222 protein-coding genes, 2 tRNA genes, 1 other RNA gene, 1 pseudogene and 1 riboswitch (1 of these 227 cut by a window edge) are annotated in these 230,686 nt (G+C 62.4%); of the genes and pseudogenes, 136 read left to right on the forward strand and 90 right to left on the reverse strand.

The window, feature by feature from the left end:
• The first annotated feature begins 174 nt into the window (after window positions 1-174).
• A complete protein-coding gene (locus tag QMK17_RS06255) occupies window positions 175-1,836 on the forward strand; it encodes an MFS transporter (protein ID WP_283507584.1) in 1,662 nt (553 codons plus the stop codon).
• Window positions 1,837-1,858: 22 nt separating this feature from the next.
• On the opposite strand, the gene QMK17_RS06260 is transcribed toward QMK17_RS06255, so the two are convergent.
• Window positions 1,859-2,467, reverse strand: coding sequence for a TetR/AcrR family transcriptional regulator (locus QMK17_RS06260; RefSeq protein WP_283507585.1), 609 nt, complete (start codon window positions 2,465-2,467; stop codon window positions 1,859-1,861).
• A 288-nt stretch (window positions 2,468-2,755) separates the two neighbouring features.
• On the opposite strand from QMK17_RS06260, the gene QMK17_RS06265 reads away from it, so the two are divergent.
• The 4 genes from QMK17_RS06265 (at window position 2,756) to QMK17_RS06280 (ending at window position 6,949) form a co-directional block, all read left to right on the forward strand.
• Window positions 2,756-3,280 carry a nuclear transport factor 2 family protein gene (locus tag QMK17_RS06265; RefSeq protein WP_136171757.1) on the forward strand — a complete coding sequence of 175 codons (525 nt, stop codon included), beginning with the start codon at window positions 2,756-2,758 and terminating at the stop codon, window positions 3,278-3,280.
• A 318-nt stretch (window positions 3,281-3,598) separates the two neighbouring features.
• A complete protein-coding gene (locus QMK17_RS06270) occupies window positions 3,599-5,338 on the forward strand; it encodes a CocE/NonD family hydrolase (RefSeq protein ID WP_283507587.1) in 1,740 nt (579 codons plus the stop codon).
• Between the two features lie 45 nt (window positions 5,339-5,383).
• Window positions 5,384-6,103 carry a hypothetical protein gene (locus QMK17_RS06275; protein ID WP_283507588.1) on the forward strand — a complete coding sequence of 240 codons (720 nt, stop codon included), beginning with the start codon at window positions 5,384-5,386 and terminating at the stop codon, window positions 6,101-6,103.
• A gap of 216 nt (window positions 6,104-6,319) precedes the next feature.
• A complete protein-coding gene (locus QMK17_RS06280; RefSeq protein ID WP_283507589.1) occupies window positions 6,320-6,949 on the forward strand; it encodes a class I SAM-dependent methyltransferase in 630 nt (209 codons plus the stop codon).
• 81 nt (window positions 6,950-7,030) lie between these two features.
• Here QMK17_RS06280 and QMK17_RS06285 read toward each other — a convergent pair whose 3' ends face one another.
• The 4 genes from QMK17_RS06285 to QMK17_RS06300 form a co-directional block, all read right to left on the reverse strand.
• Window positions 7,031-8,179, reverse strand: coding sequence for a class I SAM-dependent methyltransferase (locus QMK17_RS06285; protein ID WP_283507591.1), 1,149 nt, complete (start codon window positions 8,177-8,179; stop codon window positions 7,031-7,033).
• Between the two features lie 141 nt (window positions 8,180-8,320).
• Window positions 8,321-9,628 (reverse strand): amidohydrolase family protein, encoded by a 1,308-nt coding sequence (locus tag QMK17_RS06290; RefSeq protein WP_283507593.1) that lies wholly within the window; start codon window positions 9,626-9,628, stop codon window positions 8,321-8,323.
• A gap of 35 nt (window positions 9,629-9,663) precedes the next feature.
• Entirely contained in the window at window positions 9,664-10,632 is a 969-nt protein-coding gene (locus QMK17_RS06295) for an isopenicillin N synthase family dioxygenase (RefSeq protein ID WP_283507595.1), read from the reverse strand.
• Window positions 10,633-10,682: 50 nt separating this feature from the next.
• Window positions 10,683-11,849: a nitrate ABC transporter substrate-binding protein gene (locus QMK17_RS06300; RefSeq protein WP_283507597.1), complete on the reverse strand. Its 1,167-nt coding sequence runs from the start codon at window positions 11,847-11,849 to the stop codon at window positions 10,683-10,685.
• A 285-nt stretch (window positions 11,850-12,134) separates the two neighbouring features.
• Between QMK17_RS06300 and QMK17_RS06305 the strand changes: the two genes are divergently transcribed.
• The 4 genes from QMK17_RS06305 (at window position 12,135) to QMK17_RS06320 (ending at window position 15,228) form a co-directional block, all read left to right on the forward strand.
• The gene (locus tag QMK17_RS06305; RefSeq protein WP_283507598.1) at window positions 12,135-12,914 is read left to right on the forward strand and encodes an ABC transporter ATP-binding protein; all 780 of its coding nucleotides are present in this window, start codon (window positions 12,135-12,137) and stop codon (window positions 12,912-12,914) included.
• Window positions 12,914-13,786 carry an ABC transporter permease gene (locus QMK17_RS06310; protein ID WP_283507599.1) on the forward strand — a complete coding sequence of 291 codons (873 nt, stop codon included), beginning with the start codon at window positions 12,914-12,916 and terminating at the stop codon, window positions 13,784-13,786. The genes QMK17_RS06305 and QMK17_RS06310 overlap by 1 nt, the downstream gene beginning before the upstream one ends.
• Before the next feature lie 94 nt (window positions 13,787-13,880).
• Window positions 13,881-14,525 (forward strand): GntR family transcriptional regulator, encoded by a 645-nt coding sequence (locus QMK17_RS06315; protein WP_283507601.1) that lies wholly within the window; start codon window positions 13,881-13,883, stop codon window positions 14,523-14,525.
• An 88-nt stretch (window positions 14,526-14,613) separates the two neighbouring features.
• Window positions 14,614-15,228 carry a dihydrofolate reductase family protein gene (locus tag QMK17_RS06320; RefSeq protein WP_283507603.1) on the forward strand — a complete coding sequence of 205 codons (615 nt, stop codon included), beginning with the start codon at window positions 14,614-14,616 and terminating at the stop codon, window positions 15,226-15,228.
• A 38-nt stretch (window positions 15,229-15,266) separates the two neighbouring features.
• Here the strand turns inward: QMK17_RS06320 and QMK17_RS06325 are convergent, their stop codons facing one another.
• Window positions 15,267-15,737: an SRPBCC domain-containing protein gene (locus QMK17_RS06325; protein ID WP_283507606.1), complete on the reverse strand. Its 471-nt coding sequence runs from the start codon at window positions 15,735-15,737 to the stop codon at window positions 15,267-15,269.
• Between the two features lie 16 nt (window positions 15,738-15,753).
• Between QMK17_RS06325 and QMK17_RS06330 the strand changes: the two genes are divergently transcribed.
• Window positions 15,754-16,080 carry an ArsR/SmtB family transcription factor gene (locus QMK17_RS06330; protein ID WP_283507608.1) on the forward strand — a complete coding sequence of 109 codons (327 nt, stop codon included), beginning with the start codon at window positions 15,754-15,756 and terminating at the stop codon, window positions 16,078-16,080.
• Window positions 16,081-16,173: 93 nt separating this feature from the next.
• Complete coding sequence (locus QMK17_RS06335; RefSeq protein ID WP_283507609.1) at window positions 16,174-16,767, forward strand: cysteine hydrolase family protein; 594 nt, start codon at window positions 16,174-16,176, stop codon at window positions 16,765-16,767.
• A 26-nt stretch (window positions 16,768-16,793) separates the two neighbouring features.
• Here the strand turns inward: QMK17_RS06335 and QMK17_RS06340 are convergent, their stop codons facing one another.
• On the reverse strand, window positions 16,794-17,399 hold the full coding sequence (locus QMK17_RS06340; protein ID WP_283507610.1) for a phosphoribosylanthranilate isomerase: 606 nt from the start codon (window positions 17,397-17,399) through the stop codon (window positions 16,794-16,796).
• Between the two features lie 122 nt (window positions 17,400-17,521).
• On the opposite strand from QMK17_RS06340, the gene QMK17_RS06345 reads away from it, so the two are divergent.
• Entirely contained in the window at window positions 17,522-17,683 is a 162-nt protein-coding gene (locus QMK17_RS06345) for a hypothetical protein (RefSeq protein ID WP_283508024.1), read from the forward strand.
• 183 nt (window positions 17,684-17,866) lie between these two features.
• On the opposite strand, the gene QMK17_RS06350 is transcribed toward QMK17_RS06345, so the two are convergent.
• Window positions 17,867-18,883, reverse strand: a complete 1,017-nt coding sequence (locus tag QMK17_RS06350) for an Rv1355c family protein (RefSeq protein WP_283507611.1) — start codon at window positions 18,881-18,883, stop codon at window positions 17,867-17,869.
• Window positions 18,884-19,247: 364 nt separating this feature from the next.
• Here QMK17_RS06350 and QMK17_RS06355 point away from each other — a divergent pair, with 364 nt between their 5' ends.
• Window positions 19,248-20,009, forward strand: coding sequence for a hypothetical protein (locus QMK17_RS06355; protein WP_283507612.1), 762 nt, complete (start codon window positions 19,248-19,250; stop codon window positions 20,007-20,009).
• On the opposite strand, the gene QMK17_RS06360 is transcribed toward QMK17_RS06355, so the two are convergent.
• Complete coding sequence (locus QMK17_RS06360) at window positions 19,988-21,196, reverse strand: GGDEF domain-containing protein (protein WP_283507613.1); 1,209 nt, start codon at window positions 21,194-21,196, stop codon at window positions 19,988-19,990. The two genes, QMK17_RS06355 and QMK17_RS06360, sit on opposite strands and share 22 nt — an antisense overlap.
• Window positions 21,197-21,284: 88 nt before the next feature.
• Window positions 21,285-21,602, reverse strand: coding sequence for a hypothetical protein (locus QMK17_RS06365; RefSeq protein ID WP_283507614.1), 318 nt, complete (start codon window positions 21,600-21,602; stop codon window positions 21,285-21,287).
• Window positions 21,603-21,679: 77 nt separating this feature from the next.
• Between QMK17_RS06365 and QMK17_RS06370 the strand changes: the two genes are divergently transcribed.
• The 3 genes from QMK17_RS06370 to QMK17_RS06380 are packed head-to-tail and all read left to right on the forward strand — an operon-like array spanning window position 21,680 to window position 23,146.
• Window positions 21,680-21,982 (forward strand): ArsR/SmtB family transcription factor, encoded by a 303-nt coding sequence (locus tag QMK17_RS06370; RefSeq protein ID WP_283507615.1) that lies wholly within the window; start codon window positions 21,680-21,682, stop codon window positions 21,980-21,982.
• Window positions 21,979-22,368: a VOC family protein gene (locus QMK17_RS06375; protein WP_283507616.1), complete on the forward strand. Its 390-nt coding sequence runs from the start codon at window positions 21,979-21,981 to the stop codon at window positions 22,366-22,368. The genes QMK17_RS06370 and QMK17_RS06375 overlap by 4 nt, the downstream gene beginning before the upstream one ends.
• A gap of 10 nt (window positions 22,369-22,378) precedes the next feature.
• A complete protein-coding gene (locus QMK17_RS06380) occupies window positions 22,379-23,146 on the forward strand; it encodes an SDR family NAD(P)-dependent oxidoreductase (RefSeq protein WP_283507618.1) in 768 nt (255 codons plus the stop codon).
• 3 nt (window positions 23,147-23,149) lie between these two features.
• On the opposite strand, the gene QMK17_RS06385 is transcribed toward QMK17_RS06380, so the two are convergent.
• The 3 genes from QMK17_RS06385 to QMK17_RS06395 form a co-directional block, all read right to left on the reverse strand.
• A complete protein-coding gene (locus tag QMK17_RS06385) occupies window positions 23,150-23,542 on the reverse strand; it encodes a VOC family protein (RefSeq protein WP_283507619.1) in 393 nt (130 codons plus the stop codon).
• Window positions 23,543-23,651: 109 nt separating this feature from the next.
• Complete coding sequence (locus QMK17_RS06390) at window positions 23,652-24,203, reverse strand: isochorismatase family protein (RefSeq protein WP_283507620.1); 552 nt, start codon at window positions 24,201-24,203, stop codon at window positions 23,652-23,654.
• 87 nt (window positions 24,204-24,290) lie between these two features.
• The gene (locus QMK17_RS06395; RefSeq protein ID WP_442972708.1) at window positions 24,291-28,370 is read right to left on the reverse strand and encodes a molybdopterin-dependent oxidoreductase; all 4,080 of its coding nucleotides are present in this window, start codon (window positions 28,368-28,370) and stop codon (window positions 24,291-24,293) included.
• A 245-nt stretch (window positions 28,371-28,615) separates the two neighbouring features.
• Here QMK17_RS06395 and QMK17_RS06400 point away from each other — a divergent pair, with 245 nt between their 5' ends.
• Both QMK17_RS06400 and QMK17_RS06405 read left to right on the forward strand, forming a co-directional pair.
• A complete protein-coding gene (locus tag QMK17_RS06400; RefSeq protein WP_283507623.1) occupies window positions 28,616-29,230 on the forward strand; it encodes a PadR family transcriptional regulator in 615 nt (204 codons plus the stop codon).
• On the forward strand, window positions 29,227-30,711 hold the full coding sequence (locus tag QMK17_RS06405) for an MFS transporter (RefSeq protein WP_283507624.1): 1,485 nt from the start codon (window positions 29,227-29,229) through the stop codon (window positions 30,709-30,711). Before QMK17_RS06400 ends, QMK17_RS06405 begins: the two co-directional genes overlap by 4 nt.
• A 60-nt stretch (window positions 30,712-30,771) precedes the next feature.
• On the opposite strand, the gene QMK17_RS06410 is transcribed toward QMK17_RS06405, so the two are convergent.
• Together QMK17_RS06410 and QMK17_RS06415 are read right to left on the reverse strand one after the other, a co-directional pair.
• On the reverse strand, window positions 30,772-31,494 hold the full coding sequence (locus tag QMK17_RS06410) for a GAF and ANTAR domain-containing protein (RefSeq protein ID WP_283507625.1): 723 nt from the start codon (window positions 31,492-31,494) through the stop codon (window positions 30,772-30,774).
• A gap of 110 nt (window positions 31,495-31,604) precedes the next feature.
• A complete protein-coding gene (locus QMK17_RS06415; RefSeq protein ID WP_283507627.1) occupies window positions 31,605-32,069 on the reverse strand; it encodes a cupin domain-containing protein in 465 nt (154 codons plus the stop codon).
• Window positions 32,070-32,181: 112 nt separating this feature from the next.
• On the opposite strand from QMK17_RS06415, the gene QMK17_RS06420 reads away from it, so the two are divergent.
• A complete protein-coding gene (locus QMK17_RS06420; protein WP_283507629.1) occupies window positions 32,182-32,700 on the forward strand; it encodes a universal stress protein in 519 nt (172 codons plus the stop codon).
• Between the two features lie 7 nt (window positions 32,701-32,707).
• On the opposite strand, the gene QMK17_RS06425 is transcribed toward QMK17_RS06420, so the two are convergent.
• Together QMK17_RS06425 and QMK17_RS06430 are read right to left on the reverse strand one after the other, a co-directional pair.
• Window positions 32,708-32,784: transfer RNA gene (locus QMK17_RS06425), tRNA-Ile, on the reverse strand.
• 67 nt (window positions 32,785-32,851) lie between these two features.
• A complete protein-coding gene (locus tag QMK17_RS06430; protein WP_283507632.1) occupies window positions 32,852-34,987 on the reverse strand; it encodes a molybdopterin-dependent oxidoreductase in 2,136 nt (711 codons plus the stop codon).
• Between the two features lie 375 nt (window positions 34,988-35,362).
• Between QMK17_RS06430 and QMK17_RS06435 the strand changes: the two genes are divergently transcribed.
• The 4 genes from QMK17_RS06435 to QMK17_RS06450 all read left to right on the forward strand — a co-directional run bounded on the left by QMK17_RS06435 (window position 35,363) and on the right by QMK17_RS06450 (window position 38,633).
• On the forward strand, window positions 35,363-36,490 hold the full coding sequence (locus QMK17_RS06435; RefSeq protein WP_283507633.1) for an NDMA-dependent alcohol dehydrogenase: 1,128 nt from the start codon (window positions 35,363-35,365) through the stop codon (window positions 36,488-36,490).
• Window positions 36,491-36,563: 73 nt separating this feature from the next.
• On the forward strand, window positions 36,564-37,394 hold the full coding sequence (locus QMK17_RS06440) for a serine hydrolase domain-containing protein (protein ID WP_283507635.1): 831 nt from the start codon (window positions 36,564-36,566) through the stop codon (window positions 37,392-37,394).
• A gap of 165 nt (window positions 37,395-37,559) precedes the next feature.
• Window positions 37,560-38,072 (forward strand): DUF3145 domain-containing protein, encoded by a 513-nt coding sequence (locus QMK17_RS06445; RefSeq protein WP_283507636.1) that lies wholly within the window; start codon window positions 37,560-37,562, stop codon window positions 38,070-38,072.
• A gap of 132 nt (window positions 38,073-38,204) precedes the next feature.
• Window positions 38,205-38,633 (forward strand): cold-shock protein, encoded by a 429-nt coding sequence (locus QMK17_RS06450; protein ID WP_283507639.1) that lies wholly within the window; start codon window positions 38,205-38,207, stop codon window positions 38,631-38,633.
• 11 nt (window positions 38,634-38,644) lie between these two features.
• On the opposite strand, the gene QMK17_RS06455 is transcribed toward QMK17_RS06450, so the two are convergent.
• From QMK17_RS06455 to aceE, 6 genes are all read right to left on the reverse strand, one after another.
• Window positions 38,645-40,078: an acyl-CoA carboxylase subunit beta gene (locus QMK17_RS06455; RefSeq protein ID WP_283507641.1), complete on the reverse strand. Its 1,434-nt coding sequence runs from the start codon at window positions 40,076-40,078 to the stop codon at window positions 38,645-38,647.
• 106 nt (window positions 40,079-40,184) lie between these two features.
• On the reverse strand, window positions 40,185-41,435 hold the full coding sequence (locus QMK17_RS06460) for a KasA/KasB family beta-ketoacyl-ACP synthase (RefSeq protein ID WP_283507642.1): 1,251 nt from the start codon (window positions 41,433-41,435) through the stop codon (window positions 40,185-40,187).
• Between the two features lie 8 nt (window positions 41,436-41,443).
• Window positions 41,444-41,746 (reverse strand): meromycolate extension acyl carrier protein AcpM, encoded by a 303-nt coding sequence (gene acpM / locus QMK17_RS06465; RefSeq protein WP_283507643.1) that lies wholly within the window; start codon window positions 41,744-41,746, stop codon window positions 41,444-41,446.
• 170 nt (window positions 41,747-41,916) lie between these two features.
• Complete coding sequence (locus tag QMK17_RS06470; RefSeq protein WP_283507644.1) at window positions 41,917-42,825, reverse strand: ACP S-malonyltransferase; 909 nt, start codon at window positions 42,823-42,825, stop codon at window positions 41,917-41,919.
• A gap of 128 nt (window positions 42,826-42,953) precedes the next feature.
• Window positions 42,954-44,375, reverse strand: coding sequence for a PucR family transcriptional regulator (locus QMK17_RS06475; RefSeq protein ID WP_283507646.1), 1,422 nt, complete (start codon window positions 44,373-44,375; stop codon window positions 42,954-42,956).
• A gap of 76 nt (window positions 44,376-44,451) precedes the next feature.
• Window positions 44,452-47,232, reverse strand: a complete 2,781-nt coding sequence (gene aceE / locus QMK17_RS06480) for a pyruvate dehydrogenase (acetyl-transferring), homodimeric type (protein WP_283507986.1) — start codon at window positions 47,230-47,232, stop codon at window positions 44,452-44,454.
• A 308-nt stretch (window positions 47,233-47,540) separates the two neighbouring features.
• On the opposite strand from aceE, the gene QMK17_RS06485 reads away from it, so the two are divergent.
• From QMK17_RS06485 to QMK17_RS06495, 3 genes are all read left to right on the forward strand, one after another.
• A complete protein-coding gene (locus tag QMK17_RS06485; protein WP_283507648.1) occupies window positions 47,541-47,963 on the forward strand; it encodes a DUF3052 domain-containing protein in 423 nt (140 codons plus the stop codon).
• A gap of 29 nt (window positions 47,964-47,992) precedes the next feature.
• Window positions 47,993-48,451, forward strand: coding sequence for a peroxiredoxin (locus QMK17_RS06490; RefSeq protein WP_283507649.1), 459 nt, complete (start codon window positions 47,993-47,995; stop codon window positions 48,449-48,451).
• 97 nt (window positions 48,452-48,548) lie between these two features.
• A tRNA-Val gene (locus QMK17_RS06495) sits at window positions 48,549-48,620 on the forward strand.
• 118 nt (window positions 48,621-48,738) lie between these two features.
• Here the strand turns inward: QMK17_RS06495 and QMK17_RS06500 are convergent.
• Complete coding sequence (locus QMK17_RS06500) at window positions 48,739-49,350, reverse strand: TetR/AcrR family transcriptional regulator (RefSeq protein WP_283507650.1); 612 nt, start codon at window positions 49,348-49,350, stop codon at window positions 48,739-48,741.
• Between the two features lie 63 nt (window positions 49,351-49,413).
• Between QMK17_RS06500 and QMK17_RS06505 the strand changes: the two genes are divergently transcribed.
• Window positions 49,414-50,079, forward strand: coding sequence for a TetR/AcrR family transcriptional regulator (locus tag QMK17_RS06505; RefSeq protein ID WP_283507652.1), 666 nt, complete (start codon window positions 49,414-49,416; stop codon window positions 50,077-50,079).
• 34 nt (window positions 50,080-50,113) lie between these two features.
• Here QMK17_RS06505 and QMK17_RS06510 read toward each other — a convergent pair whose 3' ends face one another.
• Window positions 50,114-50,737 (reverse strand): LysE/ArgO family amino acid transporter, encoded by a 624-nt coding sequence (locus QMK17_RS06510; RefSeq protein ID WP_283507653.1) that lies wholly within the window; start codon window positions 50,735-50,737, stop codon window positions 50,114-50,116.
• 68 nt (window positions 50,738-50,805) lie between these two features.
• Here QMK17_RS06510 and QMK17_RS06515 point away from each other — a divergent pair, with 68 nt between their 5' ends.
• The 4 genes from QMK17_RS06515 (at window position 50,806) to QMK17_RS06530 (ending at window position 55,634) form a co-directional block, all read left to right on the forward strand.
• Window positions 50,806-51,681, forward strand: a complete 876-nt coding sequence (locus QMK17_RS06515; RefSeq protein ID WP_283507654.1) for a LysR family transcriptional regulator ArgP — start codon at window positions 50,806-50,808, stop codon at window positions 51,679-51,681.
• Between the two features lie 296 nt (window positions 51,682-51,977).
• The gene (locus tag QMK17_RS06520) at window positions 51,978-54,344 is read left to right on the forward strand and encodes an ATP-binding protein (protein WP_283507655.1); all 2,367 of its coding nucleotides are present in this window, start codon (window positions 51,978-51,980) and stop codon (window positions 54,342-54,344) included.
• Window positions 54,341-54,754: a roadblock/LC7 domain-containing protein gene (locus QMK17_RS06525; RefSeq protein WP_283507657.1), complete on the forward strand. Its 414-nt coding sequence runs from the start codon at window positions 54,341-54,343 to the stop codon at window positions 54,752-54,754. The genes QMK17_RS06520 and QMK17_RS06525 overlap by 4 nt, the downstream gene beginning before the upstream one ends.
• A 106-nt stretch (window positions 54,755-54,860) precedes the next feature.
• Window positions 54,861-55,634, forward strand: coding sequence for an MHYT domain-containing protein (locus tag QMK17_RS06530; RefSeq protein WP_283507658.1), 774 nt, complete (start codon window positions 54,861-54,863; stop codon window positions 55,632-55,634).
• Between the two features lie 4 nt (window positions 55,635-55,638).
• Here the strand turns inward: QMK17_RS06530 and QMK17_RS06535 are convergent, their stop codons facing one another.
• A complete protein-coding gene (locus tag QMK17_RS06535) occupies window positions 55,639-56,559 on the reverse strand; it encodes an NAD(P)/FAD-dependent oxidoreductase (protein ID WP_283507660.1) in 921 nt (306 codons plus the stop codon).
• A gap of 158 nt (window positions 56,560-56,717) precedes the next feature.
• Here QMK17_RS06535 and QMK17_RS06540 point away from each other — a divergent pair, with 158 nt between their 5' ends.
• From QMK17_RS06540 to QMK17_RS06555, 4 genes are read left to right on the forward strand one after another with little or no spacing between them, the layout of a single operon-like run.
• Window positions 56,718-57,071 carry a PadR family transcriptional regulator gene (locus QMK17_RS06540; RefSeq protein ID WP_283507988.1) on the forward strand — a complete coding sequence of 118 codons (354 nt, stop codon included), beginning with the start codon at window positions 56,718-56,720 and terminating at the stop codon, window positions 57,069-57,071.
• A gap of 2 nt (window positions 57,072-57,073) precedes the next feature.
• A complete protein-coding gene (locus QMK17_RS06545; RefSeq protein ID WP_283507662.1) occupies window positions 57,074-57,454 on the forward strand; it encodes a DUF1048 domain-containing protein in 381 nt (126 codons plus the stop codon).
• A complete protein-coding gene (locus QMK17_RS06550; protein ID WP_283507663.1) occupies window positions 57,451-58,263 on the forward strand; it encodes an ABC transporter ATP-binding protein in 813 nt (270 codons plus the stop codon). Before QMK17_RS06545 ends, QMK17_RS06550 begins: the two co-directional genes overlap by 4 nt.
• Window positions 58,260-59,024: an ABC transporter permease gene (locus tag QMK17_RS06555; protein ID WP_283507664.1), complete on the forward strand. Its 765-nt coding sequence runs from the start codon at window positions 58,260-58,262 to the stop codon at window positions 59,022-59,024. Before QMK17_RS06550 ends, QMK17_RS06555 begins: the two co-directional genes overlap by 4 nt.
• Window positions 59,025-59,051: 27 nt before the next feature.
• On the opposite strand, the pseudogene QMK17_RS06560 reads toward QMK17_RS06555, so the two are convergent.
• From QMK17_RS06560 to QMK17_RS06570, 3 genes and pseudogenes are all read right to left on the reverse strand, one after another.
• Window positions 59,052-59,266 (reverse strand): annotated as a pseudogene (locus QMK17_RS06560) (superoxide dismutase); the annotation flags it as partial.
• Between the two features lie 11 nt (window positions 59,267-59,277).
• Window positions 59,278-60,435, reverse strand: coding sequence for an iron-containing alcohol dehydrogenase (locus QMK17_RS06565; protein WP_283507665.1), 1,158 nt, complete (start codon window positions 60,433-60,435; stop codon window positions 59,278-59,280).
• Window positions 60,436-60,633: 198 nt separating this feature from the next.
• Window positions 60,634-62,178: a CoA-acylating methylmalonate-semialdehyde dehydrogenase gene (locus tag QMK17_RS06570; RefSeq protein ID WP_283507666.1), complete on the reverse strand. Its 1,545-nt coding sequence runs from the start codon at window positions 62,176-62,178 to the stop codon at window positions 60,634-60,636.
• A 59-nt stretch (window positions 62,179-62,237) separates the two neighbouring features.
• On the opposite strand from QMK17_RS06570, the gene QMK17_RS06575 reads away from it, so the two are divergent.
• The 3 genes from QMK17_RS06575 to QMK17_RS06585 all read left to right on the forward strand — a co-directional run bounded on the left by QMK17_RS06575 (window position 62,238) and on the right by QMK17_RS06585 (window position 63,929).
• A complete protein-coding gene (locus QMK17_RS06575) occupies window positions 62,238-63,143 on the forward strand; it encodes a LysR family transcriptional regulator (protein WP_283507668.1) in 906 nt (301 codons plus the stop codon).
• 116 nt (window positions 63,144-63,259) lie between these two features.
• Window positions 63,260-63,649 carry a hypothetical protein gene (locus QMK17_RS06580; protein WP_283507670.1) on the forward strand — a complete coding sequence of 130 codons (390 nt, stop codon included), beginning with the start codon at window positions 63,260-63,262 and terminating at the stop codon, window positions 63,647-63,649.
• A 31-nt stretch (window positions 63,650-63,680) separates the two neighbouring features.
• Entirely contained in the window at window positions 63,681-63,929 is a 249-nt protein-coding gene (locus tag QMK17_RS06585) for a hypothetical protein (RefSeq protein WP_283507671.1), read from the forward strand.
• A gap of 106 nt (window positions 63,930-64,035) precedes the next feature.
• Here the strand turns inward: QMK17_RS06585 and QMK17_RS06590 are convergent, their stop codons facing one another.
• Window positions 64,036-64,584 carry a permease gene (locus tag QMK17_RS06590; protein ID WP_283507673.1) on the reverse strand — a complete coding sequence of 183 codons (549 nt, stop codon included), beginning with the start codon at window positions 64,582-64,584 and terminating at the stop codon, window positions 64,036-64,038.
• Between the two features lie 148 nt (window positions 64,585-64,732).
• Here QMK17_RS06590 and QMK17_RS06595 point away from each other — a divergent pair, with 148 nt between their 5' ends.
• Together QMK17_RS06595 and QMK17_RS06600 are read left to right on the forward strand one after the other, a co-directional pair.
• Window positions 64,733-64,858, forward strand: a complete 126-nt coding sequence (locus QMK17_RS06595) for a hypothetical protein (RefSeq protein ID WP_283507675.1) — start codon at window positions 64,733-64,735, stop codon at window positions 64,856-64,858.
• A 62-nt stretch (window positions 64,859-64,920) separates the two neighbouring features.
• On the forward strand, window positions 64,921-65,904 hold the full coding sequence (locus tag QMK17_RS06600; protein WP_283507676.1) for a cobalamin biosynthesis protein: 984 nt from the start codon (window positions 64,921-64,923) through the stop codon (window positions 65,902-65,904).
• On the opposite strand, the gene QMK17_RS06605 is transcribed toward QMK17_RS06600, so the two are convergent.
• From QMK17_RS06605 to QMK17_RS06615, 3 genes are read right to left on the reverse strand one after another with little or no spacing between them, the layout of a single operon-like run.
• Complete coding sequence (locus QMK17_RS06605) at window positions 65,845-66,789, reverse strand: SURF1 family cytochrome oxidase biogenesis protein (RefSeq protein WP_283507677.1); 945 nt, start codon at window positions 66,787-66,789, stop codon at window positions 65,845-65,847. The two genes, QMK17_RS06600 and QMK17_RS06605, sit on opposite strands and share 60 nt — an antisense overlap.
• A gap of 47 nt (window positions 66,790-66,836) precedes the next feature.
• Window positions 66,837-67,307: a low molecular weight protein-tyrosine-phosphatase gene (locus QMK17_RS06610; protein WP_283507678.1), complete on the reverse strand. Its 471-nt coding sequence runs from the start codon at window positions 67,305-67,307 to the stop codon at window positions 66,837-66,839.
• Entirely contained in the window at window positions 67,294-67,989 is a 696-nt protein-coding gene (locus QMK17_RS06615) for an HAD-IA family hydrolase (protein ID WP_283507681.1), read from the reverse strand. The genes QMK17_RS06610 and QMK17_RS06615 overlap by 14 nt, the downstream gene beginning before the upstream one ends.
• A gap of 9 nt (window positions 67,990-67,998) precedes the next feature.
• Here QMK17_RS06615 and cobC point away from each other — a divergent pair, with 9 nt between their 5' ends.
• The 4 genes from cobC to QMK17_RS06635 all read left to right on the forward strand — a co-directional run bounded on the left by cobC (window position 67,999) and on the right by QMK17_RS06635 (window position 72,224).
• A complete protein-coding gene (gene cobC / locus QMK17_RS06620) occupies window positions 67,999-69,105 on the forward strand; it encodes an Rv2231c family pyridoxal phosphate-dependent protein CobC (protein WP_283507990.1) in 1,107 nt (368 codons plus the stop codon).
• Window positions 69,102-70,247 (forward strand): Nif3-like dinuclear metal center hexameric protein, encoded by a 1,146-nt coding sequence (locus tag QMK17_RS06625; RefSeq protein WP_283507683.1) that lies wholly within the window; start codon window positions 69,102-69,104, stop codon window positions 70,245-70,247. Before cobC ends, QMK17_RS06625 begins: the two co-directional genes overlap by 4 nt.
• Before the next feature lie 106 nt (window positions 70,248-70,353).
• Window positions 70,354-71,091 (forward strand): zinc ribbon domain-containing protein, encoded by a 738-nt coding sequence (locus tag QMK17_RS06630; RefSeq protein ID WP_283507684.1) that lies wholly within the window; start codon window positions 70,354-70,356, stop codon window positions 71,089-71,091.
• Window positions 71,088-72,224 carry a bifunctional RNase H/acid phosphatase gene (locus tag QMK17_RS06635; RefSeq protein ID WP_283507685.1) on the forward strand — a complete coding sequence of 379 codons (1,137 nt, stop codon included), beginning with the start codon at window positions 71,088-71,090 and terminating at the stop codon, window positions 72,222-72,224. The genes QMK17_RS06630 and QMK17_RS06635 overlap by 4 nt, the downstream gene beginning before the upstream one ends.
• Here the strand turns inward: QMK17_RS06635 and QMK17_RS06640 are convergent.
• Together QMK17_RS06640 and QMK17_RS06645 are read right to left on the reverse strand one after the other, a co-directional pair.
• Entirely contained in the window at window positions 72,213-73,445 is a 1,233-nt protein-coding gene (locus tag QMK17_RS06640) for an ArsB/NhaD family transporter (RefSeq protein ID WP_283507687.1), read from the reverse strand. The two genes, QMK17_RS06635 and QMK17_RS06640, sit on opposite strands and share 12 nt — an antisense overlap.
• Entirely contained in the window at window positions 73,442-73,963 is a 522-nt protein-coding gene (locus QMK17_RS06645; protein ID WP_283507689.1) for a DUF1697 domain-containing protein, read from the reverse strand. Before QMK17_RS06645 ends, QMK17_RS06640 begins: the two co-directional genes overlap by 4 nt.
• 52 nt (window positions 73,964-74,015) lie before the next feature.
• On the opposite strand from QMK17_RS06645, the gene rnpB reads away from it, so the two are divergent.
• From rnpB to QMK17_RS06660, 3 genes are all read left to right on the forward strand, one after another.
• An RNA gene (rnpB, locus tag QMK17_RS06650) (RNase P RNA component class A) lies at window positions 74,016-74,458 on the forward strand.
• Window positions 74,459-74,505: 47 nt separating this feature from the next.
• The gene (locus tag QMK17_RS06655; protein WP_283507691.1) at window positions 74,506-74,691 is read left to right on the forward strand and encodes a hypothetical protein; all 186 of its coding nucleotides are present in this window, start codon (window positions 74,506-74,508) and stop codon (window positions 74,689-74,691) included.
• A gap of 2 nt (window positions 74,692-74,693) precedes the next feature.
• Window positions 74,694-76,133: an RNB domain-containing ribonuclease gene (locus tag QMK17_RS06660; protein ID WP_283507693.1), complete on the forward strand. Its 1,440-nt coding sequence runs from the start codon at window positions 74,694-74,696 to the stop codon at window positions 76,131-76,133.
• Here QMK17_RS06660 and pip read toward each other — a convergent pair.
• The 4 genes from pip to QMK17_RS06680 all read right to left on the reverse strand — a co-directional run bounded on the left by pip (window position 76,088) and on the right by QMK17_RS06680 (window position 80,235).
• Window positions 76,088-77,068: a prolyl aminopeptidase gene (pip, locus tag QMK17_RS06665; protein WP_283507695.1), complete on the reverse strand. Its 981-nt coding sequence runs from the start codon at window positions 77,066-77,068 to the stop codon at window positions 76,088-76,090. The genes QMK17_RS06660 and pip overlap by 46 nt on opposite strands.
• Before the next feature lie 3 nt (window positions 77,069-77,071).
• On the reverse strand, window positions 77,072-77,512 hold the full coding sequence (locus QMK17_RS06670; RefSeq protein ID WP_283507697.1) for a hypothetical protein: 441 nt from the start codon (window positions 77,510-77,512) through the stop codon (window positions 77,072-77,074).
• A gap of 31 nt (window positions 77,513-77,543) precedes the next feature.
• The gene (panB, locus tag QMK17_RS06675; RefSeq protein WP_283507991.1) at window positions 77,544-78,389 is read right to left on the reverse strand and encodes a 3-methyl-2-oxobutanoate hydroxymethyltransferase; all 846 of its coding nucleotides are present in this window, start codon (window positions 78,387-78,389) and stop codon (window positions 77,544-77,546) included.
• Between the two features lie 118 nt (window positions 78,390-78,507).
• On the reverse strand, window positions 78,508-80,235 hold the full coding sequence (locus tag QMK17_RS06680) for an NAD+ synthase (protein WP_283507699.1): 1,728 nt from the start codon (window positions 80,233-80,235) through the stop codon (window positions 78,508-78,510).
• Between the two features lie 87 nt (window positions 80,236-80,322).
• Here QMK17_RS06680 and QMK17_RS06685 point away from each other — a divergent pair, with 87 nt between their 5' ends.
• From QMK17_RS06685 to QMK17_RS06695, 3 genes are all read left to right on the forward strand, one after another.
• The gene (locus QMK17_RS06685; protein ID WP_442972709.1) at window positions 80,323-81,921 is read left to right on the forward strand and encodes an alpha/beta hydrolase; all 1,599 of its coding nucleotides are present in this window, start codon (window positions 80,323-80,325) and stop codon (window positions 81,919-81,921) included.
• A 100-nt stretch (window positions 81,922-82,021) separates the two neighbouring features.
• The gene (glnA, locus tag QMK17_RS06690; RefSeq protein WP_283507701.1) at window positions 82,022-83,362 is read left to right on the forward strand and encodes a type I glutamate--ammonia ligase; all 1,341 of its coding nucleotides are present in this window, start codon (window positions 82,022-82,024) and stop codon (window positions 83,360-83,362) included.
• Between the two features lie 150 nt (window positions 83,363-83,512).
• Complete coding sequence (locus QMK17_RS06695) at window positions 83,513-86,557, forward strand: bifunctional [glutamine synthetase] adenylyltransferase/[glutamine synthetase]-adenylyl-L-tyrosine phosphorylase (protein ID WP_283507703.1); 3,045 nt, start codon at window positions 83,513-83,515, stop codon at window positions 86,555-86,557.
• 39 nt (window positions 86,558-86,596) lie between these two features.
• Here the strand turns inward: QMK17_RS06695 and QMK17_RS06700 are convergent, their stop codons facing one another.
• From QMK17_RS06700 to glnA (QMK17_RS06720), 5 genes are all read right to left on the reverse strand, one after another.
• On the reverse strand, window positions 86,597-87,574 hold the full coding sequence (locus QMK17_RS06700; protein ID WP_283507704.1) for a glycine betaine ABC transporter substrate-binding protein: 978 nt from the start codon (window positions 87,572-87,574) through the stop codon (window positions 86,597-86,599).
• A complete protein-coding gene (locus QMK17_RS06705) occupies window positions 87,571-88,347 on the reverse strand; it encodes an ABC transporter permease (protein WP_283507993.1) in 777 nt (258 codons plus the stop codon). The genes QMK17_RS06700 and QMK17_RS06705 overlap by 4 nt, the downstream gene beginning before the upstream one ends.
• A 44-nt stretch (window positions 88,348-88,391) precedes the next feature.
• A complete protein-coding gene (locus QMK17_RS06710; RefSeq protein WP_283507705.1) occupies window positions 88,392-89,597 on the reverse strand; it encodes an ABC transporter ATP-binding protein in 1,206 nt (401 codons plus the stop codon).
• Window positions 89,590-90,240: an ABC transporter permease gene (locus tag QMK17_RS06715; protein ID WP_283507706.1), complete on the reverse strand. Its 651-nt coding sequence runs from the start codon at window positions 90,238-90,240 to the stop codon at window positions 89,590-89,592. Before QMK17_RS06715 ends, QMK17_RS06710 begins: the two co-directional genes overlap by 8 nt.
• A gap of 216 nt (window positions 90,241-90,456) precedes the next feature.
• Complete coding sequence (gene glnA / locus QMK17_RS06720) at window positions 90,457-91,893, reverse strand: type I glutamate--ammonia ligase (protein ID WP_283507707.1); 1,437 nt, start codon at window positions 91,891-91,893, stop codon at window positions 90,457-90,459.
• A gap of 224 nt (window positions 91,894-92,117) precedes the next feature.
• On the opposite strand from glnA (QMK17_RS06720), the gene QMK17_RS06725 reads away from it, so the two are divergent.
• The gene (locus QMK17_RS06725) at window positions 92,118-92,588 is read left to right on the forward strand and encodes an RDD family protein (protein WP_283507709.1); all 471 of its coding nucleotides are present in this window, start codon (window positions 92,118-92,120) and stop codon (window positions 92,586-92,588) included.
• Between the two features lie 54 nt (window positions 92,589-92,642).
• Here the strand turns inward: QMK17_RS06725 and QMK17_RS06730 are convergent, their stop codons facing one another.
• From QMK17_RS06730 to sucB, 5 genes are all read right to left on the reverse strand, one after another.
• Entirely contained in the window at window positions 92,643-93,398 is a 756-nt protein-coding gene (locus QMK17_RS06730; protein ID WP_283507710.1) for a DUF4191 domain-containing protein, read from the reverse strand.
• Between the two features lie 55 nt (window positions 93,399-93,453).
• Window positions 93,454-94,467 carry a lipoyl synthase gene (lipA, locus tag QMK17_RS06735; RefSeq protein ID WP_283507712.1) on the reverse strand — a complete coding sequence of 338 codons (1,014 nt, stop codon included), beginning with the start codon at window positions 94,465-94,467 and terminating at the stop codon, window positions 93,454-93,456.
• A gap of 10 nt (window positions 94,468-94,477) precedes the next feature.
• A complete protein-coding gene (lipB, locus tag QMK17_RS06740; protein WP_283507714.1) occupies window positions 94,478-95,242 on the reverse strand; it encodes a lipoyl(octanoyl) transferase LipB in 765 nt (254 codons plus the stop codon).
• A 37-nt stretch (window positions 95,243-95,279) separates the two neighbouring features.
• Window positions 95,280-96,170 (reverse strand): TIGR01777 family oxidoreductase, encoded by an 891-nt coding sequence (locus QMK17_RS06745; RefSeq protein WP_283507716.1) that lies wholly within the window; start codon window positions 96,168-96,170, stop codon window positions 95,280-95,282.
• A 151-nt stretch (window positions 96,171-96,321) separates the two neighbouring features.
• Complete coding sequence (sucB, locus tag QMK17_RS06750) at window positions 96,322-98,094, reverse strand: 2-oxoglutarate dehydrogenase, E2 component, dihydrolipoamide succinyltransferase (RefSeq protein WP_283507718.1); 1,773 nt, start codon at window positions 98,092-98,094, stop codon at window positions 96,322-96,324.
• Window positions 98,095-98,523: 429 nt separating this feature from the next.
• On the opposite strand from sucB, the gene QMK17_RS06755 reads away from it, so the two are divergent.
• Window positions 98,524-98,856: an oxidoreductase gene (locus QMK17_RS06755; protein WP_283507720.1), complete on the forward strand. Its 333-nt coding sequence runs from the start codon at window positions 98,524-98,526 to the stop codon at window positions 98,854-98,856.
• 68 nt (window positions 98,857-98,924) lie between these two features.
• Here the strand turns inward: QMK17_RS06755 and QMK17_RS06760 are convergent, their stop codons facing one another.
• Window positions 98,925-100,439 carry a leucyl aminopeptidase gene (locus QMK17_RS06760; protein ID WP_283507722.1) on the reverse strand — a complete coding sequence of 505 codons (1,515 nt, stop codon included), beginning with the start codon at window positions 100,437-100,439 and terminating at the stop codon, window positions 98,925-98,927.
• A gap of 95 nt (window positions 100,440-100,534) precedes the next feature.
• Here QMK17_RS06760 and gcvT point away from each other — a divergent pair, with 95 nt between their 5' ends.
• Window positions 100,535-101,635 carry a glycine cleavage system aminomethyltransferase GcvT gene (gene gcvT, locus QMK17_RS06765; RefSeq protein ID WP_283507725.1) on the forward strand — a complete coding sequence of 367 codons (1,101 nt, stop codon included), beginning with the start codon at window positions 100,535-100,537 and terminating at the stop codon, window positions 101,633-101,635.
• A gap of 32 nt (window positions 101,636-101,667) precedes the next feature.
• Entirely contained in the window at window positions 101,668-102,771 is a 1,104-nt protein-coding gene (locus QMK17_RS06770) for a branched-chain amino acid aminotransferase (RefSeq protein WP_283507727.1), read from the forward strand.
• Window positions 102,772-102,814: 43 nt separating this feature from the next.
• On the opposite strand, the gene QMK17_RS06775 is transcribed toward QMK17_RS06770, so the two are convergent.
• From QMK17_RS06775 to QMK17_RS06790, 4 genes are read right to left on the reverse strand one after another with little or no spacing between them, the layout of a single operon-like run.
• Window positions 102,815-103,567: an adenosylcobinamide-GDP ribazoletransferase gene (locus QMK17_RS06775; protein WP_283507728.1), complete on the reverse strand. Its 753-nt coding sequence runs from the start codon at window positions 103,565-103,567 to the stop codon at window positions 102,815-102,817.
• Between the two features lie 2 nt (window positions 103,568-103,569).
• Complete coding sequence (cobT, locus tag QMK17_RS06780; RefSeq protein WP_442972698.1) at window positions 103,570-104,649, reverse strand: nicotinate-nucleotide--dimethylbenzimidazole phosphoribosyltransferase; 1,080 nt, start codon at window positions 104,647-104,649, stop codon at window positions 103,570-103,572.
• An 11-nt stretch (window positions 104,650-104,660) separates the two neighbouring features.
• Entirely contained in the window at window positions 104,661-105,230 is a 570-nt protein-coding gene (gene cobU / locus QMK17_RS06785) for a bifunctional adenosylcobinamide kinase/adenosylcobinamide-phosphate guanylyltransferase (RefSeq protein WP_283507730.1), read from the reverse strand.
• Between the two features lie 19 nt (window positions 105,231-105,249).
• Complete coding sequence (locus tag QMK17_RS06790) at window positions 105,250-105,906, reverse strand: DUF3043 domain-containing protein (protein ID WP_283507731.1); 657 nt, start codon at window positions 105,904-105,906, stop codon at window positions 105,250-105,252.
• 128 nt (window positions 105,907-106,034) lie between these two features.
• Between QMK17_RS06790 and QMK17_RS06795 the strand changes: the two genes are divergently transcribed.
• The 3 genes from QMK17_RS06795 to QMK17_RS06805 all read left to right on the forward strand — a co-directional run bounded on the left by QMK17_RS06795 (window position 106,035) and on the right by QMK17_RS06805 (window position 108,727).
• A complete protein-coding gene (locus QMK17_RS06795; protein ID WP_283507732.1) occupies window positions 106,035-107,093 on the forward strand; it encodes a glycerate kinase family protein in 1,059 nt (352 codons plus the stop codon).
• Window positions 107,094-107,185: 92 nt separating this feature from the next.
• The gene (locus tag QMK17_RS06800; RefSeq protein WP_283507733.1) at window positions 107,186-107,536 is read left to right on the forward strand and encodes a HesB/IscA family protein; all 351 of its coding nucleotides are present in this window, start codon (window positions 107,186-107,188) and stop codon (window positions 107,534-107,536) included.
• Window positions 107,537-107,752: 216 nt separating this feature from the next.
• Window positions 107,753-108,727, forward strand: a complete 975-nt coding sequence (locus QMK17_RS06805) for a carbohydrate kinase family protein (protein ID WP_283507995.1) — start codon at window positions 107,753-107,755, stop codon at window positions 108,725-108,727.
• 69 nt (window positions 108,728-108,796) lie between these two features.
• Here QMK17_RS06805 and asnB read toward each other — a convergent pair whose 3' ends face one another.
• Window positions 108,797-110,722: an asparagine synthase (glutamine-hydrolyzing) gene (asnB, locus tag QMK17_RS06810; protein WP_283507996.1), complete on the reverse strand. Its 1,926-nt coding sequence runs from the start codon at window positions 110,720-110,722 to the stop codon at window positions 108,797-108,799.
• 224 nt (window positions 110,723-110,946) lie between these two features.
• Here asnB and ctaC point away from each other — a divergent pair, with 224 nt between their 5' ends.
• Together ctaC and QMK17_RS06820 are read left to right on the forward strand one after the other, a co-directional pair.
• Complete coding sequence (gene ctaC / locus QMK17_RS06815) at window positions 110,947-112,026, forward strand: aa3-type cytochrome oxidase subunit II (protein WP_283507997.1); 1,080 nt, start codon at window positions 110,947-110,949, stop codon at window positions 112,024-112,026.
• 18 nt (window positions 112,027-112,044) lie between these two features.
• On the forward strand, window positions 112,045-112,461 hold the full coding sequence (locus tag QMK17_RS06820) for a cytochrome c oxidase subunit 4 (RefSeq protein ID WP_283507734.1): 417 nt from the start codon (window positions 112,045-112,047) through the stop codon (window positions 112,459-112,461).
• A 140-nt stretch (window positions 112,462-112,601) separates the two neighbouring features.
• On the opposite strand, the gene QMK17_RS06825 is transcribed toward QMK17_RS06820, so the two are convergent.
• From QMK17_RS06825 to ctaE, 5 genes are all read right to left on the reverse strand, one after another.
• The gene (locus tag QMK17_RS06825) at window positions 112,602-112,892 is read right to left on the reverse strand and encodes a hypothetical protein (RefSeq protein ID WP_283507736.1); all 291 of its coding nucleotides are present in this window, start codon (window positions 112,890-112,892) and stop codon (window positions 112,602-112,604) included.
• Window positions 112,893-113,335: 443 nt separating this feature from the next.
• Window positions 113,336-115,090: a cytochrome bc1 complex cytochrome b subunit gene (gene qcrB, locus QMK17_RS06830; RefSeq protein WP_283507737.1), complete on the reverse strand. Its 1,755-nt coding sequence runs from the start codon at window positions 115,088-115,090 to the stop codon at window positions 113,336-113,338.
• 2 nt (window positions 115,091-115,092) lie between these two features.
• Window positions 115,093-116,334, reverse strand: a complete 1,242-nt coding sequence (gene qcrA, locus QMK17_RS06835) for a cytochrome bc1 complex Rieske iron-sulfur subunit (protein WP_442972699.1) — start codon at window positions 116,332-116,334, stop codon at window positions 115,093-115,095.
• On the reverse strand, window positions 116,313-117,191 hold the full coding sequence (gene qcrC / locus QMK17_RS06840; protein WP_283507740.1) for a cytochrome bc1 complex diheme cytochrome c subunit: 879 nt from the start codon (window positions 117,189-117,191) through the stop codon (window positions 116,313-116,315). The genes qcrA and qcrC overlap by 22 nt, the downstream gene beginning before the upstream one ends.
• 101 nt (window positions 117,192-117,292) lie before the next feature.
• Complete coding sequence (gene ctaE / locus QMK17_RS06845) at window positions 117,293-117,904, reverse strand: aa3-type cytochrome oxidase subunit III (protein WP_283507742.1); 612 nt, start codon at window positions 117,902-117,904, stop codon at window positions 117,293-117,295.
• Between the two features lie 150 nt (window positions 117,905-118,054).
• On the opposite strand from ctaE, the gene QMK17_RS06850 reads away from it, so the two are divergent.
• Both QMK17_RS06850 and trpD read left to right on the forward strand, forming a co-directional pair.
• Window positions 118,055-118,540, forward strand: a complete 486-nt coding sequence (locus QMK17_RS06850; RefSeq protein ID WP_283507744.1) for a hypothetical protein — start codon at window positions 118,055-118,057, stop codon at window positions 118,538-118,540.
• Window positions 118,541-118,594: 54 nt separating this feature from the next.
• Entirely contained in the window at window positions 118,595-119,668 is a 1,074-nt protein-coding gene (gene trpD, locus QMK17_RS06855; RefSeq protein WP_283507746.1) for an anthranilate phosphoribosyltransferase, read from the forward strand.
• Window positions 119,669-119,672: 4 nt separating this feature from the next.
• Here trpD and QMK17_RS06860 read toward each other — a convergent pair whose 3' ends face one another.
• Window positions 119,673-119,948, reverse strand: a complete 276-nt coding sequence (locus tag QMK17_RS06860; protein ID WP_283507748.1) for an Lrp/AsnC family transcriptional regulator — start codon at window positions 119,946-119,948, stop codon at window positions 119,673-119,675.
• 57 nt (window positions 119,949-120,005) lie between these two features.
• On the reverse strand, window positions 120,006-121,736 hold the full coding sequence (locus tag QMK17_RS06865; protein WP_283507749.1) for a DEDD exonuclease domain-containing protein: 1,731 nt from the start codon (window positions 121,734-121,736) through the stop codon (window positions 120,006-120,008).
• Between the two features lie 134 nt (window positions 121,737-121,870).
• On the opposite strand from QMK17_RS06865, the gene QMK17_RS06870 reads away from it, so the two are divergent.
• The 5 genes from QMK17_RS06870 (at window position 121,871) to QMK17_RS06890 (ending at window position 126,843) form a co-directional block, all read left to right on the forward strand.
• Window positions 121,871-122,152: a hypothetical protein gene (locus tag QMK17_RS06870; protein ID WP_283507750.1), complete on the forward strand. Its 282-nt coding sequence runs from the start codon at window positions 121,871-121,873 to the stop codon at window positions 122,150-122,152.
• A gap of 116 nt (window positions 122,153-122,268) precedes the next feature.
• Window positions 122,269-122,433, forward strand: a riboswitch (cyclic di-AMP (ydaO/yuaA leader).
• 16 nt (window positions 122,434-122,449) lie between these two features.
• Entirely contained in the window at window positions 122,450-123,010 is a 561-nt protein-coding gene (locus QMK17_RS06875) for a C40 family peptidase (protein ID WP_283507751.1), read from the forward strand.
• Between the two features lie 312 nt (window positions 123,011-123,322).
• On the forward strand, window positions 123,323-124,378 hold the full coding sequence (locus QMK17_RS06880) for a C40 family peptidase (RefSeq protein ID WP_283507753.1): 1,056 nt from the start codon (window positions 123,323-123,325) through the stop codon (window positions 124,376-124,378).
• A gap of 6 nt (window positions 124,379-124,384) precedes the next feature.
• Window positions 124,385-125,704, forward strand: coding sequence for a peptidase MA family metallohydrolase (locus QMK17_RS06885; RefSeq protein ID WP_283507754.1), 1,320 nt, complete (start codon window positions 124,385-124,387; stop codon window positions 125,702-125,704).
• Window positions 125,705-125,718: 14 nt separating this feature from the next.
• Window positions 125,719-126,843: a glycosyltransferase family 4 protein gene (locus tag QMK17_RS06890; protein WP_283507755.1), complete on the forward strand. Its 1,125-nt coding sequence runs from the start codon at window positions 125,719-125,721 to the stop codon at window positions 126,841-126,843.
• 59 nt (window positions 126,844-126,902) lie between these two features.
• Here QMK17_RS06890 and QMK17_RS06895 read toward each other — a convergent pair whose 3' ends face one another.
• Window positions 126,903-128,708, reverse strand: coding sequence for an AMP-dependent synthetase/ligase (locus QMK17_RS06895; RefSeq protein ID WP_283507756.1), 1,806 nt, complete (start codon window positions 128,706-128,708; stop codon window positions 126,903-126,905).
• 132 nt (window positions 128,709-128,840) lie between these two features.
• Between QMK17_RS06895 and QMK17_RS06900 the strand changes: the two genes are divergently transcribed.
• The 6 genes from QMK17_RS06900 to QMK17_RS06925 all read left to right on the forward strand — a co-directional run bounded on the left by QMK17_RS06900 (window position 128,841) and on the right by QMK17_RS06925 (window position 133,528).
• Window positions 128,841-129,230 carry a polyketide cyclase / dehydrase and lipid transport gene (locus tag QMK17_RS06900; protein ID WP_283507758.1) on the forward strand — a complete coding sequence of 130 codons (390 nt, stop codon included), beginning with the start codon at window positions 128,841-128,843 and terminating at the stop codon, window positions 129,228-129,230.
• A 180-nt stretch (window positions 129,231-129,410) separates the two neighbouring features.
• Window positions 129,411-129,848, forward strand: a complete 438-nt coding sequence (locus QMK17_RS06905; RefSeq protein WP_283507759.1) for an SRPBCC family protein — start codon at window positions 129,411-129,413, stop codon at window positions 129,846-129,848.
• A gap of 56 nt (window positions 129,849-129,904) precedes the next feature.
• Window positions 129,905-131,143, forward strand: a complete 1,239-nt coding sequence (locus QMK17_RS06910; RefSeq protein ID WP_442972700.1) for an ArsA family ATPase — start codon at window positions 129,905-129,907, stop codon at window positions 131,141-131,143.
• Between the two features lie 14 nt (window positions 131,144-131,157).
• Complete coding sequence (locus QMK17_RS06915; RefSeq protein ID WP_283507761.1) at window positions 131,158-131,598, forward strand: hypothetical protein; 441 nt, start codon at window positions 131,158-131,160, stop codon at window positions 131,596-131,598.
• A gap of 72 nt (window positions 131,599-131,670) precedes the next feature.
• Entirely contained in the window at window positions 131,671-132,645 is a 975-nt protein-coding gene (locus tag QMK17_RS06920; protein ID WP_283507762.1) for an ROK family protein, read from the forward strand.
• A 142-nt stretch (window positions 132,646-132,787) separates the two neighbouring features.
• A complete protein-coding gene (locus QMK17_RS06925) occupies window positions 132,788-133,528 on the forward strand; it encodes a lysophospholipid acyltransferase family protein (protein WP_283507764.1) in 741 nt (246 codons plus the stop codon).
• 127 nt (window positions 133,529-133,655) lie between these two features.
• Here QMK17_RS06925 and QMK17_RS06930 read toward each other — a convergent pair whose 3' ends face one another.
• A complete protein-coding gene (locus tag QMK17_RS06930) occupies window positions 133,656-134,936 on the reverse strand; it encodes a glycosyltransferase 87 family protein (RefSeq protein ID WP_283507766.1) in 1,281 nt (426 codons plus the stop codon).
• 77 nt (window positions 134,937-135,013) lie between these two features.
• On the opposite strand from QMK17_RS06930, the gene QMK17_RS06935 reads away from it, so the two are divergent.
• A complete protein-coding gene (locus QMK17_RS06935) occupies window positions 135,014-135,499 on the forward strand; it encodes a polyadenylate-specific 3'-exoribonuclease AS (RefSeq protein ID WP_283507767.1) in 486 nt (161 codons plus the stop codon).
• 70 nt (window positions 135,500-135,569) lie between these two features.
• Complete coding sequence (locus tag QMK17_RS06940; RefSeq protein WP_283507768.1) at window positions 135,570-136,958, forward strand: class II 3-deoxy-7-phosphoheptulonate synthase; 1,389 nt, start codon at window positions 135,570-135,572, stop codon at window positions 136,956-136,958.
• 37 nt (window positions 136,959-136,995) lie between these two features.
• On the opposite strand, the gene pknB is transcribed toward QMK17_RS06940, so the two are convergent.
• Window positions 136,996-139,023 carry a Stk1 family PASTA domain-containing Ser/Thr kinase gene (gene pknB / locus QMK17_RS06945; protein WP_442972701.1) on the reverse strand — a complete coding sequence of 676 codons (2,028 nt, stop codon included), beginning with the start codon at window positions 139,021-139,023 and terminating at the stop codon, window positions 136,996-136,998.
• 147 nt (window positions 139,024-139,170) lie between these two features.
• Between pknB and QMK17_RS06950 the strand changes: the two genes are divergently transcribed.
• The gene (locus QMK17_RS06950) at window positions 139,171-139,542 is read left to right on the forward strand and encodes an Rv2175c family DNA-binding protein (protein WP_283507773.1); all 372 of its coding nucleotides are present in this window, start codon (window positions 139,171-139,173) and stop codon (window positions 139,540-139,542) included.
• Here QMK17_RS06950 and QMK17_RS06955 read toward each other — a convergent pair.
• The 4 genes from QMK17_RS06955 to QMK17_RS06970 form a co-directional block, all read right to left on the reverse strand.
• On the reverse strand, window positions 139,514-140,509 hold the full coding sequence (locus QMK17_RS06955; protein WP_283507775.1) for a phytoene/squalene synthase family protein: 996 nt from the start codon (window positions 140,507-140,509) through the stop codon (window positions 139,514-139,516). The genes QMK17_RS06950 and QMK17_RS06955 overlap by 29 nt on opposite strands.
• Entirely contained in the window at window positions 140,502-142,142 is a 1,641-nt protein-coding gene (locus QMK17_RS06960; protein WP_283507777.1) for an alpha-(1->6)-mannopyranosyltransferase A, read from the reverse strand. Before QMK17_RS06960 ends, QMK17_RS06955 begins: the two co-directional genes overlap by 8 nt.
• Before the next feature lie 108 nt (window positions 142,143-142,250).
• On the reverse strand, window positions 142,251-143,861 hold the full coding sequence (gene crtI, locus QMK17_RS06965; RefSeq protein ID WP_283507779.1) for a phytoene desaturase family protein: 1,611 nt from the start codon (window positions 143,859-143,861) through the stop codon (window positions 142,251-142,253).
• A 42-nt stretch (window positions 143,862-143,903) separates the two neighbouring features.
• Complete coding sequence (locus tag QMK17_RS06970; RefSeq protein ID WP_283507780.1) at window positions 143,904-145,034, reverse strand: polyprenyl synthetase family protein; 1,131 nt, start codon at window positions 145,032-145,034, stop codon at window positions 143,904-143,906.
• A 158-nt stretch (window positions 145,035-145,192) separates the two neighbouring features.
• Here QMK17_RS06970 and metF point away from each other — a divergent pair, with 158 nt between their 5' ends.
• Window positions 145,193-146,161 (forward strand): methylenetetrahydrofolate reductase [NAD(P)H], encoded by a 969-nt coding sequence (gene metF / locus QMK17_RS06975; protein ID WP_442972702.1) that lies wholly within the window; start codon window positions 145,193-145,195, stop codon window positions 146,159-146,161.
• Here the strand turns inward: metF and QMK17_RS06980 are convergent.
• From QMK17_RS06980 to QMK17_RS07000, 5 genes are all read right to left on the reverse strand, one after another.
• Window positions 146,158-147,315, reverse strand: coding sequence for a glycosyltransferase (locus QMK17_RS06980; RefSeq protein WP_283507781.1), 1,158 nt, complete (start codon window positions 147,313-147,315; stop codon window positions 146,158-146,160). The genes metF and QMK17_RS06980 overlap by 4 nt on opposite strands.
• Complete coding sequence (locus QMK17_RS06985; protein ID WP_283507782.1) at window positions 147,312-148,037, reverse strand: LppM family (lipo)protein; 726 nt, start codon at window positions 148,035-148,037, stop codon at window positions 147,312-147,314. The genes QMK17_RS06980 and QMK17_RS06985 overlap by 4 nt, the downstream gene beginning before the upstream one ends.
• A gap of 35 nt (window positions 148,038-148,072) precedes the next feature.
• On the reverse strand, window positions 148,073-148,903 hold the full coding sequence (locus tag QMK17_RS06990; protein WP_283507783.1) for a carotenoid biosynthesis protein: 831 nt from the start codon (window positions 148,901-148,903) through the stop codon (window positions 148,073-148,075).
• Window positions 148,900-150,513, reverse strand: a complete 1,614-nt coding sequence (locus tag QMK17_RS06995; protein WP_283507785.1) for a phytoene desaturase family protein — start codon at window positions 150,511-150,513, stop codon at window positions 148,900-148,902. Before QMK17_RS06995 ends, QMK17_RS06990 begins: the two co-directional genes overlap by 4 nt.
• A 109-nt stretch (window positions 150,514-150,622) precedes the next feature.
• A complete protein-coding gene (locus tag QMK17_RS07000; RefSeq protein ID WP_283507787.1) occupies window positions 150,623-151,216 on the reverse strand; it encodes a GNAT family N-acetyltransferase in 594 nt (197 codons plus the stop codon).
• Between the two features lie 189 nt (window positions 151,217-151,405).
• Between QMK17_RS07000 and QMK17_RS07005 the strand changes: the two genes are divergently transcribed.
• From QMK17_RS07005 to QMK17_RS07125, 25 genes are all read left to right on the forward strand, one after another.
• A complete protein-coding gene (locus QMK17_RS07005) occupies window positions 151,406-151,855 on the forward strand; it encodes an SAV_6107 family HEPN domain-containing protein (protein WP_283507789.1) in 450 nt (149 codons plus the stop codon).
• Between the two features lie 296 nt (window positions 151,856-152,151).
• Complete coding sequence (locus tag QMK17_RS07010) at window positions 152,152-152,577, forward strand: DUF3040 domain-containing protein (RefSeq protein ID WP_283507791.1); 426 nt, start codon at window positions 152,152-152,154, stop codon at window positions 152,575-152,577.
• Window positions 152,578-153,037: 460 nt separating this feature from the next.
• Window positions 153,038-153,469 carry a division/cell wall cluster transcriptional repressor MraZ gene (gene mraZ / locus QMK17_RS07015; protein WP_283507792.1) on the forward strand — a complete coding sequence of 144 codons (432 nt, stop codon included), beginning with the start codon at window positions 153,038-153,040 and terminating at the stop codon, window positions 153,467-153,469.
• Window positions 153,470-153,747: 278 nt separating this feature from the next.
• Window positions 153,748-154,749, forward strand: coding sequence for a 16S rRNA (cytosine(1402)-N(4))-methyltransferase RsmH (gene rsmH / locus QMK17_RS07020; RefSeq protein WP_283508002.1), 1,002 nt, complete (start codon window positions 153,748-153,750; stop codon window positions 154,747-154,749).
• Window positions 154,750-154,955: 206 nt separating this feature from the next.
• Window positions 154,956-155,543, forward strand: a complete 588-nt coding sequence (locus QMK17_RS07025) for a hypothetical protein (protein ID WP_283507793.1) — start codon at window positions 154,956-154,958, stop codon at window positions 155,541-155,543.
• A 35-nt stretch (window positions 155,544-155,578) separates the two neighbouring features.
• The gene (locus QMK17_RS07030) at window positions 155,579-157,510 is read left to right on the forward strand and encodes a peptidoglycan D,D-transpeptidase FtsI family protein (RefSeq protein ID WP_283508004.1); all 1,932 of its coding nucleotides are present in this window, start codon (window positions 155,579-155,581) and stop codon (window positions 157,508-157,510) included.
• Window positions 157,511-157,724: 214 nt separating this feature from the next.
• The gene (locus QMK17_RS07035; RefSeq protein WP_283507794.1) at window positions 157,725-159,332 is read left to right on the forward strand and encodes a UDP-N-acetylmuramoyl-L-alanyl-D-glutamate--2,6-diaminopimelate ligase; all 1,608 of its coding nucleotides are present in this window, start codon (window positions 157,725-157,727) and stop codon (window positions 159,330-159,332) included.
• On the forward strand, window positions 159,329-160,921 hold the full coding sequence (locus tag QMK17_RS07040) for a UDP-N-acetylmuramoyl-tripeptide--D-alanyl-D-alanine ligase (RefSeq protein WP_283507795.1): 1,593 nt from the start codon (window positions 159,329-159,331) through the stop codon (window positions 160,919-160,921). Before QMK17_RS07035 ends, QMK17_RS07040 begins: the two co-directional genes overlap by 4 nt.
• On the forward strand, window positions 160,918-161,997 hold the full coding sequence (gene mraY, locus QMK17_RS07045) for a phospho-N-acetylmuramoyl-pentapeptide-transferase (protein ID WP_115967537.1): 1,080 nt from the start codon (window positions 160,918-160,920) through the stop codon (window positions 161,995-161,997). Before QMK17_RS07040 ends, mraY begins: the two co-directional genes overlap by 4 nt.
• A gap of 6 nt (window positions 161,998-162,003) precedes the next feature.
• Entirely contained in the window at window positions 162,004-163,479 is a 1,476-nt protein-coding gene (murD, locus tag QMK17_RS07050) for a UDP-N-acetylmuramoyl-L-alanine--D-glutamate ligase (protein WP_283507797.1), read from the forward strand.
• Window positions 163,476-164,960: a putative lipid II flippase FtsW gene (gene ftsW / locus QMK17_RS07055; protein ID WP_283507799.1), complete on the forward strand. Its 1,485-nt coding sequence runs from the start codon at window positions 163,476-163,478 to the stop codon at window positions 164,958-164,960. The genes murD and ftsW overlap by 4 nt, the downstream gene beginning before the upstream one ends.
• A complete protein-coding gene (murG, locus tag QMK17_RS07060; RefSeq protein WP_283507801.1) occupies window positions 164,957-166,108 on the forward strand; it encodes an undecaprenyldiphospho-muramoylpentapeptide beta-N-acetylglucosaminyltransferase in 1,152 nt (383 codons plus the stop codon). Before ftsW ends, murG begins: the two co-directional genes overlap by 4 nt.
• Window positions 166,109-166,125: 17 nt before the next feature.
• Complete coding sequence (gene murC, locus QMK17_RS07065; protein ID WP_283507803.1) at window positions 166,126-167,655, forward strand: UDP-N-acetylmuramate--L-alanine ligase; 1,530 nt, start codon at window positions 166,126-166,128, stop codon at window positions 167,653-167,655.
• Window positions 167,652-168,467, forward strand: a complete 816-nt coding sequence (locus QMK17_RS07070; protein WP_283507805.1) for a cell division protein FtsQ/DivIB — start codon at window positions 167,652-167,654, stop codon at window positions 168,465-168,467. Before murC ends, QMK17_RS07070 begins: the two co-directional genes overlap by 4 nt.
• Window positions 168,468-168,698: 231 nt before the next feature.
• Window positions 168,699-169,961: a cell division protein FtsZ gene (gene ftsZ, locus QMK17_RS07075; RefSeq protein WP_283507807.1), complete on the forward strand. Its 1,263-nt coding sequence runs from the start codon at window positions 168,699-168,701 to the stop codon at window positions 169,959-169,961.
• Between the two features lie 32 nt (window positions 169,962-169,993).
• On the forward strand, window positions 169,994-170,722 hold the full coding sequence (gene pgeF, locus QMK17_RS07080) for a peptidoglycan editing factor PgeF (protein ID WP_283507809.1): 729 nt from the start codon (window positions 169,994-169,996) through the stop codon (window positions 170,720-170,722).
• A gap of 8 nt (window positions 170,723-170,730) precedes the next feature.
• The gene (locus QMK17_RS07085) at window positions 170,731-171,525 is read left to right on the forward strand and encodes a YggS family pyridoxal phosphate-dependent enzyme (protein ID WP_283507811.1); all 795 of its coding nucleotides are present in this window, start codon (window positions 170,731-170,733) and stop codon (window positions 171,523-171,525) included.
• A gap of 119 nt (window positions 171,526-171,644) precedes the next feature.
• Entirely contained in the window at window positions 171,645-172,313 is a 669-nt protein-coding gene (locus QMK17_RS07090; protein ID WP_283507813.1) for a cell division protein SepF, read from the forward strand.
• Between the two features lie 101 nt (window positions 172,314-172,414).
• Window positions 172,415-172,702 (forward strand): YggT family protein, encoded by a 288-nt coding sequence (locus tag QMK17_RS07095; protein WP_283507815.1) that lies wholly within the window; start codon window positions 172,415-172,417, stop codon window positions 172,700-172,702.
• A 160-nt stretch (window positions 172,703-172,862) separates the two neighbouring features.
• Window positions 172,863-173,711, forward strand: a complete 849-nt coding sequence (gene wag31, locus QMK17_RS07100; RefSeq protein ID WP_283507817.1) for a DivIVA-like cell division protein Wag31 — start codon at window positions 172,863-172,865, stop codon at window positions 173,709-173,711.
• Between the two features lie 90 nt (window positions 173,712-173,801).
• Window positions 173,802-173,972 carry a hypothetical protein gene (locus QMK17_RS07105; protein ID WP_283507818.1) on the forward strand — a complete coding sequence of 57 codons (171 nt, stop codon included), beginning with the start codon at window positions 173,802-173,804 and terminating at the stop codon, window positions 173,970-173,972.
• 327 nt (window positions 173,973-174,299) lie between these two features.
• Window positions 174,300-177,431 carry an isoleucine--tRNA ligase gene (gene ileS, locus QMK17_RS07110; protein WP_283507819.1) on the forward strand — a complete coding sequence of 1,044 codons (3,132 nt, stop codon included), beginning with the start codon at window positions 174,300-174,302 and terminating at the stop codon, window positions 177,429-177,431.
• Window positions 177,428-178,075 (forward strand): peptide deformylase, encoded by a 648-nt coding sequence (locus tag QMK17_RS07115; protein WP_283507821.1) that lies wholly within the window; start codon window positions 177,428-177,430, stop codon window positions 178,073-178,075. The genes ileS and QMK17_RS07115 overlap by 4 nt, the downstream gene beginning before the upstream one ends.
• 87 nt (window positions 178,076-178,162) lie before the next feature.
• The gene (locus QMK17_RS07120) at window positions 178,163-179,458 is read left to right on the forward strand and encodes a DNA polymerase IV (protein WP_442972703.1); all 1,296 of its coding nucleotides are present in this window, start codon (window positions 178,163-178,165) and stop codon (window positions 179,456-179,458) included.
• A 157-nt stretch (window positions 179,459-179,615) separates the two neighbouring features.
• A complete protein-coding gene (locus QMK17_RS07125; protein ID WP_283507822.1) occupies window positions 179,616-180,125 on the forward strand; it encodes a hypothetical protein in 510 nt (169 codons plus the stop codon).
• Window positions 180,126-180,196: 71 nt separating this feature from the next.
• Here QMK17_RS07125 and QMK17_RS07130 read toward each other — a convergent pair whose 3' ends face one another.
• On the reverse strand, window positions 180,197-180,943 hold the full coding sequence (locus tag QMK17_RS07130; RefSeq protein ID WP_283507823.1) for a hypothetical protein: 747 nt from the start codon (window positions 180,941-180,943) through the stop codon (window positions 180,197-180,199).
• Window positions 180,940-181,875, reverse strand: a complete 936-nt coding sequence (locus QMK17_RS07135; RefSeq protein ID WP_336620134.1) for a hypothetical protein — start codon at window positions 181,873-181,875, stop codon at window positions 180,940-180,942. Before QMK17_RS07135 ends, QMK17_RS07130 begins: the two co-directional genes overlap by 4 nt.
• Window positions 181,876-181,966: 91 nt before the next feature.
• On the opposite strand from QMK17_RS07135, the gene lspA reads away from it, so the two are divergent.
• The 4 genes from lspA to dnaE all read left to right on the forward strand — a co-directional run bounded on the left by lspA (window position 181,967) and on the right by dnaE (window position 188,055).
• Window positions 181,967-182,617, forward strand: a complete 651-nt coding sequence (gene lspA / locus QMK17_RS07140; protein WP_442972704.1) for a signal peptidase II — start codon at window positions 181,967-181,969, stop codon at window positions 182,615-182,617.
• Window positions 182,614-183,540 carry an RluA family pseudouridine synthase gene (locus QMK17_RS07145; protein ID WP_283507826.1) on the forward strand — a complete coding sequence of 309 codons (927 nt, stop codon included), beginning with the start codon at window positions 182,614-182,616 and terminating at the stop codon, window positions 183,538-183,540. Before lspA ends, QMK17_RS07145 begins: the two co-directional genes overlap by 4 nt.
• Entirely contained in the window at window positions 183,537-184,202 is a 666-nt protein-coding gene (locus QMK17_RS07150) for a hypothetical protein (RefSeq protein WP_283507828.1), read from the forward strand. Before QMK17_RS07145 ends, QMK17_RS07150 begins: the two co-directional genes overlap by 4 nt.
• Before the next feature lie 316 nt (window positions 184,203-184,518).
• Window positions 184,519-188,055, forward strand: coding sequence for a DNA polymerase III subunit alpha (gene dnaE / locus QMK17_RS07155; RefSeq protein ID WP_283507830.1), 3,537 nt, complete (start codon window positions 184,519-184,521; stop codon window positions 188,053-188,055).
• A gap of 33 nt (window positions 188,056-188,088) precedes the next feature.
• On the opposite strand, the gene QMK17_RS07160 is transcribed toward dnaE, so the two are convergent.
• Complete coding sequence (locus tag QMK17_RS07160; RefSeq protein ID WP_283507832.1) at window positions 188,089-188,328, reverse strand: hypothetical protein; 240 nt, start codon at window positions 188,326-188,328, stop codon at window positions 188,089-188,091.
• A gap of 207 nt (window positions 188,329-188,535) precedes the next feature.
• On the opposite strand from QMK17_RS07160, the gene QMK17_RS07165 reads away from it, so the two are divergent.
• From QMK17_RS07165 to ilvA, 3 genes are read left to right on the forward strand one after another with little or no spacing between them, the layout of a single operon-like run.
• Window positions 188,536-188,970: a nitroreductase family deazaflavin-dependent oxidoreductase gene (locus QMK17_RS07165; RefSeq protein ID WP_283507834.1), complete on the forward strand. Its 435-nt coding sequence runs from the start codon at window positions 188,536-188,538 to the stop codon at window positions 188,968-188,970.
• Between the two features lie 14 nt (window positions 188,971-188,984).
• Window positions 188,985-190,760, forward strand: coding sequence for a pyruvate dehydrogenase (locus QMK17_RS07170; protein ID WP_283507836.1), 1,776 nt, complete (start codon window positions 188,985-188,987; stop codon window positions 190,758-190,760).
• A gap of 44 nt (window positions 190,761-190,804) precedes the next feature.
• Window positions 190,805-192,160, forward strand: a complete 1,356-nt coding sequence (gene ilvA / locus QMK17_RS07175) for a threonine ammonia-lyase IlvA (protein ID WP_283507837.1) — start codon at window positions 190,805-190,807, stop codon at window positions 192,158-192,160.
• Here ilvA and QMK17_RS07180 read toward each other — a convergent pair.
• Window positions 192,148-192,684, reverse strand: a complete 537-nt coding sequence (locus tag QMK17_RS07180; RefSeq protein WP_283507838.1) for a TetR/AcrR family transcriptional regulator — start codon at window positions 192,682-192,684, stop codon at window positions 192,148-192,150. The two genes, ilvA and QMK17_RS07180, sit on opposite strands and share 13 nt — an antisense overlap.
• A 122-nt stretch (window positions 192,685-192,806) precedes the next feature.
• On the opposite strand from QMK17_RS07180, the gene QMK17_RS07185 reads away from it, so the two are divergent.
• Window positions 192,807-194,315: an MFS transporter gene (locus QMK17_RS07185; protein ID WP_283508007.1), complete on the forward strand. Its 1,509-nt coding sequence runs from the start codon at window positions 192,807-192,809 to the stop codon at window positions 194,313-194,315.
• A 48-nt stretch (window positions 194,316-194,363) separates the two neighbouring features.
• Here the strand turns inward: QMK17_RS07185 and treZ are convergent, their stop codons facing one another.
• Genes treZ through glgX form a run of 3 tightly spaced genes read right to left on the reverse strand, consistent with a single transcriptional unit; the run spans window position 194,364 to window position 200,780 of the window.
• Complete coding sequence (treZ, locus tag QMK17_RS07190; protein WP_283507839.1) at window positions 194,364-196,115, reverse strand: malto-oligosyltrehalose trehalohydrolase; 1,752 nt, start codon at window positions 196,113-196,115, stop codon at window positions 194,364-194,366.
• Window positions 196,112-198,514 carry a malto-oligosyltrehalose synthase gene (gene treY, locus QMK17_RS07195; protein WP_283507840.1) on the reverse strand — a complete coding sequence of 801 codons (2,403 nt, stop codon included), beginning with the start codon at window positions 198,512-198,514 and terminating at the stop codon, window positions 196,112-196,114. Before treY ends, treZ begins: the two co-directional genes overlap by 4 nt.
• 4 nt (window positions 198,515-198,518) lie before the next feature.
• Window positions 198,519-200,780 (reverse strand): glycogen debranching protein GlgX, encoded by a 2,262-nt coding sequence (glgX, locus tag QMK17_RS07200; RefSeq protein ID WP_283507841.1) that lies wholly within the window; start codon window positions 200,778-200,780, stop codon window positions 198,519-198,521.
• Between the two features lie 348 nt (window positions 200,781-201,128).
• Between glgX and QMK17_RS07205 the strand changes: the two genes are divergently transcribed.
• Window positions 201,129-202,301: an MFS transporter gene (locus QMK17_RS07205; protein ID WP_283507842.1), complete on the forward strand. Its 1,173-nt coding sequence runs from the start codon at window positions 201,129-201,131 to the stop codon at window positions 202,299-202,301.
• A gap of 224 nt (window positions 202,302-202,525) precedes the next feature.
• Here the strand turns inward: QMK17_RS07205 and msrA are convergent, their stop codons facing one another.
• Together msrA and msrB are read right to left on the reverse strand one after the other, a co-directional pair.
• Window positions 202,526-203,044 carry a peptide-methionine (S)-S-oxide reductase MsrA gene (gene msrA, locus QMK17_RS07210; protein WP_283507843.1) on the reverse strand — a complete coding sequence of 173 codons (519 nt, stop codon included), beginning with the start codon at window positions 203,042-203,044 and terminating at the stop codon, window positions 202,526-202,528.
• Window positions 203,041-203,520, reverse strand: coding sequence for a peptide-methionine (R)-S-oxide reductase MsrB (gene msrB / locus QMK17_RS07215; RefSeq protein WP_283507845.1), 480 nt, complete (start codon window positions 203,518-203,520; stop codon window positions 203,041-203,043). The genes msrA and msrB overlap by 4 nt, the downstream gene beginning before the upstream one ends.
• A 186-nt stretch (window positions 203,521-203,706) precedes the next feature.
• On the opposite strand from msrB, the gene secA2 reads away from it, so the two are divergent.
• A complete protein-coding gene (gene secA2, locus QMK17_RS07220; protein ID WP_283507847.1) occupies window positions 203,707-206,025 on the forward strand; it encodes an accessory Sec system translocase SecA2 in 2,319 nt (772 codons plus the stop codon).
• On the opposite strand, the gene QMK17_RS07225 is transcribed toward secA2, so the two are convergent.
• Window positions 206,022-206,651 (reverse strand): TetR/AcrR family transcriptional regulator C-terminal domain-containing protein, encoded by a 630-nt coding sequence (locus tag QMK17_RS07225; protein WP_283507848.1) that lies wholly within the window; start codon window positions 206,649-206,651, stop codon window positions 206,022-206,024. The genes secA2 and QMK17_RS07225 overlap by 4 nt on opposite strands.
• 115 nt (window positions 206,652-206,766) lie before the next feature.
• Between QMK17_RS07225 and bioB the strand changes: the two genes are divergently transcribed.
• The 3 genes from bioB to QMK17_RS07240 are packed head-to-tail and all read left to right on the forward strand — an operon-like array spanning window position 206,767 to window position 208,590.
• A complete protein-coding gene (bioB, locus tag QMK17_RS07230; RefSeq protein ID WP_283507849.1) occupies window positions 206,767-207,780 on the forward strand; it encodes a biotin synthase BioB in 1,014 nt (337 codons plus the stop codon).
• A gap of 10 nt (window positions 207,781-207,790) precedes the next feature.
• A complete protein-coding gene (gene bsaP, locus QMK17_RS07235; protein WP_283507850.1) occupies window positions 207,791-208,006 on the forward strand; it encodes a biotin synthase auxiliary protein BsaP in 216 nt (71 codons plus the stop codon).
• 5 nt (window positions 208,007-208,011) lie between these two features.
• Window positions 208,012-208,590, forward strand: coding sequence for a DUF2567 domain-containing protein (locus QMK17_RS07240; RefSeq protein WP_283507851.1), 579 nt, complete (start codon window positions 208,012-208,014; stop codon window positions 208,588-208,590).
• Here QMK17_RS07240 and QMK17_RS07245 read toward each other — a convergent pair.
• Window positions 208,587-209,282: an NUDIX hydrolase gene (locus QMK17_RS07245; RefSeq protein ID WP_283507852.1), complete on the reverse strand. Its 696-nt coding sequence runs from the start codon at window positions 209,280-209,282 to the stop codon at window positions 208,587-208,589. The two genes, QMK17_RS07240 and QMK17_RS07245, sit on opposite strands and share 4 nt — an antisense overlap.
• A gap of 113 nt (window positions 209,283-209,395) precedes the next feature.
• On the opposite strand from QMK17_RS07245, the gene nadA reads away from it, so the two are divergent.
• Genes nadA through QMK17_RS07265 form a run of 4 tightly spaced genes read left to right on the forward strand, consistent with a single transcriptional unit; the run spans window position 209,396 to window position 213,399 of the window.
• Window positions 209,396-210,469, forward strand: coding sequence for a quinolinate synthase NadA (nadA, locus tag QMK17_RS07250; protein WP_283507853.1), 1,074 nt, complete (start codon window positions 209,396-209,398; stop codon window positions 210,467-210,469).
• Complete coding sequence (locus QMK17_RS07255) at window positions 210,466-212,106, forward strand: L-aspartate oxidase (RefSeq protein ID WP_283507855.1); 1,641 nt, start codon at window positions 210,466-210,468, stop codon at window positions 212,104-212,106. Before nadA ends, QMK17_RS07255 begins: the two co-directional genes overlap by 4 nt.
• A complete protein-coding gene (gene nadC / locus QMK17_RS07260) occupies window positions 212,107-212,973 on the forward strand; it encodes a carboxylating nicotinate-nucleotide diphosphorylase (RefSeq protein WP_283507856.1) in 867 nt (288 codons plus the stop codon). It abuts the gene before it with no gap.
• A gap of 45 nt (window positions 212,974-213,018) precedes the next feature.
• Window positions 213,019-213,399, forward strand: a complete 381-nt coding sequence (locus QMK17_RS07265; protein ID WP_283507858.1) for an RNA-binding S4 domain-containing protein — start codon at window positions 213,019-213,021, stop codon at window positions 213,397-213,399.
• Window positions 213,400-213,403: 4 nt separating this feature from the next.
• Here QMK17_RS07265 and QMK17_RS07270 read toward each other — a convergent pair whose 3' ends face one another.
• Window positions 213,404-214,408 carry a LysR family transcriptional regulator gene (locus QMK17_RS07270; protein WP_283507860.1) on the reverse strand — a complete coding sequence of 335 codons (1,005 nt, stop codon included), beginning with the start codon at window positions 214,406-214,408 and terminating at the stop codon, window positions 213,404-213,406.
• 78 nt (window positions 214,409-214,486) lie between these two features.
• Between QMK17_RS07270 and QMK17_RS07275 the strand changes: the two genes are divergently transcribed.
• A complete protein-coding gene (locus QMK17_RS07275) occupies window positions 214,487-214,897 on the forward strand; it encodes a DUF5997 family protein (protein WP_283507861.1) in 411 nt (136 codons plus the stop codon).
• 16 nt (window positions 214,898-214,913) lie between these two features.
• On the opposite strand, the gene QMK17_RS07280 is transcribed toward QMK17_RS07275, so the two are convergent.
• Together QMK17_RS07280 and QMK17_RS07285 are read right to left on the reverse strand one after the other, a co-directional pair.
• Window positions 214,914-215,297, reverse strand: coding sequence for a YchJ family protein (locus QMK17_RS07280; protein WP_283507862.1), 384 nt, complete (start codon window positions 215,295-215,297; stop codon window positions 214,914-214,916).
• Window positions 215,294-215,434: a hypothetical protein gene (locus QMK17_RS07285; RefSeq protein WP_283507863.1), complete on the reverse strand. Its 141-nt coding sequence runs from the start codon at window positions 215,432-215,434 to the stop codon at window positions 215,294-215,296. The genes QMK17_RS07280 and QMK17_RS07285 overlap by 4 nt, the downstream gene beginning before the upstream one ends.
• Before the next feature lie 174 nt (window positions 215,435-215,608).
• On the opposite strand from QMK17_RS07285, the gene QMK17_RS07290 reads away from it, so the two are divergent.
• The 13 genes from QMK17_RS07290 to hisI all read left to right on the forward strand — a co-directional run bounded on the left by QMK17_RS07290 (window position 215,609) and on the right by hisI (window position 225,818).
• Window positions 215,609-216,076, forward strand: a complete 468-nt coding sequence (locus tag QMK17_RS07290; protein ID WP_283507864.1) for an SRPBCC family protein — start codon at window positions 215,609-215,611, stop codon at window positions 216,074-216,076.
• 74 nt (window positions 216,077-216,150) lie between these two features.
• A complete protein-coding gene (locus QMK17_RS07295) occupies window positions 216,151-217,212 on the forward strand; it encodes an alpha/beta hydrolase (RefSeq protein WP_283507866.1) in 1,062 nt (353 codons plus the stop codon).
• A gap of 54 nt (window positions 217,213-217,266) precedes the next feature.
• The gene (locus QMK17_RS07300) at window positions 217,267-217,785 is read left to right on the forward strand and encodes a DinB family protein (RefSeq protein WP_283507868.1); all 519 of its coding nucleotides are present in this window, start codon (window positions 217,267-217,269) and stop codon (window positions 217,783-217,785) included.
• A gap of 59 nt (window positions 217,786-217,844) precedes the next feature.
• Window positions 217,845-219,185 carry a histidinol dehydrogenase gene (gene hisD, locus QMK17_RS07305; protein WP_283507869.1) on the forward strand — a complete coding sequence of 447 codons (1,341 nt, stop codon included), beginning with the start codon at window positions 217,845-217,847 and terminating at the stop codon, window positions 219,183-219,185.
• Window positions 219,182-220,342, forward strand: coding sequence for a histidinol-phosphate transaminase (locus QMK17_RS07310; protein ID WP_283507872.1), 1,161 nt, complete (start codon window positions 219,182-219,184; stop codon window positions 220,340-220,342). Before hisD ends, QMK17_RS07310 begins: the two co-directional genes overlap by 4 nt.
• Window positions 220,339-220,959: an imidazoleglycerol-phosphate dehydratase HisB gene (gene hisB, locus QMK17_RS07315; RefSeq protein ID WP_283507874.1), complete on the forward strand. Its 621-nt coding sequence runs from the start codon at window positions 220,339-220,341 to the stop codon at window positions 220,957-220,959. Before QMK17_RS07310 ends, hisB begins: the two co-directional genes overlap by 4 nt.
• 46 nt (window positions 220,960-221,005) lie before the next feature.
• On the forward strand, window positions 221,006-222,130 hold the full coding sequence (locus tag QMK17_RS07320) for an MFS transporter (protein WP_283508008.1): 1,125 nt from the start codon (window positions 221,006-221,008) through the stop codon (window positions 222,128-222,130).
• Window positions 222,127-222,756: an imidazole glycerol phosphate synthase subunit HisH gene (hisH, locus tag QMK17_RS07325; protein ID WP_283507876.1), complete on the forward strand. Its 630-nt coding sequence runs from the start codon at window positions 222,127-222,129 to the stop codon at window positions 222,754-222,756. Before QMK17_RS07320 ends, hisH begins: the two co-directional genes overlap by 4 nt.
• Before the next feature lie 10 nt (window positions 222,757-222,766).
• Window positions 222,767-223,003, forward strand: coding sequence for a hypothetical protein (locus tag QMK17_RS07330; RefSeq protein ID WP_283507877.1), 237 nt, complete (start codon window positions 222,767-222,769; stop codon window positions 223,001-223,003).
• Window positions 223,004-223,042: 39 nt separating this feature from the next.
• A complete protein-coding gene (priA, locus tag QMK17_RS07335; protein ID WP_283507879.1) occupies window positions 223,043-223,777 on the forward strand; it encodes a bifunctional 1-(5-phosphoribosyl)-5-((5-phosphoribosylamino)methylideneamino)imidazole-4-carboxamide isomerase/phosphoribosylanthranilate isomerase PriA in 735 nt (244 codons plus the stop codon).
• Window positions 223,778-223,787: 10 nt separating this feature from the next.
• On the forward strand, window positions 223,788-224,618 hold the full coding sequence (locus tag QMK17_RS07340) for an inositol monophosphatase family protein (protein ID WP_283507881.1): 831 nt from the start codon (window positions 223,788-223,790) through the stop codon (window positions 224,616-224,618).
• Complete coding sequence (gene hisF, locus QMK17_RS07345; protein WP_283507883.1) at window positions 224,615-225,388, forward strand: imidazole glycerol phosphate synthase subunit HisF; 774 nt, start codon at window positions 224,615-224,617, stop codon at window positions 225,386-225,388. Before QMK17_RS07340 ends, hisF begins: the two co-directional genes overlap by 4 nt.
• 91 nt (window positions 225,389-225,479) lie before the next feature.
• The gene (gene hisI / locus QMK17_RS07350) at window positions 225,480-225,818 is read left to right on the forward strand and encodes a phosphoribosyl-AMP cyclohydrolase (RefSeq protein ID WP_283507885.1); all 339 of its coding nucleotides are present in this window, start codon (window positions 225,480-225,482) and stop codon (window positions 225,816-225,818) included.
• A gap of 31 nt (window positions 225,819-225,849) precedes the next feature.
• On the opposite strand, the gene QMK17_RS07355 is transcribed toward hisI, so the two are convergent.
• Window positions 225,850-226,347, reverse strand: a complete 498-nt coding sequence (locus QMK17_RS07355) for a MarR family winged helix-turn-helix transcriptional regulator (protein ID WP_283507887.1) — start codon at window positions 226,345-226,347, stop codon at window positions 225,850-225,852.
• Between the two features lie 129 nt (window positions 226,348-226,476).
• Complete coding sequence (locus QMK17_RS07360; protein WP_283507888.1) at window positions 226,477-226,941, reverse strand: peroxiredoxin; 465 nt, start codon at window positions 226,939-226,941, stop codon at window positions 226,477-226,479.
• A gap of 56 nt (window positions 226,942-226,997) precedes the next feature.
• Between QMK17_RS07360 and QMK17_RS07365 the strand changes: the two genes are divergently transcribed.
• The 4 genes from QMK17_RS07365 to trpB all read left to right on the forward strand — a co-directional run.
• Entirely contained in the window at window positions 226,998-228,569 is a 1,572-nt protein-coding gene (locus QMK17_RS07365; protein ID WP_283507890.1) for an anthranilate synthase component I, read from the forward strand.
• Entirely contained in the window at window positions 228,566-229,249 is a 684-nt protein-coding gene (locus tag QMK17_RS07370; protein ID WP_283507892.1) for a TIGR02234 family membrane protein, read from the forward strand. Before QMK17_RS07365 ends, QMK17_RS07370 begins: the two co-directional genes overlap by 4 nt.
• Before the next feature lie 77 nt (window positions 229,250-229,326).
• Window positions 229,327-230,136, forward strand: a complete 810-nt coding sequence (trpC, locus tag QMK17_RS07375) for an indole-3-glycerol phosphate synthase TrpC (protein WP_283507893.1) — start codon at window positions 229,327-229,329, stop codon at window positions 230,134-230,136.
• 76 nt (window positions 230,137-230,212) lie between these two features.
• Window positions 230,213-230,686 carry the 5' end (the start) of a tryptophan synthase subunit beta gene (gene trpB, locus QMK17_RS07380; protein WP_283507894.1) on the forward strand. The gene runs 840 nt beyond the window's last position, so the window shows 474 of its 1,314 coding nt (coding positions 1-474); its start codon is at window positions 230,213-230,215; its stop codon lies off the right edge, out of view.

The following is a 230,686-nucleotide window of genomic DNA, read 5'->3' on the forward strand; positions in this document are numbered from 1 at the left end:
TCCTTGCGGATCTCGGTGAACATGCCGACAGCGCGTTCACGCAGCTCGGTGGGGTAGTTGCTTGCCGGTCGTGCCATGGCTTCATTCTCCTAAGAAGTGAAGCCTCCGGACAACCCGGTGCGGTTCACCTGTCCTCGTGGACCGCGGAAATTGAAATCGAATGTGAGACAACCAATGCCATCTACTCCGTCGTCCAGTGGTCGTGCCGCAGATCCCGACGCAATGTCGCACCGACAAATCCTCGAAGCCTTGACCGGCCTACTCGCTGCGCTGTTCACGGCTCTTCTCAGCACAACGATTGTCACTACGGCGCATCCAACCATCGTCGGTGACCTCGACGGTTCGCAGACCGTCTATGCCTGGGTGATCACAACGGCCCTGCTTGCCAACGCCGCGTCGACGCCGATCTGGGGCAAGCTCGCAGACCTCTTCAACAAGAAGGTTCTCGTTCAGGTCGCCATCGTCGTCTTCGTTGTAGGCTCGATGCTTGCCGGGTTCGCGCCGAACATACCGATTCTGTTGACGGCTCGCGTCGTTCAGGGTGTCGGTATGGGGGGTCTGACGGCCCTCGTCATCGCCATCATCGGGTCGATCGTGTCCCCGCGTGAACGCGGGCGCTACTCGGGTTACATCGGTGCAGTCACCGCCGTATCGATGTCGGGCGGACCCATTCTCGGCGGCGTGGTCGTCGACAGTCCGCTCGGGTGGCGCTGGTGCTTCTTCATCTGCGTGCCAGTTGCTGTCGTTGCCTTCGGACTCGTGCACAAGACGCTCCATATCGAGACCGTGCGCAAGGACGACGTGTCCATCGACTGGCTCGGTGCCCTGCTGCTGACAGCAGGAGTCTCCGTTCTCCTGGTGTGGGTCTCGTTCGCAGGCAAGGCTGGCTATTACGAGTGGCTCTCCCGGGACTCGGCCATTCTTGTCGGCACCGGGGTGTTGCTCTTGGTCGTGACCGTCATCGTGGAGGCTCGTCACTCATCGCCGATCATTCCTTTGAAGATCGTCACCGAGCGCACGACCGGCCTTGCCATCATCGCGTCCGTTGCCGTCGGTGTCGGGCTTTTCGGCGGCACCACGTTCCTCGGGCAATACTTCCAGACGGCACGCGAATTCTCTCCCACCGGGGCTGGGCTACTCACGATCCCCTTGGTGTTCGGCATGCTCGTCAGCTCCGTCGGATCCGGACAACTCATCACCAAGCTCGGACAATGGAAGCCCTTCATTGTGGCCGGCGCGGGTCTCATGGTGGTCGGATTCCTGCTACTCGGCATCGTCGATCACGCTACGAGCCTGTGGTCTATCGGCGTCTTCATCGCGGTCGTCGGCCTCGGAATCGGCATGTTGATGCAAAATCTCGTACTAGCCGTTCAGAACACGGTCAGCGTGCACGATATCGGTGCGGCATCGTCCAACGTCGCGTTCTTTCGCACGTTCGGTGGAGCGATCGGTGTGTCCGTTCTCGGGTCGTTGTTGGCCGGCCAAGTGGCCCAGAAGTCGGCTGCAGGTTTCGCTCAGTTGGGCATCGACGCCTCGGCCGGTGGTGGTTCCTCACTCGACCTCGGGGCGCTGCCGCCACCGGTCGCCGCTGTCGTTCGGACCGCCTACGGTGATGCTACGGGGCGAATCTTTCTGATCGCCGGTTTCATCGCTGTCGTGACTCTGGTTGCGACCGTACTCATCCCGAACAGGCCATTACGCAGAACGATCGACGTCGCCCAGGTGCACGGGGTGGGCGATGAGTTCGCCGAAATCCCATCCTTCGGCCCCGATCGGGTCTACATTGCACCCGAGCCGGCGGATCGCGAGGGAACTCGTAGCTCCGACGCTCCCTGACGAACGGCCTCGATCCAGCGCGTCACTCCTTGGCAAGGACGTGTTGGATCGCTGGTGCCACGACGCGAACAAGGTCGTCGGTGCTCGCCTCGCTCAGTAGTGGTACTCCGATGATGCGACGGCTCGTGACGATGCCGACGAGCATCGATGACGCTAATCCTGCTCGCAGCGCGGCGTCGGCGCCACCATCGGGGTTCATGCCGTGCAACAAACGGGATTGGATGAAGTCACGCAGTTGTTCCGTAGCGTGTTCGTTTCCGATTGCGCTACGAAGCATTGCCATCAACGGCTCGGACTCCTCGGGGGTACCTTCCCACGCTGCCAAGTACGCGCGGACCACCCGTTCGCCGAGGTGCGCGTCAGGGCCCTCGAACGCGATGTCGAACCGTTCGAGAGCTGAGGCCGGGATAGCCATCACGGATGCGAAGAGCTCATCTTTGGATCGAAAGAACTGCATCACTTGCGAGGCGTCCACGCCCGCGTCGGAGGCGACCGATCGAATGGTGGTCCCCGCGAATCCATCGCGTGCGAACCTGGCGCGGGCAGCGTCGAGCACTGCCTGGCGTGTGCTTTCGGTTCCCGGGCGTCGCCCGCGTCGGGGCTTTCGGGTCTGGCTCTTCTCGACCGTCATGGTGCAAAGCTACCGCTGCAATTCTATATGAACAACTGTTGAGTTCCGCTTCGGTCGGCCGTATCGTCGTCGTGAGCGATGTCTCGAGGTCGCTCGCCGTCGTGGTGGCCTCCAGGGTTGACAGTGACGGCAGTCACGATGGATGATCTAAAACACCCGAATGTTTCGGGTGTTTTCTAGGTGCTGTTGTTGCGGAGAATCGCCCTGCGCCACATGCAGGGAAGCGAAACATGCGCAGCCTCGGCACATCGACGCACAATTCTGAAATGTGAATGGAGCAGACTCTCAATGAGTGAGTACGAAGACAAAGCGGCAATCATCGAAGTTCTCAACCTCTACGCGTTCGCGCTGGACTCCCATCAGTGGGACCTGTTCAACGACATCTTCACCGAGGACGTGAAGGCCGAGTTCGGTCCAGCCAGCGCTGCGTGGCCGGATGTTGCCAGCCTCACAAGTGCATTCGAAGATTTCCACAAGACGCTCGACACCCATCAGCACACGATGACGGGCCACCTCGTGCATGTCGAAGGCGACAAGGCATACACCTTCACGTACGGCAACTGGTTGCTGGTTCGTAAAGCAGCCTTCGGTGGACCGACCTGGCTGGGTTCGGGTTGGTACGACGACGAACTGGTGCGGACCGACAAGGGATGGCGCATTCGACACCGCATCTCCAAATTAATCTCGTACACCGGGAATCCCGATGTGCCGCAACCGGTCGGCGATCAGCGACCAGACCACACCGGGCATGTTCTACGCGAAGCGGTGGAGGCAGGAGACGTTCGGTACTTCAACGCCATCAAGGGCAGATGACGCACTGACGTCCCGGTCTGCCGTCGCAGGCGCGAATCGCACGGAGACCGTGGATGCGCAGTCGCGGTGGTTGCATGGATGGCTCGGAGCTCCGGCGGCGAACTGCAGATCGCTGATCGAAGCTACTGAAGTCCAACGTATTACGCGTCCTCGCGTACTCGTTGTAAAAAGATTGCCGACAAGCGCACCATCCCGTTCTCGGGTTGTAGACCAGTTTCTCCAGATTTATATAAACAGGTGTTGAGTTAATCGTCGATCGGACGTACGCTCGTTGTGGGATCCGAAGGCAAGCGAGGATCACGAGATGAGGAGCTCGACATGAGCGAAGACCAGAAGATTTTCGTACCGTCCACTCCGTTGCCGGCAGGCCGAAGTGGAGTGTTGACGGGATTCGATCCGGGTTCTCGGACCTTGGAGGCCGGATACCGAATAGCACCTCAGTTTCGTTCTCTCCCCGTCGATGTGGTTTTCGAAAAAGATGTCGCTGTCCAGCTTCGTGATGGTGTGACCATCTATGTGGACGTGTTCAGGCCGGTCGGGGATGAAAAGGTGCCGGTTATCGTCGCCTGGAGCCCCTACGGAAAAGGGCAGGGCACGTCGCCCAGCGTGATGGGCGTCTTCGGACTCGTCGGGCTCGAGAATTCCATCGTTTCCGGTCTGGAAAAATTCGAAGCTCCGGATCCGGCGTACTGGTGCGCCCGCGGTTACGCCATTTGCAATCCTGACATTCGCGGTGTGGTCGATTCGGATGGCGACAGCGTGCTGTGGGACAGGCAAGATGGCCGGGACTGCTACGACCTCATCGAGTGGCTCGCCGAGCAGCAGTGGTGCAGTGGCAAGGTTGGCATGAGTGGAACCTCGTATCTAGCGGTGTCGCAGTGGTTCACAGCTGCAGAGCAGCCACCCCACCTCGCTGCGATCAACCCATGGGAGGGCGTGAGCGATGTCTATCGCGATCTGGTCCTGCGTGGCGGAATGCCTGACACCGGTTTCGCGCAGCAGCTTCAGGACGGCAGCTTCTTCGGTAAGAATCAGAAGGAGGACATCCTCTCCGAGGTAGAACGCTACCCACTCATGACCGAGCTGTGGGAGAACAAGATTCCGCAGTTCGACCGTATCACCGTCCCGGCGTACGTCGTCGCCAGCTATTCGAACACCCTGCATACCGCGGGAACCTTCCGCGCTTGGCGGCGAATCGCGTCGGACGAGAAGTGGTTGCGTATCCACAACGGACAGGAATGGCCCGACTACTACGACGAGACCAACGTCGAAGAACTCCAACGCTTCTTCGATCGCTACCTGAAGGGTGAGGACAACGGTTGGGAGCAGACGCCGAGGGTGCGGTACTCCGTCCTCGACCTCGAGGGCGGCGACACCGTCGGAGTATCGGCAAAAACCTTTCCACCCGAACAGGTGTCGTCTACAAGGTACTACCTGGATGCGCAGTCTCGTACGCTGCAAGCCGCAGCTCCTACCGTTGCAGCGCTCGCCGCATACGACGTCGATGCCAACCCCAACGCCGTGTCGTTCATCACGCGCTTCGAGAAGGAGACGGTGATGGTCGGATACCCGAAGGCGCGACTTTGGGTCGAAGCACGCGGCTCCGACGACATGGATATCTTCGTGCTCGTACAGAAGCTCGACGCGTACGGCACCCCACTGCAGGCATTCACAGTCCCGAACCAGAGCGCGCGAGCGCACGACCTCACGGACCACGGCGCGACAATTTTGAAGTACAAAGGCTCTGACGGACGCTTGCGGGTCTCCGCTCGCCACCTCGACGACGAGCTTTCTACTCAGGAGGTGCCGGCGCATAGCTTCGATCGGGTCGAAAAGCTCACGGCAGGTGACATAGTGGAAATCGAGATCGACTTGCTGCCAATCGGTCTCGCGTTCCACCCGGGCGAACAGCTGCGATTCGTCGTCAGCTCGCGCAATCTTCTGGGAACCTTGATGCCGGGTATCCGGGAGTACGTCGGTGCCAACAGTGGTCAGCATGTCATCCACACCGGTGGAAACCATGCTTCTTACATACAACTTCCAGTCCTGTCGAACTGACCGGTTCGATACAACTACAGCAAACAACGATCGAAGTGAGGCCCAATGATGAGTACCGAACAGCACCTGAGCGTGGCGACCGAATCCGATCCTTGGGTGCGGTTGGCAGGTGAGGACCGCGATGGCAGCATCGCCGGCTTCGAGTTGACGTCCGCTCGGCGTGCCCTGTCATTGCTCAAGAGCAAGCTGGGCCGTGACTCGCTGCTCGAACTGTTGAAAAACGAGATCGACGCGGGAACGGCCTTCCTCAGAACAGAAATCGAACGCTCGGCGGGGGAGGAAGAAACGGGTACCACGACCTTGAATGCTCGCGGCATCACCGCGAACGAGTTCACGACATGGCTGTCGCGGGCGTTCGGCCGTGAGGACGTACTTATCGCAGGGCACCCGGAGCACTACGCAATCCATGCTGGCAGTGGAGGCGTCAACATCGTCGAGACGCTCGGTGACTACGTCTGCTCGTTCTACATGCATCCATGGGACGACGCCGCTACAGCTGAGGTCGAGCTCCCTGCCGACGGTGAGGCACCACAGGGTCGCCGGTCTCGGATGGCGCTGGAAGACGGGACCGTCATCGGATCCATCTCGAATTCGTTCACAGATGTACCGGGCGGGTTCGTAGCGCGGCTGTCGGTGACGCTACCGGCGACGTGCGGGCCGGAGGTCATCGAGCACCACCTCGAGCATTTCGCAGTCGAATTCCGCAACTGGATTCTGGCCGCCGTCGCCGAGCAAGTCAGTCCGGTCGGCGCCGTCAGCGCGTGACGATTGCGGAACACTTGCTGCAATGGGCTACGTCGGTGAGACAGATCTTGCCGACCAGGGATTCAGCCGCCGATCTGTACAGGTGGGCAGCTGAATATTCCGTCGGCAAACGTTGGCGGCCCTGATCCCAATCTTCGCAGCTTGCCGCAGGAAGTCCAGGTGTTTTGGAATTCACTTCAACAGGTATCACTGAGCCGCCGATGGGAGGACCAATCGATGGGAGGACCAGTGGGTTTGCAACAGCTGGAAGCAATGTTGAGCGAGACCAAGATCGCCGGGGAGCCGTTCGAAGGCGGAGCAGATCAGACCGAGCTGAACTACCTGGCCGCGCTGGCGGCAAGGCCCGGTACGCGACTGATCTGCGAGGTCGGGTTCAATGCGGGCTTTTCGAGCTGGGCATTTCTGAATGCGTCACCCTCGACCGTCGTGTACTCGTTCGATCTCGTCGATTATGCCTACAGCGCGGCAGCAAAATCGCACATCGACGAGCTGTTTCCGGAGCGACACTTCCTGATTGGCGGTGACTCGCATTCCACCATCGCAGCTTTCGCGCAGCTCCACCCGGACATGCGATTCGATGTGATTTTCATCGACGGTGACCATTCACTGGACGGTGCCCGTGCTGATCTCGCCGACCTGCGGGCGCTCGCTACGCGCGACACGGTGGTGATCATGGACGACGTCATGCCCTGGCTTTGGTACGGCGAGGGTCCGACATCGGCTTGGCACGAAGCGATCGACGCAGGCTCCATCGTCCACGAGTCCTACTTCCGGGACGGCGAACCCGTCAATTCAGTTGAGCCACCGGCAAACAGGGCCTGGGCAGTGGGTCGATACCCGGTCTGACCGACGTGCTGGAGGCCGCTCGACTATCGAAGCAGCAATAACCGGAGTCCTCTGACTTCGTCCGGCACTGTTGTCGACAGGTCAGCGGGGAGCCAGCCGCCACAGCGAGGTGCTCTCGCGGGATCGTGCAGCGTGGAAGAGATCCTCGGTGTCGCGGGAGCGAGAATGCGTCGGCGACACCTCCGACCGGCCGAGCACCGCGAGGCCCGCGCGGTCGATCGCGGAGAGTAGATCCTCGCGCGTTGCGAGCCCGAGAAGCTCCGCCAGATCCGAGATCACCAACCATGCCTCGCCTCCGGGTTCGAGGTGCTTACCGAGACGGTCCAGGAAGGCACGAAGCATCCGATTGCCAGGGTCGTATATGGCGTGTTCGATACCCGACGTCGGCTTGGTCGGAATCCAAGGTGGATTGCACACTACGAGCGACGCGCGGCCGGCAGGGAAGATGTCGGTGAGTCGAACGTCGACTCGGTCGGCGAGGCCCAACTTTTCGATATTCTTCTCGGCGCACGCGACGGCTCGTGGGTCCTTGTCCGTCGCGACGACATGGGCGACGCCGCGCTTGGCGAGTACGGCAGCCAGAACCCCCGTGCCGGTGCCGATGTCGAACGCTGTGGTCGTTCCGGCAGGAAGGGGAGTATCGGCCACAAGTTGCACATATTCACCACGCAGGGGCGAGAACACGCCGAAATGTGGTTCGATGCTGGCGTCCAGCGCAGGAATGTGAACACCCTTGCGCCGCCATTCGTGAGCGCCGATGAGGCTGAGCAGCTCACGAAGCGACAACAGTGACGGACCGGCCGCCTCGCCGTAGACCTCGGTAGCAGCAAGTGCGACTTCGGGTGCTCTGCCGTAGTTCAAGGCATAATCCTGATCGAGTTCGACGAGCAACATTCCGAGGGTGCGTGCGCGCCGCGCCTGATCCTGGCGGTGGAGGTGAAAGTCTTCTGCGGGAGTCGACGATGGCTTCCGCGGCCGCGGCTCGGCTCGTCGCGTCATTGCAGTGAGCAATTGGCGCGCATTGTTGAAATCTCCACGCCACAACAATGATTCACCGAGCGATACGCGCTTGTAGGCGACATCGGCGCTGATGTCGTCACCGATGAGATTAATTACCTTCGGCGCTGGTGCGTTGTTCTCCGAACGCCACAATGCCGAGCGTTTCTGCCCGTTCTCGAGCCACTCGACAGTCGTGCCAACGAGCGCGCTGTCGTTTCGGTCGTCGATCATGCGGTCACGAAAGCAGTTCGGTCGTCGATACTGTCGAGGTAGATCGGCTGGTACACGTGTCCCCTTCGGTTGAATTCAGTCAACCACAACCGTGTGGCTCGGTGAACGCTCCCCAAGCTGAGCCCAGCCACCCTTGTCGTGTCACCGCAGGGCATGCAACGAGCGGATCAACTCCTCTTCGTCTACACGGGTGCTGTGGCCGTCGCGGATCACTGCCTCGCCGTCGACCCATACGGTGTCCACCACCTGCCGAGTGCCCGTGGTGAGTAACGATGCACCTGGGTCGCGAACGGGCAGGCATGCGAAGTCGCGCTCGAAACGGACCATCGTGAGGTCGGCGACGTCGCCCACCGACACTCCCGCTGAACGCGAAGGCAAACCGAGCACGAAATTGGCGCCGCCCGACGCCATGTTCAGCATGGTGTCGAAACCGAACAGATCTGCCTTCTTGTTGACCGCACGCTGGATGTACGCGCCGACGCGCAGCGATTCCAGCATGTCCTGGGTGTCGTTGCTGGCAGCGCCATCCACGCCGATACCGACGTGCAATCCTGCGGCAAGCATGTCGGGGACGGCGGCAACGCCGGAGCCGAGCCGCATGTTGCTGATCGGGTTATAGGAAACTCCGACGCCGCGCTCGGCCAACAATGTCCGCCCGAATCCGTCGAGTTCGACGCAGTGGACGGCCAGCAAACGGTCCCACAGAAAGCCGTGGCGATCGAGATAGTCGACAGCGGCCACACCTGCATGTTCGCGGCACATTACGTCGTCGGTCTGCGTTTCGAGAAGGTGAATCATCACAGTCATGTCGTGAGACCGCGCGAATTCTCGCACCGCACCCATACCGTCGGGTGTCAGGGATCGAGGGTTGGGAACCGCGACAGCGGTGGATATCCTTGTCCCCATTGTGCTTTTTGCGATGTCGTCGATATGAGCCAGGACGTCGTCGAGCGGTTGCATCAGCCGTGGATCGAAGCCCCAGCGTCTGGTCGGGTCGGCACGATCGGCGGTACCGCGGCCGAACACGGCTCGAATCCCCGTGTCGTGCAACCCCTTCAGTACGGCATCGTGCACATCGGTGGATGGGTGTGGCCACATGTGTTCCACGAGCGCCGTTGTGCCGCTGCGGAGTGCTTCGAGGGACGCTGCCACCGTAGCGATGTACGCTCGTTCTGGAGTGATTGCCACCGACTCCTCTGCGACAGCAAGTAGCCACTCGAGCAGCGGAATACCTTCTGCGATTCCTCGCATCAGCGACTGTTGCATGTGGGTGTGGGTGTTGACGAATCCCGGGATGAGGTATGCCCCAGTCCCGTCGACGCCCGTTGTCGTCGACGGCCCGGCCAAGTTGATATCGGTCACCAGTCCGCCGCCGACCACGACGTCGCGGTGCGGCAACCACTGCCCGCCCGAGTAGACCGTGACGTCGTGGATCAGTGTGTCGTGCATGGAGGTGTCCCTTCGTTGCCGATTCGGTGCAGTGCTCAGCGAGCGAAGTTGGCGCTGATGCGCTGGTACAGATAGTCCTGAGCGCTGATCGAGGGATACTTCTTTGCTGGGCCTTCGATGACGGCATCTCGGTTGGCTTGAGCGAAGAATGCCAGACTGTAGCGGGCACCTTGGTATTCGTTCCTGCCCGGATTCTTGACCCGATGAAAGTTCGACGGCAGGACATCGTCGCTCCAGCGCATCAGCATGTCGCCGATGTTGCACGTGATGGCGTCGTCCGACGGCTGGATGGGTGTCCATTCCTGGGTATCCATCTCGCGACCGGGACATACCTGCAGCCCACCCTGGCCATCGCGTTGGAAAAGCAAGGTGAGGCAGTCGAAGTCGGTGTGCGCTCCGGCGCGCCACGTGTCGGCCTGGTCGCCGATCTCGAAGTAGTGCAGCATCCGAAGCGTGCTCTGGTAGCCCTGCACCCATGGATCGTGAGCCCGGGTGAAGAAGTCTTGATCGAATCCCAGCTTGACGGCGAAGCAGGACAGCAATTTCATGGCGAGCTCCCAGCACTTCGTCTCGAAGCCCACGATTGTCTCGCGGAACCCGGCAAGCTCGGACTCGGACGGCCACAGGGCGTCCATGTGCGGACGGGTGACCTGGAACGATTCCTTCTGATCCGGTGTTCCGATGGAAGGCCGGACTTGAGATTTGTACTCCCAGCCGGAATTGAAGCCTTTCTTCAGAGGATATTGCGCCTTGACCGATTCGGGCAGGGCAAAGAACGCTTCGGCGGCGGCAAAGGCGCGTCGGACTTCGTTCAAGTCGATTCCGTGATCGATCACCTGGAAGAATCCGATGTCGGTGGCCGCAGACCACAATGCGTCCGCAATCTCGTCGCGACGAGAATCGAAGTCGGAGATGTCGATTCGTCTGATCTCGCGTGAGTTCGTCTCGGTACCGAGACCGCCCATCCGGCTCTCGCGATCAAGTTCGGTCAGTGGGTGGTTCATAGTGTGTCCATTCTCCTACGGTTGCGGTGATCGGGTGGGTCCTGCGCAGATCAGGCAATGCCGATCGACGGGTCGGTGAAGCGGTTGGTGAACAGTTGGTCGGCCGTCAGGTCCGCTGGAAGCCGCGCGCCACCACCGGTCAGCACCGGCGTCAGTTCGGCCAGGTTGTTCTGCGTACGCACCGGGTCGTATGTCCCCACCGAGCCGTCGGCTTCGTTCGCGATCAGCCCTTGGTCCTTGAGAAGCTTCGAACTGAACGCAGCCTCGCCCTCGGAGTACGGGGTGAACGAGGTGTCCTGCGAGACGATGTCGACGATGGCGGAGTCTGTCACCGACGGTGCCGAGATGTAGTCCGCGGTGGATTGCTGAATGATCGGTACAAGCTTGTCGAGGCAGGGTGAGAGCGCCTCGACCTTGTCTGCTCGCACGGAAACGTTGGACGCATAGATGTCGTAGCCGGTGTCCTTTACAAGTTGGTAGGCGACCGGTTTCGACCATGCAGGTGTGTCCGACTCGTAGGTGTATGGCTCGGAGTTCGCGAACCCTTGCTGCGCAATCTCCGGGTCGCCGACGAAACGGGCAGGAGCGCCGTCGTACCCGGTGTCGAGTTGCCCGGACTTCAGCAGCCCTTCGCTGACGAGCCACTGCGGAAAGATTTGCTCCTTGGATACGACAACGGTTGCGTCCGATTTTCCGATGTCGGCGATCGACTTCCAGTCCGGATGACTTTCGGGATCCCACATCAGTATCGCGGGGCTGTATTTGAGTAGGGGAGAGATACCCACCACCGGCTGATCAGCAACGGCGGAGATGACCTGATCACCGTGCACGATCCCGAGATCGATCGAATCGTCCACGTACATCTGCGACGTCACCGACTGGAAACCGATCGCAGGTCCACCGGCACGCATTGTTATGTCGACGCCGGTGTCCTTGCCTTGCGCGACGAGTGGGCCGGTCACGGATTTGGCTTCGGAGTCGACGGTATAACCCGGGCCGAGCATCTGAAACAGCCCGCCCATGTCGGACTGCGGCTGCCACTGGAGCTGAATCGTCACCGTCGACGGGCACGAGTCCGCAAGATTCTGCTCGGCAGGTGCGGGCTCGAGCGATAAGGAGGCAGTCGTCGAAGTATCGCTGTCGGTGCAAGCGCTCGATCCGAGTGCGATGGCAAGCACTACCGCCACACCTACGGTCTGGGTCTTCTTCGTGGCCATGACAGCAACTCTCTGATAGTTGGAGTGTGGGACACGTTGCGCGAAGCCGACATTCGACGCCGTTGACGTCTATCGACTGCGAACAGTGTGCATGCTGAGAGATTGCATGTAAAGCGGTAGAGGGTAGAAGTGCGCGCATCGACGGCAATGGCCAACTGAAAGTGCAGCTCGTAGGCGGTATGGAATCGACAGTTCATCGAATTGTAATCCAGTGAAACATTTAAGAAATGCATGCAATGCACGATTGGCAATGTTCTATTACATGCAATTCAGCTGGAGGTAGTCATGGATTCGATCGATACCATGCAGGGCGCCGATGCATCGCTGCTGACGAAGAACACCCAGATCGTCTTCGACGCGGTGGTCAAGCGGTTCCCCACTGGGACCACGGCGCTCGACGGAATCGACCTCGCCGTGCGGCGGGGAGAATTCGTCGCAGTAGTGGGTCCGAGTGGATGTGGAAAATCGACATTGCTCCGGATGGCCGCAGGTCTGGAATGCGGTACTGACGGAAGTGTCTCTCTCGGAACCGATTCCGTCGGTTTCATTTTTCAGGAGCCGACCCTTCTGCCGTGGCGCGACGTATTGGGCAACGTAGAACTGTCGGCGGAGCTGGGACACCTCGACTCGAGGACTCGTCGTCATCGCGCAGTGGCCGCGATCGATTCGGTGGGGCTCGGCGGTTTCGCAAATCAGCTACCGTCTGCACTGTCCGGCGGAATGAAGATGAGGGTGTCTCTTGCCCGTGCTCTCACCCTGTTGCCGGATGTTCTGCTCCTGGACGAGCCCTTCGGCGCACTCGACGAGATGACGAGGCACGACATGCAATCGCTTTTGTACACACTCTGTACCGAAGGGGAATTCACTGCAATGTTCATCACGCACTCGGTGGCGGAAGCGGTGTTCCTCGCGGACAGGGTTGTGGTGATGACTCCACGCCCAGGGAAAATCCATTCGATCGTTGACATCGCCTTCGACGGTCCGCGAACGGAGAGTCTTCGTTTCGACAGTCGATTCACCGACTACGCCGCTCGTATTTCCTCCATTCTGCGTGGGGTGGCCTGATGACGCAGTCGATTGCAGTTCGGATGCCTCGTGCTCGATCAGCGCGTGCTGCAGCTCAACGCCCACGTCCTGCTGTGAGCCTGTCGAATAGAGCTTTCGGCGCGGTCGGTGTACCTGCCGCGTCCTTCGGCGCTGCGATTGCGGCCTGGTACACAGTCAACTATCTGGTACTTGCCCCGGAACGCCGCTTTCTTCTGCCTGCGCCGCACCGAGTGCTGACGCAGTCACTCCTGGACTGGTCACATCTCGGTCCGATGCTCGACGCGCTGGCCGTCACCGCTCGCGTGACCGCGGTCGGATTCGTCATCGCGGTGCTGTTCGGGCTTGTCGTCGGCATTCTGATGAACCAGGCCACCTGGATCGAACGCGCGGTGTATCCCTATGCGGTGGTTCTGCAGGTGATTCCGATCCTGGCAATCGTTCCGCTGATCGGTCTGTGGTTCGGCTACGGCATGGTCGCCCGCACCATTGTGTGCGTGATGATTGCAGCTTTTCCCATCATCACCAACACACATTTCGGGATGCAATCCGTCGACCGCGGCTTACACGAGCTCTTCACGCTCGGTTGCGCATCGAAGTGGCAGCGACTGGTGAAGCTCGAACTGCGAGCAGCACTGCCCTCGATACTGACCGGCATTCGCACTGCAGCCGGCTTGGTTGTCGTAGGCGCCATCATCGGTGACATGTTCTTTGCGAAGAGGCAACCGGGTATCGGCACCCTTCTCGATATCTATCGGTCTCGCTTGCAGTCGGAGGATCTCATCGCAGCAATCTTGATTGCGTCCGCGTTCGGAATAGCCGTTTTTTCGCTCTTCGGAGTCCTCTCTCGTGCGCTGGTAGGCAGGTGGCACGCATCCGGTTCCCGCTCCTGACATCCTCACTTTCGATGAGCAGCCCGAGTTCTGGCCGCAGAGATAGGCGAGAATGGTTGCCGGGACGAATACTTCACATGGGTGGATGGGACACATGAGCACAACCGAACGCGAACTCCTCACGGAGTCGGTTCATGCAACTCTTCGTGAGCAAATCTTCTCCGGCGAGCTGCCACCCGGCACCGCCCTGAGCGTTCCGGCGCTGGCTGCAAAGTTGAAGGTGAGTCGTACGCCGGTCCGCGAGGCGGTTCAGCAGCTGATCTACGAGGGAATTGCCGTCCACACCCGAAACGCGGGTGCCAAGGTCGACTCGCTCGACGCGAACACCATACGATCCGTCTTCGAGGTGCGGGAATTACTGGACGGTTTGGCAGCGCACCGCGCAACGCTCAATGCCACGAACGATGCAGTCCATGAGCTGCACGTGATGGTGCAGGAGCAACGCGGACTGCTGGACAGTCCTGCCGACGCGAAACGAGACGCGTTGCTCGATCTGCGGTTCCACACGCGAATCCGCGACATCGCGCAGAACAGACCGCTCAGCGATGCGCTCCTTCGTCTGGACAGCCAGGCGCACCTCTATCGATCCGATATGTGGTCCGCCGACCTCGGGCGACAGCTTGCTGTTGCCGAACACGGACGCATCGTCGATGCCATCGAGACCGGTGATGCGGATGCTGCTCGGATCGCCGCATCAGCGCACGTTGCGGGATTGCTGGTGCGGATTACCCGCACCTGACAGGACGGTCCTCGCCGCGTCGATGATTTTTCTTATCATCGCTGGTCTACTTCCGCGACCGATCCAATTACCTGCAGGGGAGTCGACCATGGGCCTCATCACTCTCGAACTGTTTTCCACACTCGATCTCGTCGGGCAGGCGCCGGGCGGACCGAAGGAGGATCCGGAGGATTTTCCGTTCGGTGGCTGGCAGGCGCCGTTGATGAACGACGTCAGCGGCGCGCAGGTTCTCGCCGCGTACGAGGGCACCGATGCTCTTCTTCTCGGCAGACGGACATACGACATCTTTGCCTCGTACTGGCCGAACAAGGACGGCCAGGACAACCCGATTGCATCACTTTTCAACAGCATCCCGAAGTATGTGGCCTCCCGCGGTACGCCCGACCTGTCATGGCCGGGAGCCACGCAGCTCGGTTCCGACCTGCCGACGGCGGTGCGCGAGATACGTGATCGCCACGAGAACGTGAAGGTCGTCGGAAGTCTCGACCTCGTCCAGACGCTGCTCAAAGAAAAGCTATTCGACCGAATCGACCTCTGGATCCACCCCATCACACTCGGCGTCGGGAAGAAGGTGTTCGACGACGGAGTGGTGCCGAGCAACCTCACGCTCCTGGCGCCGCCGGTGGCCGCCTCGACCGGAACTGTCTACTTGCAGTACGGACTCGGCGACGGAACTCCGGAAACGGGAGACATGACCGAATAGAGAAGTGTCCGTCGGAGTGACTGCCTATTGTGCGCGACCTATTTGTAGAATCCCTCGCGCAGGTTGATGCCGTGTTCGATCCACACCTTCAGGGCCGCGAGCATGCCGGTCCAGCCCTGGCAATTGCCGAATGCGCTTTCGGCCCCGTCGGCTGTCGGTGTCCAGGACGATTCGGTGACCGTCACGAGGGTGCGGGCGCCGTCGTCGATCGCTTCGAATTCGAAAGTGGTTGTCGTCGTGCCATCCTCGGACGTCGTCGCGTTGCCTCCCCATCGGATCACGATTCGGTTCGGTGCGTCGGCCTCAACCACGGTGACCGGGAATGCGCCGGGAAAATCGTGGAAATCCCAGCTCACCTCGGTGCCTGATTCGAGTCGCCCTCGTGCGCCTCCAGTCGTGAAGTACTTGGACAACTGTGCGGGGTCCGCGACCGCTTCGTAGACGTCGGTGAGCGGTCGGGCAATTCTTCCCGACACGGTGAACGAGAGTTCGGTCAGATTTTGAGTCATGTTGTATTTTTACAACATGACTGGAACGGGGCGCAAGGGTGACGACGATGATCGGGTGTTCAAGGCACTCGCGTCGCCGATTCGTCGCCGTATGCTCGACATCCTCAAAGAATCGCCCCGCACTACGGGTGAGCTGTGTGCGATGCTTCACGACATCGATCGCACCACGGCGCTCCAGCATCTCCGCGTTCTCGAAGCCGCCGATCTGGTGACCGGGAGAAAGATCGGTCGGGAACGACACCTCGCCCTCGCGCCGTTGCCTATCAAACGCATCTCGGACCGATGGATCGGAGAGTACGCAAGGGCTGCGGTCGACATGCTGGATCGCCTGGATGACAGGTAACTCCGGCGCAACCGCGGCCCGTTGCAACCTCCGAGCAACCCTTGCTGGCCTACGTTCGAAACTCCAAGGGCTCGCGCAAGCAGGAGGATTTCGATGACCGATTCCGTAACACTTCGCCAACTGACGGGATTGCCGGACGCACCGTCTTCGCTCAGTGATTCCGTGCTGATCATGATCGACTGTCAAAACACCTACACCCAGGGCGTGATGGAACTCGAAGGAGTGGACCCAGCCCTCGATGCTGCCGCCGAACTGCTCGATCGTGCACGCACCGCAGGTACGTCGATCATTCATTTCATGCACGACGCCGGTGCGGGTAGTCCCTACGACATCAACGCCGACATCGGGCACATCGTCGAGCGCGTCGCTCCTCGCGGGGACGAGGCGGTGCTGGTGAAAAATTACCCGAATTCGTTCGTCGGAACGGACCTCGACGAGCGGCTTCGCGCGCTCGGCCACACGAACTTGCTGATTGCAGGGTTCATGACCCACATGTGTATCAACTCCACCACCCGTGGTGCGTTCAGCCTCGGATACAGTCCGACTGTGATCGCCAGTACGACCGCGACGCGCAGTCTTCCCGGTGCAGGCGGAGTTGCAGCGAGTGCGCTTCAAGCAGCAAGTCTGGCAGCTATCGCGGATCTGTTCGGCGTCGTCGTTCCCGACGTCTCGGCCATTCCAGACTGATGGAACAGGAGGAATTTTGGCTTCGCCTAGGAGGCGCAGTCCGGGCGAGGGTGCTTCCTCACCTCGCGCACGAAACGTTCGATCAGCGCAGGATCTTTGACGCCGCGTGAGCTTTCGATGCCGCTCGACACGTCGACGCCTGCGGCTCCGGTCGCCTCGATGCCCGCACGGACATTGTCGACTCCGAGTCCCCCTGCGAGTATCCATGGCCGAGTTGGGCATTCGAGGCCGCTCCAGTCCCAGGTATTGCCCGCGCCTGCAATCGAACCGTCGACCAGCAGGCTGTCCTCGCCGAGCGAGGTGTAGTCGGAACCGGCAGCAGCGGCTCGGTACACGGTGAGCCCGGCTCGGTGCAACTCGTCAACCTGAGCACTGGTGCGTAGGTCGTGGACTTGAACCGTGCCGATACCGGTTTGGGATGCGACGAGCAGGATTTCGGGCAGCGTCGATCCCTTGAAAACACCGACAGCGTCGGAACGGCCCGCGACGAGTTTTACCAGCGGCAGCGCCTCGTCGACGGTAGTGCGGCGTGGGCTCGGTGCGAAGACGAAGCCGATTGCGTCGACATTCAAGGACAGAGCGATTTCCAGGGTCGATCGATTTCGGAAGCCGCACAGTTTGATGAACGTCATCGCACAAGATTACCGGCGTCTGCGTTGTCGCCGAAACATGACATTCTGGACTCGAAGTTCGACGACAGCGAGGATGCCATGAGGACCGATGGTTCAGTCTCTACCGAAGTCACGTCCGAGCAGTGCCCCTGATGGAATGGGGCGACGGACTCCAGGTGGCTGTCATCGTGGCTCTGGCTGCCGTGGGCACGTGCCTGTTGGTGGTCGGTGCATTCGGATCCGGCGCCTTGTGTTTCGGCGTTGCCGCACTGTGGTTCTGGCGGCTCTACCGGACGGGGGAGTGACGAGCGGACACAGCGCGGTTCGGGCGGCGGACTGCGATTCTGGAGCCTGCATTACATATCCGTGCTGCGCCGAGGTGTTCCTGGAGGCGAACCAGCGCATCGACGAGCTGCGAATTCTCGCCCACGTTCCCCCAGATTCCTCGGCGCAGACGAGAATTCGCAGTGCACAGGTACGTCGGCCCGTCAGGCGGTAACTTCGGCGATGTTCCTGATGTGCGCCTCCAGGTTGATGCGTACGCGCCCGGACGGGGGCGGTGAACCCAGACCGAATGCGCGAACTACCGCCGCGACCGAGGCGCCGCCCAGTGCGACATCGCTACCCAGTTGAGGCCACGTCGACAGTGTCTTCCCGATTTCGGGGAGGGAGGCGAGCATGCGCGGAGTCAGTTTGGTGGGGTCGAGGATTCGAGCTGCCAACGGCGCCTTCTGCTCGGGAGTGATGTTCGCCAAGGCGTCGGCGTCCAGATCGCCCAGCAGACCGTGCATCAGCGGTCGGTTCGGTTCGATGTCGAAGCGCTCGACGTCGAGAATTCCGCCGTCGCTGGTCTCCATGACGACCGGAATGCCCCGTTGCCGGGCGTTCTCCCGGAGCGTCAATTTGGTGTCGAGAGAGTCACATTCGTCGATGACGATATCGAGACCGTCGAGGAATGCATCCATCGACGACGGCGTCAGCCCCTCTGGATATGTGATCACCGACAGGTATGGATCCAGCTCGGCGATACGACGTGCCGCAACGGCCGATTTGTTGACGTCGAGATCGAAGATCGACGCCGGCACCCGGTTGAGATTGGACAGATCCAGTTCGTCGAAATCCGCCAGCCGCAGTTCACCGCACAACCCCTCGATGGCGATGGTGTGGGCAACTGCGTGACCAACACTCAGACCCACCACCCCGACCCGTAAACCACTCATACGCTTCTGTTCCGACTGGGTGATCTTGTTTCGATTGCGGTCCAGTCTCAGCGTCCTGAAACCCTCCGGACCGAGAACCCTGACGAGTGATGTGCGCCACGGATAGTGCACCCACCGCACAGGTTCTTCGCGAATCTCTTTCGCCGGTTCCGGGACCAGCGCGTGCAATGATCCGAGCTGATTCTTGGTGGTGTCCAGCACGGACATTCCTTGGCTCGCGACGAGTTCGTCGAACAGCGCCAAATCTTTTTCAGAGGTTGGATCCAGTACGTAGTGCTCTGCCATTGCGCCCTCGCATTTTCCGGCTGTAAGTGACTCTCAGTCGTCAACGTAGCCGATCGGTCAGTCCGGACCTTTCGCCGAGTACCCGAACTTCTTTATGAATGCACACAAAATATCGGGGTCGATATCAGGGAATTCCCTGTTCGTCTGTGTGTGAACTCATCACCGACGCGGTTTCTGAGCACTGATGGCTCGCCACAAACCGGGGAAAAGTTCTGAAAACGTGAACAATGAGTAGTACTGCCACCTGGCAGTGCTGCCGGCCACATGCGATATCGCTACCGCCGGCAGTTCCTCCGCGGTTTCTACCCGGACTCCGCGCCGTTTTTCAGGAGAACCTGTGACTGTTGTCTCGACAAGTTCAGTGATGACTATCGAACCTCTGGGAAAGGATGCATCGGCAAGTCGATTGACGCCGATGACGAGTCGGCGGTCGGCGAACCTGTCCTTCACGCCGCGTTCGAGTACCTGCGACGCCAGCTCGCTGACCCTGGTGGCTGCGACGCCCGATGCCGCTCCGGACCTGTGGTCCAGGTATGTCGACGGCGCCTGGGCGTCGTACTCGCGTCACGGAGTAACGGTTGCACTCGACATCGACGAGGTCGCATCCGGTGCGACCACCTCTGTGTTCTACGTTGTTCTGGGCGAGGACGGCACGATGTTGGGTGGTGTACGCGCCCAGGGTCCGTACACGGTGGTCGAGCAGTCGCACGTGCTGACCGAATGGGAGAACTCGCCTGGACTGGACATCGTCACTGCGCAACTCCAGGCGCGCTTGCCGCAAGGAATCGTAGAGATGAAGAGCGCTTGGGTCGGCAACGGTGGATCGGGACGCGTCGTCTCGGGCTTGCTCGCACGAACCGCACTGCCGACCCTGCACCTCGTCGGCGCCAGGTATCTCTTCGCCAGTGCTGCCGATCATGTGCTTCGTCAGTGGGAGGCTTCCGGTGGCCGGATAGACACGAGCGTCCCGGCAGCGGCTTACCCGAGTGATCAGTATCGGACCCGAATGATGTGGTGGGACCGCCAAACGATTGCACGAGAGGCGCGTGCCGAGGTGTGGGCCGCGATGCAACTGGATGCCATGGTTCTCAACGGGCCGAGCGACTACTCCTCGGCGGTCGCTTGACGAGGTCCAGTGGTGTTCGGCGATGTCCGCCGAACAGCGTTCGGGGAGTGCAACGCTCGCTCATAGGCACCACGTGGAGCCCACGTCACCAGCATTGTCCCGGCGTGGGACGCTTGGTCTCGACCGCTGGATTTGGCGTCGTACAACGCGTTGTCGGCGGCGTGCATCAGCGTGTCGATCACGTGCTCGATGTGTGGCTCTTCGCTGATTCCGTCGACAGTGAGCCGCGGATCGAGTGCGGTCCTCACGTCTGCGGTCACCGAACCGACGCTCACAGTAACCTCGCACTCTGATCTGACGTGTTCGAGAATGGCTGTCTCGAGCGGACTTTCCAGTATGCGAGGGGTGAGGACGAGAAATTCCTCGCCGCCGATGCGAGAGACAATTGCGTCGTCGGACTCGGTGTCGTCTGTGGCGTGACGAAGTGCGTCGGCGATGGTGACGAGAATGCGATCGCCTGCGGCATGGCCGAGACTGTCGTTCACCGCCTTGAAATGGTCGATGTCGACCACGAATGCAGAAATCTGTCCGCGTTCCACGCACGTGGTGTCCAGAAGGTCCTCGACGTGGCTGAGCATGCCGCGGCGATTGAGCAGACCGGTGAGCGGATCGGTGTTCGCAAGAACATTGAGGCGTCCGTTGACTGCGAGTAGAGACCGGCGGAGTGCGGCGATGAGAATCACCGGTACCAGGACCGTCGTCGTTGCCGCACCCACCGCGATGCACGCGATCGGTATGCCCGATGCAGACAAGGTGATGATGGACAACCACGACGCGAGCGCGACCGAACCCGCTGTGAGGACCGCCGTCACTCGCGTCGGTGATCCGGATGCCGCGATCGCGGGAACCACGGCGAGCATCGAGGTGACGGCCCTCGTCCCTGCTGGATCTGCGATCAGGTAGGCGGACAGGGCGACTCCGATCATTCCGCCCGCGCCGAACACACCGAACTGAATGTCGTTCAGCGTTCCTACCTTGACGGCGAACAGCACAGTCACAGCAGTGAACACCATGATGATCGTGAGCAGTGGAAACGCGTTGTCGCGAAGAAAGCCCGGGGAGATCAACGCGATCGTGAGCAGGGGGACAGCGCCGAGCGCGCTGACCACCACCATCGCGGTGCGTGAGTCGAATCGGGACAGGAGGGAATGCGGTTCTGCACGAGTACGGCGCAGCGTCGCGTTCATATGTGGGTGCCCTCGGTTCGCGGTCGGTGTGAGCGAAAGCCTATCGCGTCCACATGGTCGGATCGGCGAACCTGCCAGGGACCCTCGCTCAGGGCGCGGTGCTCTCGTGGTCGTCCGGTTGTTCGTCGGGGCGGTCGACCTTGGTTTCCCACCGTGCTCGGCGTTCTTCAGCGGTCTGCTCCCACCACGGCGTTCCGCGCTCTCCGAGCGCAACTTTGGCTGCCTGGACTCCGTCGCGTGATCGCTGGGAACCGTCGGTCGTGCGCACGTCGCGCCGCCACGCCATCAGGATCGAACGTAACTCGGCGTTCCGAGCCTCAGGGATGTGCGGATCGGTGGCTCGCCACTTTCTGCCTTTGATGACGACGTGGTGGCCGTCGTCGGTCAGTTCGGGTCCATCGGTCATGCTTCGACGCTAGTCGAATTGCGCATGGGGCGACCGAGCTATTGACATGCAAGCGTGCGCTTGCCTATTGTTCTGTGATGCCCGAGAAACCGGGGGTTGCCGAGATGTTCAAGGCGCTGGCGGATCCGACCCGTCGTCTGATTCTGGACGAGTTGGTGTGCAGAGACGAGCAGACGCTCTTCGAGTTGTGTACGAGGTTGATCACTACGCACGGTCTGTCGTCGACGAGGCAAGCGGTGTCGCAACATCTCGACGTGTTAGAGAACGCAGGTCTGGTTCGCGTGAAGCGAAAGGGCCGCTACAAGTTTCACTTCATCGACACCGGTCCGCTGAGGGAGATCGGTCAACGATGGCCCGCATCGAGTCAGGAGCAACAGTGAAGATCTACATCACCAGCATCATGGTCAACGACCAAGACACGGCACTGGGCTTTTACACCGACATCCTGGGGTTCGTGAAGAAGCACGAAATTCCGATGGGTGCTCACAAGTGGCTGACTCTCGTGAGCCCTGGCAACGAGGACGGTCCAGAACTGGGGCTCGAACCGGCCGATCATCCTGCCGTTGCGCCCTTCCGGGAAGCGCTGATGGCCGATGGAATTCCGTTCACATCGTTCGCTGTCGACGACGTGCATGCCGAGTACGAACGTCTGATCGGGCTCGGTGTCGTGTTCACGCAGCAGCCCACCGAGATGGGTCCGGTCACCGTCGCGACGTTCGACGACACCTGTGGCAACCTCATCCAGATCTCCAGCTACGCAGGCTGAGGCAGCGGCGATGAGTCGAGCAGCGGCGACAAGTAGAACTGTCCTGGTCACCGGCGGCTCCCGCGGTATTGGTCGTGCGATCGCCCGCGCATTCGCCGCGCATGGCGATACGGTTGCCGTGCACTGCAACTCTCGCAGCGACGATGCCGATATCACGCTGTCCGGACTCGCGGGCGAAGGGCACCGAGTCGTGCGGGGCGACCTCACCGACCCGGAAGAAGTTCGACGGGTCGTCGGCGAGGCGGCAGGGGAAAGAGGGCTCGACGTTCTGGTGAACAACGCTGCCCGCATGGAGCCGCATCCGATCGTGGGGACGTCCTACGAAGTCTGGCAATCGGCATGGAGTCGAACGTTGGATGTCAATCTTGTTGCAGCAGCCAATGCCTCGTACTGTGCGGCGCACTCGATGATCGCAGGCGGCAGGCCGGGACACATCGTCAACATCGCCTCGCGCGGTGCGTTTCGCGGCGAACCTGATCATCCGGCCTACGGCGCAAGCAAAGCGGCGTTGATCGCGATGGGCCAGTCGTTGGCCGTCGCGCTTGCGCCGCACAGGATCTGTGTAACTTCTGTCGCACCGGGATTCATCGAAACCGAAAGAGTCGCTGCGCGATTGGAAGGCGACGAGGGTGCAGCGATACGCAGTCAAAGCCCTTTCGGTCGCGTCGGTACGCCGGAAGAGGTTGCATCGGCAGTGCTGTATCTGGCGTCGCCCGAGGCGATGTGGTCGTCAGGGACGGTTCTCGACGTCAACGGTGCCTCGCACCTTCGGATGTGACCGCTAGAAGCTGTCACCGGTTCGCCAGGGCATCTCCTGCAAGGTCCAGGTGTTGTCGTCGAGATCGGCGAAGCCTGCGTACCTGACCCCGCCGCCGACATCCTCGACATCGCCCACGACAACGCCGCGTTCGAGCAATTCAGTTCTCGACGCCTCGATGTCCTCCACCACAAGATGCAGGCCCTTGGTGGAACCGGGTGGCATGGAATATGCCGGCAACCCTGTTCCCATGCTTATCGAACATGCCGAACCCGGAGGGGTCAGCTGAACCACCCTGACTCCTGGCGCGGGCTGCACGTCGACATCGGCGACGAATCCAAGTTTCTCGGTGTAGAACGCTTTGGAGAGGTCGACGTCGGCTACTGCGATGGGGACCAGTTCCAGCTTCATCTTCATGTTGTGTGCTCCAGGTGGCGGCGTCGTCGATCGCGGTGTTGGTACATGCGGTGGTGGTACATGGTAGCCAGTGGCTCGGCCGCAGACGGTCGGCAATCGCTAAAACAGGTCAGCCGAAGTCGACTGCATCGGTGGCGACGGTGCCCGCGATTCGGCCGGGTGCTTTTTGGTTTTCCCAATACAGATTGGTGTGCGCGATGACCTGTTGCGGGGGAGGAGCGCCCCATTCGCTGAGATCTTCCGTCGTGTGGGCGTCGCTGACAAGGGTGGCGTCGTATCCGCGAGCGAGGGCACCGTGCAGCGTGCTTCTGATGCAGGCGTCGGTTTGAGCACCGACGACGATCAAACCGCCTACACCGAGTTCGGCCAGAACCGATTCGAGATCGGTGTCCTCGAAGGAATCGCCGTAGGTCTTGTGAATCAGCGGTTCCGATTCCAGCCGTGTCAATCGAGGTACGTATGCCCAGCCGGGAGTCGACGGCACCAATTCGTCCGACGAGTGCTGGACCCACACGACCGGCGTCAGCGCGGCCCTTGCCCTCGCGACAAGTGCTTGGATGTTCGATACAACAGTGTCCGCGTCGATCGATGCAGCCATCACGTCGTTCTGAACGTCGACCACGAGCAGTGCTGTTCTCGGACGGTCGAGGAGTGTTGTCATGCGAGTCAGAATAGCGCTGGCGTCGGACAGAGACACGAAAGCGGTTCGGCTCGTGCCCGCTCTGCTCGAGGTAGCGATGCCTCGACGTCAGTAGACGTCGCGCACGTATCTCTTCTCGGCCGACAGAGCCTTGACATACGACTGTGCACTCGCAGGTGCGAGCCTTCCGTGCTGTGCGACAACGCCCTCCAATGCGTTGTGTACATCCTTGGCCATCCTGGACGCGTCGCCGCACACGTAGAAGTGCGCACCCTGCTGAAGCCACTTCCACAGTTCTGCGCCGTTCTCGGTCATCCGATCCTGCACGTACACCTTCTCGGACTGGTCACGGGAGAACGCCAGATCGAGGCGCGAGAGTGATCCGTCGTCGAGCATCGCGGTCAGTTCGTCTCGGTAGTAGAAGTCTGTTGCAGCGTGTTGTTCTCCGAAGAACAGCCAGTTCGGCCCGGTATGTCCCAGCGCACGCCGCTCGTGGAGGAACGCACGGAACGGTGCGACGCCGGTTCCGGGTCCGACCATGATCATCGGGGTGGTTGGATCCTCCGGTGGCTTGAAGTGTGCGGACTTCTGCACGAAAATTCCGATGTCCTCACCTTCGGCATGGTCGGCCAGGTAAGTCGAGCACACGCCGCGCCGCGGAATTCCGTGGACGTTGTAGCGCACGGTCGAGACCGTCAACTGAACCTCACGGGGGTCTTCTTTCGGACTGGAAGAGATCGAATAGAGCCGGGGTTGGAGGGGTTTGAGTACGCTCAGCCATTCGTCGACGTCAGCGCGAACGGGGGAATGGGTGAGCACGTCGATAGACTGTCTGCCCCACATCCAATCCGACAGCGCCCCCTTGTTCTCCGGCATGAGTAGGCGTTCGAGGTCGGCATCGCCCGCCCGGCTCTGAACGAACTTCAGCAGATCCGGCGACGCTTTGGCGATTTCGAGGCGATCACGCAACGCGAATCGAAGCGGCATGGACTCGAATCCGGCGAGTTCGACGACGGTATCGCCGTCGAGCTTGGTTGCGTTCAACCATTCGTCCACGAGGGTGTCGCTGTTGCGTGGCCACACTCCCAATGCATCGCCTGCCTCATAGCTCAGCGTTCCTTCGGGAAGGTGGAATCCGAATTGACGGACGTCCTTGCTCGACCCGGCGGCGCTGAGTGGGGTATTGCGCACGAGCGAAGTAGGAAGCGGGGCTTTCTTTCCATAGGTGGCGACGGCGCTGTCGGCAGCCTGTTGTGACGGATCGACAGGTGAGGACTGACCAGGTGACGGCGGAGTGGATGCCGCAGCGGCGTCTGTGGAGCCGAGCTTTCCGCGTACCCGCTCCAACCACATCGACGATGCGTCCTCGAAGTCCGGCTCGCAATCGACTCGGCCCACCAGGCGTTCCGCTCCGAGATCCAAGAATCTGGAATCAAGCCTTCTTCCGTGTCCGCAGAAGTCGTCGTAGTTGGAATCCCCGAATGCAAGGACTGCGAACCGAACGCCCGTCATATCCGGTGCCGAATCGCCCGATAGCCCGTCGAGAAAGGTCGTTCCGTTGTCCGGGGCATCGCCGTCGCCGGTGGTGCTGCTGATCAACAGCACGTTCGGGTAGCCGGAGAGCTCCGCCGGTGAGAAGTTCTCCATCACATGTTCGTCGACGGCATAGCCGTCGGCGCGAAGCTGTTCCACGCACGAGAACGCGAAATCCTCGGCGTTGCCGGTTTGCGATGCCCACAGAACGAGGATGCGATCGAGTTCGTCTGCTGGTTCGCTTGCGGGGTTGCTCGCAGAGTCGGGGCGCGTCGACTGTTCGCGGGAGAACATGCCGACGAGCATGCCGTCGATCCATGCGCGAGTTTCGGGTGACAAGGGAGTGGTCGATGGAAGAACCGGCGCTCCTGCACTGCCCAGTGCAGTATCGGCACGAAGCCCTGCGAGTAGTCCCGCGATATAGCGCTGCTCGACGACGGGCAGCGGCAGTGCTGGCCCGGCGGGATCGCCGGCGAGTATCGCCAGCGCGTCGATCGGCGACGTGGGCGCCCCTGTGGTCTCGGGTGTCGATGCGGACAGTTCCGGCGCGACCTTGGTGAGGGTGACTGCGCAGATCTTGAACTCCGGTTGCTGTGAATACGGGTCGATGGCGTCGTTCGTTACCGCATTGATGGACAGGTATTCGCCGAACGAGTCGTTCCAATGGAACGGGGCGAAACAGTCCCCAGGACGCACTCGGTCGCTGACGACGGCGGGGAGCACCGCTCGACCTCGCCTCGAGGCCACTTCGATGCGATCACCGGCAACGTACCCGAGTCGTTCGGCGTCGAGTGGGTGGATCTCGATGAACGGACCTGGATTGAGTTTGTTGAGTTTGGCGACCTTGCCGGTCTTCGTCATCGTGTGCCACTGATGTTGCAGCCGACCGGTATTGAGGAGAAATGGGTAGTCGTCGTCCGGCATCTCGGCGGGCTTCATCGAGGGGCGGGCGAAGAACTGCGCGCGACCGGTGGGCGTCGGGAAGGACAGGCGAGGTGTCGAACCGTCGTCTCGAACCCGAAGCGTTTGGCTGATGCCATCGTTGACGTATCTGATGGGGTGTCTGTCGTGGTCGTCGTCGGGAGGGCATGGCCATTGCAGCGGAGTGCTTCTGAGTCGGTCGTAAGTGACTCCGCGCAGGTCGTAGCCCGTGCGCGGGTTCGAGAACAGCTTGATTTCCTCGAAGACCTCCTCGGCGCTGGAGTAGGAGAAAGCATCGGCATAGCCGAGTTCGGAGGCCATCAGCGAAATGATCTGCCAGTCGGGGAGTGCTTCCCCGGGAGCGTCCACCGCCTTCTGGAACAGGGTGAGATCGCGTTCCGAGTTGATCATGACACCCTCGGATTCCGTCCACAGCGCGGCGGGCAGCATGACGTCGGCATATCCGTTCGTTTCCGTGTCCGCGAACGCATCCTGGGTGATCACCAGTTGGGCACGTTCGAGGCCGGCGATGACGGTTTTGCGATTGGCCACCGAGGCAACAGGATTGGTGCAGATTATCCAACAGGCCCTGATGTCACCGTCGGCCATTTTGGTGAACATCTCGATGGTGCCGCCGCCGACGTCGGTGCGTAGGGTTCCCGCAGGGACCTTCCACTGCTGTTCGACGAACACACGATCATCCTCGGACAGGACTGCACGCTGGCCAGGCAATCCGGGCCCCATGTAACCCATTTCGCGACCACCCATGGCGTTGGGTTGACCGGTGAGCGAGAACGGCCCGCTGCCGGTTCGGCAGATGGCGCCGGTGGCGAGATGCAAGTTGACGAGTGCGTTGGTGTTCCACGTTCCGTGAGTCGACTGGTTGAGACCCATGGTCCAGCAACTCATCCAGTTGTCTGCCTCGCCTATCCACTGTGCGGCGGTCCGTAGATCGGCTTCGGGGATGCCGGTCGTCGCACTCACCTTGGCGGGCGTGTAGTCGGGTAGGAACTCGGCCATTGCCTCCCACCCGTCGGTGAACTCGGCGATGAACTCCTTGTCGGTGTGCCCGGCCGCGACCAGAAGATGAAGGAGGCCGTTGAGGAGGTCGAGATCGGTTCCTGGTGCGATCTGCAGATGCAGGTGAGACTTGTCGGCCGTGGCGTTCCGGCGCGGGTCGACCACGATGAGTTTGGCGCCTTGCTTGACGCGGTCCATCATGCGAAGAAAGAGAATTGGATGGCAATCGGCCATGTTTGCGCCGGTCACCAGAAATACGTCGGCGTGGTCGAAGTCCTCGTAGGAGCCGGGAGGGCCGTCGGCGCCGAGCGACTGCTTGTAGCCGGTACCTGCGCTCGCCATGCACAGACGCGAATTCGACTCGATCTGGTTGGTTCCGATGTAGCCCTTTGCCAATTTGTTCGACAGGTACTGCGCCTCGACGGACATCTGCCCCGATACGTAGATGCCGAGCGCATCAGGGCCGTGCTCGTCGAGAATCGCTCGGAGTTGCCTGGCAGTGCTTGCGATCGCGTCCATGGTGTTTGCCTGCACCGCGTCGCCGGTGCGGTCCTGCCGAACCCTCGCCGTCTCGAGTCGGCCGGGGGCCGCAAGCATGTCCGACGTGGTGGAACCCTTGGTGCAAAGCCGTCCGAAATTGGCCGGGTGTGAGACGTCACCCACTGATTTCTTGATCGTCGGAGTGCCGCCGACCGAACCGATCTGCAAGGTCATTCCGCATCCGACGCCACAGTAGGCGCACACCGTCTTGACGGTGTCCGTTGCGAGGTCGACGCTTCCAGAGGCCACGAGTCCACCATCCTCACCGCACGATTCGGGTCGATGACCAGTCAGTTAGGCCGACGTGACGTTGTCCTCACAGGCGACCTGCCTTGGGCGTGATGTCTCGATGAGTGAGGTAGCCGGCATGGGTTGGAAGCCGCGTTGACATCGAAAAGTAGTCGTGCGAGAGTAGTCGCGTGTCTTCAATTCGTTTGTTCATCCTGGGCTCGCTCGCGCAGCGAGGTGAGATGCACGGCCACCAGCTGAAGTTGCTGGCCGAGGAAGAACGAGTTCACCTGTGGACCGACATCTCGGTGGGGGGCCTCTATGGCGCGTTGAAGCGTTTGCTTTCGGAAGGATTGATCGTCGACGTTCGCACAGAGCGAGAAGGAAACTTCCCGGCCCGCCAGATCTACGCCATCACGGCTTCCGGGCTGGAGGCTCTCGGGAACCTGCGTGGGCAGGGTCTGTCGGAGTTCGTGCTGCGACCCGATCCCTTCGACCTGGCTCTTACGAGATTGGATCCCGACACGCTCGATCAGCTCCCCGGCGTCATCGCTGCACGCACTGCGCTGCTCGACGAACTGCTGCGCGTCTCGGTCGAAGCCAACGACCGAGCTCGACCGCACCTGTCGCTGGCCGAAACCTTCGCGCTCGAACATCGCGAGGCGAGACTCAGGGCCGAAATCGACTGGCACCAGAGACTTGTCGACGCGATCCCGAATATAGTGTCCGACGAGTCCACGCGTGTTCACGGCCCCCTGCCGCATGAAACTCTGCCGCACCAACCGAAGGACAGTTACACATCATGACCGACATCAATTCTCGGCCGTCTGCGCAGTCGGTGGACGTCCCCCGCAAATCCTGGCAGGCGCTGACCGTGCTGTTGCTCGGGATGTTCATGGCACTGCTGGACACCACGATTGTCAACGTCGCGCTCCCGACGATCGAAACCAGCCTCGGTGCGTCCGAGGCGACCTTGTCGTGGATCATCTCCGGCTACGCCCTTGCGTTCGGTCTCGCGTTGATTCCCGCGGGCAAGGTGGGTGACCGAATCGGTCACAAGTGGGTGTTCTTTGCCGGCCTCGCACTGTTCACCGTAGCCAGCTTTGCCTGCGGATTAGCCGCCACCGATTTACAACTCGTCATCGCACGAATCGTCCAGGGGCTTGCTGGCGGCATCTTCGTGCCGGCCGTCACCGCGTTCATTCAGCTCTTGTTCCCCGGGCAGGTACGCGGGAAGGCCTTCGCGATCATGGGTGCGGTCATCGGCGTCTCGACAGCACTCGGACCGATCACCGGCGGCCTTATCATCCAGGCCTTCGGCAACGAGAACGGTTGGCGTGGCGTTTTCTGGGTCAACATACCGATCGGAATCGTTGGGCTCGTTGCGGCAGCGTTCCTACTGCCGAAGCGCTCGGAGGACGAGGCAACACCGCCGAGTGGGATCGACTGGGTCGGTCTGGTGCTGGTCACGACAGGACTCGTTGCGCTGTTGGTTCCACTGATCGAGGGACAGGACCAGGGCTGGCCGATGTGGACCTATGTCACGCTCGCGGCGGGTGTGCTCCTGATCGCGGCGTTCGGGGTGTGGGAAGTTCGTTACACCCGAGCCGGACACAACCCCATGGTGCCGCCCAAACTGTTCACGCACCCCGCGTTCACCGGGGGCACGATCCTCGCGCTCGTGTATTTCGCCTCCTTCACCAGCATCTTCTTCACGCTGTCCCTGCTGTGGCAGTCAGGACTCGGCAATTCGGCGTTGTCTTCCGGCGCCGTCATGCTTCCGTTCGCGATCGGCGGCATCATCGCCTCGTCCCAGAGCAACAAGCTCACGCAGCGCCTCGGTCGGACCGTCCTGCTCATCGGAACGTCGCTCGTGGCAATCAGCCTGATCTGGATGTGGCTGCTCCTGGCGAACACCGAACCGGCGGATCTCACCAACTGGAAACTACTGGTTCCGTTGTTCATCGGCGGTCTCGGAAACGGTGCATTCATCGCGCCCAACGCGCAGTTCATCGTCGCGACCGTCGACCGTCAGGACGCCGGTTCTGCCAGCGGAGTGATCGCGACGATGCAGCGTATCGGCAGTGCTGTCGGTATCGCCGTCATCGGCAGCGTTCTTTTCGGATCGCTGAACATCACCGGTCCGGATACGGTCGCCAGTGGTTTCATGCACGCAGCATCGGTGGCAATGTCTGTCAGCGCCGCGTTCGCGGTGATCGCCTTACTCCTGGTGTTCGCACTTCCCAAGCGCGTCGACGCGCTGGGACCGCCCGCAGAAACCAAGTGATTGTCGATGCTGTGAAAACCCGCGCGCGGATTGCGCGCGGGTTCTCGGTAGCAGGTCCGACTAACTGCTGATGCTACGTTTGTGTGCTTCGACCACCGACTGTGCCAGTGCTGCGATCTTGACGTTCAAGTCCTGAGAAGTCTTGCGCAACATATCGAAAGCCTGATCGTCGTTCACGTCGTGCATCACCATCAGCAGGCCGATGGCCTTGCCGATCTCACGATTGCTTTGCAGGCCGCGACGCAGGGTGTCGGCTTCCTCGCCGCTGATGATCGCCGAGACCGTCACCGCAGCGAATGCCGTCAATACGATCGCCTTGTCGGCGGTACCGGCGTCGAACAGCCCGGGGGTATCGCTGAACAGGTTCAGTGCACCTACCTTCTTCTGATCGAGCATCAGTCGGAACCCCATCGCACCGCGCACCGGAGTGCGCGTCAAGACGCCCCGTGCGAGCGCCGGCCACCGAGTCGGCGTCAGGAAGTCGGTCTCGACCTGGGCAGCCTCGTTCTCGATGGCGTCCAGGCAGGGACCTTCGCCTGTCGCGCGCTCGATGTCGTCGACGGTGCGCGCCACTTCATCCGATGCCGCGACGGTGATGGGCTTACCTCGGCGCACCAACATCAGACTCGCGTGATCGCAGCCAGGAATTAGCAGTGTCGCCGCGACGCAGATTGCCGAGTACACCTCCTCGGCGGTGCTGCCCGTGTACACGATGTCCGCGAGCGCTGCGAAGACCGTGGCTGGGTCGATCGAGGCAGTTTCATTCGTCCTCGAGTTGTCCATGGACACTCCCATCGGTCGGTGCAAAGTCGCATAGTGGCATCAGTGCGCCACCCTTGACTCGAGAAGCCGCATTCGACCGCTAACGATACTCAGTGGTCACAGCGCCCCGTTCACTCGGCAGTCGCTGCGCACGGCGGCGCAGGCGCATCTTCCGCGAACGGCTTTCCCGGAGGCTCGATGTATGCGGCATAGAGCACCACCGGAACCGTGCCCAGATTGGTTCCCTCGTGGACGTGATTCGCGTCGATCTCCTCGGCTACTATCTGGCCTGCGGGAGTCGACACCTGCGAACAATCGTGCAAAGTTCTTGTCAGAACGCCCGTTTCGACGTACGCGTATACCGGTCCGTCGTGATAATGCCAGCCCGTGGTGCCACCGGGCGCGATGGTGATCTTGCGAGCAGTGAAGTCGGTCCCCGCGATGGCGGCGCTACCCGGCAGAAAGGGAAACGACACGTGGCCGAGCGTCTCGGCTGTGACACCCGATGGCGGTGTCGCGTGTGCGACCGCGGGGGACACACCCGCCAACGCGAGAAAACAGATTCCGGTAGTGCTCCAGCGAACGATGGTGGACATTGTTTTACCTCTCGTCGAGGGACCCCGAGCCCACACAGACTAATTACAGACGGTCAGACAGGTGTAGGTATCAGATTTTTTCCTCTGATCGGCGCTGGGTAGCGTGAACGACGTGGATGAATCAGCAGATGCCCCCGAGTCCGAACCGGCTGGCTTCGAACCGGCAGGCTTCGAACCCGCTGCGGCCGCATCACACGTGTTCGAATACGGTGTCGACGGCCCAAAGGTGATCTTGACGGGTATCGACGGTTCCGATTCGGCGTGGCGAGCTGCAGCGTATGCCGCAGGGTTGTCGAGGCGTCAAGGCTCACTGCTCGTGCTCGTATACGTGCAGCCGCTCGCCACTGCAGCATGGGGGCAGGCGGGAATTTCACTCGTCGAGACGGGCAAGGAAATTGCCGACGAACTTCTCGCCTACATTCAAAAGTCGAGCGAGGGTAGGGAGGCGATCCGGTGGGAGTTCCGCACGGCCACAGGCGATCCCTATAACGGCCTCGTCGCCGTGGCCGACGAGCTGCGTGCCGACGCCATCGTCGTCGGCGCCTCTGAGCACGCAGGACACCGAATGTTCGGGTCCGTCGCAGTTCGATTGGTCAAAGCGGGCCGGTGGCCGGTGACGGTGGTGCCATGATCCGGACTGGTGGGGCGGGCGGGGCTCGAACCCGCGACCAATGGATTATGAGTCCACGGCTCTAACCGACTGAGCTACCGCCCCATCTCGCGTGAAGCGAGCCGTCAGAATGCTACAGAGTCCGCAACCTCCGAGTACTCGGAGGGGTACGTCATACGGCCTTCACCGAGACGGGTATTCCATTGAGGATTGCGTTGGCGGAGACGGCGTCGACTCGCTGTGGATCGGTGACGTCGTTGGCGCTCGGCCCGACCACCGCGCGAGCGCCCGACAGTTCGACGCCGGGACGCTGATGGCCGAAACCGTGGGGCATGCTCACCACCCCCGGCATCATGCGATCCGTTGCCTGTACCTCGATACGCACCGAGCCCGCCGCGGACGTCACCGAGACGAGCGAGCCGTCCTCGATACCGCGATCGAACAGGTCGTCGGGATGCGCGAGCAGTTGGTGACGAGGCTTCCCCTTGGTCAATCGAGGAGAATTGTGCATCCACGAATTGTTGCTTCGAAGGTGGCGCCGGCCGATCATCAGCAGTTCACCGCCGGTGGGCGCAAGCGCCGTGGTCATCAGATCGTGCAATGCGGGGAGCTCGCCGACGATGACGTCTTGAACGAGGTGAATTCTCTTGTCGCGGGTGTGCAGTTTCTTCGGCAAGCCCGGTTTCAGCGGACCGAGATCGGTGCCGTGCGGTGACCTCCGCAGCGCTGCCACTGACAGGCCCTTTCTCTGACTGCGGAGCAGCAGGTCGATCGTACGTGTAGGCGAGAGACGCAAACGAGCTTCGGCGACAAGGGATTTCGGACGAATCCGGGCTCGAACGCGGTCGATCGGCGAGTCGGACAATCGTGCACGGTACCGAAGAGCGAGATCGCGGAAGATCTCCCAATCGTCTTTCGCGTCCTGTTTCTTCTCGAGGATCGCAGGCATGAATTTGGCTGTGTTGCGGACGGCGAACGTCTGGAACACGAGATCGTAGTGATCGCGTTCGAGCGCCATCGTCGGCGGCAGAATCACGTCGGCGTGCCGCGACGTCTCATTGATGTAGAAGTCGAAGGACACCATGAAATCCAGGTTCGCGAATGCGCGGTCCAGTTTCTCGCCGCCCGGCATCGACAACACAGGGTTACCGGAGAACACGGCCATCGCCCGGATCTGACCGTCGCCCGGTGTCGTCATCTCGTCCACCAGAGTGGAGCACGGGAGCTCGCCGGCGAACTCCGGTAGATCACGAACACGCGAGCGCCACTTGTCGAAGTGGCCGCGGCCCACGATCTTCTTCTCGGCGAGGTCGATCGCCGGATCGGTCAGCAGCGCACCCCCGACCCGGTCCAGATTGCCGGTCAGGATGTTGAGAACCTGGATCGCCCACTGGCAGACGCTGCCGAATTGCTGCGTGGAGACGCCCATACGTCCGTAGGCGACGGCGGAGTCCGCAGCTGCGAAGTCGGCTGCGAGCGAGGTGATGTTCTCGGCGGAGATGCCCACTGCAGGGGCCACGGCCTGGGGAGTGAACTCGGAGACCAGCTGGGCGACGTCGTGAGCTCCGTCGACGTACTCTGCCGTCCGTGTGCTGCCGGAGTCGACGATCACGTTGATCAGCGCGAGCAGCAAGAGTGCATCGGTACCGGGTCGAATGAAGTGATGGACGTCCGCGACGTCGGCGGTCTCGGTCCTGCGTGGATCGACGACGATCAGCTTTCCACCGCGAGCCTTCAGATCGCGTACTCGATGCGCGAAATCTGGAACCGTCATCATCGAGCCGTTGGATGCCATCGGATTGCCACCGAGCACGAGAAAGAAGTCGGTGTGATCGATGTCGGGGATAGGAAGTGCGAGTTGGTGACCGTACAACAGGTAATTGACCAGTTGGTGGGGTAGTTGGTCGAGAGAGGTCGCCGAGTAGCGGTTGCGAGTCCGCAGCATCGATGTGAACGGAACCCCGTGGGTCATGGCGCCGAGGCTGTGCACGTTCGGATTGCCTTGATAGACGCCGACCGCGTTGGAACCGTACTTCTTGCGGGTCGAAATCAGCCCCTCGACCACGAGCTCATAGGCCTCGTCCCACTCGATTGCTTCCCATCCGGACTCGGTGCGACGAATCGGAGTGCTCAGTCGGTCGGGGTCGAGATGTAGGTCGGGGAGTGAGAGTGCTTTCGGGCAGATGTGCCCACGGGAGAGTGGGTCCTTCTTGTCTCCGCGTATCGACGTCACCGCATTGTTCTCGACTGTGAACTCGAGCCCACAGATCGCCTCACACAGGTTGCACGAGCCGTGGCGCACCGTCATGTCTTTGTTCTCCTCGTCGTCAGTGGTGAGCCTAGCGCGGTGTTGAAACAGTGCAGGAAAACCCGAAAAGCCGCTGCTAACGGGCTGTTCGCCGGTATCGAATTCGATGTGACAGCGGACCGGAGCCGGCATGCCGCCGTGGCGGCGTCAGATGCTCCTGATTTGCAGCCCGCTGTCGTCGACTGGGTGAACACGTTCTTCGGTGGGCCCGGATCCGGTTTCGCCCAGGCGGTCTTCGCTACGTGTGCCGGCTGCTGAATTTTTCTGAACGGAACTACTAGAACGTGTTCCAATTTTGGGGTTCTGTGACTATCGTCGGTCTCACTGCAATCGGCTCGAACGGCGGGTCGGACTGTGTGGAAAAGGCGGGTCGCGATGAAAACCAAGGGCGCAGTGCTGTGGGGTCTGAACGAGCCATGGTCGGTCGAAGAAATCGAGGTCGGTGAACCCGTGGCGGGTGAGGTGCAGATCCGTATGGAGGCGGCCGGGATGTGCCACTCCGACCATCACATCGTCACCGGTGCCACGCCGATGCCGTCCTACCCGGTCATGGGTGGTCACGAGGGATCGGGCGTCGTCATCAAGGTTGGGCCCGAGGTGAAGACGCTGAAGGAAGGCGACCACGTCGTGCTGTCCTTCATACCGTCGTGCGGACACTGTCCGGCATGCGCGAACGGACACCAGAACCTGTGCGATCTCGGCATGGGTCTGCTCAGCGGTATGGCCATCAGCGACGGGACTTTTCGCATTCAGGCGCGCGGCCAGGATGTCATTCCGATGTGCCTGCTCGGAACGTTCTCCCCGTACATGACCGTGCACGAGACGTCGGCCGTCAAAATCGACGACGATATCCCGTTCGACGTCGCATCACTCGTCGGTTGCGGAGTCCCGACCGGTTGGGGCTCGGCGGTCAACGTCGCGAAAGTGACGCCCGGTGACACCGTCGCGATCATCGGAGTCGGGGGTGTGGGCCTCAGTGCCCTACAGGGAGCCGTTCAGTCCGGTGCCACCAAAGTGATCGCGATCGATCCTGTTGCCTTCAAACGGGATCAAGCACTCAAGTTCGGTGCAACGCACGTATTTGCCAGCGCAGCAGAGGCATTGATGCCGCTGATGGAACTCACCGCAGGTCGCATGGCAGAGAAGACCATCATCACGGTCGGCGAGATCAAAGGCGAGGACATCGAAGCCGCGTTGCTGTTGACGGCCAAAGCTGGTCGCTGCGTCGTCACCGGGATGGGCCGAATGGAGGACATGGATGTCAAGCTGAACCTGTTCTTGTTCACGATGCTCCAGAAGGACCTGCAGGGCGCCATTTTCGGTGGCGGAAACCCGCGTCACGACATCCCACTGCTCCTTTCCATGTACAAGAGTGGGCAGCTCAATCTCGACGACATGATCACCAACACCTACACGCTCGACGACATCAACACCGGCTATCAAGACATGCTCGACGGCAAGAACATCCGAGGCGTCGTCAAGTTCACCGATGCCGATCGGTAGCCGAGTAAGGGCCGATCGGTAGCCGAGTAAGGGGTGGAAGACTCGCCGATCCACTCCTATTAGGCTCTTCGTCGTGCACAGTCTTGATTTGATTGCAGGGTGGCCTGTCGACAACGCATCGGCGACGGTTGTCGCGGGGACGGCGGGGATCTCCCGGAGCACCGTAGTGGACACGTACGGCGATCTCGATCGTGTGTACGAGCTGGCCTCGGTCACGAAACTTCTCGTTGCCTACGCGGCCCTGGTCGCCGTCGAGGAAGAAGCGATCGAACTCGATCAACCGGCAGGCCCCGAGGGTTCGACGGTGCGTCATCTGCTGGCTCACACTTCGGGGCTTGCGTTCGGCGAACGCAGGGTTCAGGCGGATCCTGGCGAAAGGCGTATTTATTCGAGTGCGGGTTTCGAGGTGTTGGCCGATCTCATTGCCGACGAGACCGGCATTCCTTTTGCCATGTACCTGGATGAAGCGGTCTTCGCGCCTCTCGGCATGGCGTCGTCCATCCTGTCCGGGTCCGCCGGCCACGGCGCCAGTTCGTCGGCGAACGATCTGACCGCCTTCGCGGCCGAGCTGATCAATCCCCAGCTGCTGTCCGCCACGACTCTCGACGACGCAACCGCGGTGCACTTCGGCGGCGTGTCGGGTGTGCTTCCGGGGTACGGATCCCAGAAGCCGAACGATTGGGGACTGGGCTTCGAGCTCAGAGACAGCAAGTCTCCGCACTGGACCGGGCTTCACAATTCGACGGCCACCTTCGGTCATTTCGGGCAATCCGGGACGTTTCTATGGGTGGATCCGCAGGCGAACCTCGCCGCCGTGGTGTTGACGGATCTGGCGTTCGGTGAATGGGCGAAGCCGTTGTGGACGGAATTGTCCGACGAAATCCTGAGCAACAACCCCGGTTAGACACACCTGAGGTTCATTTCGTACAACTGATTACTCCCGTGCACTGGCGCAACAGGGGTAACTCGGGGCACACTAGTGCACACACGTATACGAAGACAGCATTCCAGTGCCGTGTCGAGGTCGTTGGGGAAGACGTCCCTCGTCGAAGCTGGAGGTGTTGAAAGAATGCGTGTATTGAATCAATTCGCGGATGCGACGTCGGGTGTGGTCTACATCCACTCGTCGCCTGCCGCGCTGTGCCCGCACGTGGAATGGGCGCTGTCCGACGTGCTCGATTGCCGTGCGAACCTCAAATGGTCGGCGCAACCGTCGTCGGACGGGCAGCTTCGTGCCACGAGCAACTGGGTTGGCCCGGTCGGAACGGGCGCTACGCTCGCGGGCGTTCTGAGGTCGTGGCAGATGCTCCGATTCGAGGTGACAGAGGACGCCAGCGATGGCGTCGACGGCGAGCGGTTTGCGCACGTTCCTGGACTCGGACTGTGGCGCGGATCCACCAGCGCCAACGGCGATGTGATCCTCGGTGAGATGCGGCTGAAGTCAATGATCGATGGAGACTCAGGCAATCTTGCGGCCGAGATCGAACATGCCCTCGGTATCAGCTGGGACAACGCGCTCGAGTCGTACCGCACCGGGGGAGCAGGCGCAGAAGTGACCTGGCTCAGGCGCAACGCGGGCTGATTGCCACGGCACCGATTGTCGGCCGCTCAACGCGGCCTGCTCGATTGTGGGCTCTCTCGATCGCGCTCGGTATCGTTGTCAACCGTGCGAGGGTAGGAATGTGGGCAACTAGGTCTCGAATGGGGTGGTGTCATGTTGTCGACCGGTAAGGTCATTCGTTTCGACGAATTCAAGGGATACGGTTTCGTCGCGCCGGATGAGGGCGGCGACGATGTGTTCATTCACGTCAACGATCTCGATTTCGACAAGCGCCTTCTTGCGCCGGGTGTTCGGGTCGAGTACGTCGCCGAGCAGGGCGATCGCGGTCTCAAAGCGGGGCAGGTGCAAATCTTGGATTCGCCCAAACCCGTCACTCGTTACGCGGTTCCGGCGATTGTTCCCGACGCCGAGACTACGGAATACGACGATGTTGTGTGCGATGTCCTGTCGTTGCGGGAATTCTCTGCCGAGCTCACCGAGGCCTTGCTGCACGCCAATCGGGGACTGACCACGGAACAGCTGCTCGACGTGCGTCAGGTTGTCGTGCGGATCGCGCAGTCACACAAATGGCTGGAAGGCTAGAAACTCTCGGATCACAACGGGATGTTCTTGTGGTTTCCGCGCAGCGCAGGCGCCGCGGCCAGCGCTTTGGCGACGATCGATCGTGTGTGGGCCGGCTCGATGATCTGGTCGACCACTCCGATGGCCACGGCTCGCTCGACACCGCCGGCTATCGTCTCGTGCTCGATGGTGAGGCGGTCGTGAAGTGCGTCGCGCTCATCGTCCGGTGCAGCAGCCAACGCCTTCTTGTGCAAGATGCCGACGGCAGCCTTGGCGCCCATCACGGCGACCTCGGAACCCGGCCACGCATAGACGGCGGTTGCTCCGAGCGCCCGCGCGTTCATCGCAATATAGGCACCCCCATAGATCTTGCGGGTGACGAGCGTAACTCGCGGGACCTTTGCTTCGGCAAACGCGTGAAGCAGTTTGGCGCCGCGTCGAACGACGCCTTCCCACTCCATGCTGACACCGGGAAGGTAACCGGGGACGTCGACGACGACGACGAGAGGAATGCCGAAGGCATCGCAGAGACGGACGAAGCGAGCGGCCTTCTCGGCGCTCTCGGAGTTGAGACATCCACCGAGTCGGATCGGGTTGTTCGCGATGACTCCGACGGTGCGGCCGCTCAAGCGGCCCAGGCCGATCACGATGCTGCGTGCCCAGCCGCCTTGGAGCTCCTCGAACGTCGATTCCCCTTCGACGTTGTCGAGCAGTTCGTCGATGATCGGGTGTACGTCGTAAGCGCGACGGTTCGACTCCGGCAGCAGTGCGCGGAGGTCGGTGTCGCCGTGCTCGGCCGCAGCGATGTCGAACGTGCCCTGTTCGCTGAACATCGACACCAGTCGACGTGCGCGGGTGAGGGCATCGAGTTCGTCGTCGGCGACTATGTGGCAGACGCCTGATTTCTTGTAATGCGTATCGGGACCACCGAGCGAAACCATGTCGACCTGCTCGCCGGTGACGCTGCGAACCACGTCGGGCCCGGTGACGAACACACGTCCTTCCGGAGCCATGATGACGACGTCGGTCAGTGCCGGGCCGTACGCGGCGCCGCCTGCGGCAAAGCCGAGGACGACCGAAATTTGCGGGACGAGGCCGGATGCGCGAACCATGGCCTCGAACACGAGGCCGACGGCGTGAAGCGCTTCGACGCCCTCGGCGAGGCGGGCACCACCGGAATGCCAGATTCCGACGATGGGCGCACCGCGGTCGATAGCGATGTCGATAGCCGAAACAATGTGCTTGCACCCGTCGACACCCATTGCGCCGCCCATGACGGTGGCGTCGGAGCAGTAGGCGACGGTGTGGACGCCGTCGATGTCGCCGGATGCGGCGAGGAGACCGGACTTGTCCCGTTCGTGCAGCGAAACCATGGTTCCGGCATCGAACAGCTTCGCGAGACGAGCGCGAGGATCACGGGGGTCCGTGGAGCTACCCGAACGTGTCGAGGGGGACAGAATGGTCATCGCGTTCTCCTTCTGCGTGCCCTGTGAGGGGCGATCCTCGGGTGGGGCGCACATGCCCCACCCGAGTTCGAGTGCTCCGAGTCAGAACTTCACCGCGAAGTGAAAATCAGGCCCGACCGAAGGCGAGCGCGACGTTGTGCCCACCGAATCCGAACGAGTTGTTGATCGCGTAGTCGATCTGGCCGGTTCGGGCTTCGCCCTTGACGACATCGAGATCGATCTGCGGATCCTGATTCTCCAAGTTCAGTGTGGGAGGGATAATTCCCTCTCGCACTGCAAGCACCGTCAGCACCGATTCGAGTGCGCCGACGGCGCCGATCGAGTGGCCGAGTGCGGACTTTGGTGCGTAGACCGCGGCGTGGGTACCGACAGCCTTGTTGATTGCAAGCGCTTCGGCAGTGTCACCGATGGGTGTTGCCGTTGCATGCGCGTTGACGTGCGTGACGTCGGACTTCTGCAAGCCCGCAATCTCGATTGCACGTTGCATTGCACGTGCAGCGCCCTTGCCTTCGGGGTCGGGTGCCACGAGGTGGAATCCGTCCGAAGTAATGCCCGCGCCGAGCAGGCGTGCATGGATGGTGGCCCCACGAGCCTTGGCGTGCTCTTCGGTCTCGATGACCATGAGCGCGCCAGCCTCGCCGAACACGAATCCGTCACGATCCTTGTCGAACGGCCGTGATGCACCCTGGGGGTTGTCGTTGTTGGTGCTCATCGCGCGCATCATGGAGAAGCTCGCGATCGGCACCGCATCGATGTACCCCTCGACACCACCGGTGACGACCATGTCGGCGTCACCCATGACAATCATCCGCCACGCGTGAGCGATGGCTTCCGATCCCGAAGAACATGCGGACACTGGCGTAATAACACCTGCCTGTGCCTTCAGTTCCAAGCCCACGACCGCTGCCGGACCGTTGGGCATGACCATCTGAACGGCGAGCGGTGAGACTTTGCGGTAGCCGCCTGCCTTCATCTTCTCGGTGGCATCGATCAATGAATCGCCACCGCCGAGACCGGTTCCGATCGACACCGCGAGGCGAAGCGGGTCCACTTCGGGGCTGCCGGCGTTCTTCCATACTTCGCGACCGAGCACTGTGGACAGCTGCTCCACGTAGCTCAGCCTGCGGGCCTCGACTCTGGTGAGAAGAGATGTCGGACTCACCGCAAGGTGTCCGCCGATGCGAACGGGAAGGTCGTACTCGGCGACGAAATCGTCCTCGAGTGTTGCGATTCCGCTCTCACCGTTCAGCAGACCCTTCCACGTTGCGTCGACGTCGCCCGCGATGGACGTGGTCGCAGCGAGGCTGGTGACGACGACATTCGGGAAGCGCCCGTTTGCTGTGGATGGGTTGGTCACGGTTCGACTCACTCGCTCGCGGAGTCGTCGAGCTTGGACTTGATTGCCTCGGCAGCTTCGGGGTTCTCCGCTTCGAGCTTCTGGATGTACGACACTGCGTCGCCGACGGTGCGCAGGCCCGCGAGGTCTTCGTCGGGGATCTTGACGCCGTACTTGTCTTCGGTCTGAACTGCAATCTCGACCATGGACAGGGAGTCGATGTCGAGGTCGTCCACGAAGGACTTGTCGATGGTCACCTCGGAGGGTTCGATACCCGTGACCTCCTCGATGATCTCTGCAAGTCCGGCGATGAGGTCTTCCTGGCTGGCCACTGCGTGGCTCCCTTCATTCAGTGTCGGTACGCCGTGAATCGACGTACCGAAATCATGGTGCTGGTCGTTGTGTGACGTCTTCGTCGAATCTCGACGCCACGTGCTCGTCTCGTAGTGCAGACGGCACCCTGAGCCCGTGGGAACCAAGCCCACGGGAGGTTTGTGTCGAGCTAGATCAGCTCGGCCAATGCGGCAATATCCTCGGGTTTCTTGAGGCCGAGGGTCGGAGTGCCGCGCATTTCACGCTTGGCGATACCAACGAGTGCTCCGGCCGGTGGCAGCTCCGCCACGGCAGACACCGCAGATTCCCGCAACGTCGCGGTGCACAGATCCCACCGAACAGGCTTGGTGACCTGTGCGGCAAGCTTGGTGATCGCATCCGATCCCGACGTCACAGGCTTGCCATCCGAATTCGACAGCAGCGTGCGCACGGGCGCCGACGGGGTGATCGCAGCGGACGCGGCAGCTACCGCGTCCTGCGCAGGCGCCATGAAGCGGGTGTGGAACGCGCCAGCCACCGGAAGTGCGCGGACTCGCGCCTTCTCGGGCGGGTTCTCGGCCAGTTCCGCCAGTGCAGTGAGCAGACCGGCTGCGACGATCTGGCCGGCAGCATTGACGTTGGCCGGTTCGAGGCCGAGTTCTTCGAGGCGGGCGAGCACTGCGGCCTCGTCGCCGCCGAGGACAGCGGACATCCCGGTTGCCTCCAGCGCGCAAGCCTTGGCCATTTCCGCTCCGCGTACAGCTGCAAGAGTGACTGCTTCGTCGGACGAGATGACACCCGCGACCGCTGCTGCAGCGAGTTCGCCGACCGAATGGCCGGCGATGACGGCATCCTCCGGCAGAATTCCCTGCGCAGCAATTTCCTCGAACGCCAGTAGAGCTGCCGCCACGACCAGCGGTTGGGTCACCGACGTATCGGTGATCTCCGCCGCGGTCGCTGTGGTGCCCAGTCGCGCAAGATCGAGGCCCGAAGCCTTGGACCACAACGCAACGCGATCGGCAGCTCCTGGCAATTCGAGCCATGGCAGAAGCATGCCGGGTGTCTGGGAGCCCTGGCCGGGCGCAAGCAACGCAATCACATTGTTAAGGGAACACTGTGAAGGATCGTTTGGGAGGTGTCGCTGTGAATGAACTCTCGACCCTCATTTTGTGGAGACCCTACAAATCGGCTTGTGGGAGCTCCGCATCGCCACGACCCGCTCGGGCGTTACGTGACGATTTCACCGAATGTTACGTGTGTGGCGTGTGTGACTGGATACTGCGGTTCGTGATGGGTTCGAGCCAATCGACCTACCGTTGCAGCCACCCTCAACACATACGCATCACGCGATTGCGTCGGATCTCGTCCAGTGACTTCAGCTATTCTTTTCAGGCGATATCGGACAGTGTTTGGATGAACAAACAGCAGACGTGAGCAGGTTTCCACTGCCCCACCACAATCGAGATACGCGTCCAACGTGTCTGCGAGGCTCGATCCGGCCGACGACAAAGGGTCGACGATGAGTTCGTTGAGCGCTGCGACCGCAGCGGCATCGCCCAGAAGGGCCCGCTCCGGAAGCAGCTCGCCGGCATGCACTGGACGGGGAGCCCCGCGCCATCCCGCGACCGCTTGCGTGCCGGCAAACGCCTCGACAGCACTCGAATGCGCAGCTCCAAGCGTGCGCGTCGTCGGACCGATCACCACAGGGCCGTCGGAAAAGTTCTTGAGCATATCGTCGAGGAACGAATGGCTGGACGCGTCGTCGGACAGCTGCCCGCTGACCACCATGACCAGTCGAGTTCCCTGGACGACGGCCAACGCAGCCCGACCGTACTTCTGAGCCACCGCATGCACCGTGCCCACAACGGACACGCCTTGATCGTCGGGCGGTATGCCGACGAGGACGGTCGCTGGTGCTGTGGGATCCCAGTTGAGAGTTGCTGCGCGCGAGAGCATGTCCGAACCGGTATCGCCTCTGACTACGGCATCGACTACCAACGCCTCCAGGCGAGTGTCCCAGGCCCCGCGCGACTCCGCAGCACTGGCATAGACCGACGCCGCCGCGAAGCCGAGCTCTCGCCCGTACCGAAGAACGGCCTCGGTCAATGCCACGAGCTGCTGATCGTTGCGGGCGAGTGCGGGCAACCACTGCTCGAAGAACTCCATCGCGACCCGCACCATGTCGACGGTCTGTCGAAGAGTGAGTCGCCTGGCCAAATCCTGAGGAATGACCTGGAACGCATCGAGACTGAAACGAATATCGCTCTGAGGGTTCTTGAGCCACTCCAAGAAATTGTCCACAGCCGTCTGGATCAGCAGCTGAACGCTCGCCCGTTGCGCAGCGTCCAGGCCACCGAAGAACGGGAGCTGATCCTGCATGGCCGTCACAGCCTCCGTCGACAAGCGGCCGGAAAACTGTTTCACGCGCCGCAAGAGCGCATCGGGAAGGGGATCGCGTTTCTGCCGCGCCGGAGTCAGGGCCTTCCCCGGCAGATGTACCTCGTTGTCGGTGATGTAGTCGTCTCGGACTGCGCTCTCGGATTCTCGGGTCACTCCGCCGGCTGCGCTCTCAGATTCTCGGGTCACTCCGCCGGCTGCGCTCTCAGATTCTCGGGTCACTCCGCCGGCTGCGCTCTCAGGATCGACCATGGGAAAAACCTACGCCCGCCCACTCGTGTGCGAGGAAACGGACACGAATGGGCGGGCGTGGTAACTCATGTCCCGGTTATGCGGAACCGGTGTCGGCGAACGAGGTGGGCGCAGCCGCCACGTCGTCGATCTTGTACTTGTTCGCAGCCTCGACGGCCTTGGACTTGTCGATCTCACCTGACGCCGCGAGTGCGGACAGCGTAGCGACGACGATGGACTCGGCGTCGACGTTGAACACTCGTCGCGCAGCCGGACGGGTATCGGAGAACCCGAAGCCGTCGGTGCCGAGGGTGACGTAGTCACCCGGAACCCATTGGCGAATCTGATCGGGAACCGCACGCATCCAATCGGAGGCAGCGATGACTGGGCCTGCGGCATCGGACAGGGCCTGCGTCACGAATGGGACGCGCTTGTCGGCGCTCGGATCGCGCAGAGCGTCGCGCTCGGCATCGATACCGTCGCGGCGAAGCTCACCCCACGATGTCACCGACCACACGGCGGAACGGACGCCCCACTCGTCCTGCAACAACTCCCTGGCCTTACGTGCGGAAACGAGACCGACTCCCGACGCCAACAACTGTGCCTCGGGTCCTTCGCCGTCCTGCGGTGCCTCGAACCGGTAAATGCCCTTCAGGAGACCCTCGACATCGAGGTTCTCCGGCTCCGCCGGCTGCTGGTAGGGCTCGTTGTAAAGGGTGATGTAGTAGAAGATGTTTTCTCCACCGAAGCCCTCTACACCGGGGGTTCCGCCGTACATCCGACGCAGGCCGTCCTTGACGATGTGTGCGATCTCGAACGAGAACGCCGGATCGTAGGCAACCGCAGCCGGGTTGGTCGATGCAAGGAGCAACGAGTGGCCGTCGGCGTGCTGCAGGCCCTCTCCGGTCAGCGTGGTTCGGCCTGCAGTGGCTCCGAGGACGAATCCGCGTGCCATCTGGTCGGCGGCGGCCCACAGGCCGTCACCGGTGCGCTGGAAGCCGAACATCGAGTAGAAGATGTACAGCGGAATCATGACCTCGCCGTGTGTCGCGTACGACGTGCCGACCGCTGTGAACGAGGCCGTGGAACCTGCTTCGTTGATGCCCTCGTGCAGAATTTGACCGACTGAGCTCTCCTTGTAGGCGAGCATCAGTTCCGAGTCGACCGACGTGTACAGCTGGCCGTTGCGGTTGTAGATCTTCAACGACGGGAACCACGAGTCCATACCGAAGGTGCGGGCCTCGTCGGGAATGATCGGCACGATTCGGTGGCCGATTTCCTTGTCGCGCAGCAGTTCCTTCATGACGCGCACGAGCGCCATCGTGGTGGCAATTTCCTGCTTGCCGGAACCCTTGAGCAACGTCTTGTACGTGTCGTCGCTCGGCTGAGGCAGCGGCTTCACGTCCACTCGACGCTCGGGGACGAAACCACCGAGCTTGTTACGACGGTCGAGCATGTACTGGATCTCGGGAGCATCCGCACCGGGGTGGTAGTACGGCGGCATGTAGGGATCCTTCTCGAGCTCCTCATCGGAGATCGGGATGTGCTGCAGATCGCGGAAGGTCTTCAGGTCGTCGAGGGTCAGCTTCTTCATCTGGTGCGTGGCGTTACGACCCTCGAAACTCTTACCGAGGGTGTAGCCCTTGATGGTGTGCGCGAGGATGACCGTCGGCTGACCCTTGTGCGCCATCGCCGCGGCGTACGCAGCATGGACCTTGCGGTAGTCGTGACCGCCGCGCTTGAGGTTCCAGATCTCGTCGTCGGAAAGATCTTTCACCAGTTCCTTGGTGCGGGGGTCGCGACCGAAGAAGTGATCGCGGACGTAACTGCCGTCGTTGGCCTTGTAGGTCTGGAAGTCACCGTCGGGCGTGGTGTTCATCAGGTTGACGAGGGCGCCGTCGCGGTCGGCATGCAATAGTGCATCCCACTCGCGGCCCCAGACGACCTTGATGACGTTCCAGCCGGCTCCGCGGAAGAAAGACTCCAGTTCCTGGATGATCTTGCCGTTACCGCGGACGGGCCCGTCGAGACGCTGCAGGTTGCAGTTGACGACGAACGTCAGGTTGTCGAGGCCTTCGGTTGCTGCGACATGAGCGAGTCCGCGTGATTCCGGCTCGTCCATCTCGCCGTCTCCGAGAAACGCCCATACGTGCTGGTCGCTGGTGTCCTTGATGCCGCGGTCGTTCAGGTAATGGTTGAACCGTGCCTGGTAGATGGCGTTCATGGGGCCGAGGCCCATCGACACCGTCGGGAACTCCCAGAAGTCCTGCATCAAGCGGGGGTGCGGGTACGACGGCAGAGCGCCGCCCTCGTCTTTGTGACTTGCTTCCTGGCGGAAACCGTCCATGCGCTCGGCCGGGATTCGGCCTTCGAGGAACGCGCGGGCGTAGATGCCGGGGGAGGCGTGGCCCTGGATGAAGATGTGGTCGCCGCCGCCCGGGTGGTCCTTGCCGCGGAAGAAGTGGTTGAAGCCGACCTCGTACAACGCTGCCGAAGATGCGTACGTGGAGATGTGACCACCAACGCCGACACCCGGCCGCTGTGCGCGGTGGACCATGATCGCGGCGTTCCAGCGAATCCAGGCGCGGTAGCGGCGTTCCATGGATTCGTCGCCGGGGAACCACGGTTCGTTCTCGGTCGGAATGGTGTTGACGTAGTCCGTCGAAGTCAGCGACGGCAGAGCGACGCGGCGCTCACCAGCGCGCTCCAGCAACCTCAACATCAGGTAGCGAGCGCGGTTCGGGCCCGACCTCTCCAGCAAACCATCGAAGGATTCGATCCATTCGTTGGTCTCGTCATTGTCGATGTCGGGCAGGTATGACGCAACACCCTCGCGGATGACGCGGACCCGACCCTGCGAGCCGGTAGGCTCGCTCATCTTGCCGGCAGTCTGTGTGGTCTGCCGATCGTCCTGGTTCAACTCGGACAACGTGTGTACTCCTCAATGTGGCGGTCGCTCGGTGCGGCGGCCGTTCCAGGTATCTCGCCTACTGTGACGGCGATCTACGTTCCTCATTCCGGTGATTCTCCTCAATCCTCCTACACATCTTTCGCCGAGGTCGTACAGAGTCCCAATACTCACCAGTAGAAATTTATGTACGCAATTTCGGCGCGGTCAGCTTGCGGATACGGCCGAAACACTGTTCGCTTGCACTACTTCACCCACTATGCAAGGAGGTCACCACCGTGGTCGCCGCGGCGGACGCTCAGAACTACGCTCAGAAACTTGGAATCACCCGCGACTTGGTCGTTCAGGAGCTGGGCTGGGACGAGGACACAGATGACGATCTGCGTGCGGATGTAGAGGACACCATCGGTGGTGAAACCCTCGACGAGGAATCCGACGAGGTCATCGACGTTGTGCTGCTCTGGTGGCGCGACGGAGACGGTGACTTGGTCGACGCTCTCATGGATGCCATCGGTCCTCTTTCGGACGGTGGATTCGTCTGGGTCCTCAGCCCCAAGACAGGTCTTTCCGGACACGTCGAACCCAGCGAAATTGCCGAGTCCGCACCGACAGCAGGATTGACGCAGACTTCTGCGGCCAATCTCGGTGACTGGATCGGAAGTCGACTGGTTCAGCCCAAGACTCAGGCCACGAAGCGGTAGAGACACCTGGAACAGGAAGACTGATTTCGATGCCACTCGAGGTGGGCGCTCTGGCGCCCGACTTCACGTTGAAGGACCAGAACAACCAGGAAGTGGCCTTGTCGTCGTACCGCGGCGCCAAGAACGTTCTCCTGGTGTTCTATCCGCTCGCGTTCACCGGCACATGCCAGGGTGAGCTGTGCAAAGTTCGTGACGAACTGCCCAAGTTCGAGAACGACGACACCGCGGTCCTTGCCATCTCTGTCGGTCCGCCTCCGACCCACAAGATCTGGGCGGCCGAGCAGGGGTACACGTTCCCGTTGTTGTCGGATTTCTGGCCACACGGTGCGGTCGCTCAGGCTTACGGTGTGTTCAACGACAAGGCAGGATTCGCCAACCGCGGGACGTTCGTCATCGACAAAACCGGAGTTGTTCGGTATGCCGAGATGAACCAACCGGGGGAAGCTCGCGACCAGTCCGCATGGGAGACGGCTCTCGCCGTCGTTTGACCCACACCATACGGTCTCTGACCTGGTGAATTGTAGTTCTGGCGCGGACGCGATAAATTTCTCGAAGCGTTCCGGTGGGTCCACCCCGCCGGAACTCGGGCGTATAGCTCAGCGGTAGAGCTCTGGTTTTACACACCAGCGGTCGGGGGTTCGAACCCCTCTGCGCCCACTCGACCGAAGTGCCGCACCCTTATATTGGGCGCGGCACTTTTTGGTGGCGAGGTTGTTGCGCGAGCACGCACGCAGGATGTTTGCCAAAGCGCCTACCAATCTCACTCGAAATGAGATCAAGCAGCGGTGGTTCCAGCGATGCGATCAGCGAGTCGCGAACCCGATTCGGTGAACCTCTGACGCCCCAAACTGGAGAACGACGCATCCTCCGATAAGAACGCCGATGCGAATATCTCGATTTCGCCAATGATGGCGACCGCAATCACACCTGCTTCTGCTGCAGGCATTCGGCCCCGCGCCTTTTTCGCAGCTGAGCTGAGCATCGGAATCAGCATCAGGGTGTTCGCGCGCCGGATCGCTTCGACCTGCTGGCTGGCTCCACGGGACTGGACGAAATAGACACTGGCTCGGGTTCTGTTGTCTTCGAGCCATGCCAGGAACGGCTCGAAAAGTGAGCCCATTCGGCGTGCAGGCACTATGACTTCGGCTGCGAGGCGCTCCACCTCGGCGACGTAGGTCAACGAGAATTCGCGCAAGCCTTCGAGAAGAATTTCTTCACGCGAAGGGTAGTGGTAATAAATCGCCGCCGATGTCATGCCCGCGGCGTGCGCAATATCGGCGACGGTCACCGAATCGACTGGCCGCGAGGAGAACAACTCGAATGCCGTCTCGACTATCACACCGCGACGCGACGGACGATGCGCTGGACGCTTCACTGTTGCCGACATCAACTCTCCTTGGGCTTCGGTCATGCAAGACTAGTGCTTCGATCGATGAGAAGGGGGCCCGCCGTGGGCAGTCGGGGGCGCGCAGTGGGCAATGAGGGCAAGACCGTGGTGATCGAGAGCAAATCACCACATCGCCCGTCTCGACGGCACGAAATCGTCGATGCCGCGATCCGGGTATTTGCAGCGAAAAGCTTCTCGGACGCCAGCGTTCAGGATGTAGCCGTCGAGGCCAATGTGGTTCCTTCCGCTGTGTATTACCACTTCGCCAGCAAGGACGAGCTATTCGAGTTGGCAATGCGTCGCGTACTCGACATGGTGAATGCGGTCGTGGCCGACGTCCGTACACAAGAGGATTCCGACGCCGATCCATCGCTCGAGGCGGTCATCATCGCGGTGTGGAACTGGGTCGAAGCCTATCCCGAAGAGGCGCGCTTACTGCATTCTCATCTACCTGGAGCAACGGCCGAAGCATCGGCGCTTCGTCGCGAATTCGAGGCTGTCCACGTCCAGCGAGCATTCGACTACCTACCGCCGAGTCCCGCGTCCACCACCAAAAGAGCTGCTGCCATCCAGCATGCATCGCACGCGCTGTCCACCAGGACGCTGATCGAATTGCTGATGACCATTCACGCACTACGGATAGACGAGGGGCCGTTGAGCAAGCACGCCTCCAGGGGCCTGTCTCGGGCTGTCGTCTCGGTATGCGAAAGAATTGTCGTGGGGGACTGAACCTCTTTGGGATAGTCCACTGATGATCAGTCCACTAATTGTTCACTGCCTGTGCTGCCAACCCAATTCCGAGCGCAAGCATGAAGGCTGCGATCGCGCCGTCGAGGACCCGCCAGGCTGACGGCTTGGAGAATGCCGGACGGAGAAGTCGGGCCCCGTAACCCAATGCGGAGAACCAGACGACGCTGGCTGCTGCTGCACCCACGCCGAACCACACCCGTGCGGCCTCGTACGTTGCTGCTACCGAGCCGAGCAGAAAGACTGTGTCCAGGTAAACGTGTGGGTTGAGCCATGTCAGTGCCATCGCGGTGACGACGGCTGTCCCGAGGCGCGTAGGGCCGACGTCGTCGTTCGGGGTGAGAGACGCCGGTCTGAATGCACGCCGGGCGGACACCGCGGCGTAAAGCACGAGGAAGAGCGCACCTCCCCAGAACGCAATCTTCACGAGACCGGGCGCCACGTTGGTGAGCAGGCCCGCGCCGGCCACACCTGCTGTGATCAGGATCAAGTCCGACACAGCGCACACGCCTACCACTGCCAGCACGTGCCTGCGTGCAAGGCCCTGTCTCAGCACGAACGCGTTTTGCGCGCCGATCGCAACGATCAGGGACAAACCGAAGGCAAAGCCGGCAAGGGGCGCCGCGAACAAGGAGTGCATGACTCGAAGTTAGAACTGAACCCAGGATTAGTACAGCAAATGTTATATAGGGTGCGTTAGCATCACTAATGCACTCAATCGATCTGCCTCAGCTCGAAGCGCTGGCGGCCGTCATCGACGAAGGGTCCTTCGACGCCGCCGCGACCCGGTTGCACGTCACCCCGTCCGCAATCAGTCAACGAGTGAAGTCCTTCGAGACGGCGGTCGGTGCCGTGCTGCTGCAGCGGTCCAAACCAGCCCGAGTAACCGAAGCTGGCGTTCCGTACCTGCGTCTGGCGCAGCAAATTCGATCTCTGGTTGCGGAGATGGCGACGTACGCGGGCAGTGGCGACGTGGTGACTGTGCCGATAGCAGTGAACGGTGATTCTTTGAACACTTGGGTTCTGCCCGCGCTGGCGCAACTGTCGGGCTCGATGGACTTCGACATTCGTCGCGAAGATCAAGACCATTCGGCGGAGCTGTTGCGCCAGGGAATCGTCATGGCAGCAGTGACGGCGTCCGCGGATGCGGTGCAGGGATGTTCGGTCACCCGGTTGGGAATCATGCGTTATCGGCCCATGTGTTCTCCGCAATTTCGAGACGAATGGCTCGCGGAGGGACCTTCAGAGGGAGCGTTGTCCAGGGCGCCGATGCTCGTGTTCGACAGATCGGACGATCTTCAGGACCGCTATCTTGCGCAATGGGGCGGGGCCTCTCGGGGCGGCCGCAGGCATTACGTACCGTCGTCCGCCGACTTTGCCGAAGCGGTCCGTCTCGGTCTCGGGTGGGCGGTGCTGCCCAGGCAGCAGAGCGTTCGGTGGGAAGCGGACGGGCAAGTGATCGACATCGCCCCGAACACGTGGGTCGACGTCACGCTCTACTGGCAGCAGTGGAAAGTGCGCACAGCAGCGTTGGAAAAGTTGTCCGACGTAATCGTCACCGCCGCTCGTGCGAATCTCGACTGAGCGCCTTCACGGTTCCTTCATAGCTCGTTACCCGTCTTCTTACGCCACAGCGTTGGTCAAACATTCATAGGGTTGTAAATCCACCCAAGGATAAGTTCTTGGTATATGTTTCTCTGACAGAATTGGTCCATGTGGTTTGTTGTAATTCACAGGCCGGGTGGCTGGATGTCTGCGACGGGATTACTCGGCCCGCCCCGTTGTCCCGCCCTCCTCGGGCAGAGTCGAAGCGAGTCTGGATAGTGGTCGAAATCGGAACGCAACCACCGCGAGCGCTGAAGGCCCCACGCTTCTGGTCGTTGTCAGCGTGGCCAGTTCGCGCGAAGGTTGCGGCCGTCGCGGTGCTCCCTCTGGCACTGGCCATGGGCTTCGGTGTCCTGCGAATCCAAACCGAGTTGTCCGATGCCGCAGAACTGTCCGCCGCAGCCGACAATTCCAGCATCGTCGTTCCGATTCTGGCGCTCGATCGTGCAGTCGGCGACCTCGCGCTCACCGGCGCACGTGATCCTGGCACCGACTACGCTCCCATCCTCGACGGCGTCCGCACAGTGCTCGGGTCGAGAAGGTCGGAAACCACGTCGAAGGCGCTTGCGGATTTCGAGAGGGCTGTCGATGGAGCCGAAGCTCTCGACGCTCGTCTGCAGAACGGGCCGGTGAGCCCGTTGGAACGTGGAGCGGTCACCAATCGACTGACCCAAGCGATTTCCGCGTTGCTGGTCGACGGTCTGTCGGTGGAAAGTGCAGTACCTCGCGCGTTGACGACTACCGTCGTCGACGCGATGTCCGGTCGGCGAAGCGCTCAGATCCAACAACTTCTGGTGTCGGTTCCCGACGTCGACCTTGCCGATTCGGTCAACCGAGTGGCCGGACGCGAAAGCTCCGATCTCGCTGCAGTGGGCGTGGCGGTCGGGGCGGATTCATCGGAGATGCGCACGCTCCAGGCGCTTTTCGACGGCAGGCTCGAGAGCTATGCCTCTGCTGCGACCGGAGGACCAACCAATGCATTTTTGTCCGCCGAGCAGTCGACCGCCCTCTACGGGGTGATTGCGGATCGATATGCCCAAGACCTGGTGAGAACGCTGTCCTCGGAAGCACTCGATCGGCGTTCCATCGCCCTCCGCGACACCGCGCTCGTGCTCGGTTCGGTTCTGATGGCGTTGGTCTTGGCGCTCGTCGTGGCTCGGTCGCTGGTGCAGCCCATCAGGCGGCTACGGCTCGGGGCGCTCGGCGTCGCACATCGTGCGCTCCCTTCAGAGATCGAACAGATTCGTTCGGGCGGGCATACGCCCGAGATCGAGCCGATCCCGGTCCACACCGGCGAAGAGATCGGGCAGCTGGCTCGGGCGGTAGATGCGATTCACGAAGAGGCGCTTCAGCTTGCGGGTGAACAGGCACGTCTGCGAGTGCAGGTCGGCAACATGTTCGAAACGCTTTCTCTCAGAAGCCGTTCGCTCGTCGACCAGCAGCTGGCGCTTATCGAGGAACTCGAACGCGACGAAGACTGTCCACGACGACTCGACAGCTTGTTTCGTCTCGACCACCTGGCAACCAGAATGCGACGCAACGGCGCCAATCTCATGGTCCTTGCCGACACAGCTTCGCGTCGCGCCCTCGGTGATCAACCTGTTGCACTCGATGTAGTCATGAGCGCAGCAGTGTCCGAGGTCGAGGACTATCGCAGGGTCCTGATGCTGGATGTTCCCGACGCAGCACTCTCGGCGGGGGCTGCGGCCGATGTCGTCCACCTCGTCGCCGAATTGATCGACAACGCATTGCGTTATTCGCCCCCGGACAGCGCAGTCGCCGTTACCGCCGCACGCGCGGTGGAGGGGGGCATCCTGCTGGAGGTTGCCGATCGCGGACTCGGCATGCCGCCCGCCGACATCGAGGAAACCAACGACCGATTGACCGCCGGTGGCGAGGTTACCCCTGAAACAGCTCGGCGTATGGGCCTGTTCGTGGTTGGGCGCCTTTCTCAGCGGCACGGTGTGACAGTCCGACTGCGTGCGACGCAGGTGCAAGGGGGTGCTACCGGTGTCACCGTGAGTGTCCACATTCCCGTCAGCTTGGTGGTCACGTCGTTCCCGACGGCCGAGCATTTGCGTCCGAACCGTCGGCAGGGTGCTGTGGCGGTCGACAAGGTGGCATCGCCGCTCGCCACCTCGTTGGCATCGACCGAGTCGGCTGCCGAACGAACGGCCCCTGTCTCCCTGTTTGAGCGCACAGCCCTCTCGAGCGGGAGGAACGGTCAACCTGCACCGACGACACCGGTATCGAATCTGCTGCCACCACCGCCACAGTCAATGCCCATCAATCAGCGAATGGTGTCGGAGTGGTTGGTCGATCCGGCCACTGGACACGGCCGTTCGCCTTCGTGGTCGTCGCCCGCTGACGCCGGGTGGGCTGCAGCCGAGACCGCCACCGAGGCGCCGGTTGCTAACAAAACGGAATCCGGGCTCCCTGTGCGTAAGCCCGGTGCTCGGTTGGTCCCGGGCGCAGTCGACTCCGCCGCTGCGCTCTCCAGTTGCAGCGACGACGTCCCGGCCTCGGCAAGCCAGCGCTCGCCGGAGAGCGTTCGAGCCACGCTGACCACACATTTCAAGGGTGTTCGAAGAGGTCGCGCCGAGGATGTCAACGGCCGACACAGAACGGCTGCAGACGAATGACTCACCCCATCGCGTCGACCCCCGACAGCTCGCTCGACTGGCTCGTGTCCAACTTCGCACGAGACATTGTCGGTGTCGCTCACGCGGTGCTCGTGTCGGCGGATGGCTTGCTCATGGCGGCCAGCGAGCAGCTTCCTCTCGAGCGTGCCGAACAGCTGGCGACTGTGACATCAGGTTTGGCAAGCTTGTCCTCCGGTGCCGCGCGGTTGTTCGACGGCGGGTCCGTGCTGCAGTCGATCGTGGAAATGGACAACGGGTATCTGCTCCTGATGAGCGTGGGCGACGGGTCGCATCTCGCGTCGCTGGCGGCTGCGTCCTGCGACATCGGGCAGGTCGGTTACGAGATGGCAGTCCTCGTCGAACAGGTGAGCGGCATGGTCCAACCGGCAGCTCCGATACGAGGGCGGTGATGAACTGTGGGTGGACTTTGGTCGAATTACGTTGTCGGAAAACCTGATTCAGAATCTGTTCGGTACGCGCGCTCGACCGAGCGTGTTGGGCCTCATAGGAGTTCTTATGGATCATTCGCACTCGATGCAGCACTTTTCGATGGGAATCTGGCTGGTGTTTCTGGCCTACATTGTCTCCGTGGTCGGATGCGTAGTGGGACTGGCCTGTACCCGGCAATCGGCCGTTGCGCCGACGGAAAGGGGACGGTTCGGTTGGCTCGTCATGGCCGCGGTGTCCATCGGCGGTATCGGGATCTGGATGATGCACTTCATCGCCATGCTCGGATTCTCGGTCGACAGCAGCGTCGCGCGGTACAACATTCTCTGGACTGTGCTGTCCGCGTTGTTGGCGATAGGAGCAACATTGGTGGGTCTGCTGACCATCGGCCGCCGGGTCAACGTCTGGACACTGCTGCTCGGTGGTGTGGTGATGGGGATTGCGGTCAACGTCATGCACTACACCGGAATGAACGCCATCAGAATCCAGGGCTCGGTGTCGTACGACACCAGGCTCGTCGCGGTTTCCGTTGCCATCGCCGTCGTCGCCGGAACTCTGTCGCTTTGGTTCACTCTGGTGCTGCAGAAGCCTTTGCTGTTGCTGACCGCTGGTCTCGTCTTGGGAGTGGCCGTGGTCGGAATGCACTACACCGGAATGGCAGCGGTGAGTGTGAACGTGGATCCGGCAGCACCGGTGCCGTCCGGCATCGAAGTGTTCAACCTACTGTTCCCGGTCTTCGTGATCGGACTTCTCGCACTTGCCGTTCCCATCACCGCACTGTTCGTATTGACCGAGGACATGGACGAGGCGCCGGTCCTACCGGAGCGCACGACCGTTGGCTGATAGGTCACCGCCTCAGTCGGATATATGCGCGTCCCAGCTCGGTACCCGATCGCCAGGCGCTTTCGACGCGTGGAGACCCGGTGGCGCACCACTGGTCACCCGCGAAGCCGAGTGTCCCGGTGGCTGTATCGGTCAGCCCATAGTTGGACCCGTGGGATTCGACGGGTTTGCCGAACGTCCAGCGATGCGCATGAGACCACAGCGGAGCAGGGAGGTCCAACAGTTCTCGAATCGACCGTTGGATCGGGTCGACGGCTCCGGCCGGTTCCGAGATGTGTTCGTTTGCAAACGTTGCAGTCGTGTGGACCACCAGAACCGGTGCGCCGTCACCCCTCCTTGATCCGTCGTCGGCGACGAACGCCACAACCGGATGTTCGTTGACGAACGCAGCGTGTTCGAACGGAAGGGCCAGTTCTTCGAACCCGAACACCACAGAGAGGACGGGGTCGTACCCGACCGCGTCGGGCACCGACGTAAGCCGCTGTGCCTGGGGGTCCGGCATCGCAAGGAGCACGTCACCGTCGGGCATCTCTGTGACGTGTTCGGGCAGGAATGGTATGTCGGTCAGTAGGTCTCGGACCAGCGACCGCAATCCACCGGGCGTCGCCCATCTCACGGGGCCGGTACTGCTACGGGGCTCGGCGCCTTCCGCCAGTACGCCGAAAGTTTCTGTCCACGGTTGCGCTAGTCCGGCGGACTCCCATCCGGCAACGACTTCGGCAAACTCATCGTCGCGGACCGTGAAATAGCCGGCACCGACGTCGACCCGTCGTCCGTGCAACTCGGGTGACGCCATTCGGCCACCTACTGCTCGTCCGCGGTCGATCAACCGGAACGGAACACCGGCGTCTCTGAGCGCGACGGCACATGCTGCGCCCGCGATGCCTGCTCCGACGATGCTGACTGGGACCGGGGGAGTGCTCATGCCTTCACCGTAGGCGTTTCCTGCCCGGGAGCCGCACCTCCAAGGGCTCGTGCGTTGGAGTGGTGCCGACGATCAGTAGTCTTCGTTGCTCAGTACCGGTACCTAGTGTTACTTTGTACCGGTAGTCAGTGACACTGGGTAGAGGGGAGAATCATCCGATGGGCAATCAGACGACGGAAATGCTGAAGGGAACGCTCGAAGGCATCGTGCTCGCGATTCTCTCCGCCCGGCCGGCATACGGCTACGAGATCACCTCCGAGCTCAGAGAGCAGGGATTCGCGGAGATCGCCGAAGGCACGATATACGCACTCCTGGTTCGCATCGAGCAGCGTGGCCTCGCTGATGTGAAGAAGGTTCCCTCCGAGAAGGGGCCGCCGCGGAAGGTGTATTCGATCAATAATCAAGGGCGCGAACAACTGTCCGATTTCTGGACGACATGGAGATTTCTCGAGGAAAGAATCGACAAGCTCCGCGACGCAGCCGAAGATGCGCAGAAGCAAGGAGGGAAATGAGCATGGCCGCCAAATGGATAGAGGCAATCACCGGTTCGATGGAGCAGAAAAAACAGTACAAGGTGCACATGGCTCGCATCGAAGGTCTCCCTGAGCCGCATCGCTCCGCTGCCATGGCGTGCAGCCGATACCTTCTGTATTACGGAGCCGTCTCGGACGGCGACCTTCTCGTCACGATGATGGGAGATCACGCGGACCTCTGGGAGCGCGCATCCGTCGATGGGACACATGTTCGCGACGTCGTGGGAGGTGATCCGGTGGAGTTCGCTGAGGCCTTCGCCGCCGCCTATTCCGGCAAAGAATGGATCGACAAGGAACGCGAGCGCCTCAGGGAATCAATCGATGCGGCAGTGGGCGAGACCGAACAGGCGCCGGAATCATGACCGTCGAGACGACTCGTGAGCCAGCAATCCGGGTCGCGGGCATCACGAAATCCTTCAAGGATCTGCACGTGCTGCGCGGTGTCGACTTCGACGTTCCTGCAGGCAGTGTCTTCGCGCTCCTCGGCTCAAACGGCTCCGGCAAGACCACGCTTGTACGAATCTTGTCGACGCTTGTGAAAGCAGACGCTGGCAACGCAGTGGTCCGCGGCTTCGACGTTGCGAAGGCACCGAACGAGGTGCGTCGATCGATCAGCCTCACCGGGCAGTTCGCAGCCGTCGACGAGGTACTCAGCGGTCGCGAGAACTTGATGCTCATCGCCAAGCTCCGTCATCTGAAGAATCCAAGAGAAATCGCCGATGACATGCTTGCTCGTTTCTCGCTCGTGGACGCGGGGCGCCGCAAGGCCGCGACCTACTCCGGCGGTATGCGCCGTCGGCTCGATATCGCGATGAGCCTGATCGGAAACCCGCCGATCATCTTCCTCGACGAGCCGACCACGGGCCTGGACCCGCAGGGACGCATCGAGGTGTGGGCGACGGTGAAGGAACTCGCCGACGGCGGCACGACGGTCCTGCTGACAACGCAGGATCTCGACGAAGCCGAGCACCTTGCCGATCATATTGCAATCCTGCACCAGGGCAGGATTATTCAGAGTGGCACCCTCGTCGAACTCCGCACACTCCTCCCGTCCGCCGTGATCGAGTATGTCGAGAGGCAACCCTCGCTGGAGGACGTGTACCTCGCACTGGTCGGCAATGCTGGGCCAGCCGGAAACGCTGCGGAGTCCGCACGAGAGGAAAGCCGATGACCTCCTATATTTACAGCGACACAATCACTCTCACCGTCAGATCCCTGCGCCACATCCTCCGAAGCCCTGACACGATCATCACGACGGCGGTCACCCCGATTGCGTTGATGTTGCTGTTCGTGTACGTGCTCGGCGGCGCTATCGATACCGGATCAGACCAGCCGTACATCGATTACATGCTTCCGGGAATACTGCTGATCTGCATTGCGTCGGGCATCGCCTACACCGCCTATCGCCTATTCCTCGACCTGCAGGGAGGCATTTTCGAACGCTTCCAGTCGATGCCCATCGCCAGGTCCAGTGTGCTCTGGGCGCACGTGCTCACCTCATTGGCCGCAAACCTTGTCTCGGTTGCGATCGTCACCGGCGTCGCACTGGTCATAGGATTTCGCAGTGGTGCGTCGATCGCTGCCTGGCTGGCGATCGCCGCAATGCTTACGCTGTTCACGCTCGCGCTAACGTGGGTTGCCGTCATCGCAGGGCTGACGGCGAAGACTGTCGACGGTGCTAGCGCATTCAGCTATCCGTTGATCTTCCTGCCGTTCGTGAGCTCGGCATTCGTACCAACGGATTCGATGCCGGCACCTGTGGCGTGGTTCGCGGAGAATCAGCCGGTGACCTCGATCGCGAACTCAGTCCGTGCGCTGTTCGCGCAGGAACCGGTGGGAAACGACATCTGGCTTGCCATCGCCTTCCTGGGCGGCACCGTCGTCGTCGCCGTCGCGATTGCCATCGCCATTTACCGCAGGAAAATGAGCTGAACGGTCCAGGGTCCAGCCGCGAGTCCACCCGAACTGATCGTCGATCGCTGCGGCCAGTTCCCCCTCGGGCTCGTCTGCACCTCCGGGGGGGGAGAGGTTGGTCCAGAACTGCGAGTGATCGAGCTGTCCACCGAGGTGACAGCAAGGTTCTTCTCGTGCAGAAAGATTCGAGCATGGTCGCCTGCATCTCGCGCGTCTGCGAGTTGATCCAGTGCGGTATTGGCACCCGCGACGTATGTTGCCGGGACACGAATCAGTAGACGGCGCGATAGAGGCGTGCAATCTCTGCAGCGGTGGGAACCACCGGATTGTTCGCTGGCGAGCCCGACGCCAACGCCTGTTCTGCCATGAGGGGAGTCAGCTCGTCCCACCGCGCCTTGTCGATTCCGTAGGTGCTCGGTCTTGGTACCTCGACATCGGAACACAGGGTGTCGATGAACTCGATCAGTCTTGCCGAAGCATCCTCGTCGGAGTCGGTACGCTCGGCCGCCCCGAGTTGCCGTGCGCAGTCCGCGTACCGATCTTGGGCCCCGGGAATGGAGAAGGCGGTGACAGCCGGCAACAACATGGCATTGGAAAGGCCGTGCGCGACATGGAAATGCGCACCGATCGGTCGACTCATGCCGTGTACGAGACACACGCTCGCGTTGGAGAATGCCATCCCAGCCTGGGTGGACGCGTGCATCATGGCCTCGCGCGCTTCCCGATCAGACCCGTCACGGTATGCCCGCAACAAAAACTTACCGATCGACGTCATAGCGGACAACGCAAGTCCGTCCGAAATCGCATTGGACTTTTTGCTGACGTACGCCTCGATGGCGTGAGTCAGTGCATCGACACCTGTGTCCGCGGTCAATCGAGCGGGCATGGACATCGTGAGTTCGGAGTCCACGATGGATGCGATAGGCAGGAACGACAATCCAGGGCACAACATCTTCTCATCGGATTCTACATCGGTGATGATCGTGAATTGTGTTGCTTCGGAACCGCTTCCCGCGGTCGTCGGGATAGCGATAATCGGCAGAGCCGGACCCGAGTACGCGCGAGGAGCTTTGAAATCGCGCATCACCCCGCCCTGCTCGGACAGCACAGCCAACGCCTTGGCTGTGTCCATCGGGCTGCCCCCACCGAAGCCGATGAGCGAGTCGGCACCGTGTGCTTCGACAGCGTTGAGTCCGGCCAGTAGCGACTCGGTCGTCGGATCGGGCACGGTCTCCGCGAACAGGGCAGGCGTCTTGCCTGCCGCCGCGATGATTTTCAACAGTCGTTCGGCCGAACCGTTCCCGACCATGAACGCGTCGGTGACCAGCAGAGGACGGTGGACGTTCAGATCCTCGAGCACCGAACCGAGCTCCTCGACGGAACCGGGCCCGAGTTTGAGGAAACGAGGAAACGAAATATTGGCAACCATGTACTACCCCTTCGTAGATACAACCGACGCACCTGCACTGCACACTATTGCCTGTTTTCACCGGAATTCTGTCGATCCGTGGAGATCGTGGACGCCGAGGTGCGGGCGACGTGCCCACCCCACCTTCCTCGCGAATGCTCTTGTGTTCGTGTGGGTGAGACGAGTTTTTCCGGGAATCTTTTCAGACGCGGAGCGGATCTAGTTGTTCTCGGGGAAGCCGAGGTTGATGCCGCCGTGGGAGGGGTCGAGCCAGCGGCTGGTGACGGCTTTGCCGCGGGTGAAGAAGTGGACGCCTTCGGTGCCGTGGGCGTGGGTGTCGCCGAAGAGTGAGTTTTTCCAGCCGCCGAAGCTGTAGTAGGCCATGGGGACGGGGATGGGGACGTTGATGCCGATCATGCCGACCTCGACTTCGTTTTGGAAGCGCCGTGCTGCGCCGCCGTCGTTGGTGAAGATGGCGGTGCCGTTGCCGTAGGGGTTGTTGTTGATGAGTTCGAGAGCTTCGTCGTAGGTGTCGACCCGGACGACGGACAGGACGGGACCGAAGATTTCGTCCGTGTAGATCGACATGTCCGTCTTCACGTGGTCGATGAGGGTGGGTCCGAGCCAGAAGCCGTTCTCGTCTCCGTCGGCTTTCACGCCGCGGCCGTCGACGACGATGGTGGCACCGTCGGCTTCGCCGGCGTCGATGTAGGTGGCGACTTTGTCGCGGTGGGCTTTGGTGACCAGGGGTCCCATGTCGGAGTTTCGGGTGCCGTCGCCGGTGACGAGGGGTCTTGTGCGTTCGACGATTTTGGCGACGAGTTCGTCGGCGATGTCTCCGACGGCGACGAGAGCGGAGATGGCCATGCAACGTTCGCCCGCGGAGCCGAAGCCTGCATTGACCATGGCGTCGGCGGCGAGGTCCAGGTCGGCGTCGGGGAGGACGATCGCGTGGTTCTTGGCGCCGCCGAGTGCTTGGACGCGTTTTCCGTTGGCGGTGCCGGTTTGGTAGACGTACTGGGCGATGGGGGTGGATCCGACGAAGGAGATCGATTTGATCTTTTTGTTGTCGAGGAGTTCGTCGACGGCGAGTTTGTCGCCTTGGAGGACGTTGAAGACTCCGGCGGGCAGTCCGGCTTCGGCCCAGAGTTCGGCGAGCCAGATGGAGGCGGTCGGGTCCTTTTCGGAGGGTTTGAGGACGACAGTGTTGCCGGTGGCGATGGCGACGGGGAAGAACCACATGGGGACCATGGCGGGGAAGTTGAACGGGGAGATGACGGCGACGGGTCCGAGTGGTTGGCGGATGGAGTAGACGTCGATGTTGGTGGAGGCGTTTTCGGTGTAGCCGCCTTTGAGGAGATGGGCGATGCCGCAAGCGAATTCGACTACTTCTTGGCCGCGGCTGATTTCCCCGAGGGCGTCGGAGAGAACTTTGCCGTGCTCGCTGGTGATGATCTCGGCGAGTTCACCTTTTTTGGCGTTCAACAGTTCGCGGAAGTTGAACAGGATGGTGGTGCGTTTCGCGAGGGAGGTGTCGCGCCAGGCGGGGAAGGCTGCGGCAGCAGAGTCGATGACGGCTTTCGCGTCCTCGAGGTTGGCCAGCGCTAGCTGTCCGGTGATCTCGCCGGTGGCGGGGTTGGTGACCGTGGCCGTGTTCTCGGAGGTGCCGGGGTAGGACTTTCCGTCCAGCCAATGCGCAATAGTCGTCACAGTTTTTCCTTCGCTCGACAGTGTGACCCCAGTCTTCGATGCAATGCTGCTCATGTCAAAGGTTAATTTTGCACATCTGCGTGCAAAAATGCACAGGCTGATATCTTCGGCGTATGTTCACTGCCGATCACCTTCGGTTCTTCCTTCAGGTTTCACGACACGGACGGCTCAGTGACGCGTCACGAGCGCTCGGCGTCGACCATACGACCGTGGGCCGACGGATCACGAGCTTGGAGAAGTCCGCTGGTCACAGGCTGTTCGATCGGACCCCCTCCGGGTGGAGGCTTACCGAGGCGGGGCGACGACTCGTGCGCTACGCAGAGACGGTCGAGTCGACTCTGATCGAAGCTTTCGAAGATCAGACCTCGAGGGTCGGACCGCTGACCGGTTCGGTGCGCATCGCCGCTCCGGACGGATTCGGGGCGTTCGTGCTGATGCCCAATCTGAGGAGGTTGCGACGCGCGCATCCCGATCTGGACGTCGAGCTCGTCACTGCGACCGAGCACAACACACTCGACACGCGAGAATTCGACATTGCCGTGACACTCGAGCAGCCGTCGCCGAGATTCGTGGCACACCGCAAACTGGCGACGTATTCGCTGCACCTCTATGCGACGCCTGAGTATCTGGAGTCGACTGCGCCCGTCGCAGATGTAGAGGACCTCAGGCACCACACGCTCATTTGGTATGTGGGCGCGCTCCTCGATGTGGCACCCTTGCGAATTCTCGATTCGATCCTCGCGGACGGTCGGGCTCAGATACAAACGAACAACATCACCGGACATTGGCTCGCCGCGCGAAGTGGACTGGGTATCGCGCCTCTGCCCAGCTACATCGGTGAACCGGACGACACCCTGGTTCGTGTTGTCGCGGAACAGTTCTCGATCGAGCGGACGTACTGGGTCGCGGTGCCGCGAGAGCTGACCGGCCTTGCTCGGGTGAAGGCGGTCGACGATTTGCTTCGAGATGTGGTCGCGGAGGCTCCGCACCTGACGTCCGGCGAGCGAACCGACACCTAGCGATCGAAGATGGCTCTTCCATGCCGATGTGGCCCTCGATTTCTCCAGCCTGAGGGAAATGAGTCGATCCGTACACTGAACGAGTGGATATCGGCCGATGGCGGAGCAGGCTCCCCGTGACTCGTCCGAGCGACGGCGAGCTCGTAGGCTGGACGGTCTCGGAGAACTATGACGAGACTCGCGTGGACGCAGTCAATCCAGTAGGACATGCTCTGGCGGTTGATCTTCCGGTCGACCAGGCGTCGAATGTCTTGGTACAGCAAGGTTTGTCTTCGCTGTCTGAGCCGGTGTGGGCACGGGCGCCTATACCGCTGCTCGCCCATACCGATTTACGACGCCCGGAACCGACGTGGCGGTGGCGTCGAATCGTCCTTGTTCAACTCGAGGAGACGCGGGTGTGGATCCGGCCCGCGTACCCGAGTTGGGAGGAACGACGCGTCGAATTACCACTGGCAATACCGGTCGACGACGTGCTGGTCACCGACCCGCCCGCAGAACACGAGTGAAACGACGCCGGTCCTCGCCTACGGTTGAGTCATGACTGTTGAAGATTTCGGTGGACGGCGCACACTTTCGGCCGAGGAGTTGCTGGTCTTGGTTGGCGACTACGCGTTGCTCGACGAAGCGGGGCAACAGCGCGGGTTGATCGATTCGGTGGGGCAAGAGGGGCTGTCTGTCGTGATCACCGTCGCGGAGGACTCCGGACCCGTCGAACTGACCTTCTCTCCCGAGACTCAGCTGAGCGTCGAGCCTTACGACGGAGGCAAGGCGCCGGTAGTGCCCTGACCGGCGAGTTTCGCTCCCATCTGCCGACGAGTTATTCAGATGCGCACCTGTACAGGTTGGCACCTGAATACTCCGTCGGCACACTTCGATCCAGCCCCATAAAGGTTCAGACGGCCGGCGCGTCGGCTGATCCGGCAAGGCGCTTCTGGGTGCGGCTACGGCGTGCCCGGACGATCAAGAAGACCAGCAATGCGAAGATCACTACAGCGATGACGGCGCCCAGAGCAGTTGCGCCGCGGAAGCCTGGCGCCTCGGTGTCGAGGGTGCGTTCGCCCGCGTGTGCTGCGTTGTTGCTACCGAGCACGATCGTCAGGGTCAGCAGGTTCGGTATCGCGACGACGACAGCGATGACGAGCGCGATGATGGCTGAGACCTTTCCTCCACGTTTGCGGCGCACCGACCACGCGGCGAAGAAAAGCAGCAACGGAACCAAGGTGCACGCAATTCCGAGAACCAGGCCCAAGAAGATGCCCTTGCTGAACGCCTGATCAGAGAAATTGCCGACACGGATGCTCCACCATCTCGGCAAAAATGCGGCGAGAACGAAGTAGGCAATGATCAGGGCCACTGCGCCTACCGCGATCAGTATTGCTCTGTTCACCCATCCCGGCCTGCCTGTGTTCGCAGGTACGGAGGTCGTGCCGTCGATGGTCATGTGGTCGATTCTAGCCGGGCGCTGCCTGGTGACAGCTGACACATGTGACGGCCCCCTCATCTGCATTTTCATCCGAGTACTCGTCGGTAACAATCAAGATCATCACCGCCCGAAGGTAAGGGTCAACGGCAATCCTGGGGGATTCACAATGGCAATGTTCTTGATGGCAACGGTCGGCTTTTTCGGTATCGCAGCAGCGATGCTCAATTCGGGTCGCGATCTGGAGTTCAACAACCGTCAGGTGACAGGCGTGTACCGCGCGCGCTGGGCCTGATCTGCGCGCGGTCGGTGTGAGGTGAATGCCTGTCGGCCGCGGCGCTTCGCTACGGTCTGGGTATGACTTTCCGCAGGACGCGGCCGCACTACCGGGCTGCCGGTCTCGTGATGGGACTTGTGCTCGACCGCGCGTTCGGGGATCCGCAACGGTTCCATCCCGTGGCAGGCTTCGGTCTCGCGGCACGTGCGTTGGAGCGGCGTCTGTACCGGGAGTCGAAAGTTGCAGGCGTGCTGCACACCAGCCTGCTCGTCGGCGGAACTGTGGTCGGCGGTGTCGGCGCGACCCGCCTTGCTCATCGCGCCGGGCCGATAGGTGAAACTGTCATCGTCGCGGCGTCGGTGTGGGCGGCGCTCGGAGGCACCTCGCTCTCGCGAACCGGGGCGAGAATGGCGACGCACCTTCGCAATCGCGAGCTCGATGCTGCGCGGGCGCTCCTACCTTCACTGTGTGGCCGTGATCCCCAGGTGCTCGACGCCGACGGGCTCTGTCGTGCATCTCTCGAGTCGGTAGCGGAGAACACGTCGGATGCGACTGTGGGCGTTGTGTTCTGGGGCGCGGTCGCCGGGGCGCCCGGCGTTCTCGGATACCGCGCGATCAATACGCTCGACGCGATGATCGGTTATCGGTCGGCGAGGTACGAGCGTTTCGGCTGGTTCGCCGCTCGCCTGGACGACGTCGTCAATGTAATCCCTGCGCGCTTGACCGGCGTATTGACCGCAGCGCTTGCACCTACTGTCGGCGGGAACCCACGAGATTCGCTGCGAGCGTGGCACAACGACGCGTCACGTCATCCGAGTCCCAATGCAGGTGTGGCGGAAGCGGCCGCTGCCGGAGCCCTCGGTGTCAGTCTTGGCGGACGCACCGAATATGCCCACGGAGTCGAGATACGGCCAACGCTCGGTGTCGGCAGATCGCCCACTCCGGCGGATCTGGACAGGGCGGCGACGTTGTCGAGCGCAGTTCAGGTCGCGGCGACGGTGGTGTCAGCGGTCCTTGCCGTAGCGGTCGGCCAACCTCGCGGCGTTCGCCGTTCGCGGCGCTGACACCGTTTTGGCCTTCGCTCTGAGCTCCCTGCGCGTAGGCAGAGTGAATTCCTGCGGTTCGACTGCAGTCGCGTCCGCGGGCACGCTGGCACTCTCCGGAGCGGTATCTTCGGGTACCGAAGCCGGGCCTGCGGAGTCCGCGATATCCCGTTGCATCGACTTTCGTCGTTCGCGCCACTCTGCGCGAACGAAGTAGGCGAGACCGAGCGGCGCCATGATCCCGAACGCGAGCCACTGCAGGCCGTAGGACAGGTAAGGACCCGAATCGGTCTGTGGCAGATCGATCACACCGAGACCACCCGGTTGATCGTCGTCGAGCTGAAGATAACCATCGACCGCGTCGATGCCTACCGCTGCGCCGATCTGTTGCGGATTGATGTTGTAGACCTGTAGATGGTCGGCTTCCTGAATGGGCTCGCGGGATGTTCCCTCCGATTGGCGGAGCCGAGCGTTGAGGGTCACCTCGCCCGATGGTGCCAGCTCGATTGGTGGCGGCTGAGTTCCCTGGATCGGTGTGACGTATCCACGGTTGACCAGCACGATCGGGCCGTCGTCGAGCTGAAACGGTGTGACGACCTCATACGCAGGAGCTTCCTTGATGCTCCTGAGCCGAACGAGGACTTCCTTCTCCGGTAGGTAGCGGCCTTCCGCGACGACTCGGCGCCACTCGTCATCAGGAGCGAAACCTGTCGAGGACAGAGCCTCGCCGACGGCCACTGGATCGGAGTCGACCGACTCGGTGATCAAGTCGTTTCGATGCGAATTCGATGTGTTCTTCCCGAGCTGCCAGGGTGCGAGCACCCAAAAGCACAGGAACGCGAACATTACGACGACAGCGGCCAACGCCAACCAACCTGGACGCAGCAGGAATCTGAGCCTTCGCACCGCTCTACGGTAGCGGCTCTGCGAAAGTGATCTACGACGCCGTGTAGTCAGAGGCGTTCTTCGGCCCAACGCACCAGACCTGGCATCGCTGCCTCGATCTGTTCGCGCACCTCGGTGAACGCATCGTCGGACGAGTAATAGGGGTCGGCAACCGATTCGCCGTCGGCCTCGTCGTCGAAGGACCTCAGCAATGCGATCCGCTCGGCGGGCGCACCCAGTTGTAGGAGCTGGCGAGCATGCCCCGTGTCGAGAGCGACGAGGAGATCTGCAGAAAGGTGATCGGCGCCGACGTGTGCGGCTTCGTGCTCGCTGTCGTAGCTGTGCGCCTCCAGCTCTGCGACGGTGCGAGGATCCGCGCCCTCGCCCTCGTGCCACCCGTCGATCCCCGCACTGGAGATCCGAACCGAGGAGTCGAGTCCGGCTTCGAGCACATAGGAAGCGAACACCTTCTCGGCCATCGGGGAGCGGCAGATGTTTCCGGTGCAGACGAAGGTGATGTGCAGATCAGGTGTTGTCATCGAGCACCTTCGCAAGTTCGTCCATGGTGGTCACGGTGAACGCGGCGGCGTCGTTCTCGCCGTCGACGCCGTATCCCCAGTCCACGTACACGGCGGGAATACCGAACCGGGCTGCGCCGTGCACGTCGTGATCACGGTCACCGACCATGAGTACGCCGGTGGTGCCGCCGTCGGCGATCTCCTGTGGAATCAAGCCGAGATTTCGCAGTGAATGTGCGATGACATCGGGTTTCGCGCGAAGGACGCCGTCGTTGCTGGCTCCTCCGATGAACTCGAAGTAGTCCGACAGGCCGAAGTGGTCGAGTATCCGATGGGCAAAACGTTCCGACTTGGACGTCGCAACACCGAGTCTGATCCCGCGTGCCTTCAGCGCCTCCAGTACAGGTTCGATGCCGTCGAACACGGTGTTCTCGGCCCAGCCCGTGGCGTCGTAACGGTCGAAATATGCCTGAAGTGCGGTGGCAGCGACATCGTCGGACAACCCCATCGAATGCAACGTGTCGATCAACGGCGGACCGATCACCAGTGCGAGTTGCTCGTCCGATGGTTCGGGCGCGCCGACGCTCGCCAGCGCATGGCGGAAGCCTGCAAGGATTCCCGGTGCAGAATCTGTGAGCGTCCCATCGAGGTCGAACAGCACTACCTGGGCGCGCTGTGACTGCGGTGCGTCGAGGTTTGTCATGACAAAACCATATCTTTCGAGCACACCGCTACGCTCATCGGTGACGAAAGGAACGGCAAGAAATTGGACGCGCTGTCACTTCTCCGCCACCACGGTGACGCCGAAACCGGAGACGGGTTGATCGATTTCGCCGTGAATGTGCAGGGTTCATCGCCGCCGCGCTGGCTCCAGAAGCGGCTGGCGGCGAAACTCACCGACCTCGGCGCATACCCGACCACGGCGGCAGATCGTCTCGCGCGCGAGACAATCGCGCGCAGACATGGCCGCGACCCGGAAGAGGTCCTACTGTTGTCCGGCGGAGCCGAAGGATTCGCGATGCTACCGCGGCTTCGGCCGGCACTCGCCGCAGTGATCAACCCGTCGTTCACCGAGCCGGAACTGGCGCTGCGGGAAGCTGACGTCGCAGTTCATCAGGTGATGCTCTCCGCGCCCTACCTGCTCGATCCGTCCCGTGTGCCCGAAGCCGCGGACATGGTGGTGATCGGAAACCCGACCAACCCCACGTCGGTTCTCCACGACCGCGCGGACATACTCGCGCTACGCAGGCCAGGGAGGATTCTGGTTGTCGACGAGGCGTTCATGGACGCCGTCCCGGCCGAAGAACATTCAGTCGCAGGCGACCGCTTCGACGACGTTCTCGTGCTACGCAGCCTCACCAAGACATGGGCGTTGGCAGGTCTACGCTGCGGCTATGCGCTCGGTGACCCGGACGTTCTGGCGCGTTTGACCCACGGCCGCGCGCACTGGCCGGTGGGAACACTGCAGATCGAAGCGATCACGGCGTGCAGCGAGCCCGCGGCCGTGGAGATTTCCCGTAACGCTGCGGCATCCATCGCCGTAGACAGGGACGCGATGATCACGCGCCTCCGGGAGGCCGGTATCGACGTTCATACTCCGGCCCGTGCTCCGTTCCTTCTGGTGAAGATCCCGTCGGCCGATACGGTTCGCCGGCAACTGCGAGCCGACGGCATTGCGGTTCGGCGCTGTGACACCTTCCCCGGGCTGCCACCGGGGCACATTCGGGTGGCGGTTCGCGGACCTGAACAGGTCGATGTACTGCTGACAGCATTGACTCGTGCGCTCGAATCACACAGGGGATCGAGGAGAACTTCATGACCGAAAACACCGTGACACTCGCCGACGCGACGGCAGCACTCGACGTGGCTTATCCGCCGCGGCTTGCCGAGAGCTGGGATTCGGTCGGACTGGTGAGCGGTGATCCGGCTGACACCGTCGCCGCAGTGATGTACGCCGTCGATGCCACCGCCGATGTGGTCGACGAGGCGCTCGAATGGGGTGCGGATCTACTGGTGGTCCATCATCCGCTGCTGCTCAGAGGTGTCGACACCGTTGCTGCGAACACCCCGAAAGGTGCCCTGATCCATCGGCTCGTCAAGGGCGGTTGCGCGTTGTTCACAGCGCACACCAATGCCGACAGCGCGAACCCCGGAGTGTCCGACGCTCTCGCAGCGCTTTTGGGGGTCAGTGACACCCGTCCGATCGAGCCAATCGATTCACCGCGCGTGGACAAATGGGTTGTGCTGGTTCCGGCGACGCATACTGCCTCCGTCCGGGAGGCACTGTTCGTTGCGGGCGCAGGCGCGATCGGGAACTACCGAGAGTGCAGTTGGACTGTCTCAGGACAGGGTCAATTTCGACCGGTGTCGGGAGCCGAACCAGCGCTCGGTGAGATCGACAGGCTGGAGCAGGTCGCCGAAGACCGCATCGAGGTGGTTGCGCCGAGCTCGCTTCGACCGCAGATACTGGGCGCACTCGACCGAATCCACCCCTACGAGGAGCCGGCCTTCGATGTGTTCGAAGAGGCTCGACTGCCGACCTCCACCGGACTCGGACGTGTCGGAAGCCTCGCAGAGCCCACGACGCTTCGTTCCTTCGCCGCTCGGGTTCAGCGCGCACTGCCGGAGACGGTCTGGGGAGTGCGTGCGGCAGGCGATCCGGACCGGATCGTCTCGACGGTCGCAGTGTGCGGCGGCGCCGGGGACTCGTTCCTCGGCGCCGTCGAAGGACTGGGGGCCGACGTGTTCGTGACATCCGATCTGCGTCACCACCCCGTCGACGAACACCTCCGTGCCGGGGGACCCGCTGTCATCGACGTCGCGCACTGGGCGTCGGAGTGGCCGTGGTGCGAGCAGGCTCGGGGAATTCTGGATTCCCGATTTGCACATACCCCCGGATGGAAGAGCCGCGTGAGCGCGCTTCGCACCGACCCTTGGACCGTCGGCTCGCTGGAGTCGTAGATTGATTGCGCGGGCCACTCGCGCCAGGTTCGACTCGGTCACCGGGACCTGGTCGAGCCGGTAGGCTTGACCGAATCAACTTCCATAGTCGCAGGAGTCATCACGCGTGAATGTCGATCCCCGAGTGCAGGCCTCACTTCTAGAACTGGCCGCAGTGGACACCGAGCTGACGCAGATAGCGCACCGTCGCAAAAACCTGCCCGAGCAGGCTGAGGTCGAAAAGCTCGACGCCGAGCGGATCTCCCGTAAGGACGCTGCGGTCACCGTCCAGATCGCAATGGACGACCTCGACCGAGACATCAAGAAACTCGAAGGCGAAGTCGACGCCGTCCGGCAACGCGAGGATCGGGACAAGAAGCTCCTCGAGAGCGGAACGGTCGCAGCAAAGCAGATGTCGGAGCTCCAACACGAGCTCGGTAGCCTGGAGCGTCGTCAGGGCATCCTCGAGGAGGAGTTGCTGGAGGTAATGGAACGCCGCGAGGCCTCCGAGACCGACTACAACCACGCCGGCGCGCAGCTGACCCAGATCGACGAGGAGTTGATCGACGCCGGTCGACGCCGCGACGACGCTGTCGCCGACGTCGATACTGCGGAGAAGCGAGCAGCGGGTCGTCGATCCGAACTCGCAGGAACCTTCCCGGAGGATCTGCTCGCAATGTACGAGAAGCAACGGGCTCTGTCGGGCCGCGGCGCGGCTCTGCTGCAGGCACGACGCTGCGGCGCCTGCCGGATCGAGCTCGACCGGGGCGAGATCTCCCGCATTGCAGCCTCGCCTGCCGACCAACTTGTTCGCTGCTCCGAATGCAACGCCATCCTCGTGCGCACGAAGGAGTCCGGGGTTTGACCGAGAAGGTCGTCGTCGAGGCCGACGGCGGATCGCGGGGCAATCCCGGCCCCGCGGGGTACGGCGCCGTCGTATTCTCCGCGGATCGCTCCGAAGTGCTCGCCGAACGGCGACTGGCGCTTGGAGTCGCAACGAACAACGTCGCCGAGTACCGCGGGTTGATCGCGGCCCTCACCGCTGCCGGTGAAGTAGGCGCACGCGAAGTCGAGGTTCGGATGGACTCGAAACTTGTCGTCGAGCAGATGGCCGGGCGTTGGAAGGTCAAGCATCCGGACATGATTCCGCTCAACCGGGAAGCCGCAACCTTGGTACGCGGATTCGACCGAGTGACGTTCCAATGGATTCCTCGAGACCAGAATTCTCACGCAGATCGGCTCGCCAACGAGGCGATGGATGCGGCCGCCAACGGCGAGGTTCTTGCCCCACCCAAGGACCTTGCCCCACCCAAGGACCTTGCCCCGCCCAAGAGGATCGTGGCCGAGAAGCCCGCGGCCCCTGGCTGGACAGGTGCTGTCGGTGAGCCAACTCGGTTGCTTCTGCTTCGACACGGTCAGACACCACTGTCGGTCGAGCGCCGTTACTCCGGTCGAGGAAACCCGGCCCTAACGGGACTGGGTGAGGGCCAGGCCGCCGCAGCGGCCGCGTATCTGTCGAAACGCGACGATATCGCGGCGATCGTCGCCTCACCGCTGGGGCGCGCGCAACAGACCGCGAACATGCTCGCGCAGAAGGTCGGGCTCGACGTCGCCACGCTGGACGAGCTGACCGAAACCGACTTCGGTGACTGGGAGGGCCTGACCTTCAGGGAGGCATCCGAGCGGTACCCGGATATCCATCGGAAGTGGATCGGCGACCCCTCGGTCGCGGCACCCGGCGGTGAAAGCTTTGACGCTGTCCTCGGGCGCGTTGCTGCTGCGCGCGACAAGCTTGTTGCCTCGTATTCGGGGTCGACGGTCGTTGTCGTCTCGCACGTGACGCCGATCAAGATGCTCCTCCAGCTCGCACTCGGCGTCGGACCATCGCTGCTGTATCGCCTTCACCTGGACTTGGCGTCGCTGAGCATTGCCGAGTTCTATCCCGACGGCGGAGCCTCGGTTCGATCGGTCAACAACACCTCGTATCTAGAGACGTAGCGAAACCCACAGGGCTGCAACTGCTCCGACGATCGTCAGCGGAGTCGTGATCACACCGAGAACGGTGAACGTGCCCAACGCCGCCGGTTCCTCGTTGTCGGCGCCCACACGCCGCCACAGCATGATCGCGAGCGACCCGACGTAGGTGAGGTTGGGGCCGAGGTTGACGCCGATGACCATCGCGAGCAGTAGCCCGAGGGGTGCGGACGGGCCGAATGCAGCGAGCAGCATCAACGTGGCAGGCAGGTTGTTGACGACGTTCGCTGCGACAGCCGCGATTGCCGCCGTCGCGAGCAGGCCGAGGAACGACGGGGTGGTGGGAAGGATTCCGCTGAGCCACTCGCCGATCGGACCCGAAGTGACACCTTCGACGACGACGCCCAGCAGCAGAACGAAGCCGCAGAATTTCAGATCGGCAGCTCGCAACAGCCGCGTAGGAACTGTGTAGCCGTCCTTCAGCGCCGGGACCGCCAGAGCGATCGAACCCACAGCGGCAACCCAGAACGGTTCGACGTGGAAGAACCCTGCCACCGCGAACCCGAGGAGTGTCGCTCCCAGGACCGACAGTGCGACAGTCGGCGCCCCGACCGGTTCCGGCGCCGGCACCTCCTCGGTATCCCGCAGATCCTTCCGGAAGAAGAACCAGAACACTGCGAACTCGATCAGAATCGTCACCAGCCACGGAAGAGCCATCAGGGCGGCGAAATGGACGAACGTCAATCCTGTGGCGGTGAACGCCAGCAGATTCGTCAGATTGGACACCGGTAGCAGTGTCGACGCCGAATTGGAAAGATGTGCGCTCGCGTAACTGTGCGGACGGGCCGACATCCGGAGCGACCGAGCTGCGCCGATCACAGCAGGTGTGAGAAGTACCACCGTCGCATCGAGGCTCAGTACTGCAGTGGTGATAGCAGCCGCGACGAAGACCGACGTCAACAGTCGGTGCGGATTTCCCTTCGCTGTACGGCTCATCACCGAGGCGATCCACTCGAATACGCCGAGAGCGCCGGCCAGATGCGCCAAGATGAGAATGAACGCGAGGAACACCACCGTCGGAAGCAGTTCGAGTACCTGCTCCCAGGCGTCGGCGATCGTGACGAGGCCGAGTACCAATGCCAACCCCGCTGCGGGAAGCGCGGCAACGATTTCGGGAAGACCGCGAGGGCGAACGATGGCAAATATCAGAACAGCGGCCACGAGCGCCGCGGCCACCAGAGTCACGCCAGCATCTTGACGAGCGTTCGCAGGTTTCTGGTTGTGGTGGTGGGCTTGTATTTGGCTTTGGCGGTGAGCTTCCCGACGGCGCTGTCGGTGGTGTTCCCTTTGACCACCTCCCAGTAGAGGACGCCGTGGCCGGCAGACAATTGCTCAAGGGCTGGGTCGAGACTGCCAGCGATGTCGGCAAGTTCGGCAAGGTGGTCCGCGTTGTTGCCGAAGATCACGTATGGATGCCACCCCTCTCGCTCGGGGTCGTAGGGGTACCCGTCCACGATCGCTCGCAGAGCTGGTTCGTCGAGCACTATCACCCAGGCTTCGTACCCGAAAGCCTTCGACAGAGTGCTCTCGATCGACTTCTTCAACGTGCTGCCGGACTGGGGAGAACTCAGTGAGACGTTGCCGGTGGCGAGCACGGTTTTCACGTTCTCGAACCCGGCAGCGACCAGTGCAGCGCGTAGGTCTGCCATCTTGATGTTGATGCCGCCGACATTGATTCCGCGCAGCAGCACGACATGATCCATGAGGTGAACTGTAGTTCGGGGCAGGGACAGGGGTAGAGTTCCGTTCCGCGAACGAGTCGGCTGGACGGCTGCGGCTCGAAGAACTGGGGGAGCGATTCCGCCAAGCTTCGGGCCGAGGAAAGTCCGGACTCCACAGAGCAGGGCGGTTGCTAACGGCAACCCGAGGTGACTCGCGGGACAGTGCCACAGAAAATAGACCGCCCACGCACGTGCTCCTTCGGGAACGCGCGCGTGGGTCAGGGTGAAACGGTGCGGTAAGAGCGCACCAGCATCCCAGGTGACTGGGATGGCTAGGTAAACCCCGCCCGGAGCAAGGTCGAAGGTCGAACTCCGTAAGGAGTGCGACTGCGCAGGTGTTCGAGGGCTGCTCGCCCGAGCCTGCGGGTGGACTGCTCGAGGTACCCGGTGACGGTGTGCCCAGATGGATGGTCGTCGTGCTGCTCTCACTTCGGTGGGAGTGGTTCACAGGATCCGGCTTACATGCCGACTCGTTCGCACCGAGAACCTTCAGTTCGGGGGCGGACTTCGGGCAGACTGGAACCATGAGCAACGAAGACAACGCCTGGTACTACGACACCCGCACCAAGACCGTCTCGCAGGGGAAGGAATCCGGAGCCCTCGACCGGATGGGTCCTTACCCCGATCGGCAGTCTGCCGAACGAGCGATCGAGATCGCAGCCGAGCGCAACAAGGCAGCTGACAAGGCCGACGACGACTGGAACAAGTGACGGTGGCGTGGACACGACTGTCTGCCACTCCTTTCGATTTCAAGACCATCCGCTCGGAGTTCCACCTCCGTGAGGAGTTCTCCGTGGAGGCACTCGCGGAGGCGACGTCGAACTCGGATCGATGCGCGTCCGGGCGCACGGACCACACCGACATTCCATTCGTGACGATCGACCCGCCTGGTTCGATGGATCTCGATCAGGCAGTCCATATCGAGAAGCTACCGACGGGCTACGTGGTTCGGTACGCAATTGCCGACGTCGGGGCGATAGTCGAGCCGGGGAGCGCGCTCGACACCGAGACGAGGGAACGTGGACAGACGTTCTACCTTCCCGACGGTTCGGTCCCGTTGCATCCGCGGGTTCTGTCGGAGGGTTCGGCGTCGCTGCTGCCGAACGAGACCCGACCCGCCGCGCTCTGGCGAATCGAGCTGGACGATTCGGGTGAACCCGTCGCTTGGACGGTGTCGAGAGCAATGGTGCGCTCCGTGGCACGTCTCGACTACGCGACGGTGCAGGCCGATTTCGACGCGGGCACTCCGCATCCGTCCATTGCGTCGCTCGGTGAGTTCGGTTCGCTGCGTGCGCAATCGGCCGTGCGGAGGGGAGCGATCGATATCACCCTGCCCGAACAGGAGGTTGTTGCCGTCGGCGATTCCTGGCGAATCGAACTGCAGGCCAGAACCGATGTCGACTCCTGGAACGCCGAGGTATCGCTGCTGACCGGTATGTGTGCCGCCCGCATCATGATCGACGCGGGTGTCGGGCTACTTCGCACTCTGCCACCGGCGTCGAACGAGGCGCTCGCGACACTGAAGAAGACGGCACAGATGCTCGATATCGAGTGGCCCGACGGTGCATCCGCCGGAGCCGTTCTTGCTGGGCTACCAACCGACGCTCCGGTGACGCTGGCGATGATGACCCAGGCAACCGGTCTGCTCCGCGGAGCGGACTACGCAGCGTTCGACGGAAAGCTGCCCGACCTTGTCGAGCATTCGGGGATCGCAGCTCCGTACGCACACGTGACGGCGCCGCTGCGCAGGTTGTCGGACCGTTTCGCGACGGAGGTATGCCTTGCAATCGTGGCGGGCGTCGACATTCCGAAATGGGCACGAAACGCATTGCCGGACCTTCCTGCTCTCATGCGGGGTTCGGACAGTGCCGCCTCGAAGGTAGACCGCGCATGCATCGACCTGACCGAAGCCGCGGTGTTGGAAAGCCGCATCGGTGAACAGTTCACCGCCTTGGTCCTGCGCGGCGCGGAAGCCAAACGCGCCGCTGAGGTCTTCCTCGAGGCGCCGATCGTCATTGGTAGGTGCACCGGTGAGCCGCCCGAGGGGGAGAAGGTGTCGGTGACTTTGACCGTGGCCGACACCAACTCCCGGCGAGTGGAGTTCGCCTACGACGTACCCGAGGCAAAGCGATCGGTCGCCTCGATCAGGTGATGGATGATGCCGGGCTCGGCAGCGGAGTGCCCGGCATCGTCCACGATCTTCAATTCGGCAGCGGGCCAGGCCTTGTGCAGCGCCCACGCGCTCGCTGCAGGGCACACGACGTCGTAACGGCCCTGGACGATGACGCCGGGGATGCCGTCGAGGAGGTGGGCGTCGTCGAGCAACTGGTTTTCACGCAAAAAACCATCGTTGGAGAAGTAGTGGTTCTCGATGCCTGCGAAGGCAAGCGCGAATCGAGGGTCTTCGTTCTCTGCGATCTGATCCGGCCGCGGAAGAAGGTAACTCGTCGCCGCTTCCCACGAGGACCATGCGATCGCGGCCTCGGTGGCGATCGATCGATCGTTCGAGGTCAGTAGCTGGTGGTAGGCCTGAACAAGATCGCCACCGCGTTGATCCTCGGGTACCGGGGCCAGGAAGTTCTCCCACTGTTCGGGGAAGATGTGGCCGGCGCCGCCGTTGTAGTACCAGTCGATCTCGCTTCGCCGCAGTAGAAAGATGCCACGCAGGATCAAGCCGAGAACGCGTTCCCGGTGGGCCTGGGCATAGGCCAACGACAGGGTCGATCCCCACGAACCACCGAACACGAGCCATTGCTCGACGCCCAGGTGTTCGCGAAGCTTTTCGATGTCGTCGACGAGTCGGTCGGTGGTGTTGACCGCCAGGTCACCTCCGTCCGCGATGTGCGGCGTCGATCGCCCACATCCACGCTGATCGAACAACACGATGCGGTACTTCTCCGGGTCGAAGTAGCGCCGCTGGGCAGGGCCGGTACCGCCGCCTGGACCACCGTGCACGAACACCACCGGTGTGCTTTCTGGATTTCCGCTTGTTTCCCAGTAGATCCGTTGGCCGTCACCGACGTCGAGATGGCCGACGTCGTACGGTTCGATCGGCGGATAGAGTTCGCGTGTGTTCTCGTCGGTCACGGCTCAGAACCCGACCAATCCGGACGCCAGGTCGGGGATGTCGAGTGACGTCATCGCTTCCTGTCGAACCTCGGGGCAGTTCGCGATTGTGATGTCATCGACGATCCCGCGGTTCTGAACGACCTGAAGATTGATGACGCCGCTCTGCGCAGCCCACGTCTGAACGACGATATTGAGACCGCCACGACCGAGCGTGGGGCCCTGGATTCGCCACTCCTGCAGTTGCTCACCGAGATCGCTGCACAGTTGCTGGCTCTGCTGATCGGTGATTTCACCTGCACCGGCAGGCGCGGTGGACTTGGGAATGGTGGTGGTCGTGGTCAGAGTGGCCGACGACCCGGTCGTGGTCGAGTCGGGGCTACATCCGCCGATGACCGAGACGACGGCAGCCGCCCCCACGAAGGAGACGGCTACCGTGCGATACCTGCTGCGCCCTGGGTTCATGGCACAGAGTGTGCCATCTTCTCCAGATGTGTCAGTAGCTGTGCTCGGGTCCGGGGAAAACGCCACTGCGCACCTCGGACAAATAGCTTGCGGCAGCGGATCGGAGTTCGTCGCCGACGTTGCCGAACTTCTTGACGAACTTGGCGGTCTTGCCGTTGGTGTAACCGGCCATGTCCTGCCAGACGAGCACCTGGCCGTCGGTCTCGCTGCCTGCGCCGATACCCACGGTCGGGATGGTGAGCTTTCGCGTGACCTGACCTGCGACGTCGGCGGGAACCATCTCCATGACCACGGCGAAGGCGCCCGCCTCCTGGACTGCGATGGCGTCGGCGACCAACTGCTCGGAGCTGTCACCGCGGCCCTGAACGCGGAAGCCGCCGAGACCGTTCACACTTTGAGGGGTGAACCCGATGTGCGCCATGACGGGGATACCTGCCGCCGAAATCGCAGCAATCTGATCTGCCACGCGCTCGCCACCTTCGAGCTTGACTGCGTTGGCGAGGCCTTCCTTCATGAAGCGGACGGCCGTCGCGAGTGCCTGCTGCGGCGAGGATTCGTAGCTTCCGAACGGTAGATCGGCGACGACGAGTGCGTTGGGTGCGCCGCGAACAACGCCGCGCACCAGGGGCAGAAGCTCGTCGATGGTGACCTGCACGGTCGTGTCGTAGCCGTAGACGACGTTGGCGGCAGAGTCGCCGACGAGCAGGACCGGAATCCCTGCTTCCTCGAAGATGCGGGCACTCGAATAGTCGTAGGCGGTGAGCATCGCCCAGCGATCGCCCTCGGCCTTCATCTGCAGAAGATGATGTGTGCGGGTCTTGCGGGTCAAACCGGATACAGGTGCTTCTGTAGAGCCGTACACGGAATCGTTGGACATCTTTGTCCCTTTCGGTTCCTCGAGGCCCGCATTGCGGGTCCCCGGGATGGGGTTGATGACGGCACCCAGTGTGCCACCGACAGCCCCGCTGCCGACGTGGACGGGAGCGTGCAATTCGTCACACCTGGGCGTTGCCGATCTCGCGCCAGCGATTGGTGATCGGCATCCGCCTGTCTCGGCCGAACGCGCGGGACGTGACTTTGGTACCGATCGGGTACTGCCTGCGTTTGTATTCGGACAGGTCGACCTTGCGGAGAATGTCCACGGCCGTGTCTCGGTCGAATCCTGCCGCGACGATGTCCTGCAGCCCTTGATCGCAGTCGACGTAGCGAAACAGAATGGCGTCCAGTTCGTCGTAGTCCGGAAGTGAGTCGGCGTCGAGTTGTCCCGGACGTAATTCGGCGGACGGCGGTTTGTCGATACTGTCCTCGGGGATCGGCGGAACCTCCCCGCGTTCGGCAGCGGCCTTGTTTCGCCACCTGGCGAGTTCCCACACCAACGACTTCGGGACGTCCTTGATCGGCGCGAAGCCGCCGACGGCGTCGCCGTAAATTGTCGAGTAGCCAACGGCTAGTTCGGATTTGTTTCCTGTTGCCAGTACGAGATGTCCTGCGGTGTTCGACAGCGCCATCAATGTCATTCCGCGACAGCGTGCCTGGATGTTCTCCTCGGCCAGGCCGGTCAGGCCTAGTTGCTCGACGAAGGCCGAGACCATGCCCTCGATCGGTTCGGTTCTGAAATGGATCCCCGTTCGGCGCGCAAATTCGTCTGCGTCGCTGCGGGAATGGTCGGAGGAATACTGCGAGGGCATCGACACCCCATGAACCGCATCGCTTCCCAGTGCGTCGACCGCGATGGCCGCAACCGCTGCCGAGTCGATTCCGCCGGACAGTCCGAGCACGACCGAGGTGAATCCGTTCTTGTGGACGTAGTCGCGCAAGCCTGTGACGAGTGCGCCCCACACCTGCTCCTCTTCCGGCAGAGGCTCCGCGACCGATGCCGGAGTGCGGTCCCATCCTCGAACGAGCAGATCGGGCACCGTGACTCGGGTGAGACTCCATCCGTCGACCGAGTCTCGATCCGGCGCCGGACTGTCCAGCGGCGGCATGTCGACGGACAGCAGATGTTCGGTGAACTCGGGGGATCGGCCCATCATGGTGCCGTCGGCCGCGATCACCATGCTTCCGCCGTCGAAGACCAGCTCGTCCTGTCCTCCGACGAGGTTGGTGTACACGATCGGGACACCGGCCTCAGCCGCTCGGCGCTCGACAACAGAGCGGCGTATGGCGCTCTTGCCGCGCTCGTACGGACTGGCGTTGAGGCAGAGCAGTGCGTCGACGCCTGCTGCGGCGTACGCGGGAACCGGCCCGCCGGGTTGCCAGATGTCCTCGCAGATGACGATGCCGAGGCGAAAGCCGTTGACCTTCGTGATGCTCAAGTGTCGACCCGGTGCGAAATAGCGAAGTTCGTCGAACACCCGGTAGGTCGGCAGTGCATGTTTGTCGTAGCGGGCGACTACTGCGCCACGGAAGAGGACTGCGGCGCTGTTGCGGGATCCGGCATGGTCTCGCTCGAGGAATCCAACGACAGTCAAGACGTCGCCGCAACCCGCGCGTTCCAACGCGTCCGCCAGTGCATCGAGAGCGCTGTGCGACGCGAGAGCGAACGATGGCCGAAGTGCCAGGTCTTCCACCGGGTAGCCGGTCGATGCCATCTCTGGAAATACCACGACCTGCGCACCGTCCTGCGCGGCCCGCGATGTCCACTCGACTATCAGTTCCGAGTTTCCAACCAGGTCGCCGACGGTCGGGTTGGTCTGGGCAAGGGCAATTCTCAGAGCCTGCACGAGAGGAAGACTAGTGGGGTGTCGGGGCGTTCGCTTCCTGTGCGCGCCCCTGCCGTGATCGGGATCTGGCACGATCGCAGCAATGAGATGGACGTGCACGTGAAGGCCTCGAAGGTAGGCGCGACGGTCAGATCCGGTGCTGCAGTGCTCGGAGCAGTCGCCTTGGTGATCGTGGCGGGCTGCGGGCAGAACGAGACGATCGGCGGGACTCCGGAGCCGGAGTCGACGACGAGTCCAGCATTCGCGCCTGGTGCAGGAGTAGTTCCCAACGAACTGGCGACGTTCTACACCCAGCAATTGGCGTGGGAACCTTGCGACTCCTACATCACCGACGATTCGCCGCTTCCCAGTTCAGTCTCCTGCGCCCACGTCAGCGTCCCGCTCGACTACGACAACCCCGGCAGCGAGACGGCGCGGATCGCCATCTCGCGAACCGAGGCGTCGGGAGACAAGATCGGGTCCATCCTGTTCAACCCGGGTGGCCCGGGTTCTTCCGGCCTCTACATGGCAACCCAGGCGGACGGCACCGCGGTCGCGGAGAACTTCGACCGGATCGGTTTCGACCCGAGGGGGGTCGGTGCGTCGACACCTGCCGTTCGCTGCTCGACCACCGAGGAGACCGACGAGGAGCGGCAGGAACCCGACGTCGACGCTTCTCCGGAAGGCATCGCCAAGACCGAGGCCGAGCAGCAGGATTACGCCTCGAAATGCGCCGATCGCACCGGTCCTGATGTTCTCGAGCACGTGGGAACCCGCGAGGTGGTGCGCGACATGGACGTCATCAGATCGGTCCTCGGCGACGAGAAGCTCACGTATGTCGGCTACTCGTACGGCACCCGCCTGGGTTCCACTTACGCCGAAACGTTTCCCGGCAACGTCCGAGCGATGGTCCTCGACGGAGCGCTCGATCCGGAGCAGACGCCCGTGGACGAGGCAGTCGAGCAGGGCGCCGCTTTCCAAGGTGCATTCGATGCGTTCGCGGCCGATTGCGCACGGTCCGAGACTTGTCCTCTCGGGACCGATACGGCCGCGGCGAATCAACGATTTCGTGCACTCGTCGATCCATTGATCGCAGCGCCCGTCCCGACGACCGATCCGCGGGGTCTGAGCTACGACGACGCGATCACCGGTGTGCAGCAGGCGCTGTATTCACAGACGCTGTGGCGGCTGCTGCGCGGTGGGCTCACCGAGCTGGGCGAAGGGCAAGGGGACACCCTGTTGCGGCTCGCCGATACGTACTCGGGCCGTCTGGAGGACGGTTCGTACTCCAACCTCGACGATGCCTTCAATGCGATCCGGTGCGTCGACGATCCACCGACAACCGACCGCGCCGAAGCGGCAGAGGTCGATCGGCGCTACCGCGCGGCGGCGCCGTTCCTCGACGACGGCAGAGGTACCGGCAATGCGCCGCTCGACCTGTGCGCCTTCTGGCCGGTCCCCAACACCGGGGAACCTCACGTGGTGTGGGCGACGGGACTTCCGAAACTCGTCGTTGTCTCCACGACGAACGATCCTGCGACGCCGTACCAGGCAGGCGTCGAACTGGCAAAGCAGTTGGACGGGAACCTGCTCACGTTCGACGGGAACCAGCACACCGTCTCGTTCTCGGGGGAGCAGTGCGTGGACGATCCGCTCGTGGACTATCTGGTTAACTTGGCGCCGCTAGATAACGATTTGGTTTGTTGAAAAGCCTCACTGGCGCTCAACCGCTGGTGAGAGGTGGCCGAAGTGAGACCGAATTCACGATGTAACACAGATTTAACGCGGTTTGCTTACTCTCGCGGACATGGATCGTCAAAAGGAATTCGTGCTCCGGACACTAGAGGAGCGTGACATTCGCTTCGTCCGCCTGTGGTTCACCGATGTTCTGGGATACCTGAAGTCGGTGGCCATTGCGCCCGCCGAGCTCGAGGGCGCCTTCGACGAAGGCATTGGCTTCGACGGCAGCGCGATCGAAGGCTTCGCTCGTGTGTCCGAGGCCGACACCGTGGCCAAACCGGACCCCGCGACGTTCCAGATCTTGCCGTGGTCCACCAGCAAGGGCCATCAGCACTCGGCTCGCATGTTCTGCGACATAGCGATGCCCGACGGCTCGCCGTCCTGGGCCGACTCGCGGCACGTGCTGAGGCGTCAGCTGAGCAAGGCCGCAGATTTGGGCTTCAGCTGCTACGTGCACCCCGAGATCGAGTTCTTCCTCCTCAAGGACAGCCCCGAGGACGGCTCGGCCCCCACGCCGGCAGACAATGGCGGCTACTTCGACCAGGCAGTGCACGACTCTGCGCCGAACTTCAGGCGACACGCCATCGACGCGCTCGAATCGATGGGTATCTCGGTCGAGTTCAGTCACCACGAGGCCGCGCCCGGTCAGCAGGAGATAGATCTGCGCTACGCCGACGCGCTGTCCATGGCCGACAACATCATGACCTTCCGCTATGTCGTGAAGGAGGTCGCGATCGAAGAGGGTGTGCGCGCGACGTTCATGCCCAAGCCGTTCAGCGATCAAGCCGGCTCGGCGATGCACACGCACATGAGCCTCTTCGAAGGCGATACCAATGCCTTCCATAATCCTGATGATCCGATGCAGCTTTCGGAGACCGGGAAGTCGTTCATCGCGGGCATCCTCGAACATGCCAACGAGATCAGCGCAGTCACCAACCAGTGGGTCAACTCCTACAAGCGATTGGTTCGCGGCGGCGAAGCCCCGACAGCTGCGTCCTGGGGGCCAGCCAACCGCTCGGCGCTCATCCGAGTGCCTATGTACACCCCGAACAAGGCATCCTCGCGCCGCGTCGAGATCCGAAGCCCTGATTCTGCATGCAACCCGTATCTCGCATTCGCCGTACTCCTCGCCGCGGGTCTACGCGGAATCGAAAAGGGTTACACGTTGCCGCCGGAGGCGGAAGAGGACGTGTGGGCACTCACGTCGGCCGAACGTCGCGCAATGGGTTACAAGGAACTGCCGGGCAACCTCGACCAAGCTCTGAACGCGATGGAGAACTCCGAGCTTGTTGCCGAAGCTCTCGGTGAGCACGTCTTCGAATTCTTCCTGCGCAACAAGCGCCAGGAATGGGAGGAGTACCGGAGCCACGTGACTCCGTACGAACTGAAGGCCTACCTGGGCTTGTGAAAACCCGGATCGGTTCGAACGCAGGCGTGTAGCACTCGGGTTGTAAGAACAATGCGCCGAGGTGCGTAAGATTCCACTTCGTTCGGTACAAGGTAATCCCCGCCTGCTATGAGGTGAATCTGTGTCACGCCAGAGTCGAGGTGTTCGCTGATGGTGCGTCCACCCACGTCACGTTCGGTCGTTCCAGGAGCAGGCCGGCTGGGCCTGGTCGAGTCGACGGCTCCAGCTGATCTGCAGAAGCTCGGCTGGACCGGCGAGGAGAGTCTCGAGCTGCTGTGGTCGCTTTCTCGCGCCGCAAATGCCGATCTAGCCCTCCGGACTGTGGTCAGGCTGAGTGACACTCTCGCTGACGGCTATGCCGAACTCGACGCCGCGCTGCGTACCGACAAGGGGCTGCGCGGACGTCTGTTCGGCCTCAGCGGTGCTTCGAGTGCGCTCGCCGACCACCTGGTGTCCGATCCCGACGCCTGGCGACTGCTCGCTACACCCGAAGGCAAGTCGAGTGGTGCGAACGCGCGGGTGGAGCTACCGAGCAAAGGACAGCTCACTGCGCAGCTGCTCGACGCGGTTCAGGCCGTTCCGGAAACAGGCGACAACGCAGCTCCCGGTCTCTACCGAGCCGGAATCACCGGTCCGGAAGCTGTTGTTGCGCTGCGTAAAATCTATCGTGACCAGGTCATGGTCCTTGCCGCTGCAGATCTGGCTGCCACCGTGGAGAACCTGCCGGTGCTCCCGTACCAACTCGTCGGCACCCAGCTTTCCGACATGGCCGACGCCGCTCTCACGGCAGCGCTTGCAGTAGCCGTCGCGACTGCGTGCCCCGACCGGCCGTGCCCCACTCGACTCGCGGTGATTGCGATGGGCAAGTGTGGAGCGCGAGAGCTGAACTACGTCTCGGACGTCGACGTGGTGTTCGTCGCCGAGCCGGCCGACTCCGTCGCCAGCCGCATTGCAGGCGAGATGATGAGGGTCGGTTCTTCGGCGTTCTTCGAGGTGGATGCAGCTCTGCGTCCTGAGGGCAAGCGCGGCGAACTGGTTCGCACTCTCGATTCGCACATCGCCTATTACAAGCGTTGGGCCAAGACCTGGGAGTTCCAGGCCCTGCTCAAAGCGCGTCCAATGACCGGAGATCTGGAACTCGGCCACAGTTACGTTGCCGCGCTCAACCCGATGGTGTGGCTAGCCTCGCAACGCGAGGACTTCGTTCCCGAGGTGCGTGCGATGCGTCGGCGAGTGGAGGAGATGGTTCCTTCCGAGCTCCGCGAGCGCGAGATCAAACTCGGTCGCGGCAGCCTGCGTGACGTCGAATTCGCCGTCCAACTACTGCAGTTGGTGCATGGTCGAACCGACGAGTCTTTGCGCGTCCTCGGTACCGTCGACGCCTTGGCCGCGCTCACCGACGGTGGCTACATCGGACGCGATGATGCGGCGAATCTGACTGCCTCGTACGAGTTTCTGCGTCTCATCGAGCATCGCCTGCAGCTTCAGCGCATGAAGCGCACACATACTCTGCCTCCTCCGGAGGACGAAGAAGCGCTGCGATGGCTCGCCAGGGCGGCGCACATGCGTCCGGACGGAAATCGTGACGCGCTCGGTGTGCTGAACGGGGAGATCAAACGCAACGCGCAGCGTATTCGACGCCTCCATGCGAAATTGTTCTACCGCCCGTTGCTCGACTCGGTTGTCCGATTTGATTCCGACACAGTCCGGTTGACACCGGATGCGGCCGGCCGTCAGCTCGCAGCACTCGGGTTCGCGACACCGACGAATGCTCTGGGGCACCTGCGCGCCCTCGTCGGTGGCGGCGCTCGCCGTGGGCAGATTCAAGCGGTGCTTCTGCCGACACTCCTCGAATGGCTGGCGGACACACCGGATCCCGACGCCGGCCTGCTCAATTACCGTCGCCTGTGCGAAGCGACTGTCGATCAGACCTGGTTCCTGAGGATTCTGCGCGACGAAGGCGCGGTCGCACAGCGGCTGATGATCGTGCTGGGGTCGTCGGCGTACGTTCCCGATCTGTTGATCAAGGCGCCCGAGGTGATCCGCCTGTTCGTCGATGGGCCCACCGGTCCCCGACTTCTCGACGTCGAGCCCGAGGAGACGTATCGCGCGATCCTGTCGTCCTCCGGTCGTTACGACGATCCGGTGCGAGCGATCAACGCCGCACGCGCACTGCGCCGTCACGAACTCGCACGCGTGGCCTCCGCCGACATCCTCGGAATGCTCGACGTGCCGCAGGTCTGCGCAGCGTTGTCGTCGGTGTGGGCAGCAGTCATCAATGCTGCGCTGGCAGCAGCAATCAGGGCCAGCGTCGCCGAGCGGGGCGACGCGGCACCAGCCACCCTCGCAGTGATCGGGATGGGCCGCCTCGGCGGTGGAGAGCTCGGATACGGCAGCGATGCAGACGTGCTTTTCGTCTGCGACCCGGTAGCGGGCGTGGAAGACAGCGTTGCGGTCAAATGGGCCAACGGAATTGCGGACCGGATCAGAAAGCTGCTCGGGGCGCCCAGTACCGATCCGCCGTTGGAAGTGGACACCGGACTTCGCCCCGAGGGGCGTAACGGTCCCGTAGTCCGCACACTTGCGTCGTACGACGCTTACTACGCACAGTGGGCGCAGGCGTGGGAGGTGCAAGCACTGCTGCGCGCCCACCAGGTTGCAGGCGATCAGGATCTGGGCATTCGATTCCTGTTGATGGCCGATAAGGTTCGCTACCCCGAGGGTGGCGTTTCGCCAGAAGCCGTCCGCGAAATTCGACGTATCAAGGCGCGAATCGACTCGGAACGGCTACCGAAGGGTGCCGATCCGGCGACGCACACGAAACTCGGTCGCGGTGGATTGGCCGACATAGAGTGGACGGTGCAACTGATACAGCTGCGTCATGCCCATGAGGTCATCTCCCTGCACAACACGTCCACGTTGCAAAGTCTCGACGCGATCGGGGCCGCGGAGTTGATGAGCGAGACCGACGTCGAGTTGTTGCGTGAGGCATGGATTCTCGCCACCAAGGCTCGCAATGCACTGGTGCTGGTGCGAGGTAAGCCGACGGATCAGCTGCCTCGTCCCGGTGCGGTCCTGTCCGCGGTGGCCAAAGTTGCGGGTTGGGAGAACGCCGACGCGGCGGAGTTCCTCGACAATTACCTACGGGTGACGCGTCGGGCAAAAGCAGTGGTGGAGCGGACCTTCGGAGCTTGACGCTCCGAGGGCCCGCCCTCCCACCGGTCTGTCGCCGAACTACTCGGCCGTAACGAACCCTTCGGAGACTAGCCAGTCGCGTGCGACATCTGCAGGCTCGTTGCCCTCGACATCGACCTGTCGATTGAGTTCCGTCATGACGCTGTCGGTGAGCTTCTCGGAAATAGGTGCCATCACTTCGGCAATCTCGGGGTGCGCGTCGGCGAAGGCCTTCTTCATCACCAGCGCGGGATTGTACTTCGGGAAGAACGCTCGGTCGTCCTCCAGTAGAACGAGATCGAGCGCGATGATCCTTCCGTCGGTGGTGAACACCTCACCGAATTTGCACTGGTTTCCGTCAGCAGTTGCCTGGTAGATGATACCGGTCTGCAAGATCTGTCTGGGTGCGGCGCCTGCGTCGAACTCGTATTTCGCCGCCATGCCCGGGTAGCCGTCCTGACGAACGTTGAACTCGGTCTCGACGCATGTGGTGGCCGCGGCGGGATCGGTCTGGACGAGCCGTGCGTAGTCGGACAGAGTCTTCACCCCGGTCTGTTCCGCCGTCTGCTTGTTCATCGCGAGGGCATACGTGTTGTTCATCGGCGCCGGGTCGGTCCACACCATGTCGTTGGCTTCGAGATCCGCGTCGCGAACAGCTTCGAATTGTTCCGTCGGATCGGGAAGTGGAGTCTCGTTTCCGAGATAGTTGATCCATCCTGTGCCCGTGTATTCGTACGTGATGTCGATCTGACCGTCGAGTTGAGCGTCGCGAGTGCTGTTGGAGCCCTGAATGTTCGTAAGATCGCGCACGTCGGCGCCCGCCGCCGCCATCGCGAACTCGATGATGTAGCCCAGCGTGATCTGCTCGGTGAAGTCCTTGGACCCGACTGTGATCTTGACGCCGTCGAGTTCGGGAACCGGCTGGATGCTGCTGGGACCGACTGCGAGTGGCAGAGCACCGCCGGACTCGAGTCCGCATCCGGTCAGCAGTACTCCCGACATCGCGAGTGCGGCGATGGACTTCGTGATGTTTCTCATCGCAGTCCCTTCGGCCCGAGGAACTGCTCGGCCAAGGCACCGAGCCAGTCGATGAACAGTGCGAGCGAAACCGCAAGAACGGCACCGACGATGAGAGTCACATTGTCGCGCAGCTTGTATCCGGTGTCGATGAGGATCCCGAGTCCACCTGCGCTGACGAGGAAGCACAACGTGGCCGTTCCGACGGCGAGAACGAGGGACGTGCGCAGTCCGGCAAGGATGTACGGGACGGCCATCGGAAACTCGACCTTACGCAGAACGGTCATGGCCGACATACCCTGGCCGCGGCCCGCGTCGATCAGCGTCCTGTCGACTTCCTGATAGCCGAGGATCGTATTGCGCAGCACTGGAAGCAGCGAGTAGAACGCAATGGGAAGCACCCCGATCCAGAAGCCTGTCTGTCGTGTGGCGAGATAGAACAATACGAGCAGTCCGATCGCAGGGGCTGCGGCGCCGATGTTGGCGATGCCCACGAAGAACGGCGCGAGTTTCGTGTACCCGGGTCGAGTCAGCAGAGTGCCGAGCGGGACCGCGATGATCACGACGATCACGACTACAGCCGCTGTGAGCAGGATGTGCTGCCACGTCAGCGTCGCGATGTTGGACATGCTGATGCTGCCCTGCTGTGTTGCGGTCAGCTCACGACTGAACGCCCAGATCAGGACTCCCGCGACGAGGATGGCGACTATGGCTGGCTGGACCAGCAAGCGGATCCGTTCAGCGCGCTTGGCAGCGCTGCGCTCGGATGCGCCCGCATCCGGCGGAGCTTCCATCTCAGGTGCTTCGGGGACCGCATCGTGTCGTGTGTCGGCTACGGTCATGCCGGTGCCTCTTCGGACGCGCCGGGGATGTCCTGGTCGTCGTGATCGTGCTCGTGCGCTTCGCGCATCTTCTGAAGATGCCCGACGAGTGTGTCGATCGAGATCAGACCGATGTACTCGCCACGCTTCCCGGTCACGACGGTGGACGCGGTGCTCTCGGCGAGCAGAGCCTCCAAGCCGTCCTGCAGGGTGGACTGGTACGACACGAGCTCTCCGATCGGAACTCCGATACCGCGGAGTGAGGACGCCGTCGCGAGATGACCGGGCGAGACCCACCGGACTGGCCTGTCGCGGTCATCGAGAATCAAGCCCCACTGCCACTTGCGGGAGGCGATCTTCGATCGAATGTCGTCGACCGGATCGCTCTCTTTCGCCGTTGGGCACTGCAGCAGACGGACATCGCGAATGCGAGTGAGCGTCAACTGTTTCAGTGACGCATCCGCACCCACGAAGCCGGCGACGGTGTCGTTCGCAGGATTCGCCAGAATCGCTTCCGGGGTGTCGTACTGCATGATCGACGACTGGTTGCCCAGCACAGCGATGCGATCACCGAGTTTCACGGCCTCGTTGAAATCGTGGGTGACGAATACGATCGTCTTGCCGAGTTCGGATTGCAGACGCATCAATTCGTCCTGAAGGAGCCCGCGTGTGATGGGATCGACTGCGCCGAAGGGCTCATCCATCAGCAGAACCGGGGGATCGGCCGCGAGAGCGCGGGCAACACCGACGCGTTGCTGCTGACCACCGGACAACTGCCTCGGGTAACGGTTCCGGTAGGTGTCGGGGTCGAGACCGACGAGGTCGAGCATCTCGTCCGTTCGCGCCGCGATCCTCTTCTTGTCCCAGCCGATCAAACCGGGAACGGTACCGACGTTCTTGGCGATCGTCAGGTGCGGAAAAAGCCCGGCCTGCTGAATCGAGTATCCGATTCCGCGGCGGAGCTCATCTGGGTCGATGGACAGTGCATCTTTACCGTCGATCGTGATCTTGCCCGACGACGGTTCGATCAAACGGTTGATCATCCGCATCGTGGTGGTTTTTCCGCAGCCCGAAGGCCCGACGAACACCACGGTCTCGCCTGCGGGGACCGTCAGGGACACGTTGTCCACAGCCGCGTCCTTCTGCCCGGGATACCTCTTGCTCACGGAATCGAGAACGATATCGACGCCGGATACGTGCTGGTTCTTGGATGTTTCAGTCACGGAGTCCCCTAGAGGTTGTGAGACGACCGACGAGGACGAGAATGCCGTCGACGATGAGTGCGAGAACGACGATGAGAACGGTTCCGACGAGGGCCTGGGGCACCGCGTTGGGGCTGCCGACACGGGAGAGGCCCGAGAAGATCAGGTTGCCCAGGCCGGGACCCTTCGCATACGCGGCGATCGCGAGGATGCCGAAGATCATCTGGGTACTGACCCGCATACCGGCAAGGATCGACGGCCACGCCAGTGGCATCTCGATACGGGTGAGTATCCGAACGCGGTTGAGCCCGACGCCTTTGGCTGCATCGGTCACCGCCGGGTCGACGGAGGCCAGCCCGATGATGGTGTTTCTGATGATCGGCAGTAGCGCATACAGGACGAGAGCGGTGATCGTCGGTGCGACTCCGAGCCCGAGGATCGGAATCAGCAAGCCGAGCAGTGCAAAGGACGGCACCGTCAGAATGGTGCTCGCCAATGCCGTGGCAATTGCAGATCCGGCGGGGGAGCGATACACCAAAATGCCAACCAAGATTGCCACGATCGTCGCAATGATGATTGATTGAACGACGGCCGAGACGTGAAGGTAAGAGTCGGTCAGCAACTGTTGACGTCGCACCGACACGAAATTCCAGAGCGTGTCCATCGAAGGTAAACCCACCCTCTTCCCGAGTGAACGGTCTTATTTTCCGAATACGGACAATCCGTCGGTTCGAGAGTGGCTGAAACAGACCGTACGTAAACCTATATTCGGAAACTCGTTACCGTGTGTATACAGAAAACCGCCCGTCCTGATGAAAAACCTCAGAACGGGCGGCTTGGTGCGCCAGCTACGACCGCCGGTGTTTACACGTCCCGGTGTTTACACGTCGTAGTACAGCTGGAACTCGTACGGGTGCGGACGCAGGTTGACCGGAGCGATTTCCTGCTCGCGCTTGAGCGAGATCCAGGTCTCGATCAGGTCGGTCGTGAACACGCCACCCTCGGTGAGGTACTCGTGATCGGCTTCGAGGCGGTCGATGACGGCCTCGAGCGACGTCGGTGCCTGAGGAATGTTCTTGGCTTCCTCGGGCGGCAACTCGTACAGGTCCTTGTCGACAGGTGCCTGCGGCTCGATCTTGTTCTTGATTCCGTCCAGGCCCGCCATCATCTGAGCGGCGAAGTTCAGGTACGGGTTGCCCGAGCTGTCCGGTGCGCGGAACTCGAGGCGCTTGGCCTTCGGGTTGTTTCCCGTGATCGGGATACGCACGGCAGCGGAGCGGTTGCGCTGGCTGTAGACCAGGTTGATGGGGGCTTCGTAGCCCGGCACCAAGCGGTGGTACGAGTTGACGGTCGGGTTCGTGAACGCCAACAGTGACGGAGCGTGGTGCAGGATGCCGCCGATGTAGTGCCGGGCCAGATCGGAGAGTCCGGCGTATCCGGCCTCGTCGTGGAAGAGCGGCTTTCCGTCTTTCCACAGGGACTGGTGGACGTGCATGCCCGAACCGTTGTCACCGAAGAGCGGCTTCGGCATGAACGTGGCCGACTTACCGTGCTGCCAGGCAGTGTTCTTGACGATGTACTTGAACAGCTGAAGGTCGTCAGCAGCAGCAAGCAGCGTGTTGAACTTGTAGTTGATCTCCTGCTGGCCGCCGGTGCCGACCTCGTGGTGGCCACGCTCGAGCTCGAAGCCCGCGTTCTGCAGGTTCGTTGAGATCTCGTCGCGCAAATCGACGTAGTGGTCGTACGGTGCGACGGGGAAGTATCCACCCTTGGCGCGCACCTTGTAGCCCAGGTTGGGGCTGCCGTCTGCGTTGGTTTCGACCCCGGTGTTCCAGGAACCCGAGATGGAGTCGAGTTCGTAGAAGGCGGCGTTGATTCCCGAGTCGTAGCGAACCGAGTCGAAGATGTAGAACTCGGCCTCGGCGCCGAAGAACGCGGTATCGGCGATGCCGGTGGAAACCAAGTACTCCTCGGCCTTGCGCGCCACGTTGCGGGGGTCGCGGCTGTACGACTCACGTGTGAACGGGTCGTGTACGAAGAAGTTGACGTTGAGAGTCTTCGCAGCGCGGAACGGATCCACCTGCGCAGTCGTCACGTCGGGCAGAAGCATCATGTCCGACTCGTGGATGGACTGGAAGCCGCGGACGGACGAGCCGTCGAATGCGAGGCCGTCTTCGAAGACATCCTGCGTGAACGCAGAAGCCGGGATCGAAAAGTGCTGCTGAATACCTGGAAGGTCCGTGAACCGGATATCCACGTACTCGATATTTTCGTCGGCGATGAACTTGATGACCTCTTCGGCCGTGGTGAACGCCACGCTGTTACTCCTTTGTTGAGTTCGTCGACCTGCACGTTATGGACTTGGTGTTGCCCGCTGGTCAAGAATGTGTTTCGCCCGTGTTACACGTCGTGCTCCGTGCACGCATCTCCAACGAGTGGCGACCCTCTCGATCGGGAAGAACGACAAAGCGTCGTGCTCTGCCCCACACCATACGGTGGCGCTCGGTCCGGCCCATTGGCCCGGCGCTTATTCTTGTAGTCATGGCACGAATTACAGGCTCCTGGTTGTCCGGACCCAATGCGGCCCGCTCCGACGACGGGACGGAGCAGAGCTATCCGGGTGAGTGGCTCGGGTTGCCCTCGGACGGACCCGGCGCACTGGCGGGACTGGGACGAAGAATCGCGGCGCTGCTGATCGACTGGCTGATGTCGATGGGCATCGCAGCGCTGATCGTCAACGTCTTCTCCATCGATCAGTCCCTGTCCACCATCACGCTTCTCGTCTGGTTCGTGGTGGGGGTCGGAGCCGTAAGCATCTTCTCCTTCACGCCAGGGCAGCTTGTGGCGGGCATCCAGGTCACCCGCATCGACGCGGCAGCGCGCGTCGGATTCGTGCGTGCGCTCGTGCGCACGTTCTTCATTCTCTTCGTGTTCCCGGCAGTGATCTCGGACCAGGACGGCCGTGGGATGCACGACCGAGCAACAGGAACGGCCATGCTGCTCGGTCGGTGACCGCTCGTGAGTGGCACCGGGGCAGCATGACCGTGAAAGAGCCCTGTTCGAAGATCAGCGGCGCTTGATAGTGCGCTGTACGCCTTTCATCTTGGCTCCGCCCGGGATCGGACCCTTCGGCATGGCAGGTCCACCCTTGGTTCCGAGGGCCGCGAGGCGCGATTCGATGGTGTCCATGCGCTTGGTGTCGATGTTGTTCGGAAGCTTGGTCAGGTACTTCTGAAGTCCCGACAGCGGAATCTGATTTTCACCGTTACCGATGACGACGTCGTAGATCGGAGTGTCGCCGACGAGGCGCGCTGTCTTTTTCTTCTCTTGCGCCAGCAGCGATTTGACGCGTTGCGGGGCACCTTCGGCAACGAGGATCACGCCAGGCTTGCCGATTACGCGGTGGACTGCGTCGAGTTGCGTTGTGCCGGCGATCGCATTGGTGACTCGCCACGAGCCACGCAGATTGTCCAGGGCCCAAGCGGCGGCGCCTGCTTGGCCGTCGGCTTTTTTGTACACCGACTTCTGAACGCGGCGACCGAAGATGATGAAAGCCACCAGCACACCGACCAACACACCGAACGGCAACAGGAACCACTCGACGCCGAAGATCAGACCGACCAGAAACGCCACGATGGCGATACCGACGATCGAACCGATCATCAGCGGGAGAAGCAGCTTGTCTTCTTTCCGCTGCATCTGGAACGCCTGCCAGAGCTGACTCCGCCGTTCCTTGGATGCCTGCTTACGAGCAGCTTTCGCTGCCGCCTTTGCTTCTTTGCTGGGCTTTCCTGCTTTGCCCGCTTTACTGCCGTTCGCCATGCTTCCCAGGATACGTCCCGCGCGGACGTCCTTTCGCATCGCGCTGGAACTCAGATCAGCGTGCTGCGAGCCGAGCCATCAGCGAGCTGGCCTCCTGGGAGGCTTCGCCGCCCTCGGTGAGGTGTGCCATCGACTCGGGAAGCGTACGACCGTGGTGCTCCATTGCCTGTGCGTAGAGCCGGCCGGCGCGGTACGACGAGCGGACGAGGGGCCCGCCCAGAACGCCGGCGAAGCCGATCGACGTGGCGTACTCGGAGTGGTCGACGAATTCCTGCGGCTTGACCCACCGCTCGACCGGGTGGTGGCGAGGCGACGGCCTCAGGTACTGGGTGATCGTCAAAATGTCGCATCCGGCGTCGTGCAGATCTCGGATTGCTTCCTGAACCTCTTCGGGTGTCTCACCCATGCCGAGAATCAGATTGGATTTGGTGACGAGTCCGTCGTTTCGCGCTGCGGTGATGACGTCCATCGACCGCTGGTAGCGGAAGGCGGGACGAATTCGCTTGAAGATGCGCGGCACGGTCTCGACATTGTGGGCGAGCACCTCGGGACGGGACGAGAACACCTCGGCGAGCTGATCGGGCTTGGCGTTGAAGTCTGGAATCAGGAGTTCGACGCCCGTATTCGGGTTCAACTTCTTGATGTATCGCACGGTTTCGGCGTACAACCATGCGCCGCCATCGGGGAGATCGTCGCGGGCGACGCCGGTGATCGTGGAGTAGCGCAGACCCATCGCCTGAACGCTCTCGGCGACGCGCCGTGGCTCGTCGCGATCGAGGTCATCCGGCTTACCGGTGTCGATCTGGCAGAAATCGCAACGGCGCGTGCACTGTTCGCCACCGATCAAGAAGGTCGCCTCGCGGTCTTCCCAGCATTCGTAAATGTTGGGGCAGCCGGCTTCTTCGCATACCGTATGCAGGCCTTCTCGTTTGACCAAACCTTTGAGCTCGGTGTACTCCGGACCCATCTTCGCTTTGGTCTTGATCCAATTGGGCTTGCGTTCGATCGGGGTCTCCGCGTTTCGGATCTCGAGGCGGAGCAATTTGCGTCCTTCTGGGGCCACAGTCACAGATTCGATGCTACGCGCCGAACCTGGTCGTGGTGAACTGAGGGTTACGTGCCACCGGCATCAACTCAGTGCGCGTGACCGGGTGATCGGCGACTGCGAGGATACCGTCGAGAGCAGTGAGGATCGCCGTGGTTACAGCTGGAACTACGTCTGAAATCGACACGTCGCGTCCCAACTCGGCGGACAGTGACGTCACGCCCGCGTCGGCGATTCCGCACGGAACGATCGCGTCGAATCCGGACGTCGAGGAGTTGCAGTTCAACGAGAAGCCGTGCATCGCGACCCCGCGCTGTACCCGAACGCCGATCGCGGCAATTTTGCGCTCGGGCAACACTGCTGCACCGCGCACCTCCGCGGCCAGCCAGACCCCGGACCGGCCGTCGATGCGACCGCAGGCGATACCCAGATCGGTACAGACCGAGATCAATGCCTCTTCGATGCGACGTACATATTTGACGACGTCGATCGGCTGCGCAAGTTTGATGATGGGGTAGCCGACGAGTTGGCCCGGCCCGTGCCATGTGATCTTGCCGCCGCGATCGACCTCGATGACGGGGGTGCCGTCCTTTGGGCGGTCCTCGGGCGAAGTTCGGCGTCCCGCTGTGAAGACCGAAGGATGCTCGAGCAACAAAAGAGTGTCGCGGCCTTTGCCGTTCGCGCGCATGTCGGCAAGTTCGCGCTGGCGCTCCCAGGCCTCGAGGTATTCGACCGTTCCGATTTCGCGAACGTCGACCGGTTCCGAACTCTCCCGGGCGGAGATTCCAGCGTTGCTCATAGTTGTCGACGTTACGCCGTCGGTATTCATGGACATCTCAGCGGCCGACGGCCATCCTCAGTGCTTCACCGACGGTGTTGTGTTCGAAGGTGAAACCGGTGTCTTCGAGCACCTTCGGGATGGCTCTCGGCCCGGTGAGAATTGCCTCTTCGGCGAACTCGCCGATAACGATGCGCAGCGCGAACCCCGGTACCGGCCACGGTGCGGGCCTTTTGATTGCACGGGAAAGAGCGCTGTTGAACTGCGCGTTCGTGACGGGAGCAGGCCCTACCATGTTGACCGGTCCCGACACGGCCTCGTTCTCGATCACATGCAGGATCGCGCCGATCTCGTCGTCGAGCGAGATCCACGGGAAATATTGTCTACCGCTACCGAGTCGACCGCCCAGAGCAAGGAGATACAGAGGCCGCAATTTGTCCATCATTCCGCCTCGACGTGACAATACGACGCCGCTGCGCAGCAGGATCGTTCGCACCCCTGCCTCCGTGGCCGCCGAAGTCGCCGCTTCCCAATCTCGACACACTTCCGCGAGGAACCCAGAACCGACTGCACCGGACTCGTCCACCACTCGGTCGCCGGTGTCGCCGTAGAAATTGATACCGCTGGCGTTCACCAGCGTCGGCACATCGAACCTCGCGCATGCTTGAGCCAGCACCTCGGTGGGTGTGATGCGACTGTCACGGACTTGCTGTTTGTAGGCACCGGACCACCGTTTGTCGCCGATCCCGACGCCGCACAGATTAACGACCGCGCCGGCGGAGCGCAGGGCGCGTTCGCTCACCTCCCCCTGAGGAGGGTCCCATTGAAATTCGTCCGGCCCCGCTGGCGTGCGACGAACCAGCCTGACAACTTCATGGCCGTTTCCGCGCAACGACGCGACGAGCGCGGTGCCAATCAAACCCGAAGAACCAGCAATGACAACACGCATGAATTCGACAGCCTCCTCGACAGGTTCGGGGCACCACCCGCATTGCGGATGGTGCCCCGACTGATGTTCTAGTCCCCGTTGTCTTCAGGGCCCGGGTCGAACATGTATCTGCGCCCCAAGGGTACAGAAATGCGCGGTTCGGGTGCTGCGTCTAGATACCCAGATCAGCTTGGAACGAAGCAACTTCGAGACGCTGCTTGATCGTGGTGAGGAATCGACCGGCATCGGCACCGTCGACGAGACGGTGATCGTAGGTCAGCGGCAAGTAGACCATCGAACGAACACCGATGGACTCGTTGCCCTCGCTGTCCTTGACAACGACCGGACGTTTGACAATTGCGCCCGTTCCGAGCATGGCCGCCTGCGGCGGAACCAGGATCGGGGTGTCGAACAACGCACCCTGGCTACCGATGTTGGTAATCGTGAAGGTGCCACCGGACAGCTCGTCGGGCTTCAGTCCGCCCGTGCGTGCACGGGATGCGATGTCGGCGATGGCGCGAGCCAGGCCCGCGAGGGACAAGTCACCCGCATTGTGGATGACGGGGGAGAGCAGACCCTGATCGGTGTCCACGGCGATGCCGAGATGGACATCGGCGTGGTAGGTGATCTCCTTCTTGTCCTCGTCGATGCTGGCATTGACGTTCGGGTGCGCCTTCAGTGCTTCGACGACGGCCTTCGCGAAGAACGGCAGGTACGTCAGGTTGACGCCCTCGTTCTTCTGGAACGTGGATTTGGCCTTGGTGCGCAGTGCAGCAATCGTGGTGACATCGACCTCGAAGGTCTGCGTGAGCTGCGCCGTGCTCTGCAGCGATTCGCGGGTCTTCTTGGCCGTGATCTGACGGATGCGGTTGATTCTCTGCGTCGTCCCGCGCAGATGCGCGAGCTCCGGCCTGACCCCAGCGGTTGCCGGCGCTGCAGATGCAGCAGTCGCGGCGGGTGCAGCGGCGGGCGCCTCCGCCGGTGCGTTCTTCGCCTCTGCAGCAGCCAGAACATCCTGCTTACGGACGCGTCCACCGACGCCAGTTCCCTTGACGCTCGACAGGTCGACGTCGTTGTCCGCAGCGAGCTTACGAACGAGGGGAGTGACGTAGGGCGTCGAATCGCCCGAGGATGCCTTGGGCGATTCCTGCTTGGGTGCTTCAGCCTTGGGTGCTTCCTGCTTAGGAGCTTCCTTGGGTGCTTCCTGCTTGGGAGCTTCCTTGGGTGCTTCGGCCTTGGGTGCTTCCTGCTTCGGCTCGGGTGTCGGTGCGGGCTTTTCGGGAGCCTTCTCGGCAGGTGCGCCCGATCCGATGACGGCCAGCTGGCCGCCGATCTCGACGGTGTCGTCTTCCTCGGCGCTGATCTCGAGAAGGACTCCGGCAACCGGTGAAGGAATCTCGGTGTCGACCTTGTCGGTCGAGACCTCGAGCAGGGGCTCGTCGACAGCAACCTCATCGCCGACTGCCTTCAGCCAGCGAGTGACAGTGCCCTCGGTGACGGATTCGCCGAGCTCGGGCATCTTGATCGGAGTTCCGGATCCACTGGAATCCGACGTGGCCGCGGGGGCCTGCTGCTCCGGAGTTTCTTCCTCTGCCTGTGGCTCGGGCTCCGCGGCGGGAGTCGGTTCCTCGGCTGCGGGCTCGGGATCGGTGGGCTCGGGATCGGCGGGCTTGGAATCGGAACCTTCGGCAGGCGCGGATTCTTCCCCTGCTTCACCGATTTGAGCGAGCTCGCCACCGATGTCGACCGTGTCGTCTTCCTGAGCCACGATCTTCGTCAGAACGCCAGCAACAGGGGACGGGATTTCGGTGTCGACCTTGTCGGTCGACACTTCGAGCAACGGTTCGTCGACCTCGACGGTGTCGCCCTCCTGTTTGAGCCACCTAGTGACAGTTCCCTCGGTGACGCTCTCACCAAGAGCTGGCATCTGGACGGAGAAGGCCATGTCTGTTGACTCCTCGACAGTTGTATGCGGGTAAATTTAGTTCTTACGACTTGTGGTCGTAGACCATTGTGTGGTGCTGACCACTTTGTAGACGCTCACCATTGTGCTGGCGTTGCAAGGTTCGCGGACGAAACTTGCGTTAATTGCGATTATCGGCGCGACGGACGTCCGCAACTCAGGCGTCTGGGCTTCGCTTGCCGAAACGGCGATCCACGGTGTGCGGCTCTTCACAGCAGACACGCGGGCAACCTTTCTTCGGCGATCGGCAATCTTTGTCGACAACGAGAGTTGAACCCTCTATCTTCATCCTTCCATCTTCGGAGTTGTCGCGTTCCCCGAGGGCTGCTGTCGTGCTGGCAAACTGGCGAGTAACACCGGAACCAACTATCACGACGTCAGTGACACGCACCGACGAGAAGGAGTCAAGCAGTGGGCTTGTTCGATCGCTTCGCCCGACGCAGCGGCAAAGGTAGAGGCGCCAAGGAAGGTTCGACGGAGCAGTATCTCGCAGCCTGGACCGTGGCACGCATCGGCGTGGAAGCGTACGTCGAACCCAAGACGACAGTGACCCCTGTCACGGTTGTTCTCGTGGCGAACGACGGGGAGTGGACCAGGCGCGCCGTCGACGAGCGCAATCTCCGCAAACTTGGTCCCAATCTGAAGATTCCGGTCTACGACGTCCGCAAGACCCGCTACCCACAGCGGATGCGTGACTACGACGCCAGGCAGCGGATTCTCAAACGCAGGGCGGAAGGAAAGTAGATGAACTCCGCCTCCCGCACATGCACGTGCGGGAGGCGGTGGCCGCTGAAGCGGGGTACGCCGTGCGACTAGCCGTTCTCGACGATGTCCTCTAGCACTGCGAACATCGTTCGAACGGGGACTCCGGTTCCGCCCTTGCCGTTGTAACCGAACGGCCCTCCCGTGTTGTACGCCGGGCCCGCGACATCGATGTGTGCCCACTCGACGCCCTCGGCGACGAACTCCTTCAGAAAGAGGGCCGCCGCCAGCATGCCGCCCGCGCGTCCATTGGTGACGTTTGCGAGATCGGCGACCTTGGAATCGAGTTCGCGACGAATTTCACTGGGGAGCGGCATTGCCCAGCCACCTTCACCCACAGATTGCGAGATTTCCGCGACGCGGTCGCGGAAATCGTCGGTGCCCATGACTCCCGGAGTCCGGTTGCCGAGCGCGACCACCTGAGCGCCCGTCAGCGTAGCGGTGTCGATGAGGTAATCGGGATCGTCTTCACACGCTCGGACCATCGCGTCGGCAAGAACCAAGCGGCCCTCGGCGTCGGTGTTGATGACCTCGACAGTGATTCCGCCGTACTGAGTCAACACATCCCCCGGCCGCTGAGCCGTCCCCGACGGCATGTTCTCGGCCATCGGAACCGTCGCGACGACGTCGAGTGGCAGACCGACTTTCGCCGCCAGGACTATCGTCGCGATGACGGCTGCGGCACCTGCCATGTCGGAGGTCATGTTTTCCATGCCGGCGGCAGGCTTGATGGAGATGCCGCCCGTGTCGAACGTGATGCCCTTTCCGACGAGTGCAACCTTCTTTGACTTTCGCTTGCCTCCGGAGTGCGTCAGCCGCACGAGCCTGGGCAACCTCGACGAACCCTTACCGACACCGTAGATGCCTCCGTATCCACCTTTTTCCAGTGCCTTGTCATCGAGTATCTGCACGCTCAGGCCCGCCGCGGTTCCGAGTTCCTTGGCACGGTCAGCGAATGCCTCGGGGTACAAGTGACTCGGGGGAGTGTTGACGAAATCACGTGCGATGGCGACCGATTCCGCGATGGCGATCGATCGGGACAGTTCGGCTTTCGGGTCCCGTGCCCGCGGGTTCGATACGAGCAGCTCGACGCGACCGAGAGGCCCCGCGTCGGGCTTGGGTGCAGAGAGTGCGGATTTGAATTCTGTGAACGTGTACGCGCCGAGGAAGAACCCTTCGGCGGTTGCACCGAGATCGAGCGCCGACAAAGTCGTTGCGGCAGTGGCTGTTCCCGCCAGAGCGCGAGCGGCGGTGCCGGCTGAGCTCCTGATCCGCTCGGTGTCGATGTCCGCGGACTTTCCGAGGCCGACGGCCAGGACGCTGCTGACGGCCAACTCGTCCGGTGCCGGAATCCGGGTCAGCTCGTCGGCCTTGCCTGTCGCACCGACCGCCTCGAACAAGTCGAGTAGTTCGGAGGCAAACGCGTCGGGGATGTCGTCGGTGACGACGAGTTCGAGCCCGTCTTCGCTGGTGCTCAGCGCAACGACGAGAACATCGATGTTCTTGCCGATGCGGCCGGCCAGCACCAGCTCCGGTCCGAGGGTGCGGGGGAAAGTCGAAGGCACGGGGCAGCTCCTACAAATTGGATCGATTGTGTCGGTCGCATTCGATCGTAGTGACACCGGCACAGCGTGCCTGCGGTCCGCTAGCGTTGGCACCCATGAGTGAAGACGAACTTGTACGCGGACCCGTCCACACCGTCCATGTTGAGCTTGGGGCGACGTTCGCTCCGTTCGGGGGGTGGGAAATGCCGGTGTCGTACGCGGGCGTGGTCGCCGAACACAGGGCCGTCCGCGAGAGTGTCGGCGTATTCGATGTCAGTCATCTGGGCAAGGCACTCGTCACTGGGGTCGGCGCAGCAGAATTCGTGAACTCCGCTTTCACCAACGACCTGGGCCGAATTGGCTCGGGTAAAGCGCAATACACGTTGTGCTGCAACGAGTCCGGCGGTGTTGTGGACGACTTGATCGCATATTTCGTTTCGGATAACGAGGTCTTCCTCGTTCCCAACGCGGCCAACACCGCCGACGTCGTCGCCGCGCTCACTGCACGGGCGCCCGGAGGCATCACCGTCGTCGATCAGCATCGTGAGTTCGGTGTGCTCGCTGTACAGGGCCCGGGCTCGCGAGCCGTCGTCGAAGCCCTTGGTCTGCCCGTCGACATGGAGTACATGTCCTTCGAGGACGCCGTGTGGAACGGCGGCCCCGTGCGCGTGTGCCGAACCGGTTACACCGGCGAGCACGGCTACGAGTTGATCCCGGCCTGGGCAGATGCCGAAGCACTGTTCCGCGCTCTGGTCGAACTCGTTCGCGGCGCCGGTGGCCAGGTGGCTGGGTTGGGCGCTCGCGATACGTTGCGCACCGAAATGGGATATCCACTGCACGGACACGAACTCTCGCTCGACATCTCGCCGTTGCAGGCGAGGTGCGGCTGGGCAATCGGCTGGAAAAAAGACAGTTTCTGGGGCAAGGAAGCGTTGACCGCTGAAAAAGCGGCAGGTCCTGCTCGTGTACTTCGTGGAGTCAAAGCACTCGATCGTGGTGTTCTGCGTCAGGGCCAGACGGTGCAACGTGACGGAGTGCCGATCGGAATTACAACGTCGGGGACGTTTTCACCGTCACTCGGAATGGGGATTGCGCTGGCACTCGTCGATTCATCGGCCGGGATTGGTCCGGGAGACGCAGTCGAGGTCGACGTGCGTGGCCGCGCGCTGATGTGCGAGATCGTAGCGCCGCCCTTCGTCTCGGTGAACACCAAGTGAGCAGCGTTGCCGGCGTTGGATAAGATTCACCCATGACTGGCGTTCCCGAATTCACCCGTGTGCAGCATCCGTCTCCAACATCGACGGAGACCAGGGAAGCGGTACTTGCTGCGCCGGGGTTCGGGAAGTTCTTCACCGACCACATGGCGATCATCGATTACACCTCGGACAAGGGGTGGTACGACCCGACAATCACCGCATATGCGCCGATCGAACTCGACCCTGCCGCGATGGTGTTGCATTACGGACAGGCGATCTTCGAGGGGCTCAAGGTCTACCGTCAACCGAGCGGCGAGTTCGCGTCTTTCCGGATGAGCTCCAACGCCGAGCGTTTCCAGACATCCGCACGGCGCCTTGCGATGCCTGAGCTACCGGCAGAGCTGTTCGTCTCCTCGATCGAGCAGTTGCTCGCCGTCGATCACGAGTGGGTTCCCGAGGCGGGCGGCGAGGACGCGCTGTACCTTCGTCCGTTCATGTTCTCCACCGAGGCAGGTCTTGGAGTGCGACCGGCAAATGCATACCGCTACATGCTCATCGCGTCCCCGGCGGGCGCTTACTTCCCTCGCGGTGTCAAGCCGGTCAGCGTCTGGCTTTCCACCGAATACGTGCGTGCCGCTCCGGGTGGCACCGGCGCAGCGAAGTTCGCAGGCAACTACGCCGCCTCGCTTCTCGCGCAGGCACAGGCGAGCGACCAGGGGTGCGATCAGGTCGTGTGGCTCGATGCCATCGAACGCCTGTATGTCGAGGAGATGGGCGGGATGAATTTGTTCTTCGTGTTCGGCTCGGGATCGGACGCGCGACTGGTAACACCATCGCTCTCCGGTTCGCTCCTTCCCGGCATCACTCGCGATTCGTTGCTCGCGTTGGCAACCGATTCGGGCATCCCGGTCCAAGAGCGTCGTATCTCCACCGAGGAATGGCAGAAGAAGGCCGAGTCCGGTGAGATCACCGAGGTGTTCGCCTGCGGCACGGCCGCAGTGATCACCCCGGTGGGCAGCGTCAAGTCCGCCGACGGCGAGTTCACGATCGCTGACGGCGAACCCGGTGAGATCACGCTCGCTCTGCGCGATACGTTGACGGGAATCCAGCGGGGGACCTTCGCCGACACTCATGGGTGGATGACCGCTCTCGGCTGACGCGATGCTGACCGCCCAGTAGACGCTATCCGCCCAGGAGAAGCTAACCGCCCAGGAGAAGCCCGACCACAACGATCGACGTTGTCACCTCCACTGCCGCTCCCAACACGTCGCCACTCATGCCGCCGAATCGACTGCAGCAGTGATGCACGATGAGTGCACCTGCGCCGAGAGCGACGGCCATCACGATCGGCCCTTGCCACCACCGGCTGTTCACTGCTGCCAGGGACGCCGCCACAGCCGCGACCGACCAGAATGCGACGATCAACGGAGACTGCGTTCCTGCGACCAGGGCACCGAAGCCGCGCTCCGACGCGGCCGAGATGCCGCGGCGGCAGGCAACAACGACGGCGACGCGCCCCGCTGTGACTGCAAGCAGGATCGACACCCAGGCGTGCTCGTCGGCGAGTGCGCCGAATGCTGTTGCCTGCACGGCGAGTACGACCGTGATGGCGGCAATCCCGAACGGTCCGGCACTGCCGGACTGCATCACTTCTCTGGCGCGCTCGGGCGGGCCATAGCAACCCAATCCGTCTGCTGTGTCGGCGAGACCGTCGACGTGCATTCCGCGGGTCATAAGCGCCAAAGCGCCGACCGTGAGGAATCCAGCGAGAATTCCGTCCAGCGACAGGGTCTGTGAAACCCACAACAGCAACGTCGACAGCGTGCCGAGCAAGACCCCGACAATGGGAGTCGAGGTGATCGCTCGACCGGCCTCCCGGCGCCCGATGTCGTGCGGTCCGCGTACTGGAAGGACGGTCAACCACGACAGTGCGAGCCGAGGACCGACCAGCATGGTCAGCTCTCGGCGGTCTCGGTGCTGACGCCCGCATCCGCGAACGTCGACATGCTCGCCAGGGTTGCAATCGCTGCGTGTACGAGCGGCAGCGCAGTCAGTGCTCCCGAGCCTTCGCCGAGGCGCATGTCGAGTTCCAGCAACGGCTCGATTCGTAGATGCCGCAATGCGATCGAGTGCGCGGGCTCGGTGGATCGGTGCCCCGCAACCCACCACTCCCGCGCTCCGCGCGCAGACTCCTCGGCAACCAGGGCGGCGGCTGTCACCACGAGTCCGTCCAAGATAACCGGAGTTCTACGATGTGCGGCCTGAGCGAGAAACCCCGCCATCGCGGCGATATCGGCACCGCCCGCGACTTTCAGAAGTGCGACTGGATCTTTCACCACCGGACGGGCACGACGCATGGCATCGCGAATCGCAGCTGTCTTCCTGATCCATCCGGCATCGTCGACGCCGGTACCGCGTCCGACGGCTGCCACCGGCTCGGTGTCGGTGAGTGCTGCAATCAATGCCGTTGCAGGAGTGGTGTTTCCAATTCCCATATCGCCTGCGATCAGCAGGTCGGCGCCGCCGTCCACTTCCTCGTCAGCGATTGCGGCTCCGGCGTCGATCGCTGCGCGTACTTCGTCCTCGGTGAGTGCGTCCTCGCGGTCGATCGACCCGCTGGACCGCCTGATCTTATGGGCGCTGATCGATGGATCGGTATCGCTCGCCACGGCGATATCCACTACCCGAACCGAGGCACCTGCGGTGAGCGCCAATGCGTTCACCGCGGCACCTCCCGCGAGGAAGTTGGCCACCATCTGTCCGGTGACTTCGCTCGGGTATGCGGATACTCCGTGGGCTGCAACGCCGTGGTCGCCCGCGAATACGACAACGCGAGGCCGCGACAGCGGTGTCGGCGGGCACAGATCCTGACACGCCGCAATCCACTCACCCAAATATTCGAGTCGGCCGAGGCTACCCGCAGGCTTGGTGAGTCTCTGTTGACGCTCCGATGCCTGAACACGGGCCTCGGCAGAGGGCGGAGACACCGGCCGCAGCGATGCTGGAATCTCGGTCGGCTCGGAAATGTCTGTCACAGCAGAACCTTTCATGGCGTGAATTCGCGTGAATTCTTCGATGCGTCGACGCTCTTCAATGTCAGGGGCAAGCCCGCGACGACAAGCACGACTTCGTCGCACACAGCAGCAAGGCGCTGGTTCAGAACCCCGAGTTCATCGCGGAACAGCCGTCCGGATTTGGTGTCGGGAACAATGCTCAGACCGACCTCCGGGCTGACCATGACAACACGGTGGCGGCATCGGCGCACCGCATCGACGAGTGCATCGACCAGTGGTGCAACCGTACCGCGTGGAGCATCCCACGCTGCCTCGTCGTCGAGCACACCCGTCAGCCACGTGCCGAGATCGTCGACGATCGTGACACCATCGCCGACGAGAACGGTGGCAGGCAGATCTGTCGGACTCTCGACCGTCGTCCACTCCGGCGGGCGGCGTCGACGGTGCTCGTCTATTCGAGCCTCCCAGTCTGTGTCACCCGGGTCACTGCGACCCGTTGCCACGTACCTCACCGGACCGGCCACACCGACGAGTACTTCGGCGTGGCTGGATTTGCCTGATCGCGCACCTCCGAGGACGAGGGTGCGCAGCGGCGGTGTCACAGGGTCGTCAAGGCTCGGCTCAGACAGCCGCGCCGCGCTCCACCTGTGGCTTGGGTGCACGCATCTTGCGCAGCTGAGACGCGCGCACGAAGGCGTACCAGCCGAGCTTGAAGCCGCCGTCCTCGGTGTCGGGGAACCGCTCACGGACCCGATTGTTGATCTGGCGGCCGATGTAAACGCCCTCGATCACCATGAACAGCATCATCACGAACATTGCGAGGGTCACGAACGCCTGCACACCTGGGCTGAGGAACAGCGCGAAGATCAGCAGAAGCGCCAGGGGCATGAAAAGACCGACGAGGTTTCTGCGTGCATCGACAAGATTTCTGGTGAATGCACGCACCGGGCCCTTGTCTCGGGGGAGCAGGTACTTGTCCTCGCCCGCGAGCATCCGTTCGCGGCGTTCCGAAGAGGCTGCGCGGCGCTCGGATGACGCCTGCTTGCGGTCGTCCTTGCTGCCGCGATTGGCCTTGCGGCGCTCGCGTGCTTCTTTACCGGTCATCGGAGGCGGCGCCACCGGGCCACGGCGACGCGTCTCGGCCTCACGCCGTTTCGGCGTGGGGCGGCCCTTGCCGACGGACTCCGCCGGCGAGCTCTCGATGGGGGCAGAAGACTCGACGGACTTCGAATCGTCTCCGTCCGAATTGTCAGAGTTTCCGCGGCGTAGCAACTTCACCCTCCCAGGTTATGGGATGGCAGCCGATAGTTGAACACCGGCCATGTCGAAGGGTTACCGGTGGTGGCGTCAGTAGGCATGCCGAGAGCGGAAGTCGGGCGTGGATGTTACGCGATAGACTCCACACGATGCGAGTGATGGTTGCTCCCGATTCGTTCGGTGAGACGTTGACAGCGACCGAGGCAGCCGATGCGATCGGGCGGGGCTGGCTCTCTGCCAGACCTGACGACGAGGTGCTGCTGGCGCCCCAATCGGATGGCGGACCGGGGTTCGTCGACGTCCTCGCAACTCGGTTGGGCACTGTGAAGCATCTCGAGGTGGACGGCCCCGTAGGCCGGACCGTCGACGCTGCGTGGCTACTCGACGGCTCGACGGCGTATATCGAGGCCGCATCGGCGTGCGGACTCGCGCTTCTCGGTGGGCCGCCCACACTGCAGAGCGCATTGAATTCGTCGAGTTTCGGCGTAGGGCAGCTGATCGCGGCCGCACTGGGCGAAGACACAGTGAACACCGTGTATGTGGGCCTCGGTGGTAGCAGTTGCACTGACGGTGGCCGCGGCATGATTCGAGCGCTCGGCGGCCTGACTGCAGCAACCGAGCGCCTGCGTGGTGTCGATCTCGTTGCCGCGACGGACGTGGAGAATCACTTGCTCGGCGAATTTGGCGCCGCCCATGTGTTCGGTCCGCAGAAAGGTGCCGACGCTGAGATGGTCGAGACACTCGAAGGCCTCAACAGAGACTGGGCTGCGGTGCTGGAATTCCGGGCAAGGCGCGACGTAGCGGAACTGGCAGGCGCTGGAGCTGCCGGTGGAATCGGCGCTGCACTGTTCGCGCTCGGCGGTCGTCGTGAATCCGGGGCGGCGGTCGTCGCGGAGGTGACCGACCAGCAGACGATGATCGAGTCGGTCGAGTTGGTCGTGACCGGTGAAGGGAAGTTCGATTCGCAATCCCTTCGGGGCAAGCTGGTGACGAGGCTTGCGGCCGCAGGTGGCGAATCCGGGATCGAGTCGATTGTTCTCGCGGGCCAGGTGCTCCTCGATGCACAACAGTTGGAGTCCGCCGGGATTTCTCGCGCCTATTCGGTGACGGAATTCGCCGGCTCGATCGAGAAATCCATGTCCGACGCCGGGAATCAGCTCGAACTCCTTGCAGGTGTTGCGGCGGCGGAGTTCGAGCCCCGACGCTGAATGCCCGACGGCGGACGGCAACGTGAGGAATAACCACATCCGGAGTACGGTTGAGTTGTTCACGGGTTTGGTACGACTGACAGGGAGAGCCCATGACCGTCTCGAACGAGACCATCACGCACAAGGTCACGATGACAGAAGCTGCGTCATCGAAGGCCAAGGCGTTGCTGGATCAAGAAGGCCGCGATGACCTCGCGCTGCGTATTGCCGTACAGCCTGGAGGCTGTGCAGGTTTGCGCTACCAGCTCTTCTTCGACGATCGCAACCTCGACGGCGACCTCGCAGTGGACTTCGAAGGAGTCACGCTCGCGGTCGACCGTATGAGCGCTCCGTACGTCGAAGGTGCGTCCATCGATTTTGTGGACACCATCGAAAAGCAGGGCTTCACAATCGACAATCCGAACGCAACGGGCTCGTGTGCCTGCGGCGATTCGTTCAACTGAGCTATAGCTCAGCGAACTTCTGACCGGTACCCGCGCTTGCGGGTACCGGTCAGAAGCATGTGCGTATTCTGGAAGGTCCACGTCCGGTGCAGGCTGGCCCCACTGAGTAACCTATGCGCTCCACGCCTGACGTAACGTGGTTGCCTACGCAGTACGTAGCTCTTCGATGGTGTTGACCACACCATCGTGTCGACCACCATCGAAAGGCCCAAGTACGTGACTCTTGCGGTATCGGGATCCATAGCAACCGATCACCTGATGCGGTTCCCCGGCAAGTTCGTCGATCAGTTGGTAGCGGATCAGCTGACCAACATTTCGCTGAGCTTCCTCGTCGACGATCTCGTCATCAGGAAGGGCGGCGTCGGAGGCAACATCGCCTACGCACTGGGCGTCCTCGGTGGATCACCGCTCCTCGTCGGTGCGGTCGGTCCTGACTTCGGCGAATATCGTTCGTGGCTTGAAGCGAACGGTGTCGACTGTGGCGGGGTGCGGGTGTCGGCTACCGCGCACACCGCGCGGTTCGTCTGCACCACCGACGAAGACATGGCGCAGATCGCGTCGTTCTATCCCGGTGCGATGAGCGAAGCTCGTGACATTTCGATCGCGGAGCTCGAGTCGAAGGATCCCATCGACCTGGTGCTGGTCGGCGCAAACGATCCGGATGCAATGCTGGCGCACACAGAGCAGTGCCGCACAGCGGGCATTCCGTTCGCGGCGGACCCGTCACAGCAGTTGGCGCGCCTCAGCGGGGAACAAGCGACGGCTCTGATCGAGGGCGCGGCCTACCTCTTCACCAACGAGTACGAGTGGGGACTTCTCCGGCAGAAGACCGGATTGTCCGAGGCCGAGATCGCGGCCAAGGTCGGCGTGCGAGTGACTACGCTCGGCAAGTCCGGTGTAGAGATCGTGACCGCTGACGGCACTAAGACCCACGTCGCAGTGGTACCGGAAACCAGCAAGGTGGATCCGACGGGCGTCGGCGACGGCTTCCGTGCGGGATTCCTCATTGCACACCTGGCCGGTGCGTCTGTCGAACGCGCTGCGCAGCTCGGCTCGTTGGTAGCTGTCCTGGTCCTGGAGACCACGGGCACCCAGGAATGGACCTTCGTTCGCGACGACGCTCTCAAGCGGCTCGGTGCGGCGTACGGAATGAGCGCTGCCGACGAGATCGGTGCATTGCTGCCCGTCTAGCCCTTTGGCATGAATGCGCCATCGCAACCGTCCAGCCGTTGCGATGGCGCATTCATGCCGATGGGATGGCTAGAGCGCGACCGGATATGAGGGCTCCGCGATGTTCGGAACGATGCGCTTCTCGACGAAAATTCCATGCCACACCATGAAGATGAGCACAGTCCACAGCCGACGACTGTGGTCGGACTTGCCGTCCCGGTGCTCGTTGAGCATCGCCGTGATGGCTGACTTGTTCAGAATATGATCGGTTTCGGACTCTTGGATCTGTTGGTGCGCCCAATCGAAGAGTTCTGTTCCGCGCAACCAGTGCCGCAGGGGAACCGGGAACCCGAGCTTGGCCCGGTGTAGGACGTGCCCCGGCACGATGCCCTCCAAAGCCTGACGCAGCGCGTACTTCGTCGTGTCCTTGGTGATCTTCTGCTCCAGCGGCAGCTTCTCGGCGACCTTGAACACCTCGGAGTCGAGGAACGGAACACGAAGTTCGAGTGAGTTGGCCATGGTGATCTTGTCGGCTTTGACAAGGATGTCTCCACGTAGCCACGTGAACAAATCAAGGTGCTGCATCCGAGCGACGGGATCCCAACCCACGGACTGTGCGTAGATGGGTGCCGTCACGTCGGTGTGGGTCCACTCCGGTCGGAAGTCGCGGAGTACGGCGCGGAGTTGGGCGTCGCCGAAGCTGCGTGCATTTCCGTAGTAACGGTCTTCGAGAGTCATCGAGCCTCGGTGGAGCAGGCTCTTGCCGCGTGTCCCGTCGGGGATTTTCTCGCTCAGTGCCCCTGCAGCGCGGCGCAGCCCCTTCGGTAGATAATCGAAAGGCTTCAGCGATAGTGGTTCCCGATAGATCGTGTAGCCACCGAAGAGTTCGTCGGCGCCCTCGCCGGACAAGACCACCTTGACGTGTTTGCGCGCTTCCTTGGCCACGAAGTACAGCGGCACCAACGCTGGGTCGGCGACAGGGTCGTCGAGGTACCAGACGATCTCAGGAATCGACGCCGCGAATTCTTCCGGCCCCACGACCTTGACCACGTGCCGAGCCCCGATTGCTGCAGCGGACTCAGCCGCCACGTCGACCTCGGAATAGCCTTCGCGCTCGAACCCCGTTGTAAACGTGATGAGGTTCGGATTGTGGCGTATCGCCAGTGCCGCGATGGCAGTCGAGTCGATTCCTCCGGAAAGGAACGAGCCGACTGTGACGTCGGCGCGCATGTGTTTGGCGACGGAATCTTCGAGCGCCTCGGCGATCTCCTGGTATCGGGCGGCCTCGGAACCGGGCGTGAACGGCTTCACCGCGAACTTCGGTGTGAAGTAGCGGGTGATCTTCGGCGCTGTGCCGGGGGAGAGGGTGGCGAAGCAGCCTGATTCGAGGCGACGGATTTCGGCGTGCAGAGTCTCGGGCTCGGGAACGTACTGCAGGACGGTGTAATGCTCTGTCGCGCGCGGATCGAGGTCCAACCCGATACCGACGAGATCGGCGAGCTCGAGCAGGCTCTTCTTCTCACTGCCGAATGCCGTGCCACCAGCGCCCGTGGCGACGAAGAGGGGCTTGATGCCGAACGGATCGCGAGCGATGAACATCTCTCGCGTCTCGGTATCCCAGATCGCGAAGGCGAACATGCCACGTAGACGGCGGACCGCTTCGGCGCCCCAGTAATGGAACGCAGCGACGATTGACTCGCCGTCGCCTTCCGTGAAAAATTCGGCACCGTGCTCGGCCGTCAGTTCGGCGCGCAGCTCGAGGTAGTTGTAGATCTCGCCGTTGAACGTCAACGCGTACCGGGTCGGGTTCTCGGCCGGGCCCCAGCGCAGAGGCTGGTGCGAATGGGCGATATCGATGATCGACAGCCGATTGAAGCCGTAGATTACGTCGTCGTCGTGCCATGTTCCCGGCTCGTCCGGACCGCGGTGCCGCATGCAGTGCATGGCCGAGGAGACGGCATCGACCCCCGCAGCATTCGTGCAGGCCGACGTCAGTACACCTAGTAGTCCACACACAGCGTCCACTACCTCGTTTCGCAATTGGGAAATGTTCGCCCGCCCGCGCCGGCCGCAATCTGTGCAGCACCCGGCGACACGGAAGTTACGAGTATGCCGCAGACACGGCCGACACCAGGTAACGACCCAACAGTAGTGTTTCGCCGGCTTTGGTCTACGCTGCGTAGTACTAGGGCATCCGCATGTGGAGGCCCTATTCTTCAGTGGTGAGCGATCAGGAAGGCGTGAACGTGGCGCAGAGTCGGATCCTTCGGCGAGCTGGGCTTGCAGCATTTCTCGGCGTAGCCGCGTTGCTGCTGTCGGGCTGTTCCATCGACAACGAGGTCCTGCGCTTCGGCTTTCCAGTGGGCATCACGCCCCAGGGCGAGTCGATCCGCGAGTTGTGGACGTGGTCGGTAATTGCAGCCTTGATCATGGGCATCATCGTGTGGGCTCTGATCTTCTGGGTGGTCATCTTCCACCGCAAGAAGAAGGACTCGCCCGAATTCCCGCGTCAGACGGCGTACAACGTGCCGTTGGAGCTCTTTTACACAGCGGTCCCGTTCGTCATCATCGCGGTGTTGTTCTACTTCACCGTCGTGGTGCAGAACTACGTCGACGAGAAACAGCCGAATCCTGACGTCACGGTCGACGTGACGGCCTTCCAGTGGAACTGGAAGTTCGGTTACCAGACAGTCGATCTGAAAGACGGCACCGTCAAGTACGACGGCACGGACGTCGAGGCGCAAGCAGCTGCCGAGGCCTCCGCCAATCCGCCCGAAGGTGAAGCTGAAGGTAGCGAGGACGGCGAGATCGTTCCTGGAGCCATTCACGGAGTGAGCCCGCAGGATCTGTCCTACCTGCACTATGACCAGATCGAGACCGTCGGTACCAGCAACGAGATTCCGGTTTTGGTTCTCCCAACGGGCAAGCGGATCGAATTCGTACTTGCATCCTCCGACGTCATCCACGGCTTCTGGGTTCCGGAGTTCCTGTTCAAGCGCGACGTGCTGCCGAACCCGAAGGAAAACCACTCGGACAACGTTTTCCAGATTTCCGAAATCGAGCGAGAAGGTGCGTTCGTCGGTCGCTGCACCGAAATGTGCGGCACGTTCCACGCGATGATGAACTTCGAGGTTCGTGCGGTGTCGCCGGACGATTTCGAGCAATACATCGAACTGCGCAAGCCTGCGTCGGACGGGGGCGAAGGTCTGACCAACGCCCAGGCGCTTCAAGCAATCGGGCAATCTCCGATCGCAACGAGCACAATCCCGTTCACCACTGACCGTGCGCAGAAGTCCGAAACCGTCGCCGAAGGCAACTGACCCAGGAAGAATGTTGAAATGAAAATCGAAGCCAAGATCTTCGAGATCCTGACTGTCTTCTTTCTTCTCGTCGGGATCGTGTACGCGCTCTTCACGGGCTTTTCTCGTACAGGCGTCGAGTGGGCAGGCGTCACGGCAATCGCGTTGTCAGTCGGCCTGACCCTCATCATCGGAACCTACTTCCGATTCGTGGCACGTCGGCTCGACACCCGCCCGGAGGACTTCGACGACGCCGAGATCAGTGACGGCGCAGGTGACCTCGGGTTCTTCAGTCCCGGTAGCTTCTGGCCAATTCTGTTGGCGGGGGCCGCGTCGGTCACAGCCCTCGGATTCGCCTTCTTCCTGTGGTGGCTCATTGCCTTCGGTGTTCTGCTGATTCTGTCGGCAGCCGCCGGGCTGGTCTTCGAGTATCACCTCGGACCTGAGAAACACTGACAGTCGGTCACAATCGGTGAAAGCGCCGATCATCCTTCGGGATGGTCGGCGCTTTGGTCGTTGACGGGTCTCGAACCCCGCGGGGTATGCCCCTGCTAGGTCCCTGATAGTCGGACCATGCTCGCCAGAGCCGCGTTTCGCTAGTTGTCAGTCTTTTCTCGCGTGCGTCCACCGGGTGATGCCGGGCCGTGCGCTGAGCAGCGTGTGCTCCGGCAAGGGGGCGGGACCCTAGGTTCGATGTGACCGTTGTTCCACGGTGTTCGCGGTGGGTGGACGAGATACCAACGCGGTTCGTGCAGAACCGCTGCAGCACCAGCGGCGGGTTCATCCGACAGTGCGAACGTCTTGCGGAGCTCCTTGACCAACCGCTCGGCGGCCATCGAACGCTCGACGATGGTCATCAGCGACAGGCGTGCGTGCTCGTCGATCATCGATGCGATCTTGATAAGTGGATGGTGAATGCGGACCTGGCCTTTTTTCTTCGACAGGCGGTGAACTTTCCTCTGTTCACCAGTACGCCCTTTTGATCGTGCCTCAGATGCGCCCAGTCGCGGCGAAACCCGAGTATCGGGTCTTCTTTCGGGCGTAGGAAGTGCCGCCCTGAGATCGGCGTCCGCATGTGGATCGGGCAAGCCCAGCTGCTGTGCAGGCCAGCCGCTTCGACGGCCTCATTGTGGTGATGAGCATGTCGACAGCGCGGCGTGTGTCAGCTGGGCTCAGTATTTCCCCTTCGCAACCTTCAGGGTGTGGATCCGCCAGTCCGACGGTGGGGACGACGGGGGAGGGGAGTGGTTTCGAAGTCCGTGCCTCACCGGCACAACCGACAAAAGAAGGGCGACACCAGTAGGTGTCGCCCTTCTTTTCGGAGGTACTTCTAGTGCTCGATGTCGCTTTCCTGGCGAGCGGGTGTGTGCTCGGCCGCGCCGTTGGCATGGCCGTTCGCGCCGTTGCCATTGGTGTGACCGTTACCGTTCGAGCCGTTGCCGTTCGAACCCTTGCCGTTCGAAACCTTGCCGTACAGCTCGGCTTGGTAGTTCTTCAACATCGTCAGCTGCTCGATCTCACCGTGGTGCAAAGCTTCTTCGAGCGCTTTGCTTTCTGAAACCGGGTCCGGACGGAAGATCGATCCGGAACCTGGCTTACCGGCAGAACCGAGCTTGCTCATCTTCTTCGGTACAGCAGCACCCTGGTACTCGAGCGGGATCGGGTGGCCGTGGTCGTCGACCGGTCCGAGGGGCTGATGAACCTCGACGTACTGGCCGTGCGGAAGGCGCTTGATGATGCCGGTCTCGATGCCATGATCGAGGACTGCACGGTCACTGCGCTGCAAGCCGATGCAGAACCGGTACGCAACAAAGTAGGCAATCGGAGGAAGAACCAGCATTCCGATTCGACCGATCCACGTCATCGCGTTCAGCGAAATATCGAACTTGTACGCGATGATGTCGTTCACGCACGAGAGTGTGAGAACGATGTAGAACGCCAACACCATTGCTCCGATCGCGGTACGAACCGGAACGTCGCGAGGGCGCTGCAGCAGATTGTGGTGCGCAGTGTCGCCCGTGAGGCGCTTCTCGATCCACGGGTAGGCGATCATCACGGTGAAGACCAGGCCCATGATCAGAGCAACGGCGAACACAGCAGGAATTGTGTACCGACTTGCGATGTAGATATCCCATGCCGGCCACAGTCGAGCCAGGCCGTCCGTCCACATCATGTAGAAGTCGGGCTGCGAACCGGCTGAGACCTGTGCAGGGTTGTACGGTCCAAGATTCCACACCGGGTTGATCTGGAACAGACCGCCCATGAGCGCGATGATGCCGAACGTGACAGCGAAGAAGGCACCGGACTTGACGGCGAACACCGGGAGGATTCGAACGCCGACAACGTTCGTTTCGGTGCGGCCGGGCCCGGGAAACTGCGTGTGCTTCTGGTACCAGATCAACGCGAGGTGAGCCGCAATCAACGCCAGAATGATTGCGGGCAGGAGCAGCACGTGGGCAACGTAGAGGCGCGGGATGATAATCGTGCCGGGGAAGTCTCCGTCGAAGATCAGCCAGTGCATCCAGGTGCCGACAATCGGAATACTCATGGTGATGCCGGAGAACGCGGCACGTAGGCCGGTGCCCGACAGCAGGTCATCGGGGAGCGAGTAGCCGAAGAAGCCTTCGAACATCGCCAAGATCAGCAGCAAGCAACCAATGACCCAGTTCGCTTCACGCGGGCGACGGAACGCACCGGTGAAGAAGATGCGGAGCATGTGCACGATGATCGAGCACGCGAACATCAACGCTGCCCAGTGGTGAATCTGGCGCATGAAGAGTCCGCCGCGCACCTCGAACGAAATGTTGAGTGCAGTCTCGTAAGCACGAGACATGGACACTCCTCGGAGGGGCTCGTAGATGCCGTTGTACTCGACTTCGCTGAGCGAAGGGTCGAAGAACAGCGTCAGGAACACACCCGAGATCAGCAGAATGACGAAGCTGTACAGCGCGATCTCGCCCAGAAGGAAGGACCAGTGTGTCGGAAAGACCTTGTTGATCTGACGACGTAGGCCCGGTGCGAGGTGATATCGGCTGTCGACGCCGTTCGCCTGCTCGGCGGCAAGGTTCTGCAGTGAGGGACTCATGATCAGCTCTCCCTACCGGTGGGACGCTCCCAGAAGGCGGGTCCCAGGGCTTCGATGAAGTCAGCGCCGGCGACAAGGAATCCATCCTTGTCGACGGTGATCGGAAGTTGCGGCAATGCACGCGCCGCAGGTCCGAAGATCGGCTTTGCGTATTCCAGTGCGTTGAACTGCGACTGGTGGCATGGGCACAGGATGCGGTTGGTCTGCTGCTCGTACAGTGATGTCGGGCAACCCAGGTGCGTGCAAATTTTCGAGTAGGCGAAGTAATCGCCGTAGTTGAAGCTCTCTTGTCCCTTGCGCTTGATGACCTTGGCCGTGTCCTCGGTGCGGAGACGGATAAGCATCACAGCGTTGCGAATGCCGCGAAGCGATTCGAGAAGAGCGTGATCGTCGTCGCGGTCCGCCTCGCGGAAGGGAAAGACAGTTTCCATGGCTCCGGAGTCCATATCCTCGGGACGCACCAGAACGACATCGTGGGGACGCCCGGTGTCGCGCCGAAGGTAGATAGTCTCCCCAGGATAGCGCGGAGTCCAGCCGGACACCCAGAGCGGAGACTTGTCTCCTTCTGCCCATGGGTTCTTGATCAGTCCACCGAGCGGCATTATTGCCATGATTCCAAGTGCGCCGCCGCCGAAGAAGAGTGACCGCTTGATCACCTTGCGCCGAGCGATCGTCGACGTGTCGAAGGAGTCACCGAGCTCGGCGACCACTGTCCTGCGATCGATCTCGGAAGATCCGCCGTCGTGGCGGTCCTGGATCGAGACCTCTTCGGGAATGAACTTCTTGGTGAACTGAACAGCGCCGACACCGACACCGAGGATGGCGAGACCCATGGTCAGACCGATCAGCGGGGTGTACAGCGTGAATGCGCCGTAGTTCTCGTCGCCCCGGCCCGCGTACTGCCACGGCCAGAACAAGTAGACGGCAATGAACGCAACAGCTGCTACACCGGAGAGCCCAAACCAGAATGCGACGCTCCGCTCGGCCCGCTTCTCGGCGCGGGTGCCCTCGACTGCCCAACGGTCGCGCCGGTACGCAACGTTGACATGGTCGAGGTTGGTTCCGAGCTCGACGAGCTGTTCGCGCGTCATACCGGCGAGTTCCTCGTCGGTGTACTTCCTGTTCACGTCCACCCTGTCGATCTTCGAGCCGTCGACGTTCGAGCCTTCGACGTCCGAGCTGTCGCCCTGGCTACCGTCGGCGCGAGGAGAATCAGCGTCGCTCATGACCTTGCTCCGATCCACAGTGTTGCGCCGACAACGGCAGCGATTCCGACAACCCAGATTGCAATAGCTTCGGTGCCAGGTCCGAAGCCGCCGAGGCCCCAGCCACCGGGTGCATTCGTTTCCTGTGCGGACTTCACATACGAAATGATGTCGATCTTTTCTTCTTGCGTGAGCTGACGGTCCGAGAACTTCGGCATGTTCTGCGGGCCGGAGATCATGGCTGCGTAGATCTGCTGTTCGCTGGCAGGCCCTAGCGCCGGGGCGTACTTGCCGGAGGACAAGGCGCCGCCCTCGCCGGTGAAGTTGTGGCACGACGCGCAGTTCAAGCGGAACAGCTCACTGCCCCGGGCGATATCACCATCGGCGAGTGAGGACTGAGCAATATCGCCGTTGCTGTCACGGAGAACGGTGGGGCCACTACCGTTGGTCTGGATGTAGGCGCCCAGTGCGTCGACCTGCTTGTCGTCGAACTTCGGTGGTTTGCGCTCGATCTGAGCTTCGTTACGGACTGCGGGCATGCGGCCCGACGAGACCTGGAAGTAGACCGCCGCTTCACCGACTCCGATCAAGCTGGGTCCGCGGTCCTGGACGCCCTGCAAATTCACACCGTGGCAAGTGACGCAAGACGTGTCGTACAGCTGCTTACCCTCGCGGATGAGCGCGGCCGAATCCTGATCGGCCGTGGCTACCTGCGGGGTCGGTGTGAGGGCCGAAGCGAGGAAACCTGCGCTCAGTAGGCCCATCATGAGAACGAGTGCGCCGGTGACGCGGCGACGAGTCTTGCGCTTCCGCCGACTCTTGGCGGCAGAGACGGATTGGGATGCATCGAATCCGTTCGCGCTGTCGCCGGGTGCTGCTGGGGGAGATGAACTCATCTTCAATCCCTTGTCGTGTCGGGACGGACCGAACGTCGGGAGCTGATACCGAACGTCCGCTGCTGGTGGCGAGGTGAAAACACTTGATTTGCTTACGTGTACTAGCGAATGAAGTAGATGGTGGCGAACAATGCGATCCACACGATGTCGACGAAGTGCCAGTAATAGGACACGACAATCGCCGCCGTGGCCTGAGCGGGGGTGAACTTGCTGACCAGGGTTCGTGTGATCAGGAAGACGAAGGCGATCAGGCCGCCGATGACGTGGAGTCCGTGGAAACCGGTAGTGATGTAGAAGACCGACCCGTACACGCTCGACGACAAAGTCGTTCCCTCGTGCACCAGGTGGTAGTACTCATAGCCCTGACCGGCGACGAAGAACGCGCCCATGAACAGAGTGAGGATGTACCACCGTCGAAGTCCGAAGACGTCGCCACGCTCAGCAGCGAAGACGCCGAGCTGGCACGTGAACGACGACGCGATCAACACGGCGGTGACCGGAACTGCAAGACCGAGATTGAGCTCGGTCGGTTCCGGTGGCCAATTGCCGTCCGCCTGCGCCCTCGCAACGAAGTACATCGCGAACAATCCAGCAAAGAACATGAGTTCGCTCGACAGCCACACAATAGTGCCGACGCTGACCATGTTCGGACGGTTCAGCGAGTGCACACGTTGGGTGATTGCCGATCCTTGAGTCCCTACAGCGCTCGTCACAGAAAGAAGTATGACTGTTCGTAGTACAGAAGTCATACCCGGGTCCGATGTTGGCGCGTCGCAAGAGTGACCGCTGGTGGAGCGTTCCGTGAACACCCAGTTCAGAGGCTGCGGGTATGCCTGCCAGCACTGCCGTGGAAGGCTTGCCCGATGGCAACGAACGGCGGTGCATCATGGTTCCGGCGGCTGTTTCTCAGGTCGTCGCCGGAACGACTCGACCCCACTCGAACAGATTTGGTGATAGTGGCGGAGTCCTTCGACGACGCGGAATCCGCGTCTTCGGTGTTGGAGCGAGCAGGCTCCTCCGGAGGCTGGAAGTCCGGCGAGGAAACGGTGTTCAGGCACCACCTCGTTCTCCCGGCCGACACCGTCGAAGATGCAGTGTCGACGGCTGCGCAGGATGAATACGAACAAGTGCAGACGCCGTCTCCTCAGCCCCGAATTCCTGAGACCGGATACCGGATGGAGGTATCGAACGCGGTCTCGTTGACTCTGCAGAGGGTTCAAATCATCGACGCGCTGCACTGCTCACAGGAGAGGTCTCGGATGGCAGGTCTTGCGCAGCGTCGGGGCGGCACCGTATCGGGATGGGATGCCTTGCAACCTGAGTCCATCGCCGTCGATTCCGCTGACTAAGCTTTTCGGCGCACGTCACGGTCGGCATGTCGTCGAGGAAAGCGCGGGAAGAAGATGAACCGATCGAAGAGAACTGAACCGAGCAGGACTTGGAAGCAGATTCTCGGGGCCTTGACGTCGAACACCGATCTCTCCAGTGCCGACACGAGTTGGGCGATGGACGAGATCATGTCCGACAACGCGACGTCGGCCCAGATCGCAGCGTTCGGTGTGGCGCTCAAGATGAAAGGGCCCACTCCTTCCGAAGTTCTTGGGCTCGCGGATTCGATGCTCGCACACGCCACCCTCGTCGAATGCGACCGTGATGCCGTCGATGTGGTCGGAACCGGTGGCGACGGCGCCGACACCGTCAACATCTCCACGATGTCCGCGATTGTGGCTGCTGCGGCCGGGGCGCGGGTGGTCAAACACGGCAATCGCGCAGCCTCGTCGCAGAGCGGGACCACCGACGTGTTGGAAGCACTCGGGGTCAAGTTCGGTTTGGGACCTGAAGGTGTCGCCGCGACCATCCGTGACGTAGGAATCGGTTTCTGTTTTGCTCCGGTCTACCACCCGGCGCTTCGCTTTGCTGGGCCGCCGCGCAAGGAGATCGGTATTCCGACGGTCTTCAACGTGCTCGGGCCACTCACCAATCCCGGTAAGCCGAAAGCGGGCCTCATCGGCTGCGCGTTCCCAGCGCTCGTCCCCGTCGTAGCCCGTGTCTTCGCGGAGCGTGGGGGCAGTGCCCTTGTTGTCCGTGGCGACGACGGTTTGGATGAGATCACGCTGTCGTCGACGACGACCGCCTATGTCGTGTCGAAAGGTTCGGTGACCGAGACAAAGATCGATCCCCGGAATTTCGGGTTCGATTACGTGCCGATCGATGCGCTGAAGGGTGGTGATGCGGCCCGCAATGCGAAGGTTGCTCACGACGTCTTCGCCGGCAAAGGCGGTGCGGTTCGCAACGCTGTACTTCTGAACGCCGCTGCTGCGCTGACCGCGTTCGACGGAATTGCACACGGTATCGACGCAGCCGACCTCGATACGGCGTTGGCCGCCGGAATCGCGCGGGCCGCGGAAGCTATCGATTCCGGGGCAACGGCGTCGTTGCTCGCGCGGTGGGTGTCGAGGTCCAACGAACTGAACTGACGTTCTACTCGCCGATCGAGAAGCCGGCTTCGATATCGGAGCTGGAGTAGGACTGAAACGCAATGTGAGTCGCCGTGTTCAGAACTCCGTCGATTTTGTTGATGCGTTGAGTGACTACATCTGCGATCTGCTGGTGATCGCGAACCTTGACGATCGCGATCAGATCCACATCGCCGGCGCACGAATACACCTCGGTGACTCCTTCGACATCGGCCACGGACCGAGCAGTCTCCGGGATGGCGTGTGCCTGGGCATCGATCATGACGATGGCGTTGATCATGTGGCTCCTTAACAACCAGGGGGAACACGTGCAATGCGAACGTGAGCAGATCCGAGTTTAGAGGGCGGCCCGCTGCGGAAATTCGGACGCGTATCTTTCTGTGCGATGCACCGCTCTGGCGGCTCCGCACCACTGCTTCCAAGCACCGGCGCCGTGAATGGGCTGGGCGTATCCGTGGGATGTTCTGACTATTCTGACGCCATCGGAGTCCAGCCACCGTGTAATGAGACCCGCCTCCTCCGGCGGGGCGCCGCGTAAGGGAGTGTCGTCGGCGATCACGGTTTCTGCTCCGGCGACGATGGCCTCGACGATCGGCATGGGGTGCACGTGCCTCGCAGTCGTCGCTGCGGCCGCCAGCCGGCCGTATCGGACGACGATCAGCTCCCAGCCACCCTCCGTCGTTCTTCGCGCAACGACGAGTTCGGCGATGGACGCCACAGCAGAGAGTCGGTGCATGCGTCGCAGCACATCGGCGAGGGTGGCAAGTCTGTCTCTCAAGCGCGCCGCCGATTCGAACAGTTCCGACTCGGCCAGCGCGGTGATGCTTCTCCTCATCGATTCGAGTAGCGACTCGTCGGTGCCGTTGGCGAGCGCCAGGAAACGCTCCGTAGCGGCGAGATAGTGCTCTACGGTGACCGTCCCCGCGCCGGCGGCAGCACAACCTCCCACGGCCGACGGCGGGCAGTCCTGGCCGTGGGTGCCGGACCGGGGGATACGACGAGTGCAGGTCCTGATCTCGGCGAACGCCGAGATGAGGGAGGCCGCGTCGGCCGCGTCGCTGCGGACGGTAAACGGGCCGATCGAGTCGGGAGCCGGAGTGCGCACCACGGACAACCGTGGAAACGCCTCCGCGGTAGCGACGATCCACCACCCCTTCTTCGGGAATTTGGACCGCCGGTTGTACGGCGGAATGTGAGCGCACAGCAATCGAAGCTCGCGTACCCCCGCCTCGAGTGCGTGCGAGCACTCGACGTGGTCAACGGCCACGGCAAGAGACACCATCTCCTTCATCCGGCCACGAGTTTCCGAGCCGGTGAAGTAATTGCGGACACGTCTCTGAATGTTGTTCGAGGTTCCTACATAAAGGACCTCGCCGCCCGGGCCCTTGAAGAGGTAGACGCCGGGAGTGCGGGGAAGCCCCGAGGCCAACGAGCGCTTGGCTCGTTGGCCGGCCGAGACGTTGGGGAGATAGTCCACGAGTTCTGCGTAGCTGTGCACACCCTGGTTTCCGACGCGCTCGATGAGGGCATGCAGTACCTCGACTGTTGCTCGTGCGTCGTCGAGCGCTCGGTGGGTTGGGCGGGTGCTCACCTGGAAGAGCGAGGCCAGCGAGGACAACTTGACCGAGGGGGCCTCGTCGCGGGTGAGAACGCGCCGGGCCAACTTGACCGTGCACAGCACCTGAAATTTGGGCCAAGCGATGTCGAGTCGACTGGCGGCTGCCCGGAGAAAGCCCGTGTCGAACCCGGCGTTGTGAGCGACGAGTACGCAACCGTGTGCGAACTCCAGAAAGCTCGGCAGTACCCGCTCGATCCTGGGCGCGCCGATCAACATTGCGGTGGTGATACCGGTCAGCTCCACGATGTACTGCGGAATGGACCGGCCAGGGTCGACCAATGTGGCGAACTCGCCGATGACCTGCCCGCCCCTCACCTTTACCGCACCGATTTCAGTGATGGATTCGGTGTCGGCACTGCCCCCGGTCGTTTCCAGGTCGACGACCACGAACGTCGTTCCGTGCAGTGGGGTGTCGAGTTCGTCGAAGCTCAGCTGGATGGGGAGGCTCACAATCAGGACGCTAGCTCCGGCCACCGACAGATCTCGATCACCGAACCGTCGAAACGAAACGTGTCGGTGTGGGTGGCTAGGTTCGCGGTTGAACGTGGAAAACCCGTCTTACACATGAAAGAGATGAGGATCACATGATCGTCGACTGCGGTGATTGCAAGGTTCGCGATATCGCGTGCGCCGACTGTGTTGTCACGGTGCTTCTCGGAGCTCCCAGCATGCCTTCCGCGGAGGGTGTGCGGGTCGGCTCGTGGGCCCCGAAACTCGACATTGACCAGGAGGAATTGGGTGCAATCGACATTCTTGCCGCAGGCGGACTCGTGCCCCGGTTGCGTCTCGTGGTCGATGCGAAGGACACCGTCGAGCGCGAGTCGTTATCGAGTCGTGACACAGAGACAGATCAGCGCGCGGTGTAGGGCAAGGAGCGAGGATTTGGGCAACTCGGCGAGTTGGGGTCGACACAGGGGCATGCCATTTCGTAACCTTCCTGAGACCTTGCGGAGTCTCGCCAGTCCACACAGAGGAGTGGCGTCGCAAGTCACCGCCTAATCGGGTAACTCGCGAGAGTGCCCGTACCGGGAACCCGATTTTTACTGGGGTGAATCCTGCCGAGTTGCTCACAGCGACGAAGCGGGTAGGGCTGATCTTCCCAGCCCGAACCCGTCAGCTAACTCGGTCGGCGGATGATAGGAAGAAACGGAGCAACACCTTTCGTGGCGTCACATACTTCAACCCGTACATTGCGTCGAGTACTCGTAGCCGGTGCGATCACAGCCGGCGCGGTAATCCTGCCCGCTGCCCCCGCAATGGCGGCTCCCATCACCATTCCCGGCGTCGGAACTTTCGAGATCCCCGAGATACCGGGTCTGCCGCCGATGCCGGCCCAGATCCCAGGACTTCCGGGCGGGCCCGCTCCGGTTGCGCCCCAGGTGACTCCGGCCGCAAAGGCTGTTCAGGCTGCCGAGTCCAAGATCGGTTCGCCGTATGTGTACGGCGCGTCTGGCCCCGATTCATTCGATTGCTCCGGTCTGGTCCAGTGGGCCTACAAGCAGGCGGGCGTCAGCCTTCCTCGCACGAGCTATGACCAGGCTGCCGCGGGTACATCTATCGCCGAGTCTGATCTCCAGCCCGGCGACGTCGTCTCGTTCTACGGTGGTTCACACTCCGGGATCTACGCAGGTAACGGCAATGTCATCCACGCTTCGACTTCGGGCGTACCCGTCAAGGTTGCCCCCGTGGCGTCGATGCCCTTCGACGGAGCTCGTCGATACTGATTTGTCATGATCGAGTCGAACGCAGCACCGGTCCGCGGCCAGTCGTGGCGCGACCGGTGCTGTTGTCGTTCCGAGAACAGCCGGACGCTCACCCGCGCGGTCGGTGTCGGCTGAGTAGACACCTCCGACGCCGTTCCGTAACCTGGCCGAGGCCCTGAGTCTGTCGATTCGAACGCAAAGTTTGAAAAAGACCGATATTTGGACTTCGTTTCCGCCCACGGCAGCCTACTCCTGGGTAGGGTTTGTTATCCGATAGTTACCGACGCCGGCCAGTGTCGGTGGACCACAGCAAGAACGGAGAGTCACCTTCTCGTGGCGACACCTACCGTCAAACGCGTCACACGCTCCAAGCGAAACCTTCTCGCCGCCGCAGCCTGCGCGGTATGTCTACTGGTATCCCCGGCCACCGTGGCCAATGCTCAACCTGCTGCCGAACCGCACGCGAAGCCGACTCTCGAAGACCTCTCGCGGGAGTCGGAACAGACTAACGAGGCACTGCACAACGCTCAGATCGACTTCGATGCGAAGACGGCCGCGCAGCACGACGCCGAAGCCTTGGTCTCCTCACACCAGGACGCTCTCGCGCGGGCTCAAGCGGCGCTCGCGCAGCTGAAGCCGTCCATGGACAAGGTTGCCAACGTCAACTATCAAGGCGGCCGCACCAACCGATTGTTTGCTGTGATGGTCAGCGATTCCCCCCAGCAATTGCTCGACCAGATGTCGGCTCTCGACATCATCTCCGCCGACACTGCACGCCAGGTCGAGTTGTTCAAACAGTCCACTGCAGATGCCGCGGCGGCCGAGGAAGCATCGCGAACTGCCGCAGACACCGCAAGAGCTGCGGCGGATCAAGCCAAAGTGATCAGCGACGACCTCCAGGCCAAACAGAGTGATCTGCAGGGGCAGATGGCAGAGGTGATCGCCAGCTTCAATGCGTTGTCCAGCAACGAGCAAGCCGACCTTGCCGGCTCCCCGCTGCCCCCGGGATTCGACCTCACCAAGATTCTGTCCAACCTCATACCTGGGTCCAGCTCCGGTGCACTCCAGGCAGGGCTGACTCAGATCGGAAAGCCCTACGTGTGGGGTGCAACAGGTCCCGATGGATTCGATTGCTCGGGTCTGGTCGTGTGGGCGTACAAGCAAGTCGGTAAGACTCTGCCCAGGTCCAGTCAGGCGCAGGCAGCCGGTGGCACTCCGATCGACCAGAAGGATCTTCAACCCGGAGACGTCGTGCTGTTCTACCCGGACGCCTCACACGTCGGTCTGTATGCAGGTAACGGAAATGTGCTGCACGCATCCACCTTCGGAGTCCCGGTGAAGGTTCAGTCGATGGCATCGTTCCCGTTCTACGGCGCTCGTCGCTACTGATCGGACGTGACAGCCCGACCGATGAATGCGGCTCGCTCACTACCGGCAATGTTGGTGGCGGCGGTGCTCGTGTGTGCGGCATGCGGGTCCAGTCCGATCGATGCCCCTGTAACACCGGCCACTTCGGCGGAAAATCCCTATGAAGAGCAGCGAACTGACGCTGTCGAGGACCTTTTGCAGCGGTGGTCCGATGCGGTTCGATCCGGCGACGGGGACGAACTCACCGACGTGCTCGACCGGTCGGCCACTCCGGAGTTCTTCCAGTCCGAGTTACGGCGGTCCGAGTCTCTGGCAGCAGTTCCCCTCGACGACTGGGGATACGAACTCGTCGACGAGCCCGAGACCCCGGTTCCGCCCGCCCTTGCGGCTTCGCTCGACGCTGCCGACGTCTGGGCACCCTCTGTCGTGCTCAGGTACGCCGTATCGGGCCCCGACCGTGAACCGACTCGTCGGCCCGTGTCGTTGCTTCTCGCCAAGCGCGACGAACACTGGCGCATCGTCTCCGACGCCGAGATACCTGGCATAGATCGTCGAACATGGCGGGGCCCGTGGGATTTCGGGCCAGTGACCTCGACGTCGGTGACAACTTCCGGCGGAAACTCGACGATAGTCGGGCACCCTGACCAGGCCGCGTTGATCGATCGGATCGTCACAGAGTTGCCTGCCGCAGTCGATGCCGTGACGGATTTCTACGGCAACGACTGGCCGCGACGAGCTCTGATCTTCACATCAGGATCGACGGAAGAATTCGGCGCATCAGCCGGAGACACATCAGCACGCCTGGGCGTGGCTGCAGTGACGGTCTCTGACGCCGTTGCAGCAGATCGCCCTGTCACCGGTCAACGCGTCGTGTTCGGTCCCGAAGCTCCTGGACGGCTGACCGAGTTCACGACTCGTTCGGTGCTTCGTCACGAGCTGACTCACGTAGCAGCCCGTGCCGATACCGTCGACGGTTCGCCCACCTGGGTGCTGGAGGGGTTCGCCGACTATGCGGGATACCGCGGTTCGGGCGTCGACTTCGGTCGCCTTGCTCCGACATTGAGCCGTGTCGTCGCGTCGGGCGGTCCGCCCACCGTGCTGCCCGAGGACTCGGACTTTGCGGCGGGCGGTTCGCGGTCGACGCTCGCCTACGAGTCGGCCTGGTCGGTCTGTGCGTATGTGGCCGACCGATATGGCGAACCGGCGTTGCGTGCCTTGTACCGTGCACTCGCAACTGGCCCCAAGACTGCGTCCGACATCGACGGTGCACTGACGGCCGTCGTCGGTGCGACCTCGGCTGAATTCCTACGCGGATGGGGGTCGTGGGTGCAGGGTCGCTCTCGCTGACCTACGGTGGTCGAATGCATCGGACGCTGCTGGTGACCAATGATTTTCCCCCACGACCCGGCGGAATTCAGTCATACCTCCACAGCCTCGCCACACGATTTCCAGCCGACGAACTGGTGGTGTACGCGCCGAAATGGCGGGGCGACAGTCACGTCAAGTTCGATTCGAAGCAATCCTTCGAGGTGGTCCGCCATCCGACCACCTTGATGCTGCCGACGCCGTTCGTCGCGCGTCGCGCGTCGCAACTCGTGAAATCGCACTCGTGTGACAGTGCGTGGTTCGGTGCGGCAGCACCGCTTGCTGTAATGGCACCGGTCCTCCGTCGTGCAGGAGCCGAAACCATCGTGGCCAGCACCCACGGCCACGAGGTCGGCTGGTCGATGGTTCCTGGCGGACGAGGAACCCTGCGGGTGATCGGAAATTCGGTCGACACGGTGACATATGTCAGCAAGTACACACGCGGACGCTTCGCTGCGGCGTTCGGCCCCCGCGCCGCCCTCGAACACGTTCCACCAGGGGTGGATACCGATCTCTTCAAGCCCGACGGCGCGGCGCGCGAACAACTGCGCGCCCGATACGGGCTGGGGGATCGGCCGACAGTTCTGTGCCTTTCACGACTCGTGCCTCGAAAGGGCCAGGACAATCTGATTCGATCGATCTCTGCGATACGTGCGCGCGTCGACGGTGCCGTACTGGTCCTCGTCGGTGGCGGGCCGTACGAGGGCACGTTACGTGAACTCGTAAGCCGACACGGTGTCGAGGACCACGTGATCTTCACCGGCACAGTCCCTTCCGCCGAACTGGCTGCCCACCACACGATCGCAGACGTATTCGCCATGCCCAGCCGGACCCGCGGCGGCGGCCTCGACGTCGAGGGTTTGGGGATCGTCTACCTGGAGGCGTCCGCGTGTGGCGTGCCGGTAGTGGCGGGCAAGTCCGGGGGAGCGCCCGAAACCGTGCAGGAGGGCAGAACCGGACTTGTGGTCGACGGCCGTGAAATCGACGAGATAACCGACGCAGTGGTGCAGATTCTGTCGGACCGCGCGCTGGCGAAGTCGATGGGTGCGGCAGGTCGCCGATTCGTCGAGAAAAGCTGGCGCTGGGACGTCCTCGCGCAGAAGCTGCGCGGACTACTGTGAAGTTCCTGCAGTCGCTCGAGTGCGCGTAGCGGACGAGGGTCTGCTACGCGCACACCGAATTACGTGGTGTAGATCTCTTCGATTTCGTCCGCGTAGGACTTCGTGATGACGTTGCGTTTGAGTTTCATCGTCGGAGTCATCTCGCCCGATTCTTCGCTGAAATCCTTCGGGAGAATTCGGTACTTCTTGATTCCTTCCGCGTGCGATACCGACTTGTTGGCTTCAGCCACCGCGGCATCGATCTCGGCGATCAAGTCAGCGTCCCCGGCAAGGTCTGCGGAGGTGGCGTTGGCGGACTTGCCATGCGAGGTCTTCCACCCGGAGATCGCATCCTCATCCAGGGTTATCAACGCCGCGATGAAGGGCTTTTGGTCGCCGACGACGATCGCCTGACTGACGAGACTATGTGCCCGCAGCAAATCCTCCAGGCCTGCGGGCGAGACGTTCTTCCCGCCTGCCGTGACGATCAGTTCCTTTTTGCGTCCAGTGATGGTGATGTAACCGTCCTCATCGAGGGAACCGAGGTCTCCGGTTCTGAACCATCCATCGTCGAGTGATTCTGCCGAGGCGTCGTCATTTCGCCAGTATCCGGAGAAAACCACCGGCCCCCGTAATTGAATCTCGTCGTCTTCGGCGATTCTTACCGTGTTTCCCGGAAGCGGTCGGCCGACGCTGCCCACGCGCTGGTGTCCAATCGTGTTGACGGCGAACGCGGCGCTCGTCTCGGTCAGGCCGTAACCCTCGTAGATGGGGACACCGATTCCGCGATAGAAGTGCCCGAGGCGCGCGCCGAGAGGTGCGCCGCCCGAGATTGCGAGTTGGCACCGACCACCAAGGGCGCCACGCAGTTTCGCGTATACGAGCTTGTCGAAGACAGCATGCTTGATGCGGAGCACCAGGCCTGCCCCGTCGTCCTGTGCTTCGCTCCATGCCACTGCGGTGTCTGCCGCTGCATCGAAGATCTTGCCTTTTCCGTCCGCGTGCGCTTTCTGCTTGGCTGTGTTGTAAATTTTTTCGAACACTCGCGGCACCGACAGGACGAAGTCCGGCTGGAATGTCCCGAACGTGGGTACCAGCTTCGGAATGTCATGGGTATGTCCGATGGTGGTACCAGCGTCGAACGCCGCGATGGTCACCGCGCGTGCAAGTACGTGAGCCAGCGGTAGGAACATCAGAGTTCGACTGCGATCGTTGAGCAGCGACTTCAAGGTCGTCTCACGAATGCCGCGCGATTCGGCGAGAAGGTTCGCGTGAGTGAGCTGGACGCCTTTCGGACGCCCGGTCGTTCCCGATGTGTAGATCAGAGTTGCGGGGTCCTGCGACCGAAGCGCCGAAACCCTTTCGTGGACAACGTCATCGTCGACCATTTGCCCCAGTGCGGTCAGGGTCTCGACGGCACCGGAATCGGCGGTGTCGCCCTCTATTCGGAATGTCTGGCGAATGGACTTCGCAGCCGCCACGACATCCGCGGTATCGCGAACGTGCTGCTCGGTCTCGAGCACGAGAAGGACGGGCTCGGCGTCGGAGAGAATCCACTCGACCTGGCCTGCCGACGACGTCTCGTAGATGGGAACGGTGACGCCGCCCGACGCCCAGATCGCGTAGTCGAGAACCGTCCACTCGTACCGCGTGGACGACATCAGTGCAACGCGGTCTCCCTGCGCGAGCCCTGCGGCGATGAAGCCCTTCGCGACCCGGGAGACTTCGTCGGCGAATGTTGTGGCGGAGACATCGGACCAGCCGCCGTCCACCTCGCGGCGGAAAGCGACCGAATTCGGCTCGTTTTCGGCTCGCGCAAACACCGCGTCTACGGCCGAGTCGCCTTCCTCGACGGTGAATCGAATGGGCGAAGTGAACTCACGCAACGTGACCTCCAAGAAGCGAAAAGGTTAGCTCTACTCACGAGTAGCCGGATTCGTTTTACTGTAGACCCGACACGATCCACCGATCGACCGCCTCGTGTACGCGTGTGACCGGCGATGTGTGAAGCTCATCGGATGAGCAGTATCCAGGTTGCCGATCAAACGTTCGTCGCTGCTGCAGCAGAGACGGTCGCCGAGACGATCGGCGCGCCGAACAGGTGGCGACTGTGGTGGCCCGATTTGTCCCTCGACGTGACCGACGACCGCGCGGACAGGGGAATCAGGTGGAGAGTCGGGGGCGCCCTGACCGGAACTATGGAAGTCTGGCTGGAGCCGATGCCGGTTCTACACGGCGTCATCCTCCATTATTTTCTTCATGCCGAACCCGCCGCGGGAACCACGTCCGACCTGCTGGAAGAAATTCGTCGACGTCGGGCGGCGGGGAAAGCGATGGCATTCGAGGTGAAACGTCGCTTGGAGGCAGGACGTGCGGCAGGGGAGCGCCCAGTACACGCGGACCTCTGACAGCGGAGCTGGGAGTGGCGTGACGATTCCGAGAAGAGATGCGGAGCCGTTGTGCCGCCACCGAGGATCGTGTGTGATGAACACCAAGCCCTAAGGGCATGCAGTGTCGATACCGATATCGGACACTGTCGAAGGACTACAGAGGCTCGAGAAGCCACAGAAGGGATATCGAGGAACAGCATGGCCGAGAAGACTCAGAGGTCGATCACAGTCGAGGCTCCGCCCGAGCAAGTCATGGACGTGATTGCCGATTTCGGCGCGTACCCGTCCTGGGTTTCGGCTGCGAAGTCCGTGGATGTATTGGCGACGGGTGCAAGCGGCCGCGCCGACCGGGTCAAGTTCGTACTCGATGCCGGGATGGTGAAGGACACCTACGAACTGACTTACCAGTGGGCCGAGGACGGAATGGCTGTCTCCTGGAAACTGGTATCCGGTGAAATGCAGAAGTCGCAGGCCGGCTCCTACACGCTGAAGGACACCGCTGAGGGCAACACCGAGGTCACCTACGAACTGACGGTCGATCTCAATATCCCGATGATCGGGTTGTTCAAGCGCAAGGCAGAGAAGGTCATCACCGATACCGCGCTCAAGGAACTGAAGAAGCGGGTCGAAGGCTGAGCGAGGTCGGCTCCGAAACCCGTACCGCCGTCCGGCTGTTCGTCGGCAAAGGCGGTGTGGGTAAAACCACCCTGGCTGCGAAGGCCGCGCTCGATCTTGCGGAGACCGGCAAACGTGCTTTGGTCGTGTCCCTCGATCAAGCGCATTCGCTCGCCGATGTCTTTGCAGTAGCCGCACGGCCTGGCACTCGCGACGAGATATTTGCGGTGCAGCCGGGACTTGACGTACTGGAGCTCGATACACTCCGGTTGGTCGAATCCCAGTACACGACGTTGACTGCGCTTCTGTCGATGTCCGGTACGGGCCACGAGCACGGTGTGCGGTTCGGCGCCGTCGCTCCGGAAGAGATCATCGGTGCGCCCGGTGTGCAGGAGCTTCTAGGACTGCACCAGATCACCCAAATGATCGACGAAAATGCTTGGGACACAATATTCGTCGACCTTCCTTCGACTGCAGAGGCTCTCCGCACACTGCAGCTACCGGAGCTGGTGTGCGGTTACCTCGAGCGTTTGTGGCCGCAGCATGATCGTATCGTTGCCGGTACCGGAAGCGACCCGCGCTTGACGGTGGTTGTCGCGATGATCGAACGCATCGTGGCGGATGCGGAGGCCGTCCGAACCCTTCTTTTCGATCACAGCAGGACGACGGCAACAGTAGTGCTCACTCCGGAACGCATGGTCGTGGCCGAGGCTCGCCGGACGATGTCCGCCGCGGCTCTCATGGGTCTGCCCATCGATACCGTGATCGTGAACAAGGTTCTCCCCAAGCTGAATTCGTCGTCCGTGGGTCTGGTCGGCGTGCATCCGGCCGTGTTCTGGTTCGAGGCATGGCGTTCAGCGCAGCAAGCTGTGCTCGATGAGATCGTGGTCCTGGCCCACGGCCGCACGTTGGTGGTGGTCGATCGTGCCCAGATCGACCCGGTAGGGTTGGCGTCTCTCGGCGTGTTCGATGCTCGGATCGGTTCCGCGGATACGCAGAGTCGATCCGGGGAATCGAAGATCGATCGCGAATTCGGCGAGACCCACAAGCGCAGTGCGGGCAAACCCGTGGTTGCACACGAATCGGGTTCGGGGTTGGAGTCGATCTACACCATGACGATGCTGTTGCCGCTGGTCGATGCGTCGACACTCGAGCTCGGACGAGTCGAGGACGACGTGATAATCGGGGCCGACGGCCACCGGCGGCGGGTACGGCTGGCCTCGGTGCTACGTCGATGCGAAGTGATCGGCGCCGAATTCGACGCGGGTCGACTGGTTGTTCGTTTTCAGCCCGACCCGTCGGTGTGGCCCGTATGAGAGGCGAGCAGTAGGTGAGTACCGAGCATTCCGACGTCGCGGCCGAGCTGTGGGCGCTTGCTCAGACAGTTCTCACCCGGCTCGAACCGGTGCTGAGGCAGGCGATGGAGGATCAGCGCGAACGCCCACGTCAGGGGTGCAGCTGGTGCCCGGTATGTGCACTGGCCGCGTTGATTCGCGGTGAGCAACACGACCTGCTGGCGCTGCTCGCGACCGAGGGTGCCTCGGTTGTCGCCCTCCTTCGACAGTTGATCGTCGATCACTCACCTTCGACACCCTCGGAGGGCGCGCACGCTTCGACCCCGACCTCCCCGGGGAGTGATGCGCCTCACGGCGAGGATCGAGATATTCCGCACGACACTGATGAGTCGGTCGTGAGACGAACGGGATTCGTACCGATTACCGTTACCGTGAAGGACACGGCGTCGCCTCGTCCGACGGACAACGACAGCTGACAGTTCCGATCCGGGAAAGATCGGTTGTAGGAATGTGCGCGCCGTTGGGGGCGGCTCGAGGAAGGTCGGACAATGAAGCGGCACCGAGAATCCCTCACCATCGGAATCGACGTCGGTGGGACCAGCCTTCGTGCATCGGTCGTCGACGCTCGTGGTCAGGTGATCGATTCAACCCAGTCTCCGACTCCGCATTCGGCAAAGGCGCTGGAACACGGCCTCGACCGCGCCGTGCAAGAACTCGCGAAACGGCATTCCGTTGCCGCTGTCGGACTCGCGCTGGCGGGATTCATCAACTCGGACCGGACTGCTCTTCGATTCGCACCCCACCTCCCGTGGGTCGACACGCCGGTGGCCAGGCAAATGAGCGATCGAATCGGACTGCCGGTGCTGCTGGAACATGATGCCAACGCCGCGGCGTGGGCCGAGTACCGCTTCGGCGCGGCGGCGGATGGACGAAACGTTGTCATGGTCGCTATCGGCACAGGCATCGGCGCAGCCCTGTTGCTGGACGGTCACATCTACCGTGGAAGCTACGGAGTGGCGCCGGAACTGGGTCACATTCAGGTGGTGCCGGACGGACGGGTGTGTCCTTGCGGAAAGCGCGGATGTTGGGAGCGCTACTGCAGCGGAACGGCTCTCGTGGACACCGCGGTCGAACTTCTCGCAGCAGACGACGGCTCGTCGACCATTCTCGCGCGTGAGGTGTTCCTGGATCCAGGTTCGCTGACCGGTCGCCGGATCGCGTCCGCAGCGCAGGACGGTGACGAAATTGGGCTCCGAACAATGGAGGAGTTCGCTCGTTGGCTCGGTGTTGGATTGGCGATGGTGAGCGACGTATACGACCCGGACCTGATCGTCATTGCCGGCGGTGTCGCGACGTCGTCCAGTCAATTCCTGAATCAGGCACGCGAGCATTACTCGCGTTTGGTCACAGGTGCCGGTCATCGACCGCTGGCGCGAATCAGGAGTACGCAACTCGGTGAGGCAGCCGGAATGATCGGAGCTGCCGACCTTGCGCGGACGGAGTTTCTCACCCGAGCGCGATGACCCTCTGCTCGGCCCAGTGTGTGAGGTGCGTCGCGGCTGACGCGTTGCTGTGGCTGGCGTCATAAACGGTAGGTACAGTCACTGCTGGACCAAATAGTTGGAATCACCAGCAGTACGAGAATCTTTCATCAGGAAGGACGCCATGTGGTACTGGCTGTTCAAATTCGTGATCGTCGGTCCGATTCTGGTGGTCTTGGGTAGGCCCACCGTCGAAGGCGCGGAAAACATTCCGGCGCGAGGGCCGGTGATCTTGGCCAGCAATCATCAGGCTGTTCTCGACTCGTTCTACCTGCCGTTGAAAGTGCAGCGTCGTATCACCTTCCTCGCCAAGAGCGAATACTTCACTGGTAGTGGCCTCAAGGGCGCGTTTCAGAAGTGGTTCTTCACCGCTGTCGGTCAGGTTCCGATCGACAGGACCGGTGCGGACGCAGCGCAGGACGCACTGAACGCAGGAGCGAGGGTCATCAGCAAGGGCAAGCTCCTCGGAATCTATCCCGAGGGCACTCGATCGCCGGACGGCCGGTTGTACAAGGGCAAGACCGGAATGGCGCGGTTGGCGTTGCAGACGGGTGTCCAGGTCGTGCCAGTCGCCATGATCGGCACCGACAAGATGAATCCGATCGGATCCAAGATGTGGCGACCTGCCAAGATCGCCATCAAGATTGGAAAGCCGATCGATTTTTCGCGTTTCGAAGGCATGGCAGGCAACCGATTCGTCGAGCGCGCTGTCACCGACGAGGTGATGTACGACCTTATGTTGCTGTCAGGTCAGGAGTACGTGGACGTGTACGCGGCCTCGATGAAGGACCAGGTGCGTCCCTCGTCTGCGGATGCAGAAACTGCCGCTGCCGCTGAACGCGTTCCCGCCACCAAAGCCAGCTGACGCGAACCCAGCACGGACTCAGCGCGCTCTGAGCTGCCTCGGGGTGGGCGAGGCGGCTCCACGATCTGCAGTTCGGACCCGGTTGTTCGGACCCGGAAGTTCGAACTCGGTAGTTCGAGAGTGACGATCACGACGAGGCTGGTGTCGCCATCGAGTGCGCAGTGGTCCGCCCGGTGATACAGGTGACTATGACCAGAGCGGCGATACCCCACCAGACGTAGGTCGAGGCTACGACTTGATCCCACACCGGCCATCCGAGTCCCGAGTAGCGCCCGACTGCCAGGCGCCAGTGCGGGGCGAAGTGCATCACCAGCGCTCCGACGCCCACGAATACAAGTACGGGGATGTTTCGCCGTCGATACGCGAGAGTCCCGAGCGAGACCAAGAACGGCACTGCCCACACCCAGTGGTGTGACCACGAGACAGGCGAGATCAGGAGTCCGAGAGTGGCGTTCACTCCGAGCGCCAGCGCGATGTGATCGGACGCAAACGCTTTCCTCATCGCGATCACAGCCACGGCCAACACGCAGCACGATGCTGCAATCCACAGCACGGATCGGGTCGAGTCTGCCAGTCCGAATCGAGCCAGCACGCCGGTGATGCTCTGATTCGCCGGGTAGGCGGGTGTGCCGATCCGGTCGGAGTCGAGCAGGGTGTCGGTCCAGTAGGTGACGCTGTCGGAAAATGTGAAGACAAAGCCGAGGAGGGTGAACACGGCAAAGCTGATGCCGGTCATTACTGCCGCCCGAAAGTCTTTGCGCAGCAAAAAGAAAAGCACGAAAACGGCGGGCGTCAATTTGACGGCGGCAACGAAACCGATCAGAACCCCGCGCGGCCACGGTGTCTTGCGGGGAAGGCAGTCGGCTGCGACAAACGCCATGAGCACGATATTGATCTGGCCATAGTCGAGAGTCGAGAAGACAGGTTCGAGAATCATCGAGGCCGCGAACACTGCGCCGGCCGCCCACAGCATCAGGGTTTTCGGAGCGTAGCCGAGCGATCGCAGCGTCAGCACGATCGTCGCGAAGAGCAGGACCAGCGAAAGCGTGGTTACGACGATGCCTGCCCAATACAAGGAGAATACCGACAGCGGGCTGAACAGCACGGCAGCGATCGGGGGATACGTGAACGGCAGTGAGTTCCCGAGCTGAGTCGGTGGCATGCCGCCGTAGAGCGGCGAACCGGAGGCGAACACCCCACCGCCGATTCGGTAGACGTCGAGGTCGATGCGGTAATAATCCCCGAGCACACGCAGACCCGGCAATCCGACGATGTTGTACGCGATGCCCAGCAGTGCTCCTACGGCGATCGCTGCGTATGCGATCACAGCCACCGGCGGCAGGACGCTGCGCCCAGGCGTTGGCTTGGTGGCCGACGCGTCAGCTGTGGTGTCGGGAGGGGTCAACATGCTTCCTTCTATTTCAGCGCTGCTGGTTCGGTGGGGAACCGGAAAGGTTCGTCCACAGTCGGGCTAGTCTGTGCTGCGTGCGTTACTTCTATGACACCGAGTTCATCGAGGATGGTCGCACAATCGAGCTCGTCTCGATCGGTGTGGTTTCCGAGGACGGCCGCGAGTTCTATGCGGTGTCCTCCGAGTTCGACCCCGAGCGTGCCGGACCGTGGGTCCGTCGAAACGTCCTGCCCAAGCTGCCACCGTACTCGTCGCCGCTGTGGATGAGTCGATCGGCAATTCGCGACGAGTTGCTCGACTTTCTGGTGCCCACTCCCGGAGCGGAGGTGGAACTGTGGGCGTGGGTTGCGGCGTATGACCATGTCGCGCTGTGTCAGCTGTGGGGTTCGATGACCGAATTGCCACGTTCGCTGCCGCGTTTCACCCGTGAGTTGCGTCAACACTGGGAAGACAGGGGAAGTCCCTATTTGCCGCCCGCGCCCGACGACGCCCACGACGCGTTAGCCGATGCCCGCCACAACCTCGCCAAGTTCGACGCCATCGAGGCTGCCTCGGTGTGATCGACCGATGTTCTCTCGATGTGGGGGAGCCGGACGCCGGCACTTGGCGGTGAGCGAATATCCTGTAGCGGTGAACTGGACTGTCGACGTACCCATCGAGCGCTTGCCCGACCTCCCACCCCTGTCGCCGACCCTGCGTCAGAAGCTCGACGATGCGCTCGCCAAGCCCGCGGCACAGCAGCCGTCGTGGGACCCGGAGCAGGCGGCCGACATGCGCAAGGTCCTGGAAAGTGTTCCGCCGATCACGGTGGCCAGCGAGGTCGAGTCCCTGTCGGATCAGCTCGCCGCCGTTGCACGCGGAGAGGCGTTCCTGCTTCAGGGCGGCGACTGCGCGGAGACATTCGTCGACAACACCGAACCCCACATCAAGGGCAACATTCGTACGTTGCTCCAGATGGCTGTGGTGCTCACCTACGGCGCAAGCATGCCGGTGGTCAAGGTCGGCCGTATCGCCGGCCAGTACGCCAAGCCGCGTTCCTCTGACGTCGATGCGCTCGGACTCAAGTCCTACCGCGGCGATATGGTCAATTCGCTCGTTGCCGAGGAGGCTGTGCGAGCACATGATCCGTCACGGCTGATCCGTGCCTATGCCAACGCGAGTGCCGCGATGAACTTGGTTCGCGCGCTGACCGGCGCAGGGATGGCCGACCTGCACCGAGTGCAGGACTGGAACCGCGAGTTCGTTCAGAGCTCACCCGCAGGCGCGCGGTACGAGGCGCTGGCAGGGGAGATCGACCGCGGGCTGCGGTTCATGGACGCATGCGGCGTCACCGATCCCAAGCTCGAGACCGCCCAGATCTTCGCCAGCCACGAGGCACTGGTGCTGGACTACGAGCGTGCAATGCTGCGACTCGACGGTGCCGATACCGATCACCAGAAGTTGTACGACCTGTCCGCGCACTTCTTGTGGATCGGCGATCGCACGCGGCAACTCGACGGTGCACACATCGCGCTGGCAGAACTCATCCACAACCCGATCGGGCTGAAGATCGGACCCTCGACCACGCCGGACATGGCCGTCGAATACGTCGAGCGTCTCGATCCGACCAACAAGCCGGGTCGACTGACGCTGATCTCACGGATGGGTAACGGCAAGATCCGCGAGGCACTTCCTCCGATCATCGAGAAGGTCCAAGCGACCGGTCATCAGGTCATCTGGCAGTGCGATCCCATGCACGGCAACACGCACGAAGCATCCACCGGTTACAAAACTCGTCATTTCGATCGAATCGTCGACGAGGTCCAAGGATTCTTCGAGATACACCGCGCGTTGGGCACCCACCCGGGCGGAATCCACGTCGAGCTGACCGGGGACAACGTCACCGAGTGCCTCGGCGGCGCTCAAGAGATTTCCGATCTCGACCTGGCGGGACGTTACGAGACCGCGTGCGATCCGCGTCTCAACACGCAGCAGTCGCTCGAACTCGCGTTTTTGGTCGCCGAAATGCTTCGTGGCTGAGATTCACCCGTTAAGGACGGTCAGGGCAGTGCACAGGTCAGGGCAGTGACACGACGGTGACCGACGACCCGGGGGCCACTCTGGTTCCCGGGCCGGGGTTCTGCGTGACCACCAGAGACCCGTCGGTATCGATCACCTGACGGACCTTCACTCCCAACTCGAGTTTTTCCAGTGTCGTGCGCGCAGATCCGACGGATCTACCGAGTAGCGACGGCACCGTGATCGCGGTCGAAACTTGCAATCGCACAGTGCTTCCAGCCGTCACACTCGTGCCGATCTCGGGAGATGTTCCGATCACATTCCCGCCATCGGTGCCATTGTCGAACGACGTCGATGTATCGGACACCGAGATTCCGACGGACGCCAATGCTGCGACGGCGTCGCCGGACGACATACCAGCGACATCGGGAACATCTACCGGGGGAGCGCCCTTCGAGCGCAGAATCTTCACGGTGTCACCGACCGAGAGAACGGTTCCCGGCGGAGGATCGAGTGCGGCGACGCCCCCGATGGGTGCGGTTGCGCTGAAGACCTCACCTCCGTCTGCTGCGTCGAAGGTGCGCTCGCGCAAGTGCTGTTGCATGTCGCCGATCGCCACGTCCGGTGCGATCTCCGGGACGCTGGGACGACCAAGAGACACCAGCAAGGACACCGTTTCGCCCTTGGCGATTCGTGAACCTGTCGCAGGATCGGAACCGATCAGAGCGTCGACCGGCGCGGTATCGGAGTACGTACCGAGGACATCGCCCGTCAACCCTGCGCCGTCCAGGGCGCTTTCGGCGCCGGTGAGATCGAGACCGTTGACCGCCGGGACCGTTGTGTAGCGGCCGGATCCCATCCACCAACCGCCGACGCCGACGAAAACTGCAAGCAAGGCCACTATCGTCAGCCAGATCACGATCGCTCGGCGTGAGCGGTGACGGTCGGCGTCGAAGTCCGGGAAGTCGTACTGCCTCCGCCCGGCCCCAAGAGGCGGTGCCACGCCCATGCCGGTGTATTCGTCGCCGGTCTTGTCGTCGCCCGTCTTGTCGGCGCGATGCGTCGGCGCTGTCTGCACTCTCGTGTGTTGCACGCCTGAGCCGGGTTGCGCGGAGACCACTTCGGTCTCCGGCGCACGCGATTCCTGATGACGCTGACCGGCGAACGACGTCGGCGCACCGAGCGCTGCGGCACTGAGATGTTCGGCGGAGCGCCGCGGAGCGGGCACTCGATACGGTGGGAGTTCGAGCCCCGTGCACACGGCTCGGAGCGCGCGGGCCATTTCGTCGGCGTTCTGAAAGCGTCCTGCAGGATCGCGAACCGTGGCCCGGCCGACCAACTCGTCGAACTCCCGGGGTACCCCTGCGATGAAATCGCTCGGTGTCGGCACGTCGTTGTCGATGCGCTGGTAAGCGATCGAGAGTGAGGTGTCCCCGGTGAAGGGTGTGCGGCCGGTGAGCAACTCGAACAGGACGACGCCGACACCATAGACATCGCTTCCTGCGTTGGCAGATCCGACGGTGACCTGTTCAGGGGACAGATATGCGGCGGTGCCGAGAATCACACTGCTCGACGTCGCATTCGACGCCGCGACTGCTCGCACGAGGCCGAAGTCGGCAATCTTCACATCGCCCGAATCCGAAATGAGAATGTTCTCCGGTTTGACGTCGCGGTGGACCAAGCCTGCTCGGTGAGCGGTGCCGAGTGCGCCGAGTACCGGCCCGATCACGGCGGCGGCCGCGTGTGGCGGCATCGGCCCGCGCTCCCTCAGTAGCTCACGCAGCGTCCCGCCTTCGACGAGTTCCATCACCAGAAATGCGAATTCTCCATCGCGTCCGTGGTCGTAAACGGCAACGAGACCAGGGTTGTTCAGCCTGGCCACGGCCCTCGCCTCGAATTCGAAACGTGCGACGAACTGCGGGTCCTCGGCGAACTTGGGATCCATGATCTTCACTGCCACGGGACGGTCCAGCCGTGTGTCGAGCGCGCGATAGACCGTAGACATACCCCCTCGTGCGATGGGAGCGTCGATTCGATAGCGCCGATCCAGCAGCGAACCCGCCGACACGGATCCTCCGGATATCACCTTCGTCTACCTCCTGAAACAGATCGCTGGAACTCGATGTCGCTACCGAGGCGATGGTAGCCAGCGTAGGTATCGCATTGGTCTCGGGTCGACGGCACACGGCCAGCGCTTTTCGTATCCGAGTGCCAACCCGTTAACGTTACTTCAGTGAGCACAATCCCTTACTCCGACGACGTCCTGGACCCCTCCGTCTCGCTGTTGCAGCTGACCGACGTGAGCAAAATTCTGGAAGTACCCAAGTCGAGGGTCGAGCAGATGCTCCGTGATCGCGACATCATTGCAGTCAAGCGCAACCGAGTCCCTGGCGTACCAGAGGTATTCCTGAACGTCGCGGGCAAGCAGGTCGTGAAAGGACTGCCAGGTCTGCTCGCTGTCCTGCACGACGGCGGTTACGAGGATCACGAAATTCTGCGCTGGTTGTTCGAGGCGGACGACACTCTTCCCGGAACCCCGATCGACGCCATGCACGGCGATCTCATGCGCGAAGTGATCAGACGCGCGCAGTCGATGGCTTTCTGATCCGTGCCACTCCGGTGGTGACGAGTCTGGGCCCTGCCACGGACAACCGTCGCCACCCAGGGACGCGTGCTCGCACGGCCAACACGCGGTAGCCGCCGTTTTCCACCTCGCGCAGAATGCCGGAGTAGAGCAGCAGTGCCGTGCGCATGCCGGGCCGAACTCGTGGATCGAGCATATCGATGCCGGGTTCGGCAGTTCGGTACACCGCGCGCGCGTGCGCAATGAGGTGGGCCAACGCCCGATCGACTCGCGGGTCGGTCCGAGAAGTTGCCCGGCAGTACCGAAGAAGGTCTTCGTCCACTCCGAACGCTTCCAACTCGTCGGTGGGTAGGTAGATCCGATCTCGATCCAGGTCTTCACCCATGTCCCGAATGAAGTTGGTGAGCTGAAATGCCTCGCCGAGCGCAGCAGCAGGGGCTTCTGCCGCTGGATCGGTCGTACCGAGAATTGGCAACATTTCCAACCCGATGACGGCTGCGGACCCATACATGTACTCGGACAGCTCAGGCATCGTTCGGTAGCGTGAGGTGAATTCGGGGGTCCCCGGGATATCCATCTTCATCGAGCGAAAGAACGCGTAGAAGTACTCGTGCGGGATCGAGTACCGCCCTACCGTGTCGACGAAGGCGCGCAGAACTTGGTCGTGTTCGCCCTCTCCCAGCGTTCCGCCGCCGAGCGCTGCACGGACGTGATCTTCCAGCGCACCGACCTTGGCGCTCGCCCTGCGGTCGGCAGGGGCAAGCTCGCGTTCGTCGTGTGCGTGGTCGGTCAGCGACCCGTCGACGTCGACGTCGACGATATCGTCCACCATCCTTGCGAAGCCGTACAGCGCATGCACTGCAGCACGTGTGTCCACGGGTAGAAGACGTGTGGCCAGAAAGTAGGTCTTGCCGTGTCTGGCATTCAGATCCCGGCACAATCGGTACGCGTCGTGCAGCGATGGGTCGATTCCGTCGAGTTCACTCATTCTCGGAATGTCCCCTCGGCGCCGCGAGGCTGTGCTTCTCGACCGTGGCGCCGGGTGTGGCTCTGCGGCTTCCCCTGACATGAAGTGGGTCGACGCGGGTGAGTGACAACGCTGCTACGACGGCCGCGAAGGTCGCGAGTGCCACGTGCGCGACCGTATAGAGGCCGATCGAGCCGTCCGGTCGGAAGACGAGCATCAACCAGGTCGACAGTCCGACGAGGACCATGAGGGTTCTGTTCGACATTGCAAACCCGGCGGCCAGCGCCAACGGCCACGAGTAGTACCACGGCAACGCCGCAGGCGAGAGGACGACGATGGCGACGAGAGCAATGACGATGCCTTTGACCGCGTCTCGCTCGGTTCGGCGGTACCGCCACCACGTGGCGATGATGACTATCGCAAGCGCAATCGCGCAGATCATGCGCGTCACCTCGAGAACCGGCCCGATCTGCACATCGAAGAACCAGGACGTACTGACCGTCACCAGGTGCGCCATGATCGTCGGTAGAGACAGCCAGTTGATGATCTTGGCCGATCCCGACAGTGCCGTCAGCCATCCGATGCCGACGCCTGCGGCCAGCGACGCGATGGCGAACACCATGGCGAACACGCCTGCCCCTGTGCCTGCGGTCTTCGCGAACGACTTGACCGGCGACAGCGGCGTTCGGTTGCCGGCAACGGCGTCCTCGCGTTCGTGAATCATCCAGATCCACACCATGAACGGTAATGCCAGCCCTGCCGTGGCCTTGATGGCTACTGCGACGGCGACGAGTGCGACGCCGCCGACGTGTTTGCGTTCGAGGACGAGCACGATGCCCGCGGTCATGAGCCCGACCATCAACAGTTCGTTGTGCACTCCGCCGATCAGGTGGATGAGAACCAGCGGATTGAGTACTGCAAGCCACAACGCGATGGCGGGTTTTCCGCCCATGTGACCTGCAAGTTTGGGAACGGCCCACATCATCAGGACGAGACCGGGCAGCATTGTCACTCGCAGCAACATCGTTCCAGCGATGACGTTGTCGCCGGTGATACTGGTGATCGCCTGACCGAGAAGCAGGAAGAGCGGACCGTAGGGGGCAGTGGTGGTTGTCCACACGTTGCTCACATTGTCGAGCAGAATGCCGGGGTTGGCCACCGGTCCGACGGCATACGGATCGAATCCGTCTCGCAGCAGCGCTCCCTGGGCAAGATAAGAAAACGCGTCGCGGCTGAACATGGGGACCGCCAGCAACAGGGGAGCGGTCCACGCCGGAACGATCCAGCGAAGCTCCCTGAGCGTGGTGCGTCCGCCGAGAGTAGCGCGGCCGAGGCGAACCCAGGCGACGATCATCAGCAGGACACCGAGCCACACGATCATGCTCGAGAGGATCAGACCGTGCCCGAACCGCAGCCACGACAGATACATCGACTCGAGCAGGGGATCACGGCGACGGACACTGCCTGCACCGAATCCGCCGAACGTGATGAGCGCGGCCCCGATGACGCCCATGATCGCAGCGTGACCCTCCGGGCTACGCAGGAACAGCGACAGATGCCGAAGATGCGATTCGTTCGACTCCGAAGGGGCTGGTTCGGCGGCGGGCTCGGCGCCGCTCACACCTGATGTGGCCGAACTCGAGACCGAGGACATCGGTGATGGCCCTCCTCTCGATGTTTCGTGGCCGAATCTTGTGCCCAGCAGTGTCCGTGCAGACGCAGCGTCGGTGCGAACGCTACTTCGCTCGTTCGACGACCGGAGTCAGTTTAATGTGTTCGTGGCCGGACTCCGAACCGCGTCGCTCTCGGCTTGTCGTCCGGCTATCCGTTCGGCTGCAAGTCTGCCTGACACGAGGACGGTCGGCACACCGACTCCCGGGGTTGTACCCGATCCCGCGAGGACGACGTTGCTCACGCCTGCCACGAGATTTTTCCGTCGGAAAGGTCCGGTCTGGCGGAACACGTGGGCCGAGGAGAAGGGACTGCCCTCGATCATCCCGCGGTCCGCCCATGTCTGGGGTGTGTCGATGTGGTCGATCGTCATCGACGAAATGCCGTTGTAGCCGCGCTGTTCCAGTTGCCCCCGAAGCTCTGCGACGTACGGATCGCGAAGTCGAGCCCAATCGAGCGGAGCGCTACGGAGATTCGGACACGGTGCGAGCACGGATACCGGTTCGCACGATTCTCCGTTCCGCTCGACAAGCAATCCTGCGTCGGTGACCGAGGGCCTCGTGATCAGCAGGGACGGATCTGTCATCAGCGACCCGCGACCGCCGCGTGCGGTGATTCGCGAGAACGTCTCGGCCCATTCGGCACCGAAATCGATCGTGTGGTGCGCTCGCGCAGGCCACGTAGCGGTGATCCGCGTGGGAACGGTGCCGTGGAAGACCACTGCCGATGGCGACACCACCGCGTAGCCGTTGCCGCGGCCTCGCTTGTCCGTCCCTGCCGAGTCGAGCAAAGCATCGACTACCGGGAGATCCGGCGTCAAAACGACAGCATCGCAGGGGTATTGGCGACCGTCGGCGGTGATCACGGCGGTTGCGCGACCATCGCGTACTCGAATGTCCGACACGTCGGCGTCGGTGACGACGGTTCCCCCGTGGCGAGTGAGGGCATCGGACATCGCGGCAGCGATTGCGGCCATACCTCCGGTCGGGAAGAAGACGCCGAGCGAGGTGTCCATGTGCGCGATCGCACCGTAGACCGCGAGTGCTTTGGACGGCGCCATCCCGGCGTACAGGGCCTGGAAGGTGAAAACGCGTCGCAATCGCTCGTCCTTCAGGAATTTGTCGACGCGCGGTCCGAGCCTGCCGAATCCGCCCAGCTTCAGCAATGCGACGGTGTCGTGAAGAGCGGCGGGCGAGGAGACGAGATCGAGAGGGGAGTCGAAGTTCGAGTCGATGTACCGGTCGAACTCGGTGTCGAAAATAGAGGCCAGCCAGCGGCGGAGTTCCCGGTAGCGGACGGCCTCGTCGGGGCCGCACGTTCGAGCTACCTCGTCCGCCATCGCGTCCGGGTCCGAGTACACGTCGATGGCGGTGCCGTCGGCGTAGCGGGTGTGGTAGCTGGGTGACAATGCGGTGAGATGCACCGGTGGTGTGGTGGTCGTGAAGTTTTCACCGACAGCGTTCAGCGCAGATTCCACGAGGCCGGGCATCGTGAGGACACTTGCGCCATTGTCGATGTCGTACAACGGCCGCCCGTCGGTGTCGGACACCGGATACACACCGACGCGTCCGCCGACGGTGCTCTCGCGTTCGAGAACGGTGACAGATCTGCCTGTTCCGGTGAGATGGAGTGCCGCAGCGAGACCTGCCAGGCCTGCACCGACGACGACTATCGAGTGGGTCGGTCCGCTTATCGAACGCACGTATGTCTCTTTCCGTGGTCGTTGTCCTGCACGTGGGCGGCCTCAGTACGACCGCTGTGTCGCCGCTATCGCCATGTCACAAAGTTGCCGAGCGGCCGCGGGCGCAGTGGTGCTGGTCCGCAGCGTCGACAACGCACGTTCGGTGAGCGCGGAGATACGGCGCTCAACGTCGTCCACCGCTCCGAGGTCGGTCAGAATGGTCCGAACGTCGGCGATGTCGTAGTCGGAAAGGTCCGCAGCGCCCAAACTCGTACGCAGTACAGCGGCAGCGGCAGTATCGCCCCGATCGGCCGATTCCAATCCAACCGCCATCAGGACGGTTCTCTTGCCCTCACGGATGTCGTCCCCCGACGGTTTGCCGGTTACTGCAGGGTCTCCGAAAACGCCGAGCAAGTCGTCGCGGAGCTGGAACGCAAGTCCGATATCGGTGCCGAACGAACGGTATGCGGAGATCAGTTCGGGTGAGGCGTCCGCGAGGACGCCGCCGAGGTGCAGTGGGCGTTCCACCGTGTAAGCGGCTGTCTTGTAGCGGTTGACGCGCATCGCTGCGTCGACGGATTCGTCGAGACCTGCTTCGGCTTCGATGTCGAGCAGCTGTCCTCCCAGCACTTCGGTTCTCATTGCCGCCCACACCGGCGAAACCCTGGTCGCTGCCGCGGAATCGACGCCGGACTCGCGCAACATGTCGTCCGCCCAGCACAACGCCAGATCGCCCAGCAGGATCGCAGCGGACTCGCCGAACCGCGCGGAGGATCCGGACCAGCCGGCGGCACGGTGGCGAGAGGCGAAACCGACGTGCAGGGTCGGGAATCCTCGCCGAGTGACTGATGCGTCGATGATGTCGTCGTGAATGAGTGCACATGCCTGCACCAATTCGAGGGATGCACACGCTCGCACCGTCGCGACCGCGCGATCGCCGGTCGCGTCGCCGCCAGCGCCGAGCCAGGCGCTCCATGCGAACGCAGGTCGGATTCGTTTACCACCGCGAAGAACGAACTCTGCGAGGTCCTGCACAGCGGATTCGTACCCGCCGCCGATGGCAGCTACTTGCTCGCTGCGTGTCGAGAAGAACTCGCGAAGGGCCGTTTCGACGAGAACTCGCGGGCTCGACTCGCCTCGGAGTAAGGCGGTACCGAGGTCCAGACCCGGTGTGGCAGCGTCGTCGATATTCATCGGTTTCCCGGACAGGATCGGTTTCCCGGACAGTGGGTCCTCCAGTCGAGCGTGAAGTGTCTGTTGCAGCGATGCCAACAGTAGCGCTCGACACGCGGCTTGCTGTGTCGTGCGAGGCTGCCGTCGACCGCGCCGCTGCACGAAACTATGATGGCGCAGTGACATCTGATGCCGTCAGGGGGCGGTCGAGTGCCGGGTGGGTGACTCGCACCCCATCGATAGTCGATCGACTGCGTACCGACGAGTCCTCGAAAATTCCGTTCTCGGTCGAGTTTTCACCGCCGCGGGACGAGGCAGGGGAGGCCCGACTGTGGCGAGCAGTGCGTGAATTCGAGCAGATGCAGCCTGCCTTCGTGTCCATGACCTACGGCGCCGGGGGCTCGACTCGCGACCGTACGGTCCGAGTTACCGGCCAGATCGCCGAGGAGACGACCCTCCTTCCGGTCGCCCACCTCACTGCGGTCTCGCACAGCATCGACGAACTCCGCTCGATGGTCGGCTCGTATGCCGACAGGGGAATTTCGAACATCCTCGTTCTTCGCGGCGACCCTCCCGGTGATCCGCTGGGCGACTGGGAGAAGCACCCTCAGGGTGTCGAGTATGCGCAGGAGCTTGTCGAGCTCGTCCGTGAACTCGGTGATTTCCACGTCGGTGTCGCATCGTTCCCGGAAGGTCACTACCGGGCCGCCGATCTCGAACAGGACACCCGGGTTCTGGTGGACAAGCTTCGTGCAGGCGCCGAGTACTCGATCACCCAGATGTTCTTCGACGTCGACGACTACCTCCGATTGCGTGACCGCGTTGTGGCCTGCGATCAGGAGCAGGGAAACAAGCCGATCATTCCGGAGATCATGCCGATCACTTCGCTTCGAACGGTTAGGCGAGCGCTCGCCCTGTCCGGATCGGCGATGCCGTCCAGCATCGATGACCGCTTCACCAAGGCCGCGGGGGCTGGCCCAGAGGAGGACCGAGCAGCTGTCCGCGAAGTCGGAATCGAATTGGCGACGACGATCGGCGAGCGCCTGATAGCCGAAGGCGTGCCGGCGCTGCACTTCATCACGTTGAATTTCGCACGCGCTACCAGGGAAGTTCTCACCAACCTCGGTCTTGCCGTCGCGAGGGTCTAGATCGGCCTGTTCTTCCAAGTACTGACCCCGCGTCGGTGGCGGCGAACCGATTCGAGGGTCAGAGCCAGATATACCAAAACAGAGATCGGGTGCGCGGCCGAGCCGGCCGCGCTGCGAATCGAGCCGACCCCACGACCCGACTCGGTCCGAGCGCACAACATTCGTGCGGTCACTGCGGCGGCATAGCCGATGCATCCGTACCTCTGGGTCACACCCGTTGAGAACACAGCCGCGACCGGCGGCAGGACATAGACCAATGCCAACGCGCTGGAAACCGACAGCGAACCGGGTGCTCCGCCGAACGCAGTCCACAGCCATCGTGTGTACCCGTCGCGGAGCGACGGCCAATCGTCGTACATGCGGCAGCGAACCAGTCCGGCCCCGGAGACCAGCACGGTCCGCCGGCCGTGGCGTCGAAGAGCTCGAGCGATGTCCAAGTCCTCGGTCAGGCTTCCGGCAACGGAGGCGTGACCGCCGATCTCGCGGTAAGCGTGTGCGTCGAACATCATGAATTGACCGCACGAGACCACCGTCGACGGCCGTGTCGAACGGTTCGCAAGGCGGATTGGAAGTGTTGTCATCCAAGAGAATCCGAGAAGGGGCTGAATCAACTGTTCGGCCGCGCCCACGGCGATCTGCTCGGGCCAAGGGCAGAGCAACGCCGCATTCATCGATGCCATAGCGGTTGCTGCCGAGGCCAGTGCCGCTGGGGCAAGTCGAACGTCTGCATCCACGAACACGATCAGATCCGCGTCGTATGCCAATGCCCGCTCGGCCAGTCGGTGACATGCAGCAGCTTTACCGGTCCACCCCTCCGGTGGGTCGGAGCGGTTCCGTTCGACAAGAAATCTTGGGTCCGACGAAGTGGCCCGTCGAGCTATTTCGAATGTGTCGTCCGACGAATCGTCGTCCAGCACCACCACGCGGAGGCTCGGGCAGTGCGTTTGAGCATTGAGGTCGGCCAGTAATGCCGGTAGGCGAAAGGCTTCGTCTCGTGCCGGGATGCACACCACCACCGAATCGGTGAGCTCCGACTGCGGACGTGCAGGTCGGGGGAGCCTGACCGCGTTCGTCAGCGACACCAGCGCTGCCACCATGGACAGCGCAGCTCCCGATGCCGTCGCGGCACGGAGTAATCCGGAAGGACCGCTCACGCAGATGAATCGTTGCCGACGCTCGTCACCGCTCGTTCACGACGCCGAATCGGTGGGTTGCGCCCGACCCATGCCATCGCACCGATGATTGCGGCCACTCCGACAGTGACACCGCCGACGATGCCGGCCCATCCTGCGAAGCTGCGCGTGTTGGGATCCGGGTAGTTGACCTCAGCTCTCATGGTGGTGACTTCACCCGCGGGCAACTTCCAAGTGATGATGTTGTCGCCGTCGCGGGTTCCGTTGGTGGTACCGATACGGGCGGGGAACGCGATGGTGAACTGAACGTCGGTGCCTTGCACCGGCACGGTCTGCAGGTCGGCCTTGCCATCGAGTATCACGGTGTCACCTGAGCGTTTCAGAGCCAATTGATAACTACCGGTGGCTTGTTCTGACATCGAGCCCAAGGTCTGAACGTCACCGAACGAGAGGTCGCTGAAACGGGCCTCCGACCCGACATAGCCGTCCTGCTTGTATTCCGAGATGCGAATTTTGTTTGCCAGAGAGGACGGGGCAGTCAGGGTGGGGCCGGTGTCGACGTCGGATGTCGGAATAGTGGCTGCCACGATCTGGCCCGACACTCGATCATCGGCCGACACCCCTATCGACACCTGCGCTCGCAAGCATCCGGTCAGCAGAGGCGCCACCAAGAGTGCCAATCCGAGCGCGAACAGAACTCGGCGACGGTTACGGGATCTGCCTTCACGAAATGTCGACTGCACAGCGATATCGTGCCAGACGGAGCGCGGTTGTGGCGTCAGGGTGTGGTCCGCAGCCTGCGAGGTGTCGCGTAGGTACGGCCAGACCGTGCGACCAAGGCTCGTGCCAGCGGGACTCCGACGACGCCCATCGCAGCAAAACCGTATACCGCAGAAAAGCGCAGTTCCTGGCCGTCGAGCAGAACGGCATGTGCCACAGCGGAACCGAGCCACGTCCACATGAACATGACGAGGGGAGCAGCATCGGCCCTTGCCGAATCGTTCGGTCGAACGCGTCTGCTCGTTCCTTCGACGATTAGCGCCATTACGAGCGCAACGAGGAACCAACCGAGGTAGTTGCTCACGGGAATCGAGGGCACGCCCGGTAGACCGGGGACGGATGACGTCCAAGTCCATTGCGCATCGGTGACCATCTGGTTGTCCAGGTAGAAATCCCACCCCACCATGCCGACAGCAGTGACAACGATGCGGTGCGCTGATGCCCGATATCGGGGTATCGCAGTGGATTCGAGAACGAAGGTGACTGCGCACCAGATGGGATAGAAACCCGCTGTCCAAGCCAGTGGTACCACGGCGGGGACGCCGAAGATGTCCGGCCCCAGCCGATTCACGGCGTAGTAGTAACTACCGAACGGGAAACCTGTGGCAGTGCCGACCATCTCGGCTACGAGCCCCAGACCAGCGGTTCCGAGGAACAGGGTCAGTGCCCACCTCGGTCCGCGGGATGCCGCGGCATGCGTCATGGCCGCAGCCGCGAGCAACACGACCACCGCAACCGTTACCGAGTCGCGAACCGATCCGGTCACGAGCGGGTACACGATCTGAGCACCGATCGCGCAGGAAACCAGCGCCCAGACGACGCGGTTCATCGGCGTCTTTTGGCTGTCCAGCGGCGGAGTGGCCCCGCTTGTGCGTCGGCCAGTGCGATTCTGGCGGCGCTACGTCCGCTTGCTGCGGAGACGCCCCCTCCCGGGTGAGTCGATGCGCCGGTCAAGTAGAGGCCTTCGGCCCCTGGGACGCGATGCCGGGCGAGCTGAGGGATCGGACGCCACATCATCATCTGGTCGAGCGACATCTCTATGTGCATGATGTTGCCTCCGATCATGCCGAGCTCACGCTCGATGTCGACCGGTGATTGCACGTGTCTGTGCAGTATCGATGCACGGAAGCCCGGTGCGTGTGATTCGAGTTGGTCGATGACGCGATCTGCTTCCAGCTCGGCTAAATCACCGGGACTGGGAACGGTGTCGGATTCTCGCCACCGACGTTCTCCGGACAGGGCATACGGATGCCACTGGGACCACAGCGATATCTGGTGCTCTCCCGGAGGTGCCACCGATGGATCGATCGCGGTGAACGACATCCCGAGGACTGCTGGGCTCGCGGGAAGCTCCCCGGCCATGGCGCATCCGTGAGCGAGGCGGAGGTGGCTTCTGTCGCGAACGAGCAGTTGAAGCCCGGAAGTCGCATCGGTGGGAGACGCTGCGCTCGTGTACCGGGGGAGCGCAGTGGTGGCCAGTCGGACTGCCATACCGATTCCTGGCCCGACCCGGATCCCTCTGCGCCACGACTCGATACGGGTCCGGTCGTATCCTCCTGCAGCCAGAAGGTCGAGGGTGGTGAGAATGTGGCATCCCGCGATGACCATCCGGCTGGTGATTGTCCGGCCGGACTCTGTCATCGTGGTCCAGTGGTCGCCGCGGCGCGCCAATGCGGCGACCGGCTCGCCGAGAGAGACGACACCGCCGGTGGATTGCAGCCGCGAGACGAGAGCTTCGGTGAGTGCGCCGCTACCTCCGATGGCCCTCCCAGGGGGAAGCGTGTGCATCAACGCCGCGAAGCCGACCATGGGAGCCGTGCCAGGCTCGGACATCGGAGGTCCGGACTGAGCACCGAACCAAGCAAGGGCAGCTTTCAGGCGTTCGGAAGAGAATGTCTCGTCCAGCAACGCATCGCCGGTGGTGATGAATTCTCTCGACAATGCACTGCCGCCGTCGGGGGCTTCGAGACCCCAGAACGAGCGAAGCAACGACATCCCGGTCGGTGCGGAGGAGAAAGCGCGCATAGTACGAGCGCTGCGTGGTCCCCACACGTCGACAAACCGTCGGTATGCGCTGGCATCTGCCGATCCACATGCTCGCGCAATAGACTCGCACGTACGCTCCAGATCGCGGTGAAACACCAGGGCGGGTTCGTCGGTACCCGGTGCGCCGGGAGCAAAGGCCCATGGATCGCATTCGGCGTAGCGCAAGCCATGGTCGGCGAGACCCAACTCTTCGATTACGCCCGTGTGCCTGACCATGATGTGCGCCGACGATCCTCGATCCACGTGGTGCCCTGGAAAACGTTCGACCGAGGAGACACCGCCCCCGGCAATGAAGTCCTTCTCGAGGACTTCGACCGAGAGGCCTGCGTCGGACAGGTAGCAGGCCGAGGTCAGAGCATTGTGGCCGGAGCCAACCACCACAGCATCGATCACCTCACGCCTCCCTCCGGTCATTTCGCAGGCTGCACTGCAGGCTTTTGGTCATTCCGCAGGCTGCACTCCAAGGCTATAGGTCACGAGCGAGGCTGCTGTCGACGGCGAGTTATTCGAACGGGAGCGCGTGACCCAGTACGGCGAACGGCCGGCGATCCCCCGCGAACGTGAAGTTGCGCAGCACATCCTCGAACCCGAGCCGTCGATACAGACGCCACGCTCGATTGCCTTCTTCTGCCACCTCTGGCGTGGACAGCAGAACGTTCCGTTCTTCTCGCCCTTCGAGCAGTCTTCGTGTCAATGCGCTGCCCAGGCCGTGGCCCTGAGCGCTCGGCGACACATGCAGTTCGGTGAGCTCGAAATAATCGTCGAGAATCGCATCGATGTACTCGGTGCTGCTGCCCGATCGACGCAACCCCTCCCGTACCTGCTGGTGCCACCACTGGTGACGGGCGCCGCGATACCCGTAGGCGACAGCGACGAGCGGAGCTTCCGGGGTGGGCAGCACCGCGCCTACACCGCGCCATCCCGGCCGCAGAACGTGCTCGGACCACATCGGTGCCCGGTGGTACTCGGTTCCCTGTGGGTACCCCATCGCTTCGACATATATCGACAACGCCTCCGGTAGGCGTCGTCGAATCTCGTGGGCGGACAGATCGACCAGGTAGGGGGTCGGTTCCGCATCGTTGACGACTGTTCTCAACCTTTCCTTGACTACATGTCGGTGTGCACAGCTATATTGAATATGTCGAACGGGTGTTCGATGTCGGTGATCCGGCGAAGTCCTCGAGGGAAGCGAGGCTCGCCGGGTTCCGACCCTAGAGCTTCGTCAAGGTCCGGGCGTGTCGGAACTACGGTCACGAACGGCGAATCGAACGGGAGGTGTTCGAGTATGGCCACAAAAGTTCTCCGTGCCGATGTACGTCCGCCGGTATCGCCGCGCGCCAGGATTCTTCTCGGCCGGGCGGATGCTCTTCTCTCCGGTGCGATCGGCGCAGGAAATTCCGTCGATCAGTTTCTGGATTGCTACATCGCGGCGTTGCGCGGGGCCGCGGCAGTCCTCGAAGCGGCGCCCAAATCCACTTCCCGTGCTCGATCGAGGAGCGCCTGGGTTCTCATGGACAAGGCGGCCCCTGAACTCGGGTTGTGGTCCGAGTACTTTTCGGCATTTTCCGCCACTCGGGCTGCGTTGCAAGCTGGGGTGTCCAGATCGATCGACGACAGTTCGGCAGACGAGTTCTACCGTCAAGTCGGTCGGTTCCTTCATGTCGTCGAGGATTTCATCGGGGTGGAATCACGACTCGATCGCGTGGGTATTTCGTCACGTTCCATTTCTGCGTGAGTTCATTTCCTTGTGGTGGAGCGGCCGGAGGCCAGCCGAAAAGTCGCAGTTCATGACCGTGGTACCCCGCATGAGCGGCCGAGACGCCTCGCGACACGGTCCCTCGGTGACCGACTTCGGTGTCCGGTTCGGACCGCTGCGCTGGGAAAGTTTGGAATTCTCAGGAACACATCGACCGAGTAGGTGGTAAGCGGGCGATTCTGCTCGTATTATCGGGAGTAGGTAGCCGCCAAGGTCAGCTTCCCGTCGTTTCGCCACCCGAAATGACCTTCAATATCTGTGCAGGGGGAGGTACCGTGCCACTCTCCGAGCACGAGCAGCGCATGCTCGATCAGATCGAGAGCGCTCTCTACGCCGAGGATCCCAAATTCGCTTCTCACGTCAGAAGCGGACGTATGCGTACGGCATCGAGCAAGCGCCGTTTTCAAGCGGTCGCACTGTTCGTGCTGGGGCTGGTTCTTCTAGTTGCCGGTTTGGCGTTGCCATTCAAACCGGCTGGCTTCCCGGTGATCAGCCTTATCGGCTTTGTTTTGATGTTCGGTGCAGGTGTTCTGTTTCTGCTCGGCGGAACCCGAAAGGGCGCTACGACGTCCGAGGGTGCGGCTGGCAGCGCTGACACCGGATCGGAAAATTCAGGTCAGAAGCCGAAGCCCGGCCGCAAGGCCGGCGGGTTCACATCCCGTATGGAGGATCGGTTTCGACGGCGGTTCGAACAAGAGTGATCGAGGGGTGTAGTCGCACGGCATAGTGGTCGTGTCGAGTCAGCCCGACAAGTAAGAACTTCATACGGAACATACAAACGCGAGGAGCGTTGGCGACCTACCGGTCGCCAACGCTCCTCGCGTTTTGTCATGTCTGCGCGTCTTCAAGCCTTGTAGCGGCGGTCGATTCGGAGTAGGCCACCCCCAATCGCTGAATCCCCACTTTCACCCACGAATCGGGCCTGAGTGTGGCAGTCATCGATGTGAGTGCTCACCAACTGGGGTTTCGTCCGGAGCCGCGGTGCTTTGGCCTACTGAGCTCACTTGATCGAGTAGTTGCGTAAAAACTTCCTCCACTTTCCACCACATCGTTCACCAGCTGATTTATGACAAATCATCAACAAATGTGCCCTCTGTGGATTGAAAGTGGGTGAAAGTGGGGTAAAGTGGTGGCAGCGGAGAGCGAGTGGGGAGGTGTCGAGTGTTCCTCGGTACCTACACGCCCAAGCTCGACGACAAAGGCCGGTTGACGTTGCCGGCCAAGTTTCGCGAAGCGCTCGAGGATGGAGTGATGGTGAGCAAAGGGCAGGATCACAGCCTCGCCATCTACACCCGCGAGGCATTTGCGGACAAGGTCAGGAAGCTGACCGAGGCGTCACGTTCGAACCCAGTCGCGCGCTCCTACATCAGGCAGCTCGGTGCAGGTACCGACGAGCAGAAGCTCGACGGTCAAGGCCGAATTGTTCTGAGTTCGGCTCACCGGAGCTACGCGAATCTGGATCGGAACGTCGTGGTGAACGGATCGATCGAGTTCATCGAAATCTGGAACGAAAATGCGTGGGCTCGTTACTCGGCCGAGAGCGAGCAAAGTTTCTCCGATGCAATCGACGAGTCACTGGAAGGGATCCTGTAGCCGCCTTCGATCACCGCTGAGTGCCGCGAGGCCTCTGCCCGATCAGAACCCTGACGTTCTTCCCCAACGCCAGGTTTCGCAGATCAGGACCCTGACGTTCTTCCCCAACGCCAGGTTCCCTATCGGACAGGGACCTCGAAGCATTCAGTTATCACCATCGCTCCAAGTGCGCCGATCGACCAGCGAGCGCAGAGGCACGACCGGGAGGAAAGATTGTGGAAGGCGAAGCGACATCGCCCGTCCCGGACGAATCGGCGTCATCGGGTTCTTCGAACAGAGTGAATCCGGAAAGTGTGACTTCTTCCGAACCCAAACATGTTCCGGTGCGACTGGCCCGAGCCGACGAACTACTCGGCCCAGCGATCGATTCGGCTAACGCCCGCGGTGAAACGCCGGTCATGATCGATGCGACACTCGGCCTCGGTGGCCACTCGGAGCATTTCCTCCGCACCTACCCCACGCTGCGGCTCATCGGCCTCGACAGGGACCCCGACGCGCTGAGGCGAGCAGGGATCCGACTGGCAGAATTCGCCGCCCGGACGACGTTGGTTCACACCACGTACGACGGAATCGATACGGCGCTGGAAGAGGCCGGTTTACCTGAGATCGGTTCGATCCACGCCATTCTGTTCGACCTGGGTGTGTCGTCCATGCAGCTCGACGAGGCTGATCGGGGATTTGCGTACTCGATCGATGCGCCGCTGGACATGAGGATGGATCCGACTGTCGGCATCACCGCAGCGGACGTGCTCAATACCTACTCGCACGGTGACATAGCCCGAGTGCTCAGTACCTACGGCGAGGAGCGGTTTGCGGGCCGGATCGCGTCGGCGGTACTGCGACAGCGTGAGGTGGAACCGTTCACCACGAGTGCGCGGCTGGTGGAATTGTTGTACGCCTCCATTCCCGCCGCGACCAGGCGAACCGGGGGGCACCCAGCCAAGAGGACCTTCCAGGCCCTGCGGGTCGAGGTGAACGAAGAACTGCAATCGCTGGAGAAGGCCGTCCCCGCCGGACTCGAATCTTTGGCAATAGGCGGCCGCATCGTCTTCATGTCCTACCAGTCTCTCGAGGATCGTGTGGTGAAGAAGGAATTGGCCCCGAGGGTCAAATCGCGCAGCCCGGAGGGACTCCCCGTCGAACTTCCCGGTATGGGTCCGGAATTTCGACTGTTGACGAGGGGCGCCGAGCGCGCGTCCGAACAGGAAATAGAAGAGAACCCGCGTTCGGCACCCGTGCGTCTGCGGGCGGCCGAACGGATTGCGAGGAGATCGGCATGACCATAACCGTGGGTTCGCCGCATACGAGACGTCGGTCTCGGTCCACCGCATCGGATGCGGCTTCGGGTCGGTCGGGTGCAGCGCTCAGAGCGTACGAACGTCGGCAGCACAGGGCTACGTCGCGCGGCGTCGACGGGGTGGCAGGGAGCCATTCGGCCGCTCGGATCGCGATGTCCGGCACGTCAATCACGGCGAGGATTCCGTTCGTGGCTTTGATCATCGGACTGTTGTCGCTGGGGCTCGGGCTCACATTGCTGCTCACCACCCGTTCGGCAGGCGATTCCTACGTACTCAGCGACGCAAAGGCCGTCAACGAGCGCTTGGTACAGGAATCGGCTTCGCTGCAGCGTGATGTCGAGTTGGCGGATTCCGCTCCCGAACTTGCGCGCAAGGCAGCCGATCAGGGCATGATTCCGGCTGCCAACGCTGCACGCCTACTAGTCGCACCCGATGGGTCTTCCCAGGTGTTCGGGACACCTGCTCCTGCGCAGGGAGCTCCAGTAGCGCCGCTCGATCCGCCTGCAACGAGTGGAACGTCGCAGTCCTTGGATTCGGAGTCTCGCAATCCTTCTCAGGTACAGAACGGGACTCGGACGGCGGCGCAGAATAGTTCGAATCGAAGCAGTTCGGCGAGCACGGTGCAGTCAGCCGGTAACATCCCACCGACCAACTCGACCCCACCCGTCACATCCGCCACGCCGAACTCATCGAATAACGCACGAACTGAAGCCCTCGGTGAACAATTGGTTCCCATGAGTACCCCGTCGGCAAGCCCTTCGGGTAGTCGGCAGTGACAAGGCCGACCCCCGGAGCTTCACGCCGTAAGCCATTGCCGCGAAACAGTTCTGGAGGGTATTCGCGAGATCCCGCACCGCGTCGGCCATCGGCGCGTACTCCGGATTCGCGTAGAACGGATTCGGCGCCGAGGCGTCCATCACCCCGGCAGTCGAGCAGATTCGACGCCTCGTCCTTCAAATTTCGAAGTGGTTTCGGCCGCGTCGTGATGTTCGGGATTCTCGCTGTCGTTGCGCTACAGCTGTTGTGGATCATGGGAGTCAACGGTCATCAACTGTCTGCCGAGGCCGCGTCCCAGCGAACCACCACGCTCGTCGATCCGGCCTCGCGAGGCTCGATTCTGGATCGGAACGGCAAGCCGATCGCATTCACGATGGAAGCGAAAGCTCTGACGTTTCAACCTGTCCGGGTTCGCCAAGAACTCGACGACGCTCGTGCGAAGGATCCGACGAAACCGGCTACGGACGACCGACTTGCCGCCATTGCCGCAGGCGTTCACGATGAACTCGGCGATGTCGCGAAAGAGAAGGACATCCTCGCCAAGTTGAAGAGCAGTGACACGTTCACCTACCTGGTTCGCGGTGTCGATTCGACCATCGCCACCAAGATCAGCGAGGACTTCGAAGAGGTAGGTCTCGAACGCCAGGACATCCGTGAGTACCCCGGGGGCTCGCTGGCTGCCAACATGGTCGGAGCCACTGGATGGGACGGGCACGGGCTGCTCGGACTGGAAGATTCGTTGGATTCGATGTTGGCTGGCACCGACGGTTCGCAAACCTACGACCGAGGATCGGACGGCGCAGTGATCCCCGGCAGTTGGCGTGACAAACAGACGGCCGTCAACGGAGCAGGCGTCGAGCTCACGATCGACGCGGATCTCCAGTATTACGTCCAGCAACAGGTGCAGTTGGCGAAGGACTTGTCCGGCGCGAAGAATGCGTCAGCGTTCGTCCAGGACGCACACACCGGTGAGGTTCTCGCGATGTCGAACGACAAGACGTTCAATCCCGGTATCGGCGTCGGAAACAACGAGCGCGACAAAGAGATGGGCAATTTGGCCGTCTCGACTCCGTTCGAACCCGGCTCGGTGAACAAGATCATCACGGCCGCAGCCGCAATCGAATACGGTCTCACCACTCCGGACGAGGTTCTTCAGGTTCCGGGAAACATCTTCATGTCCGGGGTGTCGGTGAAGGACGCCTGGGAGCATGGTGTTGCGCCCTACACGACCACTGGAGTGTTCGGTAAGTCGTCGAACGTCGGAACACTCATGCTTGCCCAGCGCGTCGGTGAAGATCGTTTCGCGGACATGCTGTCTCGGTTCGGCCTCGGGCAACGCACCGACGTGGGCCTCCCTGGCGAGAGTGCAGGTAACGTCCCGAGTCGTGACCAATGGTCCGGCGGCACGTTCGCCAACTTGCCTATCGGGCAGGGACTTTCGATGACCTTGATGCAGATGACAGCGATGTATCAGGCGATCGCGAACGACGGGGTGCGGGTTCCACCACGAATCGTCAAGTCCACCATCGACCCGGACGGCAACAAGACCGAAACCGAGCAACCCGAGGGTGTATACGTCGTCAGTCCTCAGACGGCATCGACGGTGCGCAACATGTTCCGGGCGATCACCCAAGACGACACTGGAAATCAGCGAGGGACCGGTGTCGCCGCCGGAATCCCGGGGTATCAGATCAGTGGCAAAACGGGCACCGCACAGCAGGTTGATCCCGAGTGCAAGTGCTACAGCAACTCGAACTACTGGATAACCTTCGCTGGTATCGCTCCCGCCGACGACCCTCGGTATGTGATCGGCATCATGCTCGACGCACCGAGCCGTAGCGCCGACGGATCGGGCGGACAGTCCGCCGCTCCGCTCTTTCACAACATTGCGAACTGGATGCTGCAACGTGACTCGGTGCCACTGTCGGCGGATCCAGGTCCCAAGTTGGTTCTGCAAGCAGACTGACGCAGAGTGGGAGCGAAGTGCTCTCCTACGTAACGCACATGCGTTCGCCCAGTTGATGGGTTTGTCGGGTCTGGGGTTTGTCGGGATCCGCACGCCGGTAACCTGACACGTCGACCCTGAACGGAAAGTTCCGGACGGGGGGACCGGGATCCACCCCCAGACACCGCGCGCGGTGACGACCCACCGCCTTCGCAGCCGAGCAGAAAGGAGCACAGTGTCTGTGCCAGCAGAGCAGCAACCTGCTCCGTCAGCGTCTCGCCCTTCGTCGCCACCGCAGACGCCGATCGAGGTATTGGCGGAAGCCGCGGACGCAACCCTGATGCCCGCCGACACCGCCGAGCAGCGACTCGTGTCGGGCGTCGATCTCCGTGCCCAGGCGATCGAGGACGGTGACCTGTTCGCAGCACTGCCAGGATCGTCGGCACACGGCGCATCGTTCGCGGCCCAGGCGATCCAACGGGGTGCCGCCGCGATACTCACCGATCCCACCGGACTGGACGAAATTCGACGCCAGTTCGATCTGCTTCCGGTTCCCGTCGTCGTTCACGATCGGCCACGGAACGTGCTCGGTCTAGTGTCCGCCCTGGTGTATGGCAATCCGTCGGAAAAGATGACGGTCATCGGCATCACTGGTACTTCCGGTAAGACGACGACCTCCTATCTGCTCGAGGCAGCATTGACTGCCGCTGGACGCCGCACCGGATTGATCGGAACGATCGAGACCAAGATTGCCGGATCCCGAATACCCAGTGCACTGACTACGCCCGAGGCGCCGCAGTTGCACGCCTTGTTTGCACTGATGGTCGAACAAGGCCTCGATACGGTCGTGATGGAGGTATCGAGTCACGCGTTGTCCCTGGGGAGAGTCGACGGCACCGTCTTCGCGGTGGGGGCGTTCACCAATCTGTCGCAAGATCATCTGGATTTCCACGACACCCTCGAGGACTATTTTCTCGCCAAGAGTCGGCTTTTCGCAGCGGACTCGCGGGTGCGGACGCAGTCGGCCGTGATCTGTGTCGACGACGTCTGGGGTAAGCGGATGGCCGACATCGCACTGTCGGCTGGATCCAAGGTTCTCACGGTGTCGGTCTCGTCTGAATCGGACTGGACGGTGGAGGACTGGGAAAAGGATCCCGGCGGCACCCAGACATTCACGTTGGTCGAGCCGCGGGGCGATCGCCACTCGGCGTCGATTCGACTACCCGGACGCTACAACGTGGCCAACGCGGTCCTCGCCGCCGCAACCTGCGCTGCGGCCGAGGTGGATGTGGATCGTGCAATTCTCGGCATGGCCGAGGTGGACGTTCCGGGACGGGTACAGCGAATTTCCCGTGGACAAAAATTTCTCGCGGTCGTCGATTACGCGCACAAACCTGCCGCGGTCGAGGCAGTCATCGACACTCTCCGCGAGCAGACCGAGGGTCGCATTGCAGTGGTTCTCGGAGCAGGAGGGGACCGCGACAAAGGAAAGCGCTCACTCATGGGCGCGGCAGGCGCACGAGGAGCCGACCTTCTGGTGATCACCGATGACAATCCTCGATCCGAAGATCCAGCGGTGATCAGGGAGTCGGTTCTGGCGGGGGCGCTCGGTGTCGACTGTGCTGCTCGCGGCGAAGTCAGAAATATCGCGGGCAGAGGACATGCCATCGCCGATGCAGTGCAGTGGGCAGAAGATGGAGACGTCGTGCTCGTTGCAGGCAAAGGCCACGAAACAGGTCAGGACATCGGTGGAGTGAAGTACCCGTTCGACGACAGGGTCGTCCTCGCCGACGCCATCGATCGAAAGATCGGCCGGAACACGAGCGAGCGGGTGATCTCGTGAAAGCGATGACCATCGCGCAGATTGCCGAGATCGTCGGGGGTGTCCTTCACGACGTGGCCGATCCCGACCGGATCGTCGACGGCACGGTGGAGTTCGACTCCCGGAAGGTCGGTCCTGGCAGCCTGTTTCTGGCACTGCCGGGAGCGCGTGTCGACGGGCACACTCATGCGGCTGCTGCGATCGAGGGGGGTGCGGCGGTCGTTCTCGCCGCACGCCCGGTAGGCGTTCCGGCCATCGTGGTCGAACCGGTACCTCACGACGGCAGGGCCATGGCGCTCGAACACGATACCGACGGCTCGGGTGCCGCCGTCCTGGCAGCGTTGAGCAAACTTGCCCGCGCATCGGTCGAGGAGCTGACGGCCTCGTCCGGACTGACCGTCGTCGGCGTCACCGGATCCTCGGGCAAGACATCGACGAAGGACCTGTTGGCCGCGGTGTTGCGTCCGCTGGGAGCCGTCGTCGCGCCGCCCGGATCATTCAACAACGAACTGGGACATCCGTGGACTGCTCTGCGAGCGGACGAGTCCTCGAAGTTCCTCGTTCTCGAACTTTCGGCCAGAGGTGTCGGACATGTCGCGGCCCTCGCGCACGCGGCGCCACCGCGCATCGGCGTCGTGCTGAATGTCGGTACTGCGCATCTGGGCGAGTTCGGGTCACGCGAGAAGATTGCCATCGCCAAAGGTGAACTGGTAGAAGCGCTTCCGGATGCCGAACACGGGGGAGTGGCGGTGCTCAACGCCGACGACAGGCTCGTCCTGGCGATGAGATCGCGTACGTCCGCGAGGGTGGTCACCGTCGGGTTGTCGCCCGACGCGGACATCAGAGCGCGGGAAGTAGTACTCGATGCCGATGCCAGGCCGCGTTTCACGATGGTCACACCGGTCGGTGAGATCGACGTCGCGCTCGCGGTGCACGGCGAACATCAAATCGGCAACGCACTCGCAGCTGCCGCAGTAGCTCTCGAATGCGGGGCGGATCTAGCTGTGATCGCCGAGGCGCTCGCGGGTTCGTCGGCGGCATCCGTTCGACGGATGGACGTCAGAACCAGAGCCGACGGCGTGACTGTGGTCAACGATTCCTACAACGCCAATCCCGATTCGATGCGTGCCGCGTTGAAGGCGCTCGTGTCGATGTCGAGGTCCAGTGCAGGACCACGTCGGCGCACGTGGGCTGTACTGGGTGAGATGGCCGAACTCGGTCCCGAATCGATCATCGAACACGACGCAATCGGACGGCTCGCAGTCAGATTGGACGTCAGCCGCCTGATCATCGTCGAATCGGGTCGCCCGACGAGGGCCATGCATCAGGGTGCCGTGATGGAGGGGTCGTGGGGCGAGGAATCGATGCTCGTAGACGATGACGCCGCTGCGATCGCGATCCTTCGCGAGCAGGTGGAGCCCGGTGACATCGTTTTGGTCAAGGCGTCGCAGTCGATTGCACTGTGGACCGTGGCCGAAGCGTTGCTCGGCGATGTGCAGATCGATACTGCGCCGGTGGATGATGGCTCGGTACACGACATGCAGGTGGAAGCAGGGAGTTCTTCGACAGTGGACGGGGACAAGAAGATGACACCGGAGGAAACGCAGTGAGACAGATCCTCTTCGCCGGAGGTATCGCGCTCGCTGTGGCAATCCTGCTCACGCCAGTGCTGATCAAGACGTTCTCGAAGCAGGGCTTCGGGCAGGAAATTCGCGTCGAGGGCCCGGCCAGCCACCAGTCCAAGCGGGGCACGCCAACGATGGGCGGCGTTGCGATCCTGGCAGGCCTGTGGGCCGGGTACTGGGGCTCGCACCTGATCGGTGTCGGGTATGACGCCGACGGTCCATCAGCGTCGGCACTGCTGGTGCTCGGCCTGACGACCGTCCTCGGTATCGTTGGCTTCCTCGACGACTTCATCAAGATTCGCAAGCAGCGGAACCTGGGACTGAACAAGACCGCAAAGCTGGTCGGCCAATTGGTTGCCGCTCTCTTGTTCGGCGTACTGGCGCTGCAGTTCAAGGGCGCGGGCGGTCTGACGCCTGCCAGCCAACAGCTGTCCTACGTCAGAGACATCGCCACGGTGAGTCTCGGTCCGATCGTATTCGTGGTGTGGTGTTACTTCCTGGTCACCGCGTGGTCCAACGCGGTGAATCTGACGGACGGCCTCGACGGGCTCGCGGCAGGCTCCATGACTCTCGTCCTCGGCGCCTACACGGTGATCACGTTCTGGCAATACCGCCAGGCATGTTCCACCAACCCCGGTCCCGGTTGCTACGACGTCCGCGATCCTCTCGACCTTGCTCTCATCTGTGCATCGGCGGCGGGCGCGTGTATCGGATTTCTGTGGTGGAACGCCGCACCGGCGAAGATCTTCATGGGCGACACCGGCTCGCTCGCGCTGGGCGGTCTGATCGCTGGTCTGTCCATCGTCACTCGCACCGAACTGATCATGGTCGTCATCGCGGCACTGTTCGTCGCCGAAGCTGCCTCGGTGGTCATCCAGGTCGCGGTGTTCCGGTCGAGTCGAAGACGAGTGTTCCGAATGGCACCGTTCCATCATCACTTCGAGCTCGCAGGCTGGGCAGAAACCACGGTGATCATCCGGTTCTGGTTGCTTGCGGCGATCGCCTCCGCGGTTGGACTGGCGTTGTTCTACAGCGAGTACCTCGCTGCAGTCGGCGGGTAGTAAGCGATGTCCACGACGACGGTGTCCGAAGATCTCGGTTGGCTGAGCGGCAAGACTGTCCTCGTCGCGGGGGCGCGGGTCACCGGACTTGCGACGGTGGGGCCTCTGCGCGACTTGGGGGCCGAGGTTCTGGTCACCGATTCCGATCCTGGCGCCCTCGACAAGGCGCGAGCACTCGGGGCCGGCGGAATCTCGCAGGAGGATCTTTTAGCGGACGACGCGACCTTCGATCGGATCGCCCTGGTGGTGACCAGTCCGGGATTTCGTCCAGACTCCCCGGTGCTGGCTGCGGCGCGCGCACACGGGATCCCGGTCTGGGGCGACATCGAACTCGCGTGGCGTGTCGATCGCACCGGGATGTACGGACCACCGGCGCAGTGGCTCGTGGTCACCGGCACCAATGGAAAAACGACGACCACTTCGATGCTGGCATCGATTCTCGACTCCGCCGGACTCGACGGGGTTGCATGCGGAAATATCGGCCTTCCCGTCCTCGATGCGTTGCAAGAGACACCGCACCCATCAGTTCTCGCGGTCGAACTGTCCTCCTTTCAGCTGTTCTGGGCGCCGTCGGTACGTCCCGCGGCAGGCGTCGTCCTCAACATCGCGGAGGATCACCTCGACTGGCATGGCGGAATGGACGGTTACACCGCGTCGAAAGCGCGCGCCCTGACCGGTGATGTCGCGGTGGTGGGCCTCGACGATGCACGTGCGGCAGCTCTGGCGGAAACATCGACTGCAGGTCGCGTGGTCGGCTTCCGATTGGCGGTGCCTGCGCTCGGCGAGCTCGGTGTTCAGGACGACACCCTGGTCGACTACGCGTTCGGTGACGCCGTTCGGTTGATCCCGGTCAGCGAGATTGTTCCGGCGGGACCAGCAGGACGCATGGACGCTTTGGCTGCCGCAGCGTTGGCGCGTGCGATAGGTGTATCTGCCGACGCCGTCGCCGACGGCTTGCGTACCTACCAGGTCGGGCCGCACCGCGCGGCAGTCGTGCGGACGCTGAACGAGGTGACGTTCGTCGACGATTCGAAGGCCACGAACCCTCACGCGGCACGGTCGTCTCTGCTTGCTCACGATCGGGTCGTCTGGATCGCGGGTGGACTTCTCAAAGGTGCATCGGTCGACGAACTCGTCGCCGAAGTGGCTCCCAGGCTCGCTGCAGTGGTCGTCATCGGTCGTGATGGGGCGAAGATCGCACAGGCTTTGGCGCGACACGCCCCGGATGTTCCCGTCGTGACGTTCCCGACGGGAGACGATGCTGGAGTGACTCTTGTGACTGAAGATGCAGAAGTAGTGATGCGATCTGTTGTCCGAGAAGCTGCGCGTCGTGCCTTGCCCGGGGACACCGTCCTCCTGGCGCCGGCAGCCGCATCTCTCGACATGTTCGTCGACTACGGGCACCGGGGTCGCAGTTTCGTGGCAGCGGTGGAGGCATTGGACTCATCCGAGATCGGCAGCACCGGCGGACAATTGTCATGAGCAAGAGCAGAGATGCGGCGCAGGCGTCACCGCGCACTCGTGTCGGTTTGTGGCTCGGTCGGCCCTTGGCGTCGTTTCATCTGATCGTGACAATTGCAGCCTTGCTGACCTTGCTCGGCTTGGTGATGGTGCTGTCATCGTCCGCAGCCGAGGCGTACGCCACCGACGGGTCGGCCTACACCCTGTTCACTCAGCAGTTGATCGGTGTCGGACTGGGAGTCATCGCGTTCTACATAGCCCTTCGCGCCTCGGTCCGGGTTCTACGTAAAGTGTCGTTTCCCTTGTTCTGCCTCTCGGTGGTCATGCTGATGCTGGTCTTGATTCCTGGGATCGGATCGGAAGGCGCCGACGGGGCGCGGCGTTGGTTCAACATCGCGGGTGTCTCGTTCCAGCCGTCCGAGCTTGCCAAGGTGACGCTCGTGCTGTGGGGCGCACATCTTTTGGCGTCGAGGCGCAGCGAGCACGCCAGTTTGAAGTCGTTGCTGATTCCGTTGGTGCCCGCGGCACTGCTCATGGCGGCCCTGGTGGTGATGCAGCCGAACCTCAGTACCGCGATCGCGATCGGCATCATCCTCGTATCTCTGCTGTGGTTCGCCGGTCTCAATGCCCGGCTGTTCGTCGTCATCGTCGGCGGCGGCCTCGCGGCGGCGACCGTGCTCGCGTTCACCGCCGGGTACAGGTCCAATCGCATCAAGGCGTGGCTCAACCCCGCTGACGACCCTCAGGGTCTCGGCTACCAGTCCAACCAGGCGAAATTCTCTCTCGCCGACGGTGGTCCTTTCGGTGTCGGTCTCGGCCAGAGCCGAGCGAAATGGAGTTACCTTCCCAACGCACACAACGACTTCATCTTCGCCATCATCGGGGAAGAACTCGGCTTCATCGGTTGCATGGCCGTGCTCGGCTTGTTCGCCCTGTTCGTCTACACCGGACTTCGCATCGCGATGCGGTCGGTCGATCCTTTCCTTCGGCTGCTGGCGGCAGGGTCGACAACCTGGATCTTCGCGCAGGCAATGATCAACATCGGCTATGTCGTCGGGTTGCTGCCGGTCACGGGTCTGCAGTTGCCGCTGGTGTCCTACGGAGGATCCTCGACGGCGATCACGTTGCTCATGTTCGGCATCATCGCGAACGCCGCCAGACACGAACCCGAGGCGATCGCAGCTCTTCATGCGGGTCAGCGATCTCGGTTCGATCGCGTGCTGCGACTGCCGATGCCCGCGTCGTTCTCACCGCTTCGTGCTGCTGCCGCGCGCTCCAAGTCGACGCGTCCTGCACTCGATCGCGACGATCGCCGGCGTCTGGAATCCAGAGACACCGTGCCGCGTCGTCGCGGCGACCGTGCCTACGCCGAGGTCGGTGGGCGTACTCCTGCGCCCCGTCGCTCCGGCGCAGGTGAACGGCAGCCCGATCCGCAGCGTGGGGCGGCAAGGCAACCCGGTGTTCGACGTCCTCATCCCGATGGGCAAGGATATCGACGGTGAATGCACCAACTACACCGGTTTCCGTCGTGGTGGCCGGAGGTGGCACGGCAGGTCATATCGAACCTGCCCTTGCCGTCGCCGATGCCCTGCGCGCTCTCGATGCCGACGTACGAATCACCGCGCTCGGCACTGAACGTGGCCTCGAAACAACGCTCGTCCCTGCTCGTGGTTACCGACTCGAGCTGATTCCTCCCGTTCCGCTCCCGCGTAGACCAACGCTCGACCTGCTACGTCTACCCGCTCGTGTGGTCCGCTCGGTGCGCCGAACTCGCGCAGTGCTGGCCGAGGTCGACGCCGATGTGCTCGTAGGCTTCGGCGGGTATGTTGCGCTCCCGGCATACTTGGCTGCACGTCGTGGGCTTCGGCGACGAGCCGTCCCGATCGTGGTGCATGAGGCAAATGCCAGTGCAGGAATAGCGAACAAGGTCGGAGCCAGATTCGCGACGCGGGTCCTCGCTGCCGTTGCCGGTTCAGGGGTGAAGGCAAAGGGCCACGACGACGCCGAGATCATTGGAATTCCGGTGCGGCCGACAATCACCGGTCTGAATCGCGCGGCGACACGCGCTGACGCTCGTGAGCACTTCGGGCTTCCTCACGACGGTCCTGTTCTGCTTGTTTTCGGCGGCTCGCAGGGTGCGAGATCGTTGAACGAAGCGGTATCGGGTGCCGCAGCCGAACTCGCTGCCGCCGGAATTTCTGTGCTGCATGCGCACGGACCGAAGAACACCGTCGACGTCGCGACCACCGATCCCGCCGCACCCTACATCGCGGTGCCGTATCTGAGCCGAATGGATCTGGCCTATGCTGCCGCCGATCTGGCAGTGTGCCGGTCCGGCGCGATGACAGTGGCGGAAGTCTCGGCGACCGGTTTGCCCGCGGTCTACGTGCCGCTCCCGCACGGCAACGGCGAGCAGGAGCTCAACGCACGCCCCGTCGTCGACGCAGGAGGAGGCATACTCGTGGCGGACAGTGCGCTGGATGCGAGCTATGTCGCGTCCGACATCGTGGATCTCGTCACCGATACAGAACGGTTGGCCCGCATGTCGATCGCTGCATCGAGCGCAGGACACAGGGACGCCGCCACCGCAGTTGCCAGAATCGTGCTCGACGTTGCGTCGAGCAGACGACACGAGGCGTCACAGACGTGACGAGTGAAAGGACGGACATGTCCGAGCTTCCCGCTGAGCTCGCCAGAGTTCACATGGTCGGTATCGGCGGAGCAGGAATGTCCGGAATCGCACGCATTCTGCTTGCACGGGGCGGCCAAGTGTCCGGCTCGGACGCAAAGGAGAGCAGGGGCGTTCTGGCGCTCCGTGCTCGCGGCGCCGAGGTACGCGTCGGCCATGACGCGTCCGCACTCGACATGCTGCCCGGGGGACCAACGGTGGTGGTCACCACGCACGCGGCGATCCCGAAAACCAACCCCGAACTCGTCGAGGCAGGCAAGCGAGGCATTCCGGTCGTACTGCGGCCCGCAGTGCTGGCGTCCTTGATGGAGGGCTACCGCACCCTGCTGGTGTCGGGCACTCACGGAAAGACATCGACCACATCGATGCTGATCGTGGCCCTGCAGCACTGTGGTTTCGATCCATCGTTTGCAGTGGGCGGGGAGCTGAACGAGGCAGGCACCAACGCCCACCACGGCAGCGGAGACGTCTTTGTCGCCGAGGCGGACGAGAGCGACGGATCGCTGCTGCAGTACAAACCTGACATCGTGATCGTCACCAACGTCGAGGCCGACCACCTCGACTACTTCGGTACCACCGAGGCATACGTCCAGGTGTTCGATGATTTCGCGGCTCTGCTTCCATCCGGCGGCGTACTGGTCGCATGCATGGACGATCCAGGATCGGCCGCACTCGCACGGCGCGTACACGCACGCGGACTTCCCGGAGTCCGGGTGCTCGGGTACGGTTCCGCCGATACAGAGTCCGGTGACGTGGAGATGGCAGTGAGATTGCTGCAGTGGGAGCCCGAGGACGTCGGCGGCGTCGCGCAGCTTCTGGTGCGGGGCGAGGAAAAGCCGCGAACACTTCGACTCGGCGTGCCTGGCCGCCATACCGCACTCAATGCACTCGCAGCGTTCACCGCCGGCGTCAATGTCGGAGCCGAAGTCCCGGATCTGCTGGCCGGCCTGACCAGCTTCGGGGGCGTGCACCGCCGTTTTCAGCTCCGCGGGCGCGAGCACGGGGTGCGGGTGTTCGACGACTATGCGCACCACCCCACCGAGGTGCGTGCGGTACTCGGCGCTGCGCAGCAGCTGGTGGCCGGGGCTGCGGGGGATGGTGAACGTGGACGAGTCGTGGTGGTGTTCCAGCCTCACCTGTACTCGCGGACCGAGAATTTTGCAGTGGAGTTCGGTGAGGCGCTGAGCCTCGCGGACGAGGTAATGGTTTTGGATGTCTACGGCGCACGGGAAGAACCGCTTCCTGGCGTGACAGGGGCGTTGGTGGCATCGGCGGTGACCAAACCGGTCAATTATCAGCCCGACCTTTCGCTCGTCGCGAAACAGGTCGCCTCTCTCAGCGCACCGGGGGATGTCATCATCACCATGGGCGCAGGCGACGTGACGATGTTGGCCGGACCAATTCTCGATGCACTCCGTTCCAGGACGGACTTCAGGACCGGGCTCGGTGGGGTGGGACAGGGCCGAACCGGTGGGGGCGGAATTGGACAGAGCCAGGCATCGAAGTGACCCGACGTCCGCAGCGTTCTCGCGGAACGGATTCGGCCGAGCGTCGCGGCGGCGGGCGAGATGACGCGGCAAGAATGATTTCCGACCCTTCGAAGGCCGAGCGTGACCGAAAACGTCAAGTGCGCGAGGACGAACGGTTGCGGGTGGCGCGATCGAGGCGCCGAGTTATTCTGATCGCTTCGGCAGTGGCCGCTATCGTCATCGCCGGAGTCTGCGCCGTGTATTTCACGCCGATGTTGTCGGTTCGCGCCATCGAGGTCGACGGCGCGGTGTCGGTGTCGGAGACGGATATCGTCGCCGAGCTCGATGTACCGCTCGGTGAACGGCTCGTCAGCGTCGACGCAGGCGCGGCAGCGCAACGTGTGGCGTCGATTCCGGCGCTGGCTTCGGTTCGGGTGCAACGGATGTACCCGTCGACCGTGCGTGTCACCGTGACCGAACGGGCAGCGGTTGTGTTCGTCGACGAGCCGGACGGAACCCATCTATTGGATTCGACGGGTGTGGATTTTGCGGTGGCACCGCCTGCGCCCGGGGTCGTGCGACTTGTCACGCAATCCCCGGGACCAGCCGACCCACCGACCGAAAGCGCCCTCACAGCACTGGATTCGATGCCTGTGTCGTTGCGCGGCCAAATCGGTGAAGTACGTGCGAGTTCGGTGTCGGACGTATCATTTCTTCTGCTCGACGGTCGTACTCTCGTCTGGGGCAACCAGGACAACTCCGAGCGCAAATCGGCTGTGGCTCTTGCGCTGTTGTCTCAGCCGGGACAAATTCTCGACGTGTCGAGCCCGGATCTCCCCACTACGAAGTAGTGCGTCGACGAAACGACATCTCGAAGATCCGAGAACAGCTGACCACGTTTTTGCATGGTCGAGATCTAGAAAATATTTCCGTGTCGTCGGCGCGCCTAATGGCGGATCGACGCCTCGGTGAATAGCGTTCCGAGCGTCGAGTACTTGACATAACTGTAAGCCTGTGGTTTAGGTTGAGAGTTTTGCTCGGGGTTCGACAGACCAGACAACAACCACGGAAGGCGAGAGCCAATGACGCCCCCGCACAACTACCTCGCCGTAATCAAGGTCGTCGGCATCGGCGGCGGCGGCGTTAACGCGGTCAACCGCATGATCGAGCAAGGACTCAAGGGAGTCGAGTTCATCGCGGTCAATACCGACGCTCAAGCACTTCTGATGAGTGACGCCGACGTCAAACTCGATGTGGGACGAGAGCTCACCCGAGGCCTCGGTGCAGGTGCCGACCCCGAAGTGGGCAGGCGAGCAGCCGACGACCACAAGGACGAGATCGAAGAAGTACTCAAAGGCGCGGACATGGTGTTCGTGACGGCGGGTGAAGGCGGCGGCACCGGCACCGGTGGTGCACCGGTCGTAGCGAACATCGCCCGCAAACTCGGTGCACTCACCGTCGGTGTCGTTACGCGTCCGTTCTCGTTCGAGGGCAAACGGCGCGGCGGCCAGGCCGATACCGGCATTCAGCAGCTGCGTGAGTCCTGCGACACACTCATCGTCATTCCGAACGATCGTCTACTGCAACTCGGCGACGCTGCCGTCAGTCTGATGGACGCGTTCCGCAGCGCCGACGAGGTCCTCCTCAACGGTGTTCAGGGCATCACCGACCTCATCACCACTCCCGGACTGATCAACGTCGACTTCGCCGACGTCAAGGGCGTCATGTCGGGGGCAGGCAGTGCCCTGATGGGTATCGGCTCCTCGCGCGGAGAGGGTCGCGCTATCAAGGCTGCCGAGTCTGCGATCAACTCGCCGCTGCTCGAAGCATCGATGGAGGGTGCGCGTGGAGTGCTGTTGTCCATCGCAGGAGGCTCTGACCTCGGGCTCTTCGAGATCAACGAGGCAGCGTCGCTGGTCCAGGAAGCTGCGCACATCGACGCCAACATCATCTTCGGAACCGTCATCGACGATTCGCTCGGAGACGAGGTGCGAGTAACCGTCATCGCTGCCGGCTTCGACGGTGGAACGCCCACCCGACGTCCTGTCGAGGCCGCGCCTGCCTCGTCGCGCGGGCCGATCGGGTCGGCTCGGTCCGGAGAGGTGTCCTCGCGATCCTCCGATGCGAACGAGTCGGGGTCGGTATTCCGCGATTCGGTCGGTTCAGGTGCGGGCAGTAGTTTGCCGCCCCTGCAGTCGTCGGGAGCCAACGGGCATTCTTCGTCCAGCAGGCCCTCCGGTGACCACAGGCCCTCGAATGATCAGGGCAGCAGTGGCAGGCGCGTTCCGGTGTCCGACGAAGACGGCGACGACGATGTCGACGTGCCTTCGTTCATGCGTCGCTAGCAGGTGTGTCGGAGGAGTTCGAAAGAGCAGCAGTGACGGGAAAAGACTTCAAAGTTCGGCGCGTCACTACTACCCGCGCCGGCGGAGTGTCGGCTGCGCCGTTCGACACATTCAACCTTGGTGACCATGTAGGAGACGAGCCAGCGGCGGTCGCCGCCAATCGGGAGCGCCTCGGCCGTGAGCTCGGTCTCGGTGTCGAGCGTCTGGTCTGGATGGAGCAGGTGCACGGCCGCACGGTGACGGTCGTCGACGGGCCGGTGAGCGAGCCGGTTCCGGTGACCGATGCTCTGGTGACCAAAGCCACCGACCTGGCGCTGGTGGTGCTCAGTGCGGACTGTGTGCCGGTGCTGTTGTCCGACGAGCAAGCAGGCGTGATCGCCGCGGTGCATGCGGGCCGCGTGGGCGCACGGATCGGCATCATCCCTCGCGTTCTCGAGGAGATGGTGGCGCAGGGTGCCGTGCTGAGCCGGGTCGGGGCTTTCCTCGGACCCGCGGCGAGCGGCAGACAGTACGAGGTGCCTGCACATATGCAGGCCGACGTCGAGCGTCACCTACCCGGTAGCTCGTCAGTCACGGTCAGGAAGACGCCTGGGCTCGACATCCGTGCCGGAATCAGGCGTCAGCTGCTGGGGGCCGGCGTCCCTGCTGTGGCGCTCGACCCGAGGTGCACCATCGAAGATCGCACCCTGTTCAGTCACCGGCGCGGTGCGCCGACCGGCAGACTGGCCAGCGTGATCTGGATGGACACCAGGCCTGCTTGACTGATGACATGACTTCGCATCCGGAACGAATTTCTGAAGACGGAACAGCAGTAGACAGAACTGCCGAGATCACGCGTGCCCTCGGCCTCGTACGAGACCGACTCACTGCCGCCTGCCTGTCGGCCGGACGCAGCGACGACGTACGCCTTCTGCCAGTGACGAAGTTCTTTCCGGCACGCGACGTTGCGATCCTCTACGGGCTCGGCTGCCGGGATTTCGGGGAGTCCCGCGAGCAGGAAGCATCGGCCAAGGTCGACGATCTTGCCGCCGGTTTCGAGGCATCGCCGCCGCGGTGGCACATGATCGGACACCTCCAGCGAAACAAGGCCAAATCGGTTGCCCGATGGGCGAGTTCGATTCACTCGGTGGACAGTGACAGGCTTGTCGACGCGCTACAGAAGGCGGTGTCGAAGGCTGTAGACGAGGGTGCCCGAACGGAACCATTGGACGTGCTGATCCAGATCAGCATCGATGGTGACGTTCACCGAGGGGGAGTGGAACGCGAGGATCTGGCGGCTCTCGCCGACCGCGTTGCCTCGTCCGAGAACCTCCGACTGTCGGGTGTGATGGCCGTGCCACCGATCGATGCCGATCCTGAAGAGGCGTTTGCCGACTTGGCCGAATTGCACGGTCGTCTCGTGGCGCAACATCCCGGCGCTACCGAACTGTCGGCGGGCATGACTTCGGACTTGGAGGCTGCCGTCCGACATGGATCGACCTGCGTGCGTGTCGGTACCGCAATACTCGGTTCTCGGCCGATAGCCTCGCCAGTAGAGCCCATGGATCACATCAGTAACAACTGACACAGTGCGAACCTGGGCAGTACGACACACACCCGCCCGGGGAGTGTAGCCCGCGGAACGACCAGATTTCGGCGAGCGCAGTAGCCCGCGGAACGACCAGCTCGACGGAAGGCAGATCGATGAGCACCCTGCACAAGTTCAAGGCGTACTTCGGTATGGTTCCGCTCGCGGACTACGAAGACGACTACCTCGACGAACCGGATTCTCATCGGACTTCGCGAGGCCGCGACCCGTATGGGGACGAGGACCGAAGTGATCGCGAGTTTGCGAAGCCGTCCTTCTCCTCGCGCAGGTCCTCCCGTCCCGAATCGGACGACGGCGTCGACGAGTACGACGATTACGACGCGCCCCGGCCAGCACCGACCCTGGCCCCGATCGGCGGGCGCTCCTCCCGGCCGGCTTCGATGGCCGGTCGCGGCGCATCCACCCGCGGAAATCTCGCGGTCGATACGCGGATGGACGTCCGGGCAGAGACCCGCCGCAGCCCCGTGGCCGACGACGGAGGTCCTTTGTCCAAGATCACCACGTTGCGCCCGCGTGACTACAGTGAAGCCCGCACCATCGGCGAGCGGTTCCGCGATGGCACACCGGTCATCATGGACCTGGTCGATATGAGCAACGCGGACGCCAAGCGGCTCGTCGACTTCGCTGCAGGCCTCGCGTTCGCGCTTCGTGGATCGTTCGACAAGGTTGCTACCAAAGTGTTCCTGCTCTCACCTGCCGATATCGACGTATCGCCGCAGGAGCGCAGGCGAATTGCCGAGACCGGCTTCTACAGTCAGCAATGACAAGGTTGTGCCCGACTCGACATCGGCGGCTCGAATCGGCAGCCAGGCCGTCTGACCTGGTCGCTTTGATCGAGCCGCTTTTTTCGGGCAGAGTATGACCTGTGGCCTTGTTCGCGGTTCTCTCCTACATACTGTTCATTTTCTGGCTTCTTCTCATCGGTCGCATCATCGTCGAATTCATCAGAACGTTCGCCCGAGATTGGCGGCCGACGGGAATTGTGGTGGTATTGCTCGAAGCGATTTTCACGGTGACCGATCCGCCCGTCAAGCTGCTTCGGCGGCTGATTCCGCCCGTCAATCTGGGTGGGGTTCGACTGGATTTGTCGATCATGGTGCTGCTGTTCGGAGTTTTCATTCTGATGACAGTGGTGGAGAGCCTGGGATCGTAAACGTAGGATTTTTGCAAGAAGACTTCGGGGACCAGCGCGACCAGCGCGACCGATGTGACAGAATGGACGCCAGTTACAGTTTGATTGTTCCGGCCAATGCGGAATGGGATATAACTGAATGCTTGCTCTACCGCCTCAAGACGCGTGAAGGGATCCTTCCATGCCGCTGACTCCAGCTGATGTGCACAATGTCGCGTTCAGTAAGCCGCCGATCGGAAAGCGCGGCTACAACGAAGACGAGGTGGATGCTTTCCTCGATCTCGTCGAGCAAGAGTTGTCGCGATTGATCGAAGAAAACGCTGACCTCCGTCAGCGTGTGGGTGAGCTGGACCAGGAGCTGTCCGACGCCAAGAGCGCCGGACGTCAGGGCTCCTCGCAGCCCGTGCCGGTCCAGCAGAAGGCTCCCGAGCCTGCGCGGCCGGTCGAGCCTCCGAAGCCCGCGCCCGTTGTCGCTCCGGTTGCTGCACCCGTTGCTGCTGTTTCATCGAGCGGTGACTCGAATATGCAGGCCGCGAAGATCCTGGGCCTTGCCCAGGAAATGGCCGACAGGCTCACGAACGACGCCAAGACCGAGTCCGAGCAACTGCTCGGCAACGCTCGTACCAACTCCGAGCGCCTCGTCACCGACGCACGGACTCGCTCCGAGGCCATGGTGACCGACGCTCGTCAGAAGTCCGAGTCGCTGTTGTCCGACGCGCAAACTCGCTCCGAGACGCAGCTCCGGCAGGCCAAGGAAAAGGCGGATGCTCTCCAGGCGGACGCCGAGCGCAAGCACACCGAGATCATGGCGACCATCAACGAGCAGCGCTCGGTGTTGGAAGGCCGGATCGAGCAGCTCAAGACCTTTGAACGCGAATACCGTGTACGCCTGAAGTCGTACCTGGAGTCGCAGCTCGAGGAGTTGGAGAACCGGTCGTCGGCACTGCCCGTCGACAACGGTTCGGAAAACTTCAACAAGGACAACCAGTCCTCCGGCTACAGCCAGTCCTACGCAAAGGGCAACAACTGAGCCTCGCACGCAGCGCGTGACGGCTCACCCCGAACCTGACAGTGGCAACTGGGATCATTCCCGTGCCGGCTACCCGGAACGAGGAATGTCGTGCTTGTTCTGACGCTGTGTGCGGCAGCAGTGGGGTTTGCTCTGCTGGTCATCGCTTTGATGACAGGATCGGTGATCTGGGCGTGGGGTTGTATCGGAGTGTGTGTCGTCGGTGCAGTTCTGTTGCTTGCAGGTGCATTGTTGGGTCGCAAATCGCCTCCCGAGCAATAAACCAAGCGACAACGCAGCTAGTGTTGTCGTAGTAGTTGGTCAGTGTTGCCGTAGTGGTTTGTCGGTGTTGCGGTAGTACACAAGAGTGCGGCGTGGATCCGGTTATCACCGGGGAGCCTTCGGAAGAACAGCGTGCATGTGCGCTCAGTAGACCCGAACGGGTCGGCCCGTTACAGCCGATAGTGAAGTGGCATCGCTACGCGTGAGCGAACGCGATGCAAACGGGGTGGTACCGCGGTGTTCGACGTCCCACACGTCGATCGTCGTCCCCGTGCCGATATTCGTACCGTCCCTTGTTCGGGGCGGCCGGCACGGAGGAGCACGCACATGAACAATCGCCAAACGGACCAGGACTCGTACCCCCGAGTGGACATCTCCGGCACCAAAGCCGGCAGCGTGTCGTTCCCCGAACTCGAGAAGAAAGTTCTCGCGGCATGGGAGGCCGACGGAACCTTCCGCGCAAGCGTGGAGAACCGCGATGGTGCCGAGGAGTTCGTCTTCTACGACGGCCCTCCCTTCGCAAATGGGCTTCCGCATTACGGTCATCTGCTGACCGGGTATGTGAAGGATCTGGTTCCGCGTTTCCAGACGATGCGTGGCAAGAAGGTCGAGCGCCGCTTCGGTTGGGATTGTCACGGGCTTCCCGCCGAGCTCGAAGCCGAGAAGCAGCTGGGCATCAAGGACAAGTCCGAGATCGACGAGATGGGTCTCGCCAAGTTCAACGCGTACTGCAAGCAGTCGGTGTTGCAGTACACCGACGAATGGCGCGACTATGTGACGCGTCAGGCTCGGTGGGTAGATTTCGACAACGACTACAAGACGCTCGATGTGACGTTCATGGAGTCGGTCATGTGGGCGTTCAAGACGCTCCACGACAAGGGCTTGATCTATCAGGGCTTCCGGGTCCTGCCTTACAGCTGGTACGAGCAGACTCCATTGTCGAACCAGGAGACTCGTCTCGACGACGCCTACAAAATGCGTCAGGACCCGGCGGTCACCGTCACGATGCCGCTGACCGCCCCTGGATCGCCGCTCGATGGTGCGAGCGCCTTGATCTGGACGACTACACCGTGGACTCTGCCGTCGAACCTAGCGATGGCGGTTCACCCCGAGGTTCGTTATGTCCAGGTGCGCGGAACCGACGGTGTGCGGTACGTCCTGGCAGCCGAACGGCTCGCGCACTATGCACGCGAGCTCGGCGAAGACCCCGAGGTTCTGTCCGAGCACATTGGAGCCGAACTGGTCGGTCTGACGTACGCTCCGCCGTACGATTTCTTCCTCGGTCATGCCAATTCGCACCGAGTGCTGCAGGCTGATTACGTCACCACCGACTCCGGTACCGGAATCGTGCACCTCGCACCAGCTTTCGGTGAGGAGGATATGGATGTCGCGACGGCAAACGGCATCGAGGTGGTCCAGCCGCTCGACCCGGGTGGCAAGTTCACTTCGCTGGTGCCGCCGTACGAAGGTCTGATGGTCTTCGACGCCAATCCGGTGATCATCAAGGATCTCAAGGCCGCGGGTAGATTGCTTCGGCACGAGACCATCGAGCACTCGTATCCGCACAGTTGGCGGAGCGGTCAGCCGCTCATCTACATGGCGGTGCCGTCGTGGTTCGTCGCGGTCACCAAGTTTCGAGACCGCATGGTCGAGCTCAACCAGGAGATCACCTGGGTTCCGGAGCACATCAAGGACGGTCAGTTCGGTAAGTGGCTCGAGGGGGCGCGTGATTGGAACATCAGCCGTAACCGCTACTGGGGCAGCCCGATCCCGGTGTGGACTTCGGACAACGCCGAATACCCGCGCCTCGATGTGTACGGCAGTCTCGATGAGCTCGAGCGCGACTTCGGTGTTCGCCCAGACGATCTGCACCGTCCGTACATCGACGATCTGACCCGTCCGAACCCGGACGATCCGAGCGGGAAGTCGACGATGCGTCGGGTGCCCGAGGTGCTGGACTGCTGGTTCGAATCCGGCTCGATGCCGTATGCACAGGTCCACTTCCCGTTCGAGAACGAGGAGTGGTTCCAGACTCATAATCCAGGTGATTTCATCGTCGAATACAACGGACAGACGCGCGGCTGGTTCTACACGCTGCATGTGTTGGCGACCGCACTCTTCGATCGGCCTGCATTCAAAACCGTTGCAGCCCATGGAATCGTGTTGGGCGACGACGGTCTGAAGATGAGCAAGTCCAAGGGCAACTACCCCGATGTCAAGGAGGTGTTCGATCGCGACGGCAGTGATGCGATGCGCTGGTTCCTGATGTCGTCGCCGATCCTCCGTGGTGGCAACCTGATCGTCACCGAGCAGGGCATTCGTGAGGGCGTTCGCCAGGCATTGCTGCCGATCTGGAATGCGTGGAGCTTCCTGCAGTTGTACGCGGGCAAGCCCGGGCAGTGGCGTACCGACTCGCCGAACGTGCTCGATCGGTATGTGCTGGCCAAGTTGTCCGCGACGCGTGATGCGATCACCGATGCACTAGAGAACAACGACATCGCCGGTGCGTGCGACGAGCTTCGTACCTTCTGTGATGCGCTCACCAATTGGTATGTACGACGGTCGCGTTCGCGTTTCTGGAGCGAGAACTCCGACGCGATCGACACCTTGCACACAGTGCTGGAGGTACTGACCAGGATCGCTGCCCCGTTGCTTCCACTCGTCAGCGAAGTCGTGTGGCGCGGACTGACCGGCGGACGTTCGGTGCACCTGACGGATTGGCCTGCAGCGGAAGACCTGCCGTCCGATCCCGAGCTGGTCGATTCCATGGACGAGGTTCGCATTGTGTGTTCGACCGTGCTGGGTCTGCGTAAGGCGCAGAACCTTCGGGTTCGGCTGCCGTTGCCGGAGGTAACCGTCGCCGCCGAGAACGCCGAGCGGCTTCGGCCGTACGCGGACATCATCGCGGACGAGGTGAACGTCAAGAAGGTCGACCTCACCGACGACGTCGCAGTCCACGGCAAGTTCGAATTGGTGGTGAACGCCAGGGCCGCGGGCCCTCGTATCGGCAAGGATGTGCAGAAGGTCATCAAGGCGGTCAAGGCCGGGGAGTGGAGCGAGGACGAGTCCGGCACGGTCACTGCTGCCGAAATTGAGCTGTTGCCCAGCGAGTACACCCGCAAACTGGTTGCTGCCGAGCCTGATTCCACTGCAGCATTGCCGGGCAACTCTGGGCTGGTTGTGCTCAATTCCCAGGTGACCGCCGAGCTGGAGGCCGAGGGTTGGGCAAAGGACCGTATCCGAGAGTTGCAGGACGCACGTCGTAATCTCGGTCTCGACGTGTCCGATCGCATCGAGATCGTCGTCTCGGTTCCGGCAGATCGGCGCGAGTGGTTCGACACTCACCGGGATTTGATTGCGGGCGAGGTGCTTGCCCTGTCCCTGACGGACGGTGATACGGGCTCGGACGCGATCGCACTCGGTGAGGGAGTCAGCGTTCTGATCAGCCGGGCGAGATGATGCTCGGGCGTACGCACGAGGACGTAGTCCGCGAGCTGCTGGCTACCGCTCGCGACGGAGTCGTGCCGATCGTGGTTGTCGGTGAACCGGTCCTTCGCGTACCCGCGGAGCCGCTCACCGACCAGTTGGAGAGCCGAACGCTCGACCGGTTGGTGGAGGTGATGCGTGCGACGATGCGCGATGCGCCCGGAGTGGGGCTGGCGGCACCACAGATCGGCATACCGCTTCGCATCGCCGTCATCGAGGACATGTACGAGGTCAGCGACGAGGTGGCGGCCACTCGGATGCGCACGCCCGTTCCATTCCGCGTGATCGTCAATCCCGAGTACACGAAGATCGGCGACGAACGCCGGTCGTTCTACGAGGGATGCTTGAGTGTTCCTGGATACCAAGCCGTCGTGTCCCGGGCCGCGCGGGTGCGGTTGCGGTGTACCGACCTGTCGGGGGCAACGGTCGACGAGAAGTTCGCCGGCTGGCCTGCGAGAATCGTCGCGCACGAGACCGACCACCTCGACGGCATCGTGTACATCGACAAAGCCCTCACACGATCGCTGGCAGCGAACGACGTGTACGCAGACCTGTGGGCGGATCCGTCTCCGGCGCGCGCGGCCTCGGTGCTCGGTTTCCCCGCCGAGAATGTATGACATGTCGTTGAGTCGGGGTACTTGTCGCCGATCGCTCCGAACGTTGTGATCGACTCCCGCAGCAGGCGTTGGGTGTTGCATCTGGACATGGATGCGTTCTTCGCGTCGGTGGAGCAACTGACACGTCCGACGCTGCGGGGTCGCCCAGTGTTGGTCGGGGGCGCAGGAGGTCGAGGCGTCGTTGCGGGGTGCAGTTACGAGGCCAGAGTTTTCGGGGCACGCTCGGCAATGCCGATGCATCAGGCCCGCCGTCTGGTCGGAGCAGGGGCGGTGGTCCTTCCGCCGCGTGGAATTCTCTACCAGGAGCTCAGTCGACAGGTGTTCGACGGTCTCCGCGCCAGGATGCCGATACTCGAACAGCTGTCCATGGACGAGGCCTTCGGTGAACCTGCAGAGCTCGCGGGAGCGAGCGCTGCCGAGGTCGCCGAGTTCTGTGAGATGCTGCGAGCCCTCGTGCGGGAGCAGACCGGTTTGGTCGCCTCGCTCGGAGCTGGGTCGGGCAAGCAGATCGCCAAGATCGCGTCCGGCCTCGCCAAGCCGGACGGTGTCACTGTGGTCTCTCCAGACGAGCAGACAGCGCTCATGGCCGCGCTTCCCGTGCGAAAACTGTGGGGAATCGGGCCGGTCGCCGACGAAAAGCTTCGACGGCTCGGCATCGATACCATCGGCAAGTTCGTCGCGACTCCCGAATCCGAAGTGGCGTCCATCCTTGGCGGCAGCATCGGCCCGAGTCTGCACAAACTGGCGCGGGGCATCGACGACCGTGAAGTCGCCGAGCGAGCCGAAGCGAAACAAGTGAGCGCCGAGACCACGTTCGCTCACGACATCGTCACGCTCGCGCAGCTTCGTACTGCCGTCGACGCGAGCGCGGATGCCGCCCACCGGCGGTTGCTCAAGGACGGGCGTGGGGCGAGAACGGTGGTGCTGAAACTGCGTAAATCGGACATGAGTATTCTCACTCGATCGCTGACGCTGCCATACGCGACTGTGGACAAACAGACCATCGTTGCCGCGGCGCAGCGCCAAGCCCTCGATCCGGTGGAGATCGGTCCCATTCGCTTGGTCGGAGTAGGTCTGGCGGGCCTGTCGACGGTGCAGCAGGGGTCACTGTTTCCCGAGCTCGATTACGACACCGTAGCCGAACCGGACGGGCAGGCAACGGCCCACGATCCAGCGCCCGAGCTGCAGGAAGACAGCCCGAGGTGGCATCCCGGCATGGATGTAAGGCATCCTGAATACGGACACGGATGGATTCAGGGGGCGGGCCATTCCGTGGTGACGGTTCGTTTCGAGACTCGGTCTTCGGGACCGGGTCGTTCGCGGACCTTCGCTGAGGGGGACGAGTTGCTCGTTGTGGCAGATCCGATCGACAGTCTGCAATGACAGTGATTCCTACCCGTGAGTAGCCAGGTTGCTTTCAGCGTGGGTTCTGGGATGGCATAGTGGAACAGCCGAGAGGGTCGACTGTGCCGACCTGAAGTACGTGACCGAGTACAACAAGTGACCGAGTACGAGTATTTACACCGAAGGGACCAAGCAGTTGAAGCTCCGTAACACCCGTAAGGCCATGGTTGCAGGCGTCGCGATCGCCGCAGCGCTGACGATGACAGCCTGCAGCTCCGATGAAGGCAGTGACACTCCGGCAACGACGTCGTCGGCAGCATCGTCTGCATCTGCTGCACCCCAGGCGTCGGGCGATTACCCGCCGGTGCCGACTGCGGAAGAGCTCAACGCCGAGCTGTCGCGCGGACTCGATCCCGCGGTCCCGCTCGCGGAGAAGACCGAGCTCATCCAGGGCTCCGAGGCGGATCCCGACCTCATCAACCAGGTCGCCGCAGCAGCTGTACAGAACGGTGCCCAGATTCAGGTCACCAGCGTCGACGATCTCGGCGACGGCACCCTCAATGCAGGCACGACCATCACGTTGAACGGTCAGGCCAACCCGGGCAGCTTCACGTTCGTTGCCGAAGACGGCAAGTGGAAGCTCTCGAAGGACAACGCTTGTGGTCTGGTTCAGCTCGCGCAGCTGACCTCGCCTGCGTGCGCTTGATTCTCTGACCTTTTTGCCTGATACCGATGCCGGTGTTTCCTACGGGAGACACCGGCATCGGCGTGTGTTGGTCACACTCCGGTGTTCGCCCCACGGATCTTGTCGGCCGCAGCAGTGGCCAGAGTCGTGAACGACGCCGGATCGACGCCTTCCTGGCTTGTGACGACGAACTGGACCACCGTCCGGTCGACGACGGCGACAACGGCGTCCGATATCAGTGTGAAGCCTTCGCTGGTGGTCTCGAGCCGAATCGAGGTCGACGCATCGCCGACCTGTTCCTGATCTCGGCTACCGACTCGATAGACGACAGCGACGCCGTCGGCGTCCGTTCCCGAATACTGACCGCATGCCGCAAACGTTTCTTGGAGCCTCGCGAATGCTCCGGCTGCTCCGGCGTCCGAGTAACTGGCCGCATCCTCGTCGATCGAGGAGAAGTTCGGTCCGGAGTATCGAACCTGGGCGTTCGAGACTGCGCCCGCTGCCTGCTGCGAGACCGCAGCGAGCACGTCGCCACAGCCCGCCGGATCAGTTCTCGACCGGTCGGGGGCGTCGTAGTCCGGCGCAGGGTCGAGCCCGAGGTCGCGAACCGGATCAGGTATTGCCGAGTACCCGTCGGGTAGCTCCCCGCCGTCGAGCATCGCCGCCTCGAGCGCAGCGGAATCGGCTATCGGGCCGCCGAGAAGCGGTTCAGGAGCGGGAACCGCGGGACCTGGATCGGTCCGCGGTGGTGAGGCGGCTGGTGCAGTCTCGTCCGAACCGCAGCCGGCAAGCATGATCATCGCTGCGGACACCGTCGCGACGGTCGCTGCGCGCCTCACAGGGTGGTCCACTGCAGCGTGTCACTGATGTCCTGGCGCAGGACCGTCGTGCCCCCGGGGTCGCTGTATTGCTGGTTGCCCGAGACCATGACGTTCCCCGAGACCGGCAACGGTTTCGTGAGGTCGATCTCCAACGTGCCTGTCCCGGTCATCGTGTACGAGTCGATCGCGAGTTGGCCCGTGTCGTCGGGCAGAGCCAACGTCGTCGATTCGGGAGTCTGATCGATTCGAATGTCCACGGTGACGCGGTCGCCGTCCACGGAGCGCAGTGTGGCGGTGGTCTTCTGATTCAGCGTGAGCCCACTGATCACCTGCTGTTCCACGGTCCAGACGGCGCCGACGCCGACATCGGTGTCCGGAAACGAAATCGAACGGTACACAGCCTGGTTGAGCGCCTGTTCGATGGCTGCGCGTGCTGAATCCTGGGCTCCGTCGGCCGGGGTGATCTGGAGGGCGGCGACGGCTCCCGTGTCGGTGAATGTCAACCCGGCTTCTGAGCCGTCAGCGGGGGCAAGGGCCTCTGTCAAACGTTGATCGGCGGACGTTGCAGTGCCGATTCTGAGGGCGACCTCTCGGTTGTCATCCGACGTCGGGGCCGCCGCGGTCAGCGGAAGCGTCAGTTCGGGAGTGGAGAAATCTTGTATGGCCTCGTCGTTGATCTGCTGCGTCACCGTCGACCGCGTGACGAGTTGAACGGACTGCTCGCCGGACAGTGACGGACTGAGTGCGGCGCGCGGTTCCGCACCGGGATTCACCAAAGTCGTCGTAACCGGAGTGACCGGGAGCGAGATTCCTGCTGGGGTGCTCGATGCGTCGGCGCCGTCTGCAGGATCATCGGTGGAAGACCCACAGGCGGTGAGGACAAGTGCCACTGCGGCTGCTGCCGAGAGGGCGCGCAGACTGCGCGTCGAGGATTTCGATGTCGAGATCACGGCACCCAGGCTACGTATCCCGTACGGGTCGTAGTTCACGGCGACGGATCCGGATGTGAACTACCCGCCAGGGATGGGACATGATAGAGCGGTGAGTGATGACCGCCCTATCCATCAGAACACCCCTGAGAACCCCGAAGTCCACGACGTTGCCGCTGAGGACGACACGACGAACGACCCCTCGGCCTCACATCGCACAGTGCAGCCGGGCGAGGTCAAGCCGCTTCGTACGCGTCTCCTGGTGCTGATCGCCCTTGTAATTCTGGCCCTGGATCTCATCACCAAGATTGCGGTCGTGCAGTGGATTGCGCCGGGCAAGCCGGTGGAGATCATCGGCGACGTCGTCACCCTTCGTCTCGTCCGCAACCCGGGCGCAGCGTTCTCGATGGCGACTGGGATGACGTGGCTCCTCACCATCGTCGCAGTGTGCGTGGTCATCGCAGTCATCCGGATCAGCAGGACTCTGCGGTCGCCGTGGTGGGCACTGGGCCTCGGACTCGTCCTCGGCGGTGCACTCGGGAATTTGATCGATCGATTCTTCCGCGCACCAGGACCGCTTCAGGGGCACGTCGTGGATTTCGTGTCGGTCGGTTGGTGGCCGGTGTTCAATGTTGCGGACTCGTCGATCGTCTGTGGCGCGATACTTCTTGTTGTGCTCAGCCTGTTCGGTTTCGAACCGAACGGACAGCGCACGCACAGCAAGAAGGCCGATGCGGTTGCACAGTCCGAGGGTGAGGCATGAGGGAATCACGCTCGATGCCGGTCCCGGACGGGCTCGACGGAATGAGAGTCGATGCAGGCGTGTCGCGGTTGCTTGGTCTCTCGCGTACCGTCGTCGCCGCGATGGCTGAAGAAGGATCGGTTGCCGTCGACGGCAACGCTGTCGGCAAGTCGGACAGGCTGTCGGCGGGAACGTGGCTCGAAGTCGAACTACCCGAGCCTGCCCGCGAACTCACCATCGAAGCCGAGCCGGTCGAAGGTATGGAAATTCTCTACGCCGACGACGACGTCGTCGCGGTCGACAAACCTGTCGGTGTCGCTGCCCACGCAAGCGTCGGGTGGACCGGTCCGACGGTCATCGGCGGCCTCGCTGCCGCTGGTTTCCGAATTTCCACGTCGGGCGCGCACGAGCGCCAGGGCATCGTCCATCGCCTCGACGTGGGAACCTCCGGTGTCATGATTGTTGCGACATCGGAGCGGGCGTACACACTCCTCAAGCGAGCCTTCAAGCAGAGGACCATCGACAAGCGCTATCACGCACTGGTACAGGGTCATCCGGATCCAAGCAGTGGAACCATCGATGCGCCCATCGGCAGACACGGCAGCAACGATTGGAAGTTTTCGGTCCGAGCCGACGGCAAGGAAAGTGTCACGCACTACGACACCATCGAGGCGTTCCAAGCGGCAAGCCTTCTCAACGTTCATCTCGAAACCGGTCGTACACATCAAATTCGGGTACATTTCTCGGCGTTGCGGCACCCGTGCTGTGGCGACTTGACCTACGGCGCCGACCCCAGGTTGGCCGAGCGCCTCGGACTCGAACGGCAATGGTTGCACGCGAAATCTTTGGGATTCGCTCATCCGTCCGACGGGCGGTGGGTCGAGATCGAAAGCCAGTACCCGGCCGACCTCGAACATGCGCTCGAGGTGCTTCGCAAGGTATGACCTGGTTGCGGGGAGCAGTCGAGGCGTGCGCACTCGTCGTGGCGGCGCTGCTGCTGTGCCTGGTGGTGGGCGCCGCCAACCCATTGCCGCATCCCGTCGTGAGCACCGACGCACTGGGGCCCGACAACAGTGAAACCGTTGCCGATTACCTTGGCCGTGCGCGCGCCGGCCTCGCCGACCTCGCCGGCGATCCCGACCTGCACTGGGCTCTTGTCTCGTTCGACAGTTCGTCGTCGCCGGAGCAGGTAGCACAGGTGGCAACCGGGGAACGCGTTGCTCAGGTTCTCGTTCGCGTGTCGATAGATCGAGTACAGACACAGGTCATTGCGATCGGAGTCTCGGGGAGCCCCGAGTCAATTCTCGAATCCGAGAATGCCGCAGCGACGACGCTTCAGGGGTCGGTGGGGCAGTGGGATCGACAGTCCCGGATCGACGCCGCGTCGGCCCCCCGGCTCGCGGCAGGCTGCTACTGCGTCGTGGGTTTGATCGTGCATGCGGCCGCAGATGCACTGCTCTCGATGCAGGCGAAGCCTGGGGTGCGCGTGGTCGAAGCGTTGCCGCAGGGCGCCACCGCCGGGAAGTTCGCGGTGCGCGCATTGTTGCCCGACTACGTCGACGTCGTGGGTCCACTTCCCGACGACGGTCCCGTCCCGCCTCCCTGAACGCCGCAGCGGCGGTTGTGGATCGCGTGGCTCCCGTGGCGTGAAAAGCCTCGGGCGTACTACGAAGATGCGGTTGCGACGTTGAACGCACTGGTTCGGACGCTGCCATGGTTGCTGTTCAGTGTGGTTGATTCCGAGCCGTACTCGGGGTCGAGCACCGGCCCATCGGCATGGGACAGACACGCGGGGACGAGACACACCGGGGACTGCGACCGAAGTCGTACCGAAGTAATAGAGTGGGTTCACTCCAGCCGGCGCACCTCTTCGGCTGCTGTACACCTTTGCTCTGCCGCTCGACCATCAGGAGAGAACCTTCGTGGCTGACTCGTTCGTTCATCTGCACAACCACACCGAGTATTCGATGCTCGACGGAGCGGCCAAGATTGCACCGATGTTCGCCGAAGCGAGCAGGTTGGAGATGACAGCCGTCGGCATGACCGACCACGGCAACATGTACGGGGCGAGCGAGTTCTACAACGAAGCCAAGAAGGCCGGCATCAAGCCGATCATCGGCATCGAGGCGTACATCGCTCCCGAGTCACGTTTCAACAAGAAGCGCGTTCTGTGGGGCGATCGAAGCCAGAAATCGGACGACGTGTCCGGTAGCGGTGCCTACACCCACATGACCATGGTCGCCGAGAACGCCACCGGAGTGCGGAATCTGTTCAAACTGTCCTCGCTCGCGTCCATCGAAGGCCAGCTCGGCAAATGGGCACGCATGGACGAGGAGATTATCGCTACGCACGCGGAAGGCATCATCGCCACCACGGGCTGCCCGTCGGGAGAGGTTCAGACTCGTCTTCGGCTCGGACAGGACCGTGAGGCTCTCGAAGCCGCGGCCAAATGGCGTGAGATCTGGGGACCGGACAATTTCTTCCTCGAGCTGATGGACCACGGGCTCTCCATCGAGCGGCGTGTGCGCGAGGGACTGCTCGAGATCGGCAAGAAACTGTCGATCCCGCCGCTCGCGACCAACGACTGCCATTACGTCACCAAGGAAGCTGCCGAGAACCACGAAGCGCTGCTGTGTATTCAGACCGGCAAGACGCTCAGTGACCCCACGAGGTTCAAGTTCGACGGTGACGGCTACTACCTCAAGTCGGCCGCCGAGATGCGTGAGCTGTGGGACGACCAGGTCCCTGGCGCCTGCGACAGCACATTGCTGATCGCCGAGCGCGTTCAGCCGTACGACGATGTGTGGGCACACCGGGACCGAATGCCGATCTTCCCTGTTCCCGAGGGGGACACGCAGGGATCGTTCCTGGCCAAGGAAGTCGATCGTGGCCTCGAATGGCGTTTTCCGGACGGTGTCCCGCAGGAGTACCGAGACCGTGCGAAGTACGAGATCAGCGTCATCCTGGAGATGGGCTTCCCGGCCTACTTCCTCGTCGTCGGTGACCTCATCACCTATGCACGATCGGTCGGTATCCGCGTCGGACCCGGTCGTGGTTCCGCCGCCGGATCGCTCGTCGCTTACTCGATGGGTATCACCAACATCGACCCGCTGCCCCACGGCCTGCTGTTCGAGCGATTCCTCAACCCCGAGCGCGTGTCGATGCCCGATATCGATATCGACTTCGATGATCGTCGCCGCGGCGAAATGGTGCGCTACGCAACCGAGAAGTGGGGCACCGACCGTGTCGCACAGGTCATCACGTTCGGCACCATCAAAACCAAGGCTGCCATCAAGGACTCCGCACGAGTGCAGTTCGGGCAGCCGGGGTTCGCGATCGCCGATCAGATCACCAAGGCTCTGCCGCCGCCGATCATGGCGAAGGACATCTCGGTCGCAGGCATCACCGACCCTTCGCACGAGCGGTACAAGGAAGCCACCGAAGTTCGTGCGCTCATCGACTCGAACCCCGACGTCGCAACCATCTACAAGACCGCGCGAGGGCTCGAAGGCCTGATTCGAAACGCAGGCGTCCACGCCTGCGCGGTCATCATGTCCTCCGAGCCTCTCACCGACGCCATCCCGGTGTGGAAGCGCGCTCAGGACGGCGCCATCATCACCGGCTGGGATTACCCGTCGTGCGAGGCCATCGGCCTACTCAAGATGGACTTCCTCGGTCTACGCAACCTCACCGTCATCGGTGACGCCATCGACAACATCAAGAGCAACCGCGGAATCGAACTCGATCTCGACAAACTAAGCCTCGATGACCCGGCGACCTACGAATTGCTGGCTCGCGGAGACACTCTCGGCGTGTTCCAGCTCGACGGTAGTGCGATGCGAGACCTTCTCCGTAGGATGCAGCCCACGGGGTTCGAAGACATCGTTGCGGTGCTGGCGCTGTACCGCCCAGGCCCGATGGGAATGAACGCGCACAACGACTACGCCGACCGTAAGAACGGTCGTCAAGAGGTCAAGCCAATTCATCCCGAGTTGGAAATCCCGCTTGCCGAGATCCTGAAGGATACGTACGGCCTGATCGTGTATCAGGAGCAGATCATGCAGATCGCGCAGAAGGTCGCCGGCTATTCGCTCGGCCAGGCCGACATTCTGCGACGCGCGATGGGTAAGAAGAAGCTGTCGGTGCTGGAGGAGGCGTACGCAGGATTCCGTGAAGGAATGCTCACGAACAGTTTCTCCGAGCCGGCCATCAAGGCACTGTGGGACACGATTCTTCCGTTCGCCGGATACGCGTTCAACAAGTCTCACGCCGCAGGCTATGGGCTCGTGTCGTACTGGACGGGGTACCTCAAGGCCAATTACCCGGGCGAGTACATGGCTGGTCTGCTCACCAGCGTCGGTGACGACAAGGACAAGTCGGCCATCTACCTGGCCGATTGCCGCAAGCTCGGAATCACTGTGCTGCCACCGGATGTCAACGAGTCCGAGCTGAACTTCGCGTCGGTGGGCAAGGACATTCGCTTCGGACTCGGCGCGGTTCGCAACGTCGGAACCAACGTCGTGGCGTCGATCATCAGGGCACGAGAAGAGAAGAGCAAGTACACCGATTTCTCGGACTACCTGAACAAGATCGATGCCGTGGCCTGCAGCAAGAAGGTCACCGAATCGCTCATCAAGTCGGGTGCTTTCGATTCGCTCGATCATCCGCGCAAGGGTTTGATGCTCATCCACGCCGACGCAATCGATGCGGTGATGGGCACCAAGAAGGCCGAGGCTATCGGCCAGTTCGATCTGTTCGGTGGCGAGGACGCCGACGAGTCCATCTCTGCGGTCTTCAATGTCCGTGTGCCGGATGAGGAATGGGAGTCCAAGCATCGTTTGGCGCTCGAACGAGAAATGCTGGGTCTGTACGTGTCGGGCCACCCGTTGCTCGGCGTCGAACATATGCTTGCAGCACAGTCCGACACCAATATCCCGGCGATTCTCGAAGGTGACGTCAAGGACGGCACGCAGGTCACCATCGGCGGCATCCTTGCCTCGGTCAACCGTCGTATCAACAAGAACGGTTTGACGTGGGCGTCCGCTCAGCTGGAGGACCTCGTCGGCGGTATCGAAGTGTTGTTCTTCCCCCAGTCTTACTCGGTGTTCGGCGCCGATGTGACCGAGGACTCGGTCGTCCTGGTCAAGGGACGTGTGTCGGTGCGAGACGATCGAATTTCACTTATCGCCAACGACCTTGCTGTGCCTGACCTTTCGGCAGTCGGTGTCGCCAGACCGCTCGCGGTCAGTCTCCCGACGAGACTGTGCACCGCAGATAAGGTCGGTGCGCTGAAGAAGGTGCTGATGAGTCATCCAGGTACATCGGATGTGCACTTGCGGTTGGTCAGCGGCGACAAAGTCACCGCGATGAAGCTGGACGACAGCCTGCGGGTGACGCCGACGTCGGCGCTGATGGGTGATCTGAAGGCACTGCTCGGTCCAGGGTGCTTAACGGGCTGATGGCTGTGAGCTGTGAACCAACAGCTGAGCGGATTACCGACGTGCGGCGGAGTGGCGCTCGACGAGCATCAGCGTCCACCATGCGACAACCGTCGACGAAGCGCTCGCGAGTACGGCGAGCTGCAGCGACGAGCTGAGCGCAAGCGAGCCGAGGAACACAAGAATTCCCAGCGCAAGAGCTTCTACCTTGTAGACCGGCCACGCGGTCCCTGCGATATCGACGGTGTGCACGGCAGATTGACGTTCGGGTGCGCTCGAGAGTGCGTAGGTCATCGGCGTGCTCCGTTCGGTGTTGCTGCGTTCCGTCCTGAGGGTATACGTATGTATGGATTCGGTCCACCAAACTTTGTTGTTCGCGATTTCCTTCGGCATGAATAGACCCTTCAAGCCGTCCAGGCTTCGTGATGGTCCATTCATGCGGCCGTTGCGGAGACACGAATCTCGTGGCACGACCGAACCATGAGGTGTTGACTGGTGGTCATGCCATTGACTGGAGAATACGAACCGAGCACATCCGACTGGGCCCGCAAGCAGGCCGAACTTCTCGAGGGTTCGGGGGGCACCGAGGGCGTCGAACTCAATGGGATGCCGGTCATCCTGTTGACGACCAAGGGCAACAAGTCCGGCAAGCTTCGAAAGACGCCGCTGATGCGGGTGGAACACGATGGCGAATATGCCGTTGTTGCTTCGCTCGGCGGTGCGCCGAAAAATCCGGTCTGGTACTACAACGTGAAAGCGGAGTCTCTTGTCGAGCTGCAGGACGGGACCGACAAGGCGGACTACATCGCACGCGAGGTGACCGGGGACGAGAAGGCTGTGTGGTGGGAGCGCGCCGTCGAGGCCTTCCCCAACTATGCGGAGTATCAGACGAAGACCGACCGTGAAATTCCTGTTTTCGTACTGTCCAAAGTCTGAAGGAGACAACCGCGTTGAGCACCAAGAACGTCGCCGAACAAATCGTAGATCAACTGATCGAAGCTGGTGTCGAACGAATTTACGGGATAGTCGGTGACAGTCTCAATCCGATCGTCGACGCTGTCAGGCGCAGCGGGGGAGCGAAGGCAGGCGGTATCGATTGGATCCACGTCCGGCATGAGGAGGCCGCAGCATTCGCGGCCGCGGCAGAGGCTCAGCTCACCGGCAAGCTCGCGGTGTGTGCGGGCTCGTGTGGTCCAGGAAACCTGCATCTGATCAACGGTCTTTACGACGCCAATCGTTCGGGGGCCCCGGTTCTGGCGATCGCCTCGCAGATCCCGAGTGTGCAGATTGGTGCGAGTTTTTTTCAGGAGACTCATCCTGACCGATTGTTCATCGAGTGTTCGGTGTACGCGGAGCTGATCAGTACGCCCGAACAGTCTCCGCGAGTTGTGCATTCGGCACTGCAGCACGCGGTTGCCAAGTCGGGAGTCGCGGTGATCACTTTGCCGGGTGACGTCGCCGATCAGCCGATCGGCGGCGCGGCCCCCTCCTACGTGCGTACCGCCAGGCCAACTCTCGTACCTGCTGCAGTGGACGTCGAGAAACTCGCCGCCGCGATGAACGCAGCCGAGACCGTAGCGATATTCGCGGGCGCAGGAGTGCGCGATGCGCGCGCGGAGCTGCTGCAGCTGGCCGAGGTGGTCGGCGCTCCGATCGGGCATTCCTTGCGCGGTAAGGAGTACGTGCAGTACGACAATCCTTTCGACATCGGCATGACAGGGCTACTCGGATACGGTGCCGCGCACGCAGGCATTCACGACGCGGACCTGCTGCTGCTCATCGGCACCGATTTCCCCTACAACCAGTTTCTGCCCGACAAGGTTCGGACTGCGCAGATCGACAATGCGGCCGAGAAGCTAGGCAGGAGAACCAGTCTCGACTTTGCCGTGCACGGCGACGCCAAGAGTACGCTGGCCGCGCTGCTGCCGCTCGTGGAGCGCAAGACCGATCGTCGGTTCCTCGATCGCACGCTCGAACAGCACAACAAGCTCATGACCAAGGTGGTCGGCGCGTACACCAAACCGGTCAAGCAGCGCACGCCGATTCACCCGGAGTACGCCGCGTCGATTCTCGACGACATCGCGGCCGTAGACGCGATCTTCACCACGGACACCGGTATGTGCAATGTCTGGACGGCCCGGTATTTGAATCCGAACGGCCAACGCCGGTTCATTTCTTCGGCGTTGCACGGTTCGATGGCCAACGCGCTACCGCACGCAATCGGTGCGCAGGTGGCGTTCCCGACGCGTCAAGTCGTGTCGATGTCCGGGGACGGTGGACTGTCGATGTTGCTGGGTGAACTCGTCACCGTTGCGATGTATCGGCTGCCGGTCAAGGTCGTGGTGTTCAACAACTCGACGCTCGGCATGGTCAAGTTGGAGATGCTGGTGGACGGTATCCCGGACTTCGGCGTCGACGTTCCGGCCACGAACTATGCCGCAGTCGCAGCTGCGCTCGGGATATTCTCCACGCGCATCGAGGATCCAAGCGATCTGGAGTCGGGAATGAGGTCGGCGCTCGAACACGACGGGCCTGCGCTTGTGGATATCGTCACCGATCCGAATGCACTGTCGTTGCCTCCCACCATCACCGGCGAGCAAGTGAAAGGTTTCGCAATGGCGATGTCGAGGATGGTCATGAACGGCGGAGTCGGTGAAGCCGTGCAGATGGCCAAATCGAATCTTCGTAACATGCCGTTGCCCTCACAGTTGGATCCGCGAGGGTAGTCCCGGGTCGAAGCGTGATCTGCGCTGGTGGCAGCATAGACAGGGTGTCCAACTCGCCTGATGTAGCCGCTCGCACCACCGAACCGTTCGCCGTTACGGCGAACGATATCGATGTGGCTGCGCAGCGAATTTCGGGCGTGGTTGCGGCGACACCGTTGCAGTTCTGCGAACGTCTGTCCGCTGCCACCGGCGCGAACGTGTATCTCAAGCGCGAAGATCAGCAGATCGTGCGCTCGTACAAGATTCGCGGCGCTTACAACCTGATGGCCCAGCTGAGCCCGCAGGAGCTCGCCGCGGGCGTCGTTACTGCCAGTGCCGGGAACCATGCGCAAGGCGTCGCCTTCGCGTGCCGGACGATGCAGGTTCGCGGCCGCGTCTATGTTCCCGTGAATACTCCGAAGCAAAAGCGTGATCGCATCCGTGTTCACGGCGGCGCGTTCGTCGAACTTATTCTCATCGGTGACACTTTCGATGATGCGGCGGCTGCTGCGGCGGCGGATGTCGCTCGGACTGGCGCGACGATGGTTCCCCCGTTCGACGACGCACGTACGGTCGCCGGTCAGGGCACGATTGCCGCGGAAATCATCGAGCAGCTCGGCTCGGCGCCGGACACGGTCGTGATGCCGGTCGGCGGCGGTGGTTGCATTGCAGGCATCTCGACCTACCTCCGCGAGCGGTCGCCGTCGACCGCGCTCGTCGGAGTCGAGCCTTCGGGTGCAGCGTCGATGACCGCAGCGCTCGTGGCAGGCGGTCCCGTCACGTTGAGCGACATCGATCCGTTTGTCGACGGTGCAGCCGTTTGCCGTATCGGCGACGTTCCGTACGCGGCACTGCAGGCGCTGGGGGCCCAGGTTGTCTCGCATGCCTCGTTGCCGCTGGTTGCTGTGCCGTCGTTCCCCGCTGGTGGTGCCGGGCCGTTCTTGATGACCCAGATCGACGAAGGTGCGATCTGCACCGCGATGCTCGAGCTCTACCAGAACGAAGGAGTCATCGCCGAGCCCGCAGGCGCGCTCAGTGTCGCTGCGTTGAACAACATCACGGTTGCACCCGGCAGCACCGTCGTCTGTCTGATTTCAGGCGGCAACAACGATGTGTCGCGGTACGGCGAGATTCTGGAACGATCGCTTGTGCACCTAGGTCTCAAGCATTACTTCCTGGTCGATTTCCCTCAGGAGCCGGGCGCGCTGCGTCGTTTCCTGGACGAGGTACTGGGGCCGGATGACGACGTCACTTTGTTCGAGTACGTCAAGCGCAACAATCGTGAAACCGGCGCAGCGCTGGTGGGTATCGAGTTGGGGGTGGCGACCGGTCTCAGTGCGTTGCTGGAACGGATGCGGGCATCTCGGCTAACGGTGGAACAGTTGGAGCCCGGATCACCCGCGTACCGCTACCTGACCTGATCCGTCCCGAGTAGTCGCTCCACGACCTGCTGGTGCAGTGTGGGATCGCGGGCTGGCAGATCGAGCAGCGCGCCGAGGTAGATTCCATCGCCGACCAAGCGGACGATCTCTGCTGTCACCGGGTCGGAGATCTCGGTACGCAGTCCCTCGTCCCACAGTCGCATGACTTCGGTGACGGCCTGCTGTATCTCGCCGGGGTTGCCGTCGACGCTGCGCAGTACCGCAAGGGTCGACCGATAGAGCGCGGTCTCCTTTTCGGAAATCGATTCGGGTGGCTGCAAGTACCACTGGGCGACGGTTGTCCCGCCTTCCGCGGCCACTTCACGCTGGGCATCGGATCGCTCACCGAGTCGACGGACCATCGCCGCGATCATCGCGTCTTTGGTGTTGAAGTGGTACAGCAGCCCGCCTTTGGAGACGCCGGCCTTCGAAGCGACGTTCTCGAGGGTCACCTTGGTCAGCCCCTGATCGAGAAGCATTTCTTCGAGCGCGTCGAGGATTCGGTCTCGTGTGCCGGGCGACATGGCAGCCACACTACAGAAAGAGCTTTACCGGCTGGACGGTTGGCTGCTAACCTGGGGCACTGTACCGGCTGGACGGTTTAGTCGCCGGCAAAAATCTAGGAGTAGTTGTGAGTGAGATTCGCATGCCGAGCATGCAGTCCGTCCCCGAGCAGCAGGCGACGCCGAAGGACTGGCTCGGTCTTGTCGTGCTGGCATTCGCCGTTCTGCTGATTGCGGTCGACGGTACGGTCCTCGATCTGGCACTTCCGTTCATCAGTTCCGATCTTGCGCCCAGCAGTAATCAGCTTCTGTGGATCATCGACGTCTACTCGTTCGTGCTGGCAGGTCTGCTCATCACTATGGGCACCCTCGGAGACCGAGTCGGTCGACGCAAGCTGCTGCTGATCGGCGCCGCAGGATTCGGTATCGCCTCGGTCGTCGCTGCGTTCTCGGATAGTCCGGAGATGCTCATCACGGCCCGCGTGCTGCAGGGCGTCTCCGGCGCGACGTTGATGCCTGCGACACTCGGTCTGATCAGAACCATCTTCAAGGACCCACGCCAGCGCGTCATGGCAATCGGACTGTGGGGTGCGATGGCGGGTGGCGGTGCTGCGGCCGGACCACTCGTGGGCGGGTGGCTACTCGAACACTTCTGGTGGGGATCGGTGTTCCTTGTCAACATTCCGGTCATGCTGGCGTTGATTGCGTTCGGCCCGTTGGTAATTCCAGAGTCGAAGGACCCCCATCCCGGCAAGTTCGATCTGCCGAGTTCCGGTCTGTCGATGCTCGCTCTGGTGCCGCTCGTCTACGCGGTCAAGGAGACTGCCGCACACGGATTGAGCCTTTTGAACCTTGTAGTGGCGGTGGTGGGAGTCATCGCAGGTATCGCCTTCGTTCGGCGGCAGCGAAGCCTGGACGACCCGATGATCGATCTGAAGTTGTTCTCCAACCAAGCCTTCTCGACGGCCGTGTTCACCAACTTTCTATCGGTCTTTGCGCTAGCCGGAGTACTGTTCTTCGGCGCGCAGTATCTCCAGTTGGTATTGGGGAACACTCCACTAGAGGCTGGTCTGTTGTTGCTGCCCGGTACGGCGTCGAGCATCGTGACGTCGCTGGTCGCGGCATACCTGATTCGGTTCTGGTCGTCGGGAACAGTTCTCGCTGCCGGACTTGCAGCTGCAGCAGTCGGCGCGGCACTTCTGTTCGGGCTCCGGGTCGACAGCGGCCCAACGCTGTTCATCCTCGGCTTCGTCTTGGTCGGGGCAGGTGCAGGCATCGCGTTGACGCTCACCTCGAACCTGGTGGTCGGTGCCGTCGAACCGGAGCGAGCGGGTGCAGCATCGGCTGTGTCCGAGACTGCTTACGAGCTCGGAATCGCGCTCGGGGTCGCCGTTCTGGGCACCGTCGTCATGTCGTTCTTCCGGCGAGGACTCGACGTGTCGAACCTCGCAGGCGAACAGGCGACGTCGGCGCAGGAGACCCTCGGCGGCGCAGCTTCGGTGGCACGGAGCCTGCCCACCGAGGTCGGCGCGGCACTGACCGATTCTGCGCACGCCGCGTTCGTGACCGGGATGCATGCGGCGTCCGCTGCAACGGCCGTGGTCATGGCCGCGACGGCCGTTGTCGTAGCCGTACGGCTACGCCGCTGGTGATGGGCGGTGCGGCTTCGCCGCCCGTGAGTGGTTGGTGACGGCAGGGTGTCACCAACCACTCACGGGCGCGGTAGGCGCGAGAATCGCGAAAGAATGGCCGGGAATCCTCGTTGCCGAACCGGTTTCGTCCGAGATCGGTGGCTCCCAGGCCAGTAGCGGGGTACCACCGACTGGAACTGTCACCTCGTTCGCCGACAAGTTGCACACCACTCGAAGCGTTCCGCGGTGCACCACGATCCAGCGTTCGTCCTCGTCGTAGTCCACCGTCAGGTTTGCGAGCCACGGATCGGTCAGCTCCGCGTATTGCTTCCGTAAGGCGAGCAAGCCTCGGTAGACGTCGAGGAGCCGTCCGTGCTCAGCGGTCTCGAGTTCGGACCAATCGAGCTTGGATCTGGTGAACGTCTCCGGATCCTGCGGATCGGGAATTTCCTCACTTTTCCAACCATGCTCGGCGAACTCGGCTTTTCGGCCCTCTGCAGTGGCTTTGCCCAGCTCGGGTTCCGGATGAGAGGTGAAGAACTGGAAGGGTGTCGACGCACCCCACTCCTCACCCATAAATAGCATCGGGGTGTACGGGGACGCCAGAACCAGTGCAGCTTTGACCGCGAGTTGGCCGGGGGAGAGGTAGAACCCCGGGCGGTCGCCGATCGCACGGTTGCCCACCTGATCGTGCGTCGTCGTGTAGGCGACGAACGAGCTGGCTGGGATTCGTCTGGTATCGACGGGTCTGCCGTGGCTACGGCCGCGGAAGCTCGAGTAGGTTCCGGCATGGAAGAAACCTTGTCGCAGTGTGCTCGCAAGCCCCTGCAAGGAACCGAAATCGCCGTAGTACCCTTGCCGTTCGCCGGAGACGGCAGCGTGAATCGCATGGTGGATGTCGTCGTCCCATTGCGCGTCGAGACCGTAGCCGCCACCGGACCTGGCCGTGACGATGCTTGCGTCGTTGAGATCGCTCTCCGCGATCAGTGTCAACGGTTTGCCGAGATGGGCCGCAAGTCGGCGAGTGTCGACCGCCAGTTCCTCCAGTAGATGCACCGCGGTGTGATCGACGATGGCGTGCACGGCGTCCAGGCGAAGTCCGTCGATATGAAATTCGGAGAACCATCGAAGTGCATTCTCGATCGCATAGCGCCTGACCGCCCCGGACTCCGCTTCGGCGTAGTTGATCGCCTGTCCCCAGCTGTTCGCCCCCTGCGCCATGTACGGGCCGAATCGCTCCAGATAGTTACCCGACGGCCCCAGATGGTTGTAGACGACATCGAGGATGACACCAAGGCCGCGGCCGTGACAGGCGTCGACGAGTCGCTGCAAGCCGTCGGGTCCGCCGTACCCTTCGTGCACGGTGTACCAGAGCACGCCGTCGTATCCCCAGTTGTGTTCGCCGTTGAACCCGTTGACCGGCATCAACTCCACGAACGTCACGCCGAGTTCGACCAAGTGATCGAGCTTGTCGATGGCCGCGTCGAATGTTCCCGCTGCAGTGAAGGTTCCGACGTGAAGCTCGTAGATCACCCCGCCGGGTAGCTGCCTGCCGGTCCATGACCCATCGGTCCAGGCGGCCTTGTCGAGGGTGTGCAGCTGGGAGGGTGAGTGGACTCCCTCCGGCTGCCGTGGCGACCTCGGATCAGGGATGATCGCGTCGTCGTCGTCGAGCACGAACCCGTACCGGCTGTCCAGCTTCGCTTCTACGTCTGCATGCCACCAGCCGCCATCCCCCCTCTGCATGGGGAGGGTTTCGCCGTCCACGTTCACGCGAACGGATGTCGGTGTCGGAGCCCAAACTTCGAACCGGTGAGTCATGCGTCGCTCTTTTCTGAATTCTCGGCAGCGGGTTGATCACGTACCAACAGCGCCACCGGCAGCTCGCCGAACACGGTCTCGGCGTAAATCTCGCCCGAGTGGACCGAATCGGTCAGCCGATCACGCCACAGTCCTGGTGGAAGTACCACCGATGTCGATCCCCAACCCTGCGAGGCCAAGGTGAGGGAGTGCCGGGTTGCGAGTGCGATGACGTCGGCCACCCCGGACAGTGGACCCCGTGCACAACCGATCACGTGCGCCGCAGCGGGCCCGGAAGCGTGAATCGGCGCGTAGGTTCCGCCGACGAAACTTTCGCTACGCTCCCGCCTCAGGTGCAATGCTGCCTTGACTACTCGGAACTTCGCTGCTCCGTTGGCTTCGATTGCAGGCGTGGCGGTGTCGGTGAGTCTCTGCCGGCGCAGGGTGTAGTCGACGGGTCGACGGTTGTCGGGGTCGACGAGGGAGTCTTCCCAGAGTTCGGTGCCCTGGTAGACGTCGGGGATTCCGGGCCCGACGAGGTGAAGTAGTTTCTGCGCCAGGGCGTCGCTGCGTCCGTGCGGATCGAGACGCGCGACGAGCATCGTGACCGAGTCGGCAATCGATCCTTGCAGGATCGAGTCGAGCCACTGATGGACCGAGGACTCGAAGGTCTCGTCGACATCGCTCCATCCGGTGCGGAGTCCGGCTTCGCGTATGGCCTTCTCCGCGTACGCATGTATACGGGCACGGAGTTCGTCGGTGATCCGGCCGTCGACCGGCCAGACGCCGAACAGGTTCTGCCACAAGAAAAGTCCGGTGGCGCCGTCCGGGCTTGGAGCGAGGACTTCCCAGTCTGCTGTGCACCGTGTCCAGAGTTCCGGTGTCTGCGACAGAACGCCGATACGAGCGCGAACATCTTCACCGCGTTTGGTGTCGTGCGTCGACAATGTGGTCATGGCAGCGGGCCACCGCACTGCGCGATCGGCGTTCGCGAGGTGGAACTGGGCGGGAGTGACACCGAATTCTGACGGTTCGCCGCCGACTTCCTGAAGTGAGACCAGACGTGTGGCGCGGTAGAACAGGCAGTCTTCGACGCCCTTGGCGGTGACCGCGCCGGTGACCTGTTCGAATCTCACCGCGGATTCGCCACCTGCGATCAGAGCGGCAGTGATCGCCTCCAGGCCTTCCTCGAGTTCTGGTTGTTCGGCCGTGAGGGTTCCGATCACGCGAGCGATCGTGCCGGCGAGGGGAGCGTAGTCGGAGCGGTAGTACGGCATGCGTGCTAGGAGTGCTACAAGTGCTGCTGCGATCGAATCGGCGGGAACGGTGGTTCCTGACTCGGCGACCACGGCCCTGGTCAGACGTCGCACCTCAGGTGCGAGATCTCCCTGTGCAACTCCAGCTTTGAGGTCGCGTTCTCGTGCATGCAACCATGCCGCATCCCCTGATGCGCCCGTTCTGGCCAGGGAAAGTTCGCCGAGAGAGAGCATCCCTGCTTGGTCGACGAGAACTCCGCCGATGTCGGCGAGCGCGTCGTAACCCGTGGTTCCGTCGACCGGTAGCGATTCGTCCAACGGCTCACCGCGGGCCAGGATCTTCTCGATCACCAGCCAGCGGTCCGGGCCGATCAGCTCACGCAATTCGTCCAGATAGCCTGCAGGATCGGCGAGTCCATCCGGATGGTCCACTCGCAATCCGTCGACGAGGTCGTCGGCCATCCAACTCGACACCTGACTGTGGGAGGCGGTGAAGACGTCGAAATCCTCCTGACGCAACCCTGCCAATCCGTTGACCGAGAAGAACCGCCGGTATCCGACGAGTCCGGCCTTCCAATTGACGAGTCGGTAAGCCTGACGGTCGTGGACAGCCTGCGCATCGCCGTCGTCGGTGCCTTCGGCGATGGGAAAGCGGTGTTCGTAGTAGGCGAGCAGCGGCTTTTCTTCGGAACGGTCGACGGTCAGTTCCGCGACGTCGCTCTCGGAGCCGAGGACCGGCAGTGCGACCTTGCCGTCGGCACCGTTGTCGGTGGCCCAGTCGATGTCGAAGAAGGTCGCGAACTCGGACGCTCTCCCCTTGCCGAGCACATCCCACCACCACTGGTTCTGTCGTGGATCGTCGACGCCGACGTGATTCGGCACGATGTCGATGATCGCGCCCATGCCGCGCGAATGCAGTTCGGCCACCAGAGCTTCGAGAGCTTCTCTGCCGCCGAGGGCGGGGGAGACCGTGGTGGGGTCGACGACGTCGTAGCCGTGAGTCGATCCTTCGGTTGCTGTCAGCACCGGCGACAGATAGGCGTGAGTGACTCCGAGGTCGTCGAGGTAATCGACGATCCCTCGGGCGTCCTCCAGCGTGAAGCCGTCCCCACGCAGTTGCAGTCGATATGTGCTGGATGGAATCGGCCGCGAGGGGGTCAACACAGTGTCAGTCCGTCTTTCGTAGAACGAGGAGTGACCGGGCGGCCACCTTGACCGGTGTACCCGCTTCTATGACGTTCTCACTTGCCCCGGTGGGAACTGCCGTGTCGAGGGCAACGGTCCATTCCTTGGCATATTCACCGTCCGGCGTTTGAAACTCGATGCTTTCGTGATGTGCGTTGAAGCACAACAGGAACGAGTCGTCGACGACTCGCTCACCGCGCAGATTGGGTTCGGGAATGCCGTCGCCGTTGAGGAATGCGGTGAGGCTCTTGCCGAATCCGCTGTCCCAGTCCTCCGGAGTCATTTCCTCTCCGGCAGGGGTGAGCCAGGCGATATCGCGTGCCTGCTCGCCGGTGCGAATTGGTCGGCCCTCGAAGAACCGCCTGCGCCGGAACACCGGATGGTTGTTACGCAGTGCAATGGCAGCTTTTGTGAACTCGATGAGGTCGGCATTCGTCTCGGCGAGAGACCAGTCCATCCACGCGAGTTCGGAGTCCTGGCAGTACACGTTGTTGTTGCCCTGCTGGGTGCGTCCGAGTTCGTCGCCGTGCGCAATCATCGGGGTGCCCTGGCTCAGCAGCAGAGTGGCCATGATGTTGCGGATCTGGCGGCCCCTCAGATCGAGGATTTCGGGGTCGTCCGTTGGACCCTCCACTCCACAGTTCCACGATCGGTTGTGGCTTTCGCCGTCGTTGTTGTCTTCGCCGTTGGCGTCGTTGTGCTTCTCGTTGTACGAGACCAGGTCGTTGAGAGTGAATCCGTCGTGGGCGATGACGAAGTTGATGCTGGCACCGGGACGCCTGCCGGTCGCCTCGTAGAGGTCGGAGGATCCGGTGAGCCGCGATGCGAACTCGCCCAATGTTGCCGGTTCACCTCGCCAGTAGTCGCGCACGGTGTCGCGGTACTTGCCGTTCCACTCGGTCCACAGCCCTGGGAAGTTGCCGACCTGGTAGCCGCCCTCACCGATGTCCCACGGCTCGGCGATCAGTTTGACCTGACTGACAATCGGGTCCTGCTGCACAAGGTCGAAAAACGCGCTGAGTCGATCGACGTCGTGCAGTTCGCGAGCCAGCGTGGACGCGAGGTCGAAGCGAAAGCCGTCGACGTGCATTTCGGTGACCCAGTAACGCAGCGAATCCATGATCAGCTGAAGCGTGTGCGGGTGGCGGGCGTTGAGGCTGTTGCCCGTGCCCGTGTAGTCCATGTAGTGGGCAGAGTCGCCGTCGACCACGCGGTAGTACGCGGCGTTGTCGATGCCGCGGAAGCTGATGGTCGGGCCCATGTGGTTACCCTCGGCCGTGTGGTTGTAGACGACGTCGAGAATCACCTCGATGCCTGCTGCGTGGAACGCGCGGACCATCGCCTTGAACTCGGTGACCGCGGCACCGGCCGTCGGGTTCGAGGAGTAGTCGGCGTGCGGTGCGAGGAAGCCGAAGGTGTTGTACCCCCAGTAGTTTCGCAAACCCTGGTCGAGGAGTGTCTGATCCTGCATGAACTGATGCACCGGCATCAGTTCGATCGCCGTGATCCCGAGGTTCAACAGGTGATCGATGATCGCGGGGTGAGCGAGACCGGCGTACGTCCCACGGAGCGACTCAGGCACGTCGGGGTGCTGGATCGTCATGCCCTTGACGTGTGCTTCGTAGATCACGGTCTCGTGGTACGGACGCTTGGGCGCGCGGTCGGCTTGCCAGTCGAAGAACGGGTTGATGACGACGGTCGTCATCGTGTGGCCGAGTGAGTCGTGCTGCGGGAAATCCTCGCGCTGTGAGTCGTCGTGCGCGATCGGGTTCGGCTCGACGACCTCCTCTTCTGGATCGTCGAGGTCTTCACCATCCTCGAACGGCCGGTCCTCGAGCGCGTTTTCCGGCGCCGTGGGGGAGTCGTCGGCTTCGGGGATGTCGAGGCTGTAGGAGAACAGTGATCGGTCACCGTCGAAGTCGCCTTCGAACGCCTTCCCGTACGGGTCCAGAAGTAGTTTGCTGGGGTCGCAACGGTGTCCTGCGCTTGGATCCCAGGGTCCGTGGACGCGGTAGCCGTACTTCTGGCCGGGGATAATCGACGGCAGGTATGCGTGCCAGACGTACCCGTCGGACTCCTCGAATCGAATGCGTCTCTCAGTTCCGTCGTCGGCGATCAAGCAGAGGTCGACGGCCTCTGCGACCTCGGAGAACAGTGCGAAGTTGGTGCCCGCTCCGTCGTACGTGGCACCGAGCGGATACGCGGATCCAGGCCACACTTCGATCGCGGGTGATTCGACAGACATGAACGAAACCTTACTGTGGACGGAAAGAACCGGCTCACCACCAACCGGTCGCCGAGGCGATTTGCCGACCCAACTCCGTGGTCAGGGTACGCATCGAGGTGGCGGTCAGGTGATGTTCGTCGCGATAGATCACGACGGTGCCTTGAACCGCACGGCAGACGGGTCCGTCGCCCACCGCTTTGGTCAGTAAGTGTCGTGCGCGTCCAATCGAGACAGTCGAGCCAGCAGACGTCCATCGCGGCTTAGGGGCTTGCGCACTTATAAAGCGTGTGCAACTATTTATGACGCGCCTGCAACTTATAGCGCACGCCACATTTGGGCGAACGCGTCGATCAAGGAGGGCACGAAATGCCGTTGGGACTACTCGCACTTGCAATCGGTGGATTCGGGATCGGACTGACCGAGTTCGTGATCATGGGACTTCTCCCGGAAGTTGCGGCAGACTTCGACGTCACCGAAGCTGTCGCAGGCTGGCTCATCACCGGGTACGCGCTCAGCGTCGTCGTCGGCGCAGTCGGCGTGACCGCGCTCGTCACGCGCTTCCCCCGCAAGAATGTTCTCGTCGCATTACTGGGGCTGTTCATCGCCGGTAACTTCATGTCGGCCGTCGCGGGTTCCTACGAAGCGATGATGGTGGGCCGCGTCGTCGCAGCGCTGTGTCACGGTGCATTCTTCGGAATCGGAGCTGTCGTTGCGGCATCTCTGGTCGCGCCGAACAAGAAGGCCGGTGCAATCGCCATGATGTTCGCCGGTCTCACTGCAGCCAACGTTCTCGGCGTCCCCTTCGGCACGTTTCTCGGTCAGACCCACGGGTGGCGGTCGACGTTCTGGGCCATCACGGTCATCGGCGTGATTGCACTCATCGGCATCGTCGCACTTGTCCCACGCTCCGACGGCGATGCGCCGACAAGTCTTCGCAGTGAGATGCGTGCCTTCCGTAGCGGCCAGGTGTGGTTCTCGATCGCTATCACCGTCCTCGGATACGGCGGCATGTTCGGAGCATTCACCTACATCGCGTACACGCTCACCGAGGTCAGCGGATTTACGTCATCGTCGGTCCCTTGGCTACTCGTCCTCTTCGGCGTCGGCTTGTTCGTCGGAAACTACCTCGGTGGCAAAGCCGCTGACCGAAATCTGACCGTCACTCTGCTATCACTGCTCTCCGTGCTGACTGTCGTCCTCGTGGTCTTCGCGTTCTCGGCGGAAAGCCAACTTGCGACCGTCATCTCTCTGTTCCTCATGGGTGCTTTCGGGTTCGCAACCGTCCCGGCTCTGCAGATGCGTGTGATGTCCTTCGCAACGGAGGCTCCCACGATGGCCTCGGGTGCGAACATCGCAGCCTTCAACCTCGGCAATGCGCTCGGGGCGTGGCTCGGTGGAGTCACCATCAGCGCTGGACTCGGATACACCTCGCCTATCTGGGCAGGGGCGATGATCACCGTCGCCGCAGTCGTCGTGCTTCTCGTCGCTACAGCGCGGATGCGGGTCACCGCAGCCGCGGCGGAAACCGTCAGCGTCTGAATCCAGCGCACCGACCAGCGCGGCGGGTTCGTCCACCTGCACCGCGACTGAACTGACAGAACCTTCGACGCGCCACTTCGCGAGCGCCGCAGGCACCATCACATCGATGGAGTCCCTAAGCTCGATAGCCGGAGCACCATCACGATCAAGATCTTTACGGGCAACCTCGCCGTCACACGTCAATGGCCCCGAGCGTCTCGCTCGGGACCATTGTGTCGGTACCTCTAGGTGGTTGCGGCCTCGCGGTGCGGCAACTTCCAACCCGGACGGGCGAAGTGGCAGGTGTATCCGCTCGGATAGTTCTGCAGGTAGTCCTGGTGCTCGGTTTCTGCTTCCCAGAACGGACCTGCTGCGGTGACCTCGGTGACGACCTTGCCAGGCCACAACCCCGACGCATCCACGTCGGCGATGGTGTCGAGCGCGACCTTCTTCTGCTCGTCGCTGGTGTAGAAGATTGCGGACCGGTAGCTGACTCCGACGTCGTTGCCCTGGCGGTTCTTAGTCGACGGATCGTGGATCTGGAAGAAGAACTCCAGCAGGTCACGGAACGAGATCACGGACGGGTCGAAGACGATTTCGACCGCTTCGGCGTGCGTGCCATGATTGCGGTACGTCGCGTTGTCCACGTCACCGCCGGAATACCCGACGCGCGTCGAGATGACGCCCGGACGATGCCGGATCAGTTCCTGTGCTCCCCAGAAGCAGCCTCCGGCGAGGTTTGCGGTCTCGGTTGTTGCAGTCACTTCTGCGCTCCTTCTTTACTTCCGTCGTTCGGCGTCTCGAACTGTGCGCGATATTCACCGTAGCCCTCGGCCTCGAAGTCAGCCAGCGGCACGAACCGCAGCGATGCCGAATTCATGCAGTACCGAAGGCCGCCGTCGACCTTCGGTCCGTCCTTGAACAGATGACCGAGGTGGATGTCGCCAACTGCCGAACGGACCTCGGTGCGGACCATCAGGTGGCTGAAATCTCGCTTTTCGACGATTCCCTCCGCATCGACGGGTTTGGTGAAACTCGGCCATCCCGAACCGGACTCGAACTTGTCGGCCGAGGAGAACAGCGGCTCACCCGTCACGACGTCGACGTAGAGTCCGGCTTCGTGGTTGTCCCAGTACTCGTTCGAGAATGGGCGTTCGGTCCCGTTTTCCAGCGCCACGTGGCGTTGCTCGGGCGTCAGCTTCTCGACCGACTTCGGATCTCGTGATCGCGGGCGCGTCATCGTGTGTCCTTCCCTTACGTGTCGGGGCACTTCGGCCCCACACGATTCAACGCTGTGCAGACGCTGGTATTCCGTTGACTTTCAGCTCGTCGGGAGCCCTTGACAACCGCGCGCCCAGGTACCCCCCATCGACATCAGTAGGCTTGACCGAGACGGTGTATTACCGTCGCGGCTCGCGTCGTAATCATGGATTGGTGGATGGCATTGGGTTCCGATCGGTTCTGGAAGGTTCTCGGGCGTTCGGCGCAGAAAGGGCAGACCCGTTCGCGCACCCACGTCGAACAGGCCTCCGATCACGCCGATTGGGCCGGCGAGAAGTCCGATGCCGACCTGGCGGCTGCAGCCAACGATCTGCGAGTGGAGCGAGTCGGGGCCCTCGATGATCCCCGCTACCTGGCGATTGTCCGTGAGGCTGCGTCGCGTTCGCTCGATATGACTCCCTTCGACGTCCAGCTGCTGGCGGCGGTTCGGATGCTCGCGGGTGATGTCGTGGAGATGGCGACAGGTGAGGGTAAGACACTTGCCGGTGCGTTGGCTGCGGTGGGTTACGTGTTGTCGGGGCGGAAAGTTCACGTCGTGTCGATCAACGACTTTCTGGCTCGCCGCGACGCCGAATGGATGGAGCCGCTCTTCGGCATCCTCGGCATCTCTGTCGGATCGATATCCGAGGCATCGACACCGGAGGAACGGCGAGCCGCGTACCAGTGCGATGTCACCTACGCATCGGTCAACGAGATCGGCTTCGACGTCTTGCGCGATCACCTCGTCGACGACGCCGAGCGCTCGGTGACACCCGTGCCCGATGTCGCGCTGATCGACGAGGCCGATTCGGTCCTCGTCGACGAGGCACTGGTTCCGTTGATGCTCGCAGGATCGGTGTCGTCGGATGTCCCCACCGAGAAGGTATTCGAAGCAATTCGATTGTTGGACAAAGTTACTCACTACGATATTGATTCCGATTGTCGCAATGTGTTTCTCACCGAAGCCGGAGCCGAGCGGCTCGAGAAGGAATTGGGCGGGATCGACCTCTACTCCGAGGAACACGTCGGGACGACGCTCGTCGCCGTCAACGTCGCGCTCCATGCTCAGGTTCTGGTCAAAAGAGACGTCCACTACATCGTCCGGGACGGTCGGGTTCAGCTCATCAACTCCTCTCGCGGACGCGTTGCCGAGCTCCAGCGCTGGCCGGACGGACTTCAGGCTGCAGTCGAGACCAAAGAAGGTGTCAAGCCCACCGAGACCGGCGAGATTCTCGATACGATCACCGTTCAGGCCCTGGTCGGTCGCTACTCGCGGGTGTGCGGGATGACAGGCACAGCGCTCGCGGCAGGTGAGCAGCTCAAGACGTTCTACTCCCTCGGAGTGTCGGTGATCCCGCCGAACGAGCCGAATATTCGTGTCGACGAGGATGATCGCGTCTACGACACAGCAGCTCACAGGGATGCTGCGGTCGTGGCCTACGTCAAAGAAGCTCACGAGACCGGCCAGCCGATCCTGATCGGTACGCACGACGTCGCCGAATCGGAGGAGATGGCGAGGCTTCTGCAAGATGCCGGTGTGTTTCACGTTGTCCTCAACGCGAAGAACGATGCCGAGGAGGCTGTCGTCATCGCACGCGCGGGCGAGCGCGGAGCCGTGACCGTGTCGACTCAGATTGCCGGCCGCGGAACCGATATCAAGCTCGGTGGTCCGAGCGGCACAGGCGCCGCCAAGGACGAGGTGTCAGAGCTCGGCGGACTACTCGTCATCGGAACCGGGCGTCACAATACTGCGCGTTTGGACAACCAGCTACGCGGTCGCTCCGGGCGACAGGGGGATCCGGGTCGGTCGGTGTTCTTCTCCAGCTGGGAGGACGAGGTGGTGATCTCCAGTCTCGCGCCGAAGGATCTGCCGAGGAAACACGACGACACCGGTCTCGTCACCCCGCGCGGTGTTGCGGGCAAGCTGGATCACGCACAGCGCATCGCCGAAGGATCGATGCTCGCTGTGCATGCTCGCACGTGGCGATACAACCAGTTGACCGCGCAACACCGGGACATTCTCGACAAGCGACGGGCATCCTTGCTGGAGACTCCCGAAGCGCTGGAGATACTCGAAGCCGCATCCGGTGACCGAGTTGCCGAGCTCCGGGAGACAGTGGACGAGGAAACTCTCGTCGTTGTAGCGCGCCGGATAGTTCTGTTTCACCTCGATCGATCGTGGTCGGAGTATCTCGCGCACATGGCCGACGTTCGGGAGAGCATCCATCTGCGCGCGCTGGGGCGTGAGAATCCGTTGGACGAGTATCACCGGATCGCAGTCGAGGCGTTCAAGAACGTGTCGGACAAAGCGGTCGAACTCGCGAGGGCAACATTGGAGTCGGCCGACATCACGTCGGCTGGAATCGAACTCGATGATGCCGGGTTGCAGCGGCCGACGTCTACGTGGACCTACATGGTGCACGACAACCCGTTCGCCGGTAATGCCGCGAACAGTGCAGGACTCGGACCGATTTTCGGAGGTTAGGCCCGGGCGCGGAGGCCATGTCCCCGTTCACGGTTCCCGAGTCCCCGTTCACGGTTCCCGAGTCTCTGTCGAATTCCGTCGACGAAGAGGCCGAGGCCGAAGTCGAATCTGCTTGTCGGGTCAGGTTGTTCGAAGAGCGGTGACGCCTCGTCGTTGAGCGCGCCTACGGAGTCCATCTGCAGGCGCGCTTGTTCGTCCACTGTCCGGCCGAGGATGTAGTAGAGCAGTGTGTCGGCGGAGAGTTCGGCTTCGGCGCGTGGCAGTCCGGCGCGAATGCACACCGCAGCGATACGTTCGCGGATTCGATTGGAGACGAGCCTCGATGCGTAGGTTGACGCGACGAGTTCCGCGGCGTCTCGATGGGAGAGCAACGCGTTCCTGAGTCGGTGCGCGAGTTCGTCGATTTGTTCGTGCCAGTCCACGGCCTGTGGCGGCGAGTCGACTTCGCGCAGAACAGTGTCCGCGACGGCGCCGAGCAACGTCTGCTTGTCCTTGAAATGCCAGTACAACGCTCCGGGCTGTACATGAAGGGCGGTGGCGAGCCTTCGCATTGTCAGGTCGCCGAGGCCGTACTCGTCGAGGATCGAGATCGCGCCCTCGAGGACGTCCGCTCTTCGCAATTGCACGCGCGCTCCTTCTTCGGGGGTCGGCTTTGACAGTAATCGACGTCGAGTATAGCTTGAACGGCGTTCAACTTGAACGCTGTTCAAGTATTCGAAAGCCACGTGACAGGAGCTGTTCATGACTCAGGGAACGGTACGAACCGACATTCTCGACACCGCCAGGTCGCAGGTCCTGACCGACGGAATCGGTTTGACCGAGTCGCAGACGTTGGAGGTACTGCAGTTGCCGGACGACCGGCTCGACGAACTGCTGGCGCTCGCACACGACGTACGAATGACGTGGTGTGGCCCCGAAGTGGAGGTGGAGGGGATCATCAGCCTCAAAACCGGTGGGTGCCCCGAGGACTGCCACTTCTGCTCGCAGAGCGGCCTGTTCGAGTCTCCGGTTCGTGCCGTGCGCCTCGACATTCCCGGCCTGGTGGAAGCGGCGAAGCAGACGGCAAAGACAGGGGCGACGGAATTCTGCATCGTTGCCGCGGTCCGTGGTCCGGACGAACGTCTACTGGAGCAGGTGTCCGCAGGTATCCAGGCGATCAGGAACGAAGTCGAGATCGACATCGCGTGCTCACTCGGCATGCTCACCCAGGATCAGGTCGATCGGCTTGCGGCGATGGGCGTCCACCGCTACAACCACAATCTCGAAACGTCCCGGTCCTACTTTCCGAATGTCGTCACCACCCATACCTGGGAGGAGCGCTGGAACACATTACGCATGGTGCGCGATGCCGGCATGGAGGTGTGCTGCGGCGGAATCCTCGGGATGGGGGAGACCCTGGAGCAACGGGCGGAGTTCACCGCCGATCTGGCGACGCTGCAGCCCGACGAGGTGCCCCTGAACTTTCTCGACCCGCGGCCGGGTACGCCCTTCGGTGACCTGAACGTGCTCCCTGCCACCGACGCCCTGCGGGCAATCGCGGCCTTCCGGCTGGCTTTGCCACGTACCATTCTTCGATTCGCCGGTGGCCGCGAAATAACGCTCGGTGATCTCGGTGCCAAGAAGGGGATTCTCGGTGGGATCAACGCCGTCATCGTCGGCAACTACCTGACAACTCTCGGTCGGCCTGCGGAGGCGGATCTCGATCTGCTCGACACCTTGCGCATGCCGATCAAGGCGCTGAACTCGACCATCTAAGGTGGACTCCGTGAGCAGTGACGTGCAGTACAACCCCTATTCGGGCAGGGTTGTCGTCCCCGGAGTGGTCGATTCACTCTCGCACGCTGCGTCCCTCGGTTTGGAGCCGCCCAGATTCTGTGAACACTGCGGTCGCCGTACCGTCGTGCAAGTAACGCCCAACGGCTGGACTTCGGTGTGCTCGCGGCACGGGGAGCTCGATTCGTCCACGTTGGGCAGGCGATAACGAAGATGGCGTTCGCAGACGAACGGCCACCGTTGCGGCCGTGGAAGATCGTCGGATCGGTCGTTGCGGTATCGGCGATTTTCGGAGTCGTCTGCGGACTTCTGTGGGCGTTTCTCGCCCCCACCGAGCAATTCGTCGTCGTGGAGCCGGGGGTGGGCGCTGCGCTGACGGGGGAGAGCCTGCACAGGTTCGATTCGCTCGCACTTCTCGTCTGTTGTGCGCTGGTCGGCGGAGTCGTTCTGCCGGTGACCCTCTGGGCATGGACTGGCGTCCGCGGGCCGGTGCTGTATATGGGACTGTTTGTCGGTGCAGGGGTCGGGTCGGCCGCGATGCTTGGGGTTGGCGTCCTCGTTGCGGGGCTTGTCCATCCCCGCCCGGACGATCCCGCCTCCGGAACCGTCGTCGCCCTGGCCCCTGGCATGGAATCCCTGCTCGTCCTGCTCGTCCAGCCACTGGTGGCGTCACTGGTGGTGCTACTGCTCGCAGCGATGAATCCGCACGACAATCTTCGGTTCACCCCCGTGACAGATCACGAGGCAGATACCGACCTCGGGGTGCAGTCGAACGGGCCCGAGCGCGCTTAGGTCGGCGGACGCAGTGCAGCGAATTCGTCGGTGACGCGCAGGGATGACTCCGCAAACCGGTACAGCGCCGGCGGACGGCCTCCTGCCTTGCCGGACGGCGAAGTTTTTCCGGTTGGCTCGATGACCTTTCTCCGTCCGAGAACCCGCTGAAGATTGGTCGCATCGACCTGATATCCGAGTGCGGCAGTGTAGATCTCGCGCAGCGTGGACATCGCGAAGTCCACGGGCGCCAGCGCAAATCCGATGTTGGTGTACGACAGTTTGGCGACGAGTCGGTTTCGAGCGTGACGCACCACCGTGCCGTGGTCGAACGACATCTTCGGCAGCCGTGCGACGGGATGCCACGCGGTGTCCGTCGGCAACTGCGGATCGGCATAGATCGGAACGAGGCCGAGGAAATTCGATGCGATGCGCCGGTCTCCCGGTACTCGATCGGGATTGCTGAAGATCGACAGCTGCTCGAGGTGGGCCACTTTTCGAACATCGACCTTCTCCGCCAGTTGTCGGCGGGCGGACGTCGGAAGGTCTTCGTCGGACTCGAGAACACCGCCGGGGAGTGACCAAGATCCCTTTTCTGGATCGAGAGCTCGTTGCCACAGGAGTACTGCCAGTTCGGATGCCTGGCCTGCGGCGAAGCTGCGAACCTGGAATACCGCGATGAGTACTTCGTGGACAGTGCTACGATGGGTCATGTTTTCGATCATAAGTCGAAAACCCCGACGAAGGAAATCCGGACCGGGAGTGGAGCCCGCAGGAATGACCCAGCGGGACCGCGAGACCGGACGATCGATGAAGGAGTACCGCCATGGCGAACAGTGCAACCCGCCTCGGAACCCAGAGTTCGGCAGTGGTCGACACCGTATGGGCAGGAGCGGCGAACATCGTCGACGGACCGGGAGGATTCGGGGGAGTCGAGCCGACCGAGGAGTGGGCCGCCGAAATCAAGCGTTTGGCGCGCATGCGGGGTGCGACGATTCTTGCGCACAACTACCAGCTGCCTGCGATCCAAGACATCGCCGATCACGTCGGCGATTCGCTCGCGCTCTCACGTCTCGCTGCCGAGGTCCCGGAGGACGAGATCGTCTTCTGCGGCGTTCACTTCATGGCCGAGACAGCCAAGATTCTCAGTCCGTCGAAAACGGTCTTGATTCCGGATCAGCGGGCGGGCTGTTCGCTGGCCGACTCCATCACCGCTGAGCAGCTCCGTGAGTGGAAGGCGGACTATCCGCAGGCGATCGTCGTTTCCTACGTCAACACCACTGCGGAGATCAAAGCTCTCACCGACATCTGCTGCACGTCGTCCAATGCGGTCGAGGTGGTCGAATCGATCGATCCGAGCCGTGAAATTCTCTTCCTGCCCGACCAGTTCCTCGGCGCGCACGTCAAGCGCATCACCGGTCGCGAGAATCTGCACATCTGGGCCGGTGAGTGCCATGTCCACGCCGGCATCAACGGCGACGAGCTTGCCGCCAAATCGCGGTCGCACCCCGACGCCGAACTGTACGTTCACCCTGAATGCGGCTGTGCCACTTCCGCTCTGTACCTCGCAGGCGAAGGCTTCGTCAGCGCGGACAAGGTCAAGATTCTCTCGACCGGCGGAATGCTCGACGCGGCCCGCAAGACCGGCGCCAAGCAGGTCCTGGTGGCCACCGAGATCGGAATGCTTCATCAGCTCCGTCGTGCGGCGCCCGAGGTGGATTTCCAGGCAGTCAACGACCGCGCCTCGTGCGGGTACATGAAGATGATCACGCCCGCAGCATTACTGCGCTGCCTGATCGAGGGCAAGGACGAGGTACACGTGGACCTGGAGACCGCTCACGTTGCCAGCAAGTCCGTCCAGCGCATGATCGAGATCGGCAATCCCGGCGGCGGGGAGTGACGATCCCCTCGGGGGTCAGCGTGGCGTGGGAGGCTTCGGCCGACCTCGTCGTCGTCGGTGGGGGAGTAGCGGGACTGAGTGCCGCTGCGGCAGCACGGCGTGGGGGTCTGCGGGTCCTCACGGTCTCCAAGGGGGGCCCGTTGGACACCGCGACCCAGTATGCGCAGGGCGGTATCGCGGTCCCCGGCACGCGTGACGGTGATTCGGTCGACGCTCACGTGTTCGACACGTGCGAGGCTGGCGGTGGTCTGTGTGTGCCGTCGGCGGTGCGGTCGATCGTTTCGGGAGGTTTGGGCACCGCCGCGACCTTGCAATCGTTGGGTGCATCGTTCGACCGCGACCGGGGCGGTGATCTTGCTCGAACTCGTGAGGGAGGCCACTCGGTGCGGCGCATCATCCACGCCGGGGGAGATGCGACGGGTGCGGAAGTGCAACGTGCCCTCAATATCTCGGTAGGTGCGGTCTCGGTCGGTGCTGAGGCCGGGCATAGCGTTCTGTTCGGTTCCGCTGCCGCGCGGGTTCTCGTGCACCGCGGCGAGGTCGTCGGATTGTTGGTCTCATCCGATCAGGGCTTCGGCGTAGTGCACAGCCCGGTGGTCCTTTTGGCCACGGGCGGTCTCGGTCAGTTGTATTCGTGCAGTACCAACCCGCCAGGGGCGACCGCTGACGGCATCGCGCTCGGTCTCGACGCGGGAGCCGAAATCGCAGATCTCGAGTTCGTTCAGTTTCATCCGACCGTGCTCTTCGCAGCCGGTTCTTCCGGGCGTCGTCCACTGGTGAGCGAGGCGGTGCGCGGCGAGGGAGCGCATTTGGTCGATCAGGATGGACTCCGCATCATGACGGGAGTTCACCCGCTCGGCGACCTCGCTCCACGGGATGTGGTCTCACGTGCGATCGCAGAACGGCTGCACATCACCGGAACCGATCACGTACTTCTCGATGCGCGCTCTATCGACAAGTTCCACAGCCGGTTCCCGACGGTCACTGCGGCGTGCCTCGCGGCGGGGATCGATCCGCGCGAACACCTGATTCCGGTTGCGCCCGCGGCGCATTACTCGTGCGGCGGGATCGTCACCGACGTCTGGGGGCGGACCGGCGTTCCGGGCCTGCTCGCAGCAGGCGAGGTTGCCCGGACAGGACTGCACGGGGCGAACAGATTGGCGTCGAACAGTCTTCTCGAGGGACTCGTCGTGGGAGAACGCGCGGGCGCCGTTGCGGCGGAGCGGTTGGGCGTTCGCAACCGCACCGGCGACGTTCAGCTTCCCGCGGGAACCAGTGTTCCGCGGGAACGGCTGCAGCAGTTGATGACCGAGCATGCTGGTGTGGTGCGCGACGGTTACGGTCTCGACCGAGTCGCCTCGGCGATTCGCGACGAGGCCTCCGTGTCGGGACGCGAAGTCCGTGCGTTGGAGGACTCTGCGCTGACGATCACGGCCTCGGCGCTCGTCAGGGCAGCAATGCAGCGCCGTGAGAGCCGCGGATGCCACACTCGCCGCGACTTTCCTTCCGGAGACGAGGACATGCGCAGAAGTATTCGCACCAGAAAGAATCCCGATGGCGATCTCGAGTCCCGGTTCGAATCGGCGTCGCAGACGGACGCGGGATCGACGCAGACGATGGCAGGAGTGAACGGATAAGTGAACGCACTGACAGCACAGGGACTCGATCCCGAGGAGGTGCGGGCCCTCGTGCGCACCGCGCTCGCCGAGGATCTCAAGTACGGACCCGATGTGACCACCACTGCGACGGTTCCTGCCGACGCAGTCGCGACAGCGTCGGTCGTCACCCGGCAGTTCGGCACGATCGCGGGGGTCGATGTCGGCCTGGTGGTCCTGGACGAGGTGCTCGGCGAAGGTTCGTACGAGGTGACCCACCGAATTGCCGACGGAACATCGGTTCAACCCGGCGATGCGGTCCTGACGGTGACCGCACCGACTCGCGGTCTGTTGACCGCAGAGCGCACGATGCTGAACCTGATGTGCCATCTCTCCGGGATCGCGACTGCGACAGCCGCATGGGTCGCGGAAGTCGCCGATACCGATACCAAGATCCGCGACAGTCGTAAAACGTTGCCGGGCTTGCGGTCCCTGCAGAAGTACGCGGTGCGTGCAGGCGGCGGAGTCAACCACCGGATGGGTCTCGGCGATGCAGCCCTGATCAAGGACAATCACGTGGCTGCAGCCGGTTCGGTCGTCGCGGCGTTGAAAGCGGTGCGCGGCGCGGCACCCGATATCGAGTGCGAGGTCGAGGTCGACAGTCTCGAGCAACTCGACGAGGTGTTGGCCGAGGACGTCGGGTTGGTGCTTCTCGATAATTTTGCGCTTTGGCAGACTCAGATGGCCGTGCAGCGGCGCGGCAAGTTGTCACCGAGTACTCGGCTGGAATCCTCGGGCGGCCTGACACTCGACGTAGCGCACGATTACGCCAAAACCGGCGTCGACTTCCTCGCGGTAGGTGGACTCACGCATTCGGTGACCGTGCTCGACCTCGGCCTCGATATGTGACACCGCGACATGTGACGACGCACGATCTTGTAGGTTGAATGCTCGATGTCCGAAACTCAGAGTGTCCGCCTCGACAGTTGGATCTGGGCGGTACGAATGTTCAAGACTCGCTCTGACGCGGCCGCCGCCTGTCGAGCGGGCCACGTCCGTGTGAACGGAACGCCTGCAAAGGCAGGTCAGCGCATCGGTCCGGACGACGAGATCAGGTTGCGTGTCGATGGTCTGGAGAAGATTGTTGTGGTCACTCGCCTGATCGCGAAGCGTGTCGGGGCCGGCGCCGCTGCGGAGTGCATGATCGACCGAAGCCCACCACCGCCGCCGAAGGAGTTGGCCGCCTCGCAGCCGCGTAGGGACCGCGGTGCAGGCAGGCCGACGAAACGCGAACGTCGAGATCTGGACAAGCTCCGCGGGACCGGTCTCGCCTGAGCTTCTAGCGTTTGGGCTTCCCGCGCGTGGGAGCTTTTCGCTGGGGTTTGCCCGACCGGTCGGGCTGAGCCTTCTTCTTGGCAGCGGCCTTCTTCGAGGCCGTACGCGTGCTGGAGGGCTCGGCGTTTGCGCCGCGGGAACTTCGAACGGACCGACCCCGAACGATTCCGAGAAACTCCTCGACGTTCTCGGTTGTCTTGTCGGCGAGCCACGCCAGTGCGATGTGGGATCCGGCAACTCCGTCGATCGGGCGGTACACCAGGTCTTTGCGCGCATTCAGTCGTGCGATCGACTGCGGTAGAACCGCAATCCCCAAACCTGCCGCTACGTACTCCATCAACTCGCTGCTCGATGTCACCGGCGGCAGAGGCAGCCGCGAGCCGTCGATGATCTCGGTTGCGAGTGCGGCCCATTCCGGCACGGTGTCCGGTTCCTGCAGCAGATGTTCGTCCGCGAGATCCGCGATGTCGATGCGATCGAACGCTGCGACCGCATGGTCCTTGGGTACGACGACCACCGGGACCTCCTCGTACAGGCCGATCACGCTCAGCCCAGTCCGATCGACCGGCAGTCGAACGAACCCGACGTCGATGCTCGCCTCGTGAAGCATGGGGAGTTGCGTGTCGACAGTCGACGGGACGAGTTCGAGCGTGACGCCGGGGAAACGATCGGCCCAGATCCTGGTCCACTTCGTCGGAGTTACCCCCTCGGTGTAACCGACTACCAGCGTCTGGAGCTGAGCTATTTTCAGCGCTGTTTCGTCGCGGAGGCGTTCGTCCTCCTGCTCGACGAGGACGCGTGCGGTCGCGAGAAACTCGGCGCCTTCGGCCGTGAGCTGCGTGGGGGACGCGCCGGGAACGAACAGCGGGTAGCCGAGTTCGGCTTCGAGTTCGATGACCGCTCCACTGAGCTTCGTGCGAGCTATGTTCAAGGTCTTCGCGGCGCGAGCGAAGTGCAGTTCCTCTGCCACGGCGATGTACCAGCGGAGTGTCCGTACCTCGAAGTTCACGTCGTCAACAGTAGGCGACATGAAGGGAGCGGGCGGACAGTGGCATTCGCCGCTGTGGGAGGCAGATAGGCTGTCGGGGTGAGCCCGGAGAAGAATCAACAGCAAATGAAGCCCCTGACCGCGGCGAACAAGCTAGGTATTTACCTGCCTGCCACGCCCGTGGAGTTCCAGTCAGGCACGATTACGCGGTCCGAACTCGATGCTCTACGAGCGGATCCGCCCCAGTGGCTGGCCGATCTGCAGCAAAACGGGCCCTTCCCGAAGGACGTCATCGCGCGCAAGCTCGGCGTTTCCATCGCAGGCCTCACTCGGGCCGAGATGACGGAGGCGTTGACCGGCGAGCAGATCGAGAAGCTGCTGGAAGACAAGCCCGAGTGGCTTGCGAAGGAGCGCCGCACGCAAGAAGAGGTGCGCGCCGAGGCCGAACGCGTCAAGGCTAAGGACGAAGCGCGCCGCGCGGCTACGAACAGGCCGCAGAAACAGCGTTAGTCGGTCCTCGCGAAAGTCACCCTGCGGTGACTCCGTCGACGTAGAGCCACCGACGGTCTTCCTTGACGAAGCGACTGGCTTCGCGAAGGACACCGTTTCCGTCGGGATGCGTGTAGAACGCGCTGAACTCCACTTTTCCGGTCGTATCCATCAACCCGCCCAACTGCGCTGCGTGAATGTCGAGGCGATACCACCTCTGCGTGGGATCGAGCTCGACTGTCCCCGGGGCGGTCGAGGGGTACCAAGTTCTGAGTAGGTAGTCGGCGTCTCCGACGCTGAAAGCGCTGAAACGCGACCGCATGAGGTGCTCGGCGGTGGGCGGCAGGGCATCGCCGCGCAGAAAGGGCTTGCAACAGTTCTCGAACTGTTCCCCCCGCAGACAAGGGCATGCCTTGATCATTCGACTACGACCTCGACGTCATAGGTGCCGAGATCGTGCTCGTCGCGATGCCCCTCGTCCTGGATCCAGGTATTGGCCTCGAGAAGCGTGTCGAACACGCCGAGCGCGGTGACCTCGGACGGGTCCGAAGATTTCATGAGAACTCGATACTTCCGCATCCGGTGAACCTCCTGTTGTCGGTACGTGATGGTGCTGTCAGATCCGGGGTGGCTCGACGAGATGCCACCCAGACGTGCCGATGCATCTGACCATTGAACAACGGAGAACTGTGATTCCCGAATGATTACGAAGATCGTGGGTACTGGGTAGAGATGGATCCGATTAGAACGATCAACAAAGGCAGCCGAGTAGTCGCACGACAGACCGAGGTACACGCCTCGGCGGACGAATTGTTCGCGGTCGTCGCAAATCCGCATCGTCACGGTGAGTTGGATGGCTCGGGCACAGTGAAGGACACGGTGAAGGGTCCACAGCGACTGGAGAAGGGCGCCAAATTCTCGCTCGGTATGAAGCAGTACGGCGTGCCGTACCGAATCACGAGCACGGTGACTGAATTCGTCGACGGCGCAGGCACCAAAGTCATCGAATGGAAGCATCCGATGGGCCATACGTGGCGTTGGGAATTTCAGGAAAGCCAACCGGGTGTGACGACGGTGACCGAGGCGTTCCAGTACGGCACGGCCAAGGCGCCCAAGTTGCTGGAGATTCTCAAAATGCCGCAGCAGAACGCGAAAGGCATCGCGTCGACTCTGGAGAAACTCTCCAAAAAGTACTCGTAACGGATCGAGTTCTTTGTCACATCTCGCCTGAACCGGGTGCTACTCTCGCCGAACTAAGCAGGCCGAGCTAAGTAATGAGACACGCCTCGGAGGACGACTTGGATACAAAACGAGCCATCGCCACTGCAACGGCGGCGCTCTTGTGCGTTCTCACCCCATCTGTGGTGAGTTCGAGCGTGGCGTCGGCGCAGGATTTGCCCGTTTCGTCGGCCGTGTCATCCGATGGGTCGCACATCGTATCGATAGCGCCGCTCGACGACCGGCAGGTGAAGCTGGAGATCTACTCGGCCGCGATGGACAAGAACATTCCGGTTCAGGTCATGACACCTGCCGACGGGTCGGTAGCACGACCCGTTCTGTATCTGCTCAACGGAGCTGGTGGCGGCGAGGACTCCGCATCGTGGCAATCGCAAACCGACTCGATCGAATTCTTCCGTGACAAGAACGCGTTCGTGGTCACGCCGCAGCAGGGCAAGTGGTCGTACTACACGGACTGGGTGAGCGACGATCCGGTGCTGGGCCGCAACAAGTGGCAAACGTTCCTCGGTGAGGAGCTGCCTCCGTTGATCAATGCGCAGTTCGACACCAATGGAACACAGTCGATCGCCGCACTGTCGATGTCGGGAACCTCTGTCCTCAATCTTGCGATCGCATACCCGGGTCTGTACAAGGGCGTGGCTGCGTACAGCGGTTGCGCACAGACCTCCGATCCGCTGGCTCAACAATTCGTCAAGCTCGTCGTCGAGACCTATGGCGGCGGCAACGTCGAGAACATGTGGGGACCCCTCGACGGGCCGGTCTGGCGTCAAAACGACCCGTTGCTCAACGCCGAGAGGCTACGCGGGACCGAGATCTACATGAGCACTGGAACCGGTATACCGGGAATCCCCAATGACACGCCGCTGAACCCTCGTTTCGAAGAGGGTAAGGCACGCCTGTTTCCAGATCAGCTCCTGGTCGGCGGAGGTATCGAGGCCGTGGTGAACTACTGCACCTCGAACATGGCCAAGGAGTTGTATCGCCTCGGCATTCCGGCACAGGTCGATTTCCGGGGAGTCGGCACCCATTCCTGGGGTTACTGGCAGGACGATCTTCACAATTCCTGGCCCATGCTGGCTCGCTCGCTGGGGATTTGATCGCTCGAGAAAGTCGCTCGCGAATTGTTGTCGCGACGCTCTAGTCTTCCGGTCATGGCGATCGTTCCCGACTCGAAGAATTGGACCTGGGTCCTCCAGCAAACCTGCCCCGACTGCAGTTTCGACGCGGCATCGGTCGACTACGACGAGATTCCATCGTTGCTTCGAGCCGATGTCGAGTCGTGGCGGGTTATTCTGGCTCGCCCCGACGCGTCCGTGCGGCCGAACGAGTCGACGTGGTCGCCACTCGAATACGCGGCGCACGTCCGCGACGTGCATCGGATATTCCTGACCAGGCTCGGCCTGGTCCTGTCCGAGGACAACCCGACGTTTGCGAACTGGGATCAGGACGCGACGGCAGTAGTGGAGAAGTACAACTCATCGGACCCTGCCGTGGTGGCCGAGGAACTGGCAGTGGCAGCGGATGCGGCGGCCGACGCATTTGCCGGCGTTCCGGAGTCGCGGAGGCAGCGAGCGGGGCTGCGCAGTGACGGGTCCCGATTCACCGTCGACAGCCTTGCGCGGTACTACGCGCACGACCCTGTTCACCATCTGTGGGACGTGCGGCAGTAGCCCGTTTCGTATCCAACTATCCTGGTGTGACAGCCCCATGCTTCGTCGAAGGGAAAACTATGCCTGCCCGCATCGAGCTCGCGCGCGTTGATCTGCGCGGCCGAACTCCATCCACCGCGGAACTACGCGGTGCGCTGCCGCGAGGTGGAGTGGATGTCGACGCGGTGCTGCATCAGGTTCGACCTGTGGTGGACGCAGTACGCGACCGCGGCGTCGACGCTGCACTCGACTACAGCGAGCAATTCGACGGGGTACGACCCAGTCGCGTTCGAGTTCCCGCCGAGGCACTTACCGAGGCGCTCGAAACACTCGACCCGGCAGTCCGGGAGGCTCTAGAGGTCGCCATTGCGCGCACTCGACTGGTACACGCAGACCAAGTTCGAACGGACACCACCACCGAGGTGGTACCGGGTGGAACCGTCACCGAGCGATGGGTACCCGTCGAGCGCGTCGGGCTGTACGTACCGGGCGGCAACGCCGTATACCCCTCGTCGGTCGTCATGAACGTCGTGCCCGCTCAAACCGCAGGAGTCGGATCGCTCGTCGTCGCGTCGCCGCCGCAGGCCGCTTTCGATGGTCTCCCGCACCCGACGATTCTTGCCGCAGCGCAGCTCCTGGGAGTCGAAGAGGTATGGGCTGTCGGCGGTGGCCAGGGCATCGCCTTGTTGACCTACGGCGGCACCGATACCGATGGCTCCGAACTCGAACCCGTCGATCTCATCACTGGCCCCGGCAATATTTACGTCACTGCAGCCAAGAGGCTGTGCCGTTCACTCATCGGAATCGATTCCGAGGCGGGGCCCACCGAGATCGCCATCCTCGCCGACTCGTCTGCTGACCCCCTCCATGTCGCAGCCGACATGATCAGTCAGGCCGAACACGACGTCATGGCCGCCAGCGTCCTGGTCACCACCAGCACAGAACTTGCCGACGCCGTCGACGTGGCGCTCGACGCTCAATTGAAGTTCACCAAGCACGCCAAGCGAGTCACGACCGCACTGTCCGGTGCGCAATCGGGCACGATTCTGGTCGACGACATCGAGCAGGGACTGGCCGTGGTGAACGCTTACGCGGCCGAACACCTCGAGATCCAGACCGAGAACGCTGCCGAAGTGGCGGCTCGGGTCAGGAGCGCCGGTGCGGTATTCGTGGGCGCATGGGCGCCCGTCAGCCTGGGAGACTACTGCGCGGGGTCCAACCACGTCCTGCCGACAGCGGGCTGTGCCCGCCATTCCTCAGGGTTGAGTGTGCAGACATTTCTGCGGGGGATCCATGTCGTCGACTATTCCGAGTCGGCATTGAAAGATGTTGCACGCCACGTCATCGCACTGGCCAACGCGGAGGATCTTCCGGCCCACGGGGAAGCCGTCCGACTTCGCTTCGAAGGGTTGTCCTCGTGAACGCCCTCGGCGATGACGTGTCGTTGGACGACCTCCCGCTCAGGGACAGCTTGCGCGGAAAATCCGCGTACGGCGCCCCGCAACTGACGGTGCCTGTTCAGCTCAACACCAACGAGAATCCGCATCCTCCGACCAAGGCGCTTGTCGACGACGTCGCCGAGTCGGTGCGGTTGGCTGCAGCGCAGTTGCACCGTTACCCCGATCGTGATGCCATCGAACTTCGAACCGCACTGGCCGAGTATCTGACAGGCCAGACAGGATTCGAGGTCGATGTCTCGAATGTGTGGGCGGCCAACGGCTCCAACGAGATTCTGCAGCAGCTTCTTCAGGCGTTCGGTGGCCCGGGTCGCAGTTCGCTCGGGTTCGTGCCCTCGTACTCGATGCACCCGATAATCTCGTCGGGAACGCAGACGGAATGGGTCGAAGCGATGCGACGCGCGGACTTTTCGCTCGACATCGACTGCGCACTCCTCTCGATCGAGGAACACACTCCCGACGTCGTGTTCGTCACGAGCCCGAACAATCCTACGGGTCACAGCATCCCCACCGACGATCTCCGCCGAATCCTCGACGCTGCCAATGGCATCGTCGTACTGGACGAGGCGTACGCGGAGTTCTCCGCGCTGCCGAGCGCAATCGGACTGATTGCCGAGTATCCGAGCAAGCTTGTCGTCAGCAGGACGATGAGCAAAGCATTCGCGTTCGCCGGCGGTCGGTTGGGCTACCTCGTCGCAGCGCCTGCCGTGGTGGACGCAATGCTGTTGGTGCGCTTGCCCTACCACCTCTCGGTCGTCACCCAGGCTGCCGCGCTTGCGGCGCTGCGTCACGCGTCCGAGACACTCGGAAGTGTCGCTCGGTTGAGCGCCGAGCGCGACCGAGTGATGGCGCGACTGACCGAACTCGGATTCGACGTGATCCCGAGTGACGCCAACTTCGTGCTCTTCGGCCACTTTTCGAACGCACCCGCAACGTGGAAGAGATACCTCGACGACGGTGTGTTGATTCGCGACGTCGGAATCGACGGCTACCTGCGCACGACGATCGGTCTCGAGACGGAAAACGACAGATTCCTCGAGGTCAGCGCATCATTGGTGCGGACCGATCTCGAAACTACGCGAGAACTCGACAACACCGAAGAAGCGGAGTCCACCTCATGACGACGGCACCGAGAATCGCACGCATCGAGCGCGCGACCAAGGAATCGGACATCACAGTCGAGTTGAATCTCGACGGCACCGGACAGGTCGACATCTCGACCGGAGTGCCGTTCTACGACCACATGCTGACGGCCCTCGGCACCCACGCGCAATTCGATCTCACCGTTCGCGCGAAGGGCGATATCGAGATCGACGCGCATCACACGATCGAGGACACCGCGATCGTGTTCGGGCAGGCTCTCGGGCAGGCCCTCGGTGACAAGTCGGGCATCACGCGGTTCGGTGACGCGTTCATTCCGATGGACGAGACGCAGGTCCATGCGTCGGTAGACGTATCAGGGCGTCCGTATTGCGTGCATACAGGAGAGCCGGACTACATGGTGCACTCCATCATCGGCGGGTACCCGGGCGTCCCGTATGCCACCGTCATCAACCGTCACGTGTTCGAGTCCATTGCCATGAATGCCCGTATCGCGTTGCACGTCCGTGTTCTGTACGGACGCGACCAGCACCACATCACCGAGGCCGAGTTCAAGGCGGTCGCGCGGGCGCTTCGCCAGGCAGTCGAATTCGATCCTCGGGTTACCGGGATCCCGTCCACCAAGGGCAGTCTGTGACGTTCGCTTGAGGTCACTGCTGTCCATACGCGGACTTCCCGCGGCGATGGCGATGGGCGCTGCGGCGTTCGGCGGCTGGGGACTTCTGCTTCCTGTCGTGCCGTTGGCTGTCTCCGTCGCCGGCGGATCCGACGCCGTCGCGGGCGCGAGCACCGCGATCTTCATGGCGACGACGGTGCTGACTCAGTTGTTCGTGCCACGGTTGCTGATTCGGTTCGGTCATCGGCTCGTACTTGCGGCCGGGTGCTTGTTCCTCGGCCTACCGGCCGTGCTGTTCCTACTCTCTGTCGATGTTGTTGCGGCGCTGTCTATTTCTGCTGTTCGGGGCATCGGTTTCGGGCTGCTGACAGTCGCGGGCGCAGCCCTGGTGGCCGAATTGGCACCCCCGGAGCAGTTGGGTCGAGCGACGGGAGCGCAGGGCATTGCAGTTGCGCTGGCTCAGATGGTGACGCTCCCGCTAGGGCTCGTGGTGTTCGCCTCGTCGCCCTCGTCGGTGTTCGTGTTGGGTGCCGTTGTACCGATGCTCGGCCTGATAGCCATCGCGTTTCTTCCCAGGACGCGGCCGGTGGCTCCGCCCAAGCGCGCCGCCGCCGACACTCGTTCGGCAGCGCGCCGGTTCGTTGTTCCGTGCCTCGCCGTCGCGGCGGCGTCGGCCTCGTTCGGGGGACTGTCCAGCCTGCTGCCGATCGCGGAGTCCGGCCGTGCATCGATGATCGGTATCGCGTTGTCGGTGATCAGCGGATCGATGCTGGTCGGCCGCTACGGAGCCGGCGCCGTCGCGGATCGATTCGGGATCGGTCGCTCCCTCGCTCCAGCCCTCGTTCTGGTGTCCGCCGGAGTAGTGCTCTTTGCTTTCGCCGTGTCGGGAACCAACGCGGCGTCAGTGTTCTTCGCCGCCGCAATCGCTTTCGGTATCGGGTACGGAGCCACCCAGAACGACAGCTTGGTCATGACGTTCCACGCTGCAGGGCCGGAGCGATACAGTCACGCCAGCGCGGCATGGAACATCGGTTTCGACGCGGGTACCGGCGCAGGTGCAATGGCACTCGGCGTCATTGTCGGGACCGTCGGCTACACCGCGGGTTTCGCAATGGCCGCTGCGGTTGCACTCGTGATGGCGGCGGTGGTCTCGATCACGAGTCGATTCGGTCCGGATAGACTCGCCTTATGAAGTCTGTGGCACTGCTGGATTACGGCTCGGGCAACCTGCATTCCGCCAAGCGAGCGCTCGACCGCGTCGGCGCCGACGTCACCGTCACCTCCGATACCAAACTGGCACTTGCTTCCGACGGTCTGGTCGTCCCAGGGGTCGGCGCGTTCGCCGCGTGTATGGAGGGATTTCGGGCGGTGAAAGGTGAACGAATCATCGGACAGCGTTTGGCAGGCGGACGTCCGGTGTTGGGCATTTGTGTCGGCATGCAGATCATGTTCGACCGAGGCGTCGAATTCGGCGTCGAGGCGGACGGCTGCGGTGAGTGGCCGGGCACCGTCGAACGCCTACAGGCAGACGTGCTCCCTCACATGGGATGGAACACCGTCCGCGCGCCGGAGAAAAGCGTGCTTTTCGACGGTATCGATGCCGACACCCGCTTCTACTTCGTACATTCCTACGCGGCACAGAAGTGGGAAATGGACGTCTCCGACACGCTTCCGCCTCCATTGCTGACCTGGGCCGATCACGGTGGCGACTTCCTCGCCGCCGTCGAGAACGGGCCTCTGTCCGCCACGCAGTTCCACCCGGAGAAGTCCGGTGACGCGGGAGCCGAGCTGCTGAAGAACTGGGTCGACGCGCTGTGAGCGTGTGACGGTGACCGACCGGGAATTCTCGTTCGGTCGTCTCGCTTTGGCTGCACTCGGAAGCGCGACGTTGGTGTTGGCGCTCACCACGGCGGTCGTCGCCCTCGTCCGGCCGGGGCCAGGCATCGGTCTGCTGATCGTGGCGGTAGGAGTCGCTCTCGCGATCACCGTGATGGGTATCGTGTCGACTCGCATGACGCGGCGAGGTCTCGGCGAGGGCAGCGACGGCCCGCACGAGCGACCCTGACCGATCTCCACGTCCGCGGTGCCAGTAGCATAAGTGCACGTGAGCCTGGTCTTATTGCCTGCTGTAGATGTCGCAGGTGGCGAAGCTGTCCGTCTGGTTCAAGGAGAGGCAGGAAGCGAAACGAAGTACGGTTCCCCTCGGGACGCGGCCCTCGCCTGGCAGAATGACGGCGCCGAGTGGGTTCACCTTGTCGACCTCGACGCAGCGTTCGGCCGCGGGTCCAACCGTGAACTCCTCGCGGACGTCGTGGGGGAACTCGATGTGAAGGTCGAACTGTCCGGCGGCGTTCGCGACGACGACGCACTCCGCGCGGCTCTCGCAACAGGTTGTGCGCGTGTCAATCTCGGAACCGCTGCCCTGGAAGACCCCGAGTGGTGCTCGCGCGCTATCGGCGAGTTCGGAGACCGCGTGGCAGTCGGGCTCGATGTGTTGATCGTCGAAGGCCAGCACCGTCTGCGTGGGCGGGGGTGGGTCAGCGACGGCGGAGATCTGTGGGACGTTCTCGAACGGCTGGAGCGTGACGGCTGCTCCCGGTACGTCGTCACCGACGTGACCAAGGACGGAACGTTGACCGGGCCGAACCTTGACCTGTTGCGTCAGATGTGCGGAAAAACGGACAAGCCTGTCATCGCGTCGGGAGGCGTGTCCACCATCGACGATCTGCGAGCAATCGCCGAGCTCGTCGATCTGGGCGTCGAGGGTTCCATCGTCGGCAAGGCCTTGTACGCGGGGCGATTCACCTTGCCCGATGCGCTCGCGGCAGTGTCCGGATAGTCGCGGAGATATGACCCTGGCTGAAGATCCACAACGGTTGGTCGAGATCGCCGCTCGGCTGCTCGATGACACCGGCGACCGATTCGTCGCAGGTGTCGGCGCCCCGAGCGCAGTGCAGAAGGGCCCCGACGACTTCGCGACGGCGGTGGACCTCGAACTGGAGAAGAGACTCACCGCCGAGTTGTTCGAGCTGACCGGAATTCCGGTGCACGGCGAAGAATTCGGCGGGCCCGACCTACATGATGGTGCTCTATGGGTGCTGGATCCGATCGACGGCACCTTCAACTATTCGGCCGGATTACCTTCTGCCGGAACACTGTTGGCGTTGCTGGACGACGGGGTCCCAGTGGCCGGCCTGACGTGGTTGCCGCTGGTGAATCAGCGGTTCACCGCTGCCGTCGGCGGCCCTGTGTATCTCAACGGTGACGCCGTTCCTGCTCTTACCGATCGGGAGCTTTCCGATTCGATGATCGGCTTCGGCGCGTTCAACATCGAGAGCAAGGGCCGTACCCCCGGTGTGTACCGGCTACGGATACTCGAAGAATTGTCACGGGTGTCTTCTCGTCTGCGTATGCACGGTGCAACCGGTATCGACTTGGCTTATACCGCGAGTGGAGTGCTGGGTGGATGCGTCGTGTTCGGCCATCGTGCGTGGGACAACGCGGCCGGGGCTCTGCTGGTGCAATCGGCGGGCGGTGTCGTCACCGATCTTGCCGGAGAGCCGTGGACCATCGACTCCGGATCGGTTCTTGCGGCCTCGCCGAGAGCGCACGAGCAATTGCTTTCCGTGATCACCGATCTGGGTGACCCCGCAGACTTTCTGGAAGGACGAGTTCGATGACGGTCGCTGTGCGAGTGATTCCGTGTCTCGACGTCGACGCCGGGCGAGTAGTGAAGGGCGTCAACTTCGAAAACCTGCGTGATGCGGGCGACCCCGTTGCCCTCGCCGCGTTGTACGACGCTCAGGGCGCAGACGAATTGACGTTCCTCGACGTGACGGCATCGACATCGGATCGGGGAACGATGCTCGACGTCGTGAGCCGTACCGCCGAGCAGGTCTTCATTCCGTTGACGGTGGGCGGCGGTGTCAGAACCGTCGAGGACGTCGATCGGCTACTCCGCGCCGGCGCGGACAAGGTCAGTGTCAACACCGCTGCCATCGCGCGGCCGGAGCTGCTGCGCGAGATGAGTGAGCGGTTCGGTTCGCAGTGCATCGTCCTGTCCGTGGACGCCAGGACTGTCCCGGACGGTCAAAAGGACACGGTGTCGGGCTGGGAAGTCACCACGCACGGCGGTAAACGTGGCACGGGTATCGACGCAGTCGAGTGGGCCAGGCGCGGAGCAGAGCTGGGCGTCGGCGAGATTCTGCTGAACTCGATGGATGCCGACGGCACCAAGGCCGGTTTCGATCTGCCGATGATCGCCGCAGTCCGGGCTGCAGTGCATGTTCCGGTCATCGCGAGCGGCGGGGCGGGTGCCGTCGAGCACTTTCCGCCAGCGGTTGCCGCAGGCGCCGATGCGGTCCTGGCAGCTAGTGTCTTCCACTTCGGTGATCTGAGTATTGCGCAGGTCAAGGATGCGATGCGCGCTGACGGCATCATCGTGCGCTGACGGGGCCCACCGTGTTTCCCGCCAGCAATCCGTATTTCACCGCCAGCAATCTGCGTCGACGGTGTCGGTGCGAGGAAGGTATAACGGACACATGAGTCTCGATCCGGCGATCGCTGCCCGCCTCAAGCGCAACGAGGCAGGCCTTTTCAGTGCTGTCGCGCAGGAACGGAGTTCCGGCGACGTCCTCATGGTCGCGTGGATGGACGATGAGGCCCTGGCGCGAACGTTGGAGACGCGCAAGGGAACCTATTACTCGCGGTCGCGTCAGGCGTACTGGGTGAAAGGTGAAACATCCGGTCACACCCAGTACGTGCACGAAGTTCGGCTCGACTGTGACGGCGACACCGTCCTGCTCGTCGTCGATCAGGAAGGCGCGGCCTGCCACACCGGGAGCCATACGTGCTTCGACTCCGACGTACTTCTCGGCTGAACCGATCCTCGATCGGTGTGGGCACCTTGATTCAAGCTTTGCCTGTGCCCTCGGCGATGCCCTTGTCCAGTTGAGTCAGAATGGCGGCGCTGAGTTCACCCAGTTGTTCGACCTGGTCCTGGTTCAGACCTTCGAACACGAGGCTCTGCACGGTGGCAACATGGTCGGGTGCAGCTCCGAGGACGATGTCCATCCCGGCGTCGGTGAGTACGGCATACGACCCACGACTTCCGGTGATGCTTTCGCGCCGGACCCAGCCCGCTTTTTCGAGCTTGGTAACGACGTGAGAAAGCCTCGACAGGGACGCGTTGGCGAATTTCGCCAGATCACGCAACTGGATACGACGGTTCTCGTCCTCGGACAACACCGAGAGCACGAAATAGTCGAAGTGCGTCAGCGCGGAGTCTCGCTGTAGCTGTGTGTCCAGCGCAGCAGGCAGACGAGTGACGATGGCGACGAACGACCGCCATGCCGCTTGCTGGCCGTCGTTCAGCCAGCGAGGTTCGGAATCGGTCGAGGACTCGTCCATCTCGGCGGAGCCTTCCTTTCGAGCACACGTGATGTTGGGCCAACCAACCGTGATGACCCATCACAGTTGGTTGTAGTCACCACAGTGTTTCACTCGCACGATGGTTCACACGCACCGCAACGGCGAGTGTCAGGCCTTCGACCGGCCGCGGAGAAACTCCAAAGCGTGATCGGCGTGCGCTTCGAAGCGGAACTCACTGCTGAATACGTCGAGGATCGTCCGATCGGTGTCGATCACGAAGGTGGACCGCTTGACCGGGGACAGCTTGCCCAGAAGTCCGCGCTTGACACCGAACTGGGCTGCGACGGTGCCGCTCTCGTCCGAGAGGAGTGGATAGTCGAAAGACTTCACGTCGGCGAATTCGGCCTGCTTGGCGACCGCGTCGGTACTGATTCCTGCGCGTGACGCCCCTGCTGCGCTGAACTCCGAAGCTAGATCTCGGAAGTGGCAGGCTTCGGCGGTGCACCCCGGGGTGAGGGCGCCGGGGTAGAAAAACAGAACCAACGGTCCATCGGCGAGCAGGCTGTCCAAGGAACGCGGGGTTCCGGTCTGGTCGGGGAGAGTGAAGTTGGGGACGCTGGCACCTTGTTTCATGCCAGCGAGGCTACCGCGCGGTAAGAGTCGGGGGCAGCGCCTGGGATGATGGGCGCATGCATGGCGAGATCACCACACTGCCCGGTGCACAGAAGAGCGTCGACCCCGAGTCGACAACGACCCGTGAAGTCTTTCGGGCGTTGGCCGCCGAACATCGTGTAGTTCCGGTTGTTCGCAAGGTCCTCGCGGACTCGGAAACACCGTTGTCGGCCTACCGAAAGCTCGGCGGCAATCGTCCGGGGACATTCCTGCTCGAGTCCGCGGAGAACGGTCGCTCATGGTCGCGATGGTCTTTCATCGGCGCCGGAACTCCGGCGGTTCTGACGACGGTGGACGGCGAGGCAGCGTGGCGTGGCAACGTTCCTGCAGGCGTGCCGTCCGGCGGCGATCCGTTGGAGGTTCTCGGCCGAACGTTGGAGTTGCTCCGTTCGGAACGGCTGCCTGGTCTGCCCCCGCTGACGGGCGGAATGGTGGGCTACCTGGGATACGACGCGGTTCGGCGTATCGAGAAGTTGCCGGAGCACGCCCAGGACGATCTCGGTGTCCCGGAAATGGTCATGATGCTTGCGACCGATCTGGCTGCCGTCGATCACCATGAGGGTGCGATCACGCTCATCGCCAACGCGGTGAATTGGGACGGTACCGACGATCGCGTCGACGAGGCATACGACGACGCTGTGCGCAGACTCGACCGAATGTGCGCCGACCTGGCGAAGCCTGCGTCGTCGACGGTGTCCACCGTAGCCAAGCCGAAGCCCGACTTTCGTCGCCAGCGCACCTCTGAGGGATTCGGTCGCGACGTCGAAAAACTAGTCGGAGAGATCGAGGCAGGCGAAGCCTTCCAGGTCGTGTTGTCCCAGCGGTTCGAGATGAACACCGGCGCAGAGCCACTCGACGTTTACCGCATGCTGCGCGCGTCCAACCCCAGCCCATACATGTACCTGATGCACGTCCCCGGCGCGGATGACGAGACTGCCTTCTCGATCGTCGGTTCGAGCCCCGAGGCGCTCGTGACGGTAGTCGACGGTGTAGCGACGACCCATCCGATCGCAGGCACGCGGTGGCGCGGAAAGTCCGAGGAGGAGGACGTTCTTCTCGAGAAGGATCTCCTGGCCGACGAGAAAGAGAATGCCGAACACCTGATGCTGGTGGATCTCGGCCGCAACGATCTCGGTCGGGTCTGCACACCGGGCACGATTCGCGTCAGCGACTATCGGCACATCGAGCGCTACAGCCACGTCATGCACCTCGTGTCGACGGTCACCGGGCGCCTCGCGGAAGGCAAGCACGCGCTCGACGCCGTCAAAGCCTGCTTTCCTGCGGGAACACTGTCGGGCGCTCCCAAAGTCCGTGCGATGGAATTGATAGACGAGCTGGAGCCGACGAGGCGCGGTGTGTACGGCGGAATCGTCGGGTACCTCGACTTTGCGGGAGATGCCGACACGGCGATTGCAATCCGGACGGCGCTGATGAAGGACGGCACGGCCTATGTTCAGGCGGGGGCAGGCGTCGTCGCCGATTCGGTTGCCGAATATGAGGATACCGAGGCGCGAAACAAGGCCATGGCGGTTCTCTCCGCGGTGGCAGCCGCGGAAACTTTGAGGGCCGTGGACGGTGAAACCCGGTGACGAGCACCGAACCCGGCGCGCAGCCCGCGCGCCGATCGCGCGCGTCGGCGATTGCTGTCGCCTTCTTGCTGATCGGGGCGGTGTGTTTGTGGGGTAGTTCACGGATGACGTGGGTTCACGTCGTCTCGTCCGACGGCCTCGGCGAACAACGGTCGACAGACCTGCTCGGCAGCACGTGGGCTGCTGCGGGAACTCCATTGGCCCTGGCTCTGGTGGCTGCTGTTGCAGCATCGTTCGCGGTTCGTGGTTGGGCATCGCGCGTAGTGGCAATTCTTGTCGCGCTCGTTGCCGTCGCTGCAGCGATACCAGCGCTGGACGCGCTGGTGGGGGACGTCTCGGTCGTCAAAGCTGCAGACCTGTCCGACCTACCGGGCAGGGCCGAGGTCGTGTCGACGCAGGCGTTTGCGCTGCCCGCGGCACTGGCGGTGGTCGGCGCTCTTCTCGCGTTGGCTGCAGCCGTCGTGTTGGTACGGAAACCAACCACCCGGAAGGTACTGTCTTCCAAGTACGACGCTCCAGCAGCGCGACGTGACGAAACGGCGCGACGCGCGAAGACGGCAACGGAGCGGGCCGAGGCAAACGGGGAGGGGGACGACTTGACCGAGAGAATGCTGTGGGACGCACTCGATGCCGGGGAGGACCCGACAGATGTGTCCGGCACCCGAAAATCAGAAGACTGAAAGCCCCTACTACGCTAGGGGAGACCTCGATGAGTTTTGTCACATCAGGTCACCGATGGGAAAGGACTCGGGTCACCATGACTGTTCTCGATTCGATTCTGGACGGAGTGCGAGCCGACGTCGCCGCGCGCGAATCGGTGGTCGACTTCGCTTCCGTGAAAGCAGCCGCCGCGAAGGCATCCGCTCCGCTGAACGCAACCGCAGCGCTGCATGAAGACGGTATCGGTGTCATCGCCGAGGTCAAGCGTGCAAGCCCGTCGAAGGGCGCACTCGCCGAGATCGGTGATCCAGCAACTTTGGCTCAGGCATATGAGGCCGGCGGCGCCAGAATCATCAGCGTGCTCACCGAAGAGCGCCGGTTCAACGGCTCGCTGGCAGACCTGGACGCGGTGCGGCGAGCAGTGTCGATCCCGGTCTTGCGCAAGGACTTCATCGTCGGCCCTTATCAAATCCACGAAGCTCGCGCGCACGGTGCGGATATGATTTTACTCATCGTCGCTGCGTTGGAACAGCACGCTCTTGCGTCGCTTCTCGACAGGACGGAATCGCTCGGCATGACCGCTTTGGTGGAGGTGCACACCGAAGCCGAAGCCGATCGTGCTCTCGAAGCAGGTGCAACCGTCATCGGGATCAATGCACGCAACCTCAAGACTCTCGAGATCGATCGAGACAGTTTTGGGCGCATCGCGCCCGGACTGCCGAGTGAAGTTATTCGTGTAGCCGAGTCGGGCGTACGAGGCACTGCGGATTTGCTCGCCTACGCAGGCGCTGGCGCCGATGCCGTTCTCGTCGGTGAAGGACTTGTCACCAGTGGCGACCCGCGCACTGCGGTGTCGGACCTGGTGACCGCGGGCACGCACCCTTCGTGCCCGAAACCCGCCCGCTGAGACGACACCCTCCGCAGGCTGTGCAAAGCAGCGCCCCGATCGTCGAGGTCGAGGGCTGTTGGGGCAGACTGGTCGGGTGAGCAGCGACCTATCGAGCCCCAGTTTCAAAGGCGGCGATCTACCTCAGTCGAGCCTGGGGTTGACCGACCGTAGTAAGCACGATCCTGACGTCGGTGGCCATTTCGGTGTCTATGGTGGACGATTCGTTCCCGAGGCATTGATGGGAGTGATCGAGGAGGTCACCTCCGCTTACGACAAGGTACGAAGCGACAACGAGTTCCTGTCCGAACTCGATCGGTTGCAGCGTGACTACACCGGACGCCCTTCACCCGTCTTCGAAGCCACCAGGCTCTCCGAACACGCCGGTGGCGCTCGAATTCTTCTCAAGCGAGAAGACTTGAATCACACGGGCTCTCACAAGATCAACAACGTCCTCGGTCAGGTGCTGCTCGCCAAGCGCATGGGCAAGACGCGCATCATCGCCGAGACCGGCGCGGGTCAGCACGGTGTCGCCACCGCGACCGCGTGCGCACTGCTCGGACTCGAATGC

The sequence above is a fragment of the Rhodococcus sp. G-MC3 genome (genome assembly GCF_030063335.1).
Classification (GTDB): Bacteria; Actinomycetota; Actinomycetes; order Mycobacteriales; family Mycobacteriaceae; genus Rhodococcoides.

Coding starts and splice junctions, on each gene's coding strand:
- QMK17_RS06775 (WP_283507728.1), bottom strand. CDS start 103,567: ATGCTGGTCGGTCCTCGGCTCGCACTGTCGTGGTTGACCGTCCTTCCA.
- QMK17_RS06395 (WP_442972708.1), bottom strand. CDS start 28,370: ATGACCTTGCAGATCGGTTCGGTCGGCGGCACTCCGACGATCAAGAAA.
- QMK17_RS07265 (WP_283507858.1), top strand. CDS start 213,019: ATGTCCGAAACTCAGAGTGTCCGCCTCGACAGTTGGATCTGGGCGGTA.
- QMK17_RS06850 (WP_283507744.1), top strand. CDS start 118,055: ATGGCAACGAACGGCGGTGCATCATGGTTCCGGCGGCTGTTTCTCAGG.
- QMK17_RS06500 (WP_283507650.1), bottom strand. CDS start 49,350: ATGTCGGCAACAGTGAAGCGTCCAGCGCATCGTCCGTCGCGTCGCGGT.
- QMK17_RS06340 (WP_283507610.1), bottom strand. CDS start 17,399: ATGACGTTCATCAAACTGTGCGGCTTCCGAAATCGATCGACCCTGGAA.
- QMK17_RS06255 (WP_283507584.1), top strand. CDS start 175: ATGCCATCTACTCCGTCGTCCAGTGGTCGTGCCGCAGATCCCGACGCA.
- QMK17_RS07355 (WP_283507887.1), bottom strand. CDS start 226,347: ATGGACGAGTCCTCGACCGATTCCGAACCTCGCTGGCTGAACGACGGC.
- QMK17_RS06930 (WP_283507766.1), bottom strand. CDS start 134,936: ATGTTGACCCCTCCCGACACCACAGCTGACGCGTCGGCCACCAAGCCA.
- aceE (WP_283507986.1), bottom strand. CDS start 47,232: ATGAGCGAGCCTACCGGCTCGCAGGGTCGGGTCCGCGTCATCCGCGAG.
- QMK17_RS06990 (WP_283507783.1), bottom strand. CDS start 148,903: ATGAACCGCGTCGTCTGGGCGCTGGTTTCCTGCGCGATCGGTGCTCAG.
- QMK17_RS06260 (WP_283507585.1), bottom strand. CDS start 2,467: ATGACGGTCGAGAAGAGCCAGACCCGAAAGCCCCGACGCGGGCGACGC.
- QMK17_RS06410 (WP_283507625.1), bottom strand. CDS start 31,494: ATGGACAACTCGAGGACGAATGAAACTGCCTCGATCGACCCAGCCACG.
- QMK17_RS06515 (WP_283507654.1), top strand. CDS start 50,806: ATGCACTCAATCGATCTGCCTCAGCTCGAAGCGCTGGCGGCCGTCATC.
- QMK17_RS06575 (WP_283507668.1), top strand. CDS start 62,238: ATGTTCACTGCCGATCACCTTCGGTTCTTCCTTCAGGTTTCACGACAC.
- QMK17_RS07005 (WP_283507789.1), top strand. CDS start 151,406: ATGGCCACAAAAGTTCTCCGTGCCGATGTACGTCCGCCGGTATCGCCG.
- qcrB (WP_283507737.1), bottom strand. CDS start 115,090: ATGAGTCCCTCACTGCAGAACCTTGCCGCCGAGCAGGCGAACGGCGTC.
- QMK17_RS06820 (WP_283507734.1), top strand. CDS start 112,045: ATGAAAATCGAAGCCAAGATCTTCGAGATCCTGACTGTCTTCTTTCTT.
- QMK17_RS06370 (WP_283507615.1), top strand. CDS start 21,680: ATGCCCGAGAAACCGGGGGTTGCCGAGATGTTCAAGGCGCTGGCGGAT.
- QMK17_RS06795 (WP_283507732.1), top strand. CDS start 106,035: ATGCGAGTGATGGTTGCTCCCGATTCGTTCGGTGAGACGTTGACAGCG.
- QMK17_RS06325 (WP_283507606.1), bottom strand. CDS start 15,737: ATGACTCAAAATCTGACCGAACTCTCGTTCACCGTGTCGGGAAGAATT.
- QMK17_RS06390 (WP_283507620.1), bottom strand. CDS start 24,203: ATGACAACACTCCTCGACCGTCCGAGAACAGCACTGCTCGTGGTCGAC.
- QMK17_RS06275 (WP_283507588.1), top strand. CDS start 5,384: ATGATGAGTACCGAACAGCACCTGAGCGTGGCGACCGAATCCGATCCT.
- QMK17_RS06540 (WP_283507988.1), top strand. CDS start 56,718: ATGGGCAATCAGACGACGGAAATGCTGAAGGGAACGCTCGAAGGCATC.
- QMK17_RS06550 (WP_283507663.1), top strand. CDS start 57,451: ATGACCGTCGAGACGACTCGTGAGCCAGCAATCCGGGTCGCGGGCATC.
- murD (WP_283507797.1), top strand. CDS start 162,004: ATGTCCACGACGACGGTGTCCGAAGATCTCGGTTGGCTGAGCGGCAAG.
- QMK17_RS06670 (WP_283507697.1), bottom strand. CDS start 77,512: ATGAACCCAGGGCGCAGCAGGTATCGCACGGTAGCCGTCTCCTTCGTG.
- QMK17_RS06955 (WP_283507775.1), bottom strand. CDS start 140,509: ATGAGTGAACTCGACGGAATCGACCCATCGCTGCACGACGCGTACCGA.
- QMK17_RS06280 (WP_283507589.1), top strand. CDS start 6,320: ATGGGAGGACCAGTGGGTTTGCAACAGCTGGAAGCAATGTTGAGCGAG.
- QMK17_RS06860 (WP_283507748.1), bottom strand. CDS start 119,948: ATGATCAACGCCATCGTCATGATCGATGCCCAGGCACACGCCATCCCG.
- qcrC (WP_283507740.1), bottom strand. CDS start 117,191: ATGAGTTCATCTCCCCCAGCAGCACCCGGCGACAGCGCGAACGGATTC.
- QMK17_RS06960 (WP_283507777.1), bottom strand. CDS start 142,142: ATGTCCTCGGTCTCGAGTTCGGCCACATCAGGTGTGAGCGGCGCCGAG.
- QMK17_RS06435 (WP_283507633.1), top strand. CDS start 35,363: ATGAAAACCAAGGGCGCAGTGCTGTGGGGTCTGAACGAGCCATGGTCG.
- hisI (WP_283507885.1), top strand. CDS start 225,480: ATGAGTCTCGATCCGGCGATCGCTGCCCGCCTCAAGCGCAACGAGGCA.
- ileS (WP_283507819.1), top strand. CDS start 174,300: ATGAACAATCGCCAAACGGACCAGGACTCGTACCCCCGAGTGGACATC.
- QMK17_RS07245 (WP_283507852.1), bottom strand. CDS start 209,282: ATGACCCATCGTAGCACTGTCCACGAAGTACTCATCGCGGTATTCCAG.
- QMK17_RS06730 (WP_283507710.1), bottom strand. CDS start 93,398: ATGGCGAACGGCAGTAAAGCGGGCAAAGCAGGAAAGCCCAGCAAAGAA.
- sucB (WP_283507718.1), bottom strand. CDS start 98,094: ATGGCCTTCTCCGTCCAGATGCCAGCTCTTGGTGAGAGCGTCACCGAG.
- QMK17_RS07145 (WP_283507826.1), top strand. CDS start 182,614: ATGAGGGAATCACGCTCGATGCCGGTCCCGGACGGGCTCGACGGAATG.
- QMK17_RS06310 (WP_283507599.1), top strand. CDS start 12,914: ATGACGCAGTCGATTGCAGTTCGGATGCCTCGTGCTCGATCAGCGCGT.
- QMK17_RS07340 (WP_283507881.1), top strand. CDS start 223,788: ATGACCCTGGCTGAAGATCCACAACGGTTGGTCGAGATCGCCGCTCGG.
- QMK17_RS06925 (WP_283507764.1), top strand. CDS start 132,788: ATGTGGTACTGGCTGTTCAAATTCGTGATCGTCGGTCCGATTCTGGTG.
- QMK17_RS06595 (WP_283507675.1), top strand. CDS start 64,733: ATGGCAATGTTCTTGATGGCAACGGTCGGCTTTTTCGGTATCGCAGCA.
- QMK17_RS06585 (WP_283507671.1), top strand. CDS start 63,681: ATGACTGTTGAAGATTTCGGTGGACGGCGCACACTTTCGGCCGAGGAG.
- QMK17_RS07205 (WP_283507842.1), top strand. CDS start 201,129: ATGCCGTTGGGACTACTCGCACTTGCAATCGGTGGATTCGGGATCGGA.
- QMK17_RS06360 (WP_283507613.1), bottom strand. CDS start 21,196: ATGAACGCGACGCTGCGCCGTACTCGTGCAGAACCGCATTCCCTCCTG.
- gcvT (WP_283507725.1), top strand. CDS start 100,535: ATGAGTGAAGACGAACTTGTACGCGGACCCGTCCACACCGTCCATGTT.
- QMK17_RS06295 (WP_283507595.1), bottom strand. CDS start 10,632: ATGAACCACCCACTGACCGAACTTGATCGCGAGAGCCGGATGGGCGGT.
- QMK17_RS06745 (WP_283507716.1), bottom strand. CDS start 96,170: ATGCGTGTTGTCATTGCTGGTTCTTCGGGTTTGATTGGCACCGCGCTC.
- wag31 (WP_283507817.1), top strand. CDS start 172,863: ATGCCGCTGACTCCAGCTGATGTGCACAATGTCGCGTTCAGTAAGCCG.
- QMK17_RS06415 (WP_283507627.1), bottom strand. CDS start 32,069: ATGTCCACCATCGTTCGCTGGAGCACTACCGGAATCTGTTTTCTCGCG.
- QMK17_RS06475 (WP_283507646.1), bottom strand. CDS start 44,375: ATGGTCGATCCTGAGAGCGCAGCCGGCGGAGTGACCCGAGAATCTGAG.
- bioB (WP_283507849.1), top strand. CDS start 206,767: ATGACTCAGGGAACGGTACGAACCGACATTCTCGACACCGCCAGGTCG.
- QMK17_RS06315 (WP_283507601.1), top strand. CDS start 13,881: ATGAGCACAACCGAACGCGAACTCCTCACGGAGTCGGTTCATGCAACT.
- QMK17_RS06715 (WP_283507706.1), bottom strand. CDS start 90,240: ATGGACACGCTCTGGAATTTCGTGTCGGTGCGACGTCAACAGTTGCTG.
- QMK17_RS06695 (WP_283507703.1), top strand. CDS start 83,513: ATGGTGCGTCCACCCACGTCACGTTCGGTCGTTCCAGGAGCAGGCCGG.
- QMK17_RS06510 (WP_283507653.1), bottom strand. CDS start 50,737: ATGCACTCCTTGTTCGCGGCGCCCCTTGCCGGCTTTGCCTTCGGTTTG.
- QMK17_RS07085 (WP_283507811.1), top strand. CDS start 170,731: ATGACTTCGCATCCGGAACGAATTTCTGAAGACGGAACAGCAGTAGAC.
- treZ (WP_283507839.1), bottom strand. CDS start 196,115: ATGACTCACCGGTTCGAAGTTTGGGCTCCGACACCGACATCCGTTCGC.
- hisB (WP_283507874.1), top strand. CDS start 220,339: ATGACGACGGCACCGAGAATCGCACGCATCGAGCGCGCGACCAAGGAA.
- QMK17_RS06590 (WP_283507673.1), bottom strand. CDS start 64,584: ATGACCATCGACGGCACGACCTCCGTACCTGCGAACACAGGCAGGCCG.
- QMK17_RS07160 (WP_283507832.1), bottom strand. CDS start 188,328: ATGACCTACGCACTCTCGAGCGCACCCGAACGTCAATCTGCCGTGCAC.
- QMK17_RS07365 (WP_283507890.1), top strand. CDS start 226,998: ATGCATGGCGAGATCACCACACTGCCCGGTGCACAGAAGAGCGTCGAC.
- QMK17_RS06305 (WP_283507598.1), top strand. CDS start 12,135: ATGGATTCGATCGATACCATGCAGGGCGCCGATGCATCGCTGCTGACG.
- hisH (WP_283507876.1), top strand. CDS start 222,127: ATGAAGTCTGTGGCACTGCTGGATTACGGCTCGGGCAACCTGCATTCC.
- hisD (WP_283507869.1), top strand. CDS start 217,845: ATGCCTGCCCGCATCGAGCTCGCGCGCGTTGATCTGCGCGGCCGAACT.
- trpD (WP_283507746.1), top strand. CDS start 118,595: ATGAACCGATCGAAGAGAACTGAACCGAGCAGGACTTGGAAGCAGATT.
- QMK17_RS07285 (WP_283507863.1), bottom strand. CDS start 215,434: ATGAAATCTTCGGACCCGTCCGAGGTCACCGCGCTCGGCGTGTTCGAC.
- QMK17_RS07150 (WP_283507828.1), top strand. CDS start 183,537: ATGACCTGGTTGCGGGGAGCAGTCGAGGCGTGCGCACTCGTCGTGGCG.
- QMK17_RS06365 (WP_283507614.1), bottom strand. CDS start 21,602: ATGACCGATGGACCCGAACTGACCGACGACGGCCACCACGTCGTCATC.
- QMK17_RS06285 (WP_283507591.1), bottom strand. CDS start 8,179: ATGATCGACGACCGAAACGACAGCGCGCTCGTTGGCACGACTGTCGAG.
- QMK17_RS07290 (WP_283507864.1), top strand. CDS start 215,609: ATGGATCCGATTAGAACGATCAACAAAGGCAGCCGAGTAGTCGCACGA.
- hisF (WP_283507883.1), top strand. CDS start 224,615: ATGACGGTCGCTGTGCGAGTGATTCCGTGTCTCGACGTCGACGCCGGG.
- QMK17_RS07295 (WP_283507866.1), top strand. CDS start 216,151: ATGAGACACGCCTCGGAGGACGACTTGGATACAAAACGAGCCATCGCC.
- glnA (WP_283507701.1), top strand. CDS start 82,022: ATGGATCGTCAAAAGGAATTCGTGCTCCGGACACTAGAGGAGCGTGAC.
- QMK17_RS06615 (WP_283507681.1), bottom strand. CDS start 67,989: ATGACAAACCTCGACGCACCGCAGTCACAGCGCGCCCAGGTAGTGCTG.
- QMK17_RS07115 (WP_283507821.1), top strand. CDS start 177,428: ATGATGCTCGGGCGTACGCACGAGGACGTAGTCCGCGAGCTGCTGGCT.
- QMK17_RS06705 (WP_283507993.1), bottom strand. CDS start 88,347: ATGGAAGCTCCGCCGGATGCGGGCGCATCCGAGCGCAGCGCTGCCAAG.
- QMK17_RS07360 (WP_283507888.1), bottom strand. CDS start 226,941: ATGAAACAAGGTGCCAGCGTCCCCAACTTCACTCTCCCCGACCAGACC.
- QMK17_RS06800 (WP_283507733.1), top strand. CDS start 107,186: ATGACCGTCTCGAACGAGACCATCACGCACAAGGTCACGATGACAGAA.
- QMK17_RS06265 (WP_136171757.1), top strand. CDS start 2,756: ATGAGTGAGTACGAAGACAAAGCGGCAATCATCGAAGTTCTCAACCTC.
- QMK17_RS06405 (WP_283507624.1), top strand. CDS start 29,227: ATGACCGACATCAATTCTCGGCCGTCTGCGCAGTCGGTGGACGTCCCC.
- QMK17_RS06770 (WP_283507727.1), top strand. CDS start 101,668: ATGACTGGCGTTCCCGAATTCACCCGTGTGCAGCATCCGTCTCCAACA.
- QMK17_RS07185 (WP_283508007.1), top strand. CDS start 192,807: ATGCCGAGCATGCAGTCCGTCCCCGAGCAGCAGGCGACGCCGAAGGAC.
- QMK17_RS07180 (WP_283507838.1), bottom strand. CDS start 192,684: ATGTCGCCCGGCACACGAGACCGAATCCTCGACGCGCTCGAAGAAATG.
- QMK17_RS06430 (WP_283507632.1), bottom strand. CDS start 34,987: ATGACGGTGCGCCACGGCTCGTGCAACCTGTGTGAGGCGATCTGTGGG.
- QMK17_RS06645 (WP_283507689.1), bottom strand. CDS start 73,963: ATGGATCATGTCGTGCTGCTGCGCGGAATCAATGTCGGCGGCATCAAC.
- ftsW (WP_283507799.1), top strand. CDS start 163,476: ATGAGCAAGAGCAGAGATGCGGCGCAGGCGTCACCGCGCACTCGTGTC.
- QMK17_RS06905 (WP_283507759.1), top strand. CDS start 129,411: ATGGCCGAGAAGACTCAGAGGTCGATCACAGTCGAGGCTCCGCCCGAG.
- QMK17_RS07280 (WP_283507862.1), bottom strand. CDS start 215,297: ATGATCAAGGCATGCCCTTGTCTGCGGGGGGAACAGTTCGAGAACTGT.
- QMK17_RS06625 (WP_283507683.1), top strand. CDS start 69,102: ATGACCGAAAACACCGTGACACTCGCCGACGCGACGGCAGCACTCGAC.
- QMK17_RS06535 (WP_283507660.1), bottom strand. CDS start 56,559: ATGAGCACTCCCCCGGTCCCAGTCAGCATCGTCGGAGCAGGCATCGCG.
- QMK17_RS06685 (WP_442972709.1), top strand. CDS start 80,323: ATGGACGTGCACGTGAAGGCCTCGAAGGTAGGCGCGACGGTCAGATCC.
- QMK17_RS06450 (WP_283507639.1), top strand. CDS start 38,205: ATGTTGTCGACCGGTAAGGTCATTCGTTTCGACGAATTCAAGGGATAC.
- QMK17_RS06270 (WP_283507587.1), top strand. CDS start 3,599: ATGAGCGAAGACCAGAAGATTTTCGTACCGTCCACTCCGTTGCCGGCA.
- QMK17_RS06455 (WP_283507641.1), bottom strand. CDS start 40,078: ATGACCATTCTGTCCCCCTCGACACGTTCGGGTAGCTCCACGGACCCC.
- QMK17_RS06545 (WP_283507662.1), top strand. CDS start 57,074: ATGGCCGCCAAATGGATAGAGGCAATCACCGGTTCGATGGAGCAGAAA.
- QMK17_RS06725 (WP_283507709.1), top strand. CDS start 92,118: ATGGCACGAATTACAGGCTCCTGGTTGTCCGGACCCAATGCGGCCCGC.
- QMK17_RS06600 (WP_283507676.1), top strand. CDS start 64,921: ATGACTTTCCGCAGGACGCGGCCGCACTACCGGGCTGCCGGTCTCGTG.
- QMK17_RS06335 (WP_283507609.1), top strand. CDS start 16,174: ATGACCGATTCCGTAACACTTCGCCAACTGACGGGATTGCCGGACGCA.
- QMK17_RS06610 (WP_283507678.1), bottom strand. CDS start 67,307: ATGACAACACCTGATCTGCACATCACCTTCGTCTGCACCGGAAACATC.
- murC (WP_283507803.1), top strand. CDS start 166,126: ATGTCCGAGCTTCCCGCTGAGCTCGCCAGAGTTCACATGGTCGGTATC.
- QMK17_RS07090 (WP_283507813.1), top strand. CDS start 171,645: ATGAGCACCCTGCACAAGTTCAAGGCGTACTTCGGTATGGTTCCGCTC.
- QMK17_RS07240 (WP_283507851.1), top strand. CDS start 208,012: ATGGCGTTCGCAGACGAACGGCCACCGTTGCGGCCGTGGAAGATCGTC.
- QMK17_RS07120 (WP_442972703.1), top strand. CDS start 178,163: ATGGATGCGTTCTTCGCGTCGGTGGAGCAACTGACACGTCCGACGCTG.
- QMK17_RS06890 (WP_283507755.1), top strand. CDS start 125,719: ATGCATCGGACGCTGCTGGTGACCAATGATTTTCCCCCACGACCCGGC.
- panB (WP_283507991.1), bottom strand. CDS start 78,389: ATGTCCAACGATTCCGTGTACGGCTCTACAGAAGCACCTGTATCCGGT.
- QMK17_RS06565 (WP_283507665.1), bottom strand. CDS start 60,435: ATGGTTGCCAATATTTCGTTTCCTCGTTTCCTCAAACTCGGGCCCGGT.
- lipB (WP_283507714.1), bottom strand. CDS start 95,242: ATGAGCAACGCTGGAATCTCCGCCCGGGAGAGTTCGGAACCGGTCGAC.
- QMK17_RS06300 (WP_283507597.1), bottom strand. CDS start 11,849: ATGGCCACGAAGAAGACCCAGACCGTAGGTGTGGCGGTAGTGCTTGCC.
- ftsZ (WP_283507807.1), top strand. CDS start 168,699: ATGACGCCCCCGCACAACTACCTCGCCGTAATCAAGGTCGTCGGCATC.
- QMK17_RS07165 (WP_283507834.1), top strand. CDS start 188,536: ATGCCATTGACTGGAGAATACGAACCGAGCACATCCGACTGGGCCCGC.
- QMK17_RS06655 (WP_283507691.1), top strand. CDS start 74,506: ATGAGCAACGAAGACAACGCCTGGTACTACGACACCCGCACCAAGACC.
- QMK17_RS06320 (WP_283507603.1), top strand. CDS start 14,614: ATGGGCCTCATCACTCTCGAACTGTTTTCCACACTCGATCTCGTCGGG.
- QMK17_RS06920 (WP_283507762.1), top strand. CDS start 131,671: ATGAAGCGGCACCGAGAATCCCTCACCATCGGAATCGACGTCGGTGGG.
- QMK17_RS06970 (WP_283507780.1), bottom strand. CDS start 145,034: ATGAATATCGACGACGCTGCCACACCGGGTCTGGACCTCGGTACCGCC.
- QMK17_RS06385 (WP_283507619.1), bottom strand. CDS start 23,542: ATGAAGATGAAGCTGGAACTGGTCCCCATCGCAGTAGCCGACGTCGAC.
- QMK17_RS06570 (WP_283507666.1), bottom strand. CDS start 62,178: ATGAGCAGCATTGCATCGAAGACTGGGGTCACACTGTCGAGCGAAGGA.
- QMK17_RS06825 (WP_283507736.1), bottom strand. CDS start 112,892: ATGATCGACGAGCACGCACGCCTGTCGCTGATGACCATCGTCGAGCGT.
- nadA (WP_283507853.1), top strand. CDS start 209,396: ATGGCGAACAGTGCAACCCGCCTCGGAACCCAGAGTTCGGCAGTGGTC.
- QMK17_RS06700 (WP_283507704.1), bottom strand. CDS start 87,574: ATGAGAAACATCACGAAGTCCATCGCCGCACTCGCGATGTCGGGAGTA.
- QMK17_RS06330 (WP_283507608.1), top strand. CDS start 15,754: ATGACTGGAACGGGGCGCAAGGGTGACGACGATGATCGGGTGTTCAAG.
- secA2 (WP_283507847.1), top strand. CDS start 203,707: ATGGATTGGTGGATGGCATTGGGTTCCGATCGGTTCTGGAAGGTTCTC.
- QMK17_RS06530 (WP_283507658.1), top strand. CDS start 54,861: ATGGATCATTCGCACTCGATGCAGCACTTTTCGATGGGAATCTGGCTG.
- QMK17_RS06900 (WP_283507758.1), top strand. CDS start 128,841: ATGAGCAGTATCCAGGTTGCCGATCAAACGTTCGTCGCTGCTGCAGCA.
- QMK17_RS06380 (WP_283507618.1), top strand. CDS start 22,379: ATGAGTCGAGCAGCGGCGACAAGTAGAACTGTCCTGGTCACCGGCGGC.
- QMK17_RS07320 (WP_283508008.1), top strand. CDS start 221,006: ATGGCGATGGGCGCTGCGGCGTTCGGCGGCTGGGGACTTCTGCTTCCT.
- QMK17_RS06355 (WP_283507612.1), top strand. CDS start 19,248: ATGACTATCGAACCTCTGGGAAAGGATGCATCGGCAAGTCGATTGACG.
- glgX (WP_283507841.1), bottom strand. CDS start 200,780: ATGTCTGTCGAATCACCCGCGATCGAAGTGTGGCCTGGATCCGCGTAT.
- QMK17_RS06870 (WP_283507750.1), top strand. CDS start 121,871: ATGATCGTCGACTGCGGTGATTGCAAGGTTCGCGATATCGCGTGCGCC.
- QMK17_RS06490 (WP_283507649.1), top strand. CDS start 47,993: ATGCCACTCGAGGTGGGCGCTCTGGCGCCCGACTTCACGTTGAAGGAC.
- trpC (WP_283507893.1), top strand. CDS start 229,327: ATGACTGTTCTCGATTCGATTCTGGACGGAGTGCGAGCCGACGTCGCC.
- QMK17_RS06445 (WP_283507636.1), top strand. CDS start 37,560: ATGCGTGTATTGAATCAATTCGCGGATGCGACGTCGGGTGTGGTCTAC.
- QMK17_RS07300 (WP_283507868.1), top strand. CDS start 217,267: ATGGCGATCGTTCCCGACTCGAAGAATTGGACCTGGGTCCTCCAGCAA.
- msrB (WP_283507845.1), bottom strand. CDS start 203,520: ATGACGCGCCCGCGATCACGAGATCCGAAGTCGGTCGAGAAGCTGACG.
- QMK17_RS06555 (WP_283507664.1), top strand. CDS start 58,260: ATGACCTCCTATATTTACAGCGACACAATCACTCTCACCGTCAGATCC.
- QMK17_RS06350 (WP_283507611.1), bottom strand. CDS start 18,883: ATGGCAGAGCACTACGTACTGGATCCAACCTCTGAAAAAGATTTGGCG.
- QMK17_RS06525 (WP_283507657.1), top strand. CDS start 54,341: ATGACTCACCCCATCGCGTCGACCCCCGACAGCTCGCTCGACTGGCTC.
- QMK17_RS06290 (WP_283507593.1), bottom strand. CDS start 9,628: ATGCACGACACACTGATCCACGACGTCACGGTCTACTCGGGCGGGCAG.